The 230,686-nt window shown below is 55.8% G+C and carries 183 protein-coding genes (2 of these 183 cut by a window edge); 107 read left to right on the top strand and 76 right to left on the bottom strand.

What is annotated here, in order from left to right:
- From ccoN to ccoG, 3 genes are all read left to right on the top strand, one after another.
- A protein-coding gene (ccoN, locus tag Poly21_RS13390) for a cytochrome-c oxidase, cbb3-type subunit I (protein ID WP_146407501.1) crosses the window boundary here: on the top strand, positions 1-2,289 show its 3' portion. Its footprint begins 60 nt before the window's first position; 2,289 of the gene's 2,349 nt are visible here — the last part of the coding sequence; the start codon falls outside the window, past its left edge; the stop codon is at positions 2,287-2,289.
- Positions 2,290-2,523: 234 nt separating this feature from the next.
- Positions 2,524-3,162 carry a cbb3-type cytochrome c oxidase N-terminal domain-containing protein gene (locus Poly21_RS13385; RefSeq protein WP_146407500.1) on the top strand — a complete coding sequence of 213 codons (639 nt, stop codon included), beginning with the start codon at positions 2,524-2,526 and terminating at the stop codon, positions 3,160-3,162.
- Positions 3,163-3,172: 10 nt separating this feature from the next.
- Positions 3,173-4,582 carry a cytochrome c oxidase accessory protein CcoG gene (gene ccoG / locus Poly21_RS13380; RefSeq protein ID WP_146407499.1) on the top strand — a complete coding sequence of 470 codons (1,410 nt, stop codon included), beginning with the start codon at positions 3,173-3,175 and terminating at the stop codon, positions 4,580-4,582.
- An 82-nt stretch (positions 4,583-4,664) separates the two neighbouring features.
- Here ccoG and rarD read toward each other — a convergent pair whose 3' ends face one another.
- Together rarD and Poly21_RS13370 are read right to left on the bottom strand one after the other, a co-directional pair.
- Positions 4,665-5,573, bottom strand: a complete 909-nt coding sequence (rarD, locus tag Poly21_RS13375) for an EamA family transporter RarD (RefSeq protein ID WP_302119769.1) — start codon at positions 5,571-5,573, stop codon at positions 4,665-4,667.
- Between the two features lie 153 nt (positions 5,574-5,726).
- Positions 5,727-7,247, bottom strand: coding sequence for a sporulation stage II, protein E (locus tag Poly21_RS13370; protein WP_146407498.1), 1,521 nt, complete (start codon positions 7,245-7,247; stop codon positions 5,727-5,729).
- A gap of 450 nt (positions 7,248-7,697) precedes the next feature.
- On the opposite strand from Poly21_RS13370, the gene Poly21_RS13365 reads away from it, so the two are divergent.
- Positions 7,698-8,924, top strand: a complete 1,227-nt coding sequence (locus Poly21_RS13365) for a M20/M25/M40 family metallo-hydrolase (protein ID WP_146407497.1) — start codon at positions 7,698-7,700, stop codon at positions 8,922-8,924.
- A 167-nt stretch (positions 8,925-9,091) separates the two neighbouring features.
- On the top strand, positions 9,092-10,477 hold the full coding sequence (locus Poly21_RS13360; RefSeq protein ID WP_367302552.1) for a PP2C family protein-serine/threonine phosphatase: 1,386 nt from the start codon (positions 9,092-9,094) through the stop codon (positions 10,475-10,477).
- A gap of 189 nt (positions 10,478-10,666) precedes the next feature.
- Here Poly21_RS13360 and Poly21_RS13355 read toward each other — a convergent pair whose 3' ends face one another.
- Complete coding sequence (locus tag Poly21_RS13355) at positions 10,667-12,208, bottom strand: arylsulfatase (protein WP_146407496.1); 1,542 nt, start codon at positions 12,206-12,208, stop codon at positions 10,667-10,669.
- 163 nt (positions 12,209-12,371) lie between these two features.
- Here Poly21_RS13355 and Poly21_RS13350 point away from each other — a divergent pair, with 163 nt between their 5' ends.
- Positions 12,372-12,629, top strand: a complete 258-nt coding sequence (locus Poly21_RS13350) for a helix-turn-helix domain-containing protein (protein WP_146407495.1) — start codon at positions 12,372-12,374, stop codon at positions 12,627-12,629.
- 58 nt (positions 12,630-12,687) lie between these two features.
- On the opposite strand, the gene Poly21_RS13345 is transcribed toward Poly21_RS13350, so the two are convergent.
- Both Poly21_RS13345 and Poly21_RS13340 read right to left on the bottom strand, forming a co-directional pair.
- Entirely contained in the window at positions 12,688-13,677 is a 990-nt protein-coding gene (locus Poly21_RS13345; RefSeq protein WP_302118851.1) for a linear amide C-N hydrolase, read from the bottom strand.
- A gap of 259 nt (positions 13,678-13,936) precedes the next feature.
- Complete coding sequence (locus Poly21_RS13340) at positions 13,937-15,526, bottom strand: arylsulfatase (RefSeq protein WP_146407494.1); 1,590 nt, start codon at positions 15,524-15,526, stop codon at positions 13,937-13,939.
- Positions 15,527-15,912: 386 nt separating this feature from the next.
- Between Poly21_RS13340 and Poly21_RS13335 the strand changes: the two genes are divergently transcribed.
- Complete coding sequence (locus Poly21_RS13335; RefSeq protein WP_302118849.1) at positions 15,913-17,199, top strand: PQQ-binding-like beta-propeller repeat protein; 1,287 nt, start codon at positions 15,913-15,915, stop codon at positions 17,197-17,199.
- A 108-nt stretch (positions 17,200-17,307) separates the two neighbouring features.
- On the opposite strand, the gene Poly21_RS13330 is transcribed toward Poly21_RS13335, so the two are convergent.
- The 4 genes from Poly21_RS13330 to Poly21_RS13315 form a co-directional block, all read right to left on the bottom strand.
- Complete coding sequence (locus Poly21_RS13330; protein WP_146407492.1) at positions 17,308-18,375, bottom strand: M42 family metallopeptidase; 1,068 nt, start codon at positions 18,373-18,375, stop codon at positions 17,308-17,310.
- Between the two features lie 118 nt (positions 18,376-18,493).
- Positions 18,494-18,949 carry a GNAT family N-acetyltransferase gene (locus tag Poly21_RS13325; RefSeq protein ID WP_146407491.1) on the bottom strand — a complete coding sequence of 152 codons (456 nt, stop codon included), beginning with the start codon at positions 18,947-18,949 and terminating at the stop codon, positions 18,494-18,496.
- Positions 18,950-19,154: 205 nt separating this feature from the next.
- Complete coding sequence (locus tag Poly21_RS13320; RefSeq protein WP_146407490.1) at positions 19,155-19,988, bottom strand: phytanoyl-CoA dioxygenase family protein; 834 nt, start codon at positions 19,986-19,988, stop codon at positions 19,155-19,157.
- Positions 19,988-21,448: a sulfatase gene (locus Poly21_RS13315; protein WP_146407489.1), complete on the bottom strand. Its 1,461-nt coding sequence runs from the start codon at positions 21,446-21,448 to the stop codon at positions 19,988-19,990. Before Poly21_RS13315 ends, Poly21_RS13320 begins: the two co-directional genes overlap by 1 nt.
- Before the next feature lie 368 nt (positions 21,449-21,816).
- On the opposite strand from Poly21_RS13315, the gene Poly21_RS13310 reads away from it, so the two are divergent.
- Both Poly21_RS13310 and Poly21_RS13305 read left to right on the top strand, forming a co-directional pair.
- Positions 21,817-23,109, top strand: a complete 1,293-nt coding sequence (locus Poly21_RS13310; protein ID WP_302118846.1) for a DUF3472 domain-containing protein — start codon at positions 21,817-21,819, stop codon at positions 23,107-23,109.
- Positions 23,110-23,229: 120 nt separating this feature from the next.
- Positions 23,230-24,777 (top strand): IS1380 family transposase, encoded by a 1,548-nt coding sequence (locus Poly21_RS13305; protein ID WP_302118845.1) that lies wholly within the window; start codon positions 23,230-23,232, stop codon positions 24,775-24,777.
- A 188-nt stretch (positions 24,778-24,965) separates the two neighbouring features.
- On the opposite strand, the gene Poly21_RS13300 is transcribed toward Poly21_RS13305, so the two are convergent.
- On the bottom strand, positions 24,966-25,187 hold the full coding sequence (locus Poly21_RS13300; protein WP_146407487.1) for a hypothetical protein: 222 nt from the start codon (positions 25,185-25,187) through the stop codon (positions 24,966-24,968).
- A 588-nt stretch (positions 25,188-25,775) separates the two neighbouring features.
- Here Poly21_RS13300 and Poly21_RS27525 point away from each other — a divergent pair.
- Entirely contained in the window at positions 25,776-27,275 is a 1,500-nt protein-coding gene (locus Poly21_RS27525; protein ID WP_302118844.1) for a hypothetical protein, read from the top strand.
- A 133-nt stretch (positions 27,276-27,408) separates the two neighbouring features.
- Positions 27,409-29,121 carry an arylsulfatase gene (locus Poly21_RS13290; protein WP_146407486.1) on the top strand — a complete coding sequence of 571 codons (1,713 nt, stop codon included), beginning with the start codon at positions 27,409-27,411 and terminating at the stop codon, positions 29,119-29,121.
- A gap of 580 nt (positions 29,122-29,701) precedes the next feature.
- Here Poly21_RS13290 and Poly21_RS13285 read toward each other — a convergent pair.
- A complete protein-coding gene (locus Poly21_RS13285) occupies positions 29,702-30,001 on the bottom strand; it encodes an MTH1187 family thiamine-binding protein (RefSeq protein ID WP_146407485.1) in 300 nt (99 codons plus the stop codon).
- A gap of 204 nt (positions 30,002-30,205) precedes the next feature.
- On the opposite strand from Poly21_RS13285, the gene Poly21_RS27520 reads away from it, so the two are divergent.
- From Poly21_RS27520 to Poly21_RS13270, 4 genes are all read left to right on the top strand, one after another.
- Positions 30,206-30,370: a hypothetical protein gene (locus Poly21_RS27520; protein WP_302118842.1), complete on the top strand. Its 165-nt coding sequence runs from the start codon at positions 30,206-30,208 to the stop codon at positions 30,368-30,370.
- A gap of 151 nt (positions 30,371-30,521) precedes the next feature.
- Positions 30,522-30,851: a VF530 family protein gene (locus Poly21_RS13280; protein WP_146407484.1), complete on the top strand. Its 330-nt coding sequence runs from the start codon at positions 30,522-30,524 to the stop codon at positions 30,849-30,851.
- Positions 30,852-31,284: 433 nt separating this feature from the next.
- Positions 31,285-32,208, top strand: coding sequence for a family 16 glycosylhydrolase (locus Poly21_RS13275; RefSeq protein ID WP_302118841.1), 924 nt, complete (start codon positions 31,285-31,287; stop codon positions 32,206-32,208).
- A 440-nt stretch (positions 32,209-32,648) separates the two neighbouring features.
- Entirely contained in the window at positions 32,649-33,719 is a 1,071-nt protein-coding gene (locus Poly21_RS13270) for an endonuclease/exonuclease/phosphatase family protein (protein WP_302118840.1), read from the top strand.
- A 329-nt stretch (positions 33,720-34,048) separates the two neighbouring features.
- Here Poly21_RS13270 and Poly21_RS13265 read toward each other — a convergent pair whose 3' ends face one another.
- From Poly21_RS13265 to Poly21_RS13255, 3 genes are read right to left on the bottom strand one after another with little or no spacing between them, the layout of a single operon-like run.
- Positions 34,049-34,648, bottom strand: a complete 600-nt coding sequence (locus Poly21_RS13265) for a cysteine hydrolase family protein (RefSeq protein ID WP_146407482.1) — start codon at positions 34,646-34,648, stop codon at positions 34,049-34,051.
- Positions 34,649-34,652: 4 nt separating this feature from the next.
- Entirely contained in the window at positions 34,653-35,054 is a 402-nt protein-coding gene (locus Poly21_RS13260; RefSeq protein WP_146407481.1) for a hypothetical protein, read from the bottom strand.
- The gene (locus Poly21_RS13255) at positions 35,051-35,902 is read right to left on the bottom strand and encodes a TIGR02587 family membrane protein (RefSeq protein ID WP_146407480.1); all 852 of its coding nucleotides are present in this window, start codon (positions 35,900-35,902) and stop codon (positions 35,051-35,053) included. Before Poly21_RS13255 ends, Poly21_RS13260 begins: the two co-directional genes overlap by 4 nt.
- Before the next feature lie 579 nt (positions 35,903-36,481).
- On the opposite strand from Poly21_RS13255, the gene Poly21_RS13250 reads away from it, so the two are divergent.
- Complete coding sequence (locus tag Poly21_RS13250) at positions 36,482-38,089, top strand: RecQ family ATP-dependent DNA helicase (RefSeq protein ID WP_302118838.1); 1,608 nt, start codon at positions 36,482-36,484, stop codon at positions 38,087-38,089.
- A 142-nt stretch (positions 38,090-38,231) separates the two neighbouring features.
- Here Poly21_RS13250 and Poly21_RS13245 read toward each other — a convergent pair whose 3' ends face one another.
- Positions 38,232-39,020, bottom strand: coding sequence for an SDR family oxidoreductase (locus Poly21_RS13245; RefSeq protein WP_146407479.1), 789 nt, complete (start codon positions 39,018-39,020; stop codon positions 38,232-38,234).
- A gap of 142 nt (positions 39,021-39,162) precedes the next feature.
- Positions 39,163-39,672: a hypothetical protein gene (locus Poly21_RS13240; RefSeq protein WP_146407478.1), complete on the bottom strand. Its 510-nt coding sequence runs from the start codon at positions 39,670-39,672 to the stop codon at positions 39,163-39,165.
- A gap of 237 nt (positions 39,673-39,909) precedes the next feature.
- Between Poly21_RS13240 and Poly21_RS13235 the strand changes: the two genes are divergently transcribed.
- The 4 genes from Poly21_RS13235 (at position 39,910) to Poly21_RS13220 (ending at position 42,132) form a co-directional block, all read left to right on the top strand.
- Positions 39,910-40,368, top strand: coding sequence for a hypothetical protein (locus Poly21_RS13235; protein WP_146407477.1), 459 nt, complete (start codon positions 39,910-39,912; stop codon positions 40,366-40,368).
- Positions 40,340-40,555 (top strand): hypothetical protein, encoded by a 216-nt coding sequence (locus tag Poly21_RS13230; RefSeq protein ID WP_146407476.1) that lies wholly within the window; start codon positions 40,340-40,342, stop codon positions 40,553-40,555. Before Poly21_RS13235 ends, Poly21_RS13230 begins: the two co-directional genes overlap by 29 nt.
- 401 nt (positions 40,556-40,956) lie before the next feature.
- On the top strand, positions 40,957-41,451 hold the full coding sequence (locus tag Poly21_RS13225; protein WP_146407475.1) for a YciE/YciF ferroxidase family protein: 495 nt from the start codon (positions 40,957-40,959) through the stop codon (positions 41,449-41,451).
- A 78-nt stretch (positions 41,452-41,529) separates the two neighbouring features.
- Positions 41,530-42,132, top strand: coding sequence for a class I SAM-dependent methyltransferase (locus Poly21_RS13220; protein ID WP_146407474.1), 603 nt, complete (start codon positions 41,530-41,532; stop codon positions 42,130-42,132).
- Positions 42,133-42,205: 73 nt separating this feature from the next.
- Here Poly21_RS13220 and Poly21_RS13215 read toward each other — a convergent pair whose 3' ends face one another.
- The 4 genes from Poly21_RS13215 to Poly21_RS27515 all read right to left on the bottom strand — a co-directional run bounded on the left by Poly21_RS13215 (position 42,206) and on the right by Poly21_RS27515 (position 48,138).
- Complete coding sequence (locus Poly21_RS13215) at positions 42,206-45,130, bottom strand: DUF7133 domain-containing protein (RefSeq protein WP_146408666.1); 2,925 nt, start codon at positions 45,128-45,130, stop codon at positions 42,206-42,208.
- Between the two features lie 517 nt (positions 45,131-45,647).
- Positions 45,648-46,616 carry a protease modulator HflC gene (gene hflC / locus Poly21_RS13210; RefSeq protein ID WP_302118836.1) on the bottom strand — a complete coding sequence of 323 codons (969 nt, stop codon included), beginning with the start codon at positions 46,614-46,616 and terminating at the stop codon, positions 45,648-45,650.
- The gene (gene hflK / locus Poly21_RS13205; RefSeq protein WP_146407473.1) at positions 46,613-47,599 is read right to left on the bottom strand and encodes an FtsH protease activity modulator HflK; all 987 of its coding nucleotides are present in this window, start codon (positions 47,597-47,599) and stop codon (positions 46,613-46,615) included. The genes hflC and hflK overlap by 4 nt, the downstream gene beginning before the upstream one ends.
- 170 nt (positions 47,600-47,769) lie before the next feature.
- The gene (locus Poly21_RS27515; RefSeq protein WP_302118835.1) at positions 47,770-48,138 is read right to left on the bottom strand and encodes a hypothetical protein; all 369 of its coding nucleotides are present in this window, start codon (positions 48,136-48,138) and stop codon (positions 47,770-47,772) included.
- A gap of 198 nt (positions 48,139-48,336) precedes the next feature.
- Here Poly21_RS27515 and Poly21_RS13200 point away from each other — a divergent pair, with 198 nt between their 5' ends.
- From Poly21_RS13200 to Poly21_RS13180, 5 genes are all read left to right on the top strand, one after another.
- Entirely contained in the window at positions 48,337-50,871 is a 2,535-nt protein-coding gene (locus Poly21_RS13200; RefSeq protein WP_146407472.1) for a c-type cytochrome, read from the top strand.
- A gap of 182 nt (positions 50,872-51,053) precedes the next feature.
- Positions 51,054-52,682, top strand: a complete 1,629-nt coding sequence (locus Poly21_RS13195; protein WP_436967498.1) for a DUF7133 domain-containing protein — start codon at positions 51,054-51,056, stop codon at positions 52,680-52,682.
- Between the two features lie 201 nt (positions 52,683-52,883).
- Entirely contained in the window at positions 52,884-53,846 is a 963-nt protein-coding gene (locus tag Poly21_RS13190) for a serine/threonine-protein phosphatase CPPED1 (RefSeq protein ID WP_146407471.1), read from the top strand.
- A gap of 181 nt (positions 53,847-54,027) precedes the next feature.
- Positions 54,028-54,732, top strand: coding sequence for a 3-keto-disaccharide hydrolase (locus tag Poly21_RS13185; RefSeq protein ID WP_302118833.1), 705 nt, complete (start codon positions 54,028-54,030; stop codon positions 54,730-54,732).
- Positions 54,733-54,843: 111 nt separating this feature from the next.
- The gene (locus Poly21_RS13180; protein WP_436967512.1) at positions 54,844-56,235 is read left to right on the top strand and encodes a sulfatase family protein; all 1,392 of its coding nucleotides are present in this window, start codon (positions 54,844-54,846) and stop codon (positions 56,233-56,235) included.
- A 641-nt stretch (positions 56,236-56,876) separates the two neighbouring features.
- On the opposite strand, the gene Poly21_RS13175 is transcribed toward Poly21_RS13180, so the two are convergent.
- Positions 56,877-57,158: a peptidylprolyl isomerase gene (locus Poly21_RS13175; RefSeq protein ID WP_146407468.1), complete on the bottom strand. Its 282-nt coding sequence runs from the start codon at positions 57,156-57,158 to the stop codon at positions 56,877-56,879.
- Positions 57,159-57,557: 399 nt separating this feature from the next.
- Positions 57,558-57,695, bottom strand: coding sequence for a hypothetical protein (locus tag Poly21_RS27510; RefSeq protein WP_302118832.1), 138 nt, complete (start codon positions 57,693-57,695; stop codon positions 57,558-57,560).
- Positions 57,696-57,987: 292 nt separating this feature from the next.
- Here Poly21_RS27510 and Poly21_RS13170 point away from each other — a divergent pair, with 292 nt between their 5' ends.
- The 7 genes from Poly21_RS13170 (at position 57,988) to Poly21_RS28490 (ending at position 65,728) form a co-directional block, all read left to right on the top strand.
- Positions 57,988-59,220, top strand: a complete 1,233-nt coding sequence (locus Poly21_RS13170) for a C40 family peptidase (protein ID WP_146408663.1) — start codon at positions 57,988-57,990, stop codon at positions 59,218-59,220.
- Positions 59,193-60,356 (top strand): dipeptide epimerase, encoded by a 1,164-nt coding sequence (locus tag Poly21_RS13165; RefSeq protein WP_146407467.1) that lies wholly within the window; start codon positions 59,193-59,195, stop codon positions 60,354-60,356. Before Poly21_RS13170 ends, Poly21_RS13165 begins: the two co-directional genes overlap by 28 nt.
- 710 nt (positions 60,357-61,066) lie before the next feature.
- Positions 61,067-62,062, top strand: a complete 996-nt coding sequence (locus Poly21_RS13160) for a hypothetical protein (RefSeq protein WP_302118830.1) — start codon at positions 61,067-61,069, stop codon at positions 62,060-62,062.
- Positions 62,062-62,361: a hypothetical protein gene (locus Poly21_RS13155; protein WP_146407466.1), complete on the top strand. Its 300-nt coding sequence runs from the start codon at positions 62,062-62,064 to the stop codon at positions 62,359-62,361. Before Poly21_RS13160 ends, Poly21_RS13155 begins: the two co-directional genes overlap by 1 nt.
- Before the next feature lie 70 nt (positions 62,362-62,431).
- On the top strand, positions 62,432-64,174 hold the full coding sequence (locus Poly21_RS13150; RefSeq protein ID WP_302119766.1) for a glycosyltransferase family 39 protein: 1,743 nt from the start codon (positions 62,432-62,434) through the stop codon (positions 64,172-64,174).
- 7 nt (positions 64,175-64,181) lie between these two features.
- Entirely contained in the window at positions 64,182-65,090 is a 909-nt protein-coding gene (locus Poly21_RS13145) for a DUF1559 domain-containing protein (RefSeq protein WP_146407464.1), read from the top strand.
- A gap of 317 nt (positions 65,091-65,407) precedes the next feature.
- Complete coding sequence (locus Poly21_RS28490) at positions 65,408-65,728, top strand: hypothetical protein (RefSeq protein ID WP_436967497.1); 321 nt, start codon at positions 65,408-65,410, stop codon at positions 65,726-65,728.
- Here the strand turns inward: Poly21_RS28490 and Poly21_RS13135 are convergent.
- On the bottom strand, positions 65,711-66,109 hold the full coding sequence (locus tag Poly21_RS13135) for a hypothetical protein (RefSeq protein WP_146407462.1): 399 nt from the start codon (positions 66,107-66,109) through the stop codon (positions 65,711-65,713). The two genes, Poly21_RS28490 and Poly21_RS13135, sit on opposite strands and share 18 nt — an antisense overlap.
- A gap of 1,222 nt (positions 66,110-67,331) precedes the next feature.
- On the opposite strand from Poly21_RS13135, the gene Poly21_RS13130 reads away from it, so the two are divergent.
- Both Poly21_RS13130 and Poly21_RS13125 read left to right on the top strand, forming a co-directional pair.
- Positions 67,332-67,880, top strand: coding sequence for a hypothetical protein (locus Poly21_RS13130; RefSeq protein WP_146407461.1), 549 nt, complete (start codon positions 67,332-67,334; stop codon positions 67,878-67,880).
- A 198-nt stretch (positions 67,881-68,078) separates the two neighbouring features.
- Positions 68,079-69,338, top strand: a complete 1,260-nt coding sequence (locus tag Poly21_RS13125; protein WP_367302551.1) for an ISL3 family transposase — start codon at positions 68,079-68,081, stop codon at positions 69,336-69,338.
- A gap of 459 nt (positions 69,339-69,797) precedes the next feature.
- Here the strand turns inward: Poly21_RS13125 and Poly21_RS13120 are convergent, their stop codons facing one another.
- Both Poly21_RS13120 and Poly21_RS13115 read right to left on the bottom strand, forming a co-directional pair.
- Entirely contained in the window at positions 69,798-71,351 is a 1,554-nt protein-coding gene (locus Poly21_RS13120; RefSeq protein WP_146407460.1) for a multicopper oxidase domain-containing protein, read from the bottom strand.
- Between the two features lie 335 nt (positions 71,352-71,686).
- Positions 71,687-72,574, bottom strand: a complete 888-nt coding sequence (locus tag Poly21_RS13115) for a leucine-rich repeat domain-containing protein (RefSeq protein ID WP_146407459.1) — start codon at positions 72,572-72,574, stop codon at positions 71,687-71,689.
- Positions 72,575-72,990: 416 nt separating this feature from the next.
- On the opposite strand from Poly21_RS13115, the gene Poly21_RS13105 reads away from it, so the two are divergent.
- Positions 72,991-73,248: a hypothetical protein gene (locus tag Poly21_RS13105; RefSeq protein WP_302118828.1), complete on the top strand. Its 258-nt coding sequence runs from the start codon at positions 72,991-72,993 to the stop codon at positions 73,246-73,248.
- 97 nt (positions 73,249-73,345) lie between these two features.
- Here the strand turns inward: Poly21_RS13105 and Poly21_RS13100 are convergent, their stop codons facing one another.
- Both Poly21_RS13100 and Poly21_RS13095 read right to left on the bottom strand, forming a co-directional pair.
- Positions 73,346-74,398, bottom strand: a complete 1,053-nt coding sequence (locus tag Poly21_RS13100; protein ID WP_146407457.1) for a TlpA family protein disulfide reductase — start codon at positions 74,396-74,398, stop codon at positions 73,346-73,348.
- Between the two features lie 25 nt (positions 74,399-74,423).
- Positions 74,424-74,849 (bottom strand): hypothetical protein, encoded by a 426-nt coding sequence (locus Poly21_RS13095; RefSeq protein ID WP_146407456.1) that lies wholly within the window; start codon positions 74,847-74,849, stop codon positions 74,424-74,426.
- Positions 74,850-75,094: 245 nt separating this feature from the next.
- Between Poly21_RS13095 and Poly21_RS13090 the strand changes: the two genes are divergently transcribed.
- Complete coding sequence (locus Poly21_RS13090; protein ID WP_146407455.1) at positions 75,095-75,562, top strand: hypothetical protein; 468 nt, start codon at positions 75,095-75,097, stop codon at positions 75,560-75,562.
- Positions 75,559-75,954 carry an LXG domain-containing protein gene (locus Poly21_RS13085; RefSeq protein ID WP_146407454.1) on the top strand — a complete coding sequence of 132 codons (396 nt, stop codon included), beginning with the start codon at positions 75,559-75,561 and terminating at the stop codon, positions 75,952-75,954. The genes Poly21_RS13090 and Poly21_RS13085 overlap by 4 nt, the downstream gene beginning before the upstream one ends.
- Before the next feature lie 194 nt (positions 75,955-76,148).
- On the opposite strand, the gene Poly21_RS13080 is transcribed toward Poly21_RS13085, so the two are convergent.
- Together Poly21_RS13080 and Poly21_RS13075 are read right to left on the bottom strand one after the other, a co-directional pair.
- Positions 76,149-76,619, bottom strand: a complete 471-nt coding sequence (locus Poly21_RS13080; protein ID WP_146407453.1) for a hypothetical protein — start codon at positions 76,617-76,619, stop codon at positions 76,149-76,151.
- A gap of 275 nt (positions 76,620-76,894) precedes the next feature.
- On the bottom strand, positions 76,895-77,806 hold the full coding sequence (locus tag Poly21_RS13075) for a lactate/malate dehydrogenase family protein (RefSeq protein WP_146407452.1): 912 nt from the start codon (positions 77,804-77,806) through the stop codon (positions 76,895-76,897).
- Between the two features lie 149 nt (positions 77,807-77,955).
- On the opposite strand from Poly21_RS13075, the gene Poly21_RS13070 reads away from it, so the two are divergent.
- Complete coding sequence (locus tag Poly21_RS13070) at positions 77,956-79,161, top strand: DUF6807 domain-containing protein (RefSeq protein ID WP_146407451.1); 1,206 nt, start codon at positions 77,956-77,958, stop codon at positions 79,159-79,161.
- 213 nt (positions 79,162-79,374) lie between these two features.
- Here the strand turns inward: Poly21_RS13070 and Poly21_RS13065 are convergent, their stop codons facing one another.
- Both Poly21_RS13065 and Poly21_RS13060 read right to left on the bottom strand, forming a co-directional pair.
- Positions 79,375-82,548, bottom strand: a complete 3,174-nt coding sequence (locus tag Poly21_RS13065) for an efflux RND transporter permease subunit (protein WP_146407450.1) — start codon at positions 82,546-82,548, stop codon at positions 79,375-79,377.
- A gap of 9 nt (positions 82,549-82,557) precedes the next feature.
- Positions 82,558-83,808 carry an efflux RND transporter periplasmic adaptor subunit gene (locus tag Poly21_RS13060; RefSeq protein WP_146407449.1) on the bottom strand — a complete coding sequence of 417 codons (1,251 nt, stop codon included), beginning with the start codon at positions 83,806-83,808 and terminating at the stop codon, positions 82,558-82,560.
- Between the two features lie 339 nt (positions 83,809-84,147).
- Here Poly21_RS13060 and Poly21_RS13055 point away from each other — a divergent pair, with 339 nt between their 5' ends.
- A complete protein-coding gene (locus Poly21_RS13055; RefSeq protein WP_146407448.1) occupies positions 84,148-85,848 on the top strand; it encodes an efflux transporter outer membrane subunit in 1,701 nt (566 codons plus the stop codon).
- A gap of 179 nt (positions 85,849-86,027) precedes the next feature.
- On the opposite strand, the gene Poly21_RS13050 is transcribed toward Poly21_RS13055, so the two are convergent.
- From Poly21_RS13050 to purB, 3 genes are all read right to left on the bottom strand, one after another.
- Complete coding sequence (locus tag Poly21_RS13050; protein WP_146407447.1) at positions 86,028-86,798, bottom strand: polyphosphate polymerase domain-containing protein; 771 nt, start codon at positions 86,796-86,798, stop codon at positions 86,028-86,030.
- 444 nt (positions 86,799-87,242) lie between these two features.
- The gene (locus Poly21_RS13045) at positions 87,243-88,457 is read right to left on the bottom strand and encodes a RimK family alpha-L-glutamate ligase (RefSeq protein ID WP_146407446.1); all 1,215 of its coding nucleotides are present in this window, start codon (positions 88,455-88,457) and stop codon (positions 87,243-87,245) included.
- Between the two features lie 41 nt (positions 88,458-88,498).
- Positions 88,499-89,926: an adenylosuccinate lyase gene (gene purB, locus Poly21_RS13040; RefSeq protein WP_146407445.1), complete on the bottom strand. Its 1,428-nt coding sequence runs from the start codon at positions 89,924-89,926 to the stop codon at positions 88,499-88,501.
- A 296-nt stretch (positions 89,927-90,222) separates the two neighbouring features.
- Between purB and Poly21_RS13035 the strand changes: the two genes are divergently transcribed.
- The 4 genes from Poly21_RS13035 to Poly21_RS13020 all read left to right on the top strand — a co-directional run bounded on the left by Poly21_RS13035 (position 90,223) and on the right by Poly21_RS13020 (position 96,748).
- Complete coding sequence (locus Poly21_RS13035) at positions 90,223-90,711, top strand: DinB family protein (protein ID WP_146407444.1); 489 nt, start codon at positions 90,223-90,225, stop codon at positions 90,709-90,711.
- Positions 90,712-90,972: 261 nt separating this feature from the next.
- Positions 90,973-94,110, top strand: a complete 3,138-nt coding sequence (locus tag Poly21_RS13030; RefSeq protein WP_146407443.1) for a PSD1 and planctomycete cytochrome C domain-containing protein — start codon at positions 90,973-90,975, stop codon at positions 94,108-94,110.
- On the top strand, positions 94,107-95,654 hold the full coding sequence (locus Poly21_RS13025; RefSeq protein ID WP_146407442.1) for a DUF1501 domain-containing protein: 1,548 nt from the start codon (positions 94,107-94,109) through the stop codon (positions 95,652-95,654). The genes Poly21_RS13030 and Poly21_RS13025 overlap by 4 nt, the downstream gene beginning before the upstream one ends.
- A 317-nt stretch (positions 95,655-95,971) precedes the next feature.
- Positions 95,972-96,748 (top strand): S1 family serine peptidase, encoded by a 777-nt coding sequence (locus Poly21_RS13020; RefSeq protein ID WP_302118827.1) that lies wholly within the window; start codon positions 95,972-95,974, stop codon positions 96,746-96,748.
- A gap of 451 nt (positions 96,749-97,199) precedes the next feature.
- On the opposite strand, the gene Poly21_RS13015 is transcribed toward Poly21_RS13020, so the two are convergent.
- The gene (locus Poly21_RS13015; protein ID WP_436967511.1) at positions 97,200-98,312 is read right to left on the bottom strand and encodes a sigma-54 interaction domain-containing protein; all 1,113 of its coding nucleotides are present in this window, start codon (positions 98,310-98,312) and stop codon (positions 97,200-97,202) included.
- A 113-nt stretch (positions 98,313-98,425) separates the two neighbouring features.
- On the opposite strand from Poly21_RS13015, the gene Poly21_RS13010 reads away from it, so the two are divergent.
- The 5 genes from Poly21_RS13010 to Poly21_RS12990 are packed head-to-tail and all read left to right on the top strand — an operon-like array spanning position 98,426 to position 106,727.
- Positions 98,426-99,871, top strand: coding sequence for an aldehyde dehydrogenase family protein (locus tag Poly21_RS13010; protein ID WP_302118825.1), 1,446 nt, complete (start codon positions 98,426-98,428; stop codon positions 99,869-99,871).
- Between the two features lie 46 nt (positions 99,872-99,917).
- Entirely contained in the window at positions 99,918-101,531 is a 1,614-nt protein-coding gene (locus Poly21_RS13005) for a phytoene desaturase family protein (RefSeq protein ID WP_146407440.1), read from the top strand.
- Complete coding sequence (locus Poly21_RS13000) at positions 101,528-102,358, top strand: lysophospholipid acyltransferase family protein (RefSeq protein ID WP_146407439.1); 831 nt, start codon at positions 101,528-101,530, stop codon at positions 102,356-102,358. The genes Poly21_RS13005 and Poly21_RS13000 overlap by 4 nt, the downstream gene beginning before the upstream one ends.
- Positions 102,351-103,553 (top strand): glycosyltransferase, encoded by a 1,203-nt coding sequence (locus Poly21_RS12995; RefSeq protein WP_302118823.1) that lies wholly within the window; start codon positions 102,351-102,353, stop codon positions 103,551-103,553. The genes Poly21_RS13000 and Poly21_RS12995 overlap by 8 nt, the downstream gene beginning before the upstream one ends.
- A gap of 36 nt (positions 103,554-103,589) precedes the next feature.
- Entirely contained in the window at positions 103,590-106,727 is a 3,138-nt protein-coding gene (locus Poly21_RS12990) for a DUF7133 domain-containing protein (RefSeq protein ID WP_146407438.1), read from the top strand.
- Positions 106,728-107,069: 342 nt separating this feature from the next.
- On the opposite strand, the gene Poly21_RS12985 is transcribed toward Poly21_RS12990, so the two are convergent.
- Complete coding sequence (locus Poly21_RS12985; RefSeq protein WP_146407437.1) at positions 107,070-109,988, bottom strand: WD40 domain-containing protein; 2,919 nt, start codon at positions 109,986-109,988, stop codon at positions 107,070-107,072.
- 201 nt (positions 109,989-110,189) lie between these two features.
- Positions 110,190-110,591 (bottom strand): hypothetical protein, encoded by a 402-nt coding sequence (locus Poly21_RS12980; protein ID WP_302118822.1) that lies wholly within the window; start codon positions 110,589-110,591, stop codon positions 110,190-110,192.
- Between the two features lie 23 nt (positions 110,592-110,614).
- On the opposite strand from Poly21_RS12980, the gene Poly21_RS12975 reads away from it, so the two are divergent.
- Genes Poly21_RS12975 through Poly21_RS12960 form a run of 4 tightly spaced genes read left to right on the top strand, consistent with a single transcriptional unit; the run spans position 110,615 to position 116,145 of the window.
- Positions 110,615-112,852 carry a DUF1549 and DUF1553 domain-containing protein gene (locus tag Poly21_RS12975; RefSeq protein ID WP_146407435.1) on the top strand — a complete coding sequence of 746 codons (2,238 nt, stop codon included), beginning with the start codon at positions 110,615-110,617 and terminating at the stop codon, positions 112,850-112,852.
- A gap of 10 nt (positions 112,853-112,862) precedes the next feature.
- Positions 112,863-114,206 carry a DUF1501 domain-containing protein gene (locus tag Poly21_RS12970; RefSeq protein WP_146407434.1) on the top strand — a complete coding sequence of 448 codons (1,344 nt, stop codon included), beginning with the start codon at positions 112,863-112,865 and terminating at the stop codon, positions 114,204-114,206.
- Positions 114,206-115,942: a serine protease gene (locus tag Poly21_RS12965; RefSeq protein WP_146407433.1), complete on the top strand. Its 1,737-nt coding sequence runs from the start codon at positions 114,206-114,208 to the stop codon at positions 115,940-115,942. The genes Poly21_RS12970 and Poly21_RS12965 overlap by 1 nt, the downstream gene beginning before the upstream one ends.
- Entirely contained in the window at positions 115,912-116,145 is a 234-nt protein-coding gene (locus tag Poly21_RS12960; RefSeq protein WP_146407432.1) for a DUF2625 family protein, read from the top strand. Before Poly21_RS12965 ends, Poly21_RS12960 begins: the two co-directional genes overlap by 31 nt.
- A gap of 281 nt (positions 116,146-116,426) precedes the next feature.
- On the opposite strand, the gene Poly21_RS12955 is transcribed toward Poly21_RS12960, so the two are convergent.
- Complete coding sequence (locus Poly21_RS12955; RefSeq protein WP_146407431.1) at positions 116,427-116,867, bottom strand: arsenate-mycothiol transferase ArsC; 441 nt, start codon at positions 116,865-116,867, stop codon at positions 116,427-116,429.
- A 61-nt stretch (positions 116,868-116,928) separates the two neighbouring features.
- Between Poly21_RS12955 and Poly21_RS12950 the strand changes: the two genes are divergently transcribed.
- The gene (locus tag Poly21_RS12950) at positions 116,929-117,966 is read left to right on the top strand and encodes a CvfB family protein (RefSeq protein ID WP_302118821.1); all 1,038 of its coding nucleotides are present in this window, start codon (positions 116,929-116,931) and stop codon (positions 117,964-117,966) included.
- A 183-nt stretch (positions 117,967-118,149) separates the two neighbouring features.
- Here the strand turns inward: Poly21_RS12950 and Poly21_RS12945 are convergent, their stop codons facing one another.
- Entirely contained in the window at positions 118,150-118,533 is a 384-nt protein-coding gene (locus tag Poly21_RS12945; protein ID WP_146407429.1) for a hypothetical protein, read from the bottom strand.
- Between the two features lie 481 nt (positions 118,534-119,014).
- Here Poly21_RS12945 and Poly21_RS12940 point away from each other — a divergent pair, with 481 nt between their 5' ends.
- The 7 genes from Poly21_RS12940 (at position 119,015) to Poly21_RS12910 (ending at position 128,480) form a co-directional block, all read left to right on the top strand.
- Positions 119,015-119,800, top strand: a complete 786-nt coding sequence (locus Poly21_RS12940) for an N-formylglutamate amidohydrolase (protein WP_146407428.1) — start codon at positions 119,015-119,017, stop codon at positions 119,798-119,800.
- Positions 119,797-121,782 carry a peptidase MATCAP family protein gene (locus Poly21_RS12935; RefSeq protein ID WP_146407427.1) on the top strand — a complete coding sequence of 662 codons (1,986 nt, stop codon included), beginning with the start codon at positions 119,797-119,799 and terminating at the stop codon, positions 121,780-121,782. Before Poly21_RS12940 ends, Poly21_RS12935 begins: the two co-directional genes overlap by 4 nt.
- Positions 121,779-122,828 carry a glutathione synthetase gene (locus Poly21_RS12930; protein WP_302118820.1) on the top strand — a complete coding sequence of 350 codons (1,050 nt, stop codon included), beginning with the start codon at positions 121,779-121,781 and terminating at the stop codon, positions 122,826-122,828. The genes Poly21_RS12935 and Poly21_RS12930 overlap by 4 nt, the downstream gene beginning before the upstream one ends.
- Positions 122,829-122,902: 74 nt before the next feature.
- On the top strand, positions 122,903-124,231 hold the full coding sequence (locus Poly21_RS12925; RefSeq protein ID WP_302118819.1) for a PDZ domain-containing protein: 1,329 nt from the start codon (positions 122,903-122,905) through the stop codon (positions 124,229-124,231).
- A 299-nt stretch (positions 124,232-124,530) separates the two neighbouring features.
- Complete coding sequence (locus Poly21_RS12920) at positions 124,531-126,627, top strand: LamG-like jellyroll fold domain-containing protein (RefSeq protein ID WP_146407426.1); 2,097 nt, start codon at positions 124,531-124,533, stop codon at positions 126,625-126,627.
- A 293-nt stretch (positions 126,628-126,920) separates the two neighbouring features.
- A complete protein-coding gene (locus Poly21_RS12915) occupies positions 126,921-127,454 on the top strand; it encodes a hypothetical protein (protein ID WP_146407425.1) in 534 nt (177 codons plus the stop codon).
- A gap of 186 nt (positions 127,455-127,640) precedes the next feature.
- Positions 127,641-128,480: an amidohydrolase family protein gene (locus Poly21_RS12910; RefSeq protein WP_146407424.1), complete on the top strand. Its 840-nt coding sequence runs from the start codon at positions 127,641-127,643 to the stop codon at positions 128,478-128,480.
- Between the two features lie 581 nt (positions 128,481-129,061).
- Here the strand turns inward: Poly21_RS12910 and lepA are convergent.
- Positions 129,062-130,879 (bottom strand): translation elongation factor 4, encoded by a 1,818-nt coding sequence (lepA, locus tag Poly21_RS12905; protein ID WP_146407423.1) that lies wholly within the window; start codon positions 130,877-130,879, stop codon positions 129,062-129,064.
- A gap of 55 nt (positions 130,880-130,934) precedes the next feature.
- Entirely contained in the window at positions 130,935-131,966 is a 1,032-nt protein-coding gene (locus tag Poly21_RS12900; RefSeq protein WP_302118816.1) for an ROK family protein, read from the bottom strand.
- A 219-nt stretch (positions 131,967-132,185) separates the two neighbouring features.
- On the opposite strand from Poly21_RS12900, the gene Poly21_RS12895 reads away from it, so the two are divergent.
- The 5 genes from Poly21_RS12895 (at position 132,186) to Poly21_RS12875 (ending at position 138,615) form a co-directional block, all read left to right on the top strand.
- Positions 132,186-133,193, top strand: coding sequence for an ABC transporter permease (locus Poly21_RS12895; RefSeq protein ID WP_146407422.1), 1,008 nt, complete (start codon positions 132,186-132,188; stop codon positions 133,191-133,193).
- Complete coding sequence (locus Poly21_RS12890) at positions 133,190-134,533, top strand: hypothetical protein (protein ID WP_146407421.1); 1,344 nt, start codon at positions 133,190-133,192, stop codon at positions 134,531-134,533. The genes Poly21_RS12895 and Poly21_RS12890 overlap by 4 nt, the downstream gene beginning before the upstream one ends.
- Positions 134,534-134,860: 327 nt before the next feature.
- A complete protein-coding gene (locus Poly21_RS12885; RefSeq protein WP_146407420.1) occupies positions 134,861-136,555 on the top strand; it encodes a serine/threonine-protein kinase in 1,695 nt (564 codons plus the stop codon).
- Positions 136,556-136,706: 151 nt separating this feature from the next.
- Positions 136,707-137,225, top strand: coding sequence for a hypothetical protein (locus Poly21_RS12880; RefSeq protein ID WP_146407419.1), 519 nt, complete (start codon positions 136,707-136,709; stop codon positions 137,223-137,225).
- Between the two features lie 31 nt (positions 137,226-137,256).
- Positions 137,257-138,615, top strand: a complete 1,359-nt coding sequence (locus tag Poly21_RS12875) for a dihydrolipoyl dehydrogenase family protein (protein ID WP_146407418.1) — start codon at positions 137,257-137,259, stop codon at positions 138,613-138,615.
- Positions 138,616-138,617: 2 nt separating this feature from the next.
- On the opposite strand, the gene Poly21_RS12870 is transcribed toward Poly21_RS12875, so the two are convergent.
- The 7 genes from Poly21_RS12870 to Poly21_RS12845 all read right to left on the bottom strand — a co-directional run bounded on the left by Poly21_RS12870 (position 138,618) and on the right by Poly21_RS12845 (position 145,649).
- A complete protein-coding gene (locus Poly21_RS12870) occupies positions 138,618-139,883 on the bottom strand; it encodes a LamG-like jellyroll fold domain-containing protein (RefSeq protein WP_146407417.1) in 1,266 nt (421 codons plus the stop codon).
- Between the two features lie 219 nt (positions 139,884-140,102).
- On the bottom strand, positions 140,103-141,101 hold the full coding sequence (locus tag Poly21_RS12865; protein WP_146407416.1) for a putative zinc-binding metallopeptidase: 999 nt from the start codon (positions 141,099-141,101) through the stop codon (positions 140,103-140,105).
- Positions 141,098-141,475: a response regulator gene (locus Poly21_RS12860; protein ID WP_146407415.1), complete on the bottom strand. Its 378-nt coding sequence runs from the start codon at positions 141,473-141,475 to the stop codon at positions 141,098-141,100. Before Poly21_RS12860 ends, Poly21_RS12865 begins: the two co-directional genes overlap by 4 nt.
- Complete coding sequence (mscL, locus tag Poly21_RS12855; protein ID WP_146407414.1) at positions 141,472-142,005, bottom strand: large conductance mechanosensitive channel protein MscL; 534 nt, start codon at positions 142,003-142,005, stop codon at positions 141,472-141,474. Before mscL ends, Poly21_RS12860 begins: the two co-directional genes overlap by 4 nt.
- A gap of 97 nt (positions 142,006-142,102) precedes the next feature.
- Entirely contained in the window at positions 142,103-143,983 is a 1,881-nt protein-coding gene (locus Poly21_RS12850) for an SGNH/GDSL hydrolase family protein (protein WP_146407413.1), read from the bottom strand.
- Between the two features lie 4 nt (positions 143,984-143,987).
- Entirely contained in the window at positions 143,988-144,260 is a 273-nt protein-coding gene (locus Poly21_RS27500; RefSeq protein ID WP_302118813.1) for a hypothetical protein, read from the bottom strand.
- Between the two features lie 36 nt (positions 144,261-144,296).
- A complete protein-coding gene (locus Poly21_RS12845; RefSeq protein ID WP_146407412.1) occupies positions 144,297-145,649 on the bottom strand; it encodes a Gfo/Idh/MocA family protein in 1,353 nt (450 codons plus the stop codon).
- 277 nt (positions 145,650-145,926) lie between these two features.
- On the opposite strand from Poly21_RS12845, the gene Poly21_RS12840 reads away from it, so the two are divergent.
- The 3 genes from Poly21_RS12840 (at position 145,927) to Poly21_RS12830 (ending at position 148,541) form a co-directional block, all read left to right on the top strand.
- On the top strand, positions 145,927-146,247 hold the full coding sequence (locus tag Poly21_RS12840; protein WP_146407411.1) for a cupin domain-containing protein: 321 nt from the start codon (positions 145,927-145,929) through the stop codon (positions 146,245-146,247).
- Positions 146,248-146,374: 127 nt separating this feature from the next.
- A complete protein-coding gene (locus Poly21_RS12835) occupies positions 146,375-147,037 on the top strand; it encodes a TIGR04282 family arsenosugar biosynthesis glycosyltransferase (RefSeq protein WP_146407410.1) in 663 nt (220 codons plus the stop codon).
- 172 nt (positions 147,038-147,209) lie between these two features.
- On the top strand, positions 147,210-148,541 hold the full coding sequence (locus tag Poly21_RS12830) for a hypothetical protein (RefSeq protein ID WP_146407409.1): 1,332 nt from the start codon (positions 147,210-147,212) through the stop codon (positions 148,539-148,541).
- Between the two features lie 55 nt (positions 148,542-148,596).
- On the opposite strand, the gene Poly21_RS12825 is transcribed toward Poly21_RS12830, so the two are convergent.
- The gene (locus Poly21_RS12825) at positions 148,597-149,679 is read right to left on the bottom strand and encodes a 3-oxoacyl-ACP synthase III (protein ID WP_146407408.1); all 1,083 of its coding nucleotides are present in this window, start codon (positions 149,677-149,679) and stop codon (positions 148,597-148,599) included.
- Positions 149,680-150,039: 360 nt separating this feature from the next.
- Positions 150,040-150,387, bottom strand: a complete 348-nt coding sequence (locus Poly21_RS27495) for a hypothetical protein (protein ID WP_302118812.1) — start codon at positions 150,385-150,387, stop codon at positions 150,040-150,042.
- Between the two features lie 16 nt (positions 150,388-150,403).
- On the opposite strand from Poly21_RS27495, the gene Poly21_RS12820 reads away from it, so the two are divergent.
- Positions 150,404-150,868 (top strand): hypothetical protein, encoded by a 465-nt coding sequence (locus tag Poly21_RS12820; protein ID WP_302118811.1) that lies wholly within the window; start codon positions 150,404-150,406, stop codon positions 150,866-150,868.
- A gap of 33 nt (positions 150,869-150,901) precedes the next feature.
- On the opposite strand, the gene Poly21_RS12815 is transcribed toward Poly21_RS12820, so the two are convergent.
- Positions 150,902-151,636 carry a CAP domain-containing protein gene (locus Poly21_RS12815; RefSeq protein ID WP_146407407.1) on the bottom strand — a complete coding sequence of 245 codons (735 nt, stop codon included), beginning with the start codon at positions 151,634-151,636 and terminating at the stop codon, positions 150,902-150,904.
- Positions 151,637-151,873: 237 nt separating this feature from the next.
- On the opposite strand from Poly21_RS12815, the gene Poly21_RS12810 reads away from it, so the two are divergent.
- The 4 genes from Poly21_RS12810 to Poly21_RS12795 all read left to right on the top strand — a co-directional run bounded on the left by Poly21_RS12810 (position 151,874) and on the right by Poly21_RS12795 (position 154,704).
- Positions 151,874-152,356 carry a pyridoxamine 5'-phosphate oxidase family protein gene (locus Poly21_RS12810; protein ID WP_146407406.1) on the top strand — a complete coding sequence of 161 codons (483 nt, stop codon included), beginning with the start codon at positions 151,874-151,876 and terminating at the stop codon, positions 152,354-152,356.
- Between the two features lie 109 nt (positions 152,357-152,465).
- Positions 152,466-152,615, top strand: coding sequence for a lmo0937 family membrane protein (locus tag Poly21_RS12805; protein WP_146407405.1), 150 nt, complete (start codon positions 152,466-152,468; stop codon positions 152,613-152,615).
- 106 nt (positions 152,616-152,721) lie between these two features.
- Positions 152,722-153,120: a response regulator gene (locus tag Poly21_RS12800; protein ID WP_146407404.1), complete on the top strand. Its 399-nt coding sequence runs from the start codon at positions 152,722-152,724 to the stop codon at positions 153,118-153,120.
- Between the two features lie 156 nt (positions 153,121-153,276).
- On the top strand, positions 153,277-154,704 hold the full coding sequence (locus Poly21_RS12795; protein WP_146407403.1) for an NAD-dependent malic enzyme: 1,428 nt from the start codon (positions 153,277-153,279) through the stop codon (positions 154,702-154,704).
- Positions 154,705-154,989: 285 nt separating this feature from the next.
- Here Poly21_RS12795 and Poly21_RS12790 read toward each other — a convergent pair whose 3' ends face one another.
- Positions 154,990-156,360 (bottom strand): ammonium transporter, encoded by a 1,371-nt coding sequence (locus Poly21_RS12790; protein ID WP_146408654.1) that lies wholly within the window; start codon positions 156,358-156,360, stop codon positions 154,990-154,992.
- Between the two features lie 929 nt (positions 156,361-157,289).
- Here Poly21_RS12790 and kdsB point away from each other — a divergent pair.
- The 9 genes from kdsB (at position 157,290) to Poly21_RS12745 (ending at position 172,086) form a co-directional block, all read left to right on the top strand.
- Positions 157,290-158,048 carry a 3-deoxy-manno-octulosonate cytidylyltransferase gene (gene kdsB, locus Poly21_RS12785; protein WP_146407402.1) on the top strand — a complete coding sequence of 253 codons (759 nt, stop codon included), beginning with the start codon at positions 157,290-157,292 and terminating at the stop codon, positions 158,046-158,048.
- Positions 158,049-158,136: 88 nt separating this feature from the next.
- The gene (locus Poly21_RS12780; RefSeq protein WP_146407401.1) at positions 158,137-158,421 is read left to right on the top strand and encodes a DUF485 domain-containing protein; all 285 of its coding nucleotides are present in this window, start codon (positions 158,137-158,139) and stop codon (positions 158,419-158,421) included.
- Complete coding sequence (locus Poly21_RS12775; protein WP_146407400.1) at positions 158,418-160,454, top strand: sodium/solute symporter; 2,037 nt, start codon at positions 158,418-158,420, stop codon at positions 160,452-160,454. The genes Poly21_RS12780 and Poly21_RS12775 overlap by 4 nt, the downstream gene beginning before the upstream one ends.
- 541 nt (positions 160,455-160,995) lie before the next feature.
- On the top strand, positions 160,996-162,324 hold the full coding sequence (rho, locus tag Poly21_RS12770) for a transcription termination factor Rho (protein ID WP_146407399.1): 1,329 nt from the start codon (positions 160,996-160,998) through the stop codon (positions 162,322-162,324).
- Positions 162,325-162,329: 5 nt separating this feature from the next.
- Positions 162,330-163,586, top strand: coding sequence for a metallophosphoesterase family protein (locus Poly21_RS12765; RefSeq protein ID WP_302118810.1), 1,257 nt, complete (start codon positions 162,330-162,332; stop codon positions 163,584-163,586).
- Positions 163,583-167,203, top strand: a complete 3,621-nt coding sequence (locus tag Poly21_RS12760; protein WP_146407397.1) for a YhaN family protein — start codon at positions 163,583-163,585, stop codon at positions 167,201-167,203. Before Poly21_RS12765 ends, Poly21_RS12760 begins: the two co-directional genes overlap by 4 nt.
- A gap of 219 nt (positions 167,204-167,422) precedes the next feature.
- Positions 167,423-168,928, top strand: a complete 1,506-nt coding sequence (locus tag Poly21_RS12755; protein ID WP_302118809.1) for an arylsulfatase — start codon at positions 167,423-167,425, stop codon at positions 168,926-168,928.
- Positions 168,925-170,367, top strand: a complete 1,443-nt coding sequence (locus Poly21_RS12750) for a sulfatase-like hydrolase/transferase (protein WP_302118808.1) — start codon at positions 168,925-168,927, stop codon at positions 170,365-170,367. The genes Poly21_RS12755 and Poly21_RS12750 overlap by 4 nt, the downstream gene beginning before the upstream one ends.
- A gap of 300 nt (positions 170,368-170,667) precedes the next feature.
- Entirely contained in the window at positions 170,668-172,086 is a 1,419-nt protein-coding gene (locus Poly21_RS12745) for a sulfatase (protein ID WP_302118806.1), read from the top strand.
- A 64-nt stretch (positions 172,087-172,150) separates the two neighbouring features.
- On the opposite strand, the gene Poly21_RS12740 is transcribed toward Poly21_RS12745, so the two are convergent.
- From Poly21_RS12740 to Poly21_RS12715, 6 genes are all read right to left on the bottom strand, one after another.
- Complete coding sequence (locus Poly21_RS12740) at positions 172,151-172,864, bottom strand: RluA family pseudouridine synthase (RefSeq protein WP_146407394.1); 714 nt, start codon at positions 172,862-172,864, stop codon at positions 172,151-172,153.
- Positions 172,861-173,685 (bottom strand): NAD(+)/NADH kinase, encoded by an 825-nt coding sequence (locus Poly21_RS12735; RefSeq protein WP_146408652.1) that lies wholly within the window; start codon positions 173,683-173,685, stop codon positions 172,861-172,863. Before Poly21_RS12735 ends, Poly21_RS12740 begins: the two co-directional genes overlap by 4 nt.
- Before the next feature lie 123 nt (positions 173,686-173,808).
- Positions 173,809-175,737 (bottom strand): 1-deoxy-D-xylulose-5-phosphate synthase, encoded by a 1,929-nt coding sequence (dxs, locus tag Poly21_RS12730; protein ID WP_146407393.1) that lies wholly within the window; start codon positions 175,735-175,737, stop codon positions 173,809-173,811.
- Positions 175,734-176,726, bottom strand: a complete 993-nt coding sequence (locus tag Poly21_RS12725) for a polyprenyl synthetase family protein (RefSeq protein WP_146407392.1) — start codon at positions 176,724-176,726, stop codon at positions 175,734-175,736. The genes dxs and Poly21_RS12725 overlap by 4 nt, the downstream gene beginning before the upstream one ends.
- Complete coding sequence (gene xseB / locus Poly21_RS12720; RefSeq protein WP_146407391.1) at positions 176,723-177,112, bottom strand: exodeoxyribonuclease VII small subunit; 390 nt, start codon at positions 177,110-177,112, stop codon at positions 176,723-176,725. Before xseB ends, Poly21_RS12725 begins: the two co-directional genes overlap by 4 nt.
- 294 nt (positions 177,113-177,406) lie before the next feature.
- The gene (locus Poly21_RS12715; RefSeq protein WP_146407390.1) at positions 177,407-178,369 is read right to left on the bottom strand and encodes a rhomboid family intramembrane serine protease; all 963 of its coding nucleotides are present in this window, start codon (positions 178,367-178,369) and stop codon (positions 177,407-177,409) included.
- Positions 178,370-178,396: 27 nt separating this feature from the next.
- Between Poly21_RS12715 and Poly21_RS12710 the strand changes: the two genes are divergently transcribed.
- Positions 178,397-181,783 carry a PVC-type heme-binding CxxCH protein gene (locus Poly21_RS12710; protein ID WP_302118800.1) on the top strand — a complete coding sequence of 1,129 codons (3,387 nt, stop codon included), beginning with the start codon at positions 178,397-178,399 and terminating at the stop codon, positions 181,781-181,783.
- A gap of 901 nt (positions 181,784-182,684) precedes the next feature.
- Here Poly21_RS12710 and Poly21_RS12705 read toward each other — a convergent pair.
- The gene (locus tag Poly21_RS12705) at positions 182,685-183,674 is read right to left on the bottom strand and encodes a hypothetical protein (RefSeq protein ID WP_146407389.1); all 990 of its coding nucleotides are present in this window, start codon (positions 183,672-183,674) and stop codon (positions 182,685-182,687) included.
- A gap of 250 nt (positions 183,675-183,924) precedes the next feature.
- Between Poly21_RS12705 and Poly21_RS12700 the strand changes: the two genes are divergently transcribed.
- Positions 183,925-184,551 (top strand): ISAs1 family transposase, encoded by a 627-nt coding sequence (locus tag Poly21_RS12700; RefSeq protein WP_367302558.1) that lies wholly within the window; start codon positions 183,925-183,927, stop codon positions 184,549-184,551.
- 354 nt (positions 184,552-184,905) lie between these two features.
- Here the strand turns inward: Poly21_RS12700 and Poly21_RS12695 are convergent, their stop codons facing one another.
- Complete coding sequence (locus Poly21_RS12695; protein WP_302118798.1) at positions 184,906-186,291, bottom strand: enolase C-terminal domain-like protein; 1,386 nt, start codon at positions 186,289-186,291, stop codon at positions 184,906-184,908.
- On the bottom strand, positions 186,292-186,924 hold the full coding sequence (locus Poly21_RS12690; protein WP_146407388.1) for a response regulator: 633 nt from the start codon (positions 186,922-186,924) through the stop codon (positions 186,292-186,294).
- A gap of 655 nt (positions 186,925-187,579) precedes the next feature.
- Between Poly21_RS12690 and Poly21_RS12685 the strand changes: the two genes are divergently transcribed.
- Positions 187,580-188,668 carry a DUF4261 domain-containing protein gene (locus Poly21_RS12685; RefSeq protein WP_146407387.1) on the top strand — a complete coding sequence of 363 codons (1,089 nt, stop codon included), beginning with the start codon at positions 187,580-187,582 and terminating at the stop codon, positions 188,666-188,668.
- Between the two features lie 179 nt (positions 188,669-188,847).
- Here the strand turns inward: Poly21_RS12685 and Poly21_RS12680 are convergent, their stop codons facing one another.
- On the bottom strand, positions 188,848-191,592 hold the full coding sequence (locus Poly21_RS12680) for a hypothetical protein (RefSeq protein ID WP_302119759.1): 2,745 nt from the start codon (positions 191,590-191,592) through the stop codon (positions 188,848-188,850).
- A gap of 552 nt (positions 191,593-192,144) precedes the next feature.
- Here Poly21_RS12680 and Poly21_RS12675 point away from each other — a divergent pair.
- Positions 192,145-193,614, top strand: coding sequence for a hypothetical protein (locus Poly21_RS12675; protein ID WP_146407386.1), 1,470 nt, complete (start codon positions 192,145-192,147; stop codon positions 193,612-193,614).
- Positions 193,615-193,878: 264 nt separating this feature from the next.
- The gene (locus Poly21_RS12670) at positions 193,879-194,898 is read left to right on the top strand and encodes an HAD family hydrolase (RefSeq protein WP_146407385.1); all 1,020 of its coding nucleotides are present in this window, start codon (positions 193,879-193,881) and stop codon (positions 194,896-194,898) included.
- Between the two features lie 33 nt (positions 194,899-194,931).
- Here Poly21_RS12670 and Poly21_RS12665 read toward each other — a convergent pair whose 3' ends face one another.
- Positions 194,932-196,011, bottom strand: a complete 1,080-nt coding sequence (locus tag Poly21_RS12665) for an HTTM domain-containing protein (protein WP_146407384.1) — start codon at positions 196,009-196,011, stop codon at positions 194,932-194,934.
- On the bottom strand, positions 196,008-196,826 hold the full coding sequence (locus Poly21_RS12660) for a hypothetical protein (RefSeq protein WP_302118795.1): 819 nt from the start codon (positions 196,824-196,826) through the stop codon (positions 196,008-196,010). Before Poly21_RS12660 ends, Poly21_RS12665 begins: the two co-directional genes overlap by 4 nt.
- A 252-nt stretch (positions 196,827-197,078) precedes the next feature.
- On the opposite strand from Poly21_RS12660, the gene Poly21_RS12655 reads away from it, so the two are divergent.
- A complete protein-coding gene (locus tag Poly21_RS12655; RefSeq protein ID WP_146407382.1) occupies positions 197,079-198,014 on the top strand; it encodes an NAD-dependent epimerase/dehydratase family protein in 936 nt (311 codons plus the stop codon).
- A 229-nt stretch (positions 198,015-198,243) separates the two neighbouring features.
- Entirely contained in the window at positions 198,244-199,458 is a 1,215-nt protein-coding gene (locus tag Poly21_RS12650) for a Gfo/Idh/MocA family protein (RefSeq protein ID WP_302118794.1), read from the top strand.
- Positions 199,459-199,648: 190 nt separating this feature from the next.
- Here Poly21_RS12650 and Poly21_RS12645 read toward each other — a convergent pair whose 3' ends face one another.
- From Poly21_RS12645 to Poly21_RS12625, 4 genes are all read right to left on the bottom strand, one after another.
- Positions 199,649-200,497 (bottom strand): alpha/beta fold hydrolase, encoded by an 849-nt coding sequence (locus tag Poly21_RS12645; RefSeq protein ID WP_302118793.1) that lies wholly within the window; start codon positions 200,495-200,497, stop codon positions 199,649-199,651.
- Between the two features lie 77 nt (positions 200,498-200,574).
- The gene (locus tag Poly21_RS28310; protein ID WP_367302550.1) at positions 200,575-202,071 is read right to left on the bottom strand and encodes a haloacid dehalogenase type II; all 1,497 of its coding nucleotides are present in this window, start codon (positions 202,069-202,071) and stop codon (positions 200,575-200,577) included.
- Between the two features lie 291 nt (positions 202,072-202,362).
- Complete coding sequence (locus Poly21_RS12630) at positions 202,363-202,944, bottom strand: TetR/AcrR family transcriptional regulator (RefSeq protein ID WP_146407379.1); 582 nt, start codon at positions 202,942-202,944, stop codon at positions 202,363-202,365.
- A 362-nt stretch (positions 202,945-203,306) separates the two neighbouring features.
- Positions 203,307-203,738: a Fur family transcriptional regulator gene (locus tag Poly21_RS12625; RefSeq protein WP_146407378.1), complete on the bottom strand. Its 432-nt coding sequence runs from the start codon at positions 203,736-203,738 to the stop codon at positions 203,307-203,309.
- Between the two features lie 481 nt (positions 203,739-204,219).
- Here Poly21_RS12625 and Poly21_RS12620 point away from each other — a divergent pair, with 481 nt between their 5' ends.
- The 9 genes from Poly21_RS12620 to Poly21_RS27485 all read left to right on the top strand — a co-directional run bounded on the left by Poly21_RS12620 (position 204,220) and on the right by Poly21_RS27485 (position 213,198).
- Positions 204,220-204,879 carry a MerC domain-containing protein gene (locus tag Poly21_RS12620; protein ID WP_146407377.1) on the top strand — a complete coding sequence of 220 codons (660 nt, stop codon included), beginning with the start codon at positions 204,220-204,222 and terminating at the stop codon, positions 204,877-204,879.
- A 569-nt stretch (positions 204,880-205,448) separates the two neighbouring features.
- On the top strand, positions 205,449-205,604 hold the full coding sequence (locus Poly21_RS27490; protein ID WP_302118792.1) for an SGNH/GDSL hydrolase family protein: 156 nt from the start codon (positions 205,449-205,451) through the stop codon (positions 205,602-205,604).
- A 201-nt stretch (positions 205,605-205,805) separates the two neighbouring features.
- Complete coding sequence (arsC, locus tag Poly21_RS12610; RefSeq protein ID WP_146407376.1) at positions 205,806-206,156, top strand: arsenate reductase (glutaredoxin); 351 nt, start codon at positions 205,806-205,808, stop codon at positions 206,154-206,156.
- Between the two features lie 283 nt (positions 206,157-206,439).
- On the top strand, positions 206,440-206,724 hold the full coding sequence (locus tag Poly21_RS12605; protein ID WP_302118791.1) for a type II toxin-antitoxin system HicA family toxin: 285 nt from the start codon (positions 206,440-206,442) through the stop codon (positions 206,722-206,724).
- Positions 206,721-206,969, top strand: coding sequence for a hypothetical protein (locus tag Poly21_RS12600; protein WP_146407375.1), 249 nt, complete (start codon positions 206,721-206,723; stop codon positions 206,967-206,969). Before Poly21_RS12605 ends, Poly21_RS12600 begins: the two co-directional genes overlap by 4 nt.
- Before the next feature lie 61 nt (positions 206,970-207,030).
- Complete coding sequence (locus Poly21_RS12595; RefSeq protein WP_146407374.1) at positions 207,031-211,581, top strand: WD40 repeat domain-containing protein; 4,551 nt, start codon at positions 207,031-207,033, stop codon at positions 211,579-211,581.
- A 15-nt stretch (positions 211,582-211,596) separates the two neighbouring features.
- On the top strand, positions 211,597-212,556 hold the full coding sequence (locus Poly21_RS12590; protein WP_146407373.1) for a hypothetical protein: 960 nt from the start codon (positions 211,597-211,599) through the stop codon (positions 212,554-212,556).
- A complete protein-coding gene (locus Poly21_RS12585) occupies positions 212,553-213,059 on the top strand; it encodes a hypothetical protein (protein ID WP_146407372.1) in 507 nt (168 codons plus the stop codon). The genes Poly21_RS12590 and Poly21_RS12585 overlap by 4 nt, the downstream gene beginning before the upstream one ends.
- Complete coding sequence (locus Poly21_RS27485; protein WP_302118789.1) at positions 213,025-213,198, top strand: hypothetical protein; 174 nt, start codon at positions 213,025-213,027, stop codon at positions 213,196-213,198. The genes Poly21_RS12585 and Poly21_RS27485 overlap by 35 nt, the downstream gene beginning before the upstream one ends.
- A gap of 382 nt (positions 213,199-213,580) precedes the next feature.
- Here the strand turns inward: Poly21_RS27485 and Poly21_RS12580 are convergent, their stop codons facing one another.
- Positions 213,581-214,558: a DUF4886 domain-containing protein gene (locus Poly21_RS12580; RefSeq protein WP_146407371.1), complete on the bottom strand. Its 978-nt coding sequence runs from the start codon at positions 214,556-214,558 to the stop codon at positions 213,581-213,583.
- 417 nt (positions 214,559-214,975) lie between these two features.
- On the opposite strand from Poly21_RS12580, the gene Poly21_RS12575 reads away from it, so the two are divergent.
- Positions 214,976-215,644, top strand: coding sequence for a YoaK family protein (locus Poly21_RS12575; RefSeq protein ID WP_146407370.1), 669 nt, complete (start codon positions 214,976-214,978; stop codon positions 215,642-215,644).
- Between the two features lie 56 nt (positions 215,645-215,700).
- On the opposite strand, the gene Poly21_RS12570 is transcribed toward Poly21_RS12575, so the two are convergent.
- Both Poly21_RS12570 and Poly21_RS12565 read right to left on the bottom strand, forming a co-directional pair.
- Positions 215,701-215,889, bottom strand: a complete 189-nt coding sequence (locus Poly21_RS12570) for a hypothetical protein (RefSeq protein ID WP_302118788.1) — start codon at positions 215,887-215,889, stop codon at positions 215,701-215,703.
- Between the two features lie 80 nt (positions 215,890-215,969).
- Entirely contained in the window at positions 215,970-216,365 is a 396-nt protein-coding gene (locus Poly21_RS12565; RefSeq protein WP_146407368.1) for a DUF7133 domain-containing protein, read from the bottom strand.
- Positions 216,366-217,395: 1,030 nt separating this feature from the next.
- Here Poly21_RS12565 and Poly21_RS12560 point away from each other — a divergent pair.
- The gene (locus Poly21_RS12560; RefSeq protein ID WP_146407367.1) at positions 217,396-217,959 is read left to right on the top strand and encodes an elongation factor P; all 564 of its coding nucleotides are present in this window, start codon (positions 217,396-217,398) and stop codon (positions 217,957-217,959) included.
- A gap of 146 nt (positions 217,960-218,105) precedes the next feature.
- Positions 218,106-218,852: a platelet-activating factor acetylhydrolase IB subunit gene (locus Poly21_RS12555; protein WP_146407366.1), complete on the top strand. Its 747-nt coding sequence runs from the start codon at positions 218,106-218,108 to the stop codon at positions 218,850-218,852.
- Between the two features lie 23 nt (positions 218,853-218,875).
- On the opposite strand, the gene Poly21_RS12550 is transcribed toward Poly21_RS12555, so the two are convergent.
- The 3 genes from Poly21_RS12550 to Poly21_RS12540 all read right to left on the bottom strand — a co-directional run bounded on the left by Poly21_RS12550 (position 218,876) and on the right by Poly21_RS12540 (position 222,256).
- Complete coding sequence (locus Poly21_RS12550; protein ID WP_146407365.1) at positions 218,876-219,667, bottom strand: tRNA-binding protein; 792 nt, start codon at positions 219,665-219,667, stop codon at positions 218,876-218,878.
- Positions 219,668-219,835: 168 nt separating this feature from the next.
- Positions 219,836-221,191 carry an alpha/beta hydrolase family protein gene (locus Poly21_RS12545; RefSeq protein WP_146407364.1) on the bottom strand — a complete coding sequence of 452 codons (1,356 nt, stop codon included), beginning with the start codon at positions 221,189-221,191 and terminating at the stop codon, positions 219,836-219,838.
- A gap of 51 nt (positions 221,192-221,242) precedes the next feature.
- A complete protein-coding gene (locus tag Poly21_RS12540; RefSeq protein ID WP_146407363.1) occupies positions 221,243-222,256 on the bottom strand; it encodes a ThuA domain-containing protein in 1,014 nt (337 codons plus the stop codon).
- Positions 222,257-222,921: 665 nt separating this feature from the next.
- Between Poly21_RS12540 and Poly21_RS12535 the strand changes: the two genes are divergently transcribed.
- On the top strand, positions 222,922-224,127 hold the full coding sequence (locus tag Poly21_RS12535; protein ID WP_146407362.1) for a DUF1559 domain-containing protein: 1,206 nt from the start codon (positions 222,922-222,924) through the stop codon (positions 224,125-224,127).
- A 107-nt stretch (positions 224,128-224,234) separates the two neighbouring features.
- Complete coding sequence (locus Poly21_RS12530) at positions 224,235-224,432, top strand: hypothetical protein (protein ID WP_146407361.1); 198 nt, start codon at positions 224,235-224,237, stop codon at positions 224,430-224,432.
- Between the two features lie 134 nt (positions 224,433-224,566).
- Here Poly21_RS12530 and Poly21_RS12525 read toward each other — a convergent pair whose 3' ends face one another.
- Complete coding sequence (locus Poly21_RS12525) at positions 224,567-224,857, bottom strand: SdrD B-like domain-containing protein (protein ID WP_146407360.1); 291 nt, start codon at positions 224,855-224,857, stop codon at positions 224,567-224,569.
- A 48-nt stretch (positions 224,858-224,905) separates the two neighbouring features.
- Entirely contained in the window at positions 224,906-225,823 is a 918-nt protein-coding gene (locus tag Poly21_RS12520) for a dockerin type I domain-containing protein (RefSeq protein WP_302118785.1), read from the bottom strand.
- A gap of 160 nt (positions 225,824-225,983) precedes the next feature.
- Here Poly21_RS12520 and Poly21_RS12515 point away from each other — a divergent pair, with 160 nt between their 5' ends.
- From Poly21_RS12515 to curA, 4 genes are all read left to right on the top strand, one after another.
- Complete coding sequence (locus Poly21_RS12515) at positions 225,984-226,658, top strand: NAD(P)H-binding protein (RefSeq protein WP_146407358.1); 675 nt, start codon at positions 225,984-225,986, stop codon at positions 226,656-226,658.
- Positions 226,655-228,379 (top strand): purine-cytosine permease family protein, encoded by a 1,725-nt coding sequence (locus tag Poly21_RS12510; protein ID WP_146407357.1) that lies wholly within the window; start codon positions 226,655-226,657, stop codon positions 228,377-228,379. Before Poly21_RS12515 ends, Poly21_RS12510 begins: the two co-directional genes overlap by 4 nt.
- Positions 228,376-229,878: a mannitol dehydrogenase family protein gene (locus Poly21_RS12505; protein ID WP_146407356.1), complete on the top strand. Its 1,503-nt coding sequence runs from the start codon at positions 228,376-228,378 to the stop codon at positions 229,876-229,878. Before Poly21_RS12510 ends, Poly21_RS12505 begins: the two co-directional genes overlap by 4 nt.
- Before the next feature lie 242 nt (positions 229,879-230,120).
- Positions 230,121-230,686: the 5' portion of an NADPH-dependent curcumin/dihydrocurcumin reductase gene (gene curA, locus Poly21_RS12500; RefSeq protein ID WP_146407355.1), read on the top strand. 475 nt of this gene lie beyond the right edge of the window; 566 of the gene's 1,041 nt are visible here — the first part of the coding sequence; the start codon lies at positions 230,121-230,123; the stop codon falls past the right edge of the window.

Raw genomic sequence — 230,686 nt, 5'->3', positions numbered from 1 at the left:
ACCGATGCGGGGCGCATGGAACAGTTCTCATACGATGATTCGATCGTGCGCATGTTCGCGGCGGCGACGATTGTATGGGCCCTGGTGGCCACCTTTGTCGGGCTGACGGTGGCTGTCCTGCTCGTTTTGCCACAGATTTCAAGCGGTCTGGAGTGGCTTAATTTCGCTAGGCTACGGCCCCTGCACACTAATGCCGCTATCTTCGCGTTTGCTGGCAACGCTATTTTTGCTGCCGTTTACTACAGCACCCAACGACTCTGCAAGGCGCGAATGTGGAGTGATGCACTCAGCCGTATGCATTTTTGGGGCTGGCAGCTGATCATCGTGCTCGCCGCGATCACCCTGCCGTTGGGAATCACACAGAGTAAAGAATATGCCGAGCTCGAATGGCCGATTGACATTCTGATTGCGATCGTATGGTTGTTCATCTTCGGTGGCAACTTTTTGATGACATTGATCCATCGTCGCGAACGTCACATGTACGTGGCGCTGTGGTTTTACATCGCCACGATTGTCACTGTCGCGTTGCTGCACATTTTCAATAATCTCGTCGTCCCGATTGGTGCCTGGGCCAGCATTCCAATCTATGCCGGCGTGCAAGACGCCTTTATGCAGTGGTGGTATGGCCACAACGCCGTGGCGTTCTTCCTGACCACGCCGTTTCTTGGGTTGATGTACTACTTCCTGCCCAAGGCCGCCGAGCGTCCTGTCTTTAGTTATCGACTGAGCATCATCCACTTCTGGTCGCTGGTGTTCATTTACATCTGGGCTGGTCCCCACCACTTGCACTACACATCGCTACCGGAATGGGCCAGCACCCTGGGGATGCTCTTCAGTGTGATGTTATGGATGCCGAGTTGGGGTGGAATGCTCAACGGCCTGCTCACACTGCGTGGAGCGTGGCACAAAGTCGCCGCCGATCCAGTGCTGAAGTTTTATGTTGTCGGGGTCACCTTCTACGGGATGGCTACCTTCGAAGGCCCCGCATTGTCAGTGAAGTCTATCAATGCATTCACGCACTATACCGACTGGACCATTGCTCACGTGCACGCCGGTGCCCTGGGATGGAACGGGTTCATGGCCTTCGGCATGCTGTACTGGCTGATACCGCGGATTTTCCAAACCAAGATGTGGAGCGAGAAACTCGTCAGTCTGCATTTCTGGATTGGAACGCTAGGTATTCTGCTCTACATCGTACCGATTTACGCCGCCGGCCTGATGCAGGGCTGGATGTGGCGTGCGATGGACGATACGGGGCACTTGATGTACCCAGATTTCATTGAGACAACCCAGTCTATTGTGCCGCTATGGTGGTTGCGCGTCGCTGGAGGACTGATGTACTTCAGCGGTGTCGTGATGCTCGGTGTCAACGCGCTGATGACATGGCTGCAGCGACCGTCGGAATATGAAGTACCAGTAATCTCGGCGCCGCGGTTGAGTGCGGACTACCATCCAACCGAGAAGGAGCGGAAGAGTCCACTCGAAGGGGTCGCCGTTCTCGACGTCACCAAAAAAATCGAATCGTTCGCTTGGATGGGTTGGCACCGTCGTTGGGAACGCCTGCCGGTGAAGTTCACTGTCTTGGTGACGCTCGCGGTCGTCGTCGCGACGCTGTTTGAGGCGATCCCTGCATTCTTGATCCGCAACAACGTGCCTACGATCGCAACGGTCAAACCGTATACGCCGCTGGAGCTAGCCGGTCGTCATATCTTCGTTTCCGAAGGCTGTTACAACTGCCATTCCCAGCAGATTCGCCCGATGGTTTCGGAAACGAAGCGATATGGTGAATACAGCAAGCCTGGAGAGGGCGTCTACGATCGACCGTTCCAGTGGGGCAGTCGGCGGATCGGCCCCGATTTGGCTCGCGAAGGCGGCAAGCAGAGTAGTTTTTGGCATTGGACGCACTTCGAAAATCCTCAGAACGTCTCGCCAGGTTCGGTCATGCCGGACTATGGGCACCTGTTAACCGAGGACATGAAGTACGATGCGATCGCACCACATGTCCAAGCTGCAGCGTACTTAGGCGCTGAGTACAGCGACGAAGATCTCAACGACACCGCGGCTGTGGCAATGCGTCAAGCCGAGCGGATCGCTGCGGAGATTGTAGAGCAAGGCGGTCCGGCCAAGACATATGAGAAACAGGCCGTGGCCTTGATCGCCTATCTACAGCGAGTGGGAATCGACTTGTTTGCGGAAGAAGCCCCAGCGACGCCCGCTGATGAAGCAGTACCCGACGCAACCGCTCCGGCGCCGGCGACCGAGGATACGGCGGGCACCCCATCCGCTTGATTGACACACCATTACACACCGGTGGTACGTGCCACCGACACACTCGGAAGGATCAAGACGAATGATCAAAGACTTAGTATCTGCGCTGGACTATTCGGTTTGCGCCGAATGGGCGCTCGCGTTATTCGTGGTAGCGTTCGCAACAATCACCTACGGAACGCTTCGGCTGAGCCAGGACGCGTCAGATCGATTTGCCTCGATTCCGCTTTCGGACGATGTGGAGGATCCTCGTTCATGAATACCACGTCTACCGACCACACATCTCGTACCGACGATCCGCATACCACCGGCCACCTCTACGATGGCATCGAAGAGTTCGACAATCCATTGCCCGGATGGTGGAAGTGGATTTTCGTCGCGTCGATCGCGTTTTGCCCACCGTATTGGCTCTACTACCACGGTGGTACGCCTGGTCGTTCCGTTCAGGACGACTATTCGTTGGCACTCGCCGAGAACACGCGTTTGCAGTTTGAAGAGATCGGCGAACTGCAGCCTACGGAACAAACCATCGTTAAGTACATGCATGATGACAGTTGGCGGCGGGTGGGACGCATCGTGTTTCAGACCAACTGCGTGTCCTGTCACGGCCGGGAAGGGGAAGGCAAGGTCGGCCCGAACCTGACTGACGAATTCTACAAGAACGTGAACAACCTCGAGGACATCGCCCACGTCATCAACAATGGCGCAGCTGCCGGAGCGATGCCCCAATGGTCCAACCGTTTGCACCCTAACGAAGTGGTCCTGGTAGCCGCGTACGTGGCGAGCCTGCGCGGCGAAGATTTGCAGGGGCCACGCGGCCCTGAGGGCAAAACGATCCCAGCGTGGCCGGAGCCGACGGCGAGCGAAGAGGAAAGCCCCGACAACGAATCGTAGTGGTATTTCCATGAGCAACCATGAAACCGATTCAATACACGACGAATGGGCCTCGGTAGCCCACGACGTGCTCAGCACGATGGAAGCGGACGGTAGTCGACGCTGGTTGCGCCCACGGCTGTCGATGGGCGATTGGTGGAAGAAACGCCGCGTCGTGGCCTACCTACTGATGGTCGTATTCGTCTTGATCCCGCACCTGCGGATCGGCGGAAAGCCCGTCGTCTTGATGGACCTGGTGGCTCGGCAGTTGACGGTTCTGGGCAAGACTTTCTATCCCACCGATACGCTGATTTTGGCGTTTGGGATGCTGGCAGTGTTCATCAGCATTGTGTTGGTGACCGCGATCGCAGGGAGAGCTTGGTGCGGGTGGGCGTGTCCGCAGACGGTATACATGGAGTACCTATTCCGTCCCATCGATCGCTTCTTCGAAGGCACCGTGGGCCGCGGTGGCAAGCCCAAAGCAGAGATGGGCGGGATGCGTAGCATCGCCCGGATCGTCGTCTATCTGCTGCTCTGCATGTTTCTTGCCCATACCTTTCTGGCTTATTTTGTCGGCACCGACCGATTAGCGCAGTGGGTCCGCACGTCGCCGTTTGAAAACCCCTCGGCGTTCTTAGTCATGGCGGGCGTGACGGCGTTGATGATGTTCGACTTTCTATACTTCCGCGAGCAAATGTGTACACTCGCGTGCCCCTACGGTCGCTTTCAATCGGTGATGCTCGATGAGCAATCCAAGATTGTTGCCTATGACCCGGGACGGGGCGAACCGCGAGCGAAGGGCAAACGTCCCGCCGCGACGCCTGCCGGTGACTGCGTGGATTGCCATCAATGTGTGGTCGTGTGTCCCACCGGAATCGACATTCGCAACGGGCTGCAGATGGAATGCGTTAACTGCACCCAATGCATTGATGCATGCGACAACGTGATGGAGCGCGTCGGCTTGCCAAAGGGATTGATTCGATACAGTTCCCAGGACGAGATCGCTCGCAAACCTAAAAAGCTGTTCCGCGCACGGACGATCGCCTACCCTCTGCTGTTACTCGCCGTGCTGAGTGGGTTTGCGTGGGCGGTCGGCAGCAAAGCTGGATTTGACGCGCGACTGCTGCGTGGTAAAGGGGCCCCCTTCTCCATCACGGCCACAGGTAACGTCAACAATTCCTTCCGCTTGCGGTTGGTCAATCGCAGCAGCGAGCCTCAGCAATACACACTCTCGGTAGTGACTCCAGAAAATGTGACACTTGAGGTACTTCAAGACGACCTACTAATGCTACCGCCAGGCGGCAATGTACTGATCCCACTGAATGTGGAGTTCCTCCCCATTCAAACGCGAGGCAGCGGCAACAAGGCAGCAGTCTTGAGCGTGCAGGACGGACAAGATCGCAAGCATGATCTGCCCTTCAAATTGCTAGGCCCGCGGTAGCCTGATATACCCAGCGGCAAAGCCGGCAGGCAAGTTTTGGTTGCCAACAGCCCCGTCGGCCTGAGCCGCGGTCAGCACTCCACTACGAGCGGGCGGACTGCGAGGGGAGCGTTCCTAGTCGTCGGGGGCGATGCGTCGCGGCAATGAACAAAATCAGCGCCAGCCAAACGAATACGAATCCGCCCATTCGTGTGCGATCGAGCGTCTCGTTGTAGAGCACGGCACCGACCAAGAACTGCAACGTGGGGCCGACATACTGCAGAATGCCGATGAGCGACAAATCAAGCCTGCGGACCGCGGTAGCGAATAGTGCCAGCGGCGTGATCGTGATCACCCCCGCGAACAGCAGCATCAACGTGACACGCAGCGATCCTAGCTGAAAGGCACTGGTACCCTCGCGAACCTGCCATCCCAGATAAATCGCGGCAGGAATGAATAGAACGGAGACTTCGATCCACAATCCTATCAGCGGCGGCAACTGCCCTCGCTTCTTCACCAGTCCGTACACTCCAAACGATCCCGCCATCAGGATGGATACCCAGGGCAAACCACCGGCGCCGATCGCCATGATGCTGACGCCGAAGGCGGCAACGGCGACCGCAAACCACTGCCAGCGATCGAGCCGCTCTCCTAGAACCACCACGCCCAGCAGCACATTGACCAAAGGATTGATGTAGTAACCTAACGAAGCATCGAGTACCCGGTCGTGGTTGACAGCCCAGATAAACGCGAACCAATTGATCGCAATCATGCTCGCGGCGGCGCCATAGGTAAACCACACCCGCGGCTTCGATAACTCGGCGACGACGGATTTGCCGCCACCCCACCAGCCTCGATTCATCAAAATCGGTAGCAAAATGGCCAGTGACACAAACGACCATACAATCCGATGGCACACTAATTCTGTTGAATTGGCAACGTCGACTAAACGCCAATAAATCGGAAAAAGTCCCCACAAAGTGTGGGCTCCGACTGCGCAGACCAACCCCACTCGGTCAATCGAGGGTATAGCGCGAGGCGATGAAGCAGTTGGGGGTGGCACGGGTGGGCTACATGCGGTCGAGTAGAAACCGGCCCAATCTCGCCCACAGCCCTGGCGAGGTCAATGAGTGCCAGGTGTCATCGGCCCTGGGCGTCCGGCTGACTACCGAGTCGACTCGCGAAGCAGGGCGACGGCAGATCGCTCTTGGGTCAGGGGCAGCGAGGCGGTGAACCGACGCAGCGCCGCCAGAGGACTCCGCTCACCTTCACTCAACGCTTGCTTGAGTGCCGCACCCACCTGATGTTGAGTCGACTCGCGATCGTGGTGGCGGGCGTCACTTCGCGGTAGCACAGCCCGCGATGACTCCGGCCCCCTTCCTGCCTCGCCCATGCCCATCCACTCGGCACCGGTGACCAGCAATGCTTCGCCTGCCAGCAGCGTCGTCTCGTGATTCATGATCGGCAGTTCAGCGGGAAACCCTTCAGACACGGATCCGCTAGTACGCCCCAGGCCCAGCGGCCGATAACCCTGCTTGGAAACGATCAGGCTAGACCACTGACCGATCGAGGAGATCACGGCATGCCCGGTTTCAGGATCCACATGAGCATAGAGCAGTGAAAGGTTCGGGCAGCCGGATTCGTCAATCGCACCATCACGTACCTGTAGCATGCTGTGCAGAATTCGCACCAGCGCATCCTGAGGCGTGTGGCGATACCCCATGTGAGCCTGCAATGCGGCGCGGGCGACAGTGGCGTCGAGGGTGTCGACGAGGTTGCCTGCTGGATTCCAGTCATGCCCAAATTGGCACATTGATAGAGCGAGGACCCCATCGGGAAGCACGTCCCAGTGGTGCCAACTTTGGGCAACCGATAGCGGAGATTCCACCATCCCGTCGATGGCCCACCCTGGTGCAAGCCGACTTCCTACCGGGAGCGTGTCGAACTGCCAGTCGGCGATTTGATGCGACCAATCTTTGGTCTCGAAGGGCACTCCACCGCCAATTGCTGGTGCGCATGGGGGCAACGGCTCCATCGCTTCGACGAATTGCTCCACATCAAAATCAGTCTCCACCGCGTCGTCGAGCCGCTGCTCAGGAACCGGGGCATCTGTGTGATTGAACGAGACAAGCAATTGACACACATTGGCGGCAGCCAGTCGAGCGGCGGCCTTGGTTTGGTCGTCGTACGTAGCAGGCTCGTTGCTGAAGAACCACATCGTGCCAATCGGTAGGTCTGTTCCACCCAAGCAGATGCAGTGGGCCGACGTGAACGATTCCGGGGCCGAGGTTTGGCTGACGCTGCTCGCTGCTAAACCTTCGATCGTGTGGCTCCCCTGGACCATCGCTTCGAGATCTCCGCGAGCCCCTCGCAGCGGACGAGCGGCACCAAGTCGATCCCGCGCCGGCATTCCAAACACGAAACGTGTCGTCAACACTTCGGTTGCTTCGTCGAGCATGTAGATCACTGCGGACACGGAGCCCGTCGCGAGTACAGCATCAGCCAAGATCTGATTGATCTGCTCGCTACCTTGTTTGGCAATCGAGTCTCTCAGGATGCCGGCAGCTTGAGCAGCCAACTCGGTCTGCTTGATCTGCTGATCGGTGGCAACCCCAGCTTGGATCGTGAAGTCCGTTTCGCTCTCGGCGGGATGCAGTTTCAGATAACTCGGCGGTGGTGTAATCACGAAATCGTCAGCCCGTTTAGAGGAGTGCGGAGTGAATCGGCTTGCTAAACCCATCGTCTCGACGCTCTACCTTTCCTCAGCAGATCAACCGGCAAAGTCTACTTTGCTTGCCAGGGCGGTCTTGCAATCGGTGTAAGCGTGATAACCCATCGGCTCGAACTTCCGGCGAGTGGCAAAGAACCCTTCCGGGCTGAGAGTCAATGCCAGCACCGCACAACCTTATTACGGAGGCCTTGGTAACTGAGATGCATTCGCCTCAACTGGGCGGGGCCCAAAGCGATGACAGCGGTAACAAGCCCGGGTGTCATCGTACAGTTCTGTCGCCCCTCGCCGGGCTGCGGCGATGATTGCATACTGGTCCGGGGACTTACGTCTCCGGCGGAGTGTTGCCGGAGATGTCGGGACGATCCATTCCCTGCAATCTCAACCGCAACGACGAGCCTATCCACCATGCCCGATGCCAGCGAAAGTTCACTGATCGAAGTTGACCGTGACGCAGCCTTGAAACGGTTCATGCAACTGACGGCCATCTGCGGTCGCAGCGGCGAGGAAGCAGACGTATCTGCCGCGATAACTAAAACGCTGATTGACGCGGGCCTGGATCCCAGCATGATTACGCACGATGACGCGCAGACGCGCACTCGCATTCGCGGCAATTGCGGCAACCTGATTGTCAGCTTGCCGGGTGACGAGAACCTGCCGCGGACGATGCTGTCGGCTCACATGGATACTGTGCCGATCTGCTTGAACGCCCAACCCGGGTTGCGGGATGACCCTGTATTGGGACAGATCGTCGTGGCCGAAGGTGAGACAGGACTCGGAGGTGATGACCGGGCGGGCTGCGCGATCATTCTGACGGCAATTTTAGAGCGACTACGCTTTGCAGCGAAGCATCCCGAGACACCGCTGGCCCCTGCTGTGGTCACATTTTTGATTCAAGAAGAAGTTGGACTCGAGGGTGCACGGCACATCGATGCGACGAAAGTCGGCAAGGTGGACCAGGCGTTCAACTTTGACGGTGGATCGATGAAGATGATCCGCCACGGGGCGATTGGCGGCGAGCGCATGCAAGCGGTGGTGCGCGGGTTCGCGTCTCATGCCGGGGCAGCACCCGAACAGGGCGTCAGCGCGATCGTGATCGCTGCGAAAGCGATTTCAGCGTTGCATGACGCGGGACTGCTCGGACGAATTGAGATCGAGGGCAAACGAGGTACTGCCAACGTGGGCGTTATTGAAGGCGGTGAAGCTACCAATGTGGTCACGCCCGAAGTTCGTCTGCGGATCGAAGCCCGCAGTCATGATGCGGATTTTCGCAGCTGGATTGTCCGCCAGATCCGCGCGGCCTTGGAGCGTGCGGCGACCGAGGTGACCGATGTCAACGGGCGCTGTGGTCAAATCGAGTTCAGCAGCAATGTCGATTACGAAGCGTTCGCATTGAGTTTGGACCACCCCTCTGTCCGAGCCGCCCGCCACTGGGTTTCTCAGTTAGGTCACGAAGCGATCTGCGAGGTTGCCAACGGCGGACTCGATGCGAATTGGTTGTATCGGCATGGCATCGCCGCCGTAACGCTAGGTTGCGGTCAGGCTGCGATTCACACCGCCGACGAGTACCTCGTGGTCGCTGACTACCTCGATGCCTGTCGGCTGGCGGCATCGATCCTGGTGGCGAATTCCTAGCATCGGTACTAGGTTCGACCCTGCGGGGCGTTTATACTCGAAGGCCATAGGCAGCACGCCACACCGGGGACTCCCGCAGCATGCTTGCCCTGCTGATACAGTCCTCTCCCTGAGGCGAGCATTGTCGACTCGCTCTCTCACCTCTTCATCCCACCGGCATTTCTCGCTTGTCTGTTTCTTGGCATCCCGGAGTACAAGTCGCCGAGCTGACCCATGTGGGGATGCGCCGGGCAAACAATCAAGACTCGTACGCCGTGATGGTTGCCGAGTCCGAGGAACGCTTTGAGCGGCGCGGACACCTGTTTGTGGTCGCCGACGGGATGGGGGCACACGCTGCCGGCGAACTCGCCTCAAAAATCGCCTGTGAACAGATCGCGATGCGGTACATCGGCTCGCAAAAGACCGATGTTGGGCAAGCACTCGGGGAAGCAGTTCATCGAGCCAATACGGCGATCTATGAACGTGGCCAAAGCAACCCTGAGTTCCATAACATGGGCACAACGGCGAGTGCTTTAGTGCTCATTCAGGGTCGAGGCTACGTTGCTCAAGTTGGAGACTCACGAATTTATCGCCTGCGCAAGGGAATTCTCGAACAACTGACGTTCGATCATTCCCTCGTCTGGGAAATGGAGGCGAGCGGCCAAGTCAGCAGCGACAGCCCGCTCGGCAAAGCGATCCCCAAGAATGTGATCACACGATCACTGGGGCCTGGTGCTCACGTGATGGTGGATCTCGAAGGCCCCTTCGAATTGGAACTGGGGGATCGCTATCTGCTGTGCAGTGACGGTTTAACGGGCCTTGTCGATGACGACGATCTCGGCGTGTTAATGGATTGTCTCCCGCTGGAGAAACTGACGCCTGTACTGGTCGATTTAGCTAACTTGAGAGGTGGCCCCGATAACATCACTGTCATCGCGGTCGATGTGACGAGCGACAACCTGATCGACCGCACGCGGTTACGCCAATCCCCTCCCGGCGATCAAGCATTCCGGTGGAGCAGTGTGCATTCCTCTCGATCGCTTCTCGCGGCGACGGCGGTCTGCTGGCTAGGGGCGATTGGTCTGGCAATCGCCGCCTATTCGGGCGGCTCGAAATGGACAGGGTCTGCGATTGTGGCGTTCGTTCTTGGGGCGATTGCATTGGGGATTTGGGCCAGCGGCGTGCTTGTTACCGACGACCGCCGTCGACCACTCAACGTACGCCGCCGTAAACATTCACACCGCCCTGTTCAAGGAAGCTACGATTCTGGACTCGAAAAGTCTGAGATCGCGACCGGTACGGGCCCCTATCGGCATTATCCCGTTGATCAGCATAGAAACGTATTTAGCCGGCTCGTCGAAGTGGTCTCTGAAATTCATCGCTCATCCGAACAGCATCACTGGGACCTGGACTGGAATGACGTTGAGAAATATTCGACCAGTGCAACCCAAGCGGCGTCTGCGGGGCAATGGAAGTCGGCCATTGAGTACCAATGCGACGCAGCGCTTCAAGCGATGATGCTCTTGAGAAAACAGCAGGATGACTCCGCCAGCGACACCGCTGTGGATTTATAGGAGACGCCTGCTCAGGGTGACCGACGCCAACCGCGGACCTCCTGCTGGCCTCCGCGTGCAATACCATTACTCGCGTCGCCCCCTCTCCACCACGCTTGGCGGAGGAGAGGGGAGTCTGAACGGTCTTCCCAGTTCTTACTGCGTTACCGGGCCCAACTGCGCTGCCGGGCCCAACTGCGCTGCTACGCCCTACTGCGTTGCCGCTTGGGACAACTTGTCCATAACGCCTTCGAGATTAAAACTCGCTGGCGGTTGGCGTGGTGGAAATTCTCTGAAGGTCTCTAAGAACGTCCCAGCGTATTTCTGAGCCGGCACGATCAAGAATGCGTGATCCAGCAACCAATCGTAATAAGTATTGGAGGTAACGTCCGCTGATTCGTACGGATCTGCACGCAGGTCAAACATTTTCGGGAGCCGAAGCGGGGTAAATGGTTCTGCCCAGACTCGCAGGGTGCCTCTCGCTCGTTGCTCCAAAAAGACCATTTTCCAATTTTCAAAACGGATACCGACTAGCTGGGTATCGTCGTTGAAGTAGAAGAAAGAATCCCGAGGTGATTCATCGACCTTGCCCGTTAGATAGGGTGTCAGATCATATCCATCCAAATGAACCTTGTAGGTCTTGCCCCCGGCGTTGTGACCTTTGAGCAATTGATCCTTCACCTGTGGGTTTCCGGCGGCTGAGAGCAAGGTCGGCAGCCAATCGAGCCCACTGACGATTTCATTGGAGACGCTACCGGGTTTGATCTTGCCGGGCCAGCGAATCATGCAAGGCACACGGAAGGCACCTTCCCAGTTCGATGCCTTTTCGTTTCGAAACGGGCTGTTTGCCGCATCGGGCCAAGTGTTCTTGTGGGGGCCGTTGTCGGTCGTGTAAATGACGATCGTGTTGTCGTCGATTTTCAGATCGTCAACTTTCTTGAGGATCGTTCCGATCAGCGCGTCGTGCTCAATCATACCATCGGCATATTCGGTGCGTGCTGTCAGTCCCGGTTCGTCACGATGGGAATCTTTCACATGCGTTCTGAAGTGCATCCGGGTCGAGTTGTACCACACGAAAAACGGCTTATCTGCCTTGACCTGTCGGTCCATAAAGTCCATCGCAGCGGCGGCGGTTTCCTCATCGATCGTTTCCATCCGCTTTTTCGTCAGCGGTCCAGTATCTTCGATCTTGCCATCGGCACTGGACTTAATCACACCGCGAGGGCCAAATTCCTTACGGAACTCAGGGTCGGTGGGATAGTTTCGGTTTTCCGGCTCTTCTTCCGCATTGAGGTGATACAGATTTCCTAAGAATTCATCAAACCCGTGGTTAGTCGGTAGAAACTTGTCGAGATCTCCGAGGTGGTTTTTACCAAACTGCCCCGTCGCATATCCGAGAGGCTTGAGCAGCTCGGCAATGGTGGGGTCTTCGGCTTGCAAACCAATATCCGAGCCCGGCAGACCAACCTTGGACATGCCCGTGCGATAGGTGCACTGGCCGGTGATGAACGTTGACCGTCCAGCGGTACAGCTCTGCTCGGCGTAGTAGTCGGTGAAGATCATGCCTTCCTTGGCGATACGATCGATGTTGGGGGTTTGATAACCGACCAAACCCATCGTGTAAGCAGATATATTGGACTGCCCGATGTCATCGCCAAAGATGACCAAAATATTGGGTTTGTCGGCCGCTTGAGCGACCGACACGGTGACCATACTGAGTAGTATGGCTGGTAGTAGGTGACGATACGTCATCCTGCATCCTCCAAGAGAAGCGAAATTGAGTCTGAGATGCTCACGATGAGTCAGGCGAACCTTTTTCGGGCGCCTATGGGCGATTATAGTGCCACTGCGAGAGAACGCCACCGTTTCCTCGCGCTCATTTTAGCTCACCCTGCCCGATTCCGGAAATCCGACGATGCATATCGAACTATTCAACGCACGGGTGCTCGCCCCGCTGGTTCGGTTTCTTGAGTCTTCAGGTGCCGACAGTGAGTCGATTCTCGATCGCGCTCGAATCCCAGGCGAGTTGCTCGCAGAAACGCCACTTGCCATCAGCGAAATTGCCCAACAGCTTGGGTATTCAGGCACCAACAACTTCGTCCGCGGCTTTCGCCGCCTGAGCGGTGTGACCCCCGGGGCGTACCGTCGGCAAGAACAGTCCCCTGCCGCTTGACCGAACGCACCGATGAACCGAAATCTGCGATTAATGGGTTGAGTGGCAAGGGCACTCTCTACTGCCCTGCGGCCGTCAAAAACTTGAATGCGGGGGCAGATTTAAATTCATCCGCGGCATCACCCGAATAGATCGAACCATCGCTGACGGTCAATTTCTTGACAGGTGCCCCCGCGGCGAAATCCAAGTCACGCACGCTTATCCAAAACACACTCGGACTGCGCGTCGATTCAAAGAAATATCGCAGGTTTTTGTGATCCGAGACCGTTCGCCAACGTGTGGAGGAGATATTGGGTTGGCCGGGCGTTGAGATTCCCAGTGGAACCGATACGTTTCGAATCACGCCAAAACAACTCGCGATGGCATCCTCAATTTTGGCTGTTTGAGGAATCGCCTTGACGTAAAACGATGCTCTAGCGAAACGGTCAGCGGCACGGTTGGTCCCAGGCAGCATGACGGTGCCGCCAATTTGCTCCCAATAGCTGTTCAACGCCAACTGTTGGTCGTAAACAGGAGAGTTCGTCATCACCTGATACTCACGACCATGATGAATGACCAGTTTCCCAGCAACATATTCAAAGATGGCTGAATCGCCGGTGGGGTCCGATATGGCGAGATGCACCGTGCCTTTATGCCCATCGGGAGATTCAACAGGGACGACATAAAAAGGTTCTTCACGCAGCGCCTCAACTGCCTCGGCAACCGTTGCAAATTGGTCCAGCACATATTGTGTCCACACCGAAATACACATCGGTGACCGTGGGTCCGTTGCCGAGGGGGATGGATACTCGGATTCGGCGAGATAAAGCAGGTTGGCAACGAGTCCTTTCTCATTCATGCCATCGGCAGTGGCGGCATCAAATGCCGTAGAAATGACGCTGCCATACTTTGACGTCCATTGCATTGATCCTGGTCCGCATGCGCCGTCACGCTGCACCCCGCGCGGCAAGAGCCAAACATTCGATCCAATATCCGATGCCCAATCCATACTGCGCACCGTGATGATGGTTTGTTCCGGTCCCAGGTAAACAGCTCGCGTACAAGCCATCACCGATTGAGACAGGAGAACAAATATAAAAATTATGCCAAAACCAAATGTGGCCAGTTGCATCGGGGCTGTCGTGCTCATCTGCGTCGATCGATTTTGAGTAAAAAGTTTTTGAAATTTGCTGCCAGGTGTTTAGAAGATGCTCGAATCCGCAGCGTCGGCAGCAAGGTTGCGGCGAATCACGCCCAGGCTGAGAGTGAATGAGAATCGCCGATGGTGCGTTTCCCATGCACGCTTCGAAGCCTAGTAATGAAGTGACTTAATTCGGCTTGATGCTTTCCATTTTCCTGAGACGCTCCAGCGCATCCTGTTTCTGCAACAGTCCGTAATTGATTCCCGATGCATTGAGGGACGATCCGGTTTGATAGGGATAGTCACTGAAATCGGCAAAGAAGTTCTTAATCTGCTGTTGAATCGGAACGAGCAACCACATCTGCTGTGCGTACCACTTCATGTAACTACCACCCTCCTCCATAGCCCGCTCGTAAGGGTCCATTCGCAGATTGGTAATCATCGCCCATGCTGTTACTTTCCGGGTACCCTCGGCAATGTTGCCCTCATTGATTGCAAAGTTCACCTTCCAATCCTGCCATCTAACCGCGTTGAGGTTACCACCCTGATCGAAATAAAAGATCTGATCGCGGGGTCCTGATTTCTCGTCCCCCTTAAAGTAGGGCAGGAAGTTATAGCCATCCAAATGCACCTTGAACTGCTTGTCGTCGATTGTTGTGCCCTGGGTTAATTTTTTCTTAATATCGGTGGCACCTGCTGCGGCACAAAGGGTGGGAAACCAGTCGATGTTCGAAATGATCTCATTGGACACCGTGCCGGGTTTGATCACTCCAGGCCAGCGGACCATCATAGGAACGCGAAAACCACCTTCCCAGGTCGTACCCTTTTCGCTGCGAAACTGCGTCATCGCTCCATCGGGCCACAACGCGATTTCAGCACCATTATCAGTACTGTAGATGACAATGGTATTGTCATCGATATTGAGTTCGTCGAGCAGATCTAACAATTGCCCGACGTGACCATCATGCTCGACCATTCCGTCGGCATGGATGCCCTTGCCCGTCTTGCCTAACGACTCTTTTTTGAGGTGCGTGAACACATGCATCCGGGTCGAGTTGAACCACATGAAGAATGGCTTTTCCGCTTTCACCTGCCGCTGGATGAAGTCCTTACCGGCCGCCAGAAACTCTTCGTCGATTGTTTCCATTCGCTTGGTGTTGAGCGGTCCCGTATCTTCAATTTTGCCGTCGGCACTGGACTTGATGACACCACGAGGACCGTACTTCTTGAGGAATTCTGGATCTTTGGGGTAGAAGTATCCTTCCGGTTCCTCCTCGGCGTTGAGGTGATACAAATTACCAAAAAACTCATCAAAGCCATGGTTGGTGGGCAGGTGCTTGTCTTGGTCGCCCAAGTGGTTCTTGCCGAACTGCCCCGTCGCGTAACCTTGGTCTTTCATCACGTCGGCGATTGTCGGCATCCATTCGGTGATGCCATGCGGGTCGCCTGGCATGCCAATCGTCAGCAGGCCCGTGCGAAACGGTTCTTGGCCGAGAATAAAGCTCGCTCGGCCCGCCGTGCAACTTTGCTGTCCATAAGCATCCGTAAAGAGCATGCCCTCATTGGCGATGCGATCAATATTGGGGGTTTGGTATCCCATTAATCCGCGGGTATAAGCGCTGATTTGCGGGATGCCGATGTCGTCGCCCCAAATGACAAGAATATTCGGCTTGTTCGCAGTGCTCCTGTTGTCCTGCGATGAACTGTTTTGGGCCAGTACCGCTGAGGCGCCCACCAGGCTGCAAAGCAGGGCGATGGCAAGGTGTCTGAATTTCATACTAAAAATGCCCCGGTGTGAAGTGAATAGAGAAATTGGAGAAGGCTGTCTATCATAACAGCCTCGATGAGCCCGATGGAATCATACCGATCCCAACGACAGGCCAATTTTCGGGCTCGTCCCACGGAAGCGTGCGCCGGAGGTTTTTCAGGGATAACTCAAGTGTCCAACGATGATTTTTTTGTGAGTGAGTCCCACTAACAGTAGAGTCGCAGGGAGAAACAGGCGACTTCGTAAGTGGTTCCCATCGGATTGCGATCCCGTCGGGTGCTCGCCTTACCGCCGAACCGAACGGTCGGCTAGAATATCCTGCGTTCTGCGGGCGGCCCCGTTGATGCATGGCGGGCCCCTATTCCTTTGACGTCACCTCATTTGTGGAGAATTCTGTGATCACCCCGAATCAAAGCCGCCTTTGGCCGGCATGTGCCTGTGCCATTATCTTGGGCGCGGGACCACTGTTTGCCGCTGATTGGCCCACCTTCCGTGGTTCAGACCGCTCCGGCGTTTCCTCGGAAACTGATTTATTACAATCGTGGCCTGAGGCGGGTCCTCAACTACGATGGCAGGCTCAGGGCGCCGGTCGCGGATACGCCAGTGCCGCCATCGCCGACGGCCGCGTGTACACGCTCGGTGACGGTTCCTCCTTGGCCGACGATGACGACGAATACCTCACCTGTTTCAGCGACGCCGATGGCAAGATGATCTGGTCCACCAAGACCGGATCAGCATGGGATGAGGGCCAGCCCACATGGCAGGGATCCCGCGCCACACCGACGGTAGATGGTGACCGGGTTTACGTCCTGACGCCGGCGGGAGGTCTCTATTGCTGTGCGACCAGCGACGGAGATGTCCTTTGGAAACATGACCTGAAAGCAGACTTTGGTGGTAAGAAAGCAGACCAATGGGGCTACAGTGAGTCACCACTGGTTGATGGCGACAACGTCGTCTGCACGCCTGGTGGAGAACAATCCACGATGATTGCCCTGAACAAATTGAATGGCAATCTGGTTTGGACAGCGATTCATCCTGGCGATCAAGGCGCCGGTCACTCATCGATCGTCCCCACCGAATTCGCGGGCACGAAGATGTATATTCAGAACACTGCGGGCGGGCCAATCAGCGTTGCCGCGGACACCGGGCAACTTTTGTGGGCCTATGAAATGAAGCCGCCAACAGCATTCATCCCCTCGCCTGTGGTAAAGGATGATCTCGTATTCTCGACCGCAGGCTACGGTTTGGGCGGGGCGTTGATTCGCCAAGTGTCACGGGGCAACGGTAAGTTTGAAGTCGAGGAGATTTATCCTTCGAATCCCAAATTAGCCAACAAGCAAGGCGGAGTTGTGCGGATTGGTGACTATATCTATGGCGGCTCCGACGGCAGCAATCGGGTCCTGTGCATTGAGATGCTCACCGGCGAGGTACAGTGGGAAGCTCGCGGAGCGGGACGGAACTCCATCTCCGTTGCCGCTGCGGGCGAACGACTCTATCTCCATTTCTCCGATGGTACGATGGTCTTAGCGGAGGCAAACCCTGCTGAATACGTAGAAATCAGCGAGTTCAAGACACCCAATACGGACGACCGCCCCACATGGGCGCTGCCGTCAATCGCCAACGGCCGCCTATACCTCCGAGAAGATGACAGCATTTTCTGCTATGACATCAGTGGCCAATAGCCCGAACCGGGTCTGGAGCGTGCCGCCAGGCCAATGAGCTGACCCATCGTGTCGGGCCGCATAGGCGGTCCGGGGGCGGCACGAACACTCTTTTTCCCGCGAACATCTTTAGCCCGGAATGAACGAGCATTCCGGAGTGAGATTCTGAGCGAATAGTGTCAATAGCTTGGCGACCGCTTCAATATCCGCCGTCGAGATTGTTTCGACGGCAGAGTGCATGTAGCGGTTGGGCACGGCGACCAAACCGGTGGCGACGCCTGCACCGGAGATTTGCAACACATTGGAATCGTTCGGAGCGGCCCTACCGAGTGCGGCGAGTTGGTAGGGGATCTCATTTTTCTCCGCCAGTTCGATCAATCGAGCAGCGACCTTGACGTTCACATTCGGCCCACGCACGATCACTGGTCCGCCGCCGAGCCGAATGTTCCCCTGCTGCTGCTTGTTGATTGTCGGGCAATCCGATGCATGCGTCACGTCGACGGCAATAGCCACATCAGGCTGGATTCTCGCTGCGGCAGTCTTAGCCCCGCGCAGTCCAATCTCCTCTTGCACCGTGGCAACGCTATGCAGTTGGCACTGCAGCGGTCGGTCGGCCAACCCCTCGGCACAACGACGAACCGTTTCCATCACCGTCCACATGCCGGTCTTGTTATCCATCCCCGGCCCGCTGACGATGTCGCCTAATAGGGGGCGATATTGCAAATCCAGTGTCACTGGGTCACCGACTCGCACCAACTTCGATGCCTGTTCGCCGCTGGTAGCGCCAATATCGAGCCACATGTCCTCCAGTCGCACGACCTCTTCGCGTTCCTTTGAGGAGAGCAAATGAATGGGCTTGCGACTGATCACAGCGGACACGGGTCCCGCCGCCGTCCAGATTACCATGGCCTGACCAATCAACTGCTGTGGATCCCAACCGCCGATAGTCTGTGCGTACAAGAAACCCTCTTCATCGATATGGGAAATCAGCATCCCGATCTGATCGCAATGCCCCGCCAACATCAGACGCGGCGCATTGGATGGTCCAACGCAAGCGGTTAGGTTGCCATGGATATCAATCGAAACCTCATCGGTGTGCTCCCGGAGATATTCTGAAATCAGCTTTTGAATCGGCTCCTCGTAACCAGAGGGGCTCGGCGTACGAATGGCGTTTTCTAGGAATTCGAGTGGCGTCATGCGATCAGGCTGCAAGGTGAACTAGTGAAAAAGAGTCGGCTATCTGCGTCGGCATCGGATCAAACGGTCGCCCCGCCTCGCCAGATTCAACGGCAATCAGGGGCTTGGGCAACATCCACTATCGATCATCGAAGGGACGTTCACGGATTTGGTAGAACAGGGCTTTTTTCTGGTCAGGCAACGAAAAATCAAAACCGCAAGACCGCAAGAAATCCTCCGACGAGCTGATGGCAAGCACTTCCATCACACCGAGTGAGCGGGCTCGTTCGATGCATTGATTCACCAGTTGGCGTCCCACTCCGGTCCGTTGAGCCTCTGGGTGCACGGCGAGACACTGCAGTTCGGCGAGTTTCGGCGAGTAGATTTCCACTGCCGAAAACCCCATGCAGCGAGAGCCTTGCATGGCGACAAATCCATGGCGAGTCAGTTCAATAATCTCGGCTTCGCTGCGGGCTAACAGCAAGTGCTGCGAAACAAAAGGCCGCATGAGGGCATGGATGGCCTCGGCATCGGTAGGCAGCGCCTGGCGAATTTCGCAGGTCGGCGTGATAGTAGGTTTGGATTCTGCATTCATGAGCGACAAGACACTTAAACGGTTTTGAAGATCTGCCGACGACGATCGGCCAGGGATTGGCAAAGGGGAAACAGGCACGCGGCGTAACAAGCCCCACGTCATTCCACTCAGCCAGGACGACGGTCGGCATGAGGTAGTTTTTGTACCAACCCCATGGCGATCTGACGAGCACCGGGTCACTTCAGTCGTCGGGCATCACGGTCGATTAATGATCGGGCATCGCCGGATTCGCCCACTGCCCACTCGTGTTCTCACCGCGAACGAGAATGCCTTTCTGGTGCCAATCGTACCAGGTCGTCACGTCAGCGGCGGCGTAGCGAATTGTCAATCCACATCGTCGACGATCGGAACAATTGGCCTCTGATCCATGCAACAACAGGTCTGAGTGCATGGAAAACTGCCCGGAGCGCAGGGTCACGTCCACCTCGCGATCACCGTAGGATTCTGCGTTCTCGACGGCGAGGTTCAATACCGTATTGGCGTCCTGCGATTCGTCATAGTCAATCAAACCATGTTGATGCGAACGCGGGATGAATTTCATGTTCGCGTTTTCGGGATCGGCGTCGTCGATGGCCAGCCAGACCGTCACTGTCTTCGTTGGGCTGAGCGGCCAATAGGTGCTGTCTTGATGCCATGGCACGCGTTTACCATCGTGCGGCATCTTGCAAAAGAAATGCGATCCCCAACAGACAATATTCGGCCCGAGTAGATCGGCAACAGCCGCGACGATGCGGGGATGCTGCACCAATTGATAGATCCGTGCGAACCGCAAATGCGCCGTGTTGATCGAATAGCTGGTCCGGCCCAGTTCAATGAACGCCGCAAGCACACCGTCGAAAAAAGCTCGCAGTTCCCGGACTTCGTCCACCTGCAATCCATCCAGTGGCATCAAAAACCCCAGGTCATTGTAACCGTCAATCTGCGCCGGGCTCAGCGTCTGAGGATGCGCATTGACCGCGGGCACGAACCCCACCTCTCGCGGCAACGCAGCGAGCTGTGCGGGGGTGGGGTTGGGGATTTCGTCGACTTTGATTGACACTACCGACCCCCTCTGCTCTTTCGATTTCCCTGTTGCTTCTGGTTCACATTCTCAGGAACCCAGTCAGGGTTCTCAGTCATTTCTTGGGCGCCCACCTCGTTCCTCCATGCGTTCAGTTCTGCCAAAAGTTCCTTGGCTTTTTCCGAGTGCTCAGCCGCCACATCGGTGGTCTCGAACGGATCTTTTTTCAAGTTGAACAACTCTAAACGACCATCCTCGAAAAACTCAATCAGCTTCCAATCCCCGTTCCGGACCGCACCGTAGGGACGTGTGCGATGGTAGTGAGGATAGTGCCAGTACAGCGACTGGCGTGGCAAGGTTGTCGCCTCGCCGGTCAGCAACGGTTCAATACTGATCCCATCGAGATGCTGGTCGGGGCGTTGCTTTAACCCTGCCATTTCAAGCATGGTCGGATACAGATCGGTGCCGATCACCATCTCGTCGCAACTTGATCCTGGTTTGGTATGCCCAGGCCATTTGATCACGAGCGGCTCGCGGACGGCACCTTCATGCGAAAAGCCCTTGAAGTCACGTAGCCCTCCGGTCGTCCGGTCATCATCACCACCATTGTCGCCCGTCAAAATAATCACGGTGTTGTCAGCGATACCAAGTTCCTCGAGTTTGGCCATGATCCGCCCGACACTATCGTCGAGTTTCTCGACCATTCCAGCTCGCGCGGGATTGAGAAACTCATTCTTGGTGTTTTCAAACGACTTTGCTTTCTCTTTATATTTCTCGACCAGTTCGGGTGGGGCCATGATGGGGCCGTGCAGGGTGTAGTAGGCAAAGTACAACAGAAATGGATTCTTTGGCGCCTCGACCTCCAGGAAATCGACCGCAGTATCGGTCAGCTTATCGGTCAAAAAATCGCCGGGCTGACCATCGTCTAAGTTCGGCATTCCAAAGGGTGAAAAATATCGCCCCGGCCCCTTGGGCTGTCCCCACTCGCGGCCACCAACGTTGACATCGAAACCATGGCTGGTTGGATAGTGCTCGTCAAAATCCGGCTGGCCGTTTGGCATCAAGTGCCATTTGCCGAAAAAGCCAGTGGCATAGTCATCTGCCTTCAATGCTTCGGGCAGCAGGATTCGGTCATGTTCAATTCTCATGTTCCAATCTGGTACCGAGAGTTGCGCGCGGGGGTGTTTATGCCCAGCGATCCAATCCGTCAGATGCAATCGAGCGGGATAACACCCCGTTAGAATCGCCGCCCGACTGGGGGAACAGACCGTGCAGGCCGCGTAGCTGTTGGTGAACAGCATTCCGTCACTCGCCAATCGATCAATGTGGGGTGTTTCGTAAAACTCCGCGCCATAACAACCAAAATCGCCCCAACCTAAATCGTCCACCAGGAGAAACACGAAATTCGGCTTGGTGGCCTCCGCCGCCGTTGCCGTCGTGGCCCCCGACAGCAGAGCGAGAGTTAGGAGTGCGAGGGGGATCTGTTTAAAAAAAGTCATTGCACACCATCGGTGACTTGAGCGTGTTGCAGGAAAGTGGAAGTCTTCCATGATACCCGCCCCAGCGAGAGATGTGTGGGCGGAAGGTCAGACTTGTCGATCGACAGCGGCATCTGCGGGCACGCCTGCTAGCATAACAGTTGACTAAGGGTGTAGCAGCTGGCATCCACACGGCTGCGGCTGACCCGAATTCCTCAAGAGCTGTAAGATCGAGAGCTAGCAATGGATTCGTGGATTGAGCGGGGACGCTCGGCCACTCAAGTAGAATCCAGCGGAGGAGCACTTCCATGGGCGAGGGGAGCGGTCCGCGACGGGGCAATGCTCCCTCATATCAAACTCGCTATTAACTCTCTGGAGACCACGTGACGATGCTGACTACTAACTCCTTTTTCACGGCAGCCATGGTGACCCTACTAGGGGCGGTGACTCCAATCGCTGCCGAGGAATGGACGGTGCCGCTGGCGGGGAACGCTTTTCACCGTGCCCCACCCTCGGGCAGACGCCTGCCTCTCACCGACGGGGCGTTGCGGATCCGAGGCGACCGCGTTTACTCGGTCTATTTCCACGTCGATCGCCCTGGCCAAGTGGAACTAGCTATCAAGGGTCGTAGCGTTGACGGCCAATCCAGTATCCAGGCGAGAGTGGGCGATACGTTGCTATCGACACGGCTGAACGATTCCCAGCTTCAAACCTACTCGCTCGGCGATGTGGCCATTGCCAAGCCGGGATATGTTCGTATCGACCTCAGTCGTGACGAGGCAGACGCCTCTTCTGCTACGGAGATCAGCGATTTGATTGTCCGTTCCGATACCGATGGTATGAAGCTCGATTTTGTCCAGAGCAACAAGGGGAACATGTTTTACTGGGGCCGCCGCGGTCCATCGGTACATCTGCATTACCACCTCCCCAAAGACACCGACGTCACCTATGCCTACAGCGAGATCACGGTACCGGCGGGTCAGGATGCGATTGGTTCATACTTCATGGCCAACGGTTTTGGGGAGGGTTACTTCGGCATGCAGGTCAACAGCAATACCGAGCGACGCGTGTTGTTTTCGGTATGGAGCCCCTTTCATACCGACAACCCCAACGAAATTCCTGACGAGGATCGGATCCGCACGCTTGCGAAAGGTACCGATGTGAGAGCGCAGGATTTCGGGAACGAAGGCTCAGGGGGCCAAAGCTACATGATCTATCCTTGGCAGGCTGGGGCGACCTATCGATTCTTGACCAAGGTTACTCCCGACGGCGATGGCAACACACACTATACGTCTTGGTTCGGCGACAAAGCCGCAGGTGAATGGCGGCTGATTGCAAGCTTCCAACGCCCTAAGACTGACAAACATCTCACCGGGTTCCATTCGTTCCTAGAAAACTTTTCCCCTGAATATGGAAACGCCGAGCGTTCGGCCCACTACGGTAATCAGTGGGTGCGTGATACCGCCGGAAAGTGGCACGAGATCACCAGCATGAAGTTCACCGGCGACAACACCGCGCGGGCCCGGCAACGACTCGACTATGCGGGCGGCAGCAAGCAGGCAAGCTTCTTCCTTCGCAATTGCGGTTTTTTCGATGACCAGGTTGCGCTCGACCAAACGTTTGAACGCGCATCGAGTGGTGCCCAACCGGAAATCGATTTCGCTGCGTTGCCACAAAACTAGGCCTTAATCAAGCGAAGCTTGATTTTCTATTTAACTGAAAAACTCGAAAACCCTCGGCGTTTTACGCGTGTATTGGAGGTTACTACCCCTTCCATCCACGCACGCAAACGAGGGTTTCGAGTGAACGCTAAGCTACGACGAAAAGTCAAAGAACGCAAGCGAAAAATGCGACGCCGAATCGATAAGTTTGAGGGGCCTTGGTCGTCGCCAATGATCACACCGCCTGCTATCAGTTATGAACTCGCCGAGAAGCAGCAAGCGATCGCGGCCGGTGGCATCGGGGCGATGCTGCAGCTCACCAAGCAACTCGATCTGCGGGGCGAAATCAACCGCGCCATTAAGTTATTCAAAATGCATCTCCCTTACGATGAGGCCGATCACGTTCTAAATATTTCGCTGAATCTTCTTGCCGGTGGCAACTGCTTGGATCACCTCGAAGACCGGCGACAGGATGAAGCTTATCTCAACGCGGTCGGCGCCCATCGCATTCCTGACCCAACCACCGCAGGTGACTTCTGTCGCCGGTTCAATGACAGACACGTGCTCAGCTTGATGAGTGCCTTCAATCGTGTCCGTGAGAAAGTTTGGAAACAGCAGTCCGATGAGTTCTTCGACTGCGCCGTCATCGAAGCCGACGGAACCCAGGTCGAAACTTCGGGCGAACGAAAGCAGGGCATCGGCATCAACTACAAAGGCCAGTGGGGCTACCATCCGCTGGTGGTGACGTTAGCCAACACGCGTGAGCCACTGTTTATCGCCAACCGCAGCGGCAACCGCCCCAGCCACGAGAACTCTGCATTCTATTTTGATTTGGCCGTCCAGCGTTGCCGCGACGCAGGCTTCCGCAAGATCGTGCTGCGAGGTGACACCGACTTCGCGTTGACCGAAAATTTCGATCGTTGGGATGCTGACAACGTCGAGTTTGTCTTTGGTATCGACGCGATGCCCAAATTGGTCGAAATTGCTGAAAACCTTGACTCTTCGGCGTGGAAGGCGATGAAACGAAGGCGTAGCCAGAAGCCGGCGGTGGAGAAACCACGGGCACGGCGGCCTCGATTTAAAGAACAGATCGTCGTCAGGAATGGCTACCTCAACAAGAAACTTGCCAGCGAACGAATCGCTGAGTTCGACTATCAACCGGGCAAGTGCAACAGGACCTACCGCGTGGTGGTGCTTCACAAAGAAGTACATTTGACTCGCGGGCAGATGAGGTTGTTCGATAAGGAACAGCCGGTCTACTTTTTCTACATCACTAACGCGACGAAGAAGATGAAGTCGCCGCGCCAGGTGGTCGTCGACGCCAACGCACGATGCGATCAAGAGAACAACATCGCCCAACTGAAGCAGTGTTGCCTGAGCGCACCGCTGAGCGATCTGACAAGCAACTGGGCCTACATGGTGATCGCATCATTGGCTTGGAATTTAAAAGTTTGGTCAGGTCTGCTGATCAAGCCCAGCGGGACGGAGCAAGAACGTATCGATCAAGCAGCGACAAAATCACGCGTGATCGGGATGGACTTCCGAACCTTCCGCGACCGCATCTTGATGGTCCCTGCTCAAATCATCCGCCGCAGTCGGACCTTGGTGTACCGCTTGCTGAGCTACCGGCCATCGGTTGATGTTCTACTGCTAATTAATTCCAACATCCGTCGTCCGCTGCGTTGCTGACGGGCGTGGTCTCAACGAAGTCAGTGTCTGGATGCACTGATACCGCCGTCAACGCCTAACCCAAAAAAGCCACTCGACGATGAGCAACTCACCCACCAAAATTCACCACCAGCGTCGCTGGGGCGGTGGGAGCTGCGCGCCGAGAAACTCCGCAGCCAACCGCGAAACCTTCATCAAGCTTCGCTTGATTAAGGACTAGGCCCATCCTTCTTGTGGACGTCCAGCTGTGCCAGGACTTGATCACCATCGTGACGGACGATCTCCCACTTCGCGTGCGGCGCCTCATTCGTCTCAATGCAATAGAACTCTTGTGGCTGACTTCCGACTTCGTCTGCTTCGAAATCCCACCTGGCAGGCGTTTCGGAAGCAGCCAAGCTCAAGGCAATAAGAATCGTGGAGATTTGTAGCACGTGAAAGTTCCTCACAGAATGTGGCTGGCTGGTGTTTGATGATTGTCAAGACCGCACAGCGTAGACGAGCCACCTTAGAGCGTCGCCCGCCCGGCTTCGCTGGGCAACGCCACGCTGTGAGCAGCACTGCCCCCGCCGAACCGCTCAGTGCGTCATCCACTGCGTAAACTGCATTGAGCCGTTCGCAACATCTCGCAACCCCGAGAGCCAAACGAGACTGCACACAACACCGATTCTAGCAACCTCACCTTAATTTAACATGAAATTGAACTAGTATCCTCCCGTGGCCAAATTTTCCGAGAAATCGATTCGGGTTTCACGTTGGCTTCATGTCAGACGCCTATACTTGCCATTCCCGAGATGCATGTGGCCGCCCCACAGGTATGCTACTTGCTTTTCAGTTTTAGCGAACGACCGAATCGAGGCAAAAGAAGTATTGGATAGGAAATGCATCATAAACACTATGCTTCAATTGAAGCCATGGTCGTGTCTCTTACAGACCCAAAAGTACTAACCGGTTAGCAATTCAACTGGGCCGAATCCAGATCGCGTTCGCTTTCAATAGTTTTAAATGTGGATCTAAATGTTATGTCGTATTTTAGTCGTCGAAACGCCAGCGGTGGTTTGTTGCTGTTAGTGCTGTTTGGTTCAACATCTCACGAAGCATTCTCCCAATCTTGGGAGTACAAGGAGAACCGAATCGCGGTTAGTGCCGACGGCAACAGCGCACCTGACCAGGGGCATCATTGGAAAACTGGTGACCCGGATGACTGGGGCGCCACTCCCGCCGCGTTAGCGATTCTTGCCAAATTGAAGATGCGAGACAAGCTTGTTCATTACTCTTACAACAATTTTATCGCAGCACCCCCTGGGCCAGACGAAAAGAACCAGATGAAGATTGGTGTCGACGGGGCGGTACAGCGTTGGGGATTCGCTCCGGGTCTATTCTTTGATGTAACGAAAGATTTGAATGGCGCTCAGGATCACTTAAAAGCAGAGCTCGCGAAGTCGACGGTAGATGATCCACTCTATTTTGTTCACATGGGCCCTGCCGAGTTCTTCTACCAAGTCGTGAAAGAAGTTGTCGATCAAGGAGATGGCGCTGCGTTGACGCATGTCTATATCGTTTCCCACAGCGGGTACAACGATGATCACTTGCGTCGACCGTCGCATCACACACTCCAACAAGCGATCGACTACAGCGGTGGATTGATGAAGTATCAACGAATCAAGGACCAGAACGGTCATTGGGATCCAGAGGTTCTTTGGAACTCAGAGAGAGACTTCTCTCCCTGGCATTGGATGCGAGATCATCGCGACCCCAATGTGCGCTGGATCTATGAGCGCATGCAGGCCCATTCTGGAGGCAAGGCGGACATCTCCGACGCAGGGATGCTCTATTGGCTGTTGCTAGGAGATGCAAACGGCAGCCCCGCGAAGTTTGAAGCCCTCTTGGGAAGCGGTATACCGAACAGCAACGTCGTTGACGGAGAAACGCAGTTGCCTGGAGTTGCACGTGACCTGCAGGCGGAACTTGCCCAGGCTGTGCAGGCGGGCAAGTTGCTGATTGTCGAAGCCGAGCAATTCATGCTCGGAGGGGAGTGGGAGAAGGTCGAATCCGACGACGCGTTCGGGGGGGGCTACATCCAGTACGCAGGACCGAATAAGTACGATGCGGTCGACGCTCAACAGACAATCGAAGTTCCGCTAACGATCGAAACGCCAGGGTCGTATACCGTCAAGTGGTTCATGCGTCAGCCTGCCGCGGCGGAGGGCGACAAGTCAAACGACGTGTGGATCAACTTCCCCGATGCCGTGCAAATGGCGAAAGGCCGGGTTACCGGATTCCATAAGTTCTACGGTCGAAGCAAAGTCGTGTTTGGTATGAACGGGGTTCTGGAGCCGGATCACTATCACTCATGGCTCAACGTCACGTTTGCTGAACCCGGCGAGTACAAGCTGCAACTGTCAGGACGTTCCGCGTTGCTTCAGATCGACCGATTCGTACTCTACCGCGACATCAGTTTTGAGGAGGCACAGGCGTTTATGAAGATTGATGCAACGAAGCCACGTCGGCACGATAAGTAAGCCTGGCTGGACCTCGCCATACAGGGGGCCGGCTACCACACGACAATCGGACGTAACTCGCGTAAAATGCTCTCAGACAGCGGGCTCCGAACCGGCATCGAAACGTGGAAAATAGATGGGAATTGAAATCAATATGAGCATTCAGAGCATCGCCTGGATCGTGGCCTGGCTTTCGAGCATGACGTTAGCGGTTGCCGCCGAGTCCAGGCCTAACGTCATTCTGGTGATGACTGACGACCAGGGCTGGGCGGAAGTTGGATTCCATGGGAATGAGGTCTTGAAAACTCCCAATCTCGATCGGTTTGCCGCCGAGGGAACAGAGCTGACGAACTTCTACGTCTCGCCAATGTGCACGCCGACACGTTCGTCGCTGATGACGGGGCGATATCATTTTCGAACCGGAGCGCACGACACGTACATTGGGCGGTCCAACATGAATCCGGAGGAGACGACCATTGCGGAAGTCTTTGCGGACGCTGGTTACCGCACTGGCATTTTCGGCAAGTGGCATCTGGGTGAAAACTTTCCGATGCGTGCCCAGGACCAAGGCTTTCAAAAAGTCGTCGTTCATGGCGGTGGCGGCATCGGGCAATTTGCCGACTACCCTGGCAACACCTATTGGGATCCGACGCTGCAGTACAACGACACTTTTAAGAAAGCCAAAGGCTACTGCACAGATGTCTTCATCGACGAATCCATTCAATTCATGAAGGATTCGGGTGAGCAGCCGTTCTTTTGCTACCTGCCACTCAACGTTCCTCACTCGCCATTCGACGTCGCGAATGAATTTCGTGCGGAGTACGACAAACAGGACCTTCGAGATCCCAATGGACGAGACTGGGTCGCGCCGATCTACGGGATGATTACTCAATTCGACGGTGCCTTCGGACGCCTGCTCGAAGCCGTGGAGAAAATGGGCCTGCGTGAGAACACGATCATCATTTTCATGAGCGACAACGGTCCGAACTCGACCTATTTCACTGCCGGATTGAGGGCCAAAAAAGGTAGCGTTTACGAAAACGGTATCCGCTCTCCATTTGTGATTCAGTGGCCCCAAACACTCGACGGCGGGCGTAAGTTCGATACTCCGGCGATGCACATCGATTTGCTTCCGACCCTGGCAGATGCTTGCGGAATTGGCTTGCCCGCCGACGTAAAGGTCGATGGCGAGAGCATCCTCGGTCTGCTGCATGGCGAAACGCAGGAATTCCAACAGCGTTATCTCTTCATGCAGCATAACCGCGCGAATGTCCCTCCGAAGTACGAAAACTGCATGGTGCGTCGTGGACCGTGGAAAGTGGTCGGTAATCGAGGCGGGCCAACAGGTTTTGAGCTTTACAACATCAAACAGGATCCTGGCGAAACGCAGGACCAGTCCGACAAACATCCGGACATGGTCAAGGCTTTCGTTCGAGAATACGAAACGTGGTTCGACGACGTAACGGCTCAACTGCGGCGTAATGACGGTATGCCATATCCCACCGAACTGAATCCTGAGCAGAAACTAGACTTCCGATTTACCTGGCAAGACTGGTGGGGTGACAAGACGGGGTGGCGTCCCAACAACTATGGCCGATGGCGAATGAGCAACCCCGGACAGATCGATCGCTTCGATATTTCGATCGTTCCGCATCGACGACATTATGGGCAGGCCGCCACGGTGAAGTTCATTTGGATGGACAAAACGATCGTCAAGGAATTTGACGACGTCCCAACCCAGGTCGAGTTGACGGATATTAGGCTGCCAAAAGGAACCGGATTTATGGAAGCTCAGCTGCACATCGATGGAAAGGTCCATCCGGTCCAAGAAGTTCGGATGAGGGCGTCCACAGCGAAAGCGAAGTAGCAGATGATGTCGACGCAGGCCACAATGGGCATTGGCGCGACGCTCAATGTGCGGTGGACAGAAACACGCATGGCATTTTTTATAACCATTCCGTTTCGAACGCCAAAGTCAGAGGTTGGATGCGCCGCATCGACAATACTGAACGGCGACTGAGGGAACAGCGCTGTCACGCTAATCGTCAATGGCTGACCAGGACAGCCTACCCGCCGCATCTTAAGTCATGCCGTTGGTGGTACAGGAATTGGAGACTAGCTCACATTTCACTGGTGCCTAGAATGCACGTTGCAAGAGGATGAAAGCCGGGGTCGCAATCGTATGCTCGCGGAAAAACTCTACCTTGCTCAAACGTTTCGCGATTAGCCTGTTAGAACAAATTGACGACGAAAAGAGCATCGCGATGCGTCGCAGAAAGACCCGCTGAACCCGGAACTTCCTCGCGAAAGTCCTTGGCAAAACAACGAGTTGGTATGGGTCGGCCCTGCGCAATGCCCACAGCTTCAAGCAACACGTGTTGGAACATCGAAGAAAGGCTAGCATGCGACTTGACGAGAATCATGCAGTCGCCGCGTGATATCGCGAATTAAAGTTCCTGCTTGACCACGCTGTCGATCTTGTCCTGCATGGACTGCTCGCGGTCCGTCCGAGTTCCAGCTTTGATGGTTGTTGTAATTCGCGGTGCACCCATTGCGTGAACATGCTCGTGGCAACGCTTGATCGCGGTGAACACTTCGTCCCAGTCGCCTTCGATGTTCGTGCCGTATGCGTGGACTTGATGATTCAACCCAGCTGCCTGCAATACCTTTTGGCACTCCACAACGTATTTTCCTACGGAAACTCCAACTCCCATGGGGACGACACACAGATCTACGATGACTTTCATGTTCGTGATTCTTCCAATCTTTTCGGCTGAACGTTGTTTGCTTCGGGAAATCATAATCTTTGCTGACGAATACTGCAGTGGCTGTTCTCAACCAAATTGTGTTTCTCCCGTCTCCAGGCCGATGATATTTCCGGGCGGCCCGCCGAGCGGCGAGTTCCTTCGACAGCAATTGCCGGCGGCATCTTTGAGCGGTTTGGATTGCTTATGAGGCAACTCATTATTTTTGGTCAGACGTTTGTGCTCGGAGTCCAGGACAATACCGGGGAACTCGAACAAGTTTTCATGTTGACCGGAAACAGCTTCTCACCGATGATTGAAGCAACCGCACCGCTCGAGCATCTTGCCATTCGACCGCTTGCTAAATCCTGAAACGAGCCGGCAGATAGTTGGCAGGAATCCGAGGCACTGCACTTGCTGACGCCTTCCGCCAAGAACTGAGCCAGATCGAACATGCAGAGTTGCTGAAGCGGTTAGTCAGAATTCGTATCCAAGTTAATCAAAACGAGCCGAAGTTAGCGCAGTGAATCCGATTCAGCCAAACAGATCTCAGCCAAATAATCCGCTCCACGGCGTGACCCTCAAGGCGATGCTCGAATATTTGGTTGCGGAGTATGGTTGGGAGCGACTGGGAGATCGCATTAACATCCACTGCTTCAATTGCGAACCGAGCATCAGTAGCTCGTTAAGATTTCTCCGCAAGACGGATTGGGCACGCGCGAAGGTCGAGCGACTGTACTTGGATTCGCGTAGCTTTGACGAGCGGAAGGGTCAGGTTACCTCCGCCGATGTGCCCATCGAGGGGGCCAGCGTTTGGGATCGAGCACGTCGAGACGTTTCAGAAGATCACTGAACTCGGCGGGCGCGAAACGCCTAACCAGACACAAAAATCATGCGAATCGTTTCTTTTCCAGCAAGTGCGACCGAAATTGTTTGTTCGTTGGGATTGCGTGACGATTAGTCGGCGTGGCTCACGAGTGTGATTACCCCGACAGAGTGCAGAAGCTGCCAAGTCCGACGCGGAGGACGATTCCGCATAACATGTGCTGCGGTGAAATTGATACGATGGTGCGGGATCGTCTGAAGTCAGAGAAGTCATTGCATTCGGTAAACTGGAGATCCTGGAGCAACTGCAGCCGGACTTGAGCATCACGCATGTACTGGGCGACGTGTGTGTTGTGCGACGTGTGTGTTGTCGCTGAGCGTAAAGTCAACGTAGCGGCGCGTTTGTTGCCGGGATCACCGCGGGTGATCAACCTGGAACCCCTTTGGCGGAGAAAATAACTGTGAGACACCGATTCATCCTTAGCGCGGTCATCGCGATATCGCTGGCGACCTGCTACCCAACGCTCGTATTCGCTCAGACGAGTAAGAATTCCATACCTTTGTCCTCCAAATCGACGGACCAGTGGCGCATTCGCTGGGATCGGTCGGACGATTTCAATGATGATGAAGTGGATTGGCTCAAGTGGAATCAGTCTCCCGAGAATTTTGGGGCCTGGGTTTGGGACAACGATGCGAATGTTGCAGTATCGGACGGTCACGTGCAGATTGCGATGCGACGATTGCCAGCACCGATCGTCAAGGGAGGCAGGCCTCCGACCCCCTACACCTCAGGTATGTTGAAGTCGCACGTGACAGGCACGTATGGTTACTACGAGGCGCGGATTCAGGGGGCTCCCCTGTTTCCCGGCGTGTGCCCGTCGTTCTGGCTGTATAGCAAAATTGACGATACGATTGTGCCGAAGGACGAGACGCGATACAGCGAAGTGGACATTGTCGAACTGACCCAGCGCGGTGATCGACTCGAAGGCAACGAGCGCATTGCGGATTGCAACCTCCACGCGATCGTGTCGAACGGTAAACCAGGTATGTTGAGACGCGAGTGGCACCGCCCCAACGACGAACGGTTTAAGGCTGAACAAGCCAACGAAGTACGTCTGCCGTTTGACCCTCGCAGTGATTTTCACACGTATGGTTGCGAGATCACTCCTAAAACCATCACGTGGTTCATCGACGGCACAGCGATTGGACAGAAACAGAATCGTTATTGGCATCGCGAAATGCACGTTGCCCTGTCACTTGGGCTTCGTCCCCCTTATTCGACTTATACCGCAAAGGGGTTTGTGCCGGCCGAGGTGAAAGTGACAGAGGAGTTTCCCACGACGATGCTAGTTGATTACGTCCGCGTTTGGGATCGACTGAAGTAGTTCGAGTAAAAGTCGTTTTTTCAGTTAAATTTTGAAAGGGAGGCTCCAACCGCCCCAACGGTGGACCGGGATCACCGCTCGGATTTTGCCGAACAAGTTTTTTCGGAACCAAACCGGCATTGGGGCGAAATTGGAACAGCAGTCGCACTGCAGTTCCGCCTACGCTACGATGCCCGCGGAGGCACTTTTCGTCGGTGTCAGAGGTGCGAATCTAGGTGCCAGAGCGCGCGAGAAGTGGATTTCAATAGCGACCAGCCAGTGCGCTTCGGGCGTTTCGCGTCGCCAGAAGTACGAGAGGTGGCGATTGATCTGCGAGTTCCGGCGATTGGCAGCGTGCACCCATTCCAAACCAAACCCATCATCCTCACGCCATGCCATCACTGCCCAAATCTACCAGAGGCGAGAATGACGTTGAATCGATTGCAGCGAGACACACCCCAATGTTGACGTTCCTTGTTCTCGCGATTGCCAGCGTGCTGATCGCCACAGCGTTTGTTCCGTTACTGCCTGTCGATTGGTGGTGGGTTCGGATCGGTGACTTTCCGCGCGTGCAGCTCTTAGTCTCGTATTTGGTGTGCCTGGTCATCGTGGCGTTCATGCTCAGTCAGCCGTATGCCAAAGTAGCGGCGGGGCTGCTGGTCGCTAGCATCTGCATTCAGCTTTACTGGGTGTTCCCATACCTGCCTGTCGCTCCTTATCAAGTCCAGCCGGCCAAGTCCGACGACTCGTCCACTCGTCTGCAAATATTGACAGCGAATGTGCTGCAAGATAATACGGATGCGTCAGCCTTAGTTCAGTTGGTCAAGTCCGAGTCACCGGACGTGTGCGTGCTGTGCGAAGTCAACCAACGTTGGATTGAGGATCTAGCGCCGCTTCGTGAACAATTTCAACATCACATCGAGCATCCTTTGGAGAACAAGTACGGCATCGCACTCTACACCAATCTCGAACTGGTATCCGGCGAAGTTCGAGCCATGGTGAAGGAGACAATTCCTTCGATCGACGCTGAGATTCAACTTGCGTCGGGTCATTCCGTCCGCTTGTTTGCTGTCCATCCTAATCCACCACGTCCCGGCGAAGATACGACAAAACGAGATGGTGAGTTGGTCTTGGTGGGACGGGACGTCCGCGATAGCGAGAGCGTCATCGTACTCGGGGACATGAACGATGTCGGATGGTCTCGAACCACAGACCTGTTTCAGGAGGTCAGCGGCTTACTTGATCCGCGAAAAGGTCGCGGTCTTTACGCGACTTTCAATGCGAAATCTTGGATTTGGCGATACCCGCTCGACCATCTTTTTCATTCCAAAGATTTTCGGGTAGTCTCGTTGCGAACTCTGCCGCCAATTGGTTCTGACCACCTGCCGTTGTCAGTGATCCTTAGCCACGAACCGGAGGCACGGGCGACGCAGTCGGCTCCGCATCTTGACGCCGGCGACGCAGAAGACGCCGAGGCAGCGGTAGAGGCATTGAACGAACCTGGTGCCCTTGATCAGCCGAAGGAGGATTAGCCGGCTTAACGGAGGGGTGTCCGCCTGCGCAATGAAGTCCTGCACGGCTGATCTCCCGCAAGCCACGTCGTCTTCGGCCGAAAAGAGAGCGGCTCGCTGCGCGAGCAGCGAACTGACGTGGATGCTTTGGCTACACGATTCCGTTTCTGGAACTCCCGCGTCAATAGTGGTCCTTCGCTCGGGATTGAGCAGAATCGTCCATTCGCCACTGTATAACGCAGTCGCAACTCGCCGAAGCACCAGCAGTTCTACGAGCAATGCGACTCCGCTATAGCCGAGAGTGCTGTTGGTGTTGCGGCAAGTCGAGTTTGCACTGGTGACGGTCAGTTTCAACCGATACTCCTCAACAATTGACTTGACGGACGGATATCCGCCTTCAATACCCGGTGCATCAATTGCAACGCGACGTCGGACTGCTGACGTGTGTTCGCCGCCACGCAGTCGGACGGGATGACGATGTCGAAGTCACGCATGTACGCATCATTGGCGGTGAATAGCACGCAGATATCGGCAGCGACCCCAGTAATGACCAAGCTCCGGACCTGCAGATGTTCCAGCAATACGTCCAACGTTGTAGCATAGAATGCCGAGTGCTTGGGTTTGAGCACAAAGTAGTCATCGTCGTGTGGCCGCAATAGTTCCACAATGGGCTTTCCGCGGACACCCTCGTTCAAGCAGTGGTCGACTTGCACCCGAAAGTCTGAACGCCACCTCCCAAAATTGTCGTTAGCGTAAACGACCGGCAAGCCTGTGTCGCGGAATCGCTGTCGTAGCTCTGCGAGGCGTTCTGCCATCGGAAGTGCGAACTGGAGAAGTTTGTCGCCGTCATCAAACTCCAGATCATTGATCACATCGATGATCAAGAGCGCCACGTCACTTTGATCGGGAACACTTCCATGGAGTGAGCGATCTTCTCTCTGCTCTGCCATTTTTCTAAGGCTCCGTAAAAGAATCGACGACGAACTCGATGGGGGCGTCCACGTCCGCATCGTCGAAGTAAAATGTAACTCGCCTGGATGATTTTGCGGGAACATATTCGATAACAACTTCTTTCACCTGATCTCGCTTGCAAATCGCACGCAAACGCAGGTCTGCGACGGGCTGACCACCGCGGTTGTGTACAGAGGCAGTCGCCACCAACTGTTGCTGCACGCGTTGGATCTCTTCGATCGTGAACTCAAACGAGGCGGGTTCGCGTTCACTGACGGCGCGGTATGCCAAAAACAGGAACGAGGCAATGACCAGCACTCCACCGACCGCCGCCACAATCCACTCGGCGACAGGAATGCCATTCTGCGTTGGCTGATCCGCACGATCATCTTTTTCTGTCATCATAAAACCAGTCTCGCTGCGGCTGCTCCAACGGCGGCTGGCGTCGCGAGCACCATCGTTGCCATGAGCGTTTCTTCCAACGCAGTATCCTCGAGCCGGCCGAAGACCCACAAGCAAAACAGGCTGGCAAGTAGAGCGATGGCATACCCCGGAATGGTAAATCGTAGGAAGACACTGCCTTGGGATGACTCATCCGGCACCGCTTCCTGGCCGCGAAACTTGACCACGAAAACAAACGCATGCATGACGACGAGCGAACACAGCCCCATGGCAATGGCATGCCACGCCGTCATCTTCAAGGCAATCACAAGCATCTCTTCAGTCGGCGCGACGTTGAAAGCCAGGAAGATCGCTCCGGCGAACATCAAGAACAATTCACGGAAATAACATCCGAGATCATGATGCGCATGCCCATTTGGCTCGTGTCTTCTCCCATTGTCATTGTCATCACCGAACTGGCTTGACGCCAGCACGGCCCCAAAACTTGCTGGAATCGCTTGCAGAACGATCTTTCCCAAGCCCTCGCTGAACATGGTCTCACTGGATCGAATGACTGCGATAAGCACAAGAACGCTGGAAGCGACAACAATGCCAACGCAATATGCGACAAATGCATCAACGACGGTTCCCACCCAACCCTGAGGAACTTCGAAGCCACTGTAGTAGGCCAGCCCCATCAGTGTCGGCAGAGTCACGGCGAGGAGCACGGCCAGCCGCATCGCTGGCATCGTGAAGCCCAGCCACCACATCTCCATCGTCAGTAGCATCGGCAGCGAGAACAACAATGCTCCGCCTGATGCTCTCGCAAGTCCAGTCAAAAATTTGTTCGAGGAGTCAGTAGCGTCATTCATGGGCTGGCGTCAGACTCGAGATCGCGGTCAGCAACACCGCTCGGACATGGCTGCCGACCAAGAGTTTGCCCGACCTGCTGAGGTGCCGACGAACGGCGACACGCAGAAACGAAAACGTAGTAATGTTGTGAATCCGCCCTGCTGGGAGGTGCCCTGTCTTGGTTGCGCATCCCCGAGATGCGTGAAGCTCGAACCGGCTCAAGGCGATTGCGCAATGAGTAAACTCAACCATGAAAGGAATGACCATGAAGGGTGTTACCGCACTTTGATCTAGTTGGGAGTCTCGAAGGGCTCCCCGGAAGGAGACCGTGTTCGTCCAGACCGAGACGCAAACAGTTCTCACGACGCGGTGTAGCATTTCTTGTACCAGAGGGTTCGCAGTGACATCACAAGGCAGCTTTGCTTGGAGACGTTTCGGTGTGGATCGCCACGCGGAGTAGGATGGAACGCATCAACTGCTATGGCACATCTGTGTCCACCTTGGCACACCAGTTGCGTATCGCCGCATTTGTGAAGCTATCCATTCGGTGACGTATCATCGAAACGCTTCCTTCAACAAACTAATCGCAAAGTGTCCCAGTGGATCAAGAAACTGAAAGCGTCGTTGTCGAAACCCCTGCCAATGATTCGCACAGGTCCAGGCTACCTGGAGACCAGCGGTCATCCCTACCCACGGGACGCTGGTCGAATCTCCATCAGCGACTCGAGACAGCATTTGGATTCACTCGCTTCCGCCCGGGACAGACAAAAGCTTGCCGTGCTGCCATGGAGGGTCGCGATACCCTGATATTGATGCCAACTGGATCCGGGAAAAGTCTTTGCTACCAGCTTCCAGGACTCGAACTCGAGGGCGTGACGGTCGTCGTCAGTCCGCTGATATCCTTGGCGGAAGATCAAGCGGCAAGCCTTCGCGATAACGGGATCGAAGCAGCGATTTTCAATAGTTCCAAGTCGGCGCGGCAAATCCAGCAATTTCGCGACGACTTGCAATCGAAGAAAACAGAGTTTGTTTTCACGACGCCAGAGCGATTGCAGCAGACAGATCTCTGTGACTTGCTGGGCGAGATCGGTGTTGATTTCTTCGTTGTCGACGAGGCGCATTGTGTGAGTCAATGGGGACATGACTTCCGTCCAGACTACCTTTGTTTGCAGCACGCTCGCAAGCGTCTAGGTAATCCACCGCTTCTGGCCATGACAGCAACCGCATCTCCCGCCATGATTGATGACATTGTCTATTCCCTTGGCCTCGACGATCCCGTCATTGTCTCCAGTGGAGTGTTTCGGCCCAATCTGCGGCTTGCGGTTCTGCCGTGCTCAGGAGTGAACGAAAAGGATGCCAAAGTTCGCGAACTACTGACTGCGGATGATTCGCTCATTGGGAATGAGCCGGCAATTATCTACTGCAATACGACGAAAGAAGTCGATCGGCTGCGTGATCGTTTTGCCGATATGAAGATGCCGGTTATGGGCTACCATGGCAAGATGAAGACCGCCGACCGGTTGAAGTCATATCAAGCGTTCATGGATGGTCCGCCCGGGGTGATGTTTGCCACCAACGCGTTTGGTTTGGGAATTGACAAGGCGGATATTCGACGTGTCATTCACTATAGCCTGCCGGGGTCCTTGGAAGCCTACTATCAGGAGGTCGGCCGAGCAGGGCGAGACGGCAAGAATGCCAATTGCACACTTCTGTATGACCCTGCTGATGTAGACGTGTTGAAGATGTTCGCGGGCGGACATCTCGATTCATCGCAGCTCAATACCGCCCATCATTGTCTTCAGCAGGGGATCGAGCGGTGGGGTTCCGATGACGGTACGGTGTCGTTATCCGAACTTAAGAAAATCAGCGCTCTCGGCCGGCCTACTCTAACGAGTTGTCTACAACAGCTCGCCTCACGCGGATTCGTATCGCCAGCAGGACGAGGACGTTGGCGGTGCGTGGTCGACGTGATTGACCATGATGTGACAGACGATTTAGCTCGCCAAGGGCAACACCGCGCCGAGAATCGTCAAATCGCCGTGCGCCAAATGGTCAACTATGCAGAGAGCCGCAGTTGTCGATGGGCAGCTCTGCTCGATCACTTTGAAGATGAACGGACGCTCGGTCGCACTCCTTGCCGCTGTGACATCTGTGATCCGACCGGCAACGGTTTGGCTCAGCTCGATGGGAACTCTCCAGCTGACTAGTCTCAGCCGCGACCGCCAGAGCTGGGATGTGCTCGCCTCAGCCTTCGCGAACGGTGTATCCGCCATCAGAGTAGACAAGTACAAGGTGGTCTACATCAGCGGCGTGTTCGCATAAGCGATCTCAGTTAAAGTCAGCAATCCGCTATTGCAGCAGGGATTGTCCGCCGTCAATCCAAACGGGAGTCCCCGTGATGTGCGAAGCAAGGTCACTGAGCAAGAATGCGGCCATCGCGGCGACATCGATAGGATCTCCCATCTCACCAGCAGTTAGCGGAATCTCGCCCTCAGGATAATTGACGGGAATCTCAATCGCTTCGAGATTATCACGCTCTGTTTTCTGGTGGATGTTGGATTTGATTCCGCCAGGACACAGGATGTTGACGCGGATCTTTGACTTGGCGAGTTCCAACGCGAGCATCTTCCCGAAAGCCAATTGGCCCGCTTTGCTGGTCGCGTAGGCAGACGCACCTTCATTGGTAAATGTACGGGTTCCGTTGATCGATGAAATAATGACGATGCTGCCGCCACCTCGATCGCGTAGATAGGGCACGCTGTGATGAACTGTCAGAAACGTCCCAGTGAGGTTCACGTTTATCGTGCGCTCCCAGTCCTCCAGCGTCAATTCATCAACGGGTGCCCAGGTTCCGTTGGTCCCTGCGTTCGCCACGACCCCGTCGATGCTTCCAAAGTGATCGACGATCGATCGGAAGGCATCTCGCATCTGATCGTTTTTCGACACATCGGCGGCAGCATAGAACGCCTCACCGCCAGCAGCTCCAATAGCCTGAACGACAGATTGCATGGCATGCTCGTCGCGACTGATGATCGCCACTTTGCCGCCGCATTCCGCGACCGTTTCTGCAATCCCCTTGCCGATACCGTCACTGCCGCCAGTGACGACATAGACCCGACCACGTAGATCAATCTTCATCAAGCCTCTCCTTTTCGCATCTTAGAATGTCGCGATCGGCGCCTAGGCCCCGATCAATTCTTCAACCGTCCAGTCGCGCCGTAGCATACAGGTGTGCGCGACACGAATAGCGTCGAGCCAGTGTGGCCGAGGCTGCCCGGGACTATTTGGGCTTACTGGTCCGGTTCTGGACTCGAGTGTACGCATCGAGCGCTGCCGGGCGAGCTTCCTCCCACGTCATGTGTTCGCCACCGCCGGCATCTTCCCATTGTTTTCGAGCGATGGCTTCGCGACTATTCCACTCGTCGTTGGCGTCAGCGTCGAAGGCTTCCCAACCAGATTGATACGCCGTGCGGTACTGCTCGTAGTCGTAAGTGTCGTTGTAGTAGGGGCGACTCGCGTGCTGTTCCTCCCAGTACGCCGTCTCGATCGTCGGGTCGACGCTCTCCGCAATGGCTTTGCCACCGTACCCGCCTGCGACCCCACCGACAATCGCTCCGGCGACGGTCCCGATGGGGCCCGCTACCGTGCCTGCGGCAGCTCCGGCAGCCGCTCCGCCAAGAGCCGCCCCCAGGCCCGTCCCAACCGGATGGGATCCAGGTTCTCCGGTAATCGCATCTTCGTTGCGAAGCTCTTCACGGGTTTCATCGTGAGCTGGTTTCTTGTTTGACATGGTCCGTTTCCTGTTTTCTAAGAGTGTGAGATCTGTGCGAAGTGGGAACTTGATTGGGAAGCTTGTCGAACCGCATAATTTCCGGTCACGCAACCATGCCCAACGACGGTAAACGACTGGCATTTTCTGTACCAAATCTCCGTTAATGGCGCAAGAATTGCCGATCTAGTCAGGCATCCTTCAAGATGCCAGCCGTCCAAGCTCATGTCAGACCTTCGCGAACAAAGGAGAGGAACTATGTTGCCCGCAACCAATCACCGAGTTGAACAACACACCCACCAAGCGATCAATGAATCGATCGCGCGCGAAACTCAGAATCGAATCGCGCACTACTCGACACAACCGCCACAAGTAATCTCACGCCGTATCCTGGAACTCAATCAAGAGTGGGACATTGAGCGGGCACTCGAGTGCAATGCCTCAGCGCTGGCGTTCTCCGGTGTGCTATTATCCGCAACCGTCGACAAGCGATGGTTGCTATTACCAGGTTTAGTGACGGGCTTTCTGTTCCAGCACGCTTTGCAGGGTTGGTGTCCGCCGCTACCAATTTTACGCCGCATGGGATTTCGCACGTCTGCCGAGATCAATGAAGAGCGATATGCACTGAAGGCGCTACGAGGTGACTTCGAGCGAATCATTTCTCGAGACGGTATTCACGCGGACCCCGATGCCGCATTCGTGGCGGCAGATCAGTAGCTACGAGCCTTTCGCCGCTCAATTGGATAGCGAGCTGGAAGGCGGTGATGCGCCAGAAACCAGCACCGCGTGTCAGGCCGGCGGCAAACTTCGCCGCGTCGCTAATTGCTCGCCCAACCTTCTTGATGCATTCATAGTATCGCCACCGGCCATCCTCGACGTTTCCAACGGACTGGATCTGACATGAAACGCGAGACATGTCGGCAACTCTTGCAAGGCCGGTGAAATCGACAAAGCATTGGTTCGCTTTCAGGTTCGTCGGGTAACGAACATCGAGTCATGAGATGTTCGATATGTGACGTCCTCACCGAATCCTGGCTCGTGTGATGTCTTCAATAGAGAATTGCTCGACGCAAGATCTGCGATGGTAGTTTGTCGTCCAGCTTGGTCAACGTGGTGCGTGGCAGTCGCTCGTACCATGGCAATCTTCCTCTCAACATTTCAGAATCGATGCCCATTCGGAAGATTGCGGGCCCATCATCATCCCAAGGCAACGCCGCACAGTTGACCAGCCTTTGGCACGAAAATCGCTTACACGCAGCCATCAAGAACTCAAACCAGACTTCCCCTTTCTAATGGAGTATCCAAATGTCGATGAAAACCTTAGCCGATGCATTCTATGATGAACTTCGCGACGCCCTTAGCGCGGAGAAGCAGTTAGTGAAGGCCCTCCCAAAGATGGCCAAAAACGCGTCGTGCGAGAAGCTCACGAAAGCCCTTCAAGACCATCTGACAGAAACAGAAGAACAGGTCCAGCGAGTTGAAAAGGCATTCCAGGATACCGGTAAAGCTGCCAAGGCAAAAACTTGCGAGGCTATGAAGGGCTTGATTACTGAAGCCGAGGACATGCTCAAGGAAGACGCTGAACCGGCCGTCAAGGACGCCGTCATCATCGCCTGTGCGCAGAAAGTTGAGCACTACGAGATTGCGACCTATGGAACGCTATGCACCTGGGCGAAAGCTCTCGGATATGACAATGCACTGAAGCTGCTCAAACAGAATATTGATGAGGAAGAAGCGGCCGATGAGAAACTTTCGCAGCTGGCCAAGGCGATTAACAAGGATGCACTGGCCACTGGTTGAATCACGAACATTTGACGCCGCGTGGACTCGCGCCACGCGGCGTCTCCTTATAGACTCACCACCTACAGGCACCTATTGATGACAAGCCAAGCCGCAATTCCCCGTCGTCGTCCTTATTGGACTCGCGCCATTGCTGTGATGAAAGAGTGGCTGCGATGTCCGTCGCAAGTCGCATCGATCATTCCCAGCTTTCCGTTTCTCACTGAGCAGATTGCTGATCGCGACTGTGTACGATCGGCTCAGCGGATCGTCGACCTCGGGCCTGGCACCGGAGGCACTACCGAGCGTTTGCTCAAACATGCTGGCCCGGACTGCCGCGTACTGGCAATCGAGAAGGCGACCGGTTTCATTGAGCCGTTAGAGGAAATCGGTGACTCACGACTGACTGTCGTGCAGGACGACGTGGTAGGTTTGGAACGTGTCCTAATGATACACGATTTCAAGTCGCCGGACGTTATCGTATCTGGTATTCCATTCTCGTCGCTGGATGCCGAAACCGCCGAGTCGACGATCAAGGCGATTCATCGAGACTTGAGTGTCGGTGGCACGTTCATAGCCTACCAACTGAGGAGTCATGTAGTGACGTACGCCGAACCGCTATTTGGCAAGCCCACTGTGACCAACGTGATCCTGAACCTCCCTCCACTGCGTGTATTCACCTGGACCAAGAACGCTGAGTGATGAAACACATTTTTCAGCCAGAGGCCGACGGTGAACACGCAGGGACGTTCGATAAGCTGTTGACGTTATTGGTTTAGCGAGCCCCTAGCGACAGATAGGCGTGAAGATCACGAATTTGTTCGTCACTGTACTCATTGAGCAAACCCGACGGCATCAGCGAGGTAGGTAGCGCCTGCAGGGTTTCGATCTCGTCACGGGCAATCATGGTGGTTTGGCTATCTGCGTTGCGAACCGTCACGGTGGTCGGCGTTTGTTCGGCAATGACTCCATTGATCACGCGACCATCCTCGGTCAAAACCACGTAGGACTGGTAGCCTTCGCGAATTTCCAGATTAGGCAACACAATTGAATCGACCCAAAATCCGATCTTTCCTCGTTCGTATCCGTCCAGAGGCGGTCCAATCTTGCTGCCCTCCCCGAACAATTGGTGACACACACCACAAGCTTTTGCAAAAATCTTCTTGCCTGCTTGAGCGTCGCCGGGTGTCGCGGCGAGCATCTCTCGTAAGCGATTGGTTTCTAATATTTGCTCGGGCGTCGCGGTTGTTGAGATAGGCCCGAACACTCGTTTCACCTGCTCCGCAATTTGAGGGTCCTCGTACGTGCGAAGTTGCTGGATGACGTCGTAGGGAACGTGGTCGCGTTGGAGTCTCCACTGCGTCAACTCTTCTAGCAATTGCAACGCCCACACGGGGCGCGAGGCGAGAGTCCGAAACGCCGCTGCCCGCAAACCATGCTCCTCGGACACTCGGCTCCCAAACGATGCCAGCAGTGTAGTGCCGATCGATGCGGCGTCGTATTTTCGCAGCGAAGCGATCGCAACGCGCTGAAGGGCCGGTTCGGAGGTCCGGTTTCCCGTTGCCAGAGCGAGCAAGTTCTTTGTGGCGTCGGGGTGATGAATTTCGCCGAATACGTTGGCTGCCTCGATCGCGAGCGGCAAGTTGGATTGTGGACTCGCGAGTAATTCGATCGCATCGACGATCGCTCGGGAATCGCCTCGCCGGAGCGACAAAATTAAGTTCGATTCCCCGAGCGACGCCTTGTATTCCGCCAGGGCTCTATCGAGCGAGATGGGTAATTGCGGAATGGCACGGCCTTGATACGCCATATCGATACCTTGAATCAGTAGAGCCCGAGCCTCGTCGTCGGGTGCCATCTCGATTAACTGTGCACAGTGATGAAGGTTCTCATCGTCACTGGCCGAAGCGTAGCGTTGAATGAGACGTCGCAAAACGTCATGCTTGACCATTGAGAGATTCCATATTGACTTATCTGCGAACATCGTCGCGACCGCAGGCCACACGTCGGCATGAGCTTCGATCGCCCACCAGTTCATGAGCGGCATGTGTGGGTCGTGAGCATCATTCTCGTGACGCAGTAGCGCCGCCACGATGTCCAAGCCCACCGCGGGGGACAGCCGTTTAGCGGTGGCGGCCAACTGGCTGCGAACCTGAACGTCCGGCTCCGTCGCCGCCATCACCGCCAGTCCACTGTGATCTTCGTGGCGATCTCCGAGCAGACGCACGACCCAGCGGCGAATGTGGGCGTCGGAGTGCGACAGCCAACGTGACGCCAAGGTGGCATCGAATCTTCCGATCATGCTTAAAGCCCAGAGCGCTTCGAGCGAGGCCTGCTCATCGACGAGCTTAATGAGTGGCTCCGTCACGGCAGCGTCACCTCGCCACCCCAGTTCAAGCACGGCGCGCTGCCGCACCCACTTGTTCTGATGGGAGAAGTAACTCATTAACTCTTCATTGCTGGCTTTGTTGAGGTCGCCCTGCTGATAGCTTGGCGAGGCGTCCGACGGGACGACGCGATAGATGCGGCCGCTCTCTTTGTGCCAATCGTCGACTGGACTGACGTGGCTTAGGCGACTGTCATACCAATCGGCCATGTAGACAGCACCATCAGGGCCCACACCGGCATAGACGGGGCGAAACCAACGATCGGAGGTCTCAAGTAAGTTGGGCAGATCCACGGTTCGATAGGTGGATCCGTCGGGAATTCGCTGGCTATGCCATACAAGGTTATGTAGTGAATTCGGCGCGATAATTCCTTGCTCGTACTCCGTCGGTAGCAGCCCTCCCTCGTAGATACAGAACGCTTGCGGAAATCTGCGTCCATCTCCGTCGAACTTCATCGCATGGAAGAATCCGAAGGCATAGGGATTGGTCAGCGGGCCGTGTTTGCCCCAATTCTTTTCACTGTAGCTTCCTTGCGGAAAATAGTATCCTCGCGTGTTCCCACCGTTAGTGCCAGTAAACACACGGCCTTTCGAGTCGATCTCGAGACTGAAATTATTCCCGCCTCCCTCAGCGTATATCTCGAAAACTTTGGTGTCGGGATGGTATCGCCATACGCACTGTCCCTGAAAACGCACACCTTTGGTGACTGCGGAGCTGACGTCGCCGACCGTCGTGCTGCCATTGCAACCGTACAGCCACCCGTCTGGTCCCCAGGTCAGGCTATTGGCAACCGAGTGGGTATCTTGCAATCCAAAGCCCGCTAGATGAACTTCGGGGTCTGCATCGGGCACGTCGTCTTGATTAGCATCAGGATAGAACAATAAATAAGGTGGGTTCAACACCCAAATCCCACCGTGGCCGACTTGGACGGATGAGGCGATATTCAGACCGGTGATGATATCTTTGTGGCTGTCGTAAACGCCGTCTCCGTCGGTGTCTTCGAACACGGTGACCTTGTCTGCGCCCGGCGTACCCAGCGGTGGTGGTTCGGGAACACGATCGAAAACTGCGCGCAGGTGCTGGTCGTAGCGCACGATCTTCAGCCCGGCGGGAAACTGGTACTGACGATACTGGACCACCCACATTCGCCCCCGCGAGTCCCACGAGATAAACAGCGGCTGTGAGATGTCCGGTTCCGCGGCCACGGATTGGATCTCAAGCCCCTCGATGACTTCGAATTGGGTTAACGCAATATCGACGGGGGTAGGTTCCGAATCATCTCGCATGACACCACGACCAGGGCGCGTCCGCATAATTTCGGCGACCTCAGCGTTTCCTGCATAGGAGGTGTCCGAGGCAGGGGTGGGCTGCGGAGATTGGGCACGTACAGCAGTGCTGAGGCTGGCTGATGAGATCAGGTTTGCCGACAGGACCGCTACTACGAAGCAAGTCGGGAATCGAGTTGCGGTCAGTCTGGAGCGGAGAGAATGCATTGAAGATCGCAGGCGGGCAGTGGGAGGCTTCACAGCCTGTTGAGTTCGTTGCTTTCGCTGTCCGAATTCACAAATACCAAACCGGAACTCAAGCAAACGATCAACTGGATCGTCTCGCTGGCGGTGCGGATTGATAAATCAACAGGCAGTTTGGAGGGAGCCCAATCTTAACCTGTGGCAGGGGTTCAGTGGGCATCCATGCCTGTCTCCTGGCTCAACCGACGGAATCGCGCGTCAGAGGTTGCGAAGTGCTGTCATCTTAAAGACAGCTCTGCCTTTCTACATGCCGGTGGTCAGCCGAAGTTCACGTTGGTCACCCATCAGAACCGGATAGATGCTATTGCTTCGGCGGATTGACGTGTTTAAGGAATTTGAAGATATCACTACCAGTGGTCATGATTAGCGTGCTGTCGCCCCCGAGCATTTCTTGGTAGGTCTCCATCGTCTTGATGAACTCATAGAATGCGACGGAGTCCTCGCTTTGGTTGTAGGCGCTCGCATAGATTTCGCTGGCCTTCGCGTCTGCTTCGCCTTGGACTTCTTGGACCCGTTTATATGCTTCGGATTCAATTTTCAATAAGTCGCGTTCCTTCTTTCCAAGGATCTTCGCGGCTTCGCCTTCGCCCTCGCTACGAAATCGCTCCGCGATCTGCTGGCGTTCGCTGATCATGCGGTCATAGATTCGCTGACGTACGCTCTCGTTGTAGTTGATCCGCTTGAATCGTACGTCGAGCAGCTCGATGCCAAAATCCGATAGCTTCTCAGCTGCCTCGCCATAGATTTCCTCTTCGATCTTCGCACGCCCTTTTGAGATGGGATAGAGACGTCCCACGTTTCCGGGAGCATCGACGAGCACGGCATCTTGATTAGGCTCACGGTCCTTGGTAGTCCTGATCACCTCGATCAGCTCATGTTTCGCGATCGCATTGCGAGTCTCGCTGCCGAGAATATCGTCGAGACGTGACTGAGCACTCCGCTCATCTCGCAGTCGCAGAAAGAACTGTTTCGCGTCACTAATTCGCCATCGCCCAAAAGTGTCGACAACAATATAGGTTTTATCCTTGGTGGGCATTTCATTGGGGCGACCGTCCCACTCAAGCATGCGTTTTTCGATCCGCGTCACGTCTTGGACGAACGGAAGTTTGAGGTGCAGACCTGCGGCGGTGATCGGATCACCAACGGGCTTTCCGAATTGGGTGATGATCACCTGCTCGGTCTCGTCCACGGTGTAGGTCGCGGTGAAGTACAGAATCAGCAAGAACAGTCCGATTCCGCCCAGAATGGTAAGTGGTGCATTTTTCATCATGGGTTCTTTGTTGAATCGGTGGACAATTGCAATAGCGGCAAGATCTGACTGGCGCTTTCGTCAAGGATGATCTTTTTGCCGAGATTAGGAACGATCTGACGCATGGTCTCAATGTAGATGCGTTGTCTGGTGACCTCAGGGGCTTTGACGTACTCTGTCATCACAGCGTTGAACCGCGCGACATCGCCTTCAGCCTCGTTGACCCGCTTCAGAGCGTAGCCTTCGGCGGCCTGGATCTTTTGTTCCGCTTCGCCACTCGCTCGGGGAACGACTTTGTTGTACTCGCCATTGGCAACATTGATGAGTTGTTCCCGCTCCTGTTGAGCCTGGTTCACCTCGTTGAACGAACGCTGGACCGGCAGTGGCGGGTTCACATTCTTCAGTTGCACCTGGTCGATGCTCAAACCCAACTCATACTTGTCGACGAGCTGCTGCAGTTGAATCAGGGCATCAGCTTCGATCTCCTGACGGCCGACCGTAATGACCTCATCGACAGTTCGATCGCCTACGACGGTACGCATGACAGACTCAGAAAGCGCTCGCAGAGTGCTGTCGGGATTGCGAACTTTAAACAGGTAAAGTTCGGGTTCACGCACGCGGTATTGGATGATCCACTCAACCGTGGCTGCATTGAGGTCGCCGGTCACCATGCCGCGCTCGAGGGTCTGTTCCGATGAAAACTGGTTCGGATTCGTCGCATTGGCAGATCCAAATCCAAATTCCTGCTTCAACTGTCTCTTCACGGGTACCATGGACACACGTTCGATCCCGAAGGGCAGTTTGAACCGCAGGCCAGGCTCCGCGTTGCGAACGTATTTACCGAATCGCTGGACGACGCCCTCAGACTCCGCCTGCACGGTGTACACGCAAGAGTAAACGACCAACACCAGGAGAAATGCTGCGCCGAGCCAAAGCATTCGCACTTGATTCCAATCGATGTCGCGCCAGTCAAAGTCTCGCCAGTCGTCAGGATCAAACTTCATGTGGGATGCAATTGGTAGTTCGTAAGGAAATCGAAGGGAGACTCACCGCGGCCGCGATCGCAGCGCAATCACGCAGCGAGTTCGACCTCTGAGCGTAGGTCAAGTATAGCTTGCCCATCGGAGGATGCAGCGACCATCTCAGCAAACCCGCCGGGGGGTTCCCTTTTGTATCAGTCGAAGCAGGGAGGCCTTGCGGACCGATGCAGTGTGATCGACCACACTTCATGCTGCAATTGGAGTGAGTATGGCAGGGCGATCAACGGATCTCCCACATCAAAGGCGCTGGTGACGCAGTTTTCCCCAACAGTGAGCCTGTTGGCAGGCTTCGCCATGCTGAGCAGGATCAATCCTCCAGCTTGCGGTGGTGGACAGCCGTAAGAGGAAGCATGAGGAGCACCGCCGTAGAGCAACGTCTCATGGTGTACACTATGCGCCGCTCGATATTCCGATTCAGCACCGCACGACTTCATCCGATCACCGGTACGCCTCTGCTTCGGAATGAAGATTCGTTCACTTTCCCCACCAATAGCTGTTCCCACGATTCACACTTCCTATACTCAGACGCACTTGTTTAGCAAACTTTCATTTCGCCAAGACGTCACGATGGCCGCTGCACCACCTCGGAGATGGAGACATTCGTCCGTTGGTTCGGCTCTGCTTCACCGCTGCGAGCGTGTGCTCTCCAGGAGAAACCGTATCGACATGGATCACAATATCGATCTGGGGGTGTCTGACCGATGATCGACAATCGCATCGCAAAGATCTTCTGGATGGGTCTGCTCGCAATTCTGAACAGTACGATCGTGGCTGCGGAGAGTTCTGTTCCATTCGTTTCCGGTTTTGAACGATTTGGTCGCCATGATGAGGTTGACCAGGCGCTCGCTGGCGAGGTGTTACTGAGTGAACTGAGTTGCACAGCCTGTCATTTGAACGAGCGGATCAGTGCCAAAGGGGGACCGCAACTCAATGGCATCGCACGCCGAGTTAGTCAGGAGTGGCTAAGTGATTACTTGGCTTCGCCGACATCAGTTCATCCAGGCACGACGATGCCTGACGTGCTATCAGGCTTGTCCCAGGATTCCAAGGAAGAGGTCGTCGCGGCCCTTGTCGCGTTTCTATCAACACTGGATGAGGACCTGCCGACGATCAAGGCGGGGGGTGCCAATCCGGTTGAGTTCGAGTTCTGGAAGAAGGGCGATGCTGATCGCGGAGCCGACCTCTATCACCAGGTCGGCTGCGTGGCCTGCCATGCACCGGAGGCGAGCTACCATGTCTCCGAGGTTCGAGAGTCTTCGATCGATCAACTTCTCGAGGAGTTCGATCCCGAGGAGCTCGCCGAAATGGGCTTGGCAAGTACCGCGCGTCGAGTCGAATCGGTACCACATGGGGATTTGCGTCGGAAGTATTCGCGACGATCGCTAACCCATTTTTTGTTTCAACCCGAACATTTCCGTCCGTCCGGGCGGATGCCCAACCTGAAACTGGCACCCCATGAGGCGGCTGATATCGCGGCGCATCTACTCCAACGAGGAAACTACGCATCGGATGATAAGCCCGAGGGCCTGAGGTCCACCGACCATCTCAATGACCGCGACATGGTCGCACCCTCGACCAACACAGCGTTGGTCGAGACCGGTCGCAAGCTCTTCGTATCATTGGGCTGTGCAAATTGCCACCAGGCAGGAAACACCGAACGTCAAGCCTATATACCACTCGCAGATCTGGATTTGACGAAAGCAGCAGCAGCCTGTCTCGCCACGGGAACCAGCAGCACGCCCCATGGCGTCGAGTCGGCCCATAGATCAGAGGCACTGGCGGACGGCGACGCCGTCCGGCGACAGTACCCGAGGTACCCGCTCGATTCGACACAGACCTCAGCCATCACAGCAGCGATCGTCGATCTGAAATCACGCAGGCAGGTCAAAAACGATCAATCCGAGCAGGCCGATTTAGTCGACCGAACGCTGCTACAGATGAACTGCTATGGTTGTCACACCCGAGACGCGTTGGGAGGTGTTGGCCGATATCGCAAACCCTACTTTGAAACGGTCGGGGGTGTTGATCTGGGGGATGAAGGTCGCTTGCCGCCACCACTTTCCGGAGTCGGTCGCAAGCTCAAACCGGAATGGCTCAAGCGGGTGTTTCGCGGGGATCCCAAGACGACGCTACGTCCGCATATGACGATTCGAATGCCGAAATTCCCACACGGTGATGTAATGGCGCTCGCCGATCGATTGGGTGGCGTCGATGGAGCGAACACCGCACCGGCTAGCGAAGTGTTTGCCACTTCGACGACGGGAGCGGCAGCGAAGCCGAGTGGCGAGATCGGGCGCGACCTGATGGGCATCGGCTGCATTGAATGCCATTCCTTCGACGGCCAAGCGATGCCGGGCGTCGTCGGCGTTGACCTAACTGGCGTGCCCGATCGCGTTTTCCCAGCGTGGTTCCACGACTTTGTCATGAACCCGGCAGCGATCAAGAACCGAACCCGCATGCCGACTTTCTTCCCAGAGGGCAAAAGCCAAGTTCCGCACGTGCTCGGCGGCAACGCGTCAAAACAGATCGCTTCGATGTGGGACTATCTCGAGCATTCCGACCGTCTCGGCATTCCGCCGAAGATCGAGGCCGAACGCTCCAAAAACTATCAACTGACACCGACAGATCACCCGCTGATGCTGCGGACGTTCATGAATGGTGTCGGGATGCACGCCATCGCGGTCGGGTTCCCCTCGGGCGAAAACTTTGCAATGGACGCTCAAGAGGCGCGGCTGGCGATCGGTTGGCGAGGGGAATTTTTGGATGCGAGAAGTACTTGGTTTGAACGGTTTTCTCCGCCTATCGATCCGCTAGGCACTGAGCCGCAGCCCCTCGACACAGGCCCCAGCTTTTTCAAAATCAATCCGGTTAGCGGCACGCCGGTCGCAGTCCTCGCTGAATTTCTTGGCTACCAGCTCGACAGCGATCGTGTTCCCACGTTCCGATACCGATGTGGCGGCTATCGGATCGAGGACCGCATCGTGCCCGCGATTAGCGGCGGATTACGACGCCAGATTCATCTTCACTCTGACCAAGCTAATGCTACCGAGAAACTTCTGTTCCGGATCATTCACGGTACCCAAGTGACCCAGGACGCGACGAAGCATCAGTTTCACAACGAGTCGGGACTCTCAGTGCAAGTGCTCAGCCCAAATCAAACGCCCGTGCAGAAAGAGGACTGGATGCTCCCTCTGGGTGCCGCAGACAATTTGGAGCTTATCTACCGATGGCAATGAACAATCGTACTGATCGGCATTCCGATTTTGCCAAACTCTCGAAACAACAGGCCATGCAACTCGGAACGTGTCAAACATCAACGTTCAATTTTAAAATGCCATCTCAACTTAAGCCTTCATGCCATTCGACCCAACTCAAGGTTGCCCCATTGAGAACCGGAAAGTGCGTTGACTCGAGCGCCATGTCGGTCGGCCGATACGCTGTGATCCGATTTGGGTGGTTGATTGCGCTCGCTGCGTTTTACCTGATGTTCAACTCCGTAGTCGCGGAAGCACCCGCTTTCGGTGTCACTGACAGTTCTGGTAGCGAAGCGGACTATTATCGAATCGTTGCCATCGCTACACCGCAAACCGCCACCGATTCGCGTGACCCGAATTGGAAGCCCGCCGATGATGGGATTGCGTTGGAGGTCAGCGGCATCGCAATCCTGGATGACCACCGCGTCGCGGTCTCGATTCGCAAGGGTGAAGTCTGGATCCTTGACCACGCCTACGACGAATCTCCAGACAAGGTGACGTTCCATCAATTCGCTTCGGCGCTTCATGAACCACTCGGTCTCTTGAAGTGGAAAGATTCGTTGGTCACGGTGCAGCGAACTGAGATGACACGGATGGTCGATCTCGATGGTGACGAAGTCGCTGACCTGTACGAGACACTCGCGACCGGTTGGGGCGTGAGCGGGAACTACCACGAGTACGCCTACGGACCACAAGCTGACCGCGATGGCAATTTGTGGCTGACGCTGAATATCGGCATGGGTTTTAAGGGCGACGAGCGAAGCCGGCGTGTCACCGACCCTGTCTTGAATGTGTCGCAATCGCTGTGGCGAGGATGGGCCATGAAGCGAGAGCCTGACGGGAATCTGGTCCCAGTTTGTGCGGGGATGCGTTCACCTTCGGGGATCGGTACCAACGCCGAGGGAGATTTGTTCTACACCGACCAGCAAGGTAACTGGGTCGCGACTAACGCCCTGCACCATCTTCGTGAAGGCGTGTTCTTCCACCACCCGGAATCGCTGGCGTCGATGAGCCAGCCCGGTTCGACGATCCACGATGTAACAAACATCCCCGGCGGGCTGCCCTACCCGGAGGCCTTGAAGCAGTTCCCAGCAATGCGACCGCCAGCGGTTTGGTTTCCCTACAAAAAGGCGGGCCAATCGACCACTGACATCGTGCTCGACCACAGCGGCGGCAAATTTGGTCCGTTCGCAAACCAACTTTTCGTCGGCGAGTTCACTCAAGCAGCGATGAATCGCGTCTTCCTCGAGAAGGTCGATGGGGAATACCAAGGGGCGTGCTTCCCATTCCGCCGTGGCTTCGCCTCGGCGGTCTTGAGGATGGAGCAAGGCATCGACGGAAGTCTCTTTGTCGGATTGACTAACCGGGGATGGAGCAGTTTGGGGACGGCTTCGTACGGACTGCAGCGATTGGTTTGGACCGGAGTGACCCCGTTCGAGATTCTCGAGATGCGCGCCAAGCCGGACGGTTTTGAACTTCAGTTCACGACCCCCGTCGAGCTAAGTACCGCCAGCGATCCCAACTCATACGCGATGAACAGTTACACCTATCTCTATCACAAAGCCTACGGTAGTGATGAGATTCAAAAAAAGCCCCTGACGATCGATCGAGCCATCGTTGCGTCAGATGGCCTGAGCGTTCGGCTCTATACGAGCGGCCTGCGGCCCCACTTCGTACACGAACTCGACGCCCGCGGTGTCCGCGGCATCCACGGTCAGCCACTATTGCATTCCAACGCGTTCTATACGCTCAACGCGATCCCGAAAATGGATCCCCAGCCCACCGCTGACTAACATTTGGACCTCTCAGTGCCCCACTGTTTCCTTTTCCTTATGCCGAGCAGCAGACAGCAGCGTTTGAGTCGTAAGTAGACGAGTCTCTCCGAGACTCGAACACCCCACCTGCTCGGTACAAACTCATCGACCGCTCGCCCTAACCGCCGAGCTGAGAACGTGCTCACTCGATCCCCCAAAACCAGCAACCTTGATAATCAAATGCGACAGCAAATTTGGCTCACCCTGATCGTCTGTCAAATCGCGATGATCCTGTCGGCGGCAAAACTCCAGGCTGTCGACGAACTTTCTCCGGAAATCAAATCTCGATTCTCGCAGGCGTCCAGTCGCAGCTTTCAGAGGTTTGATCCTGAACGGGAGCGGACATGGCGAGGGCCTTACTTCTTCATGCAGCTCGCCGATACCCAGTACGGCATGTTCACCGGAAATGAGGGATTCGAGCAGGAAGCCGCGTTGGCTCAACGGACGGTCGAGCACATCAACCGGCTTCGCCCTCGATTCGTAATCGTCTGCGGCGATCTCACCAATGCCACTCCTAACCACCCTCGCTATCGAGCTCAGGTTAACCAGTTCCACAGTGACTTCTCAAAGATAGCCCCCGAAATTCCGCTCGTTTGCGTGTGTGGCAACCACGACGTAGGCAATCGGCCGAGCAGTGGCTCGATCGCGAGCTACCGCGAGCATTTTGGCGATGACTATTTTTCGTTTTGGGTCGGCGGAACCTTCAACATCGTCCTCAATTCCAGCGTTCTGAAGGATCCGACTGCCGCTCCCGAAGTGCTGGCCAACCAGCAGGAATGGCTCGATCAGCAACTGCGAACTGCCGTCGCCGCCAAAGCACAACACATTTTTGTGTTCCAACATCACCCGTTGTTTCTCGAGCAAGAAGATGAGCCGGATCAGTACTTCAACATTCCACTCGAGCGTCGCACGCCGCTGTTGGAGCAACTGAAGCTGGCCAATGTCCGAGCCGTCCTCGCAGGCCACTACCATCGAAACGCGTATGGCCGCGCCGGTGACATGGAAATGATCACGACCGGACCCGTGGGGCGACCGCTGGGCAACGATCCGTCCGGCTTTCGGATCGTGATCGTTGATGAAATGAAGATCGAACACCAATACTGGCCAATGGACGATGTGCCTGAAAAAGTTGACTTGCCGTGAGCTCGCAGCGACACCGGGATGAGGCCATCCAACACGCGACCGCTGAGACAGCTACCATCGCCAGACGGTGGAGTCCATGTCCTGGCAAACCCGGCTACTCAAGTTGTTCGTTCGCGTTTGCGAGGCCTGTGAAAACCCGTCAAAATCCGCTTCCTATTTTCCACATCGAGAGAGCCTTTCCATGAAGACCATTTTTTCACTATTTGCTGGGGCGATCTGCACACTGGCCTGTTGCAGCGTATCGATCGCTGCGGACAATGAACTCACCAACGAAGAGCGAGACGCTGGCTGGCAGCTCCTTTTTAACGGCACTGACTACACGGGCTGGAAGTGCAATAACGGAAAGGAAATCGCGTCAGACGTTGTTGATCATGCGATGCAGCCGTACGAGTCGGGCGGTTACATCATCATCCATGACAAGCAATTCGGCGACTTTATTTTTAAATGCGACGTCAAGATGCCTGAGCAATGTAATTCCGGGATCTTCTTTCGGGTTGAGAATCCAGCCGATCCCGTGAACACAGGTTTTGAGACGCAAATCGCGACCGGCAACGGCACGAGTTGCCATGACTTCGGTGCCATCTATGATCTGGTGCCAACCACCCATAATGCGTCCAAGGGTTCAGGCCAATGGGACAATGTGGAGATTCGATGCGAGGGCGCAAAGTTTTCCGTCAAGGTGAACGGTGAGTTGGTCTGCCAAATGAATGCCGACGAGTTTGATCAGCCAGGTGAACGTGCGATTGATGGCGATCACAAATTCAAACTAAATGGAAAACGTCGTGCCATTAAGGATTTCTCACGAGTTGGATATCTCGGGTTCCAAGACCATGGGCATCCAGTCTGGTATAAAAACGTCAAAGTCCTGCCACTGACCAAGAAGTAGAAGATTCCTTTTTTTAGAAGTCGCGTTGTTATGCGTTTGCCTATTTGTCTATCGCTTGCAGTTGTTTCTTGGGCATGGTGCCTCCCCGCTCACGGGGATTCCCGGCCGAACATTGTTTTCATTCTCAGTGACGATCATCGTTATGATTTCATGAGCTGTGTCGACTCCTGCCCGGATTTTCTGAAGACACCGAATTTCGACCGCATGGCGAACGCAGGAGCCCATTTCCGCAACGCATTTGTCAGCACATCGTTGTGTTCGCCCAGTCGCGCGTCGATATTAACGGGGCGTTACATGCACCATCATGGGGTCGTTGACAACCAACGGCCCATCCCGGCGGGCACAGAGTTCTTTCCGTCGCATCTGCAGCACGCCGGCTACACCACGGCGTTCATAGGCAAGTGGCACATGGGACACGATGACGATGCGCCGCGACCGGGGTTCGATTTCTGGGCGAGCTTTCGTGGGCAGGGGGTGTACACCAATCCCGTTCTCAACATCAACGGCACGCAACAAACGTTCGATGGGTACACGACGGACATCTTGACCGATGTTGCTCTCGATTGGTTGAAGCAAGATCATTCCGAAGACAATCCGTACCTACTGTATTTATCCTATAAAGCTGTCCATTACCCGTTTCAGCCCAGCCCGCGGGATGAACATCGCTACCGAGACGAAGCAATTGACTATCCTGAAAAGATGGCTAACACGGAACGCAACTATCGCACGCAGCCTCGCTGGGTACTCGATCGTCGCTACAGCATCCACGGCATTGATCACATGGAAACGGGAGCGTTTGACAAGGATCCTGTGCCAGACTTTGATCAACTGTTCCACCAATACTGTGAAACAGTCCATGGACTCGACGAGAACATCGGCCGCGTACTGACGGCGTTGGAAGAGGCGGGGGACATGGACAATACGATCGTGATCTACATGGGAGACAACGGCTTCCACCTTGGTGAGCACGGGTTCTACGACAAACGAGATGCGTTCGAGACATCGATTCGTGTCCCGATGCTGGCTTTGGCGCCTGGTCGTATTGCGGCCGGGACGAAGATCGATGAGTTGGTACAGAATATCGACGTCGCCCCCACTGTGCTGGATCTGTGCGGCATCACATTGACCGAAGAAATGAAGTTTGATGGTCGCTCCATGCAGTCATTGTGGCAGCCCCGTCTCAGCTCAACGCCACCCTGGCGCGACCATATTTTGTACGAATATCACTGGGAATGGAATTTCCCGGCAACCCCGACAACGCTTGCGATCCGCACCGACCGATTTAAATATGTCTACTACCACGGCGATTGGGATCAAGACAGCTTCTATGATTTGCAAACCGACCCGATCGAACGACACAATTTAATCGATGTGCCCGCGTACCAGGACCAAATCGAGTCGTTGCGAAATCAGCTTTTCGCGGAACTGGCCGAAAGCGGCGGACTGAACTTGCCCATTCGCATTCCCGAGGGCGAACGGCTCGACCAACGCAAACGCCCCTAGCAACCTGACGGGCGAGTTACTTTCGCAGCGGGAATGCACAACGAGTGTTGAACTCTCCCTTAGCTACCGTCGTCATCCGGTGGCATACCACGCTCTGGCGAGCGTTGCTGTTCATGCGATGGCAGCACAGCAAGCACCTCTGCAGAAGGTATCGTTTTGAATTAGCCGGTGGGCGCTAGCCCCGGTTATTGCAACGCTCCACGTTTCACACAATAACCGGGGCTAGCGCCCACCGGCTGATCTCGGGATTCTATCCAAGCACTTACACGAATGTGCGTATCCCAAAGGCCAACAGACGAGCAAACTATCGCGCAAATCGAACACGGCCATTCATCTCGAAAATAGAGATCTGCTGTGATTGAGCTCATTGTTACGTTTCGCCTGAACCACCCATCAGATTGAAAGGACGAGACATCTTTCTTGTCCGCCGCCGCTGAGTTCGCCAGTAACCCAGAGGTTCAAGATTCCACGCCTTCAAAATTTATAAATCCGGCGTCGAACCAGCCCCGAGAACTCACACACGTTTGGCTGCTCAATATGGCTCGATTCCACATGACACCGGAGAAGCCCTCGGCAAAACCGACGGAAAGGGCTTAACATGACTCGCCTGCACAAGGGACGCCCGCGTTTCGTGTAAACCGTTAGTCCTCGCGGCTGGTGATTTCAATTAAGTGATAACCAAACTGTGTTTTCACGGGCCCATGCACCTTATTCAGGTCGCCGCTGAAGACGACTTTGTCAAACTCGGGGACCATCTGACCAGGACGGAACGATCCCAACACTCCACCGGATTTGCCCGACGGGCACGCTGAGAACTCTGCCGCAATGGCTCCGAAGTCCTTACCGCCTTCAATCTGCTCTTTCAGATCGGTACAGACTTCTTCGGTTTCAACGAGAATGTGTCGAGCGCTTGCTTGGGCCATCGGTTTCGCTTTGTAAAATGGAATTTGAGAGTGTGGTGCAACGGTGCCAAAAGTTTTCGACCGTTGGCGTCCGATATCGTTGCCGAAAAAGATCGTTTCGAAAACCCAGGTGGGTGGAATTGAGCCATTTTCGTGCTCCCCGCGCCGCCTCCGTTCGCTTTTTTGTCCCGATTCTCATCTACGCTTGAATGATCGGGCGGATGCCTGCATCAAAGCCGCCCGCTAGCTGGTAGCATGGACTCCGCTGTGGTCAAGCGAACCCGCCGGTGAATTACTCGCGCGATCTGAGCCGAATGCGGCGTATGTTGCTGCCAATACGAGCGGATCGTACGCCGTCTACTTCCCCGCCGGCGGGGAAGTTAATTTGGATCTGACGGCGGCGCAAGTTCCTCTGATCGATTACTCGAACCACATTAACAGCGGCGAGTACGGGGCCAAAAAAGGAATCGCAGCCGGCGGCGATGTCACGCTTTCGCCGTCCAGTGCCGACAACTGGGCCGTCGCCATCGCTCCTCGCTGAGATCGTGAAAGTCTCATTTTCTTCCTGTCGTCTAGCATGTGGTCAAAGATCCGCACCGAAATCGGACGCGTCGTTTGCCGGGCTTGCGTGCGATACCGAAACGCACTTCCATTTCTAATACTGCGTCGTCGACGCGGAGGGGCGCGCATCTCGATTGTAAGTTCACCCTGACTGGCATGTTTTTCTCGAATGAGTCGTGATGCAGGTAGGACGCCAGGCGGATGGTGGCATGCTGACAGGTAGAATTGGCCTCCGACGAATCATTCGAAAGCCCATGAGTCTATCAGAGGGAGATTTCCGTTGAATTCTATGTTCAAGTCCATGACGCTGATGGCATTTGTGTTGCTATCCTCCTGTGCACCTCCCTCAGCTCGAAGCATCCCTGCCCTCAATAAGCTTCTGGATTCTCTGCATCAAGAGTATGTACCGGATGACCGTGTCGCGTTGTGGGACGTTCACGTTCATACCGATGAGGGGGCGATGAAAGTCCTCGGCAATCTATCCAGCAAGAGGGCTTTTCGTGCAGTCGAGAAAGCCTTAGAGCAACAGTACCCTGAGGTGGATAACCAGCTGAAACTCCTTCCAGAGAATGAGACCGGATCGCTCGTCAATGCACTGGTGAATAATTCAGTGATCCAATTGCGCCGCGAACCCGGCAGCACCAAGGAACTTGTGACCCAAGCCCTGTTGGGTGCCCCGGTTCGGATTCTGAAAACGCAGCGAGGAGTTAGTCTGATCCAGGTTCCAGACGGATACCTCGGCTGGGCGAAGAACGGCGAGGTGCACCGCATCAACCACGAGGAACTGGCGGCCTACCGGGACGCCGAAAAGGTCATCTTCACGCCGCAGTATGGATCGGCCTACATCAGCCCGGACGTCGACTCCATGCCGGTGACCGACCTGGTCATCGGGAACATTCTTTGCAAAGTTTCGGAACAGTCTGGATTCACTCAGATCCAATATCCCGATGGACGCTTAGGTTGGGTTAAGAGCAGCGAGCTCCTGCCGATGGATGAAATCTTTCACCAAACCGCCTCGCAGGGAAAGCTCGTTAAGACGGCCCTGAAGTTTCACGGAATTCCCTATCTGTGGGGTGGGACTTCGTCCAAGAACATCGATTGCAGCGGACTGATCTGCAATATCTATTTCATGAATGGGATACAGCTCCCCAGAGATGCAAGCATGCAAACCCAGATCGGCAGGGAACTGACGACCGAGTTTGTTCCAGACGGACTGGAACCGGGTGACCTCCTATTCTTCGGTAAGAAGGCATCGCGAGAAGACGCGGAGCGAGTAACCCATGTGGCCATGTATATTGGAAATGGAGAATATATCCATGCTGCGGGATACAAGGAGCGTGTCAGCATCAACAGCATGGATAGCACGCAATCAAATTTCATTGCGAGCTATCCACGCATTTTTGTGCGAGCAGTCCGGATTCTTGGCGAGGACTACGAGGGGTTCCGGCCCATCCCGGAGAATGCATTTTACAATGAAATTATCGGTAGCACAGAATGGGAAACGAAAGAAGGGATTTTTTAAAAGCCGTGGGAGCAGCTTCCCTGGGAACCGCTTTACCCTGGACCCCGTGTGGCGCAGAGGAACGCCCCGCACCGCCGCCTGTACCGGTCGCTCCGGCTCACATTGGAAGCGGGAAAATGAAGCTCAGATTCAGACCATATCAATTGCAGTTGAAACACACCTTTACCGTCGCGGGGAGCTCCCGGAACACCACCCCCGTGGTGCTTACCGAGATCGAGTACGAGGGACAGACCGGTTATGGAGAAGCATCCATGCCTCCCTATCTGGGAGAGTCACAAGACTCGGTGCTTCAATTTCTGAGCAAGGTGAATCTCGGGCAGTTTAACGATCCGTTTATGCTGGATGATATTCTCTCGTATGTGGACTCGCTCGACGAAGGCAATCGTGCAGCAAAAGCCTGTGTGGATATTGCGCTACATGATCTCATTGGCAAGTTAGTAGACATGCCGCTCTACCGACTCTGGGGGATCAACCCGAACAATACACCGATGACCTCGTTCACCATCGGAATCGACACCCCCGAGATGGTGCGGATCAAAACCAAGGAAGCAGACCGATTCAAAGTACTGAAAGTGAAGTTAGGGGGAGGCCATGACCGGGAGATGATCGAGACGGTGCGTTCGGTAACCAATGTGCCGATCTATGTCGACGTGAATCAGGGATGGAGTGATAAACGCCAAGCCTTGGACATAATCCACTGGCTCGCAGAACAGGGCGTTGAGTTCGTGGAGCAGCCGCTCCCCAAGACTGCCGTGGACGATTCAGCCTGGTTAACAGCCAACAGCCCGCTTCCCATCATTGCCGATGAGGCGTTTCAGCGACTTGGCGATGTGGCCGCCTTCAAAGGGGTGTATTCAGGAATCAATATTAAATTGATGAAGAGCACCGGGTTGCGTGAGGCCCACAAGATGATCACGGTGGCCCGAGCAATGGACATGAAGGTTATGCTAGGTTGCATGACGGAAACCTCCTGCGCGATATCGGCGGCAGCGCAGTTGTCACCGCTGGTGGATTGGGCCGATCTGGATGGCAACCTCCTGATCAGCAACGATGTCTTCGCCGGAGTACAGGTTGTCGATGGCAAGATGACCCTGAATGACTTACCGGGAATCGGCATCCGCAAACTGAAGGGTTGAGTCCGGGAGGCTCGAACCTGCAGCGACCGACCGACTCACTCAACCTGTTTTTTACGTAGGTGCTTGGGAAGATACTTGGCCGTTTCGTCCACGATCACATTGTACCCCGCTATATTGGTCCATCCGGGTTTATCGTGGGTTTCGCAGCGGTGAGCCAGGTGTGCGGGATTTTCAAGGCATGTCGGTGGCGTCCGAAATCTTTGTCAGGCTGATGCAGCTGTGGTAGGATCGTTTCGCCGGGAGAAGCGGAAGCGCGTTCTGCTGGGAAGCAACTTGCCGAGGAATATCTCGGTCGGGGTGAACCGAAAGATGCCTTCACATGGCGGCGGCTGTGTCCGCCGTCAGCGTTACTTCTGAGACGGCATCACTCATTTCGGACGCCACCGCGATGCCTCCAAAATCCAACATGCTGGATTTTTCCACGATAAACCCGGATGGACCGCTAAATTGGGGTGCCGATCTGATTCAGAGTTTTAGAATCTATCGCACTCCCCTGGGTTTCATCACAACGACTCTGTTACGTTGCAATAATCATGGTCTTCAACGCAGTTATCAGATCGGGTCGCCCAGCAACCGATGTGGGCAACGTACGATTAAGTCAATGCTTCATTTTGTTAGCATTTTTGTGCATTGCCGCCGCTCCCTTGGGAGCTCAGTCGCCCAGCGCCGAAGATCATTTGTTGAGCGCCGACGAGCTTCGTCGAACCCGGATGGTACCACGCACTTACTTTTACGGCAAAGAATTTCGTTACAAGATTGAAACCGAAAGCCGCACCGAACGCGGTGGAGCAACCTTTTTCTCGGGTCACTTAAATACGGCTGCCAATGGTGTGCGCACGCTCGCCATTGGCAAGCCGAGCCCGCATCGTTCGTACATTCCCGTTCGTCTGATGCATTACCAGGAGAACCCGGGGGAACCCCATATCGATGACGATCCTTTGCTCACCTATTTCGAGGGAACCAATGGACGCATCAGTCATAGTTTCGTCCGCAAGCTTCTGTACAACTTCGAAGGCAGAAAGAGGGTGACTTCGTTTGGCAACGAGTCGGTTGGATATGGCTTGCCTGCTTTTCAGCTAGACCCACTTGCCTGCCTACTTGTCAACGATCTCTGCGCAATCATTGGCTGCGAACCGCCTGATGACATCGAGTTTGTCGCAATGGGCGACAAGCTTCAAACCGAATGGATCGAACACAAAGCAGATCGGAAAGCGATTCGCATGTCGACAACCGACCCTGATGATCCACGTTATGCGGTCTTCACATCAGGACCTGAATACCTGCCCCTTGAGCAACCACGGCCACCCCATGGTCCATTGCAAATTGATATTTCAGAACTGATGGTCTTTGACGGTTTTCGTTACCCCAAGAAGGCAACCTATCAATCTCTCACACCGGATGGAACATTCGGATACATCTGCTCGATCGAAATGCTCGACATTCGCGAGATCGACGTCCACAATTTTGAATGGATCCCACCCTGGCCCGCTGGCACCGAGTGGATGCGTGAGAGAGACAGGAAACGAACTCATGTTCCTTACTCCGATGCGCAACTGGCATCGATTCAGCAACACGCTTTGGCCAATGCTCGTGCCAATGCACCGCAGCCGAAGTCGTCTTGGTTCTTCTATCTCAACCTTGGCTTGATCGGTCTCATTATTGCAATGGCGGTGTACCGCTTTTGGCCACGATCGGAGCCAGTCTAATGACCGTTTTCGGAAAAGCCGTCTCTACCTTTTTTATCGGTCTGTGTTTGGCTTGCTACACTACGTGGGCTTCGACCGACAACGCACAGAACGATAACCCGCAACGCGAGCGAGATCAAAACCACAACTCAAGTGTGAACGAAGAACCATCCCGCAACAACCCGTCTGAGGAGGACGGCTTCTGCGGCTTGGAAGCTGCCCAGCGATGTGCGGAGAACTTGCAGGCAGCGTGGCGTATCGCGTTGGGAGCAGAAACGGTTACCGCATCCTTGAAGGTAGGGGCGGATTTTGTGGAATAGGGCTCTGCTCTGGAGGACGTCTTGGTTCACTACGATCCAGTTCGCCAACCGCAACCACTTGGTCATCTTGATGGTTATGATAGCGATGCAGTCCGCCTTGCTGGGATGGCATGCCTATCGTTCATCGCCCGTCAGTGATGAATACGGCCATTTTTATGCTGGAATCCGATACTGGCATCACGGAGACTTGCACTCGTTCAACGTCAACCCTCCCCTGGTTCGTGCTCTTGGAACTCTCCCTGCCTATTTGAATTGGGACGAACTGGCAGATTTCACGCCCTCCTTTGACATGATTGATACCCTGAGGTCGGGCGCCCTGAGCCGGGTTTCAGTGCGGAGCGAGTTCCCGTTCGGACGTGAGCTCTATGCCACTGCTCCCAAGCGGTTTCAACAGCAGCTATTTTGGGGACGACTTCTTGTCAGCCTGTTCGCGGTCGCGGCAACGGTGGCGGTTTTTCGATGGGGCCAAACGTTGTACGGGGTAACACAGCACAATCCGAGTGCGCGCAAGCTGAGCCCGTACGGGTCGGCGATCGGATTGGTTGCGGCCGGCTTTTGGGCATTCCAGCCACAAGTCTTGGCGCATGGATCACTGATCACCAATGACATTGCGGTGACGGCAGCGATGCTGGTTAGCAGCCTATGCTTTGGCCGTTGGGTCAGGTCGCTTCATTGGCAAGATGCAGCTTTGGGCGGTGCAACACTCGGGCTGGCACTGTCTTGTAAATTCACAGCACTGTTACTTTGCCCGATCTATCTCGCCTTCGTGATTTGGAGATATTGCAGCACCAGGCAGCCGCGCATCATCGGCCAAGCGACACTGGCGCTGGCAATCACCTTGCTGGTGATCGCATTGCCCTATGGCTTCGATGGTGTGGGAAAGCCGCTTGGAGAATTGAAATTCTCCGAAGATGCCCTGTATGGCCAAACGAATGATGAAATCGCGTCCCGATTCGAGAACGCTTGGTTCGGTGGAATTCCCTGTCCAGTTCCCGAACAGTATCTCAACGGCATGGACCGTCAACAGAGTGACTTTCGTGAAGGGATCATCAGCTACGCCGCAGGGATGAACACGACACACGGATGGTGGTGGTTCTATCTGTATTCCATGTTAGTAAAACTGCCAACGGGAACGCTCTTTGCGATAGCCGCCAGCCTGCTCTACCTGATCGGTCGCATCTTCGATCGTGACCATCGTTGGTCCATTTCCTTGGATCAAGTTCTTATCGGCTGTGTCGCCGCCGCAATGATTGAGATCACCGCCTACAAGAGTGGTTTTGCACAGCAACACCGATACATTCTTCCATTGTATCCCTTCCTGTTCCTGTTGATCGTCGCGCCGCTGGCACGTCATTACGAGTCAAAGCCAGGCCGGATCGTCAATGCTGGCATCCTCGTGGGACTTCTGGCCACGTTGATTGCATCCATTGGCATCGCACCCCATTGGCTAGGCGCCTTCAATACCGTTTCGGGTGGTACTGAAAATGGCCATTTTCATCTTTTCAACGACGCCACCGACTGGGGCCAAGACAATGATTTGGTCGCGCATTGGATCGCGACCCATCCGCAACATCGTCCACTCAAATTGATCTCCAGTACCGGGCTCGGAATGGGGATCCGAGAGGCCTATCCAGAATTTGCAATGCTGGGCCGGTACAATGATCCCAACCAAAAGTGGTTGATCGTCAGCAAGTCAGACCTCTCTCGCAATCCCAGCCTTCTGCACTCACTTCCAACCGAGCCCATCGAACCGATCGGCGCAAGCCACCTTCTTTTCCGAGTCGACAACGCAGCAGTGCCACCCATCCGATAGGACTCCCATGAACCAATCTCATTCGAAATCGGGTAGTATCAGGCCGCTTCGCTACGGCATGACCTTGATTGAACTGCTGATCGTATTTGCCATCATGGCGCTGCTGGCGTCGTTGCTCACCGGTGCCGTCCAGAATGCACGTGAGTCAGCTCGAGGCACCCAATGCATGAACCAACAACGACAATTGGCGTTGGGCATTCAAATGCACGCCTCCAAGCACGGGTATTTACCCAGCAATGGCGGCAACGATGGCACGTCCACGGTGAGGTCGGCCTCTGGCGATCAAGTCCGAATTGGCACTTATACGTTGGCCGCTGATCGACAATTTTGGTGGGGAGTCGGCCTACCCGGAGCCGCGCCGCCGCAACAAACGGGCAGTTGGGCCTACGCAATTTTGCCATCGTTGGAACAAACCGAAGCGTATCAGTCCGTCCGGGTCGAATCCGCCGGGCCGCTCTTTCGTTGCCCCAGCCGTACCCGAGCAAATCCATTGGTTCCACGGGATGATTCGTACGGCCGGTACTCTGCGGGCGATCGAGCATGGGCCAAAACGGACTACGCCGGCAACCGCCGGGTCATGCTGAACTTCCCTGACGCGCAGCCGCTCAGTGCGATCGTGGACGGACTCAGCAATACCTTAGGGACGGGGGAGAAGGCGTTTGACCCAATCATTCAAACAGAAACAAGTTGGTACTACGACGAACCGATCTTCAGTGGCGGCAGCAACGGGACCGTTCGCAGCGGTTTGTTGATCGAGCGAGATGGCCCCGGCGCACGTTATCAAGACAACTGGGGATCCGCCCATCCGGGTGGCGCCCTGTTTTCTAGACTAGATGGATCGACGGTATTCCTCACATCCAGCGTGGATGGCGAGCTATTTCGTAGCCTGATCGCCCCCAAAGACGGTGCGCGCTGAATTACGACAGGACGACGGACTAGGAGAAACCTTGATAGATAGGGACAGAGCCAATACTGTTCGGCACGGCGTTTAGGTACTTAGCAGAAGTGGTGGGCAGCGGCGATTGGCACGAAATTTGCGCCGTGCAATAGACTTCCATCCCACTGCCAATTTGACTTGTGTCGCTGTACCTGCACACGTAATGGCCCGAAGATCCAAGCCGAAGCCCGCTGCCAAAGATGTCCAAGGACTGAAGTACCTCAAAGTGCTGCAGTTGTTGCATGAGGTCGGCACACAGCGGGATCCCGATCGACAACAATGACTGCGAACAGTTGATGAAGCGCGTAGCGACAGGTCGCAAGAACTGGCTATTCAAAGGATCGCTGTCAGCGGGCGAACGAGCGGCGAACTTGCTTACGATTATCGGATCTGCCATCCGCAACGACTTGGACGTACGTGCGTACTTGGATGACGTGTTGCGTCGAGCGCTTGCCGGGGAGACGGACTGGTCATCGATGGCACCGCACGCCTGGAAAGCGGATCACCCCGAAGCGATTCGCGAGTACCGCGCGGAGGAGCGTCGCCACGCCGCCGACCGCAAACGAACCCGCCGTGCCCGCCGCCGACTCCCTAAGAAGTCAACCCCACCCCACTGACTGGCTCCGGTGTACGGTTACGCCGTCGCAGTCTGGGCAGCGGTCGTGCTGGTGCTCGCGAGTGCGATCGGGATCGGGCAACGGCGGGCGTGTTCGTCCCGTGTGGCCAGCTTGCCCGCCACGTTTTTCCTTGCCCTTGGACGGCTTCGCTGCCGGCTTCGAAAAGGGTGGGATCGTCGATGGAGGCGTGTTGGGTCCGGTGGACTGGGTTGTCCCGGCGATTCGCTGCTGGAGCGCCAGCATCGTGAACGCGATGATCTCTGGTTCTAAACGTTCCAGCGCGAGCGCATCGCATTCGCTAAGCTGGTTGTTCATCACCTTGTCGAGCAAGGTGACGTCGATCGGACGATCGAGAACGATAGTGACTCCGGTTCCGTCCATGATCTGCAAAACAGAACGAAAATCCCAGATTTAGCCAATCCCAATTTCAGGCGGCTGAATAGGTACGATCGGAGATGGTGGCTGCTCGCTGCCAACGTTTGGACTGGTTTTTGGGTGACTCCCACGTCGCTCAGTTTCACACGGTCATCGTAACTATTTGATTTTCGGTCACCGCCCTGCAAGCCCATTTGGGAGAGCATCGTGCCGGCTTTGCGTTCTGCTAGCGGCCTGAGTTCGGCGGTCGGGTTCTGGATCTCAAGACTATCGTTGACGCTTCTGACCGAGAACACGAATCGGCTCCGCTCGACTACACGGGTTGGAGAGTTGATCGAGATCGTCGGCCTCGGCGATCCAGCCGTACCGGCTCGAACGGCAAGTTCCTTCGGCGAAGGACTTTGTCCCCAGTCAAATACAAAGTGTTCAAACCAATTGACATATCTCCTGTAACCAAACCAAACGTACCGGCTCACACCAGCACCGCCGAGGGGATACAACTACCTCGCAAGTATTGCCTCACTCCTTCTCGATATTGCTAGTGAATCTAAATGCCAGTTTGGAACCCCAGACAACAATGAATGAGCAAAGATGCACATTCCGTGACTCCAAGAGATGGAACTCGAAAATGCAAATTGCATATTATTTTGCTGCTGCGTGTATTTGCGTCGCGTCAAGCAGCGGATGTACTCACATGCAACTGCAGCGAAATTCGATTCGCCAAGTGAATACGGTATCCGAAATCTACGAGCAACAGGTGCTGGATAATCTGGCGAAGTTTGTGAACAATCCTTACGTGACTCCGTCATTTGCGGTGGCCTCGCAGGCAACGAACGGGGTAAAGGACGAGGGGCGGATCGCAGTTTCTGATGGTGGTTTCGTTGGACGATTCTGGGCTAACGTTTCTGCTGGCGGCTCTCGTGCCGTCGATCAAAACTTCACACTCGTTCCGGTAACGAGCCCAGCCCGATTGAAGCTGATGCAATGTGCGTATCAGCGGGCCGTGGGTCATCCTCCCGACGAGTGTAGCAAGTGCTGTAACTACCTCGCCGCTTGGACCGGCGATCCGGCGTCGTGCTACGATCCCTGCGGTGTCACGTGCGGTTGGGTATGCAAATCGGACTGCTGGCGAGATGTTCCAAAGACGTGCTGTGATAGTTACGCCAAAAACTGTGGGACATATATATGGGTTGATCCCTGCCAGCGGCAAGAATTCTCGAAGTTGGTGATGACAATCATCGATTATGCCGCTGGTCAGCCTGCATCCGGTCCTGGTTTTAAAGACGTCACATACTATCTAAACGAAGCGGGTGAATTCGCAACGAAAGGAACTCACGTGCAAGAAGTACACGCCGTCGTTTCCGCAGACGATAGTTCGCAGACAATTGAGAATGACCTGCGTCTGTCAGCCTCGGCCAAGTTTCACGCATCCCAGGATCTAGTCAAAAGCGCTGTAGAAAACGCGCCGGATTTCAAAACTATCGAGTCACTATTGCCAAGCCTGCACGCGGTTTTCCCAGACCTTCAGATCGAACCGATCCCAGAATCTTCACTGAGAAGCGGAGCAATGCTTAATGAGTACAAAATGCATTTGAGAGATGGTATTAACGAACACACTCCACCATCGATTGCGCCAAGTGCGAGCGACCAAATGTTTCGGCAAGCAACACCAAGAATCAATTTTGGCCCGCCGACACAATTTAATGGAATCTTTGGCGGCGGTATTCTTCAGCAACAACAAATGTTAAACACCGTACCGTTTTCGAATCGGAACTAGGCACCGAATTGCGCTATCAGCCGACGAGTGTTCTAGCCTGAATTGTGCGTTGCGAAGCTTTGTGCGGGCAACTGTATGTGTCGTGCCGAAACGAATGCCTGCGTTTCGGCAAACAAGAAAAGGCAGGCTCATCCGACTAAAGCGTGCGCCGGGTTTGAAGTCGCGGAAGTTACGACGGATGGATAAAAAAGTGTGGACATGCCATCCTTCAAAGAGAATTCTCACATCTTCTTTGCAGGAACGTACATGTCCACCTCCTTGTTGTATCACTCTTTCGGCATTCGTGGCTACCGGCAGACTCGAATCGAGCCCACCGGAGGCGTNANACGGTTCCATGTNCATCCAAATGAGAAGTCGATCTGNTGTTCCTCGTGCCANAGCAGCAACGTGATCAAACGAGGCGTCACGCAACGNGAATTCAGGTGNTCNCCGATCGGATTGAAGCAGACCGTCATTGTCGNCACTTTGCCACGTCTGCAGTGCCGCGATTGCGGGGTCGTTCGTCAGATCAAGGTCGGCTTTGCCGATGCTCGTCGNAGCTACACCAAGAACTGGGCCAACTACGCATTGCAGCTCACTCGCAGCATGACAATCAAAGACGTTGCCGATCTTCTCGGTGTCACATGGGACGTGATCAAGGAAATCAAAAAAGACGATCTCAGGCGACGATTCGCCAATCCTTCCCTGAAAGACGTTCGGCGGATTGCGATCGACGAGATCTGCATCGGCAAAGGGCATCGCTACGTGACACTGGTAATGAACTTGGATAGTGGAGCGATTATCTTCGTTGGAGACGGGAAATCGGCTGAATCGCTGGTTCCCTTTTGGAAACGCTTGGGGCGTCGGCGGCATCGAATCGAAGCGGTGGCAATGGACATGTCCTCGGCCTACATCTCGGCGGTGCGCGGGAACCTCCCCAAGGCCGACATCGTCTTTGACCGCTTTCATGTGGTGAAGTTGATGAACGAGAAGCTGACCACGCTGCGTCGACAACTGTACCAAGAGGCGACGGCCGACGAGAAATTGGTGCTCAAGGGGAGCGGCTGGTTGCTGCTGAAGAACCCCGAGAATCTGAGCGAGGATCGGGACGAAGTGGCTCACTTGGCAGCGGCGCTGAAGCTCAATGAACCGCTGGCCACGGGATACTATCTCAAAGAGGAGTTGCGATTGTTTTGGGGGCACACCTTTCGATGGCCTGCGCAGTTGTTCTTGCGGTCATGGTGCAGGCGAGCCACCGCGACGGGACTTTCACCATTGAAGACGATGGCCAAAACCCTGACGCGGCTTGAGGAAGGGCTGTTGAGTTATTTCAAACACCGGATTTCTTCTGGACCGATGGAGGGCACCAATAACAAAATCAAGACGCTCCAACGACAATCCTACGGCATTCGTGATCGCGAATACTTCGAACTACTGCCTTATTCGCTCCATCTGAAAAAGTACGCTTTAGTCGGATGAGCCGTTTTTCTTGCTGGTTCCTCAGTGTCGACGAACTCCATGACTCATCGTAATACGTACGAACTTCGAGTTCGGTGTATCGCATGATCGTACTCGCAGCGAAGATGGGAATCGTGAATTCAAGATGATTCACGTACAAGTAGTTCTGCTCATGTCCCCTCAGCATGGAATACATTTCGTAAACATACCTGTCCTGACAGGGCTTCCGGGCGGCATGAGAAGCATCCTGTCGCCGAACGCTATTTTTAGCGTAAAGCGGAACGGGGAGACCAAACGTACGGATGAGACTCACGTCTGTAGAACAGCACGATGAGTCTTCGCCAACAACTGGACTCGCGCAATACCCACTGGCCAAAGCTCCGCCAACAATCGTCTTCAGGAAATCGCTTCGATTCATTTCAGTCGCCATAAGGAAGGTCAGGTTGCTCGTGGTTCTTGGATTTCAAGCAGACGCTTGGTTCAGTCTCGCAATGCGTCGATTTCATGAAGAAGTAGTTCAACATCGAACATTGGTTTGTCACTGATTTCACGCCAACGAACTCGGTGCTCTGCGTCCAGGATGAACGCACCGTGCAGCACCGATTGGTGCACGGGCACGTAGGCCTTATACTGCTCGAAAACACTTAACTCGTGATCAAAGACCACGGGCAAAGGAAATCCGGTCTCTGGGAATGACGCTTCCTTCATCTGGGGAGCGACGAACACAATGTTCGCTTTCTTACCGGCAAAGTCAGCTGCACGGTTCTTGAACATTTGCATCTGCTCGTTGCAAGCGGAACACGACTGTGCTTGCAAGAAAACAATCACAGTAGCCTGTTCACCCGCCAAATCTTCAATGGACGTTTGATCACCCGCCACATTGGGTAGCGACCAGTCGGGAGCAACATACGGCTCTGCTAGCCTTGTTCCCAGTGCGTAAGCCGAGTTTTCTACGGCAACTTTCATCATCATTCCCTGGTCTTCGTGATCCAGGATATGGCAATGTAGCACGAATTCTCCAATATACCGTTTGTAGTTCGTCAGCGTATTATACGTCACCAACTTTTCCCCAACCCGTCCATCGGCTGCGAGTACAAAGAGCGTGTCTTTCCATTCGCCGACGGGCGTGACGATTTCCTCATCGTTTGTCATTCGAGTTGTTTTGGATACGACATAAAATGGGTTCACGTGAATATGAAACGGATGGCTGCCAAAGCCGCGTGACGACAATTCCCATTGATCAGTACGGCCCAGTTGCAACTTTTTCGGCTCGGCCGTCGGATCATATCGCATGTTGTTGATTGCAAACCCTCCCGCACCGACGTGAATGGTTTGCAGACCAACGACATCTCTCGGGTCGATTGGAGTTGGCTTGCGGACCCTGGCGAAATCGTGCATGCTCGGCCATGGCTCAATCTCCAACGGCGAGCCGGGCATGACTTTTACGATCCCCAGAACTTCGGGGCCTTTCACGGCAAACGGATTTTGTGGGTCAAGGCTGGTATCGGTGGGCCCGTTCCACATGATGTGATACTGGGGCTTGTTGGATGTGTTGGAGAATCGCACTAGTGCATCGCTGCGATATCCTGGGAAGAGGCTGATGGAATCTGTTTGACGCATTGAGTCCAATGGGATTCCGTCGCGGGCAAACTCTCGCATTCCTTCGTCGTTGACCGCCTCGACATCGTACTTTGCATCTGTCGGGTCACTTGAATCAATCGCATTATCTGGAATCATTGTAAATTGCACATTGATCGGATCGCGTACGCCAGCGTGTATGAACCGAAACCGCTGGAGCTTGCCCGAGTTGACCTGAATAATTGGTTCAAATTGGCCGTTGATGGTTGTCCGCCACCCAGAAAGGCTCTTCCCGATCCTCCAAGCGTTCGGACCGAAGGCGGTGTCATACTCCTCCAGTTCGTAGTTCTTGAACTCAAGAAGCGACCAAACGCGAGGAAGCAGTTCATTACGACGTCGATCAGGCGAATCAGCCGGCGCTCCTGGATTTGGATTTAAGATTCGGTAACTGTTCACGGTTTAGCGCGTACGTCGAGCCAAACTGCTTGAGTTAGGTTCGATTCTAGCCGATTGGTAGCAGCGGCGGCGGTCGCTGGCCGCGAAAGAAATGCTCAAGCGATGTCCGCAGAACCCATGCTCTGGCGAGCGACCGAAAAAAGCCTCCGGCGAACGGCACCTCACCTCCACCAGCGGAAAAAAAAAGAAGTAAGACAAAAAACAACCCAACACCACTTGTCAAACCTTGGACTTCATAGTCGTTTGCCGTCACCGGGCACGGAGAGACGACCTTCCATTTGTGAAAACTTGCAAGCTGTGCTCCGTGTGCACGGCATGATTCTGTCTTGTTTGTGTTAGCGATGGATTTCCGCACCCGGCAAAGCGTCCTGAAGCTTCTGCACGCCCGCGTCAGAGATCATTGTCTCCGAAAGACTGGCGTGTCGAAGCGATTTCAATCGTGACAAAGCCGGAACGGATGCGTCCGAAATCGCGGTATCATGTATTCGCAGCAGCCAAAGCTTTGACCAATGGCACGTGTCGAGAATCAGTCTATCGGTTACCTGTGTCGAGAACAAATCGAGATGTTCGAGGTTGCGAAACTGGTCGAGCGTTTCGGCGCATTCGTCAGTAACATTCGTTCCGTCGAGTTTCAAGGCAGTTAGGTCCATGCGTCGCAGTTTCGCGATCCCATCGTCGGTAATCACAGTTTCACCCAGGGAAAGATGCTGAAGGTTTTGTAGTCGCGAAATGTGGGCCATCGCGCCATCGGTGATCGCTGTGTATTGCACTAGCAATTCCGTCAGATTTTGCAGTTCAACGAGATGCTCGATCCCGTCGTCGGTGACCGGCGTGCCGTCGAGCCACAAGAATTCGAGCTGGTGAAACGTCCCGACCGTCTTAAGTCCGTCATCAGAAATGTCGGTGTCGTAAAGCCCAAGACGAGTCATCGTCGGGAGATCGTTGAGGATGACAAGATCAGCATCGCCGATAGGTTGATTGCTGAAGTCAACCTCAATGACGTGACCCACAAAGTCGTCACCAAAAACCGAGTGGAGTATGCTCTTGGGAGGTGGCGGTTGAACGAAATCGAAGTCGTATCGAACTTTGCCGCCGAGTGCATGTACCTGTGAAACGATTGTCCCTTGTTGTTGTGCGGCACGGACTCGAATTGCGATGTTAGCGACAACAACGACTGTCAATGCAGCGGTAATCAGAAGAACGCCCCAGAGAATCTTCCGCATGCGTTAACGGTCTCCTGTTGTATTTCTCGGAACGTCTGCCATCAGCGGGCCGCGACGAGCGACTCAACCACTGCCAAAACGCGTGAGACGCGGCTCCGTTGAATGGCATTGTTATTTGCCGCCCATAGGTTCCCGTCACGCGAGAAAACGCCTATCTTACCAGCAGGAGAAAACCGTGGCAAACCATCCAAATAAAGAGATTCACGCGGCATTGGCGGTTGCTGCCGCAGCTGGCTGGACCGTAAAGAAAAGTGGCCCCCGCGCCCATGCGTGGGGTACAATACGCTGCGGGTTCGGTCACAAGAAGTGCTGGATGGCGATTTATTCAACACCACGGAATCCGCAAAATCATGCAAAACAGATACAGCGAAAGGTTTTCGCATGCCCCGGTCCTGATGGAGACAGCGAGGAATCAGATGACAGAATACAGGTTTCGGGTGGTAGTAAGCCACCAGGTAAATAGCGAGAAAGAAATCCTTGACCTGGCGGACAGGCTGGCGGCGGCTGGATGTGACGATGGTAATCTGGGCGGCCACGATGAAGGTGTTGAAGTCGTATTCGATCGTGAAGCCGCATCACGCGACGAGGCAATGCGATCAGCAGTCGAGCAGATCGAGCAGTGTGGCTTGGTCGTAAAACGCATCGAGTTGGACCGAGAGGCGATTGCCGCGTAGCACCTCAATCAAATAACGGCGGCGACGAGAGTTAAATCACTTCCTAAAAACGTGACTTCGCCGCTCGCGTGCATCGGATTGTTCTGCAAGCATTTTTTCAACGCGCTGTCGATTCCGTTTTCAACGCCGCGTCGATATCGTTGGTTGAATTAGAAAAGATTATGCCATCTCGGTCGATCACAATATCAAAAGGCATTAAATTGACGCCGAACGCACGAGCCAAGTCACCGCCCCAGCCGCGTGCGTCGCGAACACTTTTAAATGGTATTTCATTCTTTTCGACGGCCGCATTGTAGGCATCTTTGTCTTCATCAAGACTAACGAACACTACCTCAACGTTTTCGGAGTCGTATTTTGACAGTGCGGATATATGTGATGGCATATTTGCCATGCATGGCCCACACGAAGTTGCCCAAAAATGAAGAACAACGACCCGCCCTTTGAGTTGCCCCAAGGATAGTTTTTGCCCAGTCGAAGTTTCTGCTTCGAAAGCCGGCGCTTCGTCGCCCTTCTTTAACTTAGGCTCGCCGCCCATGGCAGTTGAAAGATGACTGAAAATGGTGTCGGCATCATCGGTCTCGACGCGAATACCAACGCCATCGCACCATGTGCGAATCAAGCGTTTGTCCATTGGTTCCAGGGATTCATCATGAATCAAAGTGTGAACGCTATTTGCCGCATCGGAGTCCCCACTACCAGACAACACTATTCCCGCGACAAACCGAACGACAGGATCGCTGTGTTTCGTCAATTGTTTGCTTACACCCTGTCCTTGCCGAGGGTCCAGTAGTGCCATAAGAGTTACTAGCGAAATCGATTCAACATTGTCGTTAAGTGCATTTACTAACGAAACGATTTGCGGATTAGGTGTTTCGATAATTTTCGCAAATTCAAGAATGACGGTTCTAGTGGTTGCGTCGATCGAGACGGAACGTTCTCCAGCGATCTTCTTAAAATCTGCTATCGGCAGTGGATCAACATTTGCCGCACTGTCTGCGAATGCCAAAGATGACGAGAATATGGCAGCAATGAGTAAGCAGATGTAAATTCTCATCATTGGTCCTTTTTGATGGCAGAACGTTTGCGATATGCGGGCGGCGGGAGTTGAGATTCCATTTGTGAGCAGCGACCACCGCCGCTCCGTCATCATCGCATGGTTCGCCGCTTACGTGAGTCTAAACCCCGGCATGCGGATCAAGACGTTGTTGGTGTTTATCGACGATTGTACGCAGGAATGGTGTCACCGGCCAAGTTTCATCACCGAACTCGTGCTCGAGGTCTGACCAGTACCAAACCGAATATGCATGTAAGTCTATGTGTCGGTCCAGGATGTGAAGCGTCTCCTGCCATCTTGAGTCAGTCTCAAGTATGCCATCGAGGTCATCGAACGCTTGAATAATCGTTTCCATGAGCGTGAATCGTTCATCATCCGAGAGCCCGCCGTGATGGTACGCAGTAAGGTATTCATCGATCCTACCTGGGTCGGCGACCTCCCATTCCCAGTCCTGCATGTCCGGTTCGTTTGGAACATCAAAGCGAATGGCAAGACTTGCAATCGCTTCCGCGGTCGGGAATCGCCATAGATGCTCAGGTACGCTCATGAGTTTTGTCGGCGAACGAGGAAATTATCGCCGGTTGGTGGGGCGGTCACCCGGTGATAAGGAGCTCGTGGGGGGATTATCGCCGGTTGGACCTTCGGTTCCCTCGGTGACACGGGAAGTGTTATCGCCGGTTCGAGGGAATGTTATCGCCGGTTGGCGTCTGCTGAGTATGGGGGGGCTGGATTCTTGGGTCAAGCAAAATCCTGTACCAATTTCGGGCGTAAGACTTGACCTGTTTTGCAGACATGCGAAGGATCAGCTCGGTAATGCTGCGGCGATGCAGTACGGCGGGGAGGACGAATCCAGTCCTCGCAACGCCTTTAGATCGCATCATCAACGGTCGTGGAGGAGGGCGGTGGTCTTCGCTGGGCAACAGCGGGGAATTGGGACAGAGTCTGTTCTGTGCGATCGACTCGGCAAGTATTGCTTCGCCGTGTCGGGTGACAGGTGAGGACGACGCCTTGGCACGCCTTAGTCAGTCTGAAATCACGTGGCACGAGCAGCGTGACAAACGGGCGAAGATTTGGTTTGAGAAGCTCTGTCGCTTCCATGATCGCAAGCCGCCGGCGACGTGGCAGTTCACACCAGGCGATGTGATTGAGTGCCTCCGCGACCACCTGCGTCGCAAGACGCCTGCTTGGAAGCGTCTGTCGATCATTCAGTCACTGATCTGTTATCGCCGTATGTCCAGGTCGCTCCGTTTGATGACTTGAAGTTCATTCAAACGAAACTCGAAGACCTCACTCGGGCTGAGAGGATCAAAGAGGCGAGAATGAACGACGCGGGTGAGGCCATGGACGAGATCGAAGACGTCATCGGTTTTATCGATCCAAGTGAGCCGGACGTGATTCAGAACCTGCGTCGTGCGATACGGGGGCGTCAGGACACGCCCGAGGCTGAACGAGTGTACGTGTCGAATGTGAAGGCGTTCATGCGTGAACGGGGGCTGCGACGTCATCACATGCATAAGGATACATTCCCCGCAAACTTGCGTGAGGCGGTCAAGAAGGCGGGGATCCACAAGCACATCAACTCGCATGTTTTTCGTCACATTTTGCTACACATCTGCGGCATGAGGGAAAAACTGTTATCCGAGACAAACTGAATCGAACCTCGTTCACCGGAACCTCTTGATGGAAATCATCCAGCACTTCCCATCTGCTTTGAGTGCGCGGATGACGGGCTTGCTCGGCCCAGTTGATTCTGGAGGCGGCGATGCGTTTTCTTCAACACTCCGCCGGATCGGGGGTGCAAACTGCCGGCGTTGTGTTGGATACGGCCCTCCGGACAGTTGGCCACCTAAGGAAATGCTGAGGTTCGCTTTTCGAGATACTGAGGATAGAAGCGTTCGCAGATGTAGCCTCTATCACCGGCGGACCTGACACAGCCGTCATAAAGTGCCGCCGCGATCACCATCGGATCCTCGTCGCACTCTGCCCTGACCCGACCAGCAGCTCCGATAAGTGTCACCCACCCTGTAATCTCGCTGGTTTCCTGATTGAACTCAATCACAATCTTGGTGCTATCCTGATCGAGCATCATCTCAATGGGAGGGAACTGATCGGCGCTGTGGCGGCGCGTGTCGGCCTCGATGTCGTTGCCTATATATGCCAAAACGAGATCCAAGGTTTCCTGTGTCATTGGTGGCGACCGCTCTGGATCCGACACTACCTCTCGCCGAGAATCCAGCCTCCGCACAACCAGCACGCATCCCAGCAAGGCGATGGTACACACCACCTCAACAATACCATTGAGAGTCCGCTTCGACATCTGATCTCTTCCCCAAGGCGATCATTGCCCTCAGACCCCACTGCCTGAGTTACGCCCTCAGCATAAGGTATCGTTGGCACCGGCGCGTGCGAGCAGCCAAACAGGCCAGATTTCGGGGTATCGTCCTACTCGCCAACGCCAACAGGTGACCGGAGCGATCGAGGTATGGTAAGCGGTTCACAGGAGCTAAAGCGAGCGTTCGCCTCCCCGTGACGATCCGCCTGAACGTTGAAGACCTCCAGTCCTGGCTGGGTCGAATCCAGTGCTTCGCTTTTCTATTCGCTCGCCATCGTTTCGATGGTTTCGCGCACCTTGGCGGCGCAATGTCGAAACGCCGCTGCCTCTTCCTCCGAGAGCGGTGGGTGCAGAATGCGGGTGACGCCGCTGCGGCCGATGACCGTCGGCAGAGACAGGCAGACGTCATCCACGCCGAGAAAACCATCGACGAGCACACTGACCGGCATGGTGTGACGCAAGTCGTACACGATGGAATCCACGATCGACATTGTCGCCAGCGCGATCCCGTAGTTGGTGTACCCTTTCCGATTATAGACCTCGTAGCCCACGTTCACGGTTTCACGAAAAAGCCGGCGACTGGTTTCGCTCGGGAAAAACTTTTCCCCCCCGGTCATCGCCACTGAGTGTGCCGCAAACTGATCATCGCCATGTTCACCCAAGATGTATGCACGAATATCATCGGAGTGGATCTCCAGCTCGTGTGAGAGTGACGCTCGGTACCGAATGCTGTCGAGCAGGGTGCCCGTGCCAATGACCCGCTCGGGCGGGAATCCGGTGATTTGGATCGCCGCGTACGTCATGACATCGACGGGATTGCTGACCATGATTAAAACCGCGTTGGGACTGGATTCCGCCAGGGCGGGCAGCCAATGTTCGAGCAGGGGTTTATTTCCTGCCGCGAGGTCGGAGCGTTTCCAGTCCGCGCGCGTGGGTGACACCGATGCGGTGAACACGATGACATCGCTGCCAGCGGCATCCTCGATCGTACCAGCCTGAATCGTCATATTGCTATTGCGAAGCGCACTGGCGTGGGTGAGGTCCATCGCGTCGCCTTCGGCTTTCTCGATCGAGCGATTGAGCAACCAGAGTTCGCTGACGATCGGTTCCATCGTTGCCGCAAACGCGATCGCTGAACCCACACGCCCCATTCCCACGATTGTTAACTTCATCTTTCATTTCCCAAAAATTAGAACCAGCCGTACCAGCCAACTCGAGCCAGCATGGTTTTTCGTTTTTTCACACCCCGGGATGACGGGCTGCTAGGATAGCGATCTTGGCAAAGATATCTGCTACCACGATTCCCCGAGATAAAAGAACGATGAAAACAGTGCTCTATTGTACCCTACGCAAAGTGACCTTCTTCGGACTGACTGCCGGACTGTGCGCCGTTGCTGGGCCTGCGCGGCTGAATGCTCAGCAGAACGCCGCAATTGAGATTCGATCGGAGGCTACCGCGTCGAGTTCGACCAGCAGCTCGCACGGAACGACAGGAACAACGGGGACCGCCGCAGGCTTTCGGATTGAATCGAGCGCCGACGGCGAGACCGGCGCCGTTTGGCGGTTCAGCCAGGGCGATCGGGTGCTGGCTACCTATCACGCTGATCTCGATGGTACTCCAGGTTTTTACCCACTTCTGTCGCCCGCTGGCCTGCCACTGACGCGTAATTTTCCGATGCAACCGTATGGTGCCGCAGAGCAAAACGCTTCGGTCGCGAGCCGATTCGAGAAGCATGATCATCCTCATCACCGGTCGATGTGGTTTGACCACGGTGACGTCAATGGGGTCGACTTTTGGGCAACTCCCACCGACGGCGAGTTTGGCCAGATTGTACAGCGAACGGCCAGCAGCAACGCCTCACAATCGTCGGTCGTGATCGATGGTGTCGCAAAAAATTCGGGGCATTGCGACCTCAGCACCAGCAATGATTGGATAGCTCCCGATGGTAAGCGATTGCTAAGTGACGAGCGTCAGTTTCGATTTCATGAGCATCTCGGTGACACGATCATGGATGTCACAATCAAGCTCATCGCCAGTGACGGTGATGTGACGTTTGGCGACACTAAGGAGGGATCGCTTGGAGTGCGGATGGCGGGCACCGTCAAGGTGGATGCGAAACTTGGCGGTGAGATCCACAATGCCGAAGGCCTGAAAGACAACGACACCTGGGGAAAGATCTCCAACTGGGTTGACTACAGCGGCCCAATTGCACCGCCGGAACTGCCCGAGGGCGATGCGAAAGTCACGGCTAAAGACGCCTCTACTTGGGCACGGGCTGGCATCACGATGATGTACCATCCGGGCAATAAGCTACCGGATTGCTACTGGCATGTGCGCAGCTATGGTTTATTCGCTGCGAACCCCTTCGGCAGACACCACTTTGGCGCCCCTGCCTATGACGGCGTGAAGATTGAAGAGGGACAGACGCTGACATTGCACTTCCGCTTGGTGCTACACAATGGCATGTTTGATGCAGAGAAAACGCGGCAGCATTACGATGCCTATGCAGCAGAAAACGTCGAGTGATGAACACGAGCACCGCTAAGGTGCTAAGGTGGCTCACAGAGCGTCCTGTAGCGGAATTCGCCTACGCTACAGGACGCGTCGATAGGCTAGAGATCGAACGGCTTTCGCTACGCTCGAAGGCTGGAATACCGTGGATTGCGAGAGTGCGCCTGGGGGACTGTGGTGAGGACGCAACTGCATCCACCGCACCGGATGCCACGCACGAATGGCGCTCTAGCGAGCATCTTGCTCGATCGTTTGATCCTCAGCTGAAAATGGCCGGAAGTACCACCGCTTGATTGCCGACAACATTCTCCCGATATCATCCGCAGCAAGCAGCGCACAAGGAATCAGGAACAGCGTCACGACGGTGGCAAACATCACTCCAAAGGCGAGCGATGCCGCCATCGGTATGAGAAATTGAGCCTGCAAAGATTTATCCGTTAGCAGCGGCACCAGGCCCACAAAGGTCGTAACAGACGTCAACATGATCGGGCGGAATCGTCTGGCACCAGCCTGGAGGGCTGCTTCACGGAGGGTCGCCCCCTCGGCACGACGCTGATTGACATAGTCAACCATGACGAGCGTGTCATTGACGGCAACTCCCGCCAGCGCCAGCATCCCGAAAACGGATAGATACGACGGGGTGATATCCATCGCGATATGTCCCAGCAGCGCTCCGATAATGGCGAACGGCACTGCCAGCAATACGAAGAATGGCTGCCCCAATGATTTCAAGGCAATGGCGAGCAGTCCATACAGGACAAAGGCCAACAGACAGGAACTGAGAATCGTCTTTCGCTGCGTATCTTCAGCTTCGGCCACATAACCGATGTATTGGAAGCTGAGATTGTTTTCCTGGCACAACTCTTCAATCTTCGGAGAGAGCTCATTGGCGATCGCTAGCAGGTCGACGGTTTCGTCGATGGGTTGAGCGCCACAGCGCAGGATCTCGGCCCCATTCTTCCGCTCTACTGATGAAGGTGCCTTGGTGAAGGCAATATCTGCAACCGTCGATAGTGGAACGTCTGCCCCCCGCGGCGTGCGCACTCGCATCCGCTCCAGGGTATGAAGTGTTTCCCGCTGCTCGAGAGGCAGTCGAACCATGACCCGAATACTATCAATTCCTCGCTGCAAGCGCTGAGCCTCTTCACCAAAGAAGGACTGGCGGACCTGCTGAGCGAGCACTTGCTGCGTCAGTTCGATTTCGGCAGCTAGCGGTTTGAGCCGCAATTCCAATTCGTCCTGGCCATAATTAATGTTTGCCCACGCCGAGTTAAACTCTTTGTAATCTTCAAGCAGTGCCTTGATTTTCCGGGCGACGCTGGCTTTTTCTGGTGACATCGGACCGCGTAGTTCGATGTTCAAGTTCGCATTGTCGGTATTTCGATCTCGGCTGATGCTCGATTCGGAACGAATGCGGAACTCGGTGGCCTCGGGAATCGGCCCAATCAACTCGTTCCATCTCGCAGAGAGGTCGCTGTTGCGTGGCCCCGTGGAACTACGAAGCGACGGGGCTAAGACCTCGAAAGTTATCGCGCCTCGCGACTTATCGAAGTCGCGGTGGATCCGGCTAGCACCAACGAGCTTGGAAATATTACGAACGAGTGACTCGCCCGTCCCAGGATCAATGAATTCTTGCTGAAGTTGCTGCAAGGCCGCTTCGATCCGATCCATATAAAGAGCGGTTGTCTCCAGCGAGGTGTCGTCCGGCATATCGAGTTCGGCGCTAATCCTCTGCTGCTCGACAGACGGATAAGCAATGAACTCCATGCGACCGCTCAAGCAATAACCAACCATCAGCAGCATCGCGGACGCAAAGATTGCCAATACGGACGCACGATGATGCACTGAGAACTGCAGGCAGGGTTGATAAAACCGCTCAATGAAATACTCCAGACCATTGGCAATCCAAGTCTGGATTCTGGTGATCGGATTGTTATGAGGAACCGGTCGTAAATGTTTGAGGTGGGCCGGAAGGATGAATTTCGATTCCACCAGTGAGAAGAGCAGGACGGGAGCCACAATCGGCGGCACCTGAGATGCAAAATCACCCCAACTACCTTCAAAGAACATCAGCGGAATGAACGCCACCATGGTCGTCAACGCACCGAAAGTGACCGGGATCGCGACCTCCTGGGTACCCTCCACTGCGGCTTCGAGAGGAGACATCCCGTCCTTCATTTTCAGGTAGACATTCTCGCCGGTCACGATTGCATCGTCGACGACAATCCCAACGACAATAATAAAACCGAACAAGCTCATGACATTGGCGGTGACGCCAAACCACGGCATCAGCATCACGCCGCCAGCGAAACCCACCGGGATGCCCGCAACGATCCAGAATGCCAAGCCAGGCCGGAGGAAGAGGCCGAGTAACAACATGACCAGCAAACTGCCTTGCAACATCGATTCGATGAGCGTTGTCAGTCGACCTCGAATTTCTACCGATTCGTCGTCCCAGATGAACAACTCGATTCCCTCGGGGAACCGACTCCGCTCATTACGGACGTATTCATGCACCTTGTCCGAAATCTCGATGGCATTTTCATTTCCGGTGCGCATTACCTCGACGAATAAGGCGGGCTTACCGTTGAATTCAACGATCTTCTCGCCTTCTTCAAATCCGTCGGTAATGGTCGCGACTTCACCCAAGCTTACATAGGAACCATTGGCGGCGAGAATGGGCACATCCTTGAATTCCTGCTCGGAATATGCTTGGCCGCGTGTTCGAATAATGAAGGTACCACTGGCGCTATTAATCGAGCCCGCTGGCAAATCGATCGAGTATTGCTGGATCGCACTGGTCAGATCCTGCAAACTCAACCCAAACGCTAAAAGCTTGGTCGTATCCACCTCCACGCTGATTTCGTATTCACGATCACCTTGGACCTGCGCGCGGCTGACCCCGGGAAGTGCAATCACATCTTCCTGGACCTTGCGTGCAACTTCGCGTAATTCGTGAGGACTCAAATGTCCCGTGACGGCGATACTCAACACCTCCCACCAATTCGACGAATCGGGGATGGAAATCTGAGGTCGTTCGGTTTCGTCGGGAAAGGTGGTGATGGTATCGATGCGAGCGGAGACATCATCCATCAACGTGCGGAGGTCTGCCCCTGGTTCGGCTTCTACCGAAATACGACCGCTACCCTGGCGCCCCTCCGAGATGATATCGCGGATGCCCTCGACCCCTTCGAGCGACTCTTCGATGGGAATGAGAATGGCTTGCTCGACATCTTTGGCGGTTCCACCGCGGTACGTCATTTCAATACGGACCGACGCCATGGTCCGCTCAGGGGATACCTCCAGCGGAATCTTATAGAACGCCGTATAAACGCCCGCGATCAAAATCGCGAGCATCAGGAAGTTCGCAGCGATCCCATTTGTTGTAAACCAGCGAATCATAGGTAGTCGTTAATTAGTGGCATTCTTGTCGGACTCAGGAGAATTGGAATCCGCAATCGAGATTGCCGCATCTGTATTTGCCGGCGGAATGATTTCGATCCTTGCTCCACTGGGAGTGAATGGCATGGGTGTCGTTGCCAACCACATTCCTTGGGGGATCGCTGATGACGAAACGATCACTTTATCCGCGTCCGACCACAGCGTCTTCACTTGGAGGGGCAACAGCGTTTGATCTGTTCGGTCAACCAACACGATTTGATCTAATTCACGCACGGCCGCCCGTGGCAACGCGATGACATCGCGAAGCACCTTGCCCTGGATCGAGGCGATGACGGGTTGGCCGATTCGCAGCGGCGGCTTGCCCGATTTTTGGCCAAAGGGATCGTCGATTCGTGCGATCGCGAAAAGATCGCGAGAATTTGCATCGAGTACCCCCTCCGTCCGCACGATCGTCGCGTCCCAGACGAGATCGCTGGATTGCAAAATCCCATCTTGAAGACGCACTTCGAGGGGAGGATCGTCTGCAAATTCGGGCAGATTTAGAAACTCTCGCTGATCGCCGGAGACCGGCAATCGAACTTCGGCATAGTCGATCGCGAACACTTCACCCAACGGAGAATTCGCCCCTGCCATCTGCCCCCGGCCGATTAGTTTCGACACTACCCGGCCATCGAAGGGCGCCACGAATTTTGTCCTGCGCAGATTCAGCTTTGCTTGCTCGACATTGGTTTCGGCCAAAGCAACATTGGACTCCGCCTGCTCTCGACTTGCCGACGCGGTTTCGACTTCCCCCTGAGGAACAGCATTGGACTCCACCAGCCGCAGCTTACGCTCCTCCACGATGATCGCGAGTTTAAGTTCGGACTTGGCCACCGCCAGCTCGGACTCGGCGATCGCGAGCGCGGTGAGATAGTCACTCTGATCAATTTCGACAAGCACCTCTCCCGCTTTGAAGTACGCACCGACCTCAAACGAAGCACTCGTCTTCGTGACTGTGCCTGAGACTTCCGATGTCAGCATGATCCGGTTATGAGCTTGCACGACAGCGTGCGTCGTCACCACCACTGGATAATCAACGACGTTGATCTCCTCGATGCGAGAACGAAGCAATACCTTCTTGGGCTCCGGCAGGGGAGCACGCTCAATTTCACTCGCTAGACGTTGGAACCCAAACCATCCTGCGGCCAGAATAATGCATGGGATGGCTAATCGCAGCACGACACCGACGAAACTGGAAGATTGAGTTGATGACGCTGCCATGTACTGGAACCGCGTGGAGTAAGCATTGGTGGTGGATCAAATCAAGGAAGATGCATCCCGAAATGGATCAATGAACACTTCGCATAACCCATTGGTGTCAAACCATGGCATTCTGCTCTGCAATTCTTTACGTCATCCCGTGACGGCTGCCCATAGTAAGGGGTGGGTAACGGCAGGTCAGGTGTCAGGCTCGACCGGCTATGCCGATCAGGGTGACTTTGAGGCCGTCATCTATGAGCACGAGTTAACTTATTCAGGGGGCGTGCGATTGATTGTACCAAATGTGCATCATCCACCGAAGGTAGGACGGGAGAGGACTTTTCCTATTTTCCGAGAAGTATGATGCGGTGTAAACTGAGACGAATTGCGATCATCGCGGCCCGCCAAGCACGGCTAGGGCTGTCATGGGCGTTTGCCTGGATCGCAATGTTCGGTTTGGGATGCACGAGTCCGCGAGATTGGGTCGACAACGGATTCAAGGTGGGTCCCAATTATCGCAAACCGTGCGCTCCCATTGCACGAGACTGGATCGATGCCGATGATCGGCGGTTGATCGGGGGTCCGGTGGACGCCACGGCCTGGTGGGCGGCCTCGTTCAATGATCCGGTTCTCAATCAACTGATCACCGAAGCGTACTCACAGAACCTGACCGTCCGGCAAGCCGGAGCGAGAATCACGCAAGCGCGCGCACTTCGGCAGATTGTCGTCGGTAATTTTTTCCCGCAACAGCAATCCGTTTCAGCCGACTACTCGCACAACCTTCGGACAGGCTCCGGCGGCGATCGACACTTCAGCGCTTGGCGGGGGTCGTTCGGCCTGGCTTGGGAGATCGACTTCTGGGGACGCTACCGCCGCGCGATTGAGTCGGCAGACGCGGATTTGGATGCATCCATTTACGAATTCGGGGACGTGGTGGTTACGCTGGTGGCCGACGTCGCGGCAACTTATATCGATATCCGCACTCTCCAGACACGCTTGAAATTGATCAAGCTCAATGTTGACAACCAACGCAAGACGTATGAACTGACGGAAATTCGTTTTCGCAATGGCGAATCGAGTGAAGTCGATGTGCAACAGGCGAAATCGAGCTTAGTCCAAACCGAGGCGCTCGTCCCGCAAGTCGAAACTTCACTTCGACAATCACAAAACCTGCTGTGCATTCTGCTGGGTATGCCCCCCGAAGATATTCTGGAGATACTGGGGCCGGGGAAGATTCCAGACGTCAAACCTGAGATCGAGATTGGGATCCCAGCCTCCACGCTACTGCAACGACCCGACGTACGCCGCGCAGAACGGTTGCTCGCCTCGCAAAGTGCATTAATCGGTGTGGCCGAATCCGAGCTGTATCCACACATCGCCTTGGTGGGAACAGTCGGCAGAAGTTCGGACCAGTTTGATGGCCTGTTCCGCGGTGGTTCCGGTTTCGGATCGGTGGGTCCCAGTTTCGACTGGAATGTCCTGAATTACGGACGATTAGTTGGGAATATTGAACTTCAGGAGGCCCGCTTCCAAGAGCTGTTGGCAGCCTATCGACAAACCGCACTCAACGCCAATCTGGAGGCCGAGAATGCCATCGTGGAGTTCCTAAAGAACCAAGAACGGCTGCGACTGCAACTCGAAGCTGCCGAAGCCGCCGACAAAACGAACGAGTTGATCACCCTGCAATTCTTGGAGGGCGAGGAAATCGACTTCAACCGTGTGTTCAGCGTCCAAAATACGAAGACGCAGCAAGAAGTATCTGCCGCCGCAGCCAAAGGTGATGTCGCCCAAAGCGTGGTGGCGATCTACCGGTCCCTCGGCGGTGGTTGGCCGTCACCGTTCCTCACGCAGCCCATCATGACCGTAGGGGAGCAAGACACCGCTGGTATCGGCGAAGCTGAATCAGATGATGCGATGGGTGATGAAGCCCCCGATGGCAGTGCTGAGGATGCTGCTGATGAGGCTGATACTGCAGAAGAAATTGAAACCCCACCCGCAGAGAGAGAGTCCCCCATTGAAGAAGTGCTCGAAAACCCGGTCGACGAATCAACTGACGACTGACGCCGTGCGGGCAACCGACTGTTATCGAGACTGTCTGGATTTATCGTGGGCAACTCGAGCATGATGAATTTGGACGGCCTGCTGGTCGCATCCGCAACGAGCGATGCCGTCACAGAACAAAACCTGACGGCGGCTAACTTGATGCTATAGCGTCTTCTCACACGACGCTGGCATGCCCCTCAGCACATCGACGGGCAATCCGATGGCAGGTCGATGTTTGCCACCGACGAGAGCATGGGTGCAGAGGTCGCCAGATTCCATGCATCCACGGCCGTTCGATACTTTGAGAATCCCGTAACGGGAATAGCGAAAGTCATTAGCAGTTCCTTAAAGAGAACTGGCATCGTGTTGTGAAATTTGAGTTCAAGTATCTCGGCATCAGTTGCCCGGATGCGATCTTGGTTTGCAGCATCGGATGTCGAGGCGACGTTCCAGCCATCAGCGGCGCTGGCCTGCAATTGGCTGTCGATGGTCAATCGCATATTTTCACCTCCGAGAGTGGAGGTTCGCGCGAAGCGGCGATAGTGCACCTGAACGGTGGGCTGCAGGCGACGCTCGCTGACCCGCGTGGCAAACCAACTGCCACACCATGCCGTCGGATCTGAAGGGTCGGACAAGCGAGCGACCACTTCACCGTCGTTGGTCGCGGTACGGTTTTTGTTGACGACATCCGTTTTCTTGCGTTTGGTTTCGACCCACAAAGTCGGTTCGGCACCATAGCGGCGAATTCGATGCTTTGCCTTGCCAATCTCGCCAGTGCGGTGAAACAGATCCAACTCAGGGGTATCGAGATACAACGTAGTGACGTCGTAGCTGTCGCCGAAGGTGTCGCTGCAGTGAGCGTCAACACCAAGGCGTTCACGAGCCCATTGCCGAACTTGCTGAGACAGGTCAGCATCCAGCAAGTATTTCAATTCAATGCGTTGGTCGTGGACTTGAATCTCAGTCATCGCGTCGGTTTCCTTCCATACGTTTCCGGGCAGAGTCAGCCAAGGGCAAGCTCCTCTCAAACCAAATTGTCAGCGGGGTGATGCAGTGTGCTCACCACGCGTCTGCACAATTGGTTGCGGTGATACTTGGAACCCGCCACAAAAATTCTCAAAAAACCAGTCACCTCCAGTCGCAGCCCTGAGCCGTCACAGGAATGAAGAAAACGAAGTGCCCCAGGTGGTTTGATCACTGCCCGAGAGCACCGCCATTGGCAGTCGTCGGCAGGTTCACACGGACGTCGCTTGGACAACTCGCCGATCACCCAACGAATGACGCCTGTTGCACCGAGGCCTCAGGCGTCGTGGACGTCTCAGGCGTCGTGGGCGCCCCAGCCTTGTAGGCGAAACTAAGAACGATCCCATGCTGGATTCGATGGCAATGGGATACGCACGGCTCGGCGCGACTCAGTGGTTGGAGATCTCTTGTTGGATCTGCTGAGCGGAGGCCGGCAGCGTCTTGATCTTAGGTCGGCGCTGTTTCCGTACTCTCGCGGGTACCATCCCTCGCATCGCCTCGAGTTTCCCAAAGCACAGCAGGCGATCGTTCGGTTCGAGAGTTCGCTTGAGCCTCGGATTGGGGATCACCGTCGTGCCACGATAGAGCGTTAGCACGTTAATGTCCTGCTCGGCCAGCCCGGACTCATCGATCGTCTTACCGACAAACTCTGAGCCGTCACGAATGTGGATCTCAGTGACACCGTATCCACTGCTGACCGTTAATCGCTGACGCACGTCGACCTCAGGGAAGTCAACTTGAGCGATCATGTAGTCAATCACTGCCCCAGCGATATCGAGGTTGCTGCAAGTTTCGATACCTTCGAGGCCTGGTGAAGAATTCACCTCCATGACCTGCGGGCCATCTTTGCCTTCGAGCATATCCACTCCCGCGACACGCAGCCCCATGATTTGAGCAGCGCGAACAGCGGTCTCCGCATAGGCGGGTTCGAGCTCGACCGACTCGGTTTGGCCACCGCGATGGACATTGCTGCGAAACTCCGTCCCGACGGCCACGCGTCGCATCGCTGCTACGATGCGATCGCCGACAACAAACGCACGGATATCGCGTCCCTTGCTCTCGGAAACGAAACGCTGCACCAAGACGTTCTGCCGGGTGCTCTGGAGCGTTTCGATGATTGCCTCGGCCACCTTGACCGACTCTGCCAAAATGACGCCTACACCCTGGGTGCCTTCAAGCAGTTTAATGATCACAGGTGCGCCACCGACGCGTTCGATGGCTGGCAAGATATCTTTGCGGTCACGAACGAAGGTGGTTTGCGGAATTCCAATTTGGTGTCGACTGAGGATCTGTAAGCTGCGCAGTTTGTCACGCGAATTACTGATCCCGGCCGACGAGCAGGCGCTGAACGTATCCATCTGCTCAAATTGACGTACCACCGCGGTACCGAAGTAGGTGATCGACGCGCCAATCCGCGGTAGGATCGCATCGTATTCGCTCAGATGTTTGCTGCGGTAGTACAGATCCGGTTCACCCTGCTCTAAATCGATGGCGAATTTCAGCGTATTGAGGACCTTGGCGGTCGCTCCACGATGCCGTGCGGCTTCTAGCAAGCGCCGGGTTGAATAGCATTTCGGGCTGCAGGAAAGAATAGCTAACTTCATGGAGAAACTTTTTTTGAGCAGAGATGGGTTCGCGTCCTATCTTACAGAATATCTCCAGGGCGATAGGCGGCAGATTCCGGATTCTTTTCAACGAGCAACGCGATTCGTGCGTTTACTTTGTTGATTTGTGCGACCGCGTTGCCAATGAACTCCACCGGTGCGCCTATCGCAGCCTGCAACTGTTCACCGGTCAATGGGAGACGATCATCTGCAGCGAGACGCTGCAGCAAATCATTATCGTCACGACCGGTTTCTCGCATTGCCAAGGCAGCTGCCACAGCGTGTTCCTTGATCGCCTCGTGAGCGCTCTCGCGACCAACGCCAGCCTTCACTGCGGCGACCAAAATTTTCGTGGTTGCCAAGAACGGAAGGTAGCGGCGGAGTTCACGATCGATCACTGCCGGGTAAACGCCATAGTCGCTCAGCACAGTCAAAAACGTTTCCATTTGCCCATCAATTGCCAAGAACGCATCGGGAACAGCCACTCGCCGCACGACACTGCAACTGACGTCACCCTCGTTCCACTGATCGCCGATCAAACCGCCGACCATCGACAGGTAACCTCGCAGCAGAACACAGAATCCATCAATGCGTTCGGCCGATCGAGCATTCATCTTATGAGGCATGGCTGACGAGCCAACTTGCCCGGGCCGAAAGCCTTCCGTCGCCAGCTCGGCGCCTGCCATCAATCGAAGCGTGCGAGCAAAATTCGCCGGTGCCGAGGAGACCTGCGTCAGGGCAGAGACGACATCGAAATCGAGTGAGCGCGCGTAGACTTGACCGACGCTGTCGAGCACGGACGTGAACCCCAGCCGCTCTGCGATGCGCCCATCGAGCTGGTCGAGTTTGTTGGCGTCGTTCTGGAATAGATCGAGCATATCCTGCTGGGTGCCCACCGGTCCCTTGATACCCCGCAGTGGATAGCGGGCAATCAATTCCTCGACGCGCTGGTAAGCCGTCAGCATCTCCTCCGCAGTGTTCGCAAATCGCTTGCCCACTGTCGTCACCTGAGCAGGGACGTTGTGACTGCGTCCCGCGATGGCCAGCTCGGCGAACTGCGACGCCCGATCAGCCAACATGGCCAGTGAAGTGACAATGCGGTCGCGAACGAGCAGCAGTGCCAAGCGTATTTGAAGCTGCTCGACATTCTCTGTCAGATCGCGGCTCGTCATCCCCTTGTGAATGTGCTCGTGGCCGGCCAAGTCGTTGAACTCCTCGATCCGCGCTTTGACGTCATGGCGGGTGACGCGTTCGCGATCATCAATCGACTGCAAATTGACCTGCTCGATCACATTGCGGTACGCCTCAATAACACCGTCGGGAATTGGCACACCGAGGTCGGACTGCGCTTCCATCACTGCAATCCACAGCCGCCGCTCTTGGATAACTTTGGATTCAGGCGACCAAATTGCTACCATCGCATCGCTGGCGTAGCGGGATGCAAGAACGTTGGGGAGGGAATCGGGCACGGGAAACTCGGAGTAGAAGGTCGATAAAAGACGCGATGGACGTGATTACGAAGCTCGCCGGAGCATGGATTTCGACGTTGAACGGGATTTCCCAGCCTCTGGCGACGGTAGTTTCCAGCAGATGATCCACCACTGAAACACACCTGGGGCGTGATCATAGTCGGTTGGAAGCGTTGTCCAAGGGTAGCTCTTCGCCAACATCCCGCATTGCAGACGCTTGGCAGAACCGTGAAACTAGTCTCCGTTCTGACTGGGGACACACTGGCATGAAATTCAATTGATATGGAGAGACTGACATGGGCCTGGCCGACCAAATGATTCCTGAATTGGATGCCGAGATGGCAAGAACTCGCAATCTGCTGGAAAAAGTTCCGGCTGACAAAATGGACTGGTGCGCCGCCGAGGGTCTGCACACGATTGCTTGGAATGCCAACCACCTCGTCGATATCATCGGGTGGACTCCCAAAATCATCGAGCAGTCCTATTTTGACATAGCACCACCGGACGGGCCTGCAGAGCAAGTCTCCAGTGAATCCAATCCGAGCGTGCTCCTGAAACAGTTTGACAACAATCTGAAAGCTGCCCGCGAATCACTGGTGAACTGCTCCGATGACATCATGGCGGAAATGTGGTCGCTGAAATCAGGTGGCCAGGCCCTATTCACGATTCCCAAAAGCGAGTGCTTACGTACTTGGGTACTCAATCACGCAGTTCATCATCGGGGCATTTTGTCGGTATACTTGCGAATGTGCGGCGTCGAACTCACACCGGTTTACGACGGTTGAAATCACAGCCAGATCGACTGGTCGCAGCGACACTCGCCAACGCATGAATAACCATTGCGTTTCACTCTTCCCGGCCGCGCTGCTGTGCTGGCAGGGAAGCCATCGGTTCGGTTCGGGACGACCCTGACGGGATTTCTGATCCGATGTTGCGCTGGCATTGAGAGGGATATTGGATATAGTGAGGACTATCCCACCTCGCGTTCACGCGGATGCAATTCATCCGCCCTATCTGCGCACGCCTCTCACGTCCGAGTCCCACGCATGTTGCCGACTGATTCGCGGTACTTGGTACTCATCGCCTTGTCGCTGGTGCTATTAGGCGTCAGCGTGGCTGCTGAGCCCGCCAATAGCGTTCCCACCGAGATTCTCCCAGCCGACGGTAGCAAAGTCGATTTCTCTCGAGATATTCGCCCGCTGCTATCTGATCACTGTTTCGCCTGTCACGGGCCGGACGAAAACAAGCGGGAATCCGGAGTGCGGCTCGATACCGCAGAGGGGGCCCAGTCGGTGATTGACTTGGACGACTGGGAGACGAGCGTTCTCCTGGAGCGGATCAACAGCGACGATCCCGACATGCTGATGCCGCCGCCGGACTATCACAAGCCGCTCAGCGACGATGCCAGGTCGTTGCTATCGAACTGGGTTCAACAGGGTGCTGAGTTTCAGGCCCACTGGTCGTTCACCCCCCCCACCCTTCGTGATTTGCCAGCCAGCTCCGGCGACACGAGCGACGACCCCATTGATTGCTGGATCAACGCTGCCCTGGAAAAGAAGTCTCTCCGCGCGAACGGCCCCGCGGATCGCGTGACCCTCGCTCGCCGAGTCGCGTTTGACCTGACTGGTCTGCCACCCACCTGGTCACAAGTGCAACGTTTCATCCACGACACCGATCCTGATGCGTATGAGAAATACGTTGATGGACTGCTGAGCTCGTCGCACTATGGCGAGCACATGGCCCGCTATTGGCTCGATCTGGTGCGGTATGGTGACACCCACGGTTTGCACTTGGACAACTATCGAGAGATGTGGCCCTATCGGGACTGGGTAATCTCTGCGTTCAATGAAAATAAGCCCATGGATGTTTTCATCACCGAGCAGCTTGCCGGTGATTTGCTCCCCGAGGCTACTCTTGCTCAGCAGATTGCCTCTGGATTCAATCGACTCAATGTCACCACCAACGAGGGCGGTTCGATCTACGAGGAGGTATTTGCTCGCAATGTGATCGATCGGACAGACGCGTTCGGCACCGTATTCCTGGGACTGACGACGGGGTGTGCGGTCTGCCACGACCACAAATTCGATCCGATTTCGCAGCGAGAGTTCTTCTCCCTGTCAGCATTTTTCAACTCACTCGACGGCCGCGCCCTCGACGGGAACACGAAAGATCATGCCCCAGTCGTGCGCGTGGCCAGCGAGGAACAGCAGCAGCGACTCGATGAAATTGCCACCGAAATCGCCGCAATCGACCTGCAACAGGATGGCTTGCTGCCGGACGTCGATGCTGCCCAGAAAGCGTGGGAGTCGGCACTGGCGGGAAGCTCGAATGCGAAATCAGCGGTGCTTAGGCCACGCACGGCTCAATCCAAATCGAAAACAGAAACGAGCATCATCGACGATACGATCGTCCATGTCGCTGGCAAGGTTGCCGCCAAGGAGACCATTGAGATTGAGTGCGAGCTTCCGCCCGGCCAGTGGCGGATGCTGCAACTGGGAGCCCTCACAGACGATCAGAACACCCGTGTGGGGGCGTCGTCCAATGGCAATGCAGTACTCAGCGAGATCGTACTGCAGACGCGCCCAGACGATCAATCGGAGTGGCAAGCGGTGAAGATTGCGTCCGCATTGGCGAGTCGCCAACAAACCGATGGTGATGGTTTTTCTGTAGAGATGGCCGTCGACGGTGCAATTGACGCTGATCGTGGTTGGGCGGTGGCCGGTCATCAAAGTGAGGGGCCGCGAACGGCTTGGTTTGAACTGCAATCGCAGGTGGATTCAACGCCAGAGACTCCAACGCAACTTCGCATTGAACTTCATTATCAATCGAAGTACGCAGGCCATATGTTTCGTGACGTGCAGTTGACCGTCTACGACGACGTCGAAACCCGTTTAGGGGAAGCATTTGCTGCCGGAGAGGTTGAGTTGGCGGAACCGCTCAAAGCCGCCTTGGCGGCAATTGCGAAGAGGGAGCCCCCCGCTGACAATGCCGATGCCCAATCCGCTTCCGAGGCCGTGCGAGAGTTCTACCGACGCAAGTATTGCCGTTCGCCGCAGTGGTTAGCAATTCAAGACCTGCGCAGCGGCTTGATCAAGATGCAGAGCGACCTGCAGAACAGCCTTCCAACAACGCTCGTCTGGAAAGAAACCACCGAGCCACGTGAGGCGCGAGTGCTGATACGTGGCCAATACGACGCTCCGGGTGATGCAGTCGACCGTGGCACGCCCGCCTTTTTGCCACCGCTTCGGAGCGACGATGATACCGACCGGTTGGCATTGGCCGAGTGGCTGACGGCGGACGATCACCCGCTGACGGCCCGTGTCGCCGTGAATCGGTTTTGGCAACAGCTGTTCGGCACCGGCTTGGTTAAGACGAGCGAGGATTTTGGCAGTCAGGGCACCCCACCATCCCACCCCGAGCTGCTCGATATGCTGGCGATCGAATTTCGTGAGAGTGGTTGGGACGTCAAAGCGATGATGAAACGATTGGTCATGACGGACGCCTACCAACGTGATGCCAAATCGACCGCGGAGATGCAGGCGATCGATCCCAACAATCGTCTGCTCGCCCGAGGCCCGCGCTTTCGTCTCGACGCCGAGATGCTGCGAGACCAGATGCTCTCCGTGTCCGGCCTGCTCGTCGACCAACAAGGTGGTCCGAGCGTGAAACCTCCTCAGCCTGCTGGGTTGTGGGCAGCAGTGGGATACACCGATTCCAACACGGCGACGTTCGTGGCCGACGAAGGCGACAAAATCTATCGCCGCAGCGTTTACACATTTTGGAAACGTACCAGCGCCCCCGCTGTGATGACGACGTTCGATGCCCCCAGTCGTGAGTCATGTACGGCCCGCCGAGAACGGACCAACACGCCCCTGCAAGCTTTGTTGATGCTCAACGAGCCCCAAACGATGGCTGCCTCGCGGCGGTTAGCCGACCAGATGATAGAAACGGATACCACGAATCCCAAACTGTCGCTGACTGATCTCTTCGAAAAGATAACGCTGCGGTCGCCGACCGCAGGTGAACTCGATTCCCTCGCCAGCCTGTTGACGGATTTGACGGATCTCTATGGCGAGAGCCCCGATCAAGCGACGAAGTTGGTCGGGTCCGCCGACGCGAGCTTGGCCGCTTGGACCGTGCTCGCCAGTACCCTGCTCAACCTAGACGAGGTAGTTTGCAAATGAACCGCTCATCCCATCGACATGCAGCCGATCTGATTCACGCGTCGGAGGCCCAAACTCGACTGTCGCAATTGACTCGTCGCTCCCTGTTTTCAAAGTCCTGTGCAGGTTTGGGGATGGCGGCGCTGGCGTCACTCGAAGGCACTCCGGGCGCGATCGCAGCGGAACTGACGTCAAGCGTGGCGTCCGCCACAAAGATGGGTGCGGCCCCATCTGCGCCAAATGAAGGCCTGCCTGGCCTGCCACATCACGCCCCCGCCGCCAAGCGGGCGATTTACCTGTTCATGTCGGGTGCCCCCAGCCAAATGGACATGTGGGATCATAAGCCCGCGATGGCGGACTGGTTCGACAAAGATTTACCCGAGTCGATTCGGCAGGGTCAACGTCTGACCACGATGACGAGTGGCCAGTCACGTTTTCCGATCGCACCGAGTATCTACCAGTTTTCTCCCTATGGCGAAAACGGCACCATGGCGAGCGAGTTAATCCCGCACATGGCTGGCAAAGTCGACGAGATCTCGTTGGTCAAGTCGATGTATACCGAGGCGATCAATCACGACCCTGCGATCACCTACATCTGCACGGGAAATCAATTGCCGGGCAAGGCGTCGCTCGGTGCATGGCTCAGCTACGGTCTCGGTACCGAAAACGCCGACCTACCCGCCTTTGTCGTGATGACTGCGTCGTGGACCGGTCGTAAACAGGCCCAGGCGCTCTACAACCGGTTATGGGGAAGTGGTTATTTGCCGAGCCGATACCAAGGCGTGGCATTGCGCAGCAGCGGCGACCCCGTGCTCTACCTGTCTAACCCCGACGGCATTGACTCCCGCGTCCGCCGCCGCATGCTCGATACGCTCGCCGAACTCAACGGAGAAACGCTTCGCCGGATCGGCGACCCTGAAACGGATGCTCGGATCGCACAGTACGAGATGGCGTTTCGGATGCAAACCAGCGTCCCGGATCTCGCCGATTTAAGCGACGAGCCCCAGCACGTACTCGATCTGTATGGTCCCGATGTTCTAAAGCCGGGCACCTATGCGAACTGTTGCTTGATGGCCCGCCGACTGGCTGAACGCGGCGTGCGTTTCACACAGATCTTTCATCGTGGCTGGGATCAGCATGGAACTCTGCCGAAAGACCTGCCCAATCAGTGTCGGGATACCGATCAGCCATCGGCCGGCTTGCTCACCGATTTAAAACAGCGTGGGCTACTCGATGACACGCTCGTCGTCTGGGGCGGCGAATTCGGGCGGACGATCTACTGCCAGGGTGAACTGACGAAAACTAATTATGGCCGCGACCATCATCCCAAGTGCTTCTCGGTTTGGCTGGCAGGTGCGGGAGTGCGCGGCGGCGTCGTGCACGGGGAAACCGATGAATTCAGCTATAATATTGTCCGTGACGGCGTCCACATCCGCGATCTCAATGCCACGATTCTCGAACGCCTGGGCATCGACCACGAACGCCTGACCTATCCGTTCCAAGGCCTCGATCAAAAACTCACCGGTGTCGAGCAGGCTCGCGTGGTGCGAGAACTGTTGGCTTAGCACATCATCGCCGCCGGAAACTTGCGTCGGCGGTGGCGTACCACGAGCGTCACCTACCACTCGTCAAGACCGCGTTCGGCAAGACGCTGAGTGAGCACGGAAACTGAACGTGCCACATCGGTAAGTGGCACCTTTCAGAACAGGGCGTTCTGAGACCTGACGCGGCGAAAGAGCAAAATAACAGAGCCGTATCGATGAGCCAAGTTTTTTAGCGCCGCTGCTACCGCCGCCCCCCAACATCCCAAACAGTGAGTGAGTCGGTCGCATACAATGCTTGCGGGATCGCTTGTCCGTTATCGCAATGCATTGACCGAACGATGAAACAACTCACCTTACTGTTATTCGTGTTACTTTCCGTCTCCATTCCACGGACCGGCTTGTCGACTCCACCAACGTTGCATCGTTGGGAACGCGCAGTGTGCATTCAGTCGCCGGAGGAAAACAAACCGGACAGCATGAAACTTTGCTCCGCATTCTTCGTACATTCTGCCGAGCAGTTGTTTCTCGTCGCGGCCGGGCACGGTAGCGACGAAACGAATGCGAAAAGCAAGTTGGTCTATCGTGATCCGGCGGGCAAATCGCAATCGGTATCGCTGAAGTCTCTCTGTTCTGGTGAATCCGACCCGTGGCAACGCGATCCCACATCTGATTTTGCCATCGCGGAAATCCGCCCTGACCCAAACGGAAGGCTCCATGTCGACAACCTGATGACACTCTCTGTATCACTTCAGAGCGTTTGCACTGAGACCCAGACGCCAACCACTCAGATCGTCACCGCTGGTTTTCCACTTGGATTCGGTGCGAAGGAACCCATTTCACCACTTGCGGTCGTCGGCTATGTAGCTTCGACTGAAATTCAAAGCAAGACGCGTTGGGGACATGAGCCGATTGTTTACTGCTCTCCGGCAATTGCGCAAGGGACGAGTGGCGGCCCTGCGTTTCTATTCGATAGATCGACCGATGACGTCACTGTGGTAGGCATCTATGTGGGCGTAGTGACCGACGTTTCCGGTGCGAAGCTCTCCAAGATGGTTCCTTCACGCTTGATTCACGACGCCATTGCGAATTCGACGCCGACAACGAAAAGTGAGTAGATCGTTCTTCAGTCGCATCATTCAACCACGAAGGATATGAAATGGACCGCCCCTGACTTTCGCGTGGTTCGCGTCTGTCGTGGTTCAAAACTCGCGCTGGTTGTACAGTCGGTTTGCCTGCCACTCACGCTGAACCGTTCTTCGCCATGTTGAAAAACGCTTAACATGGTTTTGCCGCAAGTCCGCAGCTTCACAGGTTCAAAATCTCTCGGCGGTAAAAGTCGATCGTTACGATCGCGTCGCTTGGGTTAGCACCCCGCAGACGACTCGAGGATTTGTGATGACAAAAACGCTGTGGCGGGGCATCAACTGGGCGGCTGGAGCGGCCATAGGACGCTGACCGACTGCGACATGGTCCCGTGGCATCGACCCGCCAGCTTGCATCAATCGGATCCATTTCCGCCGCTGAAATTGTGATCGGAACCGGTGCGGGGTGTGGTCTTCCCGCTACTCATTTGTCCAAGTCGTACTGCTTAATCTTCTTATAGAGGGTATTCCGGTTCATTCCCAATCTTGCCGCAGCCTTGGTTTGGACTCCGCCGCACTGAGCGAGCACTTGCGAGATCAGTTCCTTTTCAATTTGGTCGACAACGGAAGCGTGCACGTTCTCCTCTTCATCTGCCTCCGAGAGACCGCGTGAAACGACGAACCGGGTGAGTGTTTTCACGTCCATCCGATCGACATACGCAGCTGGACTGACCGCGGGCTCGGGGGAACGCTGTGGCGAACCCGGATGCTCCCCGATCGCCTCGTGATCGCCCGGCGATCGCATTGGTTGTTCTGGATCGAGCGGCCCGCCAGCTGCAAATGACTCGGGGAATCTGGCGACGAGCGGTTCACCGCTGGTGACGCAGACGGGTAACAGATCGAGCGTCAATTCGTCGGTGTCGCTCATGACAACCGCACGCTCGATATAGTTCTGCAGCTCGCGGACGTTGCCGGGCCAATGATAATCCTGCAGAGCAAGCATCACGGCCGGTTCGATATGGGTTACATACCGATCGTTGACTTCATTGTAGTAATCTAAAAAGAACGAAACGAGCGCCGGGATATCATCGCGGCGGTGCCGCAGCGCAGGGATTTCGATCGGGACGACGTTGAGCCGCCAATACAAATCCTCGCGAAATCGATCGTTGTGGACCTGTCTCATTAGGTCCCGATTACTTGCTGCGATCACGCGGGCGTCTGTGCGATGAGTGGCAGTGTCACCAACCCGCTCAAATTCCTTTTCCTGGAGCACGCGCAGCAGTTTGACCTGCAGGGTCATGGTCGTCGAATTGATCTCGTCGAGGAAGATCGACCCACCATCGGCGGCTTCGAAACGTCCGGCCCGGTTGGCGATTGCACCGGTGAATGAACCGCGTACGTGACCGAAAAGCTCGCTCTCGAGCAAACTTTCACTCAGCGCACCACAATTCACCTTGACGAACGGCCCACCACTGCGGTGGCTCAGCTGATGGATCGCCGAGGCAACGAGTTCCTTACCCGTGCCGGTCTCCCCTAAAATGAGCACCGATGCATTACTGACGGCGACCTTGCGGGTCACGCGATCGACTTCGCGCATGGCGGGAGATTGACCGATTACGCCCGGCAACAATTGATTCCGGACACTCACGGGCAGCTAGCTGGGCTGGTAGGATTGGCTGTCACCCGGTTTTCCAACCTGAAGAGAACGAATTGACACGAGCGACAAATTATCACGAACCGCCGCTTTGGGCTATGCGGTCGACGCGGGATCGATGCCGAATCGTGGGCCAGGCGCGTCATGAGCTCGCTCGCTCGGCCGATCAGCTGATTAGGAAATCCCACAGTGACCAGCGTCGCGACGATGCCGAGACGGTAGCGTCGGAACTGATTCCCCTGTGCGATGCGTTGCTGTGGATCGCCCGTCACGGCCCCCGCCAACTAGCCGACCGCCAGGTCGGTCTTGCCGGGCGGCCGATGTGGATGTGGGGCGTGCGAAGCGTCGTCCAGCGACAGCCGTGGGGTAAGGTTTTGATCCTCGGGGCGTGGAACTACCCGATTTTCCTAGCCGCCGTGCAGACTGCCCAGGCACTCGCGGCAGGCAATCAGGTCCAGCTCAAACCCGCCCCGGGAACCACCGCGGTCGTCGCGGAGTGGGTTGACGCATTTCGCCGAGCGGGCGTGCCAGCGGAAGCTCTCCAACTGCTGGATTCCACGACTGAGGCGGCGAAAAACGCGATTGACGAGGGCGTGGACCTCGTCGTTCTGACGGGAGCGGCGAGTACCGGGCGAGCAGTATTACGACAAACTTCGGAACAATTGACACCTGCCATCATGGAACTGTCCGGGGTCGATGCGGTCATTGTTCTCGGCGACGCCGACCATCACCGAGTGATCAACGCGATCCGGTTCGGGCTGACGTTCAACAGTGGAGCATCTTGTATCGGTCCGCGGCGTGTCATGTATGTGCGCGGCCGCGACGAGCCCCCCTGGGTGGACGAGCTGGTGGCATGCCTGAGCGTCTGTCCGCCCGTGATTGTCCATCCAGCTGCCCGCGAGACCGTTGTTGGCATGATCACCGCTGCGCTCGATGCCGGCAGCGTGGATCGAATTGGGCGATTTGACCCGGCCGAACTCCGTCGGAGCGGAGCCATGCATCCGGTCGTACTCACGCGAGTTCCCGACGACCACGCTGTTCTGCAGACCGATCTATTCGCTCCCGTGTTGTCACTGCTGCCAATGGACTCGCTTGACGCTACGGTGGCGCAGGTCAACGATTGTCGCTATCGGCTGGCAGCATCCGTGTTTGGAAGTGCCAATGCCGCCGCTACCGTTGCCGGACAACTCGATGTCGGTTCGGTAACGATCAATGATTTAGTGGCACCGACGGCGGACCCGCGGCTTCCTTTCGGTGGTCGCCGAGAGAGCGGCTTTGGGGTCACTCGCGGTCCCGAAGGATTGCTAGCCATGACAACCCCACGAGTGATTTCGACACGCTCAGGCCGCATCGCCCCGCATCTTTCGCCACGGCGGGATACCGATGCCGAACTCTTGACCGGCGTGATGCAGTGGAACCATGGCAGCGGTTTTCGCGAGCGAATCGCGGGACTGCGCCGACTTACCTCTGCCGTTCGCCGGCGAGGTCGGGTAAAACAGTGAGTCGTGGCATTGATTCGTCTTCCCCTCTCGAGTGCACTCCCGTCTCATGATCGCGTCCGAGCAACCACAGTCCTCCCCTGCCACCACTGCCCCCCAACATGTGGTGGTCATTGGAGGAGGTTTGGCGGGGCTATCGTCTGCCTGTGTGTTGGCGGCCCGAGGTCACCGCGTCACGTTATGTGAGAAAAACGAATGGGTGGGTGGTAAGGCGGCAGTGCTGCATACAGAGGGCTACCGGTTCGACATGGGTCCGACGATCCTGACCTTGCCGAGTGTGTTAAGAAGAGTTTTCGCGGAAGCCGATCGAAATCTGGACGATTATCTCGAGATGGTGCCGCTCGATCCGCAATGGCGGTGTTTTTTCGAAGGCACATCGGCAGCGAATACCACTGAAAATACCGTGCTTGATCTCGTCGCTGACGTCGACGCGATGAAGCAGCACCTGCGCGAGTTCACAGGCAATGACTCCGCCGCAGACGGATACGAGAAATTCATTCGCGTCAGCGAGCAGCTCCACGGTGTCTCCGACCGCTTCTTCTTTTGGCGTTCGATCGGCGGTCTTGCCGATACGATGGAAGTGGGAGGCGCTTTCTCAGCCGCCGTTCTGAAAGACGTGCTGTCGTTGAGAATGGGGCGCAGCGTGGCATCGGTGGTGCGTTCGCATGTGCCTGAGCATCGCGTATCTCAGATGATGGATCACTTCACGCAGTACGTGGGCTCGTCACCCTATGCGTCACCCGCAGTGCTCTGCAGCATCGCTCACATGCAGACCGAGGAAGGCATCTGGTATCCCCTCGGCGGTACCCGTGCCGTCCCCGAGGCGCTAGCAAAACTCGCATGCGAACTCGGTGTCGAGATCCGCACCTGTACCGATATCTTGGAAATTCAAACTGCTGCATCCGGCGTCCAGGGTGTGGTCACTGCCGGTGGCGAAACGATTCCATGTGACGCCGTGGTCAGTAACTGCGACGCCGTTCGGACCTACCGTGAACTCCTGCAGGGTACGCCTGCGGCCAAAGCGTTTGAGCGCAAACAGAACTACGAGGCAGCGTGCAGTGGCGTGGTCCTTTATCTGGGTCTGAATCGCCGTTACGACCAGTTGCTACATCACAATTTCGTGTTCTCTAAGGATCCGAAAGACGAGTTTGATCACATTTATCGTCGCGGCGAGCTCGCGCCCGACCCCACGGCTTACGTTTGTGCGCCTTCGGTTTCAGAACCAGGCGTTGCCCCCGCGGGCGGCGAAGCACTGTATATCCTCGTGCATACGCCGTACCTCCGCAGCCGGCACGACTGGAAAGCGATGTTGCCTCACTACCGCGAGGTGATTCTCGACAAACTCGAGCGGACGGCGGGCATGGATGGCATCCGGGATGCCATCGTGACTGAGGACTCGCTGACTCCGGAAGATATTCACAACCGCTACCGCGTGCTCAATGGTGCCATCTATGGTCTCGCCAGCCACGGTAAATTCACCGGTGCCTTCAAGCCGGGCAATCGCCGCAAAGATGTGCCAGGTCTGTATCTCGCTGGCGGTGCGGCGCATCCGGGTCCGGGGATGCCGATGGTGTTGATGAGCGGTTGGATCGCAGCGGATTCGCTCGACCAGGATGCCCGTGCTGGGCGACTTGATATGGCAACTGTGGGCTCGACCGCGTGAATTCAGAACTCGCGCCCGTCCCTGCCGCCTGGTTTCAGAATGGCTTTCACCGGTTTCTCGATTCCTATTTGAAACGCCACTTTCATGCGATCGCGGTAGCGCGAGATGATGCCGGAGCCCGTCGCACCACGGGGACGGCGATTTGTGGTGATATGGCTGTGCCGATGATCGTGTATTGCAACCATCCATCGTGGTGGGATCCGATGATCGCACACTTCATTAACCACAGATTACTGGCGCCTCGCCAGCTGTATGCACCGATCGACGCGATTGCGTTGGAGAAATACAAGGTGCTATCCAAGCTCGGTTTTTTCGGTGTTGACCTGAACTCCAGTCGCGGCGCGGCTGATTTTCTCAAAACGACCGGCGAGCTGCTACAGCGACCGGCCACCGCGCTTTGGCTGACACCGGAGGGACGTTTCGCCGATGCCCGTGATCACGACGCTGCCCTGATGCCAGGACTCGCTCACCTATGCTCAAAATTGGATCGCGGATTGGTGGTGCCACTCGCCCTCGAGTACGCATTTTGGGATGAACGTCTGCCAGTATGTTTACTGAGAATCGGCGAGTTGTTTTCGCTAGGGGAGTCACCTTCGCGAACCAAATCTCAGTGGACGATCGAACTGGCCCACCGACTGCGTGAGAACCAAACGAAGTTGGCTGCTCTCGCGATCGCCCGTGCCGCCGAGCCGTTCGACAACCTGCTGCACGGGAAACAAGGTGCATCGGGAGCCTATGACTGGGCACGCCGCTTGAAATCATGGCTTTCGCTGAAGAGGTTTGATGCCGCTCATGGAGATAAATTTGGGGGACGATCGAGTGAATGATTGGTTCATGGTCGTGATGCTATGGGTCCTGCCATTGCTTTCACTGCTGCTCGCCAGCGTGGCTGCGTTGATGTTTGCTGGCAATCTGCCACAGTTTCTGCGGTGGCGGGCCGGTGAGTTGAGTCCCACCGAGGAGGAACCCTCCATATCGGTGCTGATCCCTGCTCGCAATGAAGCTACTGGGATTACCCGCACCGTCAACGCGGTCCTCGCCAATACCGGCGTCGTGCTGGAAGTGGTTGTGCTCGACGACGATTCGGTGGATGGAACCGGCGAACTTGTCCAGCAGATTGCCGATCAGGATCCCCGCGTGCGGCTGATCTCCAGTCCGGAACTGCCTGCCGGATGGAACGGAAAGCAGCATGCCTGCTGCCGGCTGGCCGAAGCCGCTCAGTTCGACCTGTTGTTGTTTCTCGATGCCGATGTGCGACTAAAACCAACGGCGCTACAGCAGTTGACCCGTCGTAAGGCTCAGTACGCCGAGACCGGGCCAGCGAAAGGCAAGCCAATCGCGCTTCTAAGCGCGTTTCCGAATCAAGAGACGGGGTCGCTGTCTGAAAAGATGTTGATTCCCATGATGCACTACATCTTGCTCTGCTATCTGCCCTTTTCACGGATGAGATCGAGAACCGATCCGGGCTACGCGGCGGGGTGCGGTCAGGTGTTCGTCACCGATCGCGAGGCGTACCAGCGCAGCGGAACGCACGCCGCGATCCGAGCGACGCGTCACGATGGGATTCATCTGCCGCGAATCTATCGACAGAACGGCATGTTGACTGACTGTGTCGATGGCGCTGGTCTGGCAACGTGCCGGATGTATCACGGTGCTGCTCAGGTTGTGAGAGGAATGCTCAAGAATGCACACGAAGGCATCGCGAACTGGCGGCTATTGGTGCCGTTCACCATCCTGCTTGCTGGCGCGAGTCTTCTGCCCTATGTGACTCTCGGCTATGCGTTGGTGCAGTACGCTGCCGGGGACCACCGCATATCAATTTGGTTTGCGGCTCTGGTGAGTGTGGCAGCGATATTCCTCAGTCACCTGCCACGCTGGGTGGCGGCATGGAAACTTCCGCAGAGCCCCACCGGGGCGTTCCTCCATCCCGTCGCCATTGGGCTGTTTCTTACTCTGCAGTGGTGCGCGTTCGTGATGCATCTGTGTGGCCAACAGATTGCCTGGCGGGGGCGAGACAGCTGAGGATAGATCCGTACTCATCGTATTGACTGAAATATAATGCAACTCACACAAATATCCCTCAACATCTGCTTGGCTCTGTTGGGCCTCGCCATTGCATCAAACCGGGTTGCTGCCGAGGAAGGCAGTTCCCAGGCACCACCATTGTCGCCCGAAGAGTCGATGGCAACGATGGAAATCCAGCCCGGGTTTGCCTTGGTCCCGGTCCTCACAGAACCTGAGATTTCCGAACCAGCCGCGATTGTCTGGGATGGAAATGGACGGATGTACGTCGTCGAAATGCGTACCTACATGCAGGACATTGATGGCACGAACGAATTGGCACCCACCAGCCGCGTGTCTCGGCATGAGGACACCAACGGTGACGGCGTCTACGACAAACACACGGTGTTCGCAGATAACCTGGTTCTACCGCGAATGGTATTGCCGTTGCTCGACCGCGTCATCATTGGCGAAACCAATACGCTAGACTTGAAAAGTTACCAAGACACCGATGACGATGGTGTCGCCGATCAGGTTGAACTCTGGCATGAGGGCGGCCCCCGCGGTGGCAATCTTGAACATCAACCCAGCGGCCTCGTCTGGAATATCGACAACTGGATCTACACGACCTACACCGGCTATCGACTTCGTTACACCGATGGCAAAGTGACCAGTAGCCCGCTGATCTACAATGCCGGACAGTGGGGACTGACGCAAGATAACGTGGGCCGGATGTTTTACTCGTCTGCAGGCGGCGAGAACCCCGCGTATGCGTTTCAACAGCCAATCGTCTATGGACAGATTGACCTGCCGGGCGAACAAGCACCGGGATTTCGCGAAGTCTATCCCATCGATAATGTACCGGATGTTCAAGGCGGACTGCCTCGCGTTCGGGACGACAACACTCTCAATGTCTTCACGGGGGTCTGCGGGCAATCCATCTTTCGCGGTGACCGTCTGCCCAATGACTTTGCCGGCGACTTAATTCTCTGTGAACCAGTGGGTCGCCTAATTCGACGCGCCAAAGTGACCGATGAAAATGGCCGCATCACGCTGCGAAACGCCTATGATCAACAGGAGTTTATTGCCGCTCGCGACCCGAATTTTCGGCCGATCAACAGTGCCACTGGACCTGACGGTTGCCTGTACCTTGTCGATATGTACCGCGGTATCATTCAGGAAGGTGCGTGGGTCCGCGAGGGATCGTACCTGCGCGGTATCGTTGAAGAATACGAATTGGACAAGAACATTGGGCGTGGCCGCATCTACCGCGTTGATCATGAATCGACAGAACGTGGCCCTCAACCACGGATGCTCGACGAATCTCCACTGCAGCTTGTGGCTCATCTTAATCATCCAAATGGATGGTGGCGTGATGAAGCTCAGAAGCTCATTATTCTGCATGGCGACAACAGCGTTATTCCGGCATTAGAGGAACTCGCTCACCAAGGTGACGATCCATTGGGGCGATTGCACGGCTACTGGACGCTCGAAGGACTTGGTGCGATCACCGTAGAGTCTCTCGCGGAAGGATTCGTTGATTCGGACGCCCGCGTTCGTGCCGCCGCCATGCGGTTGGCAGAACCATTTCTGGCAACCGACACCAGTCTCAACAATGTTATCGAACGCCTGGCTCAAGACCCGAGCCCAGGCGTCGTGATGCAAACACTGCTCTCGGTCAATCAGGGACAGCACCCTGATGGTGAGGCGATCACGCAGCGGATTGTTGAGGCGAACCAGTCCAACCCCAACGTCGCCTCTGTCGCTGAGCAATATAGGCGGGGGATGGAAGCCCTGCGGGCAGAACAGAAAAAGATTGCTGAAATGGCTCAGCGCAACGAAGCGCTCGCCGCATCGGTTCTCCGTGGGAAGGTGATCTACTCGACACTCTGTACGACCTGTCACGGGGAACATGGTAAGGGACATCCATCTCCGCAGGGCGGCGATCATTTAGCGCCTCCTTTAGCTGGATCGGCGCGCGTCCAAGGGCACAAAGCTCGACTGCTCCGGATTCTCTTGCAAGGCTTGATCGGTCCTGTCGACGACAAAACCTATGCCGATGGACTGATGATGCCATTGGCCGCCAACGACGATGCCTGGATTGCGGACGCGGCAAACTATGTCCGTAACAGTTGGGACAATGAAGGTTCAATGATCCAACCGCAAGACGTGGAACGCGTTCGAGAGGAGTCAGCCTCTCGAATTGGTCCCTGGACTCTTGCAGACCTACACTACTACGACCCACCCGAGACCAAGGACCGTTCCCAGTGGAAGCTCGATGCGAGCAATAATCGCGAACATTTAGAAATGGCGATCGACACGAGTGAAAAAACTCGCTGGGATACCGGCACCGTCCAGAAGCCAGGCCAGTGGCTGTCGGTTGAACTCCCTGAACCCGTTAGGGCGATGACGCTGGTACTGGATACGCGAGGTTCGAACCAGGACTTTCCACGCAGCTATCTCGTGGAAGTCTCCGCCGACGGGTCCTCCTGGAATGGGCCGGTGGCGGTTGGCTACGGCGACAAGCCTGTTACGTCGATCGAGCTGGATAGTCCGGGACTGGTTCGGTTCATCCGCGTTACCCAGACCGGAGTGTCGCCTAATAAATACTGGTCGATTCACAATCTTCAGCTCAAAGCGATCCCGGCGGACGCCAAGCCACCGATTTCACTGGCTGAGACGCTCGCGGAAATCTCGCCGCACGATCTGGCGACTCGAGCGATGGCCGAAGGAGATGCCAAACGAGGGGCGGAGCTATTCTTCAATCCATCGATTTCGTGTGCCAAGTGCCACGAGCCCGTCTCAGGCCCACGACTGGGTCCTAATCTCGCTGAAGCTCGCGACGGCATCACCAATTCCATGCTGGTACAGTCCGTGCTGGAGCCGTCTCAAGAAATCCACAAAGATTTTCAGCAGGTATCCGTGATCACCGCCGACGGTTTGGTGCTTCGTGGTTTCCCCGTCCGCGAGGATGATGACGAGTTCGTAATCCGGGAACCCGCGGGCGGCAAGGAAATCGTGATCGCCCAGGAAGACATCGACGACGTCATTCCTGTCAGCGTGTCTGCAATGCCGCCGGGACTGGTCAATCAACTCCATGACCGGCAGCAGTTCTCCGATCTGATTCGCTTCCTAATTGAAATTCGCACAGGCGGCGAAACGGCGATGAAGTCCTTCCGAGCAGATTCGAAATGACAGAAATCTCAAAACTCATTCAGACTGGATCAGGATGCTTGTTGCAGCTCGCGGTCCGGTTTGGCACTCTGCGATTGTATTCCCTGCGCATCAACCTTCTGCATTCTTGAACTTACAGTGAGCGTATTGATCACCTCACGTGCAAACCCTATAGGCGTTCGCGTTTCCAGACGTTCGACCGCTTTCGATGTGCCTTCCGCCATCATCGCGGGCAGTGTGTTGGAATCGGGGGACGGGATGGCCTCATGGGGTGCGGAAGAACGATTTGGGCAGTCCCCGCAAGGTACTGCTGGCCGCGATCCCAGCAGTGCTTCAGTGTTTCAGAACCAACGTCTGAGCTGCTTACTTTAACTCCGCAAGGAGTTTGCCATCAGTGAGATTCCAGATTCGCACGACACCGCTCTGACCGCCAGCGATCAATTGTTCTCCGTCTGGGGTGACCGCGACCGCGAACAGAAAATCTTCGGCGGCGTCGAAGCTGCGAACTTTGGAGCCGTTCGTTGAGTTCAATAACCTGACCTCGCCACTGCCACATGCTGCCACCAGCATGTCGCTGGCATCCACAAATCGAATCCCGGTTAACTCCTTCTTAAAACCGCTGACTGTTCGCGAAGTTTCTCCAGTCTCGATGTTCCAAATCTTGACCGTTTGATCCGCTCCAGCCGACGCGATGACTGAACCACTGTCCTGCCATGCAATCGACAATACATGATGGGTGTGTCCCTCGAATTGACGAGTGGTCATGCCGCTGGCGACATCCGTCAATCCGATGGTTCGGTCCGCTGACGACGACGCGAGCGTTCGTCCATCGGGCGAGAACGCTAAGCCGAGGATTGTGTCAGAGTGTAGTTCGCCCAAATCCCGCAGTAGTTCACCGGTCCGAACGTCAAAGAGTTTGATGGTCCCCGATCGGCTAGGTTCGCCCGAGCCGATCGCCACCGTCATCGCATCGGGTCGAAACGAGATCGCCGTGGCGCGATCCACAATTTCCGTAGGATCGTTGACTTCACCAATCGTGCGTTCGAGTACCCATTGTTCTCGTAGCGGATAGCACTGCAGGGCACCTGAGCCCGCCAGCCGGCAGAGCTTGTCACCTACGACAGCGACGCTCGCTCGCTCGCTGCGGTCTGACCTGGATGCATCGCCAGGGAGCGTCGGCGGAATTTGGGTCAGAGGCTGTCCATCACGACTGCGAATAATGCGGGAAGAACCATCTCGATGGACCGTCACGATGCGGCTTGCATCCGGGCTGACTGCGACGCCAAGCACCGCGTGTCCAGGTTGCGTCAAGTTCGATTGAATCAGGGTCGACTTAGCATCGAGCCGAGTGAGCCGCTGGGATTCCGCGTCGACGACACGTTGGTGTTCCGGGATCGCATCGGTAGCCCGCCGATGAGCTGCCGTGGCCGCGTCGGTCAATCGCTGGTACTTGGCCAACTCCGCCTCACTCTTTGCCTTTTCGGCTTCGAGCTGCTTGAGTGACGCGCGCTGGGCATCGAGTTCCTTCGTGGCTTGTTCTAGCAACGTCTTGTCGCTAGCGATTTCCTGCTCCGCCGCCGCTATGTCGCCGGTGATTTTTGCGATCTTGGCCTGGGTTTCCGTAACCAGTTTTGCAGCTGCAGCATGCTTTTGCTCATTGGCGTCGCGCGTCTGAATTGTGGCATCACGGAGTTTTGTGATCGCCGCAAGCGCCTCGTCCTCTTTCTCCAGTAGCTCCTGAAGCTCTTTCGCCTTGTTCGTCAAATTCGCCACCACCGTCTGTTGCCGACGCGCATCACGTGCCGCCTTGGCTAATGCCAATGCATCGTCAACACCTGCGCTGTTTACCGCGAGCTGTTTCCCGTCCGCTAAACTCCAAACGCCGACGACGGCATCGCGACTGCCCGTCACCAACTGCATTTGATCTGCAGAAACGGCCAGCGCATCCACAATGGCGCCGACTTCGAAAGTGCGAGTGACTTGATTTGTCGCCGCGTCGATCAGCAAGACTCCCCGTGACTCGGTAGCAATCGCAATCGCCAGAGTTGGTTCGGCAATGAGCGCAACTGCGGTCGCATCGGAAACATCACTGACGACTTGATGCACAACCTCGAAGTTTGCCGTGGTCCCGTCAGCGTCCGCGACCAAACGCAACAGCTGCACGCTGCCATCGGTACGACGCACAGCGGCGTGCACGCCGTCAGTGCAGGTGGCCAGTCCACTCAGAGACGTGTGAAGGTCAATGGCGGCGAGTTCGCTGCCACCTATGGTTTCGGGCATGGTCACACGACCAGCGTTGTCAGCGACGACCAATTTGCCAGTCGAACCTGCCCACGCCAAACCGATCACGGGATCCGAGGGTCCGTGAATCAATGCTCGCCGCTCGTTTGTCATGACATCCCACACCTCAATGTCACCGATAGCATTGACGAGTGCCACGGCAGCACCATCGGATTGTACCGACATTAACTGGGCTGGCTTCAGCCATGATGCGTTCGTTGGCGAGACGGGCGAGTGTGCTCGCTTCCATAATCGCAGCGTTCGGAACCCTCCGCTGGCCAGTCGCCGTCCATCGGGTGAGAAGGCAATTGATTGAATCAAGTCGACGTCTGCAATCCCCACCTGATCCAATTCGGTATCCGAGAGCAATACATTTTCGGTTGGTGTGTGGATGTCAGCGACGAACAAGCGATTACCGCGGGCATATGCGAATCGCTGGCCATCGGGTGACACATCTAGCGCATTGACGGCGCGCAGCGACTCGGGAATGACCTGCCACGTGAGCGACTTCGATTCACCGGCACTGGATCCGTGGGCACCCTGCTGAATCCACAATTGCCAGAGGCCTAACTCCTCGGCGGTCAGCGGATTCGCCCCCACGTCATTGTCTTTGGGCGGCATGAGCGGGTCTTCTTCGCCAGTCGCTCGCATCAGCAATAGGCTCGCCATGGCATCACTGGCAATTACTGCTGGCCCAGTGTCACCCCCCTTCATTAACGACGCGTGCGACTCGAGAACTAACCCACCTTCGGCTTCACCCTGATGATGACAAGCAACACAACTGCGTTTCAGGATTGGGGCGATCTCGGTAGCAAAATCGACGGGGGTTGTCCGCTCCAACGGGGCGATTGGCTGAGTAGAATCGGCGCTCGCTGCAAGCGTGGTACAGCACACCAGTGCAATCCAAACCATGAAAGCGTTGCTGAGCACGACGAAGAAGCGATCCGCACGGGCAGAATGTGCGCGTGCAGGGACATGGCAGCAGGCAAGTGGATCCAGCATGGTGGTTTGATCGACTGATCTAAAGGTGGGAATACGCGAGGCGGGACTGCCAGTTTACTAGAACCATGCATCTCAAGGGTGCATAGGCTGAGAAACCTAGCAAAAGTCGAATAGGGTAATAGCGACTATTAAGCCGCCCCATAATTTGACATCTTGACCAGGGAGCACTATCTTGTCGGTTAAGTCTTGGAGATGATCAATCTAATCGACGCGTTCCCTTGACGTCCCGCCCCCGATCTCAACTTCGGGATCCCCTCCCCCCATTGCGACACTCGCTGATGCGATTTGATGTAGCCTGTCGCGAGCCTTTGAAGGTGCCGCATACCACTGCGGTATCAGGTAACTCAATGCCTGAGCCTCTCCAAATTCAGATGCCTTTAGACTGCGGGCACCTTCGGCGCCAGCGAATAGCGATGGTAGCCACGCGCTCCATGAAAGTTGTTGGGTGCGATGGGGTGACATTGCGACAGACGGCGCTGAAATCCCGCTCGATTGTTCACTCCCATTTTGGGTCATCGTTTGCGATGACAACGTTCCTAGGGTTTCGATCAGGTCCATCTTGCTCTCCACGTCAAATTGCCTGATGTCCGGTTGCTCACCCATGCTCTCCGATTAACGCGACCACTATGCACAAGATCACTCGACAAGGCTGCTTTTGGATCTGGCTCATGTGCAGCGTCGCCAGCCCATGTGCTTCCGCACTTGCGAGCGATGGTATGGTCAGTTTTGAACTGGATGTTCAACCGATCCTCACAGCTCATTCCTGCAACTCTGGCGGATGCCATGGAAAACAACGCGGGCAAAACGGGTTCCAACTCTCGCTCCTGGGCTTTGATCCTGACTTCGATCACGCTGCGGTGAGCCGCGATGCTCGGGGCCGACGCATCTTCCCTGCGTCACCGGAAAACAGCTTGCTGTTGCTTAAGGCGACGGCTGAATTGCCGCACGGCGGTGGACGCAAAATCGAACGAGATTCCGAAGACTACCAAACCTTGTTGCGATGGATTGGCCAAGCTGCCCCGCGACGGATTCCAAACGAGCCAACGCTGGAGCATGTGACCCTCACGCAAGATTCGTTTTCGCTCTCCCCCTCGCAGTCAGAATCGTTGCGGGTAACGGCCCACTACAGCGACAATTCCACTCGTGATGTCACTCGTCTGACGACGTATTTGTCCAACGACGATGCAGTCGTTTCGGTCGATACAAACGGCACCATCCAAGCCGGTTCTCTCCCGGGGGAGACTGCCGTGATGGCTCGCTACATGTACCACATCCAAGTCGCCAATGTGGTGATTCCGCAAACCGAGCCGTTGCCTGCAGCAATCTTTGAATCGCTGCCCCGCAATGGGTTCATTGACGAGCAGGTTTATCGCAAGCTGCAAGCACTGGCGATCGAGCCTTCGCCGACTGTTGACGATCATGTTTTCCTACGCCGCGTCAGTCTCGATTTGATTGGGCGGTTACCCACCGTCGAAGAGGCGAGAACGTTTCTAGATGGCACTGCCGGCGGAACGAGAGACCAACGACGAGCTCAGCTCGTTGATCAACTGCTCGATCGACCTGAATTTGCGGATCATTGGGCGGGGTACTGGGCCGACATGCTCCGTCCGAATCCTTATCGCGTTGGCATCAAAGCGGTGATGAATTATGACAACTGGATCCGACAACAATTCCGTGACGACGTGCCCTACGATTCCTTCGTTCGTCAGTTGGTCACGGCTAAGGGCAGCACTTGGCAAAACGGTGCCGCCACGCTGTATCGGGATCGACGCAGTCCCGACGAAGTTGCACCGATGATCAGCCAATTGTTCTTGGGCATTCGCCTGGACTGCGCGAAATGCCATCACCACGTGTTTGAAAAATGGAGCCAGCAAGACTTTTATCAATTCTCAGCCTATTTCGCGAAGGTTGGCTACAAAGGCACAGGTCTGAGTCCGCCGATATCCGGTGGCGAAGAGGTCGTGTTCACCGCGACGAAAGGCTCGGTGTCACACCCGCTGACTGGTGAGATAATGACACCGACACCGCTATATGATTTGCCGGGCGGCGACCCTGTAGACGCGGCTGAGAAGGCCGAGGGCGAACCAGTCGATCCTCGTGTCGCCCTGGCCCACTGGATGACATCGAAAGAAAACGACTCCTTCGCCGAAGTTCAGGTCAATCGCACCTGGGGGATCTTGATGGGCCGCGGTCTTGTCGAGCCTGTCGACGATCTCCGTGCGACCAACCCCGCCACCAATCCGGCCTTGCTGAGCGCGCTGGCCGACGAATTTCAAGCGTCCGGATATAGCTTCAAACAGCTTTTGAAAACGATCACACTCTCACGAGTCTACCGGCATAGCTCCGAACCAACGCCGTCCAATATCGCCGACCGGCTAAACTATTCACGCCACTACCGCCGACGACTACGAGCCGAAGTCTTGTCTGATGCGGTTGCAGACGTGACCCAGACCCCGGAGTCTTTTCAGGCGATGCCGCCCAATTCGCGAGCTAATCAGGTTTGGACGACGCGCGTTGATTCTGTTTTCCTAGATACGTTCGGCCGACCCAATGAAAACCAGGATCCGCCCTGTGAGCGAATGCCCGAGTCGACGGTCACGCAAGCCCTGCACATGATGAACTCGCAACAACTCGACCAGCGCGTGCGGTCCGAAAAGGGACGTGCCGCGAGGTTAGCTGCGAGTGATCAATCGCCACCGCAAATCGTCGATGAACTGTATTTGTCGACCTTCACGCGTTACCCGACTGCCGCCGAACGCGAATATGCCGTCAATCTCATCGAGGCCGCTGCGGATCGCCGCGGCGTCATTGAAGACCTGATGTGGGCGATGCTCAACAGTCCTGAATTTTCGATCCTGAACTAGGTACCGACGTATGAACTTGCATCAACATCGCAACTGCGACGGCATCACCCGCCGCGACGGACTGAAACTCGGGCTGCACGGTTTGCTCGCCGGCGGACTTGCCGGCGCCCTGCGTGCGACTTCCCTACAGGCTTCGGAATCGGCACCGACGCTGTTGAAAAAACAAGCCGACGCTTGCATTCTGATTTGGATGGACGGGGGACCAAGTCACTACGAGACATTCGATCCGAAACCGGATGCACCAATTGAAATCCGAGGAAAGTATCAGCCCATCGCAACGCAAACCCCAGGCATTCATTTTTCGGAGCCGATGCCGCGACTCGCGGCAATCTCCGATGACCTAGCGATCGTCCGTTCGATCCGGCACGATCAAGGCAATCATGGTGCGGGGAATCATTACATGACGACTGGCGCACCGCCACGGATTCCCGTTGGTTGCGGAGCGTTCGTCAGTTTTCACCCCAGCCTCGGCAGTGTGGTGTCGCAACAGATCGGTGCCCCTGATGGCATTCCTGCCTACTTCTCAATCCCCAGCATGTCACGCTCGGGAGGACCAAACTTTCTAGGTGCGAAACACGCTCCCTTTGTCGTCCCCGACAATCCGAATAGCTCGTCATTTCAGGTCCGAGATGTGACGGTCCCCAGCGGACTGACCGATCAACGTTTCTCGACCCGCCAACAGATTCGCACCCAGATCGACCAGTTGCGGCGAATCAAAGACGCCGCTGCTGGTGATCCAGTCATGGCAGCGGACGAGTTTTTTGCTCAAGGAATGGAGTTGATCAGCAGCCCGCAGTCGCAAGCCGCGTTCGATATCCACTCGGAATCCGACCAGGTACGCGACGCCTATGGTCGCAACACGTTCGGTCAGCAAGCATTGCTGGCACGGCGATTGGTCAGTGCCGGAGTCCCGTTTGTGACCTTAGTGCAAGGAGGCTGGGACCATCATGTCGACCTATTCGATGCCTACGATACCAAGATGCCGCCATTCGAGGCGACAATCGCAGCCCTCGTGACGGACCTCAAAGAACGTGGCATGTTGGAGCGGACGCTCGTGATCGCGTTGGGTGAATTTGGACGCACCCCTAAAATCAACGAGCAGGGCGGTCGTGATCACTGGGCCAATGCCATGAGCGTCATGTTTGCTGGCGGTGGCACCTCGGGCGGGCAAGTCATTGGAGCGACCGATCGCCATGGATATGCCGCCGTCGAACGGGTGCTGTCACCGGAGAACTTTGTCTCGACCGTCTATCGAAAGCTCGGTATCGATGCCGGGCAAATGCTGCATTCCCCCGAAGGCCGACCGGTGCACTTGGTCAGCGACGCGACCCCAATTTCGGAATTGATGAGCTGATGCCAAATCTGATCGCTCCGCGCACCAGCTTCCTCCCGCACGCGTTCACTCGCTTCCAACTAGATGACTTCGTCCGGGCCACGATATGGAACGGAAGCGTTTGTCGTCTTACCTATTTTTCAGTGGCGCTGAGTTTGGTGTGCTGCTCCCTGGCATCTGCACAAGTTCAACTCGATCGTTTCTACCCACCGGTGGTGATCGCCGGTGGCGAAACAAAAATTCTCGCCGAGGGTAAATTCCCCGAGTGGCCTGTGAAGGTGGTCGTCGATCGCCGCGACGTCGAACTGGCTGTCGGGAAAGACCCCGGTCAATTCAGTATTCAACTGGCTCCCGATGCCGCCCCGGGGATCGTTTGGGTGCGCGTCCTCGACAAAACCTCCGCTTCGAAGCTTGTGCCGCTGTTGATCGAATCAACGGTGACCATCGAAGAAGTGGAACCCAACGAGAAACTCGATGAGGCGACCGCGGTTGAGCTACCCGCGGTCGTCTACGGTCGCTTAGCGAAGTCCAATGAGATGGATACCTATCGGGTTCAGCTTAAGAAAGGACAAACTTTTATCGCAGCGACGCTAGCTCATCGGCCGCTGCGATCACCAATGGACGCTGTCATGCAGTTGGTCGACGAACACGGCAACGTGATCATGCAAGCCGATGACGATCGGGGAATCGATCCGCAAATCGTGTATTTGGCCCAAGAGGATCGCGAGTTGTTTGTGCGAATCTTCGCATTTCCCGAAGTCCCCACAGGAACCATTGGTTATGCCGGCGGCGAGTCGTTTGTTTATGCGATCCGCATGACGGGCGGCGCCTACATCGACCACGTGTTACCGCTTGTCCACCCGCTCAATTCCGTCTCGACCACCTGTACGGCGTTCGGCTGGAATCAGCTGCCTACCGCGGACGTGCAGTTTCAGGTTGCGACGGAAGCCTCGCCGTTGATCGCTCATGTCCCTTCGACTCTCGGATGGCACTGGCAACCTTCGTTATCGCATGATGCGGTCGTTGTGGAGGAAACAGGGGGTGACGATTTCGCCACCGCCCCCTCGCTTCCCTGTATTTTCTCCGGCCACATTAGCGAGCCGAACCAAGCAGACCGTCTGCGTTTCGCCGTCACAGCAGCGACGCGTTATGAAGCTGTCGTGCATTCGCGAGCACATGGCCTCCCTCTCGACTCGGTGTTGCGTGTCACGGCCGTTGACGATGGCAGCGAACTGGCGAGAAACGATGATGTCGATCGCAACCGGTACGACTCTACCGTCACGTTCGCAGCTACAACGGCGGGTGAAGTCGAATTGCAAGTTTCCGATCTCGTCGACGGTCATGGTCCCCGTCATGCGTACTCGGTGGTGGTCACTGAAGCGTCGCCGAGCGTGGAGCTCACCGTCAACGAAGCTGAATTCACCATTGGCCAGGACGGCAATGTGGAGATTCCAATCACGATTGCCAGGAAGCACGGTTTTGACCGAGAGTTGACAATTACCGCCGAGAGTCTACCCGAGGGCGTTCGTGCAGAATCGGTTGTCTCGTCACCCAAAGGGGAGACCTCCAAGTCGGTGAAATTGAAACTATTTGCCGACAAACCAATCACTCTTCAGGGTCCCTTTTGCATCAATGCTACCCCGACAACAACCGATGACCAACTGTCGCCCCCAGCAATCTTCAAGGCAACCCATGCCTTGCGAGACGCCGTTCGAATCGAAGCTTTCTGGCTAAGCGTCTCGGCAGGCACGGACTGACGCCACGACTCTCAATCACGTTACCTGGGTGGAACGACAACCGCGCGAGTGGATTCTACTTAGTGGCCGACGACATTGCCGGCCGGTTCTTCGCGCTCAACCGAGGGGCCTTCGGACGCCATGTCGGGCAAGCCTACTATTGGTCACCGGATGAACTGAAATGGGAATGCCTGGAAATGGGATATTCCGATTTATTGCACTGAGCGTTGAACGCCGACCTGCCAAGTTTCGATGAGGGCCTGCGCTGGCCCGCCTAGCGGACTGAGACTGCAGAATGTTCGGGAGATCAGTGTATGTCTCTCTATCCTGTTCTGTGGTTGCAAGAAGGCAATGCTGAGAACAGCCTTCGTGGTGTCGTGCCCGCGAGCGAGGCGTTTGTTTGAAAGTGTGATCCGCTCGGACAACTGAGACGTTAACGTTCGCACGATAAAGTCGCCGGACGACGAGCAGATCGAGCCGACCGTGAAAAGGGGGGCGTTCCACGTCAAGGATTCGTGGCCGAGTCTGCGAGGCGATGCACGAGTGCCTCCACGTGCTGCCTGAGAATCGGCATAGCTTCGTCAGCAGTCGCGACGTCGATATCGTGAATTTCCCAGTACTCGATCCCATTTTCCCACCTGGGAAAATTCGCCTGCATCAACGATCGATGCTCCGTCTCTTTCACCGCGATCGTCAAATCCGCCGTCTCGAGGTCAGCTTCGGAGAGAGACTGGGGAAACCGCATTGGTTCTATGGCGATACCTAACCGAGCACATTCTTGCTGGGTGAAGCACGACAGCGACCCCTCATTCCCCGGACATAATCTCAAACCGCGAGATTCGGCCTCCCAGTCCAATCCACGCTGAGCGGCGAGATGACGAAAATACATTTCCGCGAACCGTGAGCGGTAGTAATTTCCGGTGCAAAGGAAAAGAAGCTTATTCATCAGAGTCTGCTTTAGTTTGTGAACTCGTGGGCGGCAATGTAACTATTTCCCATCGTTGGAGTTGGCGCGTAAGAATAAGGGGCAGGCGAGCGTTTGTGAACTCGAGGAGCAGTTTTCCAGGGGGATCTTGTGCCATCACAGCGATTGCTACCATGGGTTGACCAGTAGCGTTGCGTTCCCGCTCACCGATGCTCCGCGAAAGACGCCAGTCCCCGACAGTGACAACGCCACTCCGCACGAGCATCCTCGAAAGTTTGGAAACCCCCTGAACATGATTGAAATCGGCAGCACCTATCACTTGGAAGTGGTCAAGCAGACCGAATTCGGATTCTACCTGGATGCCGAAAACTTGGGCGAGATTTTACTCCCTACCAAACATGCTCCGGATGACTTGAACATCGATGACCAGGTCGAAGTTTTCCTATATCTGGACTCCGACGATCGGCCCATCGCGACCACTCAAATTCCGAAAGCCGAAGTGGGTGAATTCGCTTATTTGGAGGTCAAGGACAACACTCCGATCGGCGCGTTCTTAGATTGGGGATTAGACAAAGATGTGTTGGTTCCCTTCGCCGAACAGCATCGCCCGATGAACGTTGGCGACTCCTACATCGTATTTCTGTATCTCGATAACCAAGGACGCATCACCGCAACATCAAAGATTGACAAAATCGTGCTGGAGGACGACCAGCACGACTTTCGAGCTCAGCAAGTGGTCGACCTCCTCATCGGAAACAGCACCGAACTCGGATGGAAGGCGATCGTGGATCAAAGCCATTGGGGCTTGCTTTATAAGGATGAAGTTGACCAGCGGCTCAGTTTCGGACTGAGCATTCAGGGCTACGTCAAACATGTTCGCGCCGATGGAAAGATTGATCTGAGTCTGAAGAGTGGGCAGCAGATCCGTGACGAATACAGTCAGGTTATTCAAGATTACCTACGCGACCACGATGGGTTCGCGCCTGTTCACGATAAGTCGACTCCAGCACAGATCTTCGCCCTGTTTGGGATGAGCAAGGGGCAGTTTAAAAATACTATTGGCGGTCTGTACAAACAGAAGCTCATTTCCATCGACCAAGACGGAATTCGTTTGATCTGATCCATCGAGATCGCAGTGTCCCATGATGACTCAACGGAGCATGAACGAGTTGCGGCGACAACCGCAGATTCGCAGCAGCACGACGCTGTAGCCCGCTAGGTTCTTGTTCGCTTCGTATTTTGCAACCGCAAAACGCCTCTACCGAGGCGGAATGAACTGGGTTATTGCGAAGCAGCCGATTGATTAGATGCGGGGTCTTGTGAATCCCCAAGCCGCCGCTAAGGCATCAGCAGCCTCCTCAATATCGGTGATTTCCCCCCAGCCTCCATTTCGCAGATACGCGTGGGCAAACTCGTGGGCGATCACATACCAAGCAAAGGGTTCAGACGCATTGGCGAGCTTGACGCGCAGCACGACACAACGACTGCCCTGTCCCCCTACACCTGGTGCTGGCATTAAAAATGACCAGCCATGCTCGGGCTGGAAGTTATCGAGCGTAACGCGAAATCGGTGGTCATCCACAAAGTCACGCTGAACCTCCTCGGGAAGGCATTCCAGGACATGCAGCACCCGCTTCTTCAAAACGGGGTGGTCTGAAAATGGGGCGAGATATGCAGCGAAACTCATGGAACACTCTGATTTTGTGATAACGAAGAATAGCGAGGTGCGTTGGGCCCATTTCCAGTCTCAGTGATCGCGTCGCTGTAATGTTGACGGAGCGCGGGAATCTTCCCATTCGACGGTCATGATGCAGGGCGAATCTCAGCGGATTTGCCATTGTCGCAGATTTACGGTTTGGAAAAAGTGTTCTAACCCGTGACAGTCCCGAGGCCCGGCGGATTGGTATCGCACCCGACGACAGGCTGAACGAGCAGGCTCCGTCAACACCGTCGGGCGAGGACTTGTTGCCTGGCGAATGCGTTCCATCCGCAGAAAGCGAACGAGGTCGTCTCGACTTCGGCACATCAATTGCTAATCCATGCATTGCCAATTCGAAGGCCGGGTCCACACAGAGCGCCGTCCCCTGTGTCGCTCAATCGCTAGCAGCGGGCAGGAATTCCCTGCATCGTCAGCAAGCATGCCTTATACCTATCGTCAGGAATTCTTCATGTCGCTGAAGCCTCACTGTATCTTCCATCGAGGCACCGGGCCCATTATCGCCGCAGCGGTGCATAATGGCCACCAAACCCGCAAGAGCCTCGAGCGTCACTTAGCGATCAGTGAAAATGAACAGTTACGCGAAGAGGATCCAATGACAGGAGAGTGGGCCCAGATCGCCAAGACTCAGATTATCGGGATGCGTTCGCGATTCGAGGTGGATTTGAATCGGCCGCGGGAGAAAGCCGTGTATGTCACCCCCGCAGACGCATGGGACATGGACGTTTGGTTGGCCCCACCCGACGACGCGATGATTGCTGCATCGCTACGCGAGTACGATGAGTTCTACGCAGACGTGGAGCAGTTACTCTGTGAGATGCTGTTGGACTATCCGCGATTAGTGATCTACGACCTGCATAGCTACAACCATCGCCGGGGAGGTCCCGACGGCCCACTTGCAGACCCTGAGACGAATCCAGAAGTGAACATCGGAACGGGCACGATGGATCGCCAGTATTGGAGCCCTGTTGTCGATCGGCTGATCTCAGACCTCCGCGACTACGACTTTCACGGCCGCAACTTAGACGTTCGTGAGAATGTCAAGTTCCAGGGTGGGCACTTCGGCAAATGGGTCCACGATACGTTTCCCGAACGTGTCTGCGCGATCGCGATCGAATTCAAGAAGTTTTTTATGGACGAATGGAATGGGGAACCCGATCCGGAGGAAGTTGAGTCGGTGTTCCACGCGTTGCAGTCCACCCTCCCGGGTGTCCTCGAAACGCTGGAGGCGATGTGAGTAACTCAATCGATGTGCTAGCTGACCCCAAGTCAATCACAAGCGAGTATCACGCGATTGCTGAAGCGGTCTGCAAACGGCTAGCCAAAAACCGACGCGTCCGCCGACGATTGCCGGGAGGTGGACGACTCCGCATGGATCGGCAATTGCCGTTTCTGTGTCTCCACCGTGGTCGCATTGATGTTGACAAATGCGCCCGAGAGCTCGTGACGACCGAGGCCGCGTACCTGTTTGCATCCAGCGATGAATCCCACCATGAAGGATTAGCCCATCTCTGCTCTGCCATCAGCTCCGCGATGCAGGAGCACTTTGGCATGTTCTTGTTGGTGGAGGTCTGGGCAGATGAAGATCAGCCGCCCGCTAGCAGCTGCCCATTTCAATTTGAAATCGTCGCGTCTGATGCTGAGGCAATGCCCTCGACCATTCGCGTATTCCGCGAGTCGCTTGAGTCCATTCGCATCGGCAGCCAGGCGGCCCACGTCGAAATCAATCATTCCCGCCCTGCAGGAATGCTCACTGTTTGTGGGCGAGGGGGCACTGCCGGACGAGCGGAACGGGCTGCTGCGAAGTCGGGATGCTGTGAACTGGGACTGCGCGTCAGCCCCGTCTACCGAGATCAGGCATCGGGAACGCCATTCCCCTTAGTGCTACAAAACTTACGCCGCCAACTCGCGTTGGCGCTAAGAAAGGCGATCGCTGAATTCACTGGCGGACAGCAGCACCAGAAACAAAGGCATGTCGATGCGTTCGGACCGTCCTCATTTGTCAAAGCGGTAGGAGTGATCGACCAACGGTTGTGCGAGGTTTCGGAATCGTATGACTTTTTGATGCAGTTGACCCCGGTCAACTCCGCACAGGCATGGGAGGGTTTCCAAGAGAGCAGATATAGGACGCTACCGCCTCTGATCTATCGGCATCTGCCCTACCATCCCAACTTGCTTAAGCGGAGGCTGTTTGCAATTGAAATCGAGCGGGTTGAAGACCCCACGCTGGCATATCTGTTCTGGGAAAAGCAGGATGAGATCGATCGCCAGCTCACGGCATTGCGGGACTTGCATCACCCTGAGGTAGCGGTGGGAGAATACTCGCAACAATCCAAAGTATTGCTGGGTAGCCTGCAACTCTATGGTGCACCGGAGCATTCTCTGGTCACGATGGCTACCGAAATTCTCGAGCGAGTTCCAGCCGCCGACGATTCCGTCGCAAAATCGTCGCGGACTGACCAACGTGACGATTCCAGGCGTATCAGCGCCGAACAATTTGCAGAGATCGCACGAAAACACCTCGATCGCTATCACCGCCGGATGAATGAGTTCACCGCTACGGTGGAGATATCCGACAAGATCGCCTCGGGGGTCATGGTATCGCAAGATCGATTGCTAATTGCTCCGGACGCGTCGATCGCCAAAAGCCGAGTGAAGCCGCTTCTACACCACGAGATTGGCACACATCTGTTGACCTACTTCAACGGACGCTGCCAACCACTCCGACAACTCTATGCGGGCTTGGCGGGGTATGAAGAACTTCAGGAAGGTCTGGCCGTTCTCGCAGAGTATCTCGTCGGCGGCCTGACACGCAACCGAATCCGCACGCTCGCGAGCCGAGTCCTGGCAGTGCACTGGATGGTCACCGGAGATCCATTCGCAACCGTGTTTGCACGACTCTGCGACATGGGCTTTGCCGAGCGTCAATCGTTCTCTACGACACTGCGCGTGTATCGGGGCGGTGGACTGACGAAAGACTTAATTTATTTACGCGGATTGAGCGACCTCCTGGATTACCTGGGCACCGGCCATGAGATCGATCCGTTGTATGTCGGCAAGATTGGTTTGTCCCACGTTCCCTACGTACAAGAGTTGCGGCGCCGTGGCATTATCACGGCCCCCCGAATCCTTCCCTGTTTCTGGGACGACGCAGTCGTCCGCGATCGGCTTGAGGCCTGTCGTGGTAAGTCGGTCCTTGACCTCTTCGAGAATGAATGATGAAAATTGGATTTGTCGTCAATGATGTGTTGACCGAGCAGGCTGTGTTTACCACAACTCGACTCGCGATGGCGGCCGTGAACATGGGCCATCACTGCTACCTGCTGGGAGTCGGAGATTTTGTCTACGCGCCCGACGGCTCGATTGAGGCACATGCACGCAGTGCGAATGGAGCAAAATACGACTCGCTGGAGAAATATTTGGCAGCTGTTCAAAGTCCCGAAACGAAGAGCGAGCGTATTAATTTGGATGAACTCGATGTGCTGCTGCTTCGCAATGATCCATCGGACGATGCCACGGATCGACCGTGGGCACAAACCAGTGGCATCCTGTTCGGCCAACTCGCAGCGACGCGCGGCGTGCTCGTGCTCAATGATCCCTTCAGCATGGCCAATGCGCTCAACAAGACTTATTTCCAACACTTCCCCGAGCAAGTCCGCCCCAAAACGTGCATCAGTCGAGATGTCAACGATATTAAGGCATTCATCGCCGAACAGAAGGACAAGGTCGTCGTAAAGCCGCTCCAGGGCTCCGGCGGACAGAGTGTGTTCTTGATCGGCGAGGATGAAAAAGCGAATCTCAACCAAATGATCGAAGCAGTCATTCGAGATGGGTACTGCATCGCCCAGGAGTACCTACCGGCTGCCGTCAAGGGCGATGTGCGAATGTTTGTCATGAACGGCCGCCCCCTCATGAAGGACGGCAAATACGCTGCGTTTCGACGCAAGAACGATTCAGGAGATGCACGCAGCAACATGCACACAGGTGGAAAGAGCGTGGCTGCCAAGGTGACCAGCAAGATGCTCGATTTAGTGGAAATGGTTCGCCCCAAGCTTGTCCAAGACGGGATGTTTCTGGTGGGGTTAGATATCGTGGAAGACAAGCTCATGGAGATCAATGTGTTCAGTCCGGGCGGGTTAGGCAGTTGCCAAGCTCACACAAAGGTCGACTTCGCGACCGAGGTGGTTCGCGACCTCGAACGAAAGGCGCGATACCGAACCTTCTACGGAACGTCGATGCGCAATCGCGGTTTAGCCACCCTTTAATCGAAGAGGAACACGATTTGCAGGTGATTTTCGGCACGAACTTCCATCATCACTTCGATTCGAGGAGATTCCCCATGCGACGTGTTCGAACAGCCTGCGGCTACTTCGCCGTAGCCACCGCCCTGGCCACCGGACTGCCTAACCTGCACCACGTGCAGGCGCAAGACGAGACGGAACCGAAAAACGCAGTCGATCAGACGGCCCCGTCCGATGACGCCACGCACACCGATCACCATGCACCGCAGCTCGGTGTACTCGTCGGCTCCTGCCCCGGCGAGGGAGTCTGCGTAATCGATACGCTCCGTGGTGGGCCTGCTGATCGGGTTGGTGTCGAACCTGGTGACTACATTTTGGCCATCAACGATCAAACGGTGAGTAATCCGTTGGAGTTGAAGAAAAAAATTGATAGCCTCGATAGCGAGGATACGATTAACCTCAATCTGTGGCGCCGCGGTAAATATGTCAATAAAGAGGTCCGCCTGGCAAAAGAGGCTGATACTTTGCCAGAAAGTCATCGAGCTTGGCTCGGTATCGTTCTGGCTCCCGCAAGTGAGAGTGGCGATGGGGCGCTGATCCGGGAAGTTGCCCCCGGCAGTCCCGCTGAAACCGCTGGCCTACGTCGTGGTGACGAAATCCTGAAGCTGAACGGCAAGGATGTCCAATCGCTGGACCAATTCGTGGGCGACGTGGGTGACTTTGAGCCCGGGGATGACATCAAGGTGATGGTTCGCCGTGACGGAAACGAGCAGGAGATTGCAGCCGAACTGGGGCAGGTGGTCGAAGCGCCGATCCAGTGGTTTCGGGACCGCATGCCGATGCCAAGCGGTACGCGGAATGTCCCGATGCTAGGACTCCGCTCGATGCCCAGTCCACCGATCATGGACGAAATGATCGATGACATGCGGCAGCAGATTCGCATGCTTCGGAGGGAAGTCGACCAACTCAAGCAGGCTGCCCCCGATGAGTCGCAGCCCGAGCAGACGGCCCCTGAAGCAGCAGATGATGACCTCTCGATCATCGGCAACCCCGAAGACTCCACCGTCTACGCCAGCGTGGTGCCTCATATCCCCAGCCAAAATGAGATGGCGGACCGCCTGGTGTTAGCGCAAATCAGTGGAAATTTCCCGCCAAACATCAGCAACGATTGGAGCGGTGCGAGGTACACGAGCCCCAACTATGCTGAGTGGCGAGCCCGCCAGCAGCAAGGTGTCAGTGGGAACACGGGTGGCACGTCCTATCCAAATTACATCTACGGTAATGGTAACTTTGGTTACGGCTATCCTGGCTACAACAACTATCGTTACTACCAATATCGCGGGAGACCCTATTATTACGGTCGTGGGTATCCTTATCGATACCGTGGCGGAATCCGTTATGGAACGGGGTTGGGCGTTTATTGGTAATCGATATTGAACGATTTCGGATCGTCGCGGCATCCGCTGGGAAGATGGATGCTCGCCGACTGATCCTGATTTGATTTCTCTGGGCACTCTGCATTGCAGCTGGGCACTCTGCATTGCATTCGCTCGATAGCGGGAGAATGATGGGCTCGCTCGTCCAACATGGGCTGATGAGCTCGTCGGCAGCGATCTGCGTCGCAGGTTAAAAGCGGATGAAGAGAGGCGACTTCGGCAGGGCTGTGAGCTATGCTGGCGGGCCTCTCATTCCCGCCGAAACCCCCTCGCTCTACAGAGGCCTGCCCATGACACTATCTCGATCTCGTTCCCAGCTGATTCAACGATCTGCGGCCCTTGCCCTTGCTGCGGTTGTTCAAATGAGCTGCCCCGCATTTTCAAAAGCTCACGAGGGGCACGATCACCCTCACGAAGGCGCGCACGCGGACCACCATTCCGCCGCGTCGGTAATGACAACGCGGAAAGATGCCCTCGTGCTACCTCCGATGGCCTCCGATGACGATGAAGTGTTCCATTTTGTCATCTACGGCGATCGCACCGGCGGTGTTCCCGAAGGTTTGCGAGTGCTCGAGCAAGCCGTGGTCGATACCAATCTTCTCGACCCGGATCTCGTGATGACGGTTGGAGACCTCGTCCAAGGATACAACACGGCGGAAGATTGGATGCCTCAGATGCAGGAGTTCAAGGGCATCATGAACGATTTAAACGCCAAATGGTTCCCTGTCGCTGGCAACCACGACGTGTACTGGAGAGGGCAAGGTCCCGCACCTCAGGGGCAGAACGAAGAGCTTTATGAACAGAACTTTGGTCCACTCTGGTACAGCTTTCGTCACAAAAACGCTGGCTTTATCGTGCTGTTCTCTGACGAGGGAAACCCGGAAACAAACCAAAAGGCATTCAATTCCGGCGATCTTCAAAATATGAGCGATGAGCAACTCGCGTTCTTGGACAAGGCACTGAAGGAATTGCAGGACGCGGAGCATGTATTCGTATTCCTTCATCACCCACGCTGGATCGGTGGCGGATACGAGGGTAGCAACTGGCCCACCGTTCACAACAAGTTAGCAGCTGCGGGGAATGTATCTGCAGTCTTCGCCGGTCACATTCATCACATGCGTTACGACGGCAAACAGGACGGGATCGAGTACTTTGCGCTTGCGACGACGGGCGGCCACCTCTCCGCAGACATTCCCGATGCAGGATACCTGCACCACCTTAATATGGTTACCGTCCGCAACGATCGCATCTCGGTCTCCGCGATTCCGGTCGGTGCCGTCTTCGATCCCAAGAAATTCACCTCCGAGTTCCTCGCAGAAGTGAGTGCTGCACGTACCATCCGACCACAGCAGACATCGCCCGAGCTGATCGTGAACGCAGACGGGACTTGCACGGGTGAAGTTGTCATGAAGATCAAGAATCCTGGGCAGCACGATGTCGATATTACTTTGGTGGAAGACACGATTTCCACGCGTCAAGGCTGGCATTCAACGCTCGATCACCAACACTTCCAGATCGCCAAGGGCGAGGAAAAAGAAATTACATTTGCGGTTAGCCGCGGTGCTGGCGGTTTCGCTTCGGTAGCCATCCCGTCAATCAAGATGGAGATTGACCTGTTGTCGTCCGACGCGCGAGTGCGACTTCCCGACGTTACCGCACCGCTGCAAATTGCGCCTGGTCAAGTTCCCGCAGACTATTTTTCGGGCAATACCGATCGCTGCCTATTGGTCGCCAACGAGAGCTCCGCGATTCGCATTAACTCCGATGACCTACACCTTCCCGATGGTCCAATGACACTCGAGGCTTGGGTCCGACCAACTGATGTAGCGGGCTACACCGGTGTGTTGGCAAAAACCCAAGGTTCAGAATTCGCGATCTTCAGCGATGAAGGTGTGCCCCAGTTCACAATTCACCTCAATGGCGGCTATGTGTCTGCGAAAGCGACACACCCGATGGTAGTGGATCAATGGAGCCACATCGCTGGCTGCTTTGACGGCGGATCAGTGAAACTGTTTGTCGACGGCAAGCTCGTCGATAGTGAAACCGTTAACAAGAAAAACGGTCAAGGTACCGCTAAGAAAGTAAAGCAAAAAAGGAACGAACTGCCATTTTACATTGGCGCCGACCCCGATCCGAGCGGACGCCCGACACGAGCAGTCCGCGCAATGATCGACGAAGTACGAATCTCGAAATCAGCAGTTTATGCGGACGATTTCACCCCCGTCACTCGGCATACTCCTGAACCAGATACGGTGTTGCTGATGCACCTCGACCGAGCGACCGGCCCGTTCGTGCTCGATCACAGCAATTCGGCGTCTTACGGACTGATGGGTAGCACCAGCAAACTGGTTGAGAGCCCGCCTAAGGCCCAACCTGCTCAGAAATAGTCCCGCGCGGCGGTACCCCGCGTCTCGATCCAGGCGATGGGATTGACCATCCCACCGCCTCCAAGGGAGACGGTGATGGGCACCGCAGCGCACCATGATCGTTGCCTCGTCCCGACGCTCCAGACTCAGGGGTCTTGCGAAAGCGGGTGAGAGGCAATCGTGAAAATAAAATTCGACTTGACGCGGAGCACGCGGGCGACTAATTCTGGATTTCAGGTATTTTGATTCGCATCGGTTTCTCGGGTGTTTTCCAACCGGCCCGCGAATCGCCCTTCAGCCTTGAAGGAATAAACGTGATGTCTGAACACGCTCAACCCAAGCGATCGACACTCGATCGCTTTCTTAGCGGACTGTCGGAGTACATCTTCCAAACGAAACTCGGCGTTGCCGACGTACAGTTGGTCGAGTACATCAGCGAACTGTTGCTCCGGTTCACACGTGTCGACGCGATCCAGCGCGTCCGCCGCGATGATGGACGACCAGCAACCGAAATATTCCAGCTCATGTGCGAAGCGGAGCGACGAATTGGCACAGCCCGTCGCGATGTCCATCGCCACATTGGCGACGTAACTCTGTTTCGATCCGGCATGTATCCCGAAAGCGTGCGCGGCCACGCCAGGGGGTCCGCCGATCAATTACTCGACTACTTCCATCAGGGCAAGCGATCCTACAAAATAGCGTCGACGATCGAGGCTGACCAAGATCGTCCTCCCTGCGAACTGCTCGATCGTCTGAGTGATCAATTCGAATTATGTGCCTACGGACTGCGTGAGATCCGCCGTGCGTGGGAGGAATCCGATCCGTCGGATGAATTGATCATCAGCTGAGTAGTCGAGTCTCTCCGAGACTCATGAGTACTCAAGTCTCTCCGAGACTCATGAGTAGCCGAGTCTCTCCGAGACTCGTGAGTATTCAAGTCTCTCCGAGACACGAACGACCACCTCGGACGAGACCATATTTACAATACAGGCTCTCGCAGAGAGCCTGTTACTATTAAACAAGAATTTCGACGTATGCTGATTGATTCACACCATCATTTGTGGGCTTACGATCCCGCGGAATACCCCTGGATCAATCACGAGATGGCGGTGTTGAAGCAGGACTTCTTAGCTGCGGAATTGCGCGAAATTGCTGGCGAACACGGTGTGGATGGTTTCATCAGCGTCCAGGCACGCCAGAGCGTTGCTGAAACCCAGGCATTGCTCGACATTGCTGCGGCCGAGCCGCTTGTTGCCGGAGTCGTTGGCTGGGCACCGTTCGCCGCACCCGATGTCGCCGCGTTGATTGACCAGTTCGCCGAGAACGGCAAACTCAAGGGCTTCCGGCACGTGGTTCAAGACGAACCTGACGATCGTTTCCTGGATAGAGCGGACTTCAATGCCGGCATCCGGGCCCTGGCGGACCGTCACCTGGTGTTTGATCTACTGGTCTTTCCCAAACAACTGGCCGCCGCAATTGACTTCGCTGATCGGCACCCCGACATCCCCATGGTGCTCGACCATATTGCCAAGCCGGCGATCGCTGCAGAAGCGTTCGATGGAATTTGGCGAGAACAGTTTTGTGAGTTGGCCAAACGCAAGAACGTCGCTTGCAAGTTTTCAGGAGTCGCCACCGAAGTCAGAGAGGCGTCATGGTCGATCGACACCATTCGACCATATTGGGACGTCGCAGTCTCTGCGTTTGGCACCGACCGGCTCATGTATGGCAGCGACTGGCCAGTGTGCTTACTAGCAACCCAGTACGGCCGGTGGCTCGATACCGTGCATCAGCTCGCTGCCGAATTCGCCGAAGCCGAGCGAGCTCAGTTCTATTCAGGCAACGCGACACGGATTTACCGGCTTGATCGCAAGTGAGTTCGCGGACATGATTGCGTAACGCGGGTGGATACGATGGCTTCAGCGCCACCAGAAAAACATTCGCTGATATCACGCGATCTCGGAGCGACAAAGTGTTGCCGTGATGGAGTGTTTCCATCCGTCCGTGCGGCCAACGCGACCGCCTGCGCATGAAAAAACCACTTACTGAGACCAAGGTAACCATCCCAGTAAGTGGCTTTAGCTCGCGCTAAGCTCATTCAATAAGCAAGGCTCAAAAAGTGAGTGTGATCGCGAGTGGGGTGGCCGACCCAAGCGTCAGCCCGCCGACTTTCGTCAAGGGTTTCCACCCCGTTGGCTAGTACAGCAATAATCCACTTGATCACCTCCTTTGTAAACATGGTTGGACGCGTTCTCGCCCAGGTGCCAACCAGAGCGGACGAGTTCACGTACGGAAGTTTTGTCGCGACGCGTATCACGACCCAGTGACGGTATTATCGTCACCGATTGAGACGATTGCAAGACAGATCAGGTTCGCGGGGACGCGAAAATTTCTACGGATATTTTGATGGCGAGATCGAGCGCTCAGCCCGACGGAGCAGTCCGGCGCCACTGCGTGGTTATTCATCACCGCTACTGAGCACCGACATGAAGGCCTTCTGACTGATCTCGACATTGCCGATCGCCTTCATCCGCTTCTTGCCTTCTTTCTGCTTTTGCAGCAACTTTCGCTTGCGGGATACATCACCGCCATAGCATTTCGCGGTCACATTCTTCCGCATCGCGGGGACGGTTTCCCGGGCGATCACGCGGCTACCGACTGCTGCTTGCACCGCTACCTCGAACATATGTCGCTCGATCTCTGCCTTCAGTTTTTTTGCGACGGCGCGACCGCGCCGATCGGCATCAGCGCGGTGGCAAACGACTGAGAGTGCATCGACCCGGTTGCCATTGACCAGGATATCCAAGCGACACAGGTCGGCGGGTTCATAGCCGACCATTTCGTAGTCGAGCGTTCCATAGCCACGCGTACAGCTTTTGATCTTGTCATGCAGATCATAGATGACTTCTGCCAAGGGAATATTATAGGTCAACAGGGCTCGACCGGCACCGAGGTATTCTTGGTTGCGTTGGATTCCCCGTCGCTCTTGGCATAGTTTGATGACAGCCCCGATGTAGTCTTCGGGGACGATCACGTTGCACTTGACAATCGGTTGGCGAAACTCCTCGATCGCACCAGGATCCGGTACATCTTGTGGTTTATGAATCATCAACGTCTCACCCTTCTTCGTGACGATTTCGTAGGTCACGTTGGGCGCGGTCTGGACGAGGTCGATGTCAGATTCGTGCTCGAGTCGCTGCTGGATGATCTCCATATGCAGCAGTCCAAGAAAGCCACAGCGAAAACCAAACCCGAGTGCGTCGCTGGTCTCCGGTTCAAATTCGAAACTTGGGTCGTTGACCGCCAAACGTTCGAGAGCGTCACGCAGGTCCGAGAACTCTTGGCCGTCGCTGGGGAACAACCCGCAATACACCATTCGGCGAGGTCGATCGTAGCCCGGCAACGCCTCTGCTGGATGTTTCCCAGGCACCGTGACGGTATCGCCGATATGAACATCACCCAGGCTCTTAATATTGCAGATCAAATACCCAACTTGGCCTGCGGCGAGTTCATCACGAGCGACACGCCCGGGCGCGAACTGGCCGAGTTCAACGACTTCATGTTCGGTCTCCGCACGCAGGAAACGGATCTTTTGTCCGGTTCGAACCGTCCCTTGCATGACCCGAATGTAGGTGATCGCGCCACGAAAGTCGTCATAGTTGGAATCAAAAACCATTGCCTGCAATGTGCCATTGGGATCACCCGACGGCGGCGGGACTCGATCAATGATTGCGTCGAGCAAGCCCGTGACTCCCTCGCCCGTCTTCGCGCTCACCCGAACGCATTCCTCTGGATCGGTGCCGAGCGAATTCATCATCTCATCGGCGACTTCGTCGGGGCGTGCATGAACGAGATCGATCTTGTTGATCACTGGTACGATCAACAAGTCATGCTCCATCGCCGCAAAGGCGTTCGCCATCGTCTGCGCCTCGACGCCTTGGAATGCGTCGACCAGAAGCAACGCCCCTTCGCAGCACGCCAGCGATCGGGAGACCTCATATTGAAAGTCCACGTGGCCAGGGGTGTCGATCAAATTCAATTGATAGGTGATTCCGTCGCGACGAAAAGGCATCGCGACCGCGCGCGCCTTGATCGTGATCCCCCGCTGACGCTCCAGCGCAAGATCGTCAAGCAACTGCGACTTCATTTCACGCGTGCTGACAGTACCGGTCTCTTCGAGCAGTCGATCAGCGAGTGTGCTCTTGCCGTGATCAATGTGAGCAATGATGCAAAAGTTGCGGATGTACTTCGTTTCGACGTGGGGTAGCGATGGCATGCAGTGAGGGAGGTGAAAAGGAGTGGGAGAGGAGGGAGAGAGAAGAGAGAGGAAGCTAGGGGGTAGCAGCTTCCTTCTTTGCGTACCCGGCAGCTCCGAGGTAACCGGCATCGCTGCCGAGGGTGGCGAAGCGGATCGTGGTGCCAGCGTAGACGTTGGGGAAGGTTCGCTCGCGAAATTCGCTGCGAATGCCATCGAGAAAACGTTTCCCAACGGGGCACTCGGCACCGCCAAAATCCATCGCGCCGCCGAGGACAACGTTGCCAGGATCGACAGTATGGACAAGGGTAGTGATCGCGATTCCGAGCCAGCGTGCGGTCTCGTCGACAATCGACAACGCGAGTTGATCCCCAGCCACCGCGGCATCGTGCACCTGCTTGCTCGTCAATCCTTCTCCCTCCGCGTCGAGACAACGATGCAGTTGACTGTCAGGAGCCGTCTGCAAACGCGATCGTGCGATCGTAGCGACCCCGGTCGCCGACGCGTAAGCTTCGAGCTGCCCGCGCCCGCCGCCCCAACCACAAAGTTGGGCGTCGGGAGCGGAGTCGACGAGTATGTGCCCACACTCACTTCCGAAACTATTGACGCCGTTGAGAAGTTCGTTTTCGACGATGATGCCCCCGCCGACCCCCGTCCCCAAGGTGAGCAAAATCATCGAACTCTGTTTCGCGCCACTGCCGAGCCAAAACTCGCCGTAAGCCGCTGCATTGGCATCGTTGAGGAATGACACCCCGCGTCCTGTGGCTTCGCTGAGCCGGCTCACAATCGGAAAGTCATTCCACGTGGGCAACTGCGGAGGAGCAACAAGCAGCCCGCGTGGCAGATCCATTGGCCCCGGTGCCCCCATTCCAATCCGCTTGACGAGACCTGTCGTACCGGTGCGTTGCTCGGTTTCAACCATCAACTTGGTCAAACGTTTCACCGCGGCCTGCGGGCCCGCCGCCTCCTCAGTGGGGATCTGCTCGAACGAAACCGTGTGACCCTCGTGATCGACGAGACCGCACTTCATACTGGTGCCGCCAATATCGATCCCCCAGTAGTACGGAGGGGTATGTTTTTGAGTGATGGGGGATGAAGGGGCAGGCACGGCAACAGTATGGTTGGTGGAAAATGGTAGCCAGACGGCTCCGCCCGTCTGAACTGATCAAGCAACTATCGATCCCGACGGCAGGAGCCACCAGTCGCAGTATGGAAAACGAGTAGTATAGAGCTGTCGCGGATTTCGGCGAGGTCGCAATCACAATCTCAGCCATTTCCGCTAGGATATCGCCACCACCCTCTCACTCTCGTACTTTCCCACTCTCCTATGCAGCGATTCTTGAATCTGGTCGGTCCGATGCTCGCGCTGATCATCGTGGTCTCTCTGTTTGCCGCTGCCGAGTGGATATCGGGAACCGACGGCAATTTCGCATCGATTTCGTCAGCGCGGTTGGTGGGCGTGCAGAGTGTCAAGATTGGGATCGCTGCCCTGGGCATGACGCTGATCATCATCAGTGGTGGAATCGATCTGTCCGCCGGTACGGCAGCGGCAATGTGTGGCTGCGTCGCGGCCGTGGTCCTCGATGGGGGGCACTCGATCTACCTGGCCATTTTTGCTGCTGTCATGGCAGGAGCGGCGTGCGGTTTATTCAATGGTTTGTTGATCGCTGGTCTGCGGCTAGTGCCATTCATCATCACGTTGGGGTCGATGACGATCTTCGTAGGTATTGGCAAGATGCTGTGCGATCGCGGTGGTACAATCACGCCACCTCGAGAGAGCATTCCAGACTGGTTGCGCGAGATGGTCACCCAATATCCTGAGCCGCGTTGGATCCCGTACCTCTACCCACTTCCCAATTTTGGTTGGGGCGTCTGGCTGATGCTGTGTTTGGCGGCCGTTGTTGCTGTCGGACTACATAAAACCGTATTCGGCAGGCATTTGTTCGCAATTGGGTCGAGCGAGGCGACAGCGAGATTATGTGGAGTGCGCGTTCAATCGACGAAAATTCTCGTCTATGTAATCGCGGGAGCGCTCTTTGGATTGGCAGGATGTGTGGATATCGCGAGATTGGAAAAGGGAGACGCGACGGCAGGTGCAGGCTTGGAGTTAAAAATAATCGCGGCTGTCGTTATTGGCGGTGGGTCATTGCTGGGAGGGCGCGGCAGCATTCTGGGGACGCTGTGCGGCGTGCTCATCATGGGCGTGATTGGATTGGGGTGCACCTCGTTAGAACTCGAGACGCAAGTTGAAAACATTCTGGTGGGCGTCATTATTATTGGTGCCGTCTACGTCGACCGACTGCGGAGCGCACGGTTTTCCAAAGGGGCCTCATGACACAACGACACCAACGATGGCTAGGAGCGGCATTTTGGACTTGTTTAGTCGCTGGCGCGACGATCTGGATGCTGACAGGAACTCGGAGAACGAGTGATTCACGGACGGCGACTACGGTACCTGCAAGTCCCGCGTCGCTCGTTTGGGAATCGCTGTGGTCGGCAACAGAGTCCGTTGAGCTACAAGATCCGTCCGGTGTGGTCCGTGTCGGTGATGTCGCGTTCGCACGCAGAGCAACGGGATGGCAGGAGGTGGGCTACGTCACCGCCGTTCGTCAAGTCGAAGACGCGGCCAATCGCGTGACCCTCACGACGTTTGATGCGACCCCTCTCCCATCAACGGCAACATTTCAGGTTCATCGCAATAGTGGTCGCTTAGGCGATGTCATGGCGACGTTGATGCCACCCGAAAAACGCGAGCGACTGCAACAAAAACTCACCGCCGCAATCGAAACTCACGCAGAAGCCGTCACCGCCGAAGTACTGCCGCTGGTCGTGGAGTCGATTCAAACGTCGGTGCCGTTAATCGAGAGAGCATTGGGCGAATCAGTCGATCGTCACAAGTTAGAGATTGATGCGTTGGTCGCTCGCTATCGAAAAGAACTCGTCAACGACAAGATCGTCCCGTTGGTGCGCGCCGAGGTGATGCCCATCGTACGAAAACATGCCACCGAGCCCGCGGAGACCATCGGGCGGGAGATCTGGGACAAGGCATCGTTATGGCGGTTTGGATGGCGTGCAGTCTATGACAAATCTCCACTACCCGAACGCGAATTGGTCGCTGCCGAATGGGAACGATTTGTCGACGATGAGATCACGCCGGTCGTTGAGGCGCATCTCGACGACATCGCGGAAGCGGTTGAAAACATTGTCAAGGATCTAGCCGCCAACGGAAAGCTCCGTGAGGAGCTATCGCAAGTCGTCAGTACGATCGCCCAAGATCCCGAAGCTCGCAAACTCTTTCGCACGATCCTCCGTGAAGCGATTGTCGACAACCAGCAATTACGCGAAGCTTGGAAGGAAGTGTGGTCATCACCAACATCCCGAGAGCGACTCCACCGGGCCGGGAAACGACTCGAACCCATTCTGCGTGATATCGGTGACGAAGTTATGGGCACACGTGAAAGCGGCATTGAGCCGGGGTTCGCTCGAATCTTGAGAAACCAGATCCTTAGCAAAGACCGAACATGGATCACGATCACGCCGCCGGCCGCAAATATCACACAAGGGGAGAATGAGAGCGGGAGACCGGACGACAGAGAGCGACGCAGTGGTGAGGCCATCGTTCTCCGCCCTGCCGAGAAGTTCATGCCCTACCCAGTCGTCTATCTCGCCAAGTAACCTGCGTCTGCGATAGTGCTCGCAGTCCCAACACGTGATCTGACTGGCATCCTTGCTAGCACAGGATGCCACCAATTCAGTACCCTCACTGCTCCACCGAGTTATGATTGCAGCCAGCACCTCGCATTGCACCAAAGCCCATTGTTTCGCGTCGCTCGATGCATTGGAGCCTGAGCCAAGACTCTCCAGCGGCCCGGCCGTATGCCGGACCGCACTCAGCCAAATTTCATAACCCAGCTCCACGCAGTCCGAATCCCCAACCGCGCTTGACGTCTTTCTCCGCAACTCCCTATCTCCCTGTTCCCCTGTTTCCCTGTCTCCTCCCACATGTCCCGTAGCCGCCTCGGACCGCTCGCCATCGAATCGCCACTGGGCGCAAATCCCACAAGTCGCGACGCTCGCGTATGGCGGGCGGTGCACGTGTCGCAGCGAAAAGCCGTTGCGGTACGCATTTTCCATGTGGCGTTCGGGGGTACTTTGGAATCTCGCACGGATTTTTCAGACGAGTGGGAGCATCTTAAAAAGCTGAGTCATCCGGCGATCTGCCAGTGCTATGGTGGCGGGTTTGATGCCAGTGACGCGTATCTGGTGCACGAGTTAATCGAAGGCCCGACGCTCGCCGAGGAGATCGCCCGGCGGGGACGTCTGTCGTGGGAAAGCGTACTTGAACTTGCCGAACCGATCGCCGAGGCAATCAGTTATCTGCACAAACAGGGGATCGTCCACGGCCGCATCGGCCCCGACAAAATCATGATTGCCGGATTGAGTCCGGTCCTCATCGATGTGCGTGCTGAGGATGGCAGCGCTCCGTTTCGCGATGGGCCGTACCATTTCCAGCGGCCGCCATCGCCCGATCAAATGCAGCGGAGGCCACCGGAATCACCAGGACTGCACGACGCTGTGACGGCGCGCAGTGACCTTTATATGTTCGGCGCAGTGTTGTACGAGGCGCTCACTGGATCGCCACCGATCAGCGGGTCAACGATCCAGGAAACCACTGCGAATCTGCAGTATCAACAGCCCACCAAGGTCGCCTCGTCGGTAATGGAGACGCCGGTTTGGATGGACAGTTTGGTGATGCAACTCCTCGCCAAGAATCCTACTGAGCGGCCCGTTTCGGCCGAGGCAGTCAAGCTCCAACTCGCCGAAGTCCGCCGGCGTTCAATGAGTCGCAGTGGCGTGGCCGAACACGCCTCCTCGGGCTTCAGCCCCCTGGCGGTAACCAATCAAGCCGACCGGGAGGAGGCTCGCACACTGCTGGGCCGCAACGCCGTCGCAAAGCGGCGGAATCGCTCCATGGACGCCACACCTTGGCATGACAAAGCCTGGGTACTGCTGCCAGTACTCGGACTTCTGCTCGCGATGTTGGTGTGGATTGCCTGGCCACCGAATCCCGACACGATGCGTCAGCGAGCTCAAGAATTACTCGACGAGGGTACCCGATCGTCCATGTCACAGGCCCGGATCAGCTATCTTGAGCCACTCGTGCGACAGTACCCCGATGGAGAGCACTTCGCGTGGGCATCCGAGCAAATTGATCGTGTGGAGATGCTCGAGGCCGAGCACGCGTTAACGGTCAAGCTGAATCGCAATTTACCGCTCAAGAATGAAGCCGAGCGGTTATGCGCTGAGGCGATGCGATTCGAAACTTTTGGCGACAACGCAACGGCCATCGATAAATACCGCAGCTTGATCACGTTGCTGGGTGAAGAATCCGCTGGTAATGAAACGAAGCAGTACGCAGAGTACCGGCCATTGGTGAATTTAGCGCGCACCAAAATTGCCCGTATCTCCGCGGCGGACACGGACCAAAGCGAGGCGGCCCGGATCATCTCTGCAAAACTTGACGAGGCCGATCAATTGTACTTGAAAGGCCGAACAATCGCGGCGAAGGAGATTTGGTATTCCATCGTGGAACTCTATGCAACCAACTCCGCGGTGTCTCCGCTGGTTCAGACAGCCCAACAACGCTTGGCCGAAACGTCCGCGAGCGGCACCGCCTCAGGTGATAAGTCCAGGTAACGCCCAACGGCACGAAGATTGCTCCCACGTTGTCAGCATAATGCGAGGTGGGCATTCAAATTTCGTTCAGAGTAGATCGATCGCCACCTGCGCATCGAGTGAGTGCACCCGCGCTCGCCGTCGACAGCCGCCCCCCAGACTGGAGATCGTCATGTTGAGGTTGAAGAAATATGGTTGGGTTGTGGTGAGTGCAAGCTGCCTGCTTGCGAGCATCGCAATCTCCCAGGACGGAGTTGAGTCAAGCAGTACAGTGAACGCCGCTCCTGCACCCGCTGAGACGACTGCCGAGCAGGTGCGGCTAGACCAACTGGCGATGCGGCAGATGATGACGTCGCAAGCGATGTTAACGAAGGCTAAAGAGCAGTTGATGAGCGATGATCAAATCGCTGAGCGGATCGCGCGCGAGATTCTCATGCAGGAGATGGTTAAGGACAAAGAATACCTGGCGATGGTGCGCGACGGCTTAAGTGCGGACTCCGAAGACGAACCGGCGATGAAGATGCTGGTTGACAAAATATCAGCTGCGAAATCCAAGATGCTGAAAGACGAGAACGCAGTAATGTCTATGACGCAAGAGATGATGGTCCGTCAACTTGCGGCAAATCGAATCGCCATGATGAGTGGTGGCCGCTTTGACAGCGACGACCTGAAAGAGCTGGACAAACGCTAAACCCAATTCTCCCGCGGAAAGAAACTCTGTCATGGGTAATCCACATTTTGATTTGATTGTGATCGGTACAGGCCCTTCCGCGTCGACTGTCGCGAAAAAGTGTCGCCAGGAAGGCAAGCGGGTTGCAATCATCGAAGCGAGAGAGTTCGGCGGTACATGTGCACTGCGTGGTTGCAACCCCAAGAAGGTCTATTCAAACGCAGCAAACCTGATTGATCGAATCCGAGGAGCGGAGGGCAAGCTCGTCAAATGCGATGATGCACGGATCGACTGGAAGGAGTTGGTGGCCTTTCAACGCGAATTCACTCAGCCGGTCGCAGATTCAACGGAGGCATCCTATCGCAAACAAGGAATTGATACATTTCATGGACGTGCCTCGTTTACCGGCCGGAATTCGATCGAAGTGGATGGACAATCACTCGACGCCGATCGAATTTTTGTCGGCGTCGGCGCGAGACCAAGCCCGCTCGATATACCCGGCGGTAAACGGGCAATCCGCAGCGATGAATTCTTTGAACTGACCGAGATCCCCAAACGCGTCGTTTTTATTGGTGGTGGCTACATCTCCATGGAGTTCGCATGCGTCGTCGCACGACACGGGGCGTCCGTGACAGTGTTGCAGCGTACCGATCAGGTGCTGCCCGAGTTTGATCCGGACCTGGTCGATCAATTGACCGAATACTCTGCCGAGCACGGAATCAACATTTTCACCAGTACGGCCGTCACAGAAATTGATGCTGCGAGTGGTGGAACGATGGTGGTCCAGTACAAATCGGAGGGCCACATGAAGTCGGTAGAAACTGACTTAGTGGTCCATGGCGCGGGCCGAATCCCCAACCTGGATGGGCTCAATTTAGAAGCAGGGGAAGTCACCTACAGCGAGATGGGAATTAAAGTCGATGCGTTCATGCGCAGCACGAGCAACCCCGCTGTCTATGCTGCTGGCGACTGCGTGGATTCCAGCCAACCGCCCCTGACACCCACGGCTAATGAGCAAGCTCGGGCTGTCGTCAACAATCTGCTCGCTACTACACCCACGCACCAGCCGGATTATGGAGTCATCCCGCAGGTTGCATTCACTGTGCCAGCGATCGCATCCATCGGGCTATCGCAACTGGACGCTGAACGCTCACATGACGCGGAAATCCGCCATGACGACTCATCGACGTGGGGAAGTGTCCGCAAAACTGGCCAAAGATGCGCAGGCTATAAGGTAATTATCGACAGGGATTCCGACTTGATACTCGGCGCACACCTGTTAGGCCCCGCAGCTGAAGAAACCATCAACCTATTTGCTTTGGCGATGAAACATGGGCTCACCTCGCGAGATATCAAGTCGACATTATTTGCGTTTCCAACGTTCGCGTCAGACGTCCGGCGGATGGTCTAGTTTCAACCATTGCAGGCCGCAAGTTTCGCTAGCTCGCTTTCACTCAAAGCTCTATCGAAGACGGCAACCCCGCCAATCCATCCGGTAAAGCCAACGCTACGAGCACTGTGGATGACTCGTCCGATCGTGAAGGGGCCACCTGTCCCGTCGTCTTTGGGGCAGTAGATACCATGTGGGTACCACCACGGATTGAGACGAAGCTCCACCAAGTCTCGTTCTGTCTCCTTGAATTCACCATCGGGCTGCTTCACCAGCGTCACGCGAATCTTCGTGAACTGATAACGACGTAGCTCGGTGCGTTGATCCTCCTGTTCGCCAACGATCTCTACTTCGGCAGGTTCGAGTTCCGGCGGGTTGTAATACTGGGACGCTGGATAGTCTGGATCTTCACCCGCCTGAATCCCAGCAGTTCGATGGTAGTGTCCCTGCATATATGCATTGTAAGCGGACGAAAGCAGACCGTTGGACTTCGGTGACGCAAGCCATCGTTCTCCGGACACGCCATTGAGCCAACCGGTGAGTTCATGCTTGGTACTATCGAAAGTCATTGCGAAACACTGCCACGACTCTGCTAATTTGCCCTCGTCAGCGACAGCAGGAACCGTCGGCGAGAGGGGCAGCGAGTTGCATTTGTGAAGTGCGTATTTATTCAGAAACGAACTGGCCCCATTCTCCGAGACATGACCACAGGCACTGCCGGGTTTATTCAATCCCGCGAACAAAGCGAACTGTCGCTGTCCTCGCTCCACCTTCGCAATGTTTGCAGTTGTTGATTGCTCTAAATCGGTGCCTTCATGCCAAATCCCAGCCAATGCATGATTCCCACTTTCTCGGACCGCCCATACCACCACGGTCACCGATTCGCCCTGCCCCTTGATATCCAGCGGCGTGTCATGCAATCGAGATCGCGGCACAAATAAAAACGGTCGGAAATTGGGGTCGCTCTCGTCCCGTATCCGAATCGCTTGTCCAAAGGGGCCGCTATTCAACAATGGAAAATCCGCGTAGTTGGCCCGTCGCCCTTGCCCCCAGTAATCACGCACGTAATTCCCCGCATCCAGCGGGTAGTCCGTCGTGGCGTCGGGGGGAACGTGAGCGGTAAACCGCCGATCCCCTTCGGGCTCGCGTTTTACGAAGTCCCAGAATGCCACAAGTCCGGGAGTCCCAATGACGACCTGCCGGTTGGACTCGGGCTCGACCGCCAATACTGACAGCGAATTCAGACCTAGAAACCAAATAAAAACAGACGTGGAAGTCAATCGGTGCATGCGTAAGATCTCCTTGGGACGGATATCCTACAGGATTCTGGATGGCAATTGGCTCATCCGCCAAAAGTTTGCTCAGGAGATGTGGAGACCCATCCGCGATTGAGGTGCCGCTCCCACAGCTAGGCCGGTCGCCAACTTGGGCGGACAAGCCGTAGCTAAGAGAGAGATACGCCAACACTTCCACCGCCGTGACGACCGGGCCGCGCTGGCGAAGAGTTCTCAATCACGTCGCAGCGAATGAACATAGGCGAGCTTTTCTAACACAGGCTGCGGAAATCGCTCGGGCAGGAGAGGCAGCAACCCGAGATCATAGTTGTATTCATTGACCTCGATTGCGATGTCCAAGACGTCATTGATGAGTTGTTCGCGATCCGCCCGCGGCGACAGATCAAAAGCTGCTCGACCTTGATCGTTCGCAGTCGTCGCAATTGCCATGATATCGAGATAGGCATTGACCGTTTCGGCGAAATCTTCCCACGGATGCATCGTCGCGTAGGCACTGACGTGCTCATCAGCCCAATTCGCGGGGGCTCCATTGTCGTAGTGCCGTTGCATTGCTTCCGAATAGTCCACTGAATCCGGGTCGCCAAAGAGCCGGTGATAGCCCTCCGGATCGACCTGCATTGCCCACGCCCAATCAATGTAGTGTCCAACCTCATGACGCATGTGACCAATCAGCGTTCGCTGTGGCTCGCCGAGATTCACGCGTGTGCGTTCACGGTGCACGCTGTCGGCTTCTGCCAGATTGATGGTGATCACTCCATCGGAGTGGCCTGTGATTGTCTTCTGCGGCTTGCCATCGGCGTCGACGGTGTCGTTGAGAAATTGAAAACTCAAGGGATGCGTTTGTTGCAGATTCTCAATAAACGGCGGCAGGCCCAGGTCGCTCAACTGCAGCAATAAACGCCGTTTGGCGGTCTCTAAGTTTGACCAACGGAGTGTGTTTTCGGGATTGCTGAGATCAGGAATGCTCGTCGTGAACTGACACCAAGAACAAATACGTTCGCCTTTGACAACGGAATTGCAGATACCGTGGTCGCGGTTCTGGCAGGGTTGGACGGTGACACCGCAATTGTCGCAGCGATACTCTTTGTGATTCAGTGTGAAACTAGCCAGATCCTGACATTCGGAACACCGTCCCAGCATCGCCTCGCAGGCAACGCAGGTGTGACTGTTAAAAAAGATGCGATTGCCGCACCGGCATTTTCCGGTTTTCAAGATCCAGGTTCCTCACCAATAAGTGTAGTAATTTGAGTAATCAGCTTGTCCATTTCAACGGGCTTCGGATGAAATGCATCGCACCCCGCTGCCGTGGCGCGAGCCTCGTCGCCGGGTAGGGCATATGCCGTCAGCGCGATAACGGGGATGCGCATTTCCGCGTCGGCCGCCCGAATTTGCATCGTCGCTTCGATACCATCGAGCTCCGGCATGTTGATATCCATCAGAATCAACGAGGGCGCCGTCTGAGCTGTCTGCAATACAGCTTCGAGACCGTTACTGGCCGTCACGACGGTATACCCTCGCTTCTGCAACTGACGCGTCATCATGTCACGAATATCGTCGTGATCATCAACGATGAGGATCGTAGTCATACTGTCGGCCGCACTGTGGGTTTATTGTCAACGCTGATGTTGGGAACAACGAGCTCGGAAGTGCATTGCGGACAACGCGTTGCACGGAAGGGAATCGTCGATCGGCAGAAGTCACACTTTTTGTCAGCCGGCTCTGAGTCTGGCTTCGGTTCCCCGAAGGCTTCATCGAGCTGTTCGTCCAATCGATTGACCATCCGAATGATGACAAACATCGCCAGGGCTACAATGAGCAGTGCCAGGCACGTGTTCAAAAAGACGCCGTAGTTCATTGTCACGACACCCACGTCTTGGGCATCCTGCAAAGTCTGAAACCCGCCCTGAGGTTCATCGACCCCGTCAGGCAGGTGAATGACCCAAAACAAATCCGAAAAATCAGCGTTGCCTGTCAACAGCCCGATGGGCGGCATGATGATGTCGTTGACCAATGACTTGACCACGGTTGTGAACGCGGCTCCCACCGTAAACCCGATGGCCAAGTCGATCATGTTCCCGCGAAGGGCGAACTTTTTAAAATCATCCAGGAAAGTCATACAGCAACGTCCAGCGGCAAACTGCGAAGTACAGGAAGGTCGTCGCAGCTAGGTGCACTTTCCGTACCAAACAAGTGGAGCGGCAACGCACGGCCAATCAATCGAACGAACTGAAGCTCCGCGATGGCAGTGGCCGCAGGCCGTTTTCATCGTCCGGTTGGGCGAGGAAGAGTGTCCCCTGACAGCGACCCGACGGGGTCTTCGGGCCGGTGGCCACCCACAGACGCTGGGGTGCGACACCGACGATGCCCAGGGAGCAGCTGAAATCGTAACGCCCCCTCATTTGAAAATTCTCGTCGGTCTTGATCAACGGATGGTCCTTGCCGTAGCAGCCGAACCACCAGTATCCATCGTGATAAGTTGCGGTCTGGATTCCGAGTTCCGTCCACTTGCTATCAATGACGTGCTTCTGTACGAATCGGAAGTCACCATCGTATTCGTATACATAATTCTCTTCGACACCCTCAGGTAGGCCGCCAACGACATAAAACTGATTATCTCGGACGCCTATCCCTCCTGCGCCGTGAAAGACTTCTTGCACTTCGTGTGCGGCAACTCGGTCAAGTGTTTGGGAGTCATAAACATAAACCCATGAATCAGCGTGCCCTTCTGGATCGTTGAACTTCCCCAAATTCACGGCAACGTAAACGCGGCCGTCGTTGAAACAGAGGTCGCCATGATGATTGGCAACCGGAATCCTTTTTTGAATTCTTCCCTGCATGTCTGTTTTCACTAATTCGGTTGTGAACGACCAATAGATGGAGCCTTGGTCGTTGAGACAAACGCCTTGCAGATGCCCGGAGTAATCGCCGTCACATTGCACGGCTTCGATCTCCACAGGCGCGTCCGGTACCAATAGCGAACACAGCACTTGGGCATACACCCGGTGCCCGAAGTCGTTGGGATGATTGACCCCGTTACCTGTCAAGTCTGAATCATTCTTGCGATGTAGCATCTCAGCCCACACACTCGTCATGTCAGCCAATGCAATTCCGTCCCAAGTCATTCTGGACAACTGCTCACGATACTGCGGAAACAGCTCTTGATGGAGTCGCGGCCAATCGCGGTTACCCAGCATCGAGGCAACTAAAATAATCTCCGTTGCTGGCATTTCACTGCGGACACCACTGATCATCGCCTTGATGTCGGCACCGTAGTCAGCGGCAGAGCGACCCGCGGAATCATTCATTCCAAATGCGAGGATCACCAAGTCAGGCGTTGACTCAATCACTTTGTCGATCATCGTGACTCCCCAAGCCGCTGTGGTCCCACCCACAGATAAATTAGTTAATGTTATCTCCGATTCATAATGCTCGTTCAAATGCTGAACAAACAAATCTTGGAAGGCAGGTTGAAATGGTGCCCCGCCTCCCCACGAGGACGAGTTGCAGCCTGTAGAAATGCTGTCACCGAGTAGGACCACTGAGAGGGGCTTGCCGGCCTCCAACTTCGCGAGTGTTTTTGCAAGGGAGTCGGTCTGGCAGGCTGCCATTTCGAGCGGCCATTCATGAGATGCTTTACGGTAGGTTACCGACGTCTGCAGCTCGTGGTACTCCAATTTGGCCCCAAACAAAATTTCTCCATTACCATCCCGATGCGTCAGTTGAAATTGCTGTGAATTCGCTGGGCGACGCAGTGCATCGGGTTCGACCGTCACAATTCCAGAATCCGCCGGCAGCGTGATCTTGGATTCTCCTCGCTCGAACAGATAGTCAACACCGTGCTCAAACAGCTTTCGCCCTGACGAGTCTCTAATTTCCAGAACCTCATCGATAGGAAAGAGTAAACGACCTGCTGCGGTTCCACTAACTGAATCCTTGATGAATAAGATGGGTTCGCTCTGAACGACTTCACTTTGCCAGAACGGCTGGAGCAATTCGGGTGAATAACTCCATTTAGCGGACTCCTCCGCCGCGGCCGATCCGGTGATCGGTACACAGTACAAAAATATTAAAACGAAAATCCAATTATTATTCATAAATCTACTCGAGAAATCCTGTTAACAATCCATCCGCAAACATGTCGCTCCGCTCGCCAAAACGTAGCGAGTCCCCGGTCGAACGACGGCCGCGACGGTGGGTTGGAATCGTTCGAAGAAGTTCTAAACAGGTAGGTGGTTGGTTATTGTTAATTCGATGTTTGATTCGTGTTAAATCGTGAATGCAGCCCTCGCCCAAACCCTCCACCGCTGCGCTGCGGGAGGTCTCCGAGCGAGTAGCGATCGCCGCTCGCACCGCATGACGGGTTGGGTTCACAATGGCTAGGCGGGTGCAGGTCGGGAGGAACGCGGTCTAGGTTAAGCTCCATCCCTCACGCGGATTCATCCGCCGCAAAAACCGCTCTGCATCGACGTTGGTCGCCTTCATCGCCTGGGTATCCCAATCGATGGCTTGACCGACTCGGAACGCCACATTCCCCAGATGGTTCGCTTCGGTCAGTGGTCCCGCATAGCTAAACGGGCTGGCGGTTTCCGCTTGACCGCGGATCGCCTCGAGCCACTGCTGGTGGTGCCCTGGCGAGTCTGGAACGAACGGTTCGGGGGCTTGAAAGTCCACGAATTCCGCTTCCGGCAAGAGCAGATATTTACTGTAGTCGGAGAGCAGCATTCCTTTGTCACCGACAAACAACGTCCCGCTGCCCCACTGTGGAATCTGCTTCTCCTTCCAAATTTCAGGTTTATGTGAGCCCTGGTACCAGTGATGATTGACCGCAGGCATGTCACCGCGAGCGGCATAGCGGTAAGTCGCCGACATCGACGCTGGGGCAATCTCCGGATGCGGTTCGTCACCGAACGCCTCAATCCGATATGGGGCGTCGAGTTTAAGTGCCCAGTACGCCAAATCATTCCAGTGACTGCCTAGGTCGCTCATGGTCCCGTTGCCAAAATCCCACCAGCGATACCATTTCGGACCGGGGAAGTAGACCTCGTGATAGGGTCGATCCTGGGCAGGGCCGAGCCACAGATCCCAATTCAAATAGTCTGGTGGTGTCATGGACTCAGTCGGTCGGTCCTGGACAGAGACAATATCTCCATTCGCTTTCGCCGCCTCCGGGCTCTGCAACCCCCATGCTCGTCCCACCCAGGTGTGGACCTCGCTGACATTGCCGATGGCACCGGTCTGAATCAGCTCAACCACGCGATGATAGTTGCTGCCCGCATGGATTTGCGTCCCCATCTGAGTGACGACGCCCGCGTCAGCTGCCGCCTTGGTGATCGCTCTGGCTTCGTACACATTGTGGGTGAGCGGCTTTTCACAGTACACGTGCTTGCCCGCCTTCAGAGCTGGCATCGTCGCATGGGCGTGCGTGTGCTCGCTGGTGGAAACCACCACCGCATCAATATCATTGGTTGTCTCATAGAGCTTACGAAAGTCATCATACTGACGAGCTTTCCGGAATCTTTCGGCGGCGCTGGCCAAGTTCTTGCCGTTGACATCGCATAGCGCGACAACATTGACACCGGTATCGGAGGCAATCGTATGGAGGTTCGAACCGCCACGACCACCGACCCCGATGAAGGCGATATTAAGACGGTCACTCGGGGCCGCAAAAGTGCGTCGCGGAGATGTGGCTGCGACACAGGCGGTAACCGCTGCGGCGCGGCTAAGGAACTCACGACGCGACGATTGACAGGTGTTGGACATGGGGTGGGAATCCAGTGGGAGGTGGGAAAGCACGCTTTGACGACGGAGCGTCGCCAAAGATCTTAGCAAAAGTCGAGAGCACCATTGACGTCATCGGAGATTGGCAAACCGATCTTGGCATCGCGAGGTGTCGAGATGAGTCCTGCCACGCTCACAAGTGCCCACTGCGTGGGACCGCTACCGCGGCGTACCCCCTTGCCAACAACTGAGCCATTCCAATGATTTACCGAGACGCTGGTGACCACGCGCCAAAACCACCTATCTCACACCGGGTACCATGAAGAACCTCTTCGCCGACCTCCCCGCTCAGTTGCCAAGTGAATTGGTTACCGTACTCGCCCAACATCAACATGCCCGCATCGAACGGATTGTCTCCACCGGCCACAGTAGCCCTGATGGATTCTGGTACGACCAAGATGAAAGTGAATGGGTGGTTGTACTCAGTGGTGAAGCCATCGTGCGGTTCGACGGCGATGAGGACCCGATCACGTTGACTCCCGGAGATCACCTCAGCATCCCCGCCCATCGCAAACACCGTGTAGAATGGACCACCCCCGCTGAGCCAACCGTGTGGCTGGCCGTGTTCATCAAGCCATGACGCACTCTCAACCCTCACGCTGCCTCGACTGTTTCGCCCCACACCACCCGTCATCAATCGATCGAGATGAGATGCCCTCGAGATTCGAGGTAGGCGGAACGAGCTTCCAAGGTTCATTGGCGCAAAAATGAATTCACCCGCTCCTAAGACGTTCGCTGAAAACGTGCCGCGAGTGATCGTGTTCACTCGCCACCCCGATCCTGGCAAAACGAAGACCCGTATGATTCCGGCACTTGGCCCCGTGGGCGCCGCCAACCTTCAAGCGGCCCTCACACGCCACACCCTGGCGATGGCCCAAGAGTATTGCGACCAACATCCATGCGAATTGGAAGTTCGGTTCACAGGCGGTGATGCATTCAAGATGGGCGACGCCTTTGGCAGCGGCAGAGCATACCGCCCTCAATCCGGCGAAGATCTTGGCGCACGCATGGCCCATGCCGTCGCCGATGCATTTGCCGAGCACGCCACCGTCGCTGTGCTGATTGGATCGGATTGCCCAGATATCACGCCCACGATTCTCGACGAAGCCGTTCGAGCCTTGTCAGTACACGATGTTGTGGTCGGACCTGCGATCGATGGCGGATACTACCTCATCGCCGTCCGCCAAAACCAACCGCTACTCTTCGAAGACATTCAGTGGGGAAGCGACTGTGTGCTGCGTCAAACTTTGGCGCAGGCGAAGCAAGCTCAATTGAGAGTCCACTGCCTGCAGACACTCTCCGATGTCGATCATCCACAAGACTTAGTTGTTTGCCGACGCCACCCGGACGCCTTCCCAGAATTGCCTTGAACTGTCGACGCACCGTCGGCACCAGCGGGTTGCTCCATGGCGTCTCTTCGCGGACGCGACAGGTTCGAAACGTGCTCTCAAACACACCTCGCTAACATTCCAGCTGTCCGACAGTCACAATTCGCACGGTGCCATTCTAATTCCCGTCCTCTCCTAAAAACCTGTAAACCATATGATCACGAAAACCTGTTTTCTAGCCGTCGCTTCGGTTCTGTTAATATCCTCGTCCCAGGGGGACGACGCTATCCCAACGGATCCGCAACCACGCTGGTGGAAAGGCAACATCCACACCCACTCGCTATGGAGTGACGGCAATGATTTTCCGGAGATGATCGCCGAATGGTATCGCACGCACGATTACAACTTTCTGGCGTTATCGGATCATAACGTCCTTAGCCAAGGAAAGCGTTTTGTGACCGTTGCAAAGATTCGAGATCGAGTCGGCAATGAGGCAGTGGAAAAGTATCGTCGTCGGTTCGGCACCGATTGGGTGGAAACGCAAGGCGAGCCCGGCGACGATGATTTCGCCGTTCGGCTCAAACCACTCAATGAATTTCGCGCCTTGGTCGAACAACGTGGTCGATTCATTCTCATTCAGGCCGAGGAGATCAGTGACCGCGCCGAAGGTGCGACCCTGCACATGAACGCCACAAACGTCGCCGATCTCATCGAGCCGCAGGGGGGCAGCACCATTCGCGAAGCAATCCAAAACAACCTCCGGGCTGCCCAGGAACAGGCGAGCGAAGCCGGCCAGGAATCGCTGGTACATTTGAACCATCCCAACTTTAATTGGGGTGTTACCGCCGAAGACATCGCCGCCGTTGTCCAAGAGCGTTTTTTCGAGTGCTACAACGCCCACCCTGGCGTCAGGCATCATGGTGATGCCGACCACCCTGGGGTGGAGCGAATGTGGGATATCGTCAACACCATCCGCACCGATCAATTGGGGGCTCCGCCGATTTTCGGTGTTGCGACCGACGACAGCCATCACTATCACGGCAAACATGGCGGATCTCACCCGGGACGCGGATGGATCATGGTCCGGTCCAAGTACCTAACCCCGGAATACCTCATCGCCGCGATCAATGCCGGTGATTTCTATGCCTCCAGCGGCGTTCAGCTCGCGGACATTCAGCATGAGGATGGCCAATTGCGAGTCGTGGTCGACCCGCATCATTCCGCCGACAAAGACGTGACGTACACATTCGAGTTCATCGGAACTCGCCATGACTACGACTCTGAGTCACAACCACGCGATGTCGAAAATCCCGATCGCGTAACGCGGAAATACTCGTCAACGATCGGTGAAACATTCCAACGCAGCGAGGGAACCGAGGCCACCTACACGCTCGACGGTTCGGAACTGTACGTCCGCTGCGTCATCACCTCATCGGAGGACCATCATGACCCTTCATTCGAAGACCAAAAGCAGCAGGCTTGGATCCAACCGATCGTCCCGGCATCCTCCCCGAGAATCGAGCCTGAGCCTGAGCCTGAACACTAAGCTCCACTCCGAAGAGGGCGAATAATTTTCCAGGTGCTCATTGACGACAGGGCGACTACAGTAACCCAGCCCAATCACCGCACACGGGTGTCTGCCCCCACTCGGACGCAATCATCACGCTGTTGATCCCTGACCCGATACCCAACAGCGCCGTGCGGTCGCCCGCCGACAACTCGCCGCGCTCAATCGCCGCGGCCACGCTCAACGGGAGTGCAACCGACCCCGTGTTCCCAAGTACTGGGTAGGTTATCGAATCGGTGGCGGGATCGAGCCCCATCGCAGCGAGCATCGCAGCGCGATGCCGAGTTCCAACTTGATGACAAACCGTGCGGGTGAAAGTTTCGCGTCTCCAGCCGGATTCTGCGACCAGTCGATCCAATGCCGACACGCCTGTGGAAATCCCCTCGGCCATCAAAGCTTCGGAATCCGTGTCCATCAGCGGACGCATGTCCGCTCCCGCCGTATCCTGGTTGCTGCGACACAAGTCATGGAACGCTGTGTTGGCTTCGGCAATCGCAAATTGAATCGGTGTCGCGTCAGGACGCAACTCACGGCGACACACCAACCAGGCGCAGCTTCCCGAGCCAATCGTCAGCGATGCAAATGCGGGCTTCACGCTCTTGCGAGTTAGCGACTCGTCTGCATTGAGTGAGTCGATGGTTGCCTCCAGTAGGGGGCGACTGTTTTCGGTGCCCACGACCACGCCTGACTCAATCATGCCAGCGGCAATCATGCCAGCAATCTGAACAGCCCCGTTGAGAACGCCCAGGCACGCATTGGATACATCGTAGACCCAGCAGTCACGCGCCAGTCCCAGTTCGTGGTGCACACGTGAAGCCGTCGCCGGTTCGAGAAAGTCGCGACAGACACTGGCGTGGATCAACGCGCCGATTCGATCGCGATCCACCCCGGCTGCCTCGATAGCGGAACGGCCACTGCGGACGCTCGGGCCACTCGGCATCTCGCCGGCCGGCCACACCCGCCGCTGGTCGATTCCACTCATCAACGCGAGCCGCCCCTCGGGCAATCGCAGCCGCGAGTACAACGGCGACAGCCTGCGCTCGATCTCGTCGCTCGACCAAACCTCCGCTGGAATCGTGACCCCGATCCCAGCCACCACCACATCATCAAAACGCATCGACTCACTCACGCAACCGAACTGAAAGATTCACATCAGGGAGCGGTAGCATAGACGACAGTGGGAGAGTGGGAGAGTGGGAGACCGGGAGACCGGGAGACCGGGAGAGCGAAAAAAAGTGGAGGATTTTGGGGACAGGCCACGAGGTGGACACTTAGCGAATGCCGCAACAACGAGTGCGCAAAAAACGCGCAAGCCTCATTTTCCGCGCGACCGACGACCGTGCCCAAGAAACAGGCAGCTCGCCAGGCAGGCCGTAAGTGCCATTGCTAGCAAAGGTTAGGTGGAACCGTTTGACAGGCGTTTGAAGATGCAACCAATACACGCTATCGGCTGTGGCCCGAACCAGCGGCGTGTTTTTCAATCCTGCATCCCTGGAACCGACATGACGTCCCCCGCCGACTCGGGCAAGCCCAACCGCCATCCACCGACACGCACCGCCGCGTCTGCCTCAACCGCGCGGCGAAAGAAATCGAGCTCAGCAAAGAGCTCGACGACCACCAAGCGGCGCACCACAACCGGTAGCACGCAGCCCGCGAGAACGTCACGCAGCAAAAGAAAGAAAGCCGTCGCAAAACCGGCTGGCCCAGCTGTGTATGCCAGCGATGTCATCGGCGATGACCAAGCCACCAGGCCCCGTGGCGACACACCAATACTGCCCAATTCCACAAACTCCACCCCACCGGATGCCCTGGCGCTTTCACCCATCGAATCCGACCTCCCCATGGAGCACCGGCCGGCGCAGGTACTGCGACTGGCCGAGGAGGCATTCGCGATGACAGGCAGCTGGGTCGTTTTCTACCGCACCCTGCTCGCCCCCGGCGGCGTCGTCGACCAGCTCTACGAGACCCCGGAGGCGAGGCGGTATTTTGAAACCACGCGCGAGTTCGCCGAGCTCCTCGAGATGGTCACGGCGATCCGCAGCCAAGACGACTCCAGCTCGGGAACCCACGAGCCAACCCGCATGATCACCATCCGTGTGCCGCGCAGCCTACACGCAGCCACGATCCGCGAATCCGAGGAACTCGAACTGAGCATCAACGCCTATTGCGTGACCAAGCTACTCCAGCCTGCCAACCCTCGCTTCACCCCACTGGAACTGGGCAAGCGGCGCGGACGCCGCCCTGGGCCTCAGCTGACCTTGACCAAGTCGAAAGTGAAATCGAAAACTCGACGCAGCAAGACATGAACCCCGCCACAAAACTTCCCCTGAGCAGCGACGCTACTCCGCTCGCGTCTTGATAGCCCCTTCGGTCACCACCAGTTCAACTGACTCGGTCACCGTAACCTTCGCATTCGCGCGGTCGCCCTTTTCCCGCTTGAGCGACACTGTCGTGGGAAAGCACTGCTGCACGGTGACGACGCCTCGCGGCGGCATCTCAATTTCCTGCGAGCGGCCGTCGGCAGCAACCACGATCGCTTGCTCCTGCCCTGACTCATTGGTAATCGTCAGCTCAATGGTCGCAGACTTTGGACGCCCAAACAAGACTACCGCGTAATAGGTTTCCTCGTCGGAGGTCGCGACCGCGATTCCCGTCTCAGTGACATGCTCGGCCAGCATGTTCTTGCGATGCGGTGGTGAATCGATCCAGCCCGGCACGAAAACTCGAGTCAAGCTCTCAGCCGTCACCTCACCCGTGTTAGTCCGGTACGCGATGTTCTCGCGGACAACACAATATTGATATCCGGCGGCCTTGGCACGCTTCGCTGGGGTACTGCCGTCGGCACGGTGACCATACTTCCCACTCTCAGCCATGAACGTGGCGAACTTAGACGCCGCCTTGGTGAGCTCGGCACTCTTCGATAACGAAGGCAGGTCGTGCTTGTCGCGAAATTGGTTGGTCTCTTTAAAAATGGCCTTCTCAACCTCGGCGACCAATGTATCCGTCGGCGGGTCGGCGGAGGCGTGCATTACTGGAAGCAGCAATAAGAACGTGAGTAGTGAAAATCGCATCATGGCCCTCAGCGTGAATTAGAAAGTGTGGTTGAGCGAACGCAGCGGGTCCACGCCCTCGGCTTTGCCCGGCGAGCGTGGAGCAGCCGACGACGGCGAATCCCGGATGCGCCCGACGTGACGCACGAGCAATTCGCAGGCCGACTTTCTCGCAGGTTCGGTGAAGGTGATCGGCATGCGATGTGCACGGCACATGCCGCATGTGAACTAACCCACTTTCAACTCAACGAAGTAGACACCATGAACACCGAACAAAAACTGATCGATCTCATAAACGACTTTGATACCGCCATGCTGGTCACCCGCGGCGAACGCGAGGATCTCGAGGCGCGACCCATGGCGATCGCAAAGATCGAGGACGACGGCCAGATCTGGTTCGTGACGGACCGTCACTCAGGGAAGGTTAGCGAATTGAAAGCGGATGCGAACGTGGTGCTCGCAATGCAAAGCTCCAACAAATTCGTGTCACTGACGGGAGTGGCCGCTATCATAGATGATCGCGCGCAGTTGGACGAACTGTGGAATGAAGCCTGGAAGGTCTGGTTCCCGGATGGCAAATCGAGCGAATCGATCACCCTGGTGCGTGTTAGACCAACACACGGGCAGTATTGGGACAACTCGGGCCTCAGCGGAATCAAATACTTGATTAAGGCAGGTAACGCATATCTCCATGGTGATCGCCCAGAGGTCGACGAGAAAATCAACGCCTCGATCACGATGTAACACACGCACCGCTGCCCAGCGAACGCCTCGTGAGCAAGCACTAGGCAGCGACCAAGAAACCTACACGACGCCCGACACTAAAACTAATTGTTCTGAAAGGAAATATCGCATGTTATGGAGCTTAATCGGAATCCTGATCGTCATTTGGGTGATCGCGTTTCTTGCCAAGGCCACTGCTGGAGGCCTCATTCATCTGCTGTTGATCGTTGCGGTCATCATGCTGGCGTACCGCCTGATCACAGGACGCAACATTACCTGACGCCGCATCGCTTAGAGCCACAGCAGGGCTGCAAGCCCCTCCTCGTGCCTCTTCACCACGTCACCCCTCGACACTCGCCACCCCTTACCCGTCCCTGGAGAAAGGCATGTCAACCATCCTCGTCGTGGACGACAATGACGACATTCGGGACCTCTTGACCCGAAAGATGAAATCACACGGCTACACAGTGGCCACAGCTTGCGATGGTGTGGAGGCAGTGAAAGTGGCGAGCAGTTCCGATCTCGCCCTCATCCTGATGGACATCAATCTACCGGAACTCGATGGACTCGAAGCAACCATGCAAATACGCGCAGGGCGCGCAGGGGACACCGACAAACACACGCCCGTGATCGCCTTGACTGCGTACGCATTGCCTGACGACCAGTCCCGCGCCAAGGCCGCTGGGTGCGATGCCTTCCACGCCAAGCCGATTGATTTCGATCGACTGTTCGATCAGATCAGCGAACTCATCGGCGAAGTGCATACCGAGAGCACTACGGACTAGACCTGCCCTGCCAGGGAGCCAACTCCCATCTGCCGGTAGCCGCATCGATGTCCAGGACCGCCATCTTCCATGACGGAGGCAACGCCCGATGTAATCGGGCTCCCATTCATGGTAAAAGACGGGGACCTTTCGACTTCCGCTCACTTGGCAACAACTATGGTCCAACACAGCCCCACCTACGCCATCACCATTCGCTTACGCTACGCCGATGCGCCGGGCGCCATGGGGCGCATCACGACTGCGATCGGAGAGGCCGATGGGGCGATTGGAGCCGTCGACATTGTCGGCATCGCCGGTCATAAAATCTCACGCGACTTCACTGTCAACGCGAAAGGCGTCGAGCATGGGAAACAGATCGTAGAGGAACTGCGGAAGCTCGACGATGTCGAAGTGGTAAACATCTCCGACCGTGTGTTCCTGATGCACCTCGGCGGCAAGATCGAGGTCATCTCAAAGACGCCCATCAAAACGCGAGACGATTTGTCGATGGCTTACACGCCTGGAGTTGCGCGGGTGTGTAAATCAATTGAAGCAGATCCAGAGGCTTCCTTCGCGCTGACGATCCGGCAGAACACCGTCGCGGTAGTGAGCGACGGCTCGGCCGTGCTGGGCCTGGGCAATATTGGCCCTCGCGCAGCAATGCCTGTCATGGAGGGCAAAGCAATGCTGTTCAAAGAGTTTGCGGGTGTCGATGCATTCCCCATTTGCTTAGACACACAGGACACCGACAAAATCGTTGAAATCGTTCGCTGCCTAGCACCCACGTTCGGCGGGATCAATCTTGAGGACATCTCGGCGCCTCGCTGCATCGAAATCGAAGAGCGCCTCGACGCTGAGCTAGAGATCCCTGTCTTTCACGACGACCAACACGGCACCGCGATCGTGGTGCTCGCGGGACTGACCAACGCCCTGAGACGGGTTGAAAAAAACATGTCCGACATCCGGGTCGTGATCAACGGTGCAGGCGCCGCTGGTACGGCAATCTGCAAACTGCTGATGACATCGGGTGTGCAAAATATTATCACCTGCGACCGCAACGGTGCGTTGCACCGGGGCGAGCCCGAAGCGGACCCGACAAAACAATGGCTCGCCGAAAACACCAATCCAGAAGCCATCTCGGGACCGCTGAGTAAGGCGATCCAGGGTGCCGATGTATTCATCGGTGTTTCGGGCGCCAACACTCTTACCGTGGCAGACATCCAGAGCATGAGCTCAGACCCGATTGTCTTTGCCCTGGCGAACCCAGACCCGGAAATCGACCCCAACCTCGCCGAACCGTACGCGCGGATCATCGCTACCGGACGCAGCGACTTCCCCAACCAGATCAACAACGTCCTCTGTTTTCCGGGCCTGTTCCGAGGTGTCTTGGATGTGCGAGCGACGACCATCAATACGGAGATGAAGATCGCAGCAGCAGAGGCGATCGCCGCAGTGATCCCACCATCGGATCTACTCGATGACTACATCATCCCAAGTGTATTCGACCGTCGTGTGGCGAAGGTCGTGGCCTCGGCAGTCGCGGCAGCTGCGATCGAAACCGGGGTAGCGAGACGAAAAACAAAAGCGGCATTCACTCTGTCGTGATCGCCATCGGCGCATAAAAAAACCCCCGACCCGCGGCAAGTGAGGCGGACACTTACCACGGGCCATTGGGGGCTTTCTTCCGGCCCAGGCAAGAGCCGAGAAGACCGAGTCGCCGAGCCTCTAAGAGACTCGGACAAACATTTCTCAATATCTAGTTCAGCGTCTCTACAAAACGCGAGGTCTCACGGTTCCGCATCTCAAAGAGAAACTGCTATCGTTCAACCGCGGGCTGCCACGCCGCCGGATAACCCAGGGCTATCCGGCGACGAAGCCGCGGTGGGTAGATCAAGCAGCGGAACCGCTATGGATGGCGTCCGACGGATAAGCGTGCATCCCGTGTTCGCTAATATCCAGACCGGCATGCTCTTCGGCAGGCGTGACTCGCAACATTCCGATCGCTTTGAGGACACCGAAGACGACGGACATCGTTACGAATGACCAGCCACAGATGGCCAGCGTACCAATGGATTGAGTGACAAACCCTTCAAACATTCCCTCGAAGTGTGTGTTTGGGAAAATTCCCATTGCCATGCAGCCCCAGACGCCGCACACTCCGTGCACAGGAAAGGCACCGACGGGGTCATCAATCTTCAGTCTATCGAGTGCAACGATTGCGAGCACCACAAGCACTCCAGCGATACCGCCGACCACGATTGACATCGAGTTAGTGAAGGCATCGCAACATGCTGTGATACCGACCAAACCACCCAATGCACCGTTAAGACTCATCGTCAGGTCGGGTTTGCCAAACAAGCCCCAGCCAACAAAGGTAGCGATGAACGCACCGGCTGCAGCGGCGAGCGTGGTGTTGACGGCGATCAAGGCAACTGCGTCAATGTCTCCGGTGCCTTGGAATGCCAATTGGCTGCCAGGATTGAATCCGTACCACCCCACCCACAGGATAAATACACCCAGTGCGGAGAAAGCGACATTGTGACCGGGAAGCGGTACCGATCGACCATCCGGTGTGTAGCGTCCCAACCGCGGGCCGAGAAAAAGAGCCCCGGCGAGACCAGCAAATCCACCAACGGCGTGGACCACTGCCGACCCAGCAAAATCCTGGAATCCCATTTCGTTGATCCAGCCGCCACCCCATTTCCAATATCCGCTAATGGGATAAACCAAGCCAGTCAGAATCGCGCTGTAAACTAAGTAGGACGTGAACTTCATGCGTCCTGCGACTGCCCCCGAAACAATCGTCGCAGCTGTCGCGGCAAACACTGCTTGAAAGAACCAATCGGTCTGCGGGGAAAATGTCCGAGCAGCATCGTCTGTCGTGTAAATCCCGGTGCCGCCAAAGGCGAAAACCTTGCTAACGCCCTCGGCATCAGCTTCGCTCATGTAGCTGGTCGGGTACATCAAGCCAAAGCCAACCGCAAAAAATAGCAACGCCCCGACGGACAGATCCATCACATTCTTCGAGAGAATATTGACAGTGTTCTTCGCCGAGTTCATCCCGACTTCCACCATCGCGAAACCGGCCTGCATAAACAGCACCAAGACTGCGCACAAGAACAGGACGGCGTTGTCCAAGGCATATCCCACTCCCAGATCAGCATCACCACCCGCGTCGGAGACTTCTGCGACCTCCGTGACCGTAGCGACTTCGTCCTGAGCCGAAACCACCGACGCGAGTGACGTGCCGATCCCAGTCATCCCCAACAGGAGAACCATCATTAGCCAGGAGGAGCGAAAATGCGTCCACCGGAACCCTGGCGTTTGCCCAATCGGGCATCTTAAACTTCTTAGCATGGAGTCTTTCCTTCTCAAAGACAGTCGTCATATGGCTTTCAGGGGACAGTGCGGCACCGCATTTGACGCAGGCACCTTGAAAACACCCTCCGCCCATAGAGGCAACCCGTTGCTTACACAGTTTCACCGACCGTCTAACTCCTGCCCGGGCCTTCTCAAAAAATGCTCGCGAGTATCCGGTTGATCAATGCGTAAGCAAGTTGCTTTCGCAGGACACTCTTAGCACAGGGCGAGCCAAACACACTTTCCAACCAACACATTTTCACGCAAGTCTCTACCTGGAAACAACTTAAAAAACAAAATAAAAACCGAACCATCGCGGAACGAAGCCATGCATCCCGCGGCATGCCCATACAAACGGCACCGCCCGCCAAATAAGCAGGCAGGAGGGTGAGGCGCGCGTGAGCAGGGTTTGCGCGCACTGAAAACGCCAGCCAGCATCTTGCCGATGGCATGGACTGAAGCCTGACGATGATGCGAGACAGGTGCCGTCAGGCGCCGGGAGACACTGCCAGCGCGACCACATACGCGTCTCGCCTCACTGAGTCCAAGCCATTCCAGCCCGCTGCTGCGGCAAAGGTGCGAATGAATCTCAGGGGTAGATTGCTCCAACTGCATCTCGAATGGGCGCGCCCCGATGCCCCCAACGACCAAAGTCGCCTGGGAGTCAACGTCACGGTTCGCTAAAACACGATCCGCCGAAATGCGGTTTTGCCGAAACGACCGCTGCGAACGTCAGTTTTCACACTCTGACATTGTCTCGCTTCATCATCTCTGGCGAACCGCACACTCATCGGTAAATTCTCTAACGCGATCCCGACAAGGCAGTCCCCATGAAAACAATGATTGTGATACCGGCGCGGTTGGCATCGAGTCGACTGAGCGAAAAGCTTCTCCTGCGTGCGGGGGGAAAGTCCGTTTTGCAGCACACCTATGAAGCTGCCCAACAGGCGGCGATCGCAGACCAGGTCGTCGTTGCTGCCGACGACCCGCGAATCGTTGCTGAAGTGAACTCATTCGGTGGCGAGGCGCGGTTAACCAGTGTGAGCTGCCAGAGCGGAACCGACCGTATCGCTGAGATCGCGCTGTTGAATGATGACGTGGAGATTTTCGTTAATGTGCAAGGCGATGAACCGGAAATCGACGCGCAGGTGATTGATACGGTCGCGTCTCTGTTAGCCAAGCGTCCCGATGCAGACATTGCAACGGCGGCCTGCGCGATCGATGCCAGTGAAAAACTGGATGATCCCGCATGCGTGAAGGTGGTGATGGGCAGCGACCATCGCGCGATCTATTTTAGTCGCGCCCCGGTGCCTTATTCTCGAGATGGTGCCGCTGACGCTCTCCTGAAAGCGAAACCGCCGGTCTACTGGCAACACATTGGCCTGTACGCCTACCGTCGAGATTTCTTGCTGTGGTTCGCCAACCAACCGCCCGGCCGGCTCGAATCCATTGAGAAGCTTGAACAACTGCGAGCCGTGGAGGCAGGAAAAACAATTGTCGTCGCTCCGGTAGGACCGTCGCCTCGCGGAATCGACACCCTCGACGATTACCGGGCGTTTCAGAAACGAGTGGAAGGGCCTTCCTCTTGATAAACACGCGGTTCTGGGGATGGGGTATGCTGCGGCAGATCAAAAATCATTTCTCTGCTTCGCCTGTTATCTTTGGATTCCTTGAACCGTGACTGATCCCGCCAACGACGCGCCTACTTCGCCCTCGCCCGCTTCGCGGCTGGGGCTCTCACTCTTTGTCGTTTATACGCTGTTATATCTGGGGTTCGTGCTGCTCAACGCATTTGCCACCGACACGATGGATATCGTGGTATTTGCAGGCCTGAACCTCGCAATCGTGTACGGATTTGGCTTGATTCTCGCAGCAATCGCCATGGCGTTCGTGTATGGATTCGCGTTACGCAGCAGTGGAAATGAGACGGACACCAGTTCCCACGGTGGAGACGTAGCATGATCTACACCCCCTCCATGACGGCAGTGGTCGTGTTCTTTCTGTTTGTCGGCTTCACCGTCGGACTGAGTTTTTACCTCGGTCGCAAAGCCACATCATCGGCGGGCTATTTTGCCGCCCACGGCCAGATCCCGTGGTTCATCAACGGGGTGGCATTCGCGGGCGACTACCTGTCAGCGGCGTCGTTCTTAGGTATCTGCGGGATGATCGCGGCATACGGGTATGACGGATTCCTCTATTCGATCGGATATCTCGCTGGTTGGATTGTCGCTTTATTCGTCATTGCCGAACCGATGAAGCGGCTGGGCAAGTTCACGTTTGCCGACGCGCTCGATGCGAAATTCAACTCACCGGGAATCAAGGCTGCTGCGGGGATCAGCACACTGATCGTCAGCGTCTTTTATCTCATTCCTCAGATGGTGGGCGCGGGCGTACTGATCCAACCCCTGCTGGGTTTTCCGCACTGGGTCGGAGTGGTTTTGGTGGGTTGTGTCGTGATCACAATTGTGGTCACCGCGGGCATGGTTTCAACAACCTGGGTACAGTTTCTGAAGGGTTCGCTGTTGGTGCTATTTAGCACTGTGCTCGTCACGCTGGTCCTGCAGCAGGGTTTTCACACCGATCGCAACGCGTTTGCGACTATCGGGCCGCTCCAGATTGACAGCCACGCCGGTGATGACGCAGCGATCGATCCGCAACTGCTCGCCACGGCAGCAGGACGAACACTTTACACCACCGGCGCGGGCGAGACGGCCTCCTCGGCGTGGGACACTGCGAGCGACTTCATTCGATTCGCGTCGGACGATGATGAGGGCTACGACATCTTTCGCATTGAGCATGATGCCGACGGGGTGGTCTTACGAGAGGCTCAGGCCGAAACGGTGGCGGCCGACGGAAGCCGATTCGTCGGCGGGCTACCACTCGGCGCCGGTGCGGGCGAGCGAACGCTGCGTCCGGTCGGCCAGCTAACCCGCTTGCCTGAAGAATTTGCTGCCGACAAAACCAATGACCAAGGCGGCCGCGGTGAAGAGCACACGGGTCCACTCGGACCAATTCAGTTTTTTGACGTGTTACGTCGCAGTGAGGTTACGTTGTGGGGAAACCAAACCATTACCCACCAAGATGGCGCCGTTACGAAGGTCTACTACCAGAAACCAACGCCGGGCTCCCAAGTCCTGCGGCCCGGTGAGCACCCTACGTTCGCAGGCATTCGCAGTGGTCGGTGGACCGACCGGATCAACTTCCTCTCGTTGATGCTGGCGTTGTTTTGCGGCACTGCGTCCCTCCCTCATATCCTAATACGCTATTACACCGTCAAAGATGCTGCCGCGGCGAGAAAGAGCACGATCGTTGGCATTGCGAGCATCGGCTTTTTCTACGTGCTGACGCTGTACCTAGGACTCGGTGCCATGACCAGCGGTACGCTCGACGTGACCAACAGCAACATGGCCGCTCCGCTGTTGGCACGTGGCATCAGCGATTTATTGTTCGCGATCATTTCCGCAATCGCCTTCACGACGGTATTGGGTACGGTCAGTGGATTGATCCTTGCCAGCAGTGGCGCCGTTGCCCACGATTTATTGGGCGGCGTCATGGGGATTCAGTTTGCCGAGGGCAACCAAGTGCGGGTGGCGAAGATCGCCGCCGTCGTGGTCGGTGCCATCGCCATTGTGCTCGGGATTCTCTTCCAGAACTTAAACGTCAGCTATCTGGTGGGCTGGGCGTTCAGCATCGCCGCTAGTGCCAATTTGCCTGCCTTGGTGATGCTATTGTTTTGGCGCCGAACGACGGCTGCCGGGATCATCGCCAGTGTCGTCGTGGGCATGTTCAGCTCGCTTGGTTGGATCCTGCTTTCGGCAGACACGTTTAGCAAAGTATATAAAATTGATCCCGCTGACAGCCCTATTCCTTTCAGCCAACCCGGGATCGTCACGATTCCGTTGGCGCTGCTGACCCTGGTGATTGTGTCGTTAATGACGCAGAATTCACCACCAAAAATGGATTCTGTCGCGGAATCGGGGGCAAAAACGGCTTGACACCGTCGTGACAAGGCCTATATTTGCCATTAAATGGCATTGGCTTGGTTTTTCGATCCTTGTTGGTTCGCCTCCAAGCCAATCTTTCGACGGCCCCCGAAGACATTGAGAAAAATGTTTTCAGCGTGAGGCCTTGCCCGACAACCTTGTGCCTGACATGCTCGCGTTGACATGCCGTGCCGGGTGCTTGGATGCGGCATACTCGCGTGAGTTACGAATCAATCGTACTAGACCTGACTCGTTGGATGGGAATCTTTTGAGGCAAGGATTTGCCGCTCGTTTGAGTAAATAAATCAAACGAGCACCTTGGTCGCGCCGATGGTGTTACCGCCACCTTTGGTGCATGCGACCTTTACTTTCGTTTTTAAAAACGCGGTTCCTCTTGTTGGTTGCCTTGATCGGCAATGTGGTTTCGATAGGCCTGCGAACAGGATCGATTTTCTGACGAAAATGGATTGGGTTCGACGCAGATACGTCAACGCCATGCTGCAAACTGTTTCCTTGCCTGGAGACATTGATAAAGGTATTCCCGGATTAAAAGATGGCAAAAAAGAAGCGTTCAACACGCGGCCGAGGTGGTTTCGGCTCACAAAATGGTTCTCCCAATAGTGGAGGCACTAGCGGAGGCAACAGCAAACCGCGCACTCGGCGACGTCGCCGTGGAGGCAGCGGTGGCGGTGGGGGAAATCCGGGCGGCGGTGGTTCCAATGGTGAACCAGAAGATTTCGTCAGCGACGCCCCGCTCGAAGAGTGGTCCGGGATCCTCGAAATGCATCCCAATGGCTACGGTTTTCTCCGCAGTCCAACAGCCAATTACACCCGCGAGCGAACCGATCCATTCGTGCCCGGCACGATGGTTGAAAAATTTGGACTTCGCCAAGGCGTCATGCTGCACACGATGGTCCAGCAAGCCAAGCGGCAGCAGGGTCCCCGTGTTCGCGAGATTCTCGATGTGGAGGGTCAGCCGCCTGAAAAATACCCGGAGATGCCGCTCTTTGACGACCTTACAGCGATCAATCCGGAAGAGTTCCTCAAACTCGAAAAAGGAAAGATGCCGCTGACTAACCGCGTCATCGATCTACTAGCGCCACTCGGCCGCGGCCAGCGTGCCTTGATTGTCGCACCGCCGCGGAGTGGTAAAACGATCATGCTGCAGCACATCGCTGAAGGCATTTCACAGAACCATCCCGACCTCAAATTGATGGTGCTGCTGATCGACGAACGACCTGAAGAGGTCACCGACATGCGGCGCAGCATTTCCAATGGCGAGGTCATCGCTAGCAGCTTGGACATGGACGTTGAAAGTCACGTCCGTTTGAGCCAGTTGGCAATCGACCGTGCCAAGCGTCTCGCCGAAGCGGGGCAAGACGTGTTCCTGATGCTCGATTCCATCACCCGGCTGGCACGGGCGTTCAATAAGTGGGTCGGAAAATCGGGCCGTGGCGGGGCCACGGGTACCGGTGGATTGGACATCCGTGCGATGGACATCCCAAAGAAATTGTTTGCGACCGCACGAGCGTTCCAAGAAGGCGGCTCGCTCACCATCGTCGGCACATGCTTGGTCGATACGAACAGCCGCATGGACGAAGCCATTTTCCAAGAGTTCAAGGGAACCGGGAATATGGAAGTCGTCTTAGATCGTCGCCTGGCCGATCGACGAGTTTATCCCGCAATCGATATCTCTCAATCAGGAACTCGTCGCGAAGAGTTGTTGCTCGACGAAGAAACCTACGAGACGGTTTCGATGTTGCGTCGAACGCTCAGCGAAATGCATCCTGTCGATGCGATGGAGCAGTTGACGAAACAACTTGGTCGATTCGACGATAACGAGGGTTTCTTGAAGCTGATCTCGGGTGCCAAACTCGCATAGTGAGTGTGCGACGGATTCTACACGCGGCCGACATTCATCTCGACAGTCCGCTGCGTAACCTGGAATCGTACGACCAAGCACCGCTGGAGCAAATCCGTGGTGCATCTCGGCGTGCGCTTGAGAACCTCGTGAAATTGGCCATTGACGAGGAAGTCGACTTGGTCGTCATCGCAGGCGATCTCTACGACGGGGACTGGAAAGATCAGAATACCGGCCTGTTTTTTGTTGGACAGGCTGCCAAGCTCACCCAGGCCGGCATCCCACTGGTCGTGATCCGCGGTAATCATGACGCCGAAAACGTCATGACGTCCTCACTGCCGCTGCCCAAGAATCCAGATGGCAGCGAGATCATGCTGGCATCGAAAAAAGTGGATTGCCGCACGTTCGAATCTATCGGCGTAGCAGTGCACGGCCGATCGTTTCGAACCAAGGCCGAACTGGAAGACCTATCCCAGTCTTACCCGCGCCCGCTCAGCGGCATGTTTAATCTGGGCCTCCTACACACAAGCCTGACCGGTGCCGAGGGGCATGATACCTACTCGCCATGCAAACCGATCGAATTGTCAGCGAAGGAATATGACTACTGGGCGCTAGGGCACGTCCACACGCGCGGCGAACATGGGTTGGCCGACGCTGCGCCGATTGTGTTCAGCGGTAACATCCAGGGACGTCATATTCGCGAGTCGGGTGCGAAGGGATGCTATATCCTCGACATCGACGAGCGTGGCGGAATCGCTCTGAAGTTTCACCCGCTTGATGTCGTGCGTTGGGAGTCATTCGAACTCCACACGAGTGACATGCAGTCAACTGATGAAATTCTCGATGCCTACGAATCGTGGTTGGGCACCACGCTCGCTCAGATCGGCGACCGTATGCTGGTATCACGCGTGTCGATCGTCGGTCCCAGCAAAATTCACCATCAGCTGCACCAGCAGCGCCATCGCCTGGAATCATCGCTGCGTGCGACCGCAATCACTCATGGCGGTGGCCAAGCATGGATGGAAAAGTTCCGTCTTCGAACGACCTCTCCCAACAAAAAACTCAATGTGGGTGATCTTGACGGACCGTTGGCGAGTATTTCCAGCGTCGTTGAAAGGCTGCGGACTTCGGTCGACCGGGGAGACTTGATCGCAGGCGAGTTTACTTCGCTCGTTAAAAAACTTCCCGATCAGCATGAGACGTTCGACCCCACGGATTTGCAGTGGGTTGATGAACTGATTGAGTCAGCTGCCGCTGACTTGTTAGGACGCTTCGACGGATGATCATCCAACGACTCGACCTGATCGCGTACGGGCGCTTTACCGATACGCTGATCGATTTGTCAGCGGGACCACGCCGGTTCCATATCATCTATGGCCCCAACGAGTCCGGAAAGTCTACCAGCCTCCGGGCAATCACGTCGCTCCTCTACGGCATGACGACTCGCGCGGAAGACAATTATTTACATGCCAACGCGAAAATCCGGGTAGGTGGCGTGCTGGTCGGCCCCGCTGGCGAATCACTGACCTGCGTTCGTCGCCGGGGCAAGAAGGGCACCCTGCGTGAATCAGACGACAGTACCGTCATTCCAGACGCGAAACTTGAGGCGATGCTCGGCGGTGTCGATCGCGAAGCATTCGAGCATCGATTCGGGCTCTCTCATGAGGAACTCGTCCAAGGTGGCAAGGCGATTCTCGAAGGCGAGGGAGATCTGGGCGAAATCCTGTTCGCTGCGGGCGCAGGCGTCAGCCAACTCAAGGCCGTGCAGTCTAAACTCGACGAAAATGTTACGCAGCTGTTTGTAGCCGGTGGTAGCAAGGGTGCCATCAACATTCTATCTCGTGAAATTGCGGAAAAGAAACGCCAGCTCGAAGCCGCCAAAATTCTCCCGCGCGAATGGGAAGGCTTGCAGAACGAATTGACGCAGCAGCAACAACGCGTCAAGCAGTGGGAGACGACCCAACGGGATGCCGCGGTTCGAATGTCGCAGCTCCGCGCGTATCTCACTGCGCTACCGCTTGTCCCACAGTGGAGATCCTGTTGCGAATCACTCGTGAGTCTCGCCGACGTTCCGCTTCTCGATAGCGCGTTCAGTGAGCGCCGTCGCACGCTCGAAACCAGTCGCGAAATCGCTCTCCGTCAGACCAACTCGCACACCACGCGGATCACGGAACTGCAACAAGAACTCGATCTCCTCAGCGATGATGCCGAGATCATGATTCATGAGGCCGAGATTTCTTCGCTATTTCAGCGGCTTGGCGCGCGTGAAGAGGCGCGGACCCAACGAACCGGCTTGCAACGAACCAAGAGAAACCTCGATCGGCGGATGACCGAAACACTCGGCGAATTGTCAATTGAGATTCACGCCGCAGACGGCGACGCCGTGACGGACGAGATCGACGAATCTCTTAAACAGTTACGCGTGGTCGACTCCGTGCGAACTCACGTCAATGAACTCGCCCAGCAATATGCGTTGCTCGTACGTCAGCGCGACGATGCCGACGAAGAACTACGATCGCTCAAACGTAAACTGGCTGCACTGGACCAACGCGATGTCGCTGAACGTGTCCCAGATGATCCATTCGCGATCGGTCAGGTCATTGAATCGGTGGGATCGCCCGATAGCGTCCTGGCGAATCTCACACAGCAAAAATCAGACGCCAAGCAGTCGCAGCTTCGCTGTGAGCAACTGGCTCGCAAGCTTGATTCCATTTGCCCCAAAATGAGTGGTTCATTCGTTGACTCGGTGCACGATCTCGTGAACGTGCCATTGCCCAGCGAATCGGCGATCGCCAAGGCGGTTCAGACAATCGAACGGCGAGAGCAAGCCGTAGCGACTGCGACGCAGCAGTGGAGTCAGCTCGATGCGCGGCAGCGCACGCAGCAGGAGAAACTCGAAGCGGCCAGTTCGCTCACCGAACTGCCGAACATGGAGCAACTCGCTGCCGCCCGCGATCGCCGCGACGACGCGTTCTGCTCGATGATTGCTGATCATTCCGCCGCCAGGCTATCAATGGAGGACTTCACTCGCCTGCAGTCGCTCATTCGTAAGGCCGATGAATTGGTCGATCAAATGCGCCAACATCACGAGCAAATTCACCTGCAGGCGACGCTCCAATCGGATCTGGACGAAGTCATCAAGCACAAGGCGGACTGCCAAGCGCAAGGTGAATCCGCGAAAGCCGAACTTGATCAAGCGAACTCAGATTGGCAGTCACTCTGGCGACCGCTCGGGATTGCTGCAGCAAGTCCACAAGCAATGCAAACCTGGGTCGCGACCCATGCGCAGCTAGTCGATTCAATCTCCAATGACTTGGAGGAACGTGAACGCCTCGAACAGGTTCAAAGGCGCATCGCAGCGGCGTGCGAACGACTGCGTCATGCAGTCGCCGCGGCCTCAGCAGGTAGCTCCACGGCCCAGACAGCAACGTCGGGCAGCGGAGCGCCGACTTCAATTGACAGCGGCGACGAGACAATCGTCACAGAGGAATTCCCGCGTCTCCATGACGAGGCAGTCCGGCTGCGGGCTAATCTTCAACACGCACGCAAACGGTACGAGGAACAGCTCAAGCAAATTGACACCTTGCAGGACGAGTTGCCTAAGGCGGAGGCTCGTTTGGAATCACGTCAGCAACAACTCGACCGCTGGGACAGCGATTGGGCGACGGCCACGTCCGCACTCGCCGCCAGCGTTGACAGAACCCCGGCGGTGATTCTAGAGAAGATTAAGCAGATTGATGATCTCAACGCTCAAAAACGCGAACGTGACATTTTGCTGCATCGTATCAATGCGATGTTTGCCGATGATCAAACCTATCGTGGTGATGTCGCGCGTTTAGCATTGTCCCTGGGAAACGAGTTCAATGAGAACGATGGTGAGATTAGTGATGCGTTCACCCTCGTCAAGAGTTTCTTTGAACGGTTGCAAAATGCGCGATCCGATTCCAAACAACGGGCAGCTCTGACCCAACAGGTCGCCGCCACGCAAAAGAAACTTGCCGCGGCCCAACAGCAAGTCAATGATGCTGATATTGCGTTGGGGCTTCTTTGTGAGGAGGCCGCGTGTGACTCACCCGATCAACTCTTGGACGTCGAACGGAGATCCAACCAGCGTCAACAGTTCGAACAATCCAAGCAAAGTGTGGAACAACAGCTACGCATGCTAGCTGGCTCGGTCTTGCTCGAAGCGTTTGTGGAAGAGGTATCGCAGCAGCAAGCCGAATTACTCAGCATTGAGATTGAACAGGTCGAAGGCAAACTGACCGATGCGCAGGCTCAGTTGTCGCTAGCTCAGCAGGCGTTAGGAGAGCTGCGGGGTCGGATCGCGAAGGTTGACGGCAGCGGGCAGGCGGCGGCACTATCCCAAGAACTGCATTTCTTGACCGGAAAACTCGAGAATGAGCTCGAAGAATATTCGCGAGTGAAGATCGCTGCGATGATTCTAAGGCAGGCGATCGAGGATTACCGGCAGGAAAACCAGGGGCCGGTTCTGCAGCTCGCCTCTGGCATTTTTTCGCAGCTCACTCGAAACGAATACGCATCATTGAAAGTCGACTTCGACAACAAGGGCAAAGCGACCTTATTCGGCGTTCGCCCTGCAGGCCAGGACACGGACGTTCCCGCCAACGCGATGAGCACGGGAACCGCCGATACGCTCTATTTGTCACTGCGACTGGCCTCAATCGATCACCAACTTTCACGCAGCACACCGCTGCCTCTGGTCGTTGATGACTGTCTGGTACAGCTTGACGACGGTCGATCAGCGGCCGCTATGCGAGCATTTTCGGACTTATCACAGAGGACTCAGGTCATACTGTTCACTCACCACGAACATCTCATCGAGCTGGCCGAACAGACGCTCGCCCCTGATGAATTTCATGTACATCGGCTGGGATCATAGAGGTCTGCGGCGATGCCCTGGTGGCGCGCCGACGAACCCACTCAAGTCGCTAGAACGCTTGTCTCTCGGGCAGGCGAGTGTGCGTGCCTAATTCTGCTGGGCCCCGTAGAGCCGGGCAGTTGTTGCCCCCTTGGCTATCAAGATCAACACGCCGCACGATCGGCAACGATCACGCAAAAATCGTCTACAATGGCGGGTTCCACAACTTTAGGAACCAACATGATCCGATTTTGCTTGCTATCCATTCTATTTAGCGTACTTTCGCTGCCGTGCGATCGTTGCCGCCTTAACGCTGCTGATGACCGCCCCAATATCGTGCTGATCATGGCCGATGACATGGGTTTCTCGGACATTGGGTGCTACGGTGGCGAGATTGCGACACCGAATATTGATGCGTTAGCTGCTCGCGGCATGCGGTTCCGCAACTTTTATAACAATGCCAAGTGTGAGCTGACGCGAGCATCGTTGTTGACTGGGCATTGGTGGCATCATGTCGGTGCTTCGGCAACCGCTCGGTACAGTGAACCAACCTATGGTGAACGGATGCGTGAGGCCGGTTACCGAACTCTGATGACCGGAAAATGGCACGCCGGACAAACACCTTTTCAACGTGGTTTTGATCGGCACTACGGACTCACCGATGGTTGCTGTAACTTTTGGAATCCCGGTCACGCCCGCGACGGTGAGCCGGAACCCGCGAAGAAAAAGGTTCGTCGCTGGGCCATCGACGATCAGGAGTTCTTACCCTACCAACCACCTCACGATGACTTCTATACAACGGATGCCTTTACCGACTACGCACTAAAATACCTCGACGAATACAAAGATGAGGACCAACCTTTTCTGCTTTACGTGGCATATACCGCCCCGCATTACCCAATGCACGCCAGCGAGGAGGATATCGCTCGCTACCGAGGGAAGTATGGCGCAATCGGCTGGGATGAACTCCGCCGCCAGCGATTCGCTCGCCAACAGCAGCTCGGGGTGCTCTCACCCCATGCGGAACTGTCTCCGCGAGATCCAGACCTACCAGCTTGGAGGGACATTCCCGCAACCGAACGAGACGACTGGGATTTGCGGATGGCGACGTACGCGGCGATGATCGATCGCATGGACCGCAATATTGGCCGTATTGTTGATAAACTGCGTGACAATGGAGAACTTGAAAACACAGCGATCTTTTTCCTGTCCGACAATGGTGCCTGCGAAGACTCAGCTGATCGCTCAACAGTTGCTGGAGCCAAACCCTGGGAGGTCACAAGCTTTCAAACCCAAGGCCGCAATTGGGCCAACGCATCCAATACGCCCTACCGAAAATACAAAACGACCGATTACGAAGGAGGAACACGAACGCCTATGATCGCGGTCTGGCCAGGTGTGACGGAGCCGGGGTCGATCACGGATCGTGTCGGACATCTGATCGACTTCATGCCCACGATGCTGGAGTTTGCCCAAGCACCTCCCGTAGATGGCCTGCCTGGCAACGCATTGCAGCCAGCCCTTTCAGGTGCTTCAACCAGCCGTTCCTGGCCGCTTTTTTGGCAGTTCAATCGCGCCAAAGCGATGCGTGACCACAACTGGAAACTGGTTCGATACGGCAATTCAGACTGGGAGTTATACGACCTCGATGCGGATCCGACCGAGTGCGTAAATCTCGCCGCTAGCCAGTCAGATAAAGTGAACGATATGGCGGCCCAGTGGCAACAGTGGTGGCAGAACAAGTGAGTGATCTACCAGTGCAAGTGTCGTATCGATTAGCTCTCTTCACCGCCGCGTTCCTTTTGCGAATGCTTGTCGCCGGCTCCCTGATGGCTGGCGGACGCCCCAACATCGTCTTGATCGTTGCCGATGATCTCGGTTACGGAGAGCTTGGTTGCTACGGCGGTCTCGAGATCCCGACGCCTAACCTCGACTCATTGGCGGCCAGCGGTGTGCGTCTCACGAACGGGTATGTCACTGCTCCCTATTGTGCGGCGTCGCGAGCCGGCATGATGACCGGACGCTACCAAACTCGCTTCGGATTTGAATTCAATCCCGTGGGCGTTAAGAACAACGATCCGACTATCGGTCTGCCGCCCCGAGAAACCACCATCGCCGAGTATCTACGCGGCCAGGGTTACTCGACGAGCCTAGTCGGAAAATGGCATCTTGGCGGGACCGCCGAATTTCACCCCCAGCGGCACGGATTCGACGAATTCTTCGGTTTTCTTCACGAGGGCCATTTCTATGTGCCCCCGCCCTGGCACGGCGTCACCACCTGGCTGCGACGCACGACGCTGCCCACGGGTGGAAAGGGACGCTGGAGTTCACCCGATGGACGAACCATTTGGAGCACCCACCTCGGACACAATGAACCGCCCTACGATGCCGACAACCCGGTGATGAGGTCGAGTCAACCGGTCGAGGAACAGGAGAACTTGACCGATGCCTTCACTCGCGAGGCATGCGACTTTATCGACCGCAAGCAGGAACAGCCTTTCTTTCTCTATCTGTCATACAACTCAGTCCACAGCCCGCTGCAGGGCGATGACGAGTACATGGCACGATTCCCACACATCCGCGACATGCAGCGTCGTATCTTTGCCGCCATGTTATCGCACCTCGACGAGAGCGTCGGCAAAGTGATCGACTCGCTGGCGCAACGCAATCTACAGGAAACGACATTAATCCTTTTCTTGAGCGACAACGGGGGTCCTACCGCGGAACTGACTAGTAGTAACCTGCCACTTCGTGGGGGCAAAGGCAGCTTGTATGAGGGCGGTGTCCGCATCCCTATGATTATTTCCTGGAAAGATCAACTGCAACCAGGAACATCTGACGCAATCGCCAGTTCATTGGACCTAACGACCACGGCCCTGACGGCAGCCGGAGTCGATACAGACCAACATCATCTCGATGGCGTTGACTTGCTGCCCACACTTCGCCGCGCGGGTACCTCCCATCCTCGCCAAACGCACTATTGGCGCATGGGTGCAAAACATGCGGTGCGGCACAAACATTGGAAACTGGTTCGAACCGGTGAACGTCCGTGGGAGCTCTACGATTTATCGATCGACATTGGCGAAACAATCGACTTGGCAGATGACCGTGTCGATATCGCAAATCAACTCTCAATGATGTGGCAGAATTGGAATCAACTTCAAGCGAAGCCGTTGTGGAAATAGAAGTTGTGGAAATAGAACTCTTGAACGGCCCATCGACTCGACGCGACGCGACGCTAACGTGACAAAGGCGTAAGTCACGATCGCAATGTCGCCTCATGATCTCCCACCCACCGGCGATGAATCATCACATACCGCCATCCAACTGAACGACTCCTCCATTTTGGTGAAACGATGCCGACTCGGACGATTGCCCTCATATTCTGTTTGCTACCAGCGACGACGCTTACAGTGAGCGCCCAACAGGAGGCGGTTCAACCCATTCCCCAACCTCAGAAGGTGTCATCACAGCCGAACATAGTGATGATCGCAATCGACGATTTGAACGACTGGGTCGAGCCTCTCGCCGGACATCCTCAGGTACAGACGCCCGCCATCGCGCAGCTTGCTCAGCGAGGAGTCACGTTCACCAACGCTCACTGTCAGGCGCCGCTCTGCAACCCCAGTCGCACTTCCATCATGACCGGATTGCGACCGGAATCGACGGGTGTGTACGGACTCGCACCTTGGTTTCGTACCCTGCCTGAATTTGAGGACCGCGTTACCTTGCAACAGTACTTCCAACGCCATGGCTACCGGACCTTGATTGGTGGCAAGATATTTCACGGCCCCTACGGCCGCGGCAAAAACTCGAGCGACGAGTGTGACACATGGGGACCGAATGCCTCGGTGGGTGTGACGCCAAAACAGAAGCGGATTCCTCCCACACCCGGCGGAAACCACGCCTTGATGGATTGGGGGACGTTCCCCCATCGTGATGAGGACAAGGGGGACTGGAAAGTGGCATCGTGGGCAGTGAAGGAACTTGAAAAGATGCCTGCCGACAAACCGTTCTTCTTATCGGTTGGCTTTTTCTTACCGCACGTTCCCTGCTATGCAACACAGAAATGGTTTGACCTGTACCCCGAACACGAACTCCAGCTACCGCCCATCGTCTCCGGAGACCGCGACGATACGCCCCTGGCGTCCTGGTACATTCACTGGAATCTTCCCGAACCCCGGACAAAATGGCTCCTTGAAAACAATCAGCTCAAACCGTTGGTGCGCGCCTATCTCGCATCGATCAGTTTTGTCGATAGTCAGGTGGGTCGAGTGCTGGACGCTCTCGAAGCGTCGCCATATGCCGACAACACCATCGTGGTCCTATGGAGCGACCATGGGTATCACCTGGGCGAGAAGGCGATCTCGGGAAAGAATTCGCTCTGGACCCGCTCAACCCGTGTGCCCTTGATTATCGCCGGGCCACGGATTGAGGGTAATCGCAAGTGCAATCAACCCGCCGAGCTATTGGACATCTATCCCACCCTGGCGTCGCTGGCTGGCCTGCCCCAACCCGCAGGCGTCGAAGGAATGGCACTCACCCCACAACTCAACGACGTGTCCACTCCGCGGGAGCGCCCCGCGATCTGTACGCACAATGCGGGTAACCATAGCGTCTGCGACCTGCGATGGCGGTACATCGTCTACGCCGATGGCAGTGAAGAACTCTACGATCGCGCTGAGGACCCCAACGAGTTCAACAATCTTCTCTCCGGTGAAACGCACGGTCCCGACCTCCGCGAGGTCGTCGAGCGTCTGCGAAAATGGTTACCCGAGCAGGACCGACCGCTCGCCGTTGGCAGCGCCCATCGCATCCTCGAGCAACGACCGGACGGTTTCTACTGGGAAGGACAACGAATCGACCCTGCCTCGCCACCACTGGATGATCAACTAATTCGTTAGCATGCACGGACTGCGTGCATAGGGATTGTCGTCAGGGCGTGATCAGGGCATTGCAACTGCAACATTAAAGCGGGCGCGTTGGCTGCTGGACCTCCTTGCCACCCTCGCTCTGCGAAGATTCCAAACTCACCACCGTGCGTTTGCCGCTGCGGGGATGATGGAAGGCGATTTTGACGGCAGTGAGGGCGATGCAACCTGTCGGCAATGCCGTGTCGCTAACTCCGGTAGACTCAACGGACAGGCCGTAAATGGGGTCACCCACGATGGCGTGGCCGCGTGCCGCAGTTTGAATGCGAAGTTGATGCATCCGACCAGTGATCGGATGGAGCTCCAGCAGCGTACGGTCACTCGGTGCATCGTAGCGAAGCAGACGAACATCGGTTTGTGCGAGCTTGGCACCCGGCGCATCCGAAGGGCAAACCTCGCCCTGTGCGACATCGTCAATCTTTCGTAGATAATCCGTCCAGCGTTCGAGCGGGGCGTCTGGCGCCGGCACTGACATGCATCCACAGACCCAAGCATGGTAGGTTTTCGAGACACGGCGGGCAGCAAATTGTGCAGAGAGAAGCCTTGCTGCCTTCTTCGAGAGGGCAATGAGCACGACCCCACTGACATCGCGGTCGAGACGATGCACAGCCGAGAGGAAGCCCGCCTCGCAATCGAGCTGGGCACGCAGACGCCACTCGAGACTGTCGGTACCCGGCGGAGATGTGGTACTGAGTCCCGCAGGCTTGTTCACCGCGACGGCACTGTCGCATTGCCAGAGCAGCGAGATCAACGTCGTAGGTTCAGGGAACCACTCCACCCCAGCTTCTCACGCAACGTGCGATAGTCGTTCTGACCGGGCACACGTAGCATACGAAAGGATACCGGTGATCGCTGAATTCGAACTCGATCGCCGGCCAGCAGCGCACCGAGCACCCGTCCATCAACGAGGATACAGGTGGTCGGTAGGGGTTCAGTCACGGTGAGTTCAATCAGCGTATCGGCGGACTCAACGACCGGTCGGTAAGTGAGCGTGTGAGGGCTGATCGGTGACAAAATCATGGCCTGCAATTGTCGCCGCACAATGGGACCGCCTGCGGAAAGACTGTGGGCGGTCGAGCCTACCGGTGTGGCGACAATCAGGCCGTCGCAACGATACTGCGTCGCCAGCTCCCCATCGGCATAGTAGTCAATGTCCAAGATGCTGAAGGGAGGTCCTGACAGCACAGCGGCTTCGTTGAGAGCGAGTTGCTCGGCCACCACCGCATCACCACGAATGATCTGCACCTGCAGCATCAAATGATCGATAACGTGAAAGTCACCTTCACAGACTCGCGGCCAAGCATCCAGGAAGTCCTCGGGCGACAGGGCCGCCAGGAAGCCCAGGTGACCACAATTGATGCCAAGCACTGGAACTTGATGAGCGCCCATCTGTCGCGCAGACTGCAGAATGGAACCGTCGCCACCGAGCACAATTACGAGGTCAACGTCATCTCGATTGGTGAATTCATACGCAAACGAAAAATCCTCTGCCACAATTTCGGCACTGGCGGCGATCACCGGTCGCAGTCGCCGCCATGCTGCCTGAACGCGTTGTCGCTCAGGCGTTCCCATGACCACGATCCGCGGAGGGCGGTCGCAGTGGCACCAGCTGATTTCGCTCACGTGGCGGTTCCTGTATTCATGGAGGTTAGGCAATGCTCATGGAGTCAACACGGACTGCACGCCTAAGCCACGTTATACACTACTGACGCTCGAGGCGGCGGAACGGCAGGTTTCTGCGATGCCTTCGGCCGACAATGACGAATCAGCCAACAAGTCGCTGCGGTCGCCATGCTCGACGAAGACGTCAGGTAGAGCCACGCGATGGATGTTGCGTGTGTCGAGTCGTTGATCGGCCGCAGATTCCAAGAACGCGGACGCGAAACCACCGACAATCGTGCCTTCTTCGAGTGTGACAACGAATCGCCCATCCGCCATCGATCGGGCAACCATCTCGCGATCGATCGGTTTCACGAACCGTGCGTTGACCACGCCAACACTGAGCTCACCCTCCAGGGCGGTTGCGGCGGCCAGAGCTTGTTCGAGCATTGCCCCGTAGGCGACAATTGTGCCATCAACGCCTTCGCGAATCCACTCCGCTTTACCGATTTCGATCGGTGCCGGCGTGTGCTTCAGATCCAGAGCAGACGCTTTGGGATAGCGAATCCCCGAGGGATGATCGTGGGCCAGACAGGCATCCAGCATCAACGGTAACTCGGCTGCATAGCCGGGTGCCATCAGCGCGAGATTGGGGAATAATCGCATGTACGCAATGTCATAGACACCATGGTGCGTCGGACCATCGGGACCGGTCAGGCCAGCGCGGTCCATCATGAAAATGACAGGCAGGTCCTGCAGTACGACTTCCTGAAAAATCTGGTCATAACTGCGTTGGAGGAAGGTGCTGTAAATATCAACGATCGGTCGCATCCCTGCCTTGCATTGGCCAGCGGCAAAGGCGACCGCGTGCGATTCACAGATTCCTACGTCAAAAAATCGTTTGGGAAAACGCTCACGGACCGGTTCAAGTTTATTACCCTGACACATCGCTGCCGTAATGACGGTCACTCGCTCATCGCGTTTCATCGCCTCACCGATCGCATCGCGAGCGTGGGTGGTGTAGGGCGGCCGGCCTTCACTACCACGAGTAATCGGCGTCCCACCGCGATCTTCGAAAGCAGGGGGAGTGTGGAAAAAGACAGGATCTTCTGCCGCGGGTTTGTATCCGTGTCCCTTCTCAGTCACAACGTGCAGCAGTACCGGGCCAGGCGTCTCCTTGCAGAGTTTCAAATACTTGCGCAGCAGCGGGATATTATGCCCATCGATCGGACCGATGTAGCGAATGTCGAGTTCCTCGAACAGCATCCCGCCTAACAAACCTGCTTTCACACCTTCCTTCATCTGCGCCAGCAGTCTTTCGGCAGGGTCACCGAACATCGGCACATGATCGAGCAACCGCCCCACCTCATGCTTCAGTCCGGTGTAGAAGGGATTGTTTCGCAGTCGATCCAGATAGCTCGCAACGGCACCCGTCCGATGACAGATTGACATTTTATTGTCATTGAGCACGATCGTCAGATCTTCACGCGAAGCCCCCGCGTTGTTGAGTGCTTCAAAGACAATTCCGCTCGGAAACGCGCCATCACCGATGACCGCGACCGTTCGGCGGTCAGCGTGGCCAGTTAAGATATCGCCGCTGCGCAGCCCCACCGCCGTGCTGACGCTACTGCCCGCATGACCGGTCATGAACAGATCGTAGTCGCTCTCCGCAGGATTGGGGTATCCCATCAGTCCGCCACGGGTGCGAATCGATTCAAACTGCCCATACCGCCCGGTGATCAGCTTGTGAGGATAGATTTGATGTCCGGTGTCCCAGATCAAGCGATCGTTGAGAAAGTCAAACTCAGCGTGCAACGCCAGGCACAACTCAACGACACCGAGATTCGAAGCAAAGTGTGCTGTACGGGTCGCCAATAGGTTGCAGAGAACATCGCGAATCTCGACTCCAATGCTGGACAGTTGGTCCGCCGACATGCCCGATAGTCCGCGCGCGTCCTGCAGTCCAGCCAACATTGGATGACGAACATCTGTCTCGCCCGTCGGTTGATTATCGTTGGTATTCATGAGGTTCGCTCCAAAAGATAGTCCGCCATTTGGCCTAACCGCACTGCTCGGGCTCCAAATAACTCGAGTGATCGGTGTGCATCCCTGATCCCGGCTGCCGCGTGGTCGCGGGCCAGCTCAATTCCAGGGTGTATTTCAGTTGCGGTCACATGACCGGTCCGGCCTGCTGCCTGATTTGATTCTAGTTGAGACTTGTCCGCCTGTTCAGCCGCCATCAAGTCTGGAAAGGTGAACTTGCCCCGTTCACTGTCCTTTCCCGTCCGCTTTCCGAGCTGCTCGTCGCTCGCGGTAAAATCAAGAACATCGTCGGTAATTTGGAAGGCGAGTCCAAAGGCGCCCGCAAACTGAACGAGAGCATCGATCTGCTCGTCGCTGCCACCCACCGCGATGCCGCCCAACTTGGCGCATGCTATGAATAGATCCCCGGTCTTTCGGCGATGAATGGACTCCAGATGCTTCCGCGCCGCCAAGGGTGATGCAAATTGGTCGATCCGAATATTTTCCGCCGCGAGGTCGTCCTCTTGGCCGCCGACTAATCCCGCCGGGCCCGCTGCGAGGGCGAGCTCCCCCATCAGACGCGCCGCCCGCGCCGGTTCGCGGCAGTACCTATAGAGGTGCGAGAAGGCTGCCGCCTGCAAGGCGTCCCCTGCTAAAATCGCGGTTGCTTCACCGAACTGGATGTGCGTGGTCGGACGGCCACGACGCAGATCATCATCGTCCATCGCCGGCAAATCGTCATGGATCAACGAATAGGCGTGGATCATCTCGACAGCGACCGCTGGTGCCAGGGCATCAGAGATCGATCCCCCGCAGGCCTCTGCTGACATCATCACCAAAGCCGGCCGCAGTCGTTTGCCCGGCGCCAGGAGAGCGTAACGAATCGCCTCGCGTAGCTTCTCAGGGCAACCAGGACCAAATTCGGTGGCCGCCTCGAGTGCGGGTTCGATCGCACTTCGATACGGTTGCAGCAGCTCCTCAATGTCACTCATATCTCATCGCTCATTTCGGAACTCGTTGGCGCGGTGCCTCCCGCAGCGGCTCCCCGCCTGCGACCCCGTGTTTTTTGTTTTTCGATCAGGGTTTCCGCGTCATTGCCGTGGCCGTCACCGGAATCCTCGAGCGGCTGCATGACTGGATTGCCGTCGGCATCAAATCCCGCGAGCACGCTGACACGTCGCTCGGCGACTTCGAGCAATTCGTAGCAACGCCGCATCTTGCTAACAGCTGACTCGTACTGGCGGAGCGAATCATTCAATGATAGTTCGCCACTCTCCAGCTTCCGCACAACCGTCTCAATCTCTCCGAGGGTGGCCTCAAAGTCCAGCTCTTCACCGGGTTGATCCAGTGCTGAAGAGGAGGAAGAGGGTGCAGGCATCGCGGCAGAATTCTTCTTAGCCAAGTGAATTGATCTCGATTGGGGCAGCAAAATCGTGGCGGAACTATAACACGCCTCGATAGAGCTCGACCAGATCCGATCAGACGATGTGGCTGAGATGTTGGCTGATAGGGTTTGCCGGCAGCTTTTATGACAAAGAGCCCATTTATGACTACGAGTCCGACGAACGCCCCATCCAGCTACCCCTGACGTTTGACTCGTTTGGAAGAATCTAATTGATCGGCGCCGCGGCTCAACCGCCACCCCCTCTCATTTCAGATACGGCATCCCTCGCTAGAGTGTTTTCGGGGCCGTCACGGCGATCAGCATCCCGGTGAGCAGCCCACCGATGTGGGCTCCGTTGGCAATATTCGGCATCATGGGGGTAAAGCACAGCACGAGGAACCCCAACATGTACATGACGCCGATCGGCGGAATCTCGACGGGGTAACCCGGTTGAAATTTGGGGCGGATCCAAATGAAACCGAAAATACCCAGCACCCCGCCCGAAGCACCGATGACCGGACCTCCCCCCCATGAATATGGCATCAGGATCTGAGTCAGCGTTCCAATGCCGCCACATACTAAAAATAGGAACAGGAAAAACCAACGCCCATGAATGCGTTCGACCACACCGCCAAGAAAGACGAGATTGAGCATGTTGAACGCTAAATGCATCATGCTGCCGTGCAATAACATGGGTGTGAAAATTCGCCACACCTCCCCCTGTTTGATGGACGCCGTGAGATCACCGGTGGTCTGGTAGGTCATCTCATCAACGCATGAAAGCGCATTCATCACGCGGACGGCGGTCATGTCGTTCGGTCTCGGGCGACCAAAATTGGTGATGAAGCCGATCACCGTCGCAAGGACGACAAAGCCAATCGTGACCGGAATCGATGCGGGCGACTGGCCGGGCCCCCCCAGTCCTGCGCCGCTGTTACGACGCAGTTGCATTTGTGCCTTCTTCTGAGCGGCTAATTTCTGGGCGATCTCTTGAGAACGCTGCTTGCGTTGCCGCGCAGCCTCGGCGGAGACGTCATACTCTTTGGCTGACGGATTTGCCACGAACTCCCCGAACAGCTCGCGGGCCCGCTCTACATCCTGCTCATGGCGGATCCAGATATCATGGGGCGTGGAAGCTGGCGCTGCCGATTCGTCAGTCGAACTTGCTTTCGCGTCGATCGACTGGGTTTGCAAAAAGTCGCAGAAGCGATTTGCCTGGTTCTCGCCCGGTAGGTTGCCAATTCGCCGCATCTTCAATATTTCCAGAATGACCGTCCGATGAATTTTATTTCCTCTATGTTCTACGCACTTCTGGGCCCGAATGCACGACGTCTTGACGTCCGGCCATCCATGCTGTGCCTGCGAGAGCGAGAAAACGACGTATTCCGCAGTGTTCGCCACGCTCAAATGCCGGCAAATCGCTCGCACGCTTTTCGCGGGGGCCGAAAGCTGGGTATCCCTCAGGGCCCCGGTCCCAGTCTATCTGCTGCCGTGCGGCCCGCATGGGAGCTCTGCTGCACAGCTACGATCATTTTCTGGGCAGGCTGGATAGCCTCCGCATCATCTGCGGCGGATCCTCCGCATCGGCGACCTGAAAATACCTTCCCCGACATCGAAGACACCGAGCCACTGGCGGCCTCCCATCCGCAACTCACCCCGGACGCCAGTGCCGCAGCAATCGAAGTACCCGTTGGGTTTTCGGTGTCTGTGTTTGCGGCCGAGCCCGATGTCCAGAATCCCATTGACCTAGCGTGGGACTCCGCGGGCCGAATGTGGGTGGCGGAGAACTTCACCTATGCCAAGACCGGCGTTCGATTTCGTGATGACCTGCGAGACCGCGTCATTGTGTTTGCCGATGCTGATCACGACGGCACGCCCGAACAACGGATCGTATTCATGGACACGCTAACGCGGCTGACGAGTGTCGAGGTCGGGCCGGGGCCCGGCGGCGTCCACGGCGTTTGGCTGATGTGCCCACCCCAACTCTTGTTTGTGCCCGATGCAGATCATGACCTCATTCCTGACGGGCCGCCTCAGGTCATCCTCGATGGCTTCGATATCGCCAAACAAAACTACCACAACTTTGCCAACGGACTGCGATTCGGAGACGACGGTTGGCTGTATGGGCGTTGCGGTGGCTCATGCCCCGGACGGATCGGCGCACCGGGCACTGTCGATGAACAGCGCGTTGCACTGGAGGGAGGGATCTGGCGGTACGACCTCTCCCACAGGCGATTCGAGGTCATCTGTCATGGCACAACCAACCCTTGGGGCCATGACTTCAACCAATACGGCGATTTGTTCTTTATCAATACAGTTAACGGGCACTTGTGGCACGGGATTCACGGCGCTCACTTTAATCGCCCTTTCACCCTGGATCCGAACCCGAACGTGTTCGCGACGATCGATCAACACGCCGACCACTATCACTTTGATACCGGCCAACACTGGACGAAGTCTCGCGACGGTGCCGCCAATGATCTCGGCGGCGGACATGCGCATTGTGGACTGATGATCTATCAAGAGTCGCTGTGGCCGGCCGCCTATCAGGGATCACTGATGACGCTCAATTTTCATGGACGGCGTGCGAATCGCGAAAATCTAGTCCGGCGCCGAAGCGGATATGTCGCGACCCATGGCAAAGACTTCTTTCTATCGAGCGACGAGTGGTTTCGTGGGATGGACTTGTCAGCGGGCCCAGACGGAAATGTATTCGTCCTCGACTGGAGCGATCTCGGCGAATGTCATGAACATACTGGTGTGCATCGCAGCAGCGGTCGAATCTATAAGATTTCGGTCGACTCAAGTGTGCCGCATCGCCAACCGGAAATCTCAAACGACACCTCCTCGTTAGTCGATTTGGTGCAAGGTGACGATCGGTGGTTCTCGCACCAAGCGATACTGCGACTGCATGAACTCAGCGCCCGTGGAACAGACATGTCGGGGGCCATCGGTCGCCTACAGGAGCTCGTTCACGAACAGGACGATCCGGCGTGTCGCTGCCGATTGATGTGGACTCTCGACACCCTCGGTGCACTGCACGACTACGCCCCTTGGTTTTCAGATTCTTCCGAATACGTTCGCGCAGCGGCGATTCGCTCGTACGTGCAGCACTGGCCAATCGACGACGTGTATGGCCCCACAGCAGACGGTCGTGCAGCGTGGCCGGAATTTGCCGACCGAGCCCAGGCGTTCGTTGACCTCATGGACGGCCTCGGGGCTGACGCTTCGCCACTCATCCGATTGAATCTCGCATCGTCGCTACAGCGTCTACCAGTATCAATGCGAGCCGATGCGGCGATCCAACTTTTGAAGTTCAGCGGCAGCCAGGATATCGATGACCACAATCTGCCGAAGTTAATTTGGTTCGGTTTGATGGACCGTGCGTCCACAACGCCGGATGAGATGATTGACGTACTGCAAGTGTGTGAGCTGCCTGAACTGACGACTTACCTCGCGCGCAGTATTGCAGAACAAGCCGAATCCTCTCCCCATGCATTTGCACAACTCCAACTCGCAGCACTGCAAAAACACCGAGGACAGGGGGCGGTCACCACGGACCCTTGGTGGGAGGCCATGCTGACGGGTGTGGAGCAAGGACTCATCGGAATCCGACGAGCTCCTCCCACAGATCACTGGTCGCGTCTCCGCGAAGCCATTCTTGCCTCCACACCCGACCGTAAATCGCTCGTCGATCAGATCGATTCGCTCTATGGCGAGGGCCTAAGCACGGCTGAGCTGCAAGCGATTCTCGACAATGCAAATGCCGACGTGCTCGAACGCCTCGCGGCGTTCCAGGGCTTGGTGGCAGCGTGGCAGGAGAGTGAGCATCGAGACGTAGATACAGCAGCAGCGTTAGCGTTCGCCGCACGTCCGCTGATATCCGACCCCCACGTCAACATGGCAGCAGCCGAATCACTCGCTCGGGTCGAGCATCCGAAGGTTGCCGATGTCTTGCTAAAGAACTACGGGCGATTCCGCGCGCCACTGCGAGACAGTGTGGTTTCGCTTTTGTGTGCTCGCGAAATGTTTGCAACAGCACTGATCGAGCAAATCGAAAAGGGCGAACTGCCTAAGGAGATCCTGTCCGCCTCACACGTGCGTGCGATTGCGGCGTTGGGCAACGATGCCCTTTCCAGACGAGTGGGAGCGGTGTGGGGCCAGATTCGACAAACATCGGAGGAACGATTGAAAGAAATCACTCGATTGAGTCATCTTTTGACAGCCGATCGATTGCACGGCGCAAACCTGCAGGCGGGCAGGCGACTCTTCGACCGCAACTGCATGAACTGCCACAAGTTGTATGGTAACGGTAACCATGTCGGACCGGACATAACGGGGGCGCAGCGAGGAAATATGGACTACTTGCTCAGTAATATTGTCGACCCCGACGGCGTCGTCGGTGCCGACTACCGTGCAACGAAAGTTTTGACCGTCGATGGACGCTTGCTCGTCGGGCTGATCACTCAACGGACGCGACAAACATTGACAATCGCCTCGGCGGCGACCACCGAAACGATCAGCCTCGAAGACGTTGAGGAGGAAATCCCCACGGATCAATCTCCCATGCCTAGCGGTTTACTCCAACCGCTCAGCGACTCGCAAATCGCAGACTTGATCGCCTACCTTCAGTCACCAGCACAGATTGAGCTCCCCGCTGAGTGACCAGACGCCTGCATCGTCAACAACTTTTTGGTCCATCCGGGATTATCGTGGGTAGATCCAGCATGTTGGATTCCCCAAGTTAAACCCGGATGGACCGATTTTTCTGGCAAGTGGCAGACCGTTTGCGCACGCTTTCGGTGATGAACAGACCAGAGTTTTTGGGATTGGACTACACACGCTGTTGAAACGAGTGGACAAGATCGATCAGAATCTTTAGCAAGTTGACAGAGTGATAACAGCGCCTTGGTGCCCCGGGGAATGATCCAGCGACTTAACGAAAACGCCGAATTAAACGCCTTAGGACGCTCTCGCCGCTGGTAATCGATGATAGTTTCGCGTTTTCTGTGACGGTCGCGCAACTATACTGGCGGCTGCTGGCTCCGGTGGACAACGCCACGAGTCAACCAAGCTTGAAAACCCGTTTGCCAATTGCGAACTGAGCCTACGCCGATATGTCAGCCGTCCCGATACGATCGCACGTGAACAAGGGATATACTTCGCTGGCGATTTGGGAGTCGATTCGAGAATGATGCATCGAACCAGTAATCTGGACGCAGTCCAACGAGTCGCTAGATGAAGATTTCGACCGCCACGCCTATCGCTGACGCAATATCGTTGAGCGTATAATCGGGTGGCTAAAGGAATCGCGTGGCGACCAAGTGTCGATAAACTGACATGCTGCTACCTAACATTCGCTCATCTCGCCGTCATACTACTTCGATAGAAAGTGCCTAATTTCAGAGCTAAATTAGCTGGCCTCCATTTCTCCTTGAATGGAGGCTCAGCTGGACACAGTACCCTTCGCTGCAGTTTTGCTGGAGGTCAAAACAATTGGCAAAACCGTCTTCGTATAAAACTCTCAATCTCTATTCCAAATAGGTTCTAACCTGGCAATCCATAACTACCCTGGTCCACCTGCTAACGCCCAATTGATTAGTTCGCCAACGCTGTAGTTTCCAACGTTGCTATCTGTTGTCTCAAATACGATTGCACCGTCGTCGTCGTTAGGATCCTCGCTTTCGTTTGGGGTAGCCCCGTAAACGTTCACAGCGGCCGTGGCCATGGTAACTACACTGCTCATGTCTGTATTAATTTCCCCGTAGTAAGAGAACCAAAGATGGTGATAATCAAAACTTGTATTAACAATCTCTACTGCGCCGAGAGTCGTAATTTCCTCGTACTCAATGTACTCTCCAAGAGCACCGAGAGTCAGCACAACTCTAAAGGCTTGCTGTCCGCTAGAATTGATGAAAGCACGCCGACTTAATGCAAAAGGCCCCAGTTCGGTGAAATCATCATTTACACTGACGAAGACCAACGATTTTCCAGCACTTGCGATCGCACTCCCGAATCCATGGCCATCTTGTCCGGGTAGGAGCACCACACTAAGTGCGCCATCAAGCACTGCAACAGGAACTGGAGGCGTGATGGAAGGCGCAGGCGCAAGAATTATATATCTACCGTACGCCGCTGCATTAATATCAATTTCTGCTGACGCATCATTTGCGGTGCCTGCAGCAATTATACCAGAGGTCGTATGATCGACCAAGGAAACCGGCCCCGCGTGCGCTCCAAGGCGAGTACTGTCCACCGACGCCTGCGCATCTACAATATTGTCATATAAATCGGAAATAGCATCCGCACCTGCAGCGAAAGACAATATCCAGTCAGCATCGGTATTCACCCACCCGCCAAACAAACTCCAGCCTGCCTCGAGGTTGCCAGAGGTTGCTGCAGCGGTGGTTGATCGAGTTATTCCGTTCTGATCCGTTTCTTCGATCAGCCCTCCTGAAACATACTGCTGACCTGTGGCTACCCCAGGTTCAACACAAGTAAATACAAGGGCCAAGCATGACACAGTCACATTCTTCAAGAGTGGCAAATAGCTCATCAGAGTTTCCCTCACCTAATCAGAAGTTGGTCGCTCAGAAGACGAGAAATCGACTTCATTTAATTTTTGCAACCTAGGATTCTCGTTGTTTTACGCTGCCTGATCCGCCTGTCAAGCAAAATTAAGGTAAAAATGCCGCTCTTGCGGCGAGGCGATTGGACCAGGGTCGACGCGCGCTTTGGGCAGTCTGGGAATCGCGGGTGAGTTAGTTTTGCGATCATGGTTTCGTTGATTCCATGTTCCAGAAACCATCGCAGGCAGTGCTCAATTAGCCAAGAAAAATGCGAATGAGCTTGATGTTGATTCTATCCTTCAAGACTTTGCCGAGCTGCCTGTTCCTCGGTTGCGTATCAATCAGCGGCACCGTCTCGGAGATATAATCGTCATCAGCATTATGACAGTCATCGCTGGTGCGGAAGGTCCCAAGGCAACCGGGGTTTGGGCCAAGAGCAATGAGGACTGGCTGACCGATCGTCTTCAACTCCCCAATGGAATTCCATCGCACGACACGATCGGTCGCGTGTTGATGACACTCAAGCCGGCAGCGTTTCAACTTTGCTTTGAGCGTTGGATCAAGCGTCTCTCTGGCAACCGCCATAAGGATGAACTGGACGTCGTTGCCATTGATGGCGAGGCGCTTCGCTGCAGTCACGACAAGGCTGCTGAACTTGGCCCGCTGTTTCTTGTCAGCGCATGGGCGGTCCATAGTGTTATCAGCCTGCACCAGCTAGCTACGGAGGAGAAGTCGAATGAAATCACCGCGATTCCCAAGCCATTAGATCAAATCGAGATCGCAGATTCCGTCGTCCCGATTGATACCGCTGGATGCCAGAAAAACATAGTCCAGCCGGGTCTATCATGGGTTTCGCAGCGGTGAGCCAGGTGTGGGGATTATCACGGCATGGCGGTGGCGTCCGAGAGTTTTTCTCATGCTGATGTGTCCGTGGTAGGATTAAGCCGCCAGGAGAAGCGGAAGCGAGCCCTGCTGGGAAGCACCTTGCCGAGGAATATCTAGGTCGGGGTGAACCGAAAGGTGCCTTCACCTGGCGGCGGCTTTGTCCGCCGTCAGCATTTCTTCTGAGACGGTATCGCTCATTTCGGACGCCACCGCGATGCCTTACAAGCTCAACATGCTGGATTTTTCCACGATAAACCCGGACGGACCAATAGAATCCCCAAAATTCACCCTCACCTACAAATGACAACGACACAATGTGATGTCTGCCACGCTTTAGAGAGCGTAGCCGAGCCCTGGACCGTCTAGCACTCTCGTGGGAATCTCGCCGCCGCGAATTTCGAACATCTCAGGGTATCGTTTCATCCACGCTGCATTTCCAGCGGGGCTGTACTGGCGGCCGTTACTCTCTACGGCTGCAACGGCGGGGATATGAGCAGCCAGGGAGGCTGAGTGGAGGAAGGATGCGCCGACACAGGTCAGATCCTGCACGCACAAAAACAGACCCTCATGCTGCGCCACGGCGCCGAGCAACAGAGCTTCTGCATGTCCCTTGCACGCCTTTAACGCGATTCCTGAGTAACCCTGAGCGACAGCCAATCGCAAGCTATTCAAATCGGTGAGCGATTCGTCGATCACCACCGGTTTGAGCTTGCCGACTCGGTGCATCGTCACGGCATCGGGCCGCGTTAAGTCACGCGCAGTAGGCTGCTCGATATACTGCACCCGCTCGTAGCCATCTGGACTCTGCTGCTGCAGGTCCGCGAGCAGCTTCAGAACGTATTCTTCATCAGGACAGCGTTCGTTGAAATCGAGTGAATAAAAATACGGCTTGCCCGTTGAGCTCCCTCGCTGTTGAGTCTGGCAGGCGACTTGATGGATCCCGATAACACGCTGCAAATCCCAGACAGCATCGTCGCCCGCGAGTTTGATTTTCAGGTGCGTAAGTTCATTTCGTTCGATCCACTCACCGAGCGATTCAGGTAGCCCATCGCCCACGGGCTGTTTCACCTCATCTTGGGTCAACGGATCGAGAGCCCCCACGAGGTGATAGAGCGGTAGGGTCGCTATCGGCTGGGCTGAAACGAATTGATCGAGCGTCAAACCCTTGTAGTCAGGGTCGCCGAGCAGTTCGCCCAGATCGTGAGGCAGATGCTCACTGGTGAGCAACGCATAGCTGCTCATCGCGGCTGCCTTGCCTTGAGCGTCAAACAGTGCCGCTTCAATCACCGAACCGGCCAGCAACACGGCAAGTTCAGGAATCGGCGTGGTGAGCGATTGTCGCTGAGCCACTTCGACGGCGATTTGGCTGCGCCGTTGGGCAAGATTTAGGCAGATCTCAACGGGATGGCCTGCGCCATCAATTTCATGGCAGGCTGCAGCTAAGCGTTCGGCAATCTCCAGCACGACTGCCAGCTTCTTGGCATCTTCAATGGATGGATCGGGCCACGCCCACGCGACACCCATCGTCATGCTTCCCAGCCCCCGCCCACGCTGCCCACTCGCCAGCGTGGCATCGCACGTGGCATTGAGCACGGTGACATCATTCACCACCCGACCGCCGAATTTCATCGGCGTACGATAGCGATAGGATTCCGTCGCTAGTTGAAACGAAACATCAACCAGCGCGGTGGGAGCGGTCACTCGATCCTGAATCGACACCTAAACCAAATCTTTTCGAACGGCCCAAACGGCTGCTTGCGTGCGATCAGACACACCGAGCTTGCGAAGGATGTGCTGGACATGCTCTTTGACTGTCTCGTAGCTGATGCCCAGCATCTTCGCGATTTCCTTGTTGGTCAAGCCAAGTGCCATCTGCCGCAGCACTTCACTCTCTCGCTGGGTGAGGGGCACATCAATATCCTGGCTCATCCGGGGAGTCGCCAGGGCACCGGTGACGCGACGCAGTTCTTCGCGAGTCCATGATTGCTCACCAGCAAAACAGAGATTCAACGATTCAATCAACCGCTCGATCGGTGCGGACTTGAGCACGTAACCAGCAGCGCCAAGGGCCACTGCACGGGCGACATAGGTGGGATTATCGTAGCCCGAAAACAGCAAAATGGGCAGGTCGGGATGATCCAGTTTGATCCGGCCGAGGGTATTGAGGCCGTCACCGCCTTCCATCCGGATGTCGAGCAATACGGCATCGGGGACATCGTTGGCGATAAACTCTAACGCCTCCGCTGCCTTGGTTGCTTCACCAACAATCTCGATATCTGTTTCGCTCAAGGCGGCGCGTGTCCCCAAACGCGAGACAGCGTGGTCATCGACAATTAAAAGTCGCTTCGACATGGGATTTTTTCCAATCTATTAGGTGTGGTTGTGTGGTTCGTATACCTCAGTAGACGTAACCAATGGCGAATCAGTTCCACTCACCGCCAAGTCGCGGAATTTCAGCCTACCTCTGCATGGTAGCACTACGTCAACCAATGGTGGCAGTTCATCAATTCATGAAAGATATCTTTCATTGACGGTTGTATTTCAAAAAACACGGATTCCGATAGCCGATATCTCTGTCTCGCCTGCAGAAATTTTTTAAAAAAAACGGGAAATTTCTGCCGGGTGGGTGTTAGCCACTCAAGGCGATTCTTTCAGTATACAGTATCCGTCTGCCGGGGGATATTCGGTTTGTTAAAAAATCATCACCAATCGCCTTGTGCCCCACCCCCACAGGAGGGACGGCGACGTGCGGTCACTTGGAATCTCGATCGATCCCTAGTCCCCCTGGGGCCCAGGCCACCCGGGATCACGAAACGCCAACCGGGTTCGAAGTCGAAATATTTCCCTTTGAACTCGAAAAATGCAGGGAATCGGTCGCCAACGTCCCGCTGTTGCCTTACGATTGAGGGGAGTGAGAGCGAGAAATTGGCGTGACAGAAGTCCGATCGGTTCGGCATCCGCAGAAAAGCAAGGATCGCTAGCAATTTAACCGAACAGGAGTGACGTGATGGCGAAAGGATTGTTCACCCAGGGCATGTGCGTCCTCTTGAAACAGCAGCTACCAATCGACGAAATCCGGCAGCGGTTGCGCAGCTTTGAGCTGGTTGCTCGACAGGAGTCTGATGATGCTGAGGCACCTGAAACGCTGGTCTACGAATTTCGCCCGGATTGTGGTGGACATTTACTCGTGACCCCCACCACTGCGCCGTGGCCGGACGACATGGGTGACCCCGATGAATCCCCCGAACGGTTTGTCGCCTGGTCACTTGGACAGTACGGTCCGCTGGCGTTTCCCGGCGGTCTTGAGCGAGCAGCAGCGCAGTCCTGGGGCTGGGATGGGGCTGCCGATGCGGTGCGAGAACACACCGCCCATGTACGGTTGTTGATCAGCTACGTGCTGGGACCGGACGAAGACGACGACGAGGACCTGCCCTTGGTCCCCGATGACTATGATTCAATGGCCGAGCTGCAGACATTGACGCGAGCGGCAACAGCTCTCCTCGAATCCCCCGCTGCATTGTGCTACTTCAACCCAGGTGGCGAGATTTTGCGGGATGCCACGTTGCTCCGCCAAGGTCTGAATCATGCGTGGAATCACGAATTGCCGCCGCTGGACATGTGGACCAACGTACGAATTTTCACCGAAGACGATGACTGGGTGGTGATGGACACCGTGGGCAACGGCCAATTCGACCTACCGGACATGGAAGCGGTCTGCCGCGGTGACGCCTACAAGCCCGGCGATATTGAAAACTTTCTGCGTCACGCGACGCTCTACTTGCTAGCCGGTGACGAAGATGTTTGTACCGGTGACACAGCCGACGGGCCCGGCGATATCAGCTGGACGGCCATCGAATGTGGCACCTCGTTGTCGGATCCCCCCCGTCCCACGATTCGCTGGATTCCCGACGACTCATCCTCACCACCAGACTATTTGCTCGATCCTGGCGATGAGGACCTCGAGGAAGAACTCGACGACTTGCTCGACGACGACGATGGATTTCTCGAGGATCATGAGGTCCGGGGCGGATCGATCGATGATTTCTTAGATGACTGGGAGGAGGGTGACGATCCCCCGGGTTCAGTTCCCTTCTAAGACGTGATCGCCTGCTTCGAACGGCATGGGCGATCGAGGGATGTTATGCCAGCTTAATCCGCCTCGTTGGCCCCAACGGACTGGTACCAACGCAGCCGCGATCGCGACTGCACTTCGATGCACATGACCACGGTCACGCGGCCACGCTCGCCTGAGTGTGGCGAGCGTCATGCCAAGACTTAAATCCCGCGACCGTAGATGGCCTCGGTGGACTGCGGCCGCAGGGGCATGTTGCCACAGGCGGGCGGCGTGCATGGATTTTCGCCGTCGATGAATGGGGCTTGCCCGCATTCAATCATCCCGCCTTCCATGGTGCCCACTAACCCCAGCAGCGCCGCAGGATCGATGGGACCGGGATCAATCCACATCCCGTCGGGTGTCAATTCCATGGTGCCGAGATCGAGATCCAACCCGCGTCGCACTACTTCGAAATTCACATACAAGTTCAACAGCCCGTTCTGCGAATCCAGCAGGGCGCTCAGAGCTGTGATGGTATCGCGTGCGGCGGTTGGACCACTGCTGAGGCCGCGGGCGTCGCGAAACTCACGGATATCTTCGTTGAGTTCCAGCTGGGAGGCCGCGATTCGCACCGCCTGCCGGCCCAGTTCAAAGTTGATGCGGTTAGCCCGTAGCTGCCGAATGGTTGATCGCAGGAGTCGCCAAATATTGTCCTCATACCCATAGTAAGCCCGCTTGGACTGTTCATACTCGATCAGAGATTGGCGGTAGGTATTGCGTTCTTGCAGGCGTGTGATGGGCGCATCCCATTGCAAACCCACACGCAGCGCCGTGGTATTGCTCTTCAGTGCGAAGGGGTTGTTGCCGTCATTCTGGACGCCCCCTGCAAAAGTCACGTCGAGCGTGCTTTCGAGGTTGTCAGCGATGAATTCGATCGAGCGATATTTGTCGACCAAGCTCGCCCGGGCATTGGCCCAGTCTCGGCGGTTCACCCGCGCGATTTCCAATGCCTCACCGGGATCGATTTCCACCTCGGGAAGCACGAGACTTTCCACTCGGGCGCGAGCCTGCACCAACTGGAGGCTGAGCACGTCGTCACCCAACTGGGCCAGTAAGTTTTGGCTTGACAGGATAACCCGATTTCGGACTTGTTGAGCCACCTCCGCGTTGTCGCTTGAGTTGGGTCCCACCGCGCGGAATTCAGCAATCGATTCGATCAACGCATCGACCTGGGGTTGATAGGCCTCCAAGCGAGCGGACAGCTCGACAAAATTTTCGTCCAACTCTTGACCGGCCTCAAGGACTGGCTCGATATCGAAAATCGATTCGTCGACAGCTTCAATGCCGAGTAGCGAGCAGATATTGTTCTGTTCTTCTCGGTAGAGCGCAAGCAGTGACTCGGCTTGCCGTCGCCGCTCGGGCAGTTGCTCTTTGAATGTCGCCAAATCCTGGCGAACCCGTGGCAGATCTTCTTCGACGAGACTATGGGAGAACTGCGAGACAGGCACGAGTGATTGTTGCAACTGTTCGACGAGGCTCTTCGTTTCATCGTCCCAGACCAATCGTGATGTAGGCAAGCCTGTGGCGGGATCAATTTGTCGTTCAGCGCGATCCAACAGAGCAACATTCAGGCGACCGATGTGCGTGCGGACCGCGATGAGTTCTTCGCGACGCATTCGCAATTCGCGGTCAATCAGTTCGAACCGATTGAGCGCGGGATCCTTGATTTCAACGCAAATATAGGGAGGCAAGCCGAGGTTCGTGAGGAAGGTGTCGATCGAATTTTGATAGCCCACCCGCCGTGTGACCAACGCACTCTGAGCACTCAGAAGTGAGGAGCGAGATTGTGAGACCTGCAGTCGCTGCCGAATGATCTCCTCGGGGTCTTCGGGAATGGTGGTGAGCAGTTCCACGAGTGTGTTTTCGAGCACGAGGAGGTTTTCCCCGAGCCGAGCGACGTTTTCCTCCAGGTTACGAATTTGCAATTGATCCTGCAGCAAGCCGATGAATCCCCCAGCGTCAGGGACGCCGCCGCCGCTGAAACCGAAATTACCGCCGCCACCGCCGACGCCCCCGAATCCACTTCCGAGACCGGTGAAGCCACCCAGCCCCACGCCGAATACGCCGCCGCTACGCTGGACACTTGTGTCGATGTTTCGCCCGGTGGTGATATTGAGGTAGAACGCCCGGCGATATCGCTCGAACGAGCGGACGTTCGCCAGCAGCCTTCGCTCGGAGATCGTCAGACGCTCCATCACCCGGTCGCGTCCGGCATTGCGTAGCAGTGGCTGCAGCATAGCGAAGTCAAGGACAGTCACGGCCGATTGCGAGTTCGGGCCACTGAGTTCCCACACGATATTGTTGGCGACACCGACCACGAGGTTACCACCGGTGGCAAAGGCACGCTGCATTGAGAAGTCACGCGGTCCGACACTGTACCCACCCAGGCCAAGTTGAGTGCTGCTGTTGCCGGTGCGGCCGGGTCCCGTCGTACTGAAGAAGGCTCGCTGGCCTCCAAAGAACTGCGTGTCGAATTGGAACCGTTCACTACTGACGTCCAAAGCCGAAAGGAAGAGGCTTTCGAGCTGTTGTTGATAGTCGGGAGAATGCAACATCGCGATGCGGACCGAGTTCTCGGAGTTGAGTTCCAAGACCCCGTTTTCGTTGAGCGGCAGGTACTGCCACCACACGGGATTTTCAGCGGTGTTGGTCAATCCGGCACCATCCCACAAGGGGTACCCTCGCCGGCCATCGACGCATTGCATGTAGCGATGGGACGCCGGATCATCCAACGGCATCGGTTGAAAATCTGGGTCAAACGGATTGAACATCCGGCTTCGGGGATCGAGGTCGATGTTCAGCCGCGTGTCGGGCGGACGGGAAACGTGAGAGGCTTTTTCGGCGATCAACGCGTTCGCCTCCCCGTTGGCTTGGATCCGGTAGTGGGCCCGCGAGCACCCCACCATGACCAGCACGCACGCCACGATCGCCGTGAGGATCGCCGCCCGCCCGCAGCTACCGCCGCTGCGGCCGTAGAAATCGTCAAACAATGCTCGGTTAGTCACGTAATACCATCCATGGCAGATCGTCAGATCGAAACGGGTGAATGCGTCATCCGTGACGCGGCTATTCTCCCATCACCTTGGTTCGGACGGGAGGAGTAATTGTCTTGACCGTTGCGGAGCGAAAAGACGGTACATCCCCACCAGGCCGGTGCACCTCGTGCGTGATGGGCAAAATGTAGCGATTAGCGGGCTTCGATCTGCCGGGTAAGCCATTCGGTTTGGAAAACTTGGTGAAATTCTCGCAGCAGGGTCGGTTCGTCGATTAGACTTGTTAACTAAACTAAGCCTATCCAACGAATGATTTCCGTTTGACCGCGTCCTCGATAGATCGCGGAAACGCGAAACACGCCGGGCCCTGCCCACGCCGCTGAGCGAGCTATGCCGAAATACTTCCTCCGACCCGCTTAGTGCCTCGATCTCCGTTCGCCCTCCACTCCTCTTGTCTACTATTCGATGTCGTACGCCCTGCTCGGACTACTGATCGTATTGGTGTTGGCCCAAGCATTCTTGCTTTGGAAGGCAGCCACTACATGGCGATGGTATGAGATGGTGGCGATCATCATGACCACCATCCTGGCCGTTGTTTTCGTGTTCCCCGTCGCCGGAGCCCTGAAAAGCCGCTCTGCGTGGTACAAGAAAAAAGAGGAGCTCGACGCTCGTTTAGAGAAAGCTCAAACCGAACAAAAAGAGCTTCGCGATGGCGATCGGAACAACCCCCTGTCCGAACAGGGTGTGCTACCAATGTCGCAAAAGCTGGCTGCGATCGGACTGGAAGCTGGTCGACGGTGGCGTGGCCTGCGGTTGAGCAACTCGAACTTCAACGGTCAGCCCACCATTGTCCTGACGCGCCCACCTCAGGAACCTGCCCCCGGCGAAGAATTGGAGGCCGAGGCTCCCAAGCCCGATGCGGAAGCCGGTCCCTTGATCGCTGAAGGCATGGTGGTGTACGGATTTGGTGAAGGGCGTGGACCCAATATCGACGTACCTGTCCCGGTGGGTTACCTAGGGGAGTTCCGAGTCGTCAGCAGCACACCCAACCAGGTCACACTGTCGCCCACCGGTCCATTGATGGCCGACCAGCAGCAGTTGATTCAAGACGGCAAAGCCAGCAGCTGGTCGGTTTACGAGCTGCTCCCGCTCGACGGCCACATGCCCTTCGTTGCGGAGGGTAGCGTCCCGGACGACAACAATGTATTTGGACGCGTTGACGAAGATCTGATTAATACGATTCTAGCAAACACCTCCGAAGAGACTCGCGAGAACTACCTTCGTGACGGCTCCCGATCTCGCGCCGACGACCCCCCACTGTCGCGATGGGTGAAAGTCGAATTCCTCAAACCCTACACCATTACTGTCGATAGTCTGGACGAACGTGGTGCCTTGGTAGAAGGCTTCTTCGATGGTAGTGGCCGAGCGGCTGATAGCCGGCTGAAAGTGGGTGGCGATAGCAAAGGTGAGGTCAAACTGGCCAAGGGAGAATTGTTACTCGTCAAGAAAGAGGCTGCCGATGCCATGCGGGCTGAAGGCGTGGCCCGACTGGTCGACGAATATTATCTCCGACCACTCAATGATTATCGCTTTGTGCTACGGCGGATGCGGTTGCGGATCGCCGATCTACAAAACCGCAGTAAAATCCTGGGCTTCGAAAAAGAAGTTCTGCAACGTGCCATTGATGCCACCGTCAGCATGCTGGCCTCCTATCAGACGGAGAAATTGCTTCTCGAGCAAGATTTTGACCAAACCGAAACCGAGCGTAAAGCAATCGAAGGTTATAACGAGAAACTTCGCGTCGAACTGAAAGAAACTCGCGAGAAATTGGTCCAGCTGTATCGCAGCAATCAGTCCCTCGAAGGCGAACTCGCTGAGATTCAGGGCAGGATCCAGTCACGTGTCAACTCGCTGACGACCACCAGCACGAGGTAATCGCGGCCTCACTCTCGAGGCCGCCCGTCCGTCCCCTGCACCTAACTCGCACCCGCGCCCTGCCCCTATCTGGCACCCGCACGCGCACCGCCTGGAATCCACTATCATAGGATTCCACTTCTTGCAAAATCCGCTTATTGAACCCAGCACGCACTCGATCGTGTTTGGTCGTTCAGCGAGTGCGATCCTCCCTGCCTCAGCGACAGAACTGACTAGGCACTGCGTTGGTGGCGATATGAACCATTCCAGGACATGATTCGCTCTATGAAACGTTCCCATACCCCCCCCTTCCTCGTCGCCGTGACGCTGGGCATTTTCACTGTTTTGGCCGGTCCCGGGATCGCTGCCGACCCGCTGCCAGCATGGAACGACTCCAGTGCGAAACAAGCAGTGCTAGGCTTTGTCGCGAAAGTGACCAACGAAGGTTCCGCTGACTTTGTACCCGAGTCCGACCGGATCGCCACGTTTGACAATGATGGCACCCTATGGGTCGAGCAACCCATCTACACGCAATTGGCGTTCGCCTTGGACCGCCTCAGGTCCATGGCACCTCAGCACCCCGAATGGAAAACGCAACAGCCTTACAAATCGGTTCTCGATGGAGACCTCGAAACACTGAAGACCGGTGGAAAACATGCGTTGGAGCAAATCATTGCAGCCACCCACGCCGGCATGACGAGCGACGACTTCGACAAGATCACGAGCGACTGGATCTCGACGGCCCAGCACCCTCGCTTCAAAAGACTCTACACGGAGTGTGTTTATCAACCCCAGCTCGAACTGCTTAAGTATCTGCGTGAAAATGGATTCAAAACATTTATCGTGTCGGGTGGCGGCATCGAGTTCATGCGTCCATGGACCGAAAGGGTGTACGGCATTTCATCACCCCAGGTCGTTGGTTCCAGCATCGCGACCGAATTCCAGTTTGTTGACGGCCAGCCCGTGCTCATGCGGCTACCGAAGGTAAACTTCGTCGACGATAAAGCTGGTAAGCCAGTGGGAATTGGCCAACACATCGGCAAGCGTCCCATCCTAGCGGTCGGTAACTCTACAGGCGACCTCGAAATGCTGCAGTACACCACGGGCGGCAGCGGGGCACGCTTGGGATTGCTCGTCTACCACAACGACGCCGAGCGTGAGTACGCCTACGGTCCCGCAGGCGGATTGCCCGACTCGAAGATAGGCACGTTTCCTCAATCTTTAATGGACGACGCCACCGAGAACGGCTGGATCGTCATCGGAATGAAGGAAAACTGGAATCAGATTTTTCCGTCTGTACCGTGAGACGAAAGTGATCGTGGGAGCCGCCGCAGCGGTTCACTCGATTGCCAGTCCCGCGGCCTGATCTGTCGTGCGGCGGCCCTCACCGCTTGCGTGGCTGTCGGCATCGCCCACCAGCCGGTCCGAACGCCGCCAACGCCGGATCAATTCGGGGCTGATGAAGACTCCATTGGCGGCGATCATCATGATTCCAAATGTCGCCATCCCCAACCCCAGCCCAATGCCAGCGTGAACGGCTACCGCAATCGCCAACGTGAATGGACGCGTCCAGCGCGGCCACACCAGTGCGCAGTAGAAAATCTCCCAAAACAACGTCACGTGCGTCAGAGCAGTGAACAGGCTGGGGTAGGCCGCAATGAACGTTGCGTCCCATGACTGATATTCATAGTTCCCCACGGCATACCACAACGCCGTACCATCCCACCACATCTGGCCACGTGCTTTCGCCAGCCCTCCGAACAGATAGATCATGCAGAGATGCAATTGCAGCAATCGTGTGGCAACATTCGCTGTTACCGTCGGCCGTTCTTCAGGCCATAGCCACGCCAAAACTTTCGAAACAGGCCGCTGAGAATTACCAATGATCCGGCGTCGCAACCACGCATCGACCGAAAAAACACTGCCGCAAGGTGTGAACGCGAGATACATCACGCAATAGGTCAGAATCTGATCGAGCCCGAATAGACTCCCCAGTAATCGATGCACAATCATCAGTTGAAACCACCATGCCAGCGGTCCTGTGATCCGGGTAAATAATCCGAGCATGAATGACGCCGATACCAGGATCACCATCAGTTGATGGACCAACAGCAATGCGGAGCTATCAACACTCCAAAGGTAAGACCACGCGGCGGTGGCTTCACCCAGGCTGCCATCGTGCAGCGCACGCGCGGTGTCGTTGTTGATCCACGCATCGACACCGATAAATGTTCCCAAATCCGCTGCCAGCACCAGGTTCGTGTACAGCAACATTGCCCCGGCAATAATCCGCAGCAAGGCCAGGATCTCGATCGGACGAGGACAGAACCAAAACGCATTCCAAGCGGATGCGAATTCAAGTGTTGACTGCTTGAGTTGACGTCGCTGCTCAGCGACAAATTGTGAGAGTCGGCTCATTTGGTTTGTCCTCCCACGGGACCATCTGAACCGGGGTCGTCGCGAAATAACCGCTGTCTGGCGGGGCGAACAGGACCGGGCATGGAATCATTCGGGACCACCTCGTCAGGCGCCGTACGCAGCGGAGACACTGGCGGTAAGGTCTCGGGCTGCACGTCCAGCAGTGCTTCCATGCTGATCGGGATGTCCTCGAGCACGACATAGGCCGCGGGGTCGTCGAGCGGCACCGGGCTGGAAGCATAGGCCACGAAATCAGGTAGTAGGTGTTCCACACGGTCGATCTTGATCGAACGATCACCGAATTCGGTTTGCAGATGGCGGGTCATCGAGGCGAGGATCATGTCGTAGCGTCGGCGACCCAACCGCCACACCTGCAGTTCACCCAGCGGCAATTCAGGTCCCACTAACTGCGCCGCATCGGCGGGCAGCTGCGGTTGGTAGGAGTCATTGAGAAACTCAGCCAACATGAAATGGCGATGGTACGACAGTCGTGGCCACTGCTCGTTCAGATCTGGATACCAGTGAATCTCGGCAGCGTCCGCTGCGGCAGAACTCGACGCGGCCGCTCCACCTGCATCAGCGCCCCCAACTTCGACGCGCAGTAGATGGCTGGGGCCTGGGTCAGGGGCGAAGAACGCGTATCCGCGGTCCAGATATAGGAATTGACCATAAGCCGCCAGCGGCGCGAGCAGATTCGATACCGAGGGTGACAACCCGCGCGGGCCACGACTCTGGAAAGCCATCGGAGGTGCAAAGACCGCGGCCAAATGAACGAGAATCAATACGCTCAGGATCACCCGGAGACGTCGTGACAAGGGAGGAGGTGAGGGCATGGACAAGCAAAAAACTGACGAATCAGGGCGTTGGAATCGGAGTTCCCAAAATAGTCGCTCTGGCAAGGATGTATAGCCGCACATGACACCTTGGTGGCGATAACCTGATGGTGGCTGATGGATTCACCGCGCCCCCGATTCGGTTTGCTGCTGGCATCTGTTAAATTTCACCAACGATCGGCACGAAATCTCTTGGTTTTCAACTCCAGCTCTCCCTCGCAAAGTTCTCCATCAATGCCTCATCAGCCTGCCGCACGCCAACGAATTTTGATCACCGGCGGGGCGGGCAATGTCGGCGGGTCGCTCGCATGTCGATTGGCAGCGTCACCGCACAACGAGGTCGTGGTGGTGGACAATTTAGTTACTGGGAGCTTGCAAAAACTACCGACACCGCCGCCGGCCAATTTTCGCTTCATCAAAGCGGACGTGAACGATCTGAACGATCTCTCACCGATCATGACGGCGCATCGTTTCGATGTGGTATTTCACTACGCCGCACTCGTCGGCGTGCAACGGACGTTGGCCAACCCGGTCGCGGTACTTCGCGACATCGATGGGATTCGTAACGTGCTCCTGCTGGCTAAAAACACCGGCGTACGGCGAGTCTTCTACGCCAGCAGCAGTGAGGTTTACGGGGAACCGGTCGAGCTGCCTCAACACGAACAGACGACGCCGCTCAACTCTCGGTTGCCTTACGCCATCATCAAAAACCTGGGTGAATCGTATTTCCGTTCTTACCATCAAGAGTTCGGCTTACCCTTCAACGTTTTCCGGTTTTTCAACACCTACGGACCAAAGCAGACGACGGATTTCGTGATCCCCAAATTCATCGCAGCAGCCCGCGCCAATCGCGACATCACGATTTATGGGGATGGGTCGCAGACACGGACGTTTTGCTACATCGAAGACAATCTCGATACGACTGAAAGGATTTTGGCCGATGAATCTCTAGCTGGCGAAATCATCAATATCGGCAGCGACGTGGAAATCAGCGTGCTCGACCTCGCCCAACGGATCATCGACAAAGTCGGCAGCAAATCTCGGATCGTGCACACTGATCCCCTGGCTGAAGGTGACATGACCCGTCGCTGTCCGGATATTACGAAAATGAAAAAAATCCTCGCTCGCCCGCTCACGCCGCTCAGCACAGGGCTGGACAAGATGATTTGACAGCGTTTTATGGTGCCCATCGACTCGTTTGCCGCGTATAATAAGTGACACCTGCTTCTACGTTTAGAAATGGCGTCGGCAGCGTGAACCGGCTGCTCAGGGTCCTGGTTCGGCACGCCCCCCTTGCTTTGCAATGACTGCTGACTGAGCACTCCGCCGACACCAGTCTCGGTTAACCTGCTTCATTTCTCACCCGCCCACCTGATTCTCCCGCCCCGATCGCAGTCTTTTGACCAAGAAAACACCCCTCTCGCGCGAGCGTAATACGGGCTCACCGCCAACGTCCTCGCCGCTGGCAGCTCACGTGGAACGCGTTGCTGGAAACCGCCGAGAGTTCTTCGCGCGGAGCACCATGGCGTTGGGCAGCACCGTGGCCCTGGGCGGTGCGGCTGCGGTGGCGACGGGTGGATCGATTTTGGCGAACGTTGGCGCGCACGCGGGTGTGCACTTAGGCGGTAGCGATCGCATCCGCATCGGCTTGATCGGCTGCGGCGCCCGCGGCAAAGCTGCCGTCATCGAAGCGATCACGGCAGGCCGGAATGGCTTAAGCGATTGCAATGATTTTTCCGGCGTCCATTTGGTCGCCATGGCCGACACATCCTCAAGTCAACTGCAGACAGCATACAGGACCGTCAAAGGACGCCATCGTGACAGCGTGGACGTGGGTAGTCGCCGCTTCGTCGGCCCTGATGGCTGGCGTGGAGTCCTCGCGAGTGACGTGGACCTCGTGATCTTGGCGACTCCGCCCGCATCCCGTGCCGGGCACTTTGAAGAAGCTGTCCGGGCGGGCAAACATGTTTTCATGGAATGCCCAATCGCAATCAATAGCCATGATGTGCAACGTATCGCAGACGCCGGACGGTTGGCCCAAACCTCCGGACTCGCTGTTGCCGTCGGTCATCAACGACGGCACGAACTACGCACCCGCGAGTGCGTGGCAAAGCTGCGCGACGGTGTTATCGGCGATCTGATTTACGCGCGTACCTACAGCAGTGACTCCCAAGAGGATCGACACGTACAGAGTCTCGATATTGTGAATTGGGTACTCGGCCACGGTCCCGTCGCGGCCCAGGGGTTTGGGAATGCCAGTGGAGACGTGTCGGCATACCAGCTCATCGAGTTTACCTACCCGAACAACTTCCCAATGATCTCACAGTGTCGTCAAACGCGAGGTGGCCGGAACCTGGGCGAGTTCTTCCATGGCACGCACGGGACATGTGATATGTCGCGCGCCGCCATTCACAACTCCGACGGAAAACTGATCTGGCAAAGCGAGGCCAAAGAAATCCCAGGCAAAGGCTGGCAGCGTCAGTTCAACGAATTAATCGCAAGCCTACGCGCTGGAGAAGCACCGTTCGAGCTTGAGCACGCGATCGCTAGCACGGCCGCGGCCATCCTGGGGCGAACCGCCGTGCAAAGCGGCGAATTGATTCGGCAGGCTTAGCTCTTTCTGCAACGATGCAGCAATTCATTGAGTTGCTCATCCGTCCTGGGGTGCGTCGAAGTCTGCCGGAGCCGATTCCGGCTGGGCGTGCAGGCGTCATCGCTCGCCCACGTCGATCCGGTGAGACCCGGGATCGTCCGTTTCGGGCAACCGCTTTTCAGCGAGCTCGTGAATCGCACGGATCGCCTTGCTAAAACTGATTCAACAGATCGAGAGTCAAGGCTGTGAAATCTTCGGGAGCGTCTTGAGGCACCCAGTGCGAACAATTCTTAATCGGGTGCAATTCCGCATGGGGCATATCCCTGATCAAGCGTTCAGCGGTCGAAACCGGTTGCCAACGATCGTCGACGCCCCACAGCAAGCGTGTCGGTTGAGACATTCGACTCAATCGATCGGTCAACGGCGTAGTGTGGTTCGTATTCAGGCTCGATGCGTTACGTACCAAGCTGACGATTCCCTCTGGATCCAGATATGGCGCCATCACTCCCTCGCGAAATTCGTCCGTCAGTCTTTCAGGGCGTGACAAACCGAACTCGAACGCTTTCTCCAACAGCTCCTTCATCTCTTCGGGCTTCATCTTCGCATTGCGAGGATGGCCCAGCGTGAGCATCTCATCAACAGGCCAGCTATCGTAGGCGACACTATTGGAAAGCACCATCGAACGAACGAGTTTCGGCACGCGATCGGCGAGAATCAGGGCGACGCCGCCACCAATGTCATGGGCAACGAAATGGGCACTTTCGATATCGAGCTCAGCGAGAAAGCGTTCGATCACATCAGCCTGGACCGCGATCGAGCGATCAAATCGGTCCCGACGATCCGAGTACCCATAGCCGATCAAGTCCGGCGCGATGACGCGATAACGTTCCGATAGCGGCTCGATGATCTCGTGAAACAGATATGACCACGTTGGGATTCCGTGCAGTAGCAACACTGGGTCACCCTTGCCGACATCGGTATAGGCAACCGTGAGCGACTCATCGATGATGCCATTAATTTCAATTGATTTTTGACGGCTACGAAACGTTTGATGATTCACGTTCATTCTCCTAGAAAAAAGTAGTGGCGAAGTCTAATTTCACTTGTCACTAAATCGCGACAAGACTTGAGTGACTGCTAGCGAGCAGCGGCCTGAACTGCTTTGATCACATCCGCCGGTTCGGCCCGTTTCTTGTAGTCAGCGTCAAGGAACGCAAATGTGATCCTGCCGGACTTGTCGATGACGTACGTCGCGGAAAGCGGCAACTCCATGGCATCGTTGCCGTTGTATTCGGGCAACCTGAGCTTGTCGCGGTAGGCCGGAATGATCACTTCCGGCAGCTGAAACACGAGGCCATACTTTCTTGCAACGGCGCTGTCCCTATCGTGCAATGCCACGATGTCTAGTTCATTCGCCTCGGCCGTCGCTCTCGCCTTTTCGGGCAACTCCGGTGTCAACACAACCAACTTGGCTCCGGCATGTTCGATCTGGTCGATGGCTTGTTGCATGGCGCGAAGTTGGAGGTTGCAATAAGGGCACCAACCTCCTCGGTACCACATCAATACAATGGGCCCGTCCTGCCACAGGTCACTGAGCCTGACCTGCTCGCCCTTCCAACCAGAAAGCTGGGCGTCGATAGCCATCTCCCCCACCTGCTTTGCAGATTCTTCGATGTCGGTCGCCCGGACGATCTCGATACCTTGCGCGTAGGTCTGCACCACGTCCGCAGGATAATTTGCCGCGTTCGCGGCAGCCTTTTCTTGGAGTTGCGCCGAAAGCGATGCGGTATCGCCTACCGCTGTAGGTGCGTTCGGCTTTTCAAGCGAGTTCGCTTGATCTCGTTGCGACGACACTTTCAAGGCTTTTTGGAGTTCCGCTAAATCGCTCACGACGTAGTCGGGCTTAGCGACGTTTGGATAAAGTGTCTTACCGGGACGAGCAATGAACGCGGTTTGCAGACCGACATTTTTTGCGCCAGCCAAGTCCCATGCGTGTGCGGCAACCATGAGAACCTCTTCTGGCTGCACGCCCAATTCTTTGAGAACGAAGCGGTAGGTGTCTGGGTGCGGCTTGAATTTTTTTACGCTGTCCACGCTGTAACGCGTCTCAAACAGATCGATCAACCCCGCATTTCGAAATTGCGTCTCAACCCCGATCGCCGATGAATTGGTCAAACTCACGATCCGAAAACCATCATCCTTGAGTGCTCTCAGTCCCGCGATGACATCCGCATGTGGCGGAAGCGAACGGAGTGGTGTGACAATTGCCTCCTTCGCTCTGTCAGAAGTGAGTTCAATGCCTTTCGTTTCGGCAACCATCATTAAGGCAGCCGTTCCAATCTCGCCAAAGCTATGGTACTCACCGCTCAAAGTTTCCACTAGCGAGTAGTGAAGTATCGTCGAGAACCAGAGCGGCAAAAGGTCTTCCCGGCCGTGGAGAGCTTCACCGACAGACGCCTTCAGCGGCGTCAGATCCAGCAGGGTTTCATTGACGTCGAAAATCAAAATCTTGGGCGTGGGCATCGGTTGTCCCCCTCGAGTTGAAACGGCGCCACTGGCTACCTGCCCATAGGCGTTGCCCGTGAGCCCCATTACGAACATGGAAACGGCAAGTGAAATTGATCTTGTCTTCATTTCATTTCTCCAATTTGATGGCATGTTCGGAAAGCTACGGCAGTCCATCGTCACGACAAAACGTTCCACCTGCGTGGCACTCACAAACCAACGCGGATAGCGAGCATTTAACATGCCGGGGAAAATAGTATGTTCGTATTTTTTGACAGCACGAAACACTCTTCGATCCGCACTGCTTCCAAGACCATGTGGGGTCCCACCCTAGCGTCTGAGAAAGCCCGTGAAAGCGTGCTGCCCAGAAAAGCCCGTCGACTTTCGCCAGAACTTCCCGCTGAGAATCTCAGCCACTACCTATGAAATCAGACGGATTGCTTGACAAGAAATCTGCCGCAACGCTGTTTTCTCAATCGCCCCACGCCCCAGTACTCGGATCCCAACCACCAAGGCGACGAGGGCTTTCGCGGTCGGCCGTACTTCAACGGTGTCGGGAATGTCTCCGCGTTCCTTGCCACGCGTGATTTGCCGTTCGAAAAATGTGACGACCTCCTGAATTCCATCGGAAACGACTCGTTTCACATCGTCGTCGTGCAATGAATAGTCAAGCGCGGTATTGAACAGCAAACACCCTTTTCTCTCGGGATCATTCAATGTGCTCTCGACCGTAAAGTCGAAGAACAACGCAATTGCTTCACAAGGATCGTCGACGGTTTCCAATATCTGTAGCTTGCTCGTCCGGCGTTCGTCACCATACTTCTGAAGCGCCCGAATAAAAATATCGTGTTTGCCATCGAATGCGTTGTAGAGGCTGCCACGCTTGATTCCGGTCGCACTCGTGATGTCAGAGATTGATGTCGCGGCATACCCCTTTTCCCAGAAGACCTCCATCGCCCGCTCGATCACATCGGACTCGTCAAATGATTTTTCCCACGGCATGGTTTTGTCTCGCGAAAATTGTACCTGCTGTAACCAAACTTACGCAGTTTAGACCGATCGGTCAACACTTGGGAGACTACTCAGCAAACGGCGTCAGTGCAGCACGGTGGCCAATGCCCCAGCGTGCGCAGGGGCGGTCTTCCCCGGTCATTTCAAATTTGCAGAAGTCCCCCGAACTCCATGCTGTCAAACGCAGCGTTTTTGAACGGCAACGCAGCGTCCCAAGCGGCCAGTCTCCCGAAATTCTGGGGTACGGTACGGCGAGCCGACAACTTGTCGAGATTTTTGCTCGCTACCGAGAGACACTACCGTCAGTCAGCGAGGGCCATCGCAAGATCCGGACGTGACTTCTCCGGCATGGACTACCGGCATGCATTGCAATGGCCTCGAAGCAGAATTTCGGTCACTTCACCGACTTTGCCGCTCTCGCGCTGACTGCTCGCGGTCAATTTCACCTCATCCAGGCAAGAGACGGTTCCGCAATCAACGCATAAAAAATGCGGATGAGCCGATTGATCATGGTCGCCGTCCGCGATCGCCTCAAATCGCCAAACGTGATCCCCCAATTCCGTCCGGCGCAGCAATCCCGAGTCAGCCATGTCGTTCAAGTTGCGAAACGCAGTCGCTTTGTCGATGCCGCTGATACTCAGTTGCTCGGCGACGTTGGCGTGGGTCAACGGAGCGTTCGCCTCCCGAAGCATGACGAGCGTGGCGATTCTCGCGGGAGTTGCTCGCAACCCCGCATCACGGATCGCCTGCTTGATTGCTTCAATCGACTCAGACGACTTGCTCACAGAGTTAACCTAAAAAATGAACCGGACCAGGATTCGAAGATCACTCCGCATCATAGCACCTTGCAATCCTCTTGCAAATACAAACCGCGATTGGCGACTTGCGAATGCGCCGTCGTAGTGGTGAACGCGATGGCCGTGTGACGGCCCAGCGGTGCGGTCGCGATCATGACCCTGAGAGTGATCAGAGAATCCGGAACAGCAGGCCGGGCCTCTCCATCACGGGCCTTTCCGTCCCTGCCTCTCCGTAGCTGGATGCGTGCCCCCCCGCAACAAGGCCTCTACTAACTCTTTGTCGCAAATGCACCTGCATCACTGTTGCATTTCGGGTTGACATCCACGGGCCTGCTTTCTTTAATGCAACCGAAGTGCATGTGCACCGAAAGGCAAATAGAACTGCGAACACTCTTCTACGTAGCGATCCACTCCATCCCCTTACCAACGGTGGAACAGGACGTCCCGACAACTCAATGGAGCCTGAACAATGAGCGATATCCCTTACGAAACGGCGCCTGTGTTGCCGCTTCGCTCTCTCGAAACCGCAACCCTTTCGACCTGGCGCGACTGGATTGGAATCATGGCATCCATCGGATGTGCGGTTCATTGTGCGGCGATGCCGTTTGTGATTGCGTTCTTACCTGCACTAGGGCTCAGCTTCCTGGCCGACGAATCGTTTCATCAATGGATGGCACTGGCATGCTTCTTGATCGCAATCGCTGCATTTGTTCCCGGTTGGCGAAAGCATCGCCGGAAAACACCGATGGCCGTCGCCAGCCTGGGACTGGTGCTCATTACCGGTGCCGCCTTTGGACTCGCTGGCGACTGCTGTGCCGCTTGCGCGACACCGGGCATCGCGGCGACGGGGCCCACCGTGTGCACTGATGCGTGTTGCGAGCACTGTGCCGCAGCGGAGGGCACCGCCACTTTGCCCCCATCGACCGAGCGCACGTCCAACAAGCTCAAATCAAGCCGCCAGTCGGCCATCAACGGCAAGCCGGAGGCCTCGGGTATGCAAGCCTTCATCGCGCCGTTTGCACTCTGGATTACACCGTTGGGCGGAATTCTGTTGGTTTGCGCACACTTGCTGAACCGTCGCTGGGGATGCCTTTGCGGGTGCTGCGAAAATCCCGTACAAACTGCATGACGCGCCCCCGGCGCAGCATGCTCGAGCGCGAGACTCCGCTTTGCCTGTGACCCTCGCTGGCCGGCGACGTGCCTGGGGCGGGAGACGTTGATCGATGTCCCACGGTTACGGAAATGTTAACCAGAAACTGAGATCGTCTACGAGGCAATAATCCCCGCTCATCCAGCCGAAGTGTGCGCCGAATTCTCCTTCAGGCATCACTCCAGTGTCAAAGGATGGGTTTGTTTGCAAGTTCTACTGACAGTAGACTGAGAGAGCCGGTAGCACCGGTGTCGATCTCTACCGCAGGGCTGGTTTGACAAAGTGCATCCCTGCTTGCCCACAATCCCCTGCATAACTTGCCCACGATCCCCTGCATACACCGTGAGTCAAAAGCGCCGACGGGACCCGGCGGACTTCGGTTTGCCGAGGACGTTTTTATGATTACTGGACACTTGAATCCTGCCTGAATAGCCTCCGGCAACACCGAGTACGCACTGGTCGGATGATCCACTACCATTGTTCCGGAAAAGGAAGCCGGTCGTATTCAGGGTGACGACGCGAAGTACAATGAAGCGGCTGCGAGGGTCATGAAAAAGCACGGCATCGGTACCAATGATCTGCACGAGCTGACCAAGACGTTTGCTACCGACCAGTTTGATGGTCCCGGTAATGTCCACTATACCCAGGAGGGTTATCAGAGGATCGCACAGCAGGTCACGGAATCCATTCTAAACGCCCTGTAGTTCAAACATACGGAAGATGCGTTTGGGCGACATTTGTTGTTCTCGAATTGAGTTTGAGCGGACGCTCGCGGCCGACCCCCTCCAGTCTCCCCGAGCCCTCGAACTGACTGGCTATACGGATACAATTACCTCAGTGCCTGCGGCAAGTGGTTGCTGCAAAGTCAAAATGCAAAAATCTGTTTTGGATGCCGGTGGGAAATCATGACGACAGTCTTTCACAATCCGAGGTGCTCGAAATCTCGCGCTGCGGTCGAGCTGCTAAGTTCACGGGGGCTCGAATTCGAGGTTGTCAAGTACTTGGAATCGCCACCCAGCGAAAAAGAGATTCGAAAAATCGTGAAGCTGCTTGGTATCGAACCAGCGCGGTTGGTGCGGAAAGGAGAGAAACTGTTTAAGGATCTGAAGCTAGCCGAGCAAGACCTGTCGGACGAGGAATGGATCGCCATCCTCGCTTCGTATCCCGCGCTCATCGAGCGACCCATTGTCGTTCACGAGGGGCGTGCCGCGATCGGTCGCCCGCTCGAAAATGTGGTTGAGATTCTCGAAAAGTAGACAGGCAGCGACAGGTATTTGACCAGCTGACACGAGGCTAGATGAGGCAGGTCGCCCCCAACGAAATCGAAATGGGTTTCCTTGCATCCAACAAAAGACTGGGGGACTGGGCCTCCGCTCCGTTCCCCTTGCTCGCCTCCGAATGCCGGTCTTGCGCACTCCTGATCGTACCAGTGCGGAGCAATAGCGACGCACACGAGTATGTCGCTGTCGTCGGTAAGAAGCCGCGATCCTGGTTAAAACTCGCTCGTTGAGGGCGGAGCGGGTGCGGAAAACTGCTGGAATGAGAGCATTGACATCCGGTTTGCTTGGAATCGGTTTGTGGAAGGGATACAATCGTGCTTATGTTGATCGCCAAAAGGATGTAAAGGTGCCAAAGAAGATTCGCGAACTTATTGCTGATTTGCACGCAGCGGGATTTCAGAATCGTGGCAAAAAAGGGAGCCATCGAAACTTCATCCATCCAAAGGTTGTCAAACCGCTCACGCTTTCTGGCAAGGTCGGAGACGATGCGAAGGCATATCAGGAGCGGCCCGTTCGCAAAGCAATCGAGGAATCTAGGTCATGAACAAAGCTGCAAAATACGTTAAGTTGGTCGAATGGTCCGACGAAGATAACTGCTTCGTCGGTAGCTGCCCCAATCTGTTTTACGGTGGGTGTCACGGCAGTGACGAGAAGTTGGTTTTCGCAGAACTCTGCCGAATCGTCAAAGAAATAATAGAGCTTTACGAAGCTGAGAGGAAACCCTTGCCACCGATAACATCGGGATACGATTGGGCAAATACGATTACGAATACAACTGCAACGAGTTGAGACAACAGTGTAGAGGCGAGCTGTTTATTCGATCGATCCATTCTTGATTCTGGTGACTGCAATGACGACAAGATCTCTTGTCCAACGCTTGATATTGATGTCGGTTTGTGTGCTGTGGTTTGGCTTGCCAGCACAGGCGCAATTGCTCGGTGGCCTGACACCGTCTGCGATCGCCGATGGTGCCAAAGTCGTCTTGAGCGCCCGCGCCGAAGATGCTCCCAAAGTGACCGAACTTCGCGAGTGGCAATTGGAGGATCGTGGTCCAGTTCAGGGGCGGCTGGTCCAGTGGATCGGTCCTGATAATTGGATCCATATCGAAGACCGATTCCAGAGAATCCAGTCGTTTCCGCCAAGGCAGTTTAGCGAATCGGATCGCGAACTCATTGAGAAGACACTCGGACCTTGGCGACAGTTGGTCACCCGGCTTCGGCAGGAATTTCCCATTCGCGATGCAGGTGCCAAGCCGTGGAGACAAGGTGATCGAGAGCTGAACAACGCGAGTTTGTTGTCGGTTGACGACGACATGTCGTTTTGGAGTATTCAGCAAGCGTTGATCGCCATTCCGTTGACATCGTTCACGGGTGAACAGCGTGATTTGATTCAAAAACGACGTCAGCTTCTCGGCGAGCTTTCGGTCTGGCAGACCCAGGATCCTGGCGTGGCGTTTCGAGCGGAGCTGCTCGGTGAGGTCGACGATACGTATGTCTTTGGTCGCATTTGGAAACCGTATGCCTCCTATCCCGTGATGGCTCGATTTCGTGTCCGCAAAAACTTGCTCGCCGACGTTGATCGCGAACGGGCAGGTGGTTGGCTGAAGTCCGGAAAGGTGAAGCAAATTCCCGGTCTGGAACAATCGGATCTGTGGTGTTGGCCGGGCAGGTTGGGGATGCTCGGTCCAGGCAAACCTCTCGAGATTGTGGAAGACGAAGCGGATCCTTCGCAGAGCAAAGTTTCGTGGGCCGTTCCAGATCATCGACCCGAACGAGCTCGCTTTCGCAAGTTTCGGATCAAGCGGTGGGAATCGCTCGGTTCGTTCAACGGACCCTCTGAATTGGATCTGCGGCGGGTGCTTTTCGAACGAAAGTTGCACGAGGCCGACGCCAACGTTTCCGCTGAGAAAGTAGCGGAAATTTGGAGCGATCAACGCAAGTCGCTGGTGGAGCGGGATCCACTGCGGTACCTCAATACGACGGTGGTTTGGCGACTCAAAGACACCGATCCCAATTCTCGTGTTACCGCGACGCTGATCGGCGAGAGACACCCGTTTTATGTCTATCAGGTCGGAGGGGAGGACGTGACGGCAGCGGTTTTAAAAACGGAATTGGACGAGCCTTGGCGAGAGGTCGCCGAACAAAGCGTCCAAAGAATGAACGAGTACTTTGAGGCCCATCCGAAGGCAAAACGCCCTTCCCTGCATTCCGAATATTTCATCGTCCGACGTTCTCACGCGATCCTGCTTTTCATCAAACCACTGGAAGTCGCGGGCGAGACAAAGTTAAAGGTCAAAATGGCCGGCCGTGACACACCGGTGGTCTTGCTAGCGGATCAACTGCATTACGCCGATGCGATGGAGATGAACTTGATGATGCTGGAATCCGAGCCTGGCTCATCAACCAAGCGAATGCCTGAAATTGCCAAAGCCTCTCGTGAGGAGCGGCTCCAGTGGATCAAGCTGCAGGAACATTTTGAGCAGAAAACAATCTTTGGACTGCAGCTCCCCTCGGCGAGATCGATGGAAGACTGGTCCGTGAGCTGGCATCAACCGCTTTACCAGACGCAAATTGGTTTCGACGGCGTTGTCGTCGGCAAACATCTCGATAGTTGGATCATCCGCGATGGAACAGTTGATTTCCTGATTGACACGGAGCTAATGACGGACCGCAGCAACGAGCAAGCGTCCCAGCAATGGCAGGCTCTGAAAGAGCAGTTTCCAAACCAAGCCATCCCGATCAGTGTTCCTACCCTGCGGGTCTACGGGTCGGTCGGAAAGGCGCCGTTGCCGCCAGCGGAGGATCCGAGCTGGAGCGATAACGACGAGTGGCAGTTCACGGATTGGGAAGGCAAACGTCAATCGATCCCGAAAGCCGCTTTCTCACATTTGGAGCAACTCGAACTCGATGTGCAATTTCGTTCGGAGTCCGAGGTGAGACGAACGGTTTCGACGGAGGACGAGTATGCTGCGACGCAAAAGGTCAATGAGTTCCAGGAGAAACTTCGGCGAGAGCTGGAGGGGGAACTACGCAACTTGCCGAAGCCAGCAAGTTTTCAGACTTGGCATTTGGCGGACTCAAAGGACCATTTGGCCGCTCATTTTGAACGTTTTGATGGCGAGGACGTGATCATGCTTAGCTCCTTAGGTGTCCATTTTCGCATCGCACGCGGTTTGTTCCAGGAACATGCTCTGGAGAGGATGGAGGAGCTCGCCGCTGAGTTTCGCCAGGAAGGGAAAGCGGGCAGGACGGCCGGACTGGATCCGTCCACCATCACCCATCGAGCGATTCGACGGGCGGACGGGCGGACAACTCGACCGGGCACGCCAATCCGTGCGAATCGCTACTACATCGATGTGGAAAACGAGGAAGGGCTGCTGACCCAATTGTCCGTGGACGAACTTCATCCGGTCGATGGATCGGAGCTGCGGGCGGAGTTGTACCGCCGCGAACATGGAATTGAATGGGACGATCAAGTCGATGAGCGTCTGGCTCTGCCGGTTACCGAAGATGAGATCATTGAGCGTCCAGCCACTCTCGATGCCGAATACCGGCAGCGTTTGGAGGTGCTGCGGCGTGGTTTCTCACCCCAATGGAAAGAAACGCAGTTAACGCTGAGTCCAGGCCAGACCGTGCGGCAGATTTCAGTGGATGGATCGTGCATGGTGGTTACAGGAAACAATCCTGCCGTGGTGGACTCAGCCGGGAAAACCATCCATCGAATCCCACGCCAATGGGATGAGCAGCACCCAGTTTATCTGTCGCCGGACAACAACCAATTGATTGGATTTGAAAGTGGTGTTTTGACCGTTTGGGATCTGCAGCAGCAAACCAAGTTGGCGAGTTATCCAGCCGTCAAGCAACCCTTGGTATCGACGCAAAGCGCCGACGGCGACCGATTCGCCTTCGCTACCCACGATGGATCGTTCAACCTCTTGAATTTGGCATCGATGGAAGTCCAACGTTCTCGCATTGAGTTACTCGAAGACGAACGCATGACCCGAGAGTTGTGGTGTTCGAGCGACGGGCAAAACTTTATCGCGACGAGCGATCAGAACATGTACCTGTTAAAGGTGGACGAAACCACAGGAAAGATCGCGAACCAAAATCGACTGAAGAAGTTTCCAAGAATTCGCGAAATGGCGGTCTTGGATCACAGGGCTTGGGTCAGCACGGTGGAACAACCCTGGGCCATCTACTTCGGTGTCGAGGAAGGAAAGTTGGTGCAAGCCAAACGTCAGTTGGGCATCATTCCTCACTGGATGAAGAACGTCGAGGCCGACGAAGGGATTCCACTGATTCGCATCATGGGGATGCTTCCTGGATTGGCGGGTTCGGAAGATCCTTATGCGTTTGTGTCGCACGTTGATTTCAACGGCCACCCCATGGGCGTCGTAGAATCCGTGAATTGCGATTTGACTGGTCCGGTGATGATCGCCGGGCGGGGCAAGGCGATGGTGTTCCGTCGAGGCGACCAATGGATTCATGCCGTGGCTCCAGAGCAAATCAACGCGGATCGCGTTCTCCGCGTCTTGGCGGAGGATCTGATCGACGACGATCGGATCGATCAATTGGATGCTGTGTTCGCATACCTGCGGACACCATCGATCGCGGACGTGGGTGAATATCCCGACGAGTTAAGTGAAGAGTTTCTCAATGCGCTCTACCTCGTCTCCCAAGAATATGGCTGGGTTCACGGCGGCGATCCTCGGATCCGGAGAGAATTGTGGTTGAAGCGAGCCGGCGAACGGATGCCGCAGTCCATCGTGATCCCTATGCTGCGTGCTCAGTATCACAGCGACTTGGCATGGGCAGCGCGTGGGAGCGGATTCGTCAATACGGTTACCAATGAAGGGATGCAAACCTATCACGAGCAGTTAACCGTCGCACTGAATCACATCAAACCGTTGCTGAAGAAGCAGCAACCTGCCACGAGAGTGTTCTCGCTTTCGGTGTCATTCGCCACGGGGCTGTCGGCTCCTAAAACAGCGGTGGGCGAGTTGACCCGACGAGCGATGGAAACGCCCGCGAAAAATAGCTTGGAGGTACACTCTGCAGCAGTGAACTATCTGCTGCCACGGTGGCACGGGAACCCCGGTGATTTTGAGAACTACATCGATCGAGTTTGCGACCAATTGGGTGGCAACGACGGCGACGCGATGTACGCCAGATTGATCGTCAGTTCTGCGCGCTATTACCCGAGCGGGCAACCCGCCAGTGATTTCATGCGATTCGATCCTGATCGAGTCTTACGGGGAATGGATGCGTACTATGCAAAGGACAGGACCAGCACGCGTTGGTTCGAATTGGCAGAGAAACTCTTCCAGCGAGAACAGGACGCGGAAAGACTTTCGAAACTCCGGCAATTGGTCGTTCGTCACCGGATTTATTTTGGAATGTAAACTCTGGTGATCAGCATGAAATCAAGAAGCCCGATTGGACATTTTGGGGCGTTGGCAACGTTTTCAATCTTAGTTGTGACATCGATGCTCGCGATCGCTGAGGATTCTGCGATGATTGCCTCTTTCGCTGTGGAGTTGACCGTCCCGGAACTCTCCGATGGTCCGCCCGCGGCAGGAAAGAGAGTTGCCATCACCTCTCCGGAGTACGTTGGCACTGAGGTGAAACACATCCTCTATCTTCCGCCGCAGTGGAAGCCCAATGGAACGGTCCCCATCATCTTTGAGTACACGGGCAACTATTTTCCGAGCAGCGGATCGACGGGAAAACCAAAGGATGCGGCGTTGGGGTACGGCCTTTCAGGAGGCAAGTATATCTGGGTGTCACTGCCATACGTCAATTCCTCCGGAACCGCGAATGAAGTGACATGGTGGGGTGACGAGGACGCAACCGTTGAGTACGCGAAACGGAATGTTCCTCGCATCATCGAACAATTTGATGCCCGAAGAGATGCCGTTTTCCTGTGCGGGTTTTCGCGCGGTGCGATTGGGGTGAACTATCTTGGTCTGCACGATGACGAAATTGCCGGGCTTTGGACAGCATTCGTTGCGCACGATCATTTTGACGGAGCGAAGCAATGGAGCACGCCTTGGGGTTCGTCGTTGGCGGTCTACCAGCACAACGCAAAGCAGCGATTGGCGAGATTGGGCAACCGCCCATACTGGGTCAGTCAGAATGGTAGCGATCGCGGGACAGAACAATTCGTCCGTTCCGTGGTTTCAGATTGCAGCCATTTTCAATTCGCTAACATCAACACCAAGGCGATTCTGGGTAGCTTCCCAAACGATGTCGCGAAGTCCTCGCATACCGATCGCTGGCTACTGAAACCCAGCACGTACCGCGACCAGGTTTGGCACTGGATGAATGAGATAGTTGCCGGCTCAGACGAAATTCCGATTCCAGCATTCAATGAATGATCTTGCCTGCTCGCGTCACGACCAGTCGCGTTGGCGAGGGACGACACGCCCACCAGTCCCTCGATGGGAGCTGCTCCCTGACGCGGGCCACAGGAGAAGCAAACGCCATCAACAGCAACCCGAAGAGTCTCCGTCGATGTTTCCGTACCCCGACGCTACGCAACATTGAACTGACCGCCCCGTACATGCACAACGGTCGCTTGATGACACTGCCCGACGTGATCGCATTCTATGCTCGTGGTGGTGACATCAAAGCGGATCTGAAAATCAACCCGGACATGCACCCGCTGATACGCGACATCGATTTCCTTGCGCCGTACGACAAAGTTGCGTTGCATTTCTTTCTGCTCTGCCTGACCGACGAAAACGTACGCTACGAACGTGCCCCGTTCGATCATCCCTCCCTTCACATCGTCAACGGATATCAGGAAGCGACGGAAGCTGATGGTAAACACCTGGAAAAAAATCATGACGATCGATTGCGTCGGTCGCGACGGGAATAAATCTGTAAAGCAGGAGGACTACCGGGAATATCTGGAAGTCGAAGGGAATTTTGAACAGCAAACGCAACAGCATGTAATTGAGAAAACGCTACAGCTCTTCCCGCTAGGTTCGGGCAACGAAAAGAATGTCAATGAATAGTTGTCGTGAGCCGTTCCTACCCTAAATCATCTCGTCGATTAGCATCGCGATGGATTTCTTGGCGTTTGCCGTCGCTGTCAAGCGGGCGAACGAAGAGAAGGTGTCCGATGGAGAAGGACGCTGTCATCGTCGAAGATGAGTTGGAGTATTTTGGTGCGTACGTCTATGCCAGCAACCATAGGTATTGGGGGCCGCAAAACTTGACGCAATAGGCGTGGTCAACCTTCACTTAGATCTCCGATTCTTTCTGGTCAAGTTCAACGCTGCTCACATACCAGGGTGAACTGATTCCAAAAAATTCTCTGATACAATTCTTTGGCTTGCATGGTGATTCTCCTTTGCAGAGAATTCTACCGAAACCACGAAAATGCCGGATGAGGCCTTATTCATTGGGCTGAGCGGTGGCCACATCCCCGCCTTGCTGCGCCGCTTGATGAGCAATCGCTTGCAACTGTGCTGCAAACTCAGCATCCAGCTTTTTGGGCACAAAGCTATTGCCCACTGGGCTCTCGCCGTACAAGCATTCAAACCACACACAGGCACCCAAGTATTCACCGGCCACGTTCGCATGATGGCCGTCCATGCCCAACTGTGGCCTGCCATTGCGGTCGCTCCAGCGGTAGCCCACGTGCAGCGAGTGTTGTTGTTCGGGAAGCTGAGGAGGTTCGTAGTTGCCCGCATCGAATTCCGGAGACACGCAATACCCAATTTTCGTATCGTTGTCGGCCATCCAAAAGGCATCACCGACAGGAATGCGACGAGCCGACAGTTCCGCGGTGATCGTGTGATAGGCCTCACTCAGCCCTTCGTACATAGCCTGTTGGGAGGCCGGTTCCCCAGCGACCGGCTTGCGTTTACTGAACCGCGGGTCATCGACTCGGTAGGCCCAGGTCTGATGGACGAGTAACTTCGCTTGGGGCGCTTCGCGACGAATGATCTCTGCTAGCTGCTGAGCGTGGGGTCGATAGCTCTGGACATCATGACTCTTGATGCTGACCTGTTGAATCGTAACAAAGTCCCAGGGTTCGCTCCGTAATGCTTCCTGCAAGCTCTCTCCGCTCGCGTACCGTGCAGACTTATCCACCGGATCCTGCTCAAACGCCATCGCTTTGGTCGCGTGCTGTTCGAGTGAGGAGCCACCAATTGAAAGCATTTTGTGTGTTAGTTGGTGGCCTGACGCTTCGATGATTTCGTCCAAATACCGCGTAGCGTTGTGAGTGAAACTGTTACCGACGGTCAGAATGCGAATGTGTTTTTGCGGCTCACGCGGCTGAACCACGGGCGTTGCGGCAATTGCTGAAGGCACCAGCGCGAACACACAGTGGGATAAGAGAATCAATAACAGTAGTGATCGGAGCATGGTGGATGTCTTCGAAGGAGAGAAATTCGATCGGTTAGTTCGTGGAAAAAAGTATACCAGCCGATCGCGGCGGAAGCAGGATACTCAATCAGGCCGTCTCGTTTTCGAGGGCACTTAGCGTTGGGTTCAGCGTACCCTTAACTGTCTGACTGAGGGTCTTTGTGTACCGCCGTTGCCCTCCAACCCGGCTAGGCCTTTCAGATTCCGCTGACTCAAAGTACAGTCTTTGGCGTCAGCGATCTCGCCTGCAAGTGCGCTGGCTGTCTCTAGAATTCCATTCTGGTTCGAAGTCCTGCCTGATATATTTATGCCAATGAGTCGTCCCAGTTGCATAGCGGCGTTCGCGGGCGGTATCGGTTTCATAGCCGCATGTCGCGAGTCTCGGACTGATTCTAGACGACCAGGGTTGTTTCGGCCGTGATAACTAAGCTTCCTCGTTGGGTTGAAATTGGTGGTTTTTGGCTGTCGTGCATTGCGGGTGCGACAAATGCAATCGGCTTGCTTGGTTTCAGGTTTCAAGCGGTCTCCCATGTCACGGGAACGTCGACTTTACTCGGAGTATCTTTAGGAAGATTCAACGTCGTGGATACTGCACGATTGCTCGGCATCATCCTTTCGTTTGTGTTAGGCGCGGTGATTGCGGGTGCTCTGCTAGGAAACGCCTCTCTGAAACTGGGACGACGTTACGGCGTTGCGCTCGTAATGGAATCATTCCTATTGATTGGCGCGATGTTCGCGTTACTATCAACGGACTCGGTCCTCGGTCACTGCCTCGCCGCGACCGCATGCGGACTTCAAAATGGCATGGTCAGTACCTACAGTGGAGCGGTTGTCAGAACGACCCATGTTACGGGGCTACTGACCGACTTGGGCACGATGCTAGGCACTTGGTTTCGCGGGCACTCATTCAATGTTAGGCAGGCGGTCCTGTACCTACTTCTAATTACTGGGTTTGTAGTGGGAGGGAGCATTGGCGCACTGCTGTTTGATCGATTCCACGTGCTGGCAATGCTGTTTCCTGCTTCGGGGGCATTGATATTGGCATTCATTTACGGATGTTTAGCGACGCTCAAAACGCAAAACTAGCAGGTCTGGTTTTCCAAATTGGACTTGGGGCATTATCGATTGATCGCGAACCCAGCTCACTTGGCCGATTGCAGGAATGCCATGAGGTCCGAAAACTCGGGAATTGTCATCTGCTCCACCAAACCGGCGGGCATCACTGAAACATCGCTTGATTGCAAAATCTCCATCTCGTCCGTGGCGATCACGACTGATCGCTCAGCATTGACTTGAACCTCTATCGTTTCGGGAGTGCGATGCTTAATCATTGCGTTGTGAATATCGCCATCGACCGTCAGCACTCGCGATCCCTGGTAGCTTTGCTATTAACGCGCACTTGGAAACAAGATCACTTCCCGCAACGCATCCCGCCTCCGACTCGCTCCAATCCGCGTGATCTCCGGACCGACATCGTGTCCGACAAAACCAATGTAAAGACTCCGTCGCCGCCGTCATCAGTCAATCTCCAGATCAACGGAGGTGCGGAAACGAGTAAGTCGTTGCCGAGAAACAGTACGCCCTCGGGAAACACGAGTTGCTCGGCGGCTACGATGCGTTTGTCAAACTCCCCGTCACCATTGCTGTCGACTAAGCGAATCAGCCTATGAGGTTTCGTCTGGTTGTGTTTGACGATTGGCATGGTGACACCGGCCGACTCGGCAACGACCAGCCGTCCCTGATTATCCCAATCAGCAACGATTGGGCACTTGACTACCGACTCACCGGCAACCTTCTCGATCTGCAAACTTTGGCGAGCGTAAATTGGATTCCATCAATTTCGGTGGTCGTCCGTGGCGTTTGGGCTAGCCCGCTCTGCGAAATCAAGAGGGTTATTAACGATGAGTAGATCTAAAGCAAAAGGGGTCCATCCGGGTTTACCGTGGGTTTCGCCGCGGTGAGCCAAGTGTGGGGGATTTTCAAGGCATGGCGGTGGCGTCCGAAATTTTGTCACGCTGATGTCAACCGATCAGGTTTCACGTGCGGAAGGGGTGGAAGTACGCTCAGCCGCTGGGCGATTCTACAAGCAATATCCTGGTCGAACTGGACCCGAAAGGTGCCTTGGGCTGGCGGCGTCTGCGCCAGCCTTCAGCGTTATTTCTGCTACGGCCTCCTTCAATTCGGACGCCACCGCCATACCTCCAAAATCCAACATGCTGGATCTACCCACGATAATCCCGGATGGACCACAAAAGGGGGTGCTGGAGCATAGGTGCACTTGGTACGCGAGAGGTAAATCGAGCAGCTACCTAGGAAGCGGACGAGAGATGTGACGCTACATGCAAAAACTCGCGGCCACTGCCACCACGATAGAAAGCGCTGTCTTGGCTTGCGCAACTCAACCGAGGCGGTGCGATTGAGTGTCACCCTCAGAGGGAGAATCACACTATCCGATGAAGAAAAGGCGTTCGGAGGAACGTCGCTGCGGCTGGGCCATCATCCGGCGTGGGATCTGATCAACCAACCCGCTGTGAGCGATGGAACTGATCGAAGACGCAACGCAGTTCAACACGAATCGATTGAGATGGAACACTTGTTGTCAACGGCGATGCGGACAATTTTTGTTCGCTTTGGTGTGGTCAGAGCATCTCTTGACTGCGACCGATTCACGGTGGTCCCATTTGCTCCGCAAATCCAGTTGGCAGGGGCGGACCTCCCGCGAGAGTGCGTGTCGGTGGATTCTGGGAGAGGTGTCCTATCGCGGGAAACCCGGATGGATTATTACCGTAGTACCTCGGTCGTCAGACCAATACTTCACCATCCTCTCGAAGGCCAAAATGCTCGCCAAAGAACTCAAAACCGGCTCTGTTGTGGTCCACGACGGCAATCCGTGCGTGATCAAAGGAATCAACGTTCATTCTCCGTCGGCACGCGGTGCCGCCACGCTCTACAAGTTTCGCGCTCGGAATCTGATCACACGAAACAAGGTCGACTTCACGTTGAAGGGTACCGATATGATGGACGAGGCAGACTTTTCACGCCGCGATGTGCAGATGTTGTATTCCGACCAGACCCACTTATTCTTAATGGACAAAGAGGATTTCCAGCAGTACGAGATCTCTTTGGAAGACGCCGAAGAGGAATTGCCCTACATGACCGAAGGCTTGGAAGGTATCCGAGCGATGATCTACAACGATGCTTGTGTGGGCATCGAGTTGCCCGCTGCTGTGGAACTGACGATCACCCAGTGTGATCCCGGCGTGAAGGGCAATTCAGCAACGTCACGAAACAAACCTGCGACCCTCGAAACAGGCCTCATCGTCCAGGTTCCCGAATACATCAAGGAGGGCGAGCGGCTGAAAATCGATACCCGCACCGGTGAGTTCTTGGCTCGAGCTTAAGAGTCAACAAGGATGATACGGTGACCTGTCGGTCCCTCATCGAGCCGCGATGCTTGCTTCGGCGCCCGCATTGAATTAGCTTGTGTTCCCACCACGGTCCCGTGGTCCCACCATTTCCCTCCCTCCCCGTTGTAAGAGACGCTGAAATGCCTCGCCTTGTTTTGTGTCAGTTGCCAGTCCTCGTCACGCTTCTACTAGCCTCCGTGTGTGTCGCTCAGGAGGCCGTTCTCGAAACCGCAACGCCACCGAAGTCCAACACGGCGATCGTGCCGGTTCCCCGCGACGGGAATTGGATGAAGCGTCACGAGAGTTTTAATGAACGTGTGCAGAAAGGCAACGTTGACCTGCTGATGATCGGCGATTCGATCACTCACGGGTGGGAAGGCGCCGGACGTGAAGTCTGGGAAAAGTACTACGGCGATCGCAATGCCGTGAATTTAGGTATCGGTGGCGACCGAACTCAACATGTTCTGTGGCGTCTCCAGAATGGTAATATCGAGAATATCTCGCCCAAACTGGCCGTGCTGATGATCGGCACGAACAACTGCGGCAGCAATACTCCCGAGGAGATTGCCGAGGGCGTGGAGGCCATCGTTGACGAACTGCGAACCGAGCTCCCGAACATGAAGGTGCTCATCCTGGCGATTTTCCCTCGTGGTGAAGATGACACCCACGCGGGGCGTCAGGTGAACATGAAGGCCAACGAGTTGATCAAAGAACTAGCCGATGGCGACATGGTTTACTTCCTCGACATCAATTCAGCATTCCTGTCAGATAACCGCGTCCTAACCCGCGAGGTCATGCCCGACCTGTTGCACCCCAAACAAAAGGGCTACGCCATCTGGGCGGAAGCAATGGAACCCACAGTCGCCAAGCTGATGGGCGATTCCTGAGTGGGAGAGATTCACTCGTTCGCCTACGCTAATCTGGATCCGTTGGCGACTGACTGATCGGGGGTCGCCAGGATGACGGAGCCATCTTCGCAGTAGAAACCGAGGATGAGGAACTCGGACATAAACGGTCCGATTTGTTTCGAGGAAAAGTTGACAACACCAATAATCTGCCGGCCGAGCAAATTGTCTTTGGTGTAGTTCACGGTGATTTGGGCGCTCGTTCGCTTGGTGCCCAGTTCGGGTCCGAAGTCCACGGCAACCTTGAATGCCGGATTGCGGGCCTCAGGGAAATCGTCGACGGCGGTAATCGTCCCCGCCCGCATGTCGATGCTTTCAAACATCTGCCATGTCGCGATCCCCGTTTGCAGGCCCAATTCTGCCATCAAGAGAGCTATCACCTCTTCGACGCGTCGCTCGCGTGTCTCGGCCTTCTTCACCGACGACACACGCAGGCAGTTTGCACGTCGCTTACCCGCGGTCCACTGCTCCCAGATCCCCCTTGCTGCATCGTTAGCGTCGAGCGCCAGCTGCAACTCGGACGGCACAACGACCGATTCAGAATCAGCAATGTCAAAACTGATACTCGCGAGATCCCCTGGTGAAATGCCGCATGTCTTCTGCAGCTTCTTCGACACCATAAAGCACCACTTGCCCTTATCCGGCATCAAGCCACACTCGATGCGAACGCCGTTAATCTCACCTTCGATTCGCACTCGTTTCGACTTTCCAATGTCCAACTTGGACGCGATATGCTTTGGTAAGTAGACGAGCGTTTCGGTGATTTGAACGTCGAAGTTGTAGGGGTAATCACTCATGGTTTGATCGTTGACTCGGAACGCACCAGTCCGGCGATTGGGTAATGATTGCGATTTCGCTCGTGCCGGCGTCCTTTTAATCGCCCAGCCATAACTGGAGGGATGGACAGAGAACTCGAAACTGTCTCAGAAACCCTCGTGGATGAAAAGAGCCGAGGCGGGTGAAAGTCACTTCGAGAGTCGTACTGCGGCGGTGGGCGTTGATTGCAAACCCACGGTGTTGACCGTGATGATCTCGTATTGATGCGTCTCGCCGACGGCGGTTGCGTCGGTGAATTCCATTTTTTCAAGCGGCTGGGTAGGCGTATCGCTGTACTGCAAATTCTGAAATAACTGCCGACCAAAAGGGTTCTTGCCCCTGCCCGTGACGTCGGCGAGGGGTTTTCCGTCTCGCATTACGATGAACTTGGAAAGTCCGCTTTCGCTGTCGGCCTCCGCGTGCCAGCGCAACTGTTGACCGTCGACCTCAACACCCGTGGGAGCGGGCGGCGGAGAGGGATCGCTGACGTTCGTATCCTTGCAGAATTGCATCCATGCATTGGCGATACTTTCATCCGGCAACCAGCCCATGGTAAGTCGATCGCCATCGAACTGCGATGCTGGCGTCGCGGTAGTTCCGATCGGCTCGGTGAGCCAGGCGCCGTCGGGCGAAATCATTCGCAATGCTTCGCCATGATGGATCGGCAGCCGCAGCTCAAGACACTTATCAAGCCAAGGAATTGCCAGATAGCGAGAGTTTCCGCACTCGTGTGCCGTGAGCGGGTCAATCGCGATGCCCAACAATCCGCCGCTGCCCCGCACCTCTCTGAAGAATGCAAGGTTAGCGGGCCATGTGTTGGCGAACCGGCCTCCTTTCACACTCACGCCTTCTTTTGTCCCCAGATTGCACATCATAGGCACTCGCAGTGCAGCGTCTGGAACCGAGTGCGGTCGGATCTTGTCTCGATCGGGTTCGGCATCCAACAGCGGCACACCCGACCGCAGCCAGGCCGCGGCAACTCGCTCGGGCTGCATCATCACCAATCCCCCACACCAGTGTCCGCCGCCACTATGCCCCCAAAGAGCAAGTGGTGCAGCGGCGAGTTCAGGATGACCACACATCTTGCCAAGCTCGACAAGCCCCCGCTCAAACGCCGCGGCGGAACCATTTCGTGGATCACACCACATCTGGCAGTCTGCGTCCTGGGGCTGTTCGTAGGACGGAGACAGCAAGGCACAACCATGCTTTTTCGCCAGAGCTTGCCAGTGCAAATCGTAGGCTCCCGTCAAGCCTGATTTGCACGAACCCTCTCCACAGCCATGCTGATGCACGACGACGCCACGAAGCGTCTGCACACCCGCTGGAATCCAGACGGTGTAACTGACCGCGAAGCTCAATTTCCCAGGCTGGTCCGACGCTTCGTACCGAACGCGATAGTACGGCGGTTCGGCTACTGGGAATACATCATAGGGAGGCTGCTGCGCAACGGCGACAGTTGCAGCTAGTGCAAGAATAACGACAATCGATCTACAGACGAGCAGCATGATCTACTGTTGGTGAGAGCAAGAACAGCAAGGGTTTTGTTACGAATGACTTTATTGCCGTGACTCTGTCTTCAGTTTAAAGGGACGGCTGACGGAGTTGCCTGCATCGGGAAAGTCACCCGGCAGTGATTGAGTGACTTTGCCGGTGGCGGCCCATTCGCAACCACGCGTCAATGTAACGATGAAGTCAACGCCCTCGCATGAGTAGGAGTCATGGCCCAATGTCGTATGAAAAACGCGTCCTTTGCCGTAGTCGACCACCATCAGTATCGGTTCATGACGGTCAGTCGGTGCACGCCCTGATTGATCCTTGCCTGTTGCCAGAATCGTCATATTCTCTGCGGGACCTCGGAGTTTAGCATAGCACTCGTCCTTCGCCGTCAGCCAGCTTTCAGGCAGCCCGGACATAATCGGATGATCGGTGTCACGGACAGTGACCAGGATATTGTTCTGCGGACCGTGGGATCCGACCCCGCCCGGTGATGCGTCCCGGGTCAGCTCTCCATCGTTTGAGTAATAGACGTATTCCCCCGAGTCCTGGTCGCGGCCGCCCCAACCGCCAAGGCCGATCATTTTGTTGTACTCGGTCCATTGACCAAATGAGTTGTCCGCCGCGTGCACCGAAACAAACCCGCCGCCGTTGCGCAGGTAGTCTTCGAGAGCCCGCTGGGTCGGTTCAGGCCAGTCCGCCGCGTTGTTACCAAAATTCGAGATGATGACATCATATTGAGAAAACGGTGGCGAGAACTCCGGGTCCCGCTTGGGGGCCGGCAGATCTTGCGTTTCTCCGGCTCCCGCCAATGGCAGAAAATCTTTTTCCCGCTTTCCATTCCACGTGAACTGAGTGCGGACGACATCGACTTCAAACAGGTCTGTTTCTTCCAAGTACTGCCGAATCATGATTGTCGATTTGGGCCATACATGGTGATTGTTTTGGCCGTCGACAATCAACGCTTTTAATTTTGGTTCCGCTGTTTGGGCAGCGGCCATCTCAGCACCAGCCAGACAACTACACACTAACCACGCCAGTCCACAGCTCAGCGCCAACCAGGAGCGAATTTTCATCTCTCAACTTACCTTTTGCAAACGGCCGGAGTTGTTTCGACTAGCGATTTCGCTTACCAGTGGCCGGGACCGGTGAGGATGTCGGAACGCTGTAATGGATGTCTGCATGTTTGCGAGCGCAAATTCCACAACGCCAATCACAGCAGGAAGCTCGCGATTGTACTTTGCTGGGATCTCACAGGCCAGCATTCGAGACGGATCATGAGCAGGGATCGAAACAACAACAGCCTGCTTGGCAGCTGATTATCGTAAGCAGAGACGCGTGGCGACCGGCCCCAGGACGTTGCCTAAGCCCGGGCGTCACTCCGCTCACCCGAGTATTGCCAAAGCCACGGAAGTCGATTCGATGACTATCAGCCGGACGTCTCCGCTGGACTCTCCAGGGTCTATCGCGTCTACGGATAACTTCCGGCTGAATGCTGAGTTGAACTTACGGCTCTCTTCGCCTACGAGATTTGTTGGCACCGCGAGCCTCCGAGGCTGTGAGCACTTCGTACCGCGAACGGGCAAAACCGCTTAAAGGAACAAATCCTTCCCTTGCAGACACGCAGTGCGCAAATCGTTATCCTCGTGTCGCAAATCGTCATCGATCTTTATGAGAGCGTCGCTATTCTCGGAATTAGTCTTGTCTATGACTTCTTTTCTTTGTGTGGTGAGTACTCGATATGAAAATCGAAAAAAAGCGTCCTCGTTCGGGCTTTACGTTAGTCGAGCTACTTGTTGTGATCGCCATCATCGGCGTGTTGGTAGGGTTGCTGCTGCCGGCGGTTCAAGCCGCTCGAGAAGCGGCGCGGCGAATGAGTTGCAGCAATAATTTCAAGCAGATTGGCTTAGGCATTCACAATTATCACTCCGCCTACAGCAAAATTCCAGCCAATGGGATCGGAACCGTTTCGGAGCCCCGGGTGGGGACAGCGTGGTGGTCGAGCCACGCTGGGGTCAACAACCGGCGGGCGAGCACCTTGGTTGGCATTCTCCCTTTCGTTGAGCAGCAAGCGATCTGGAATGTAATTTCCAATCCCTACGACGACGGAAATGGCAATGTCTTTCAGGCAATGGGACCGACCCCCGACAATATTGACTATCGGCCTTGGACCCTCGAGATACCGACCTATCGATGCCCGAGTGACCCGGGTGTTGGACTGCCCTCGCTCGGGCGTACCAACTACGCCGCTTGCCTCGGTGATAGCACCTGGCAGGTGCATGTCGGCCCCTGGGCTGGTCATCGGCAGGAACCAGCACCGAGCAATCGCATGCAGTGGATGCAAGCAAGCTCGCGAGGATTCTTTCGCCCATTTGACTATCGCGGCAAATTCCGTGACACGCTCGACGGGCTCTCCAATACCATTGCGATGGGTGAGATCGTCACCTACCTAGGCAATAGCGATGCTCGTGCAGTGCTGCCCAACGACGGATCGATGCTGGGAAACAACAGTGGCTCGATGGCAGCTATCCGTGACAATCCAAGTGCCTGCGACACATTTGTTGATCCGGAAAGGCCTCGGTTCTGGCTCAATGGTGGTTCTCGTGAGACGCGCGGTCGTGGCTACCGCTGGGCTGATGCAAAGATCATGTTCACCGGATGTTTCACCATTTCGCCCCCCAACAGCGTTTATTGCAGTCGTCATAATGGAGACGATTTGGCGGGTACAGCTCCCATGTCGAGCCAGCACCAAGGGGGATGCAATGTGCTCATGGCCGACGGCGCGGTGAAGTTCATCACTGACTCCATTGAGGCTGGCAACCGCAGCGCCGGTAACGTGTGGCATAACGGTACCGGAATCCAAGCTCCAGGGCGTCAAAGTCCCTATGGATTATGGGGTGCCCTCGGAACTCGCGCGAGTCGAGAATTGATCGACGAAGCGTTCTAGCGCCACCGGATTGATTATCCACAGCAATTCGTATGCTCGCGGGCGAGCCGCACGAGGCTCGGCCCGCTTTCCTCTTCCAAATTCAATCACAAATTCTCTCCAGTTTTATGAAATCTTATTGCGGCTTACTAATCTGCATGACATTGCTCAGTTCAACAGCCCTACCGGGCTGCGGCGGCTCAGGGCCAACCTCCGTTACCGAGGGCGTCAACCAATCCGACATTGACGCCTACAAACAAATGGAAAAGGAGCTCAACGCTGAGACGGCGGCCGATTTCCAAGAGGATCAAGGGCGACTCCCATGAGTGGTATCTCAGCATGTAGCTATGTTTACCGATCCTGAATCTGCCTGACCTTACTTGACCGTAGGTCGGAATTTTTATTGTCCCTAGCGAGCCATCCATCGCTAGGGACAGGTGCGCCGACTTCGAGCTTGCCACTATGTCAGCCTGACGTGAAAATTGATCCTTCGGACGTTTTCATTGGCTGCCGAGAGGAGAACGTCAATGCGGTCTTCGCCAAGAACCATCCATGCGTCCGACGTGGCGATCTGCACTTGATAGGCTCCCGCATCGGTAATTGAGTCAAACGAATACTTGCCATCGGCGTTGGTTGAGGTCTGTGCGACCACGTTCCCGTCGCCGTCGAGCAACTCTACGTCGATACCTTCGACTCCTGACGTTTCTCCGATTGGACGTTTGGGACCGGCTTGGGAACGAGAGCCTTTCAAACCGCCGTCGTCACCACGACCATCTGGTCTTGAACCAGCAAGTTCAGATCAGCCTCGTTCAATTCGTAGCGAAACTCGCCGAGTGTACGTGTATTCCCCAACCGTCTGCGAACCATCGTCGACACGGAGCGCCAAAATTCGGCTGGCCACTTCCTCACCCAACGCTAAACTCACAAATGAATCATCGCTCGAAGACAACGTAGCGAGAGAATTCTCGAGCGCAGCATCGAGTTGGGTTTGCTGATCAGGATACAACTCACTGAGCACTGTGTAGGCCGCTCCCGTGGCGGCCATTTCTGCCGATATGTCGGTTTCAGAAACGACGATCTCGCCCTCATAGTCACCCTCGTGGTCATAGAAAGTGCCCTCGGAATTTCCCGAGGCGATGGCGACCGCATCGAAGATCGCTAAATTGAGGATCGCATAGGATCGCGACGCGTAGCCGGGGTTTTGATTCTCCACGCTGTCGGCGAGCACTTCACCGAAGACATCGTTCCAATTAAGCACGGTGTCCACGCTTTGCTCGGACGCCGTGGGCTTGTCGGTCGTCGGATCCTCCGTGGTGGGATCAGGACCCGATTGATCAGGGCCCGATTGATCAGGGCCGTTTCCGGGACCCAGTGGCGATGCACCAATTCCATCGGGCGCGCGACTGAGATGATTGATGACCATCAATGCGTCGAGCGCGGACTGGCGACCGTCATTATTGACGTCGGTCCTGCGACCGCGAGCGAGCTCCATACTGTCTCCACCATCGATCTCAAGTCCTTCACCGTCGTCGGTTTGGCGATTCATTTCATTGATAATGGTCAGGGCATCCACAGCCGAGACAATCCCGTCTTCGTTGACGTCTTCAGGTACCGCCGCGTTATGAAAAATATTCGCTGCTAGAAGTTGCCGGGTTTCCAGATTCTCAGCCCGCAGTCTTCGTCGCCAGGACCTATGCCTGCGGGGCTTTCGAGACAAGAGTTCAATCCAACGGAAGCGTCAGTTTCCGGCAGTCTTGGCAATGTTGCTGCAAATACGCTCCTATGTTTACGCTACGATGGAGAGCATCTCGTCATCAGTAGGCATCGCGGGCTGAGGCGGCCGGCAAGGCAACTCAATCGAGAACAAGGGAAGTTTAATGACAATCATCGCAGTGACGGCTGCCAGTGGTCAGCTTGGTTCGGAGATCGTCAACGCCGTAGTCGACATTGTTGGTCGCGAGAACTTGGTCGGGCTTGCCCGGACGCCAAGCAATGCTGAGTCACTCGGTATTGAAATTCGTCCCGGCGACTACGAGTCTCCACAGGATTTGCAAAGATCTCTCGAGGGTGTGGGGTCGGTGCTACTCGTCTCCGGAATGGCCGCACCTGACAGACGAGTCACGCAGCACCGCAACGTGATCCAGGCGGCATCGCGGGCAGGGGTGAGCAAGATCGTCTACACCAGCATCCAAGGTGCCGAGGAGAACACGGCGTTCTCCCCAATCGTTCAGAGCAATCGACAGACTGAAGATGATGTTCGCAGCAGCGGTCTCCAATGGGTGATTGGTCGCAACGGCATCTACATGGAACCCGACGTCGACTATATCGAGACATACCGGCAACGCGGTGAAATCGCAAACTGTGCTGGCGAGGGTTTGTGCGGCTATACGACGCGTCGCCAGTTGGCTTTCGCTTACGCACGAATGCTAACTGAACCGAAGCACCACGCGAACACTTACAATCTGCATGGCGTCGCAAACCCTGATAGACTGAGCTACCAAGTCAACGTCACCCAGACGCTTTCTCGCAAGCAAACTGTGCGAAGTCCATGACCGACAGAAGCGATACCCTCGCGATATCCGAAATCAATCCTGAGCAGCTACCGGTCGCTGACCACGAACTCCATGGGTGGACACATTTTGCGGGACTATACGCGGGCGAGCACGTCGCTGCGACTGAGTTTGTTATCGGCGCCACCTTCGTTGCGCTGGGGGCGTCGACGAAGGACATTCTAATCGGGCTTTTGATTGGCAATATACTGGCAATTCTCAGCTGGACTCTGATTACGACGCCGATTGCTGTTCAGACGCGTTTGAGTCTCTACACGTATCTTCACAAGATCGCTGGAGATTCGATGAGCAATTTGTACAACTGGGCAAATGTGCTCATCTTCACAGTGATCTCAGCGGCCATGATTACGGTCTCGTGCACCGCCGTGCGACTGTTGCTGGGCATCCCGGCGCAATTGCAATGGTATCCCACCGACGGGTTATTCGTCCTGGTTGTCTTCGCTGTGGGCATGATCGTCGTGCTCGTTGCCATGTTCGGGTTCAATGCCGTCGCCGAATTTTCAGGGCTGTGCGGGCCTTGGTTGGTCGTGATGTTTGTCAGCGGTGCGTTTGCTCTCTTTCCCGCGCTCTGTGACGCTGTGCTGGGTCGGACTCAATTAACAGGTTTCGCCGATTTCATCGCAATTGGCGACCAATCCATCTGGACGGGCACCAACAGTGACGGCAAACCTGGAATCGGTTTACTCGAGGTGATTGGTTTCGCTTGGGCAGCCAACACGATCACCCACTTTGGTCTGATCGATATGGCATTGTTGCGATATGCCAAAAAAACCGTCTACGGACTTTGCACCAGTGCCGGGATGTTGTTCGGCCACTATATCGCCTGGATCGCGGCGGGCATCATGGGTGCAGGCACGGCGGTACTGATGAAATCGACCATCGTCGAACTGGACCCAGGCGACGTCGCCTATCGAGCATTGGGCTTATCGGGTTACGTGATCGTGATTATCGCCGGATGGACAACCGCCAATGCGAACCTCTATCGAGCGGGCTTGGCGGCACAAGCGATTTTTCACAACCATTCGCGAATGCGGGTGACCTTTGCCGTGGGCGTCGTAACCGTTGTGATCGCCTGCTTTCCCTTTGTCTATAAACAAATATTGCCGCTGCTGACTTACGCGGGACTGCTTGTCGTTCCTGTAGGCGGAATCGTGTTCGCGGAGCATGTCATCTTTCCGCGGATTGGTCTGACCCGATATTGGGTGAAGTATAAAGGGCTCACGCACAGCACTCCGGCGGTGGCATCATGGGCGTTGGGTTTGGTGTTTGGGTTTGGGCTCAATTACCTGCAGGTCATGTCGTTTTTCTACCTATTCGTGCCAACCTGGGCGTTCACGATCGTTGTCTATACGGTTCTTGCGAGCCGATACGGGGCGAGCGAAAGCTACCCGGTGGAGGAGGCGGCCGAGCGGGATAGAGATGTTGCCATCAAAGAATATCAAACACAGCAAGCCCTCTCCCAAGGCACCCACGTTGACGATGATTCAGCCATGTCCAAAGCATTGCGAGTCGTCAGTTGGAGTGCACTCGCAGCAACCCTGATCTTGGCTTCGGTAGTGATGTTCGCCAGCCCGGACATGATTGCCTACGAGCGCAACGTTGCCGTTTTCTACACGTGGGGCTTTGTTTCGACGATCGTCTATTTCGTCTCTGCCTACTGGGCACTGCAACGAACGAAAAAACATAATCAGGTGCTACCATGAATCCACCGCTGCCCTTGAGCGAGAAAATCCTTTCGCGTCTCCCCAGTGAGATCGTGCGTCCGACGTACGACCGCAGCCGAGTGAAGACGGGAATTGTTCATGTGGGCGTTGGAGGATTCCATCGCTCGCACGAAGCCTTTTATACCGATCGTTTGCTGCAGTCCGAAAATGCTTCAGAGTGGGGGATTTGTGGCGTCGGGCTGCGTGATGCAGACCGCAAAATGGCCACGCTCCTCAAACAGCAAGATTACCTTTACACGCTGCTTGTCAAAGATTCCGATGGCAATATTGAATCGCGGGTCATCGGGTCCATCGTCGATTACATGATGGGGTGCGACGACCCGGCAGCGGTCATTGACCGCATGGCCCATCCTGAAACGAAAATCGTTTCGTTGACGATCACCGAGGGTGGATACAACGTCGACGCCGAAACCGGGGAATTCGACACATCGAATCCTGATGCCCAACACGACGTTAGAAATCCATCGCAACCCCGGCTGGTCTTTGGGTTCCTGACGGCGGCGTTACAGAAACGTCGAAAAAGTGGACTGCCACCGTTCACGATTCAATCTTGCGATAACATACAACACAATGGTGACTTAACGCGGAAAATGCTTGTCGGTTTCGCTCGGTTGCAAGACGAGGAATTAGCTGGCTGGATCGAGCGTGATGTTAGCTTTCCCAATGCGATGGTCGATCGTATCACACCAGTGACAACGGAGGCCGACATCGAGTACCTGCGATCTCAGTACAACCTGCGTGATGACTGGCCGGTTGTTTGCGAACCGTTCTGCCAGTGGGTTGTCGAGGACTGCTTCTCAAACGGCCGCCCCAATTGGCAAGACGTCGGCGTGCAATTTGTTCCCGATGTTTCGCCATACGAAAAGATGAAACTGCGTCTGCTCAATGCGGGGCACTCGGTCTTAGGCATTCTCGGCAGTGTGTTCGGGTACCAAACGATCGACGAGTGCGTTGGCGATGACCTCTTCCGTAGCTACCTCCGGCAGTTCTTCGACAGAGAGGCAACTCCCGTGCTCGATGACGTCGAGGGTATTGATCTCGACGAGTACAAAGCGACGTTGATCCAGAGATTTGGCAATCCAAACATTCGCGACCACTTAGCCCGAATTTGCTTAGAGAGTTCGAGCAAGTTGCCGGTCTTCTTAATTCCGACGATCCGCGAGAACCTTGCTCGCGGTGGCAGCATTCAATACGCAGCGTTCGTTGTGGCAACCTGGTGCTACTACAGCGACAAACAGGCTGATCGTCACGGCCAGCAGCTTGATGTGAAGGACGCGTTCAAAAGCGAGTTGCACCGCGCAGCGACCGCAACCAGTGAAAATCGTCTATCGTTTCTAAAATTCAAACCTGTGTTCGGTGACTTGGCTGAAAATGAGCGTTTTGCAAAGACCTACACTGAGATGATCGACCGAGTTTATCGCACCCCCGATGTTACGAAACACATGCGAGCAATCATGGCCAATGAAATTGGATCCTGAATCACAACCGCTCACGCGTGCGACGACCGGCACCGCCTGATTGCTCGATACAGTGCTGCCGCATGCGTTTCGCCCGTGAGTTAGTTCGCGATCCGAATCGGCAGTGACGACGTGGCCTCGCCGACAAAGCTTTCCTCGCATTCAGACAACTAACTTTGAATAATTGACTCGTTCGACAGAAGTCCATTTCGATTCGAGCGAGTCCACCTAACTTGTATTTCGCTATTCTGAAAGAGTTAATAATGCCACAAGCTCGTGATACCAATCGCCAAGTCCTGTTGAATTCCCGTCCCCATGGAGCTCCCACGCCAAGCAATTTTCGTTTGGAAAACAGTGAATTGCCGACCCCAGCGGATGGGCAAGTTTTATTACGAACGGTTTACCTTTCTCTGGATCCCTACATGCGTGGCCGCATGAGCGACGCACCTTCGTACGCTCCTCCTGTTGAGGTAGGCGAGGTGATGGTTGGCGGCGCCGTCTGTCGCGTCGAGCAGTCGAGGGACCCCAACTATGCGGAAGGCGATTGGGTATTGGCCAACACCGGTTGGCAAGACTATGCGGTATCTGATGGAAAGGGTCTGATACCGCTGGGACAGCAACTGGATCACCCGTCGCGATCGCTGGGTGTACTGGGAATGCCCGGCTTCACCGCGTACATGGGCCTGCTCGACATCGGTCAGCCCCAACCTGGTGAGACAGTCGTCGTTGCTGCGGCAACGGGAGCGGTCGGCTCTGTCGTGGGCCAACTGGCTAAGCTCAAAGGCTGCCGCGTCATCGGAGTTGCAGGGGGAGCAAAGAAATGCAAGGC

Source organism: Allorhodopirellula heiligendammensis (genome assembly GCF_007860105.1).
GTDB classification, from domain to species: domain Bacteria; phylum Planctomycetota; class Planctomycetia; order Pirellulales; family Pirellulaceae; genus Rhodopirellula; species Rhodopirellula heiligendammensis.
Note: the sequence above shows the minus strand (reverse complement) of the source record. Positions and strands in the feature narration are given on the sequence as shown.

Bases quoted from the DNA above. Each gene is read 5' to 3' on its own strand.
- Poly21_RS12820 (WP_302118811.1), top strand. From the start codon at position 150,404: ATGGAGCACCGGCCGGCGCAGGTACTGCGACTGGCCGAGGAGGCATTC.
- Poly21_RS12990 (WP_146407438.1), top strand. From the start codon at position 103,590: ATGCAACTCACACAAATATCCCTCAACATCTGCTTGGCTCTGTTGGGC.
- Poly21_RS12860 (WP_146407415.1), bottom strand. From the start codon at position 141,475: ATGACTACGATCCTCATCGTTGATGATCACGACGATATTCGTGACATG.
- Poly21_RS12975 (WP_146407435.1), top strand. From the start codon at position 110,615: ATGCACAAGATCACTCGACAAGGCTGCTTTTGGATCTGGCTCATGTGC.
- Poly21_RS12760 (WP_146407397.1), top strand. From the start codon at position 163,583: ATGATCATCCAACGACTCGACCTGATCGCGTACGGGCGCTTTACCGAT.
- Poly21_RS13220 (WP_146407474.1), top strand. From the start codon at position 41,530: ATGACAAGCCAAGCCGCAATTCCCCGTCGTCGTCCTTATTGGACTCGC.
- Poly21_RS12670 (WP_146407385.1), top strand. From the start codon at position 193,879: ATGAAACGTTCCCATACCCCCCCCTTCCTCGTCGCCGTGACGCTGGGC.
- Poly21_RS13255 (WP_146407480.1), bottom strand. From the start codon at position 35,902: ATGAATGACGCTACTGACTCCTCGAACAAATTTTTGACTGGACTTGCG.
- Poly21_RS27520 (WP_302118842.1), top strand. From the start codon at position 30,206: ATGAGGCAACTCATTATTTTTGGTCAGACGTTTGTGCTCGGAGTCCAG.
- Poly21_RS13150 (WP_302119766.1), top strand. From the start codon at position 62,432: ATGGTTATGATAGCGATGCAGTCCGCCTTGCTGGGATGGCATGCCTAT.
- mscL (WP_146407414.1), bottom strand. From the start codon at position 142,005: ATGACTTTCCTGGATGATTTTAAAAAGTTCGCCCTTCGCGGGAACATG.
- Poly21_RS28490 (WP_436967497.1), top strand. From the start codon at position 65,408: ATGAAGCGCGTAGCGACAGGTCGCAAGAACTGGCTATTCAAAGGATCG.
- Poly21_RS12550 (WP_146407365.1), bottom strand. From the start codon at position 219,667: ATGAGTGATTACCCCTACAACTTCGACGTTCAAATCACCGAAACGCTC.
- Poly21_RS12590 (WP_146407373.1), top strand. From the start codon at position 211,597: ATGAAATCAAGAAGCCCGATTGGACATTTTGGGGCGTTGGCAACGTTT.
- Poly21_RS13050 (WP_146407447.1), bottom strand. From the start codon at position 86,798: ATGACTGAGATTCAAGTCCACGACCAACGCATTGAATTGAAATACTTG.
- Poly21_RS12510 (WP_146407357.1), top strand. From the start codon at position 226,655: ATGACCGACAGAAGCGATACCCTCGCGATATCCGAAATCAATCCTGAG.
- Poly21_RS12925 (WP_302118819.1), top strand. From the start codon at position 122,903: ATGCGACGTGTTCGAACAGCCTGCGGCTACTTCGCCGTAGCCACCGCC.
- hflK (WP_146407473.1), bottom strand. From the start codon at position 47,599: ATGAAGTTTGATCCTGACGACTGGCGAGACTTTGACTGGCGCGACATC.
- Poly21_RS13090 (WP_146407455.1), top strand. From the start codon at position 75,095: ATGCGAAGGATCAGCTCGGTAATGCTGCGGCGATGCAGTACGGCGGGG.
- Poly21_RS12710 (WP_302118800.1), top strand. From the start codon at position 178,397: ATGAATTTTATTTCCTCTATGTTCTACGCACTTCTGGGCCCGAATGCA.
- Poly21_RS12620 (WP_146407377.1), top strand. From the start codon at position 204,220: ATGAGCGATATCCCTTACGAAACGGCGCCTGTGTTGCCGCTTCGCTCT.
- Poly21_RS27510 (WP_302118832.1), bottom strand. From the start codon at position 57,695: ATGAGACTTTCACGATCTCAGCGAGGAGCGATGGCGACGGCCCAGTTG.
- Poly21_RS13115 (WP_146407459.1), bottom strand. From the start codon at position 72,574: ATGCGGAAGATTCTCTGGGGCGTTCTTCTGATTACCGCTGCATTGACA.
- Poly21_RS12545 (WP_146407364.1), bottom strand. From the start codon at position 221,191: ATGCTGCTCGTCTGTAGATCGATTGTCGTTATTCTTGCACTAGCTGCA.
- Poly21_RS12920 (WP_146407426.1), top strand. From the start codon at position 124,531: ATGACACTATCTCGATCTCGTTCCCAGCTGATTCAACGATCTGCGGCC.
- Poly21_RS12630 (WP_146407379.1), bottom strand. From the start codon at position 202,944: ATGCCGTGGGAAAAATCATTTGACGAGTCCGATGTGATCGAGCGGGCG.
- Poly21_RS13330 (WP_146407492.1), bottom strand. From the start codon at position 18,375: ATGACGCCACTCGAATTCCTAGAAAACGCCATTCGTACGCCGAGCCCC.
- Poly21_RS13035 (WP_146407444.1), top strand. From the start codon at position 90,223: ATGGGCCTGGCCGACCAAATGATTCCTGAATTGGATGCCGAGATGGCA.
- Poly21_RS28310 (WP_367302550.1), bottom strand. From the start codon at position 202,071: ATGAAGACAAGATCAATTTCACTTGCCGTTTCCATGTTCGTAATGGGG.
- Poly21_RS13135 (WP_146407462.1), bottom strand. From the start codon at position 66,109: ATGGACGGAACCGGAGTCACTATCGTTCTCGATCGTCCGATCGACGTC.
- Poly21_RS12715 (WP_146407390.1), bottom strand. From the start codon at position 178,369: ATGCGGCGAATTGGCAACCTACCGGGCGAGAACCAGGCAAATCGCTTC.
- Poly21_RS13095 (WP_146407456.1), bottom strand. From the start codon at position 74,849: ATGAGCGTACCTGAGCATCTATGGCGATTCCCGACCGCGGAAGCGATT.
- Poly21_RS12505 (WP_146407356.1), top strand. From the start codon at position 228,376: ATGAATCCACCGCTGCCCTTGAGCGAGAAAATCCTTTCGCGTCTCCCC.
- Poly21_RS12580 (WP_146407371.1), bottom strand. From the start codon at position 214,558: ATGCTCCGATCACTACTGTTATTGATTCTCTTATCCCACTGTGTGTTC.
- Poly21_RS13340 (WP_146407494.1), bottom strand. From the start codon at position 15,526: ATGAAATTCAGACACCTTGCCATCGCCCTGCTTTGCAGCCTGGTGGGC.
- Poly21_RS12970 (WP_146407434.1), top strand. From the start codon at position 112,863: ATGAACTTGCATCAACATCGCAACTGCGACGGCATCACCCGCCGCGAC.
- Poly21_RS12790 (WP_146408654.1), bottom strand. From the start codon at position 156,360: ATGACTGGGATCGGCACGTCACTCGCGTCGGTGGTTTCGGCTCAGGAC.
- Poly21_RS27490 (WP_302118792.1), top strand. From the start codon at position 205,449: ATGAAAAAGCACGGCATCGGTACCAATGATCTGCACGAGCTGACCAAG.
- Poly21_RS13240 (WP_146407478.1), bottom strand. From the start codon at position 39,672: ATGTCAAACAAGAAACCAGCTCACGATGAAACCCGTGAAGAGCTTCGC.
- Poly21_RS13270 (WP_302118840.1), top strand. From the start codon at position 32,649: ATGTTGACGTTCCTTGTTCTCGCGATTGCCAGCGTGCTGATCGCCACA.
- xseB (WP_146407391.1), bottom strand. From the start codon at position 177,112: ATGCCTGCACCCTCTTCCTCCTCTTCAGCACTGGATCAACCCGGTGAA.
- Poly21_RS12570 (WP_302118788.1), bottom strand. From the start codon at position 215,889: ATGATTAAGCATCGCACTCCCGAAACGATAGAGGTTCAAGTCAATGCT.
- Poly21_RS12530 (WP_146407361.1), top strand. From the start codon at position 224,235: ATGAAATCTTATTGCGGCTTACTAATCTGCATGACATTGCTCAGTTCA.
- Poly21_RS12600 (WP_146407375.1), top strand. From the start codon at position 206,721: ATGAACAAAGCTGCAAAATACGTTAAGTTGGTCGAATGGTCCGACGAA.
- Poly21_RS13260 (WP_146407481.1), bottom strand. From the start codon at position 35,054: ATGATGACAGAAAAAGATGATCGTGCGGATCAGCCAACGCAGAATGGC.
- Poly21_RS12705 (WP_146407389.1), bottom strand. From the start codon at position 183,674: ATGAGCTATTTGCCACTCTTGAAGAATGTGACTGTGTCATGCTTGGCC.
- Poly21_RS13005 (WP_146407440.1), top strand. From the start codon at position 99,918: ATGATCGCGTCCGAGCAACCACAGTCCTCCCCTGCCACCACTGCCCCC.
- Poly21_RS13145 (WP_146407464.1), top strand. From the start codon at position 64,182: ATGAACCAATCTCATTCGAAATCGGGTAGTATCAGGCCGCTTCGCTAC.
- Poly21_RS13350 (WP_146407495.1), top strand. From the start codon at position 12,372: ATGCATATCGAACTATTCAACGCACGGGTGCTCGCCCCGCTGGTTCGG.
- Poly21_RS13025 (WP_146407442.1), top strand. From the start codon at position 94,107: ATGAACCGCTCATCCCATCGACATGCAGCCGATCTGATTCACGCGTCG.
- Poly21_RS12555 (WP_146407366.1), top strand. From the start codon at position 218,106: ATGCCTCGCCTTGTTTTGTGTCAGTTGCCAGTCCTCGTCACGCTTCTA.
- Poly21_RS13130 (WP_146407461.1), top strand. From the start codon at position 67,332: ATGACAATCATCGATTATGCCGCTGGTCAGCCTGCATCCGGTCCTGGT.
- Poly21_RS13315 (WP_146407489.1), bottom strand. From the start codon at position 21,448: ATGACTTTTTTTAAACAGATCCCCCTCGCACTCCTAACTCTCGCTCTG.
- Poly21_RS13245 (WP_146407479.1), bottom strand. From the start codon at position 39,020: ATGAAGATTGATCTACGTGGTCGGGTCTATGTCGTCACTGGCGGCAGT.
- Poly21_RS12955 (WP_146407431.1), bottom strand. From the start codon at position 116,867: ATGAATAAGCTTCTTTTCCTTTGCACCGGAAATTACTACCGCTCACGG.
- Poly21_RS13080 (WP_146407453.1), bottom strand. From the start codon at position 76,619: ATGTCGAAGCGGACTCTCAATGGTATTGTTGAGGTGGTGTGTACCATC.
- Poly21_RS12795 (WP_146407403.1), top strand. From the start codon at position 153,277: ATGGTCCAACACAGCCCCACCTACGCCATCACCATTCGCTTACGCTAC.
- Poly21_RS12735 (WP_146408652.1), bottom strand. From the start codon at position 173,685: ATGGGAACGCCTGAGCGACAACGCGTTCAGGCAGCATGGCGGCGACTG.
- Poly21_RS13345 (WP_302118851.1), bottom strand. From the start codon at position 13,677: ATGGCTTGTACGCGAGCTGTTTACCTGGGACCGGAACAAACCATCATC.
- Poly21_RS13045 (WP_146407446.1), bottom strand. From the start codon at position 88,457: ATGAAGTTAGCTATTCTTTCCTGCAGCCCGAAATGCTATTCAACCCGG.
- Poly21_RS13215 (WP_146408666.1), bottom strand. From the start codon at position 45,130: ATGCGGACGCGCCCTGGTCGTGGTGTCATGCGAGATGATTCGGAACCT.
- Poly21_RS13170 (WP_146408663.1), top strand. From the start codon at position 57,988: ATGTTCAAGTCCATGACGCTGATGGCATTTGTGTTGCTATCCTCCTGT.
- Poly21_RS12755 (WP_302118809.1), top strand. From the start codon at position 167,423: ATGATCCGATTTTGCTTGCTATCCATTCTATTTAGCGTACTTTCGCTG.
- Poly21_RS13065 (WP_146407450.1), bottom strand. From the start codon at position 82,548: ATGATTCGCTGGTTTACAACAAATGGGATCGCTGCGAACTTCCTGATG.
- Poly21_RS12690 (WP_146407388.1), bottom strand. From the start codon at position 186,924: ATGTCGAAGCGACTTTTAATTGTCGATGACCACGCTGTCTCGCGTTTG.
- lepA (WP_146407423.1), bottom strand. From the start codon at position 130,879: ATGCCATCGCTACCCCACGTCGAAACGAAGTACATCCGCAACTTTTGC.
- Poly21_RS13070 (WP_146407451.1), top strand. From the start codon at position 77,956: ATGAAAACAGTGCTCTATTGTACCCTACGCAAAGTGACCTTCTTCGGA.
- Poly21_RS13385 (WP_146407500.1), top strand. From the start codon at position 2,524: ATGAATACCACGTCTACCGACCACACATCTCGTACCGACGATCCGCAT.
- Poly21_RS13100 (WP_146407457.1), bottom strand. From the start codon at position 74,398: ATGATGACGGAGCGGCGGTGGTCGCTGCTCACAAATGGAATCTCAACT.
- Poly21_RS12875 (WP_146407418.1), top strand. From the start codon at position 137,257: ATGGGTAATCCACATTTTGATTTGATTGTGATCGGTACAGGCCCTTCC.
- Poly21_RS13290 (WP_146407486.1), top strand. From the start codon at position 27,409: ATGAGCATTCAGAGCATCGCCTGGATCGTGGCCTGGCTTTCGAGCATG.
- Poly21_RS12745 (WP_302118806.1), top strand. From the start codon at position 170,668: ATGATCGCAATCGACGATTTGAACGACTGGGTCGAGCCTCTCGCCGGA.
- Poly21_RS12800 (WP_146407404.1), top strand. From the start codon at position 152,722: ATGTCAACCATCCTCGTCGTGGACGACAATGACGACATTCGGGACCTC.
- Poly21_RS12585 (WP_146407372.1), top strand. From the start codon at position 212,553: ATGATCTTGCCTGCTCGCGTCACGACCAGTCGCGTTGGCGAGGGACGA.
- Poly21_RS12725 (WP_146407392.1), bottom strand. From the start codon at position 176,726: ATGAGTGACATTGAGGAGCTGCTGCAACCGTATCGAAGTGCGATCGAA.
- Poly21_RS27495 (WP_302118812.1), bottom strand. From the start codon at position 150,387: ATGGGTGAAAGCGCCAGGGCATCCGGTGGGGTGGAGTTTGTGGAATTG.
- Poly21_RS12870 (WP_146407417.1), bottom strand. From the start codon at position 139,883: ATGCACCGATTGACTTCCACGTCTGTTTTTATTTGGTTTCTAGGTCTG.
- Poly21_RS12540 (WP_146407363.1), bottom strand. From the start codon at position 222,256: ATGAAAATTCGCTCCTGGTTGGCGCTGAGCTGTGGACTGGCGTGGTTA.
- Poly21_RS13285 (WP_146407485.1), bottom strand. From the start codon at position 30,001: ATGAAAGTCATCGTAGATCTGTGTGTCGTCCCCATGGGAGTTGGAGTT.
- Poly21_RS12805 (WP_146407405.1), top strand. From the start codon at position 152,466: ATGTTATGGAGCTTAATCGGAATCCTGATCGTCATTTGGGTGATCGCG.
- Poly21_RS12685 (WP_146407387.1), top strand. From the start codon at position 187,580: ATGGCGAAAGGATTGTTCACCCAGGGCATGTGCGTCCTCTTGAAACAG.
- Poly21_RS13365 (WP_146407497.1), top strand. From the start codon at position 7,698: ATGCCCGATGCCAGCGAAAGTTCACTGATCGAAGTTGACCGTGACGCA.
- Poly21_RS12845 (WP_146407412.1), bottom strand. From the start codon at position 145,649: ATGTCCAACACCTGTCAATCGTCGCGTCGTGAGTTCCTTAGCCGCGCC.
- ccoG (WP_146407499.1), top strand. From the start codon at position 3,173: ATGAGCAACCATGAAACCGATTCAATACACGACGAATGGGCCTCGGTA.
- Poly21_RS13195 (WP_436967498.1), top strand. From the start codon at position 51,054: ATGTCGGTCGGCCGATACGCTGTGATCCGATTTGGGTGGTTGATTGCG.
- Poly21_RS12515 (WP_146407358.1), top strand. From the start codon at position 225,984: ATGACAATCATCGCAGTGACGGCTGCCAGTGGTCAGCTTGGTTCGGAG.
- Poly21_RS12840 (WP_146407411.1), top strand. From the start codon at position 145,927: ATGAAGAACCTCTTCGCCGACCTCCCCGCTCAGTTGCCAAGTGAATTG.
- Poly21_RS27525 (WP_302118844.1), top strand. From the start codon at position 25,776: ATGTCGTATTTTAGTCGTCGAAACGCCAGCGGTGGTTTGTTGCTGTTA.
- Poly21_RS12895 (WP_146407422.1), top strand. From the start codon at position 132,186: ATGCAGCGATTCTTGAATCTGGTCGGTCCGATGCTCGCGCTGATCATC.
- Poly21_RS13175 (WP_146407468.1), bottom strand. From the start codon at position 57,158: ATGGCCCAAGCAAGCGCTCGACACATTCTCGTTGAAACCGAAGAAGTC.
- Poly21_RS13160 (WP_302118830.1), top strand. From the start codon at position 61,067: ATGGTACCACGCACTTACTTTTACGGCAAAGAATTTCGTTACAAGATT.
- Poly21_RS27485 (WP_302118789.1), top strand. From the start codon at position 213,025: ATGACGATCGATTGCGTCGGTCGCGACGGGAATAAATCTGTAAAGCAG.
- Poly21_RS13030 (WP_146407443.1), top strand. From the start codon at position 90,973: ATGTTGCCGACTGATTCGCGGTACTTGGTACTCATCGCCTTGTCGCTG.
- Poly21_RS12815 (WP_146407407.1), bottom strand. From the start codon at position 151,636: ATGATGCGATTTTCACTACTCACGTTCTTATTGCTGCTTCCAGTAATG.
- Poly21_RS13055 (WP_146407448.1), top strand. From the start codon at position 84,148: ATGATGCGGTGTAAACTGAGACGAATTGCGATCATCGCGGCCCGCCAA.
- rho (WP_146407399.1), top strand. From the start codon at position 160,996: ATGGCAAAAAAGAAGCGTTCAACACGCGGCCGAGGTGGTTTCGGCTCA.
- Poly21_RS12595 (WP_146407374.1), top strand. From the start codon at position 207,031: ATGACGACAAGATCTCTTGTCCAACGCTTGATATTGATGTCGGTTTGT.
- Poly21_RS12835 (WP_146407410.1), top strand. From the start codon at position 146,375: ATGAATTCACCCGCTCCTAAGACGTTCGCTGAAAACGTGCCGCGAGTG.
- Poly21_RS13165 (WP_146407467.1), top strand. From the start codon at position 59,193: ATGGGAAACGAAAGAAGGGATTTTTTAAAAGCCGTGGGAGCAGCTTCC.
- Poly21_RS12775 (WP_146407400.1), top strand. From the start codon at position 158,418: ATGATCTACACCCCCTCCATGACGGCAGTGGTCGTGTTCTTTCTGTTT.
- Poly21_RS12675 (WP_146407386.1), top strand. From the start codon at position 192,145: ATGTCGTACGCCCTGCTCGGACTACTGATCGTATTGGTGTTGGCCCAA.
- Poly21_RS13325 (WP_146407491.1), bottom strand. From the start codon at position 18,949: ATGAATGCAGAATCCAAACCTACTATCACGCCGACCTGCGAAATTCGC.
- Poly21_RS13185 (WP_302118833.1), top strand. From the start codon at position 54,028: ATGAAGACCATTTTTTCACTATTTGCTGGGGCGATCTGCACACTGGCC.
- Poly21_RS12880 (WP_146407419.1), top strand. From the start codon at position 136,707: ATGTTGAGGTTGAAGAAATATGGTTGGGTTGTGGTGAGTGCAAGCTGC.
- Poly21_RS12830 (WP_146407409.1), top strand. From the start codon at position 147,210: ATGATCACGAAAACCTGTTTTCTAGCCGTCGCTTCGGTTCTGTTAATA.
- Poly21_RS12885 (WP_146407420.1), top strand. From the start codon at position 134,861: ATGTCCCGTAGCCGCCTCGGACCGCTCGCCATCGAATCGCCACTGGGC.
- Poly21_RS12810 (WP_146407406.1), top strand. From the start codon at position 151,874: ATGAACACCGAACAAAAACTGATCGATCTCATAAACGACTTTGATACC.
- Poly21_RS12665 (WP_146407384.1), bottom strand. From the start codon at position 196,011: ATGAGCCGACTCTCACAATTTGTCGCTGAGCAGCGACGTCAACTCAAG.
- Poly21_RS12940 (WP_146407428.1), top strand. From the start codon at position 119,015: ATGTCGCTGAAGCCTCACTGTATCTTCCATCGAGGCACCGGGCCCATT.
- Poly21_RS13310 (WP_302118846.1), top strand. From the start codon at position 21,817: ATGCTGACTACTAACTCCTTTTTCACGGCAGCCATGGTGACCCTACTA.
- Poly21_RS12945 (WP_146407429.1), bottom strand. From the start codon at position 118,533: ATGAGTTTCGCTGCATATCTCGCCCCATTTTCAGACCACCCCGTTTTG.
- Poly21_RS13265 (WP_146407482.1), bottom strand. From the start codon at position 34,648: ATGGCAGAGCAGAGAGAAGATCGCTCACTCCATGGAAGTGTTCCCGAT.
- Poly21_RS13060 (WP_146407449.1), bottom strand. From the start codon at position 83,808: ATGGCAGCGTCATCAACTCAATCTTCCAGTTTCGTCGGTGTCGTGCTG.
- Poly21_RS13235 (WP_146407477.1), top strand. From the start codon at position 39,910: ATGTTGCCCGCAACCAATCACCGAGTTGAACAACACACCCACCAAGCG.
- Poly21_RS12910 (WP_146407424.1), top strand. From the start codon at position 127,641: ATGCTGATTGATTCACACCATCATTTGTGGGCTTACGATCCCGCGGAA.
- Poly21_RS12930 (WP_302118820.1), top strand. From the start codon at position 121,779: ATGATGAAAATTGGATTTGTCGTCAATGATGTGTTGACCGAGCAGGCT.
- dxs (WP_146407393.1), bottom strand. From the start codon at position 175,737: ATGAATACCAACGATAATCAACCGACGGGCGAGACAGATGTTCGTCAT.
- Poly21_RS12825 (WP_146407408.1), bottom strand. From the start codon at position 149,679: ATGCGTTTTGATGATGTGGTGGTGGCTGGGATCGGGGTCACGATTCCA.
- Poly21_RS13105 (WP_302118828.1), top strand. From the start codon at position 72,991: ATGACAGAATACAGGTTTCGGGTGGTAGTAAGCCACCAGGTAAATAGC.
- Poly21_RS13200 (WP_146407472.1), top strand. From the start codon at position 48,337: ATGATCGACAATCGCATCGCAAAGATCTTCTGGATGGGTCTGCTCGCA.
- Poly21_RS13015 (WP_436967511.1), bottom strand. From the start codon at position 98,312: ATGCGCGAAGTCGATCGCGTGACCCGCAAGGTCGCCGTCAGTAATGCA.
- Poly21_RS13155 (WP_146407466.1), top strand. From the start codon at position 62,062: ATGACCGTTTTCGGAAAAGCCGTCTCTACCTTTTTTATCGGTCTGTGT.
- Poly21_RS12850 (WP_146407413.1), bottom strand. From the start codon at position 143,983: ATGAATAATAATTGGATTTTCGTTTTAATATTTTTGTACTGTGTACCG.
- Poly21_RS13355 (WP_146407496.1), bottom strand. From the start codon at position 12,208: ATGACGTATCGTCACCTACTACCAGCCATACTACTCAGTATGGTCACC.
- Poly21_RS12980 (WP_302118822.1), bottom strand. From the start codon at position 110,591: ATGGGTGAGCAACCGGACATCAGGCAATTTGACGTGGAGAGCAAGATG.
- Poly21_RS13230 (WP_146407476.1), top strand. From the start codon at position 40,340: ATGCCGCATTCGTGGCGGCAGATCAGTAGCTACGAGCCTTTCGCCGCT.
- Poly21_RS12680 (WP_302119759.1), bottom strand. From the start codon at position 191,592: ATGGTGGGGTGCTCGCGGGCCCACTACCGGATCCAAGCCAACGGGGAG.
- Poly21_RS12655 (WP_146407382.1), top strand. From the start codon at position 197,079: ATGCCTCATCAGCCTGCCGCACGCCAACGAATTTTGATCACCGGCGGG.
- Poly21_RS12890 (WP_146407421.1), top strand. From the start codon at position 133,190: ATGACACAACGACACCAACGATGGCTAGGAGCGGCATTTTGGACTTGT.
- arsC (WP_146407376.1), top strand. From the start codon at position 205,806: ATGACGACAGTCTTTCACAATCCGAGGTGCTCGAAATCTCGCGCTGCG.
- Poly21_RS12985 (WP_146407437.1), bottom strand. From the start codon at position 109,988: ATGCTGGATCCACTTGCCTGCTGCCATGTCCCTGCACGCGCACATTCT.
- Poly21_RS13020 (WP_302118827.1), top strand. From the start codon at position 95,972: ATGAAACAACTCACCTTACTGTTATTCGTGTTACTTTCCGTCTCCATT.
- Poly21_RS12965 (WP_146407433.1), top strand. From the start codon at position 114,206: ATGCCAAATCTGATCGCTCCGCGCACCAGCTTCCTCCCGCACGCGTTC.
- Poly21_RS13075 (WP_146407452.1), bottom strand. From the start codon at position 77,806: ATGAAGTTAACAATCGTGGGAATGGGGCGTGTGGGTTCAGCGATCGCG.
- Poly21_RS12560 (WP_146407367.1), top strand. From the start codon at position 217,396: ATGCTCGCCAAAGAACTCAAAACCGGCTCTGTTGTGGTCCACGACGGC.
- Poly21_RS12535 (WP_146407362.1), top strand. From the start codon at position 222,922: ATGAAAATCGAAAAAAAGCGTCCTCGTTCGGGCTTTACGTTAGTCGAG.
- kdsB (WP_146407402.1), top strand. From the start codon at position 157,290: ATGAAAACAATGATTGTGATACCGGCGCGGTTGGCATCGAGTCGACTG.
- Poly21_RS13190 (WP_146407471.1), top strand. From the start codon at position 52,884: ATGCGACAGCAAATTTGGCTCACCCTGATCGTCTGTCAAATCGCGATG.
- Poly21_RS12605 (WP_302118791.1), top strand. From the start codon at position 206,440: ATGAGAGCATTGACATCCGGTTTGCTTGGAATCGGTTTGTGGAAGGGA.
- hflC (WP_302118836.1), bottom strand. From the start codon at position 46,616: ATGATGAAAAATGCACCACTTACCATTCTGGGCGGAATCGGACTGTTC.
- Poly21_RS13225 (WP_146407475.1), top strand. From the start codon at position 40,957: ATGTCGATGAAAACCTTAGCCGATGCATTCTATGATGAACTTCGCGAC.